This window comes from Serratia sp. Tan611, from assembly GCF_905188235.1.
Lineage (GTDB): Bacteria > Pseudomonadota > Gammaproteobacteria > Enterobacterales > Enterobacteriaceae > Serratia_B > Serratia_B rhizosphaerae.
This window is the reverse complement of the sequence record NZ_LR994655.1, coordinates 458207-688892: the sequence shown is the minus strand read 5'-3', so window position 1 is coordinate 688892 and position 230686 is coordinate 458207. Positions and strand designations below refer to the sequence as shown.

Annotated in this window: 208 protein-coding genes, 3 tRNA genes, 3 pseudogenes and 1 CRISPR repeat array (2 of these 215 cut by a window edge); of the genes and pseudogenes, 100 read left to right on the top strand and 114 right to left on the bottom strand. The window is 58.5% G+C overall.

The window, feature by feature from the left end; translation table 11 throughout:
• Nucleotides 1–668: the 3' portion of a D-alanyl-D-alanine-carboxypeptidase/endopeptidase AmpH gene (gene ampH / locus TAN611_RS03185; protein WP_105229659.1), read on the top strand. Its footprint begins 472 nt before the window's first position; the window shows 668 of its 1140 coding nt (coding positions 473–1140); its start codon lies off the left edge, out of view; its stop codon occupies nucleotides 666–668.
• Nucleotides 669–697: 29 nt separating this feature from the next.
• Here the strand turns inward: ampH and TAN611_RS03180 are convergent, their stop codons facing one another.
• The 13 genes from TAN611_RS03180 to TAN611_RS03120 all read right to left on the bottom strand — a co-directional run bounded on the left by TAN611_RS03180 (nucleotide 698) and on the right by TAN611_RS03120 (nucleotide 12098).
• Complete coding sequence (locus TAN611_RS03180; RefSeq protein ID WP_105229658.1) at nucleotides 698–1138, bottom strand: helix-turn-helix domain-containing protein; 441 nt, start codon at nucleotides 1136–1138, stop codon at nucleotides 698–700.
• 13 nt (nucleotides 1139–1151) lie between these two features.
• Nucleotides 1152–1364: a hypothetical protein gene (locus tag TAN611_RS23450; protein WP_238404503.1), complete on the bottom strand. Its 213-nt coding sequence runs from the start codon at nucleotides 1362–1364 to the stop codon at nucleotides 1152–1154.
• A 278-nt stretch (nucleotides 1365–1642) separates the two neighbouring features.
• Entirely contained in the window at nucleotides 1643–2158 is a 516-nt protein-coding gene (gene hpaC, locus TAN611_RS03170; protein ID WP_105229656.1) for a 4-hydroxyphenylacetate 3-monooxygenase, reductase component, read from the bottom strand.
• An 18-nt stretch (nucleotides 2159–2176) separates the two neighbouring features.
• The gene (hpaB, locus tag TAN611_RS03165; protein WP_111738115.1) at nucleotides 2177–3739 is read right to left on the bottom strand and encodes a 4-hydroxyphenylacetate 3-monooxygenase, oxygenase component; all 1563 of its coding nucleotides are present in this window, start codon (nucleotides 3737–3739) and stop codon (nucleotides 2177–2179) included.
• A gap of 190 nt (nucleotides 3740–3929) precedes the next feature.
• A complete protein-coding gene (hpaA, locus tag TAN611_RS03160) occupies nucleotides 3930–4826 on the bottom strand; it encodes a 4-hydroxyphenylacetate catabolism regulatory protein HpaA (RefSeq protein ID WP_105229655.1) in 897 nt (298 codons plus the stop codon).
• A 17-nt stretch (nucleotides 4827–4843) separates the two neighbouring features.
• Nucleotides 4844–6220: a 4-hydroxyphenylacetate permease gene (gene hpaX / locus TAN611_RS03155; protein ID WP_203067288.1), complete on the bottom strand. Its 1377-nt coding sequence runs from the start codon at nucleotides 6218–6220 to the stop codon at nucleotides 4844–4846.
• A gap of 11 nt (nucleotides 6221–6231) precedes the next feature.
• On the bottom strand, nucleotides 6232–7026 hold the full coding sequence (hpaI, locus tag TAN611_RS03150; protein WP_105229653.1) for a 4-hydroxy-2-oxoheptanedioate aldolase: 795 nt from the start codon (nucleotides 7024–7026) through the stop codon (nucleotides 6232–6234).
• A 21-nt stretch (nucleotides 7027–7047) separates the two neighbouring features.
• Nucleotides 7048–7851, bottom strand: a complete 804-nt coding sequence (gene hpaH / locus TAN611_RS03145) for a 2-oxo-hept-4-ene-1,7-dioate hydratase (RefSeq protein WP_203067287.1) — start codon at nucleotides 7849–7851, stop codon at nucleotides 7048–7050.
• 10 nt (nucleotides 7852–7861) lie between these two features.
• Nucleotides 7862–8248 (bottom strand): 5-carboxymethyl-2-hydroxymuconate Delta-isomerase, encoded by a 387-nt coding sequence (locus tag TAN611_RS03140; RefSeq protein ID WP_203067286.1) that lies wholly within the window; start codon nucleotides 8246–8248, stop codon nucleotides 7862–7864.
• A 9-nt stretch (nucleotides 8249–8257) separates the two neighbouring features.
• On the bottom strand, nucleotides 8258–9115 hold the full coding sequence (gene hpaD / locus TAN611_RS03135; protein WP_105229650.1) for a 3,4-dihydroxyphenylacetate 2,3-dioxygenase: 858 nt from the start codon (nucleotides 9113–9115) through the stop codon (nucleotides 8258–8260).
• A 138-nt stretch (nucleotides 9116–9253) separates the two neighbouring features.
• The gene (hpaE, locus tag TAN611_RS03130; protein WP_105229649.1) at nucleotides 9254–10708 is read right to left on the bottom strand and encodes a 5-carboxymethyl-2-hydroxymuconate semialdehyde dehydrogenase; all 1455 of its coding nucleotides are present in this window, start codon (nucleotides 10706–10708) and stop codon (nucleotides 9254–9256) included.
• Entirely contained in the window at nucleotides 10705–11469 is a 765-nt protein-coding gene (locus TAN611_RS03125) for a fumarylacetoacetate hydrolase family protein (RefSeq protein ID WP_105229648.1), read from the bottom strand. The genes hpaE and TAN611_RS03125 overlap by 4 nt, the downstream gene beginning before the upstream one ends.
• Nucleotides 11466–12098, bottom strand: coding sequence for a fumarylacetoacetate hydrolase family protein (locus TAN611_RS03120; RefSeq protein ID WP_203067285.1), 633 nt, complete (start codon nucleotides 12096–12098; stop codon nucleotides 11466–11468). The genes TAN611_RS03125 and TAN611_RS03120 overlap by 4 nt, the downstream gene beginning before the upstream one ends.
• Before the next feature lie 314 nt (nucleotides 12099–12412).
• Here TAN611_RS03120 and hpaR point away from each other — a divergent pair, with 314 nt between their 5' ends.
• Nucleotides 12413–12865, top strand: a complete 453-nt coding sequence (hpaR, locus tag TAN611_RS03115; protein ID WP_105229646.1) for a homoprotocatechuate degradation operon regulator HpaR — start codon at nucleotides 12413–12415, stop codon at nucleotides 12863–12865.
• Between the two features lie 6 nt (nucleotides 12866–12871).
• On the opposite strand, the gene TAN611_RS03110 is transcribed toward hpaR, so the two are convergent.
• The 7 genes from TAN611_RS03110 to TAN611_RS03080 all read right to left on the bottom strand — a co-directional run bounded on the left by TAN611_RS03110 (nucleotide 12872) and on the right by TAN611_RS03080 (nucleotide 20249).
• On the bottom strand, nucleotides 12872–13657 hold the full coding sequence (locus TAN611_RS03110; protein ID WP_203067284.1) for an SDR family oxidoreductase: 786 nt from the start codon (nucleotides 13655–13657) through the stop codon (nucleotides 12872–12874).
• Nucleotides 13654–14454 carry a molybdenum cofactor biosynthesis F family protein gene (locus TAN611_RS03105; protein WP_203067283.1) on the bottom strand — a complete coding sequence of 267 codons (801 nt, stop codon included), beginning with the start codon at nucleotides 14452–14454 and terminating at the stop codon, nucleotides 13654–13656. Before TAN611_RS03105 ends, TAN611_RS03110 begins: the two co-directional genes overlap by 4 nt.
• Nucleotides 14455–14464: 10 nt before the next feature.
• Complete coding sequence (locus TAN611_RS03100) at nucleotides 14465–15247, bottom strand: SDR family NAD(P)-dependent oxidoreductase (protein ID WP_105229644.1); 783 nt, start codon at nucleotides 15245–15247, stop codon at nucleotides 14465–14467.
• Nucleotides 15240–15827 (bottom strand): DUF3156 family protein, encoded by a 588-nt coding sequence (locus TAN611_RS03095; protein WP_203067282.1) that lies wholly within the window; start codon nucleotides 15825–15827, stop codon nucleotides 15240–15242. The genes TAN611_RS03100 and TAN611_RS03095 overlap by 8 nt, the downstream gene beginning before the upstream one ends.
• Nucleotides 15802–17295 (bottom strand): APC family permease, encoded by a 1494-nt coding sequence (locus TAN611_RS03090; RefSeq protein ID WP_105229642.1) that lies wholly within the window; start codon nucleotides 17293–17295, stop codon nucleotides 15802–15804. The genes TAN611_RS03095 and TAN611_RS03090 overlap by 26 nt, the downstream gene beginning before the upstream one ends.
• Nucleotides 17296–17361: 66 nt before the next feature.
• Nucleotides 17362–18546 (bottom strand): anaerobic sulfatase maturase, encoded by a 1185-nt coding sequence (locus TAN611_RS03085; RefSeq protein WP_105229641.1) that lies wholly within the window; start codon nucleotides 18544–18546, stop codon nucleotides 17362–17364.
• On the bottom strand, nucleotides 18543–20249 hold the full coding sequence (locus tag TAN611_RS03080) for an arylsulfatase (RefSeq protein WP_203067746.1): 1707 nt from the start codon (nucleotides 20247–20249) through the stop codon (nucleotides 18543–18545). The genes TAN611_RS03085 and TAN611_RS03080 overlap by 4 nt, the downstream gene beginning before the upstream one ends.
• A gap of 495 nt (nucleotides 20250–20744) precedes the next feature.
• Here TAN611_RS03080 and TAN611_RS03075 point away from each other — a divergent pair, with 495 nt between their 5' ends.
• From TAN611_RS03075 to TAN611_RS03060, 4 genes are all read left to right on the top strand, one after another.
• On the top strand, nucleotides 20745–21404 hold the full coding sequence (locus TAN611_RS03075; protein ID WP_105229640.1) for a LuxR family transcriptional regulator: 660 nt from the start codon (nucleotides 20745–20747) through the stop codon (nucleotides 21402–21404).
• 86 nt (nucleotides 21405–21490) lie between these two features.
• Nucleotides 21491–22684: an MFS transporter gene (locus TAN611_RS03070; RefSeq protein ID WP_203067281.1), complete on the top strand. Its 1194-nt coding sequence runs from the start codon at nucleotides 21491–21493 to the stop codon at nucleotides 22682–22684.
• On the top strand, nucleotides 22681–23793 hold the full coding sequence (locus TAN611_RS03065; protein WP_203067280.1) for a class II histone deacetylase: 1113 nt from the start codon (nucleotides 22681–22683) through the stop codon (nucleotides 23791–23793). The genes TAN611_RS03070 and TAN611_RS03065 overlap by 4 nt, the downstream gene beginning before the upstream one ends.
• A 29-nt stretch (nucleotides 23794–23822) precedes the next feature.
• Entirely contained in the window at nucleotides 23823–24629 is an 807-nt protein-coding gene (locus TAN611_RS03060) for an alpha/beta hydrolase (RefSeq protein ID WP_203067279.1), read from the top strand.
• A 30-nt stretch (nucleotides 24630–24659) separates the two neighbouring features.
• On the opposite strand, the gene TAN611_RS03055 is transcribed toward TAN611_RS03060, so the two are convergent.
• From TAN611_RS03055 to TAN611_RS03045, 3 genes are all read right to left on the bottom strand, one after another.
• On the bottom strand, nucleotides 24660–25025 hold the full coding sequence (locus TAN611_RS03055) for a cupin domain-containing protein (protein WP_105229636.1): 366 nt from the start codon (nucleotides 25023–25025) through the stop codon (nucleotides 24660–24662).
• A 27-nt stretch (nucleotides 25026–25052) separates the two neighbouring features.
• Nucleotides 25053–26354 carry an FAD-binding oxidoreductase gene (locus TAN611_RS03050; protein WP_111738117.1) on the bottom strand — a complete coding sequence of 434 codons (1302 nt, stop codon included), beginning with the start codon at nucleotides 26352–26354 and terminating at the stop codon, nucleotides 25053–25055.
• Nucleotides 26355–26451: 97 nt separating this feature from the next.
• Nucleotides 26452–27207: a LuxR family transcriptional regulator gene (locus TAN611_RS03045; RefSeq protein WP_197951228.1), complete on the bottom strand. Its 756-nt coding sequence runs from the start codon at nucleotides 27205–27207 to the stop codon at nucleotides 26452–26454.
• Between the two features lie 507 nt (nucleotides 27208–27714).
• Between TAN611_RS03045 and TAN611_RS03040 the strand changes: the two genes are divergently transcribed.
• Nucleotides 27715–28836: an iron-containing alcohol dehydrogenase gene (locus TAN611_RS03040; RefSeq protein WP_203067278.1), complete on the top strand. Its 1122-nt coding sequence runs from the start codon at nucleotides 27715–27717 to the stop codon at nucleotides 28834–28836.
• A 188-nt stretch (nucleotides 28837–29024) separates the two neighbouring features.
• Here TAN611_RS03040 and TAN611_RS03035 read toward each other — a convergent pair whose 3' ends face one another.
• Nucleotides 29025–30191 carry a phospholipase D-like domain-containing protein gene (locus TAN611_RS03035; protein ID WP_203067277.1) on the bottom strand — a complete coding sequence of 389 codons (1167 nt, stop codon included), beginning with the start codon at nucleotides 30189–30191 and terminating at the stop codon, nucleotides 29025–29027.
• A 303-nt stretch (nucleotides 30192–30494) separates the two neighbouring features.
• Here TAN611_RS03035 and TAN611_RS03030 point away from each other — a divergent pair, with 303 nt between their 5' ends.
• Nucleotides 30495–31751, top strand: coding sequence for an aminotransferase class I/II-fold pyridoxal phosphate-dependent enzyme (locus tag TAN611_RS03030; protein WP_105229633.1), 1257 nt, complete (start codon nucleotides 30495–30497; stop codon nucleotides 31749–31751).
• An 82-nt stretch (nucleotides 31752–31833) separates the two neighbouring features.
• On the opposite strand, the gene TAN611_RS03025 is transcribed toward TAN611_RS03030, so the two are convergent.
• On the bottom strand, nucleotides 31834–32754 hold the full coding sequence (locus TAN611_RS03025) for a L,D-transpeptidase family protein (RefSeq protein ID WP_172606353.1): 921 nt from the start codon (nucleotides 32752–32754) through the stop codon (nucleotides 31834–31836).
• Between the two features lie 339 nt (nucleotides 32755–33093).
• Here TAN611_RS03025 and TAN611_RS03020 point away from each other — a divergent pair, with 339 nt between their 5' ends.
• Complete coding sequence (locus TAN611_RS03020; protein ID WP_203067276.1) at nucleotides 33094–34635, top strand: glycosyl hydrolase family 28-related protein; 1542 nt, start codon at nucleotides 33094–33096, stop codon at nucleotides 34633–34635.
• 75 nt (nucleotides 34636–34710) lie between these two features.
• Here the strand turns inward: TAN611_RS03020 and TAN611_RS03015 are convergent, their stop codons facing one another.
• A complete protein-coding gene (locus tag TAN611_RS03015) occupies nucleotides 34711–35589 on the bottom strand; it encodes a helix-turn-helix domain-containing protein (RefSeq protein WP_203067275.1) in 879 nt (292 codons plus the stop codon).
• 9 nt (nucleotides 35590–35598) lie between these two features.
• Nucleotides 35599–35982: a hypothetical protein gene (locus TAN611_RS03010; protein WP_203067274.1), complete on the bottom strand. Its 384-nt coding sequence runs from the start codon at nucleotides 35980–35982 to the stop codon at nucleotides 35599–35601.
• Between the two features lie 119 nt (nucleotides 35983–36101).
• Between TAN611_RS03010 and TAN611_RS03005 the strand changes: the two genes are divergently transcribed.
• Nucleotides 36102–36923: a helix-turn-helix transcriptional regulator gene (locus TAN611_RS03005; RefSeq protein ID WP_105229630.1), complete on the top strand. Its 822-nt coding sequence runs from the start codon at nucleotides 36102–36104 to the stop codon at nucleotides 36921–36923.
• 25 nt (nucleotides 36924–36948) lie between these two features.
• On the opposite strand, the gene TAN611_RS03000 is transcribed toward TAN611_RS03005, so the two are convergent.
• Together TAN611_RS03000 and TAN611_RS02995 are read right to left on the bottom strand one after the other, a co-directional pair.
• On the bottom strand, nucleotides 36949–38085 hold the full coding sequence (locus TAN611_RS03000; protein WP_203067273.1) for a porin: 1137 nt from the start codon (nucleotides 38083–38085) through the stop codon (nucleotides 36949–36951).
• Nucleotides 38086–38555: 470 nt separating this feature from the next.
• On the bottom strand, nucleotides 38556–39416 hold the full coding sequence (locus TAN611_RS02995) for a 3-hydroxyacyl-CoA dehydrogenase family protein (protein ID WP_203067272.1): 861 nt from the start codon (nucleotides 39414–39416) through the stop codon (nucleotides 38556–38558).
• Between the two features lie 249 nt (nucleotides 39417–39665).
• On the opposite strand from TAN611_RS02995, the gene TAN611_RS02985 reads away from it, so the two are divergent.
• The 9 genes from TAN611_RS02985 to TAN611_RS02945 all read left to right on the top strand — a co-directional run bounded on the left by TAN611_RS02985 (nucleotide 39666) and on the right by TAN611_RS02945 (nucleotide 49777).
• Nucleotides 39666–40205 (top strand): hypothetical protein, encoded by a 540-nt coding sequence (locus TAN611_RS02985; protein ID WP_105229627.1) that lies wholly within the window; start codon nucleotides 39666–39668, stop codon nucleotides 40203–40205.
• Nucleotides 40202–40606, top strand: a complete 405-nt coding sequence (locus tag TAN611_RS02980) for a putative T6SS immunity periplasmic lipoprotein (RefSeq protein ID WP_187043677.1) — start codon at nucleotides 40202–40204, stop codon at nucleotides 40604–40606. Before TAN611_RS02985 ends, TAN611_RS02980 begins: the two co-directional genes overlap by 4 nt.
• Nucleotides 40607–40796: 190 nt before the next feature.
• On the top strand, nucleotides 40797–41873 hold the full coding sequence (locus TAN611_RS02975; protein ID WP_105229625.1) for a YncE family protein: 1077 nt from the start codon (nucleotides 40797–40799) through the stop codon (nucleotides 41871–41873).
• A 349-nt stretch (nucleotides 41874–42222) separates the two neighbouring features.
• Nucleotides 42223–43602, top strand: coding sequence for a glutamine synthetase family protein (locus tag TAN611_RS02970; protein ID WP_203067271.1), 1380 nt, complete (start codon nucleotides 42223–42225; stop codon nucleotides 43600–43602).
• A 35-nt stretch (nucleotides 43603–43637) separates the two neighbouring features.
• Complete coding sequence (locus TAN611_RS02965) at nucleotides 43638–44348, top strand: trehalose-6-phosphate synthase (protein WP_203067270.1); 711 nt, start codon at nucleotides 43638–43640, stop codon at nucleotides 44346–44348.
• A gap of 244 nt (nucleotides 44349–44592) precedes the next feature.
• The gene (locus tag TAN611_RS02960) at nucleotides 44593–46764 is read left to right on the top strand and encodes a carbon starvation CstA family protein (protein WP_105229622.1); all 2172 of its coding nucleotides are present in this window, start codon (nucleotides 44593–44595) and stop codon (nucleotides 46762–46764) included.
• An 80-nt stretch (nucleotides 46765–46844) separates the two neighbouring features.
• Nucleotides 46845–47048 (top strand): YbdD/YjiX family protein, encoded by a 204-nt coding sequence (locus TAN611_RS02955; protein WP_015670749.1) that lies wholly within the window; start codon nucleotides 46845–46847, stop codon nucleotides 47046–47048.
• 23 nt (nucleotides 47049–47071) lie between these two features.
• Nucleotides 47072–48028 (top strand): GTPase, encoded by a 957-nt coding sequence (gene yjiA, locus TAN611_RS02950; RefSeq protein WP_203067269.1) that lies wholly within the window; start codon nucleotides 47072–47074, stop codon nucleotides 48026–48028.
• A 150-nt stretch (nucleotides 48029–48178) separates the two neighbouring features.
• Nucleotides 48179–49777, top strand: coding sequence for an ABC transporter substrate-binding protein (locus tag TAN611_RS02945; protein ID WP_203067268.1), 1599 nt, complete (start codon nucleotides 48179–48181; stop codon nucleotides 49775–49777).
• Here the strand turns inward: TAN611_RS02945 and TAN611_RS02940 are convergent.
• Nucleotides 49774–50946 carry an MFS transporter gene (locus TAN611_RS02940; RefSeq protein ID WP_105229619.1) on the bottom strand — a complete coding sequence of 391 codons (1173 nt, stop codon included), beginning with the start codon at nucleotides 50944–50946 and terminating at the stop codon, nucleotides 49774–49776. The two genes, TAN611_RS02945 and TAN611_RS02940, sit on opposite strands and share 4 nt — an antisense overlap.
• A gap of 102 nt (nucleotides 50947–51048) precedes the next feature.
• Here TAN611_RS02940 and TAN611_RS02935 point away from each other — a divergent pair, with 102 nt between their 5' ends.
• The 3 genes from TAN611_RS02935 to TAN611_RS02925 all read left to right on the top strand — a co-directional run bounded on the left by TAN611_RS02935 (nucleotide 51049) and on the right by TAN611_RS02925 (nucleotide 56085).
• Entirely contained in the window at nucleotides 51049–51819 is a 771-nt protein-coding gene (locus tag TAN611_RS02935; RefSeq protein ID WP_105233200.1) for a helix-turn-helix domain-containing protein, read from the top strand.
• Between the two features lie 336 nt (nucleotides 51820–52155).
• On the top strand, nucleotides 52156–54288 hold the full coding sequence (locus tag TAN611_RS02930) for a filamentous hemagglutinin N-terminal domain-containing protein (RefSeq protein ID WP_203067267.1): 2133 nt from the start codon (nucleotides 52156–52158) through the stop codon (nucleotides 54286–54288).
• Nucleotides 54289–54498: 210 nt separating this feature from the next.
• Nucleotides 54499–56085 carry a ShlB/FhaC/HecB family hemolysin secretion/activation protein gene (locus TAN611_RS02925; protein ID WP_203067266.1) on the top strand — a complete coding sequence of 529 codons (1587 nt, stop codon included), beginning with the start codon at nucleotides 54499–54501 and terminating at the stop codon, nucleotides 56083–56085.
• 46 nt (nucleotides 56086–56131) lie between these two features.
• On the opposite strand, the gene TAN611_RS02920 is transcribed toward TAN611_RS02925, so the two are convergent.
• Genes TAN611_RS02920 through TAN611_RS02910 form a run of 3 tightly spaced genes read right to left on the bottom strand, consistent with a single transcriptional unit; the run spans nucleotide 56132 to nucleotide 60494 of the window.
• Complete coding sequence (locus tag TAN611_RS02920) at nucleotides 56132–57511, bottom strand: aspartate aminotransferase family protein (RefSeq protein ID WP_203067265.1); 1380 nt, start codon at nucleotides 57509–57511, stop codon at nucleotides 56132–56134.
• Nucleotides 57512–57526: 15 nt separating this feature from the next.
• A complete protein-coding gene (locus tag TAN611_RS02915) occupies nucleotides 57527–58972 on the bottom strand; it encodes an APC family permease (protein WP_203067264.1) in 1446 nt (481 codons plus the stop codon).
• Between the two features lie 31 nt (nucleotides 58973–59003).
• Nucleotides 59004–60494, bottom strand: coding sequence for an aldehyde dehydrogenase (locus TAN611_RS02910; protein WP_203067263.1), 1491 nt, complete (start codon nucleotides 60492–60494; stop codon nucleotides 59004–59006).
• 466 nt (nucleotides 60495–60960) lie between these two features.
• Here TAN611_RS02910 and TAN611_RS02905 point away from each other — a divergent pair, with 466 nt between their 5' ends.
• A complete protein-coding gene (locus tag TAN611_RS02905) occupies nucleotides 60961–61887 on the top strand; it encodes a LysR family transcriptional regulator (protein ID WP_203067262.1) in 927 nt (308 codons plus the stop codon).
• A 12-nt stretch (nucleotides 61888–61899) separates the two neighbouring features.
• On the opposite strand, the gene argE is transcribed toward TAN611_RS02905, so the two are convergent.
• Genes argE through TAN611_RS02885 form a run of 4 tightly spaced genes read right to left on the bottom strand, consistent with a single transcriptional unit; the run spans nucleotide 61900 to nucleotide 65619 of the window.
• Nucleotides 61900–63045 carry an acetylornithine deacetylase gene (gene argE / locus TAN611_RS02900; RefSeq protein ID WP_203067261.1) on the bottom strand — a complete coding sequence of 382 codons (1146 nt, stop codon included), beginning with the start codon at nucleotides 63043–63045 and terminating at the stop codon, nucleotides 61900–61902.
• Nucleotides 63038–63712, bottom strand: a complete 675-nt coding sequence (locus TAN611_RS02895; protein WP_203067260.1) for a DUF1028 domain-containing protein — start codon at nucleotides 63710–63712, stop codon at nucleotides 63038–63040. Before TAN611_RS02895 ends, argE begins: the two co-directional genes overlap by 8 nt.
• Nucleotides 63709–64149 carry a RidA family protein gene (locus TAN611_RS02890; RefSeq protein ID WP_160028605.1) on the bottom strand — a complete coding sequence of 147 codons (441 nt, stop codon included), beginning with the start codon at nucleotides 64147–64149 and terminating at the stop codon, nucleotides 63709–63711. The genes TAN611_RS02895 and TAN611_RS02890 overlap by 4 nt, the downstream gene beginning before the upstream one ends.
• A 54-nt stretch (nucleotides 64150–64203) precedes the next feature.
• A complete protein-coding gene (locus TAN611_RS02885; protein ID WP_160028607.1) occupies nucleotides 64204–65619 on the bottom strand; it encodes a cytosine permease in 1416 nt (471 codons plus the stop codon).
• A 403-nt stretch (nucleotides 65620–66022) separates the two neighbouring features.
• Between TAN611_RS02885 and TAN611_RS02880 the strand changes: the two genes are divergently transcribed.
• Entirely contained in the window at nucleotides 66023–67291 is a 1269-nt protein-coding gene (locus tag TAN611_RS02880) for an NAD(P)/FAD-dependent oxidoreductase (protein WP_203067259.1), read from the top strand.
• Nucleotides 67292–67377: 86 nt separating this feature from the next.
• On the opposite strand, the pseudogene TAN611_RS02875 reads toward TAN611_RS02880, so the two are convergent.
• The 5 genes and pseudogenes from TAN611_RS02875 to TAN611_RS02855 all read right to left on the bottom strand — a co-directional run.
• Nucleotides 67378–68145: pseudogene (locus TAN611_RS02875) on the bottom strand (RHS repeat domain-containing protein); the annotation flags it as partial.
• A 191-nt stretch (nucleotides 68146–68336) separates the two neighbouring features.
• The gene (locus TAN611_RS23445) at nucleotides 68337–68891 is read right to left on the bottom strand and encodes a hypothetical protein (protein WP_238404502.1); all 555 of its coding nucleotides are present in this window, start codon (nucleotides 68889–68891) and stop codon (nucleotides 68337–68339) included.
• 281 nt (nucleotides 68892–69172) lie between these two features.
• Complete coding sequence (locus tag TAN611_RS02865) at nucleotides 69173–69640, bottom strand: hypothetical protein (RefSeq protein ID WP_111737788.1); 468 nt, start codon at nucleotides 69638–69640, stop codon at nucleotides 69173–69175.
• Nucleotides 69641–73915, bottom strand: a complete 4275-nt coding sequence (locus TAN611_RS02860) for an RHS repeat-associated core domain-containing protein (RefSeq protein WP_238404501.1) — start codon at nucleotides 73913–73915, stop codon at nucleotides 69641–69643.
• Nucleotides 73916–73928: 13 nt separating this feature from the next.
• Nucleotides 73929–74381, bottom strand: a complete 453-nt coding sequence (locus TAN611_RS02855; RefSeq protein ID WP_203067258.1) for a DcrB-related protein — start codon at nucleotides 74379–74381, stop codon at nucleotides 73929–73931.
• Between the two features lie 455 nt (nucleotides 74382–74836).
• On the opposite strand from TAN611_RS02855, the gene TAN611_RS02850 reads away from it, so the two are divergent.
• Together TAN611_RS02850 and TAN611_RS02845 are read left to right on the top strand one after the other, a co-directional pair.
• Nucleotides 74837–75997, top strand: coding sequence for an HNH endonuclease signature motif containing protein (locus TAN611_RS02850; RefSeq protein ID WP_238404500.1), 1161 nt, complete (start codon nucleotides 74837–74839; stop codon nucleotides 75995–75997).
• Between the two features lie 19 nt (nucleotides 75998–76016).
• On the top strand, nucleotides 76017–76814 hold the full coding sequence (locus TAN611_RS02845; protein WP_203067257.1) for an APH(3') family aminoglycoside O-phosphotransferase: 798 nt from the start codon (nucleotides 76017–76019) through the stop codon (nucleotides 76812–76814).
• Between the two features lie 170 nt (nucleotides 76815–76984).
• On the opposite strand, the gene licT is transcribed toward TAN611_RS02845, so the two are convergent.
• From licT to TAN611_RS02830, 3 genes are all read right to left on the bottom strand, one after another.
• Nucleotides 76985–77830: a BglG family transcription antiterminator LicT gene (licT, locus tag TAN611_RS02840; protein ID WP_160028617.1), complete on the bottom strand. Its 846-nt coding sequence runs from the start codon at nucleotides 77828–77830 to the stop codon at nucleotides 76985–76987.
• Between the two features lie 186 nt (nucleotides 77831–78016).
• Complete coding sequence (locus tag TAN611_RS02835; RefSeq protein ID WP_203067745.1) at nucleotides 78017–79363, bottom strand: OprD family outer membrane porin; 1347 nt, start codon at nucleotides 79361–79363, stop codon at nucleotides 78017–78019.
• 90 nt (nucleotides 79364–79453) lie between these two features.
• Nucleotides 79454–80242, bottom strand: a complete 789-nt coding sequence (locus tag TAN611_RS02830; protein ID WP_203067256.1) for a histidine phosphatase family protein — start codon at nucleotides 80240–80242, stop codon at nucleotides 79454–79456.
• Nucleotides 80243–80875: 633 nt separating this feature from the next.
• Between TAN611_RS02830 and bglF the strand changes: the two genes are divergently transcribed.
• On the top strand, nucleotides 80876–82765 hold the full coding sequence (gene bglF / locus TAN611_RS02825) for a PTS beta-glucoside transporter subunit IIABC (protein ID WP_203067255.1): 1890 nt from the start codon (nucleotides 80876–80878) through the stop codon (nucleotides 82763–82765).
• Entirely contained in the window at nucleotides 82758–84155 is a 1398-nt protein-coding gene (locus TAN611_RS02820; RefSeq protein WP_105229604.1) for a glycoside hydrolase family 1 protein, read from the top strand. The genes bglF and TAN611_RS02820 overlap by 8 nt, the downstream gene beginning before the upstream one ends.
• Before the next feature lie 46 nt (nucleotides 84156–84201).
• Here the strand turns inward: TAN611_RS02820 and TAN611_RS02815 are convergent, their stop codons facing one another.
• The 7 genes from TAN611_RS02815 to TAN611_RS02785 all read right to left on the bottom strand — a co-directional run bounded on the left by TAN611_RS02815 (nucleotide 84202) and on the right by TAN611_RS02785 (nucleotide 89225).
• A complete protein-coding gene (locus TAN611_RS02815) occupies nucleotides 84202–84576 on the bottom strand; it encodes a putative T6SS immunity periplasmic lipoprotein (protein ID WP_203067254.1) in 375 nt (124 codons plus the stop codon).
• A gap of 89 nt (nucleotides 84577–84665) precedes the next feature.
• Nucleotides 84666–85073, bottom strand: coding sequence for a putative T6SS immunity periplasmic lipoprotein (locus TAN611_RS02810; protein ID WP_203067253.1), 408 nt, complete (start codon nucleotides 85071–85073; stop codon nucleotides 84666–84668).
• Nucleotides 85074–85162: 89 nt separating this feature from the next.
• Nucleotides 85163–85555, bottom strand: coding sequence for a putative T6SS immunity periplasmic lipoprotein (locus tag TAN611_RS02805; protein WP_203067252.1), 393 nt, complete (start codon nucleotides 85553–85555; stop codon nucleotides 85163–85165).
• 185 nt (nucleotides 85556–85740) lie between these two features.
• Nucleotides 85741–86154 (bottom strand): putative T6SS immunity periplasmic lipoprotein, encoded by a 414-nt coding sequence (locus TAN611_RS02800; RefSeq protein WP_203067251.1) that lies wholly within the window; start codon nucleotides 86152–86154, stop codon nucleotides 85741–85743.
• Nucleotides 86155–86156: 2 nt separating this feature from the next.
• Complete coding sequence (locus tag TAN611_RS02795; protein WP_197951174.1) at nucleotides 86157–86690, bottom strand: type IV secretion protein Rhs; 534 nt, start codon at nucleotides 86688–86690, stop codon at nucleotides 86157–86159.
• A 329-nt stretch (nucleotides 86691–87019) separates the two neighbouring features.
• Nucleotides 87020–88078, bottom strand: a complete 1059-nt coding sequence (locus tag TAN611_RS02790; RefSeq protein WP_203067250.1) for an AraC family transcriptional regulator — start codon at nucleotides 88076–88078, stop codon at nucleotides 87020–87022.
• A gap of 142 nt (nucleotides 88079–88220) precedes the next feature.
• Complete coding sequence (locus TAN611_RS02785; protein ID WP_203067249.1) at nucleotides 88221–89225, bottom strand: phosphotransferase enzyme family protein; 1005 nt, start codon at nucleotides 89223–89225, stop codon at nucleotides 88221–88223.
• A 243-nt stretch (nucleotides 89226–89468) separates the two neighbouring features.
• On the opposite strand from TAN611_RS02785, the gene eat reads away from it, so the two are divergent.
• Both eat and TAN611_RS02775 read left to right on the top strand, forming a co-directional pair.
• On the top strand, nucleotides 89469–90833 hold the full coding sequence (gene eat / locus TAN611_RS02780; protein ID WP_203067248.1) for an ethanolamine permease: 1365 nt from the start codon (nucleotides 89469–89471) through the stop codon (nucleotides 90831–90833).
• A gap of 32 nt (nucleotides 90834–90865) precedes the next feature.
• Entirely contained in the window at nucleotides 90866–92206 is a 1341-nt protein-coding gene (locus tag TAN611_RS02775; protein WP_203067247.1) for an aspartate aminotransferase family protein, read from the top strand.
• Between the two features lie 126 nt (nucleotides 92207–92332).
• Here TAN611_RS02775 and TAN611_RS02770 read toward each other — a convergent pair whose 3' ends face one another.
• Nucleotides 92333–92677 (bottom strand): putative T6SS immunity periplasmic lipoprotein, encoded by a 345-nt coding sequence (locus tag TAN611_RS02770; RefSeq protein ID WP_238404499.1) that lies wholly within the window; start codon nucleotides 92675–92677, stop codon nucleotides 92333–92335.
• A 300-nt stretch (nucleotides 92678–92977) separates the two neighbouring features.
• On the opposite strand from TAN611_RS02770, the gene TAN611_RS02765 reads away from it, so the two are divergent.
• Nucleotides 92978–93850, top strand: a complete 873-nt coding sequence (locus tag TAN611_RS02765) for a phosphorothioated DNA-binding restriction endonuclease (RefSeq protein ID WP_203067245.1) — start codon at nucleotides 92978–92980, stop codon at nucleotides 93848–93850.
• 40 nt (nucleotides 93851–93890) lie between these two features.
• Here TAN611_RS02765 and TAN611_RS02760 read toward each other — a convergent pair whose 3' ends face one another.
• Nucleotides 93891–94199 carry a contact-dependent growth inhibition system immunity protein gene (locus TAN611_RS02760; RefSeq protein ID WP_203067244.1) on the bottom strand — a complete coding sequence of 103 codons (309 nt, stop codon included), beginning with the start codon at nucleotides 94197–94199 and terminating at the stop codon, nucleotides 93891–93893.
• Between the two features lie 259 nt (nucleotides 94200–94458).
• Here TAN611_RS02760 and TAN611_RS02755 point away from each other — a divergent pair, with 259 nt between their 5' ends.
• From TAN611_RS02755 to TAN611_RS02735, 5 genes are all read left to right on the top strand, one after another.
• On the top strand, nucleotides 94459–95619 hold the full coding sequence (locus TAN611_RS02755; RefSeq protein WP_203067243.1) for a restriction endonuclease: 1161 nt from the start codon (nucleotides 94459–94461) through the stop codon (nucleotides 95617–95619).
• Nucleotides 95620–95846: 227 nt separating this feature from the next.
• Entirely contained in the window at nucleotides 95847–98438 is a 2592-nt protein-coding gene (locus TAN611_RS02750; protein ID WP_203067242.1) for a type I restriction-modification system subunit M, read from the top strand.
• Nucleotide 98439: 1 nt separating this feature from the next.
• Nucleotides 98440–99657 carry a restriction endonuclease subunit S gene (locus TAN611_RS02745; RefSeq protein WP_203067241.1) on the top strand — a complete coding sequence of 406 codons (1218 nt, stop codon included), beginning with the start codon at nucleotides 98440–98442 and terminating at the stop codon, nucleotides 99655–99657.
• 13 nt (nucleotides 99658–99670) lie between these two features.
• Nucleotides 99671–102847, top strand: coding sequence for a type I restriction endonuclease subunit R (locus TAN611_RS02740; protein WP_203067240.1), 3177 nt, complete (start codon nucleotides 99671–99673; stop codon nucleotides 102845–102847).
• Nucleotides 102848–103018: 171 nt separating this feature from the next.
• Nucleotides 103019–103543, top strand: coding sequence for a hypothetical protein (locus TAN611_RS02735; RefSeq protein ID WP_203067239.1), 525 nt, complete (start codon nucleotides 103019–103021; stop codon nucleotides 103541–103543).
• 419 nt (nucleotides 103544–103962) lie between these two features.
• On the opposite strand, the gene TAN611_RS02730 is transcribed toward TAN611_RS02735, so the two are convergent.
• The 3 genes from TAN611_RS02730 to TAN611_RS02720 all read right to left on the bottom strand — a co-directional run bounded on the left by TAN611_RS02730 (nucleotide 103963) and on the right by TAN611_RS02720 (nucleotide 105098).
• Complete coding sequence (locus tag TAN611_RS02730; RefSeq protein WP_203067238.1) at nucleotides 103963–104388, bottom strand: hypothetical protein; 426 nt, start codon at nucleotides 104386–104388, stop codon at nucleotides 103963–103965.
• Nucleotides 104366–104755 carry a polymorphic toxin type 44 domain-containing protein gene (locus TAN611_RS02725; RefSeq protein ID WP_201282922.1) on the bottom strand — a complete coding sequence of 130 codons (390 nt, stop codon included), beginning with the start codon at nucleotides 104753–104755 and terminating at the stop codon, nucleotides 104366–104368. Before TAN611_RS02725 ends, TAN611_RS02730 begins: the two co-directional genes overlap by 23 nt.
• Before the next feature lie 258 nt (nucleotides 104756–105013).
• A tRNA-Leu gene (locus tag TAN611_RS02720) sits at nucleotides 105014–105098 on the bottom strand.
• Between the two features lie 399 nt (nucleotides 105099–105497).
• On the opposite strand from TAN611_RS02720, the gene TAN611_RS02715 reads away from it, so the two are divergent.
• The 19 genes and pseudogenes from TAN611_RS02715 (at nucleotide 105498) to TAN611_RS02630 (ending at nucleotide 121828) form a co-directional block, all read left to right on the top strand.
• The gene (locus tag TAN611_RS02715; protein WP_203067237.1) at nucleotides 105498–106265 is read left to right on the top strand and encodes a DeoR/GlpR family DNA-binding transcription regulator; all 768 of its coding nucleotides are present in this window, start codon (nucleotides 105498–105500) and stop codon (nucleotides 106263–106265) included.
• Between the two features lie 62 nt (nucleotides 106266–106327).
• The gene (gene denD / locus TAN611_RS02710) at nucleotides 106328–107290 is read left to right on the top strand and encodes a D-erythronate dehydrogenase (RefSeq protein ID WP_203067236.1); all 963 of its coding nucleotides are present in this window, start codon (nucleotides 106328–106330) and stop codon (nucleotides 107288–107290) included.
• A 2-nt stretch (nucleotides 107291–107292) separates the two neighbouring features.
• Nucleotides 107293–108678: a GntP family permease gene (locus tag TAN611_RS02705; protein WP_203067235.1), complete on the top strand. Its 1386-nt coding sequence runs from the start codon at nucleotides 107293–107295 to the stop codon at nucleotides 108676–108678.
• Nucleotides 108679–108968: 290 nt separating this feature from the next.
• Entirely contained in the window at nucleotides 108969–109766 is a 798-nt protein-coding gene (locus tag TAN611_RS02700) for a winged helix-turn-helix domain-containing protein (protein ID WP_105229592.1), read from the top strand.
• The gene (locus TAN611_RS02695) at nucleotides 109763–110281 is read left to right on the top strand and encodes a FidL-like protein (protein ID WP_203067234.1); all 519 of its coding nucleotides are present in this window, start codon (nucleotides 109763–109765) and stop codon (nucleotides 110279–110281) included. The genes TAN611_RS02700 and TAN611_RS02695 overlap by 4 nt, the downstream gene beginning before the upstream one ends.
• Nucleotides 110282–110782: 501 nt before the next feature.
• Complete coding sequence (locus tag TAN611_RS02690; protein WP_015670698.1) at nucleotides 110783–111061, top strand: BMC domain-containing protein; 279 nt, start codon at nucleotides 110783–110785, stop codon at nucleotides 111059–111061.
• Nucleotides 111062–111084: 23 nt separating this feature from the next.
• Complete coding sequence (locus tag TAN611_RS02685) at nucleotides 111085–111369, top strand: BMC domain-containing protein (protein WP_015670697.1); 285 nt, start codon at nucleotides 111085–111087, stop codon at nucleotides 111367–111369.
• A gap of 13 nt (nucleotides 111370–111382) precedes the next feature.
• Nucleotides 111383–111661, top strand: coding sequence for a BMC domain-containing protein (locus TAN611_RS02680; RefSeq protein ID WP_105229590.1), 279 nt, complete (start codon nucleotides 111383–111385; stop codon nucleotides 111659–111661).
• A 90-nt stretch (nucleotides 111662–111751) separates the two neighbouring features.
• Nucleotides 111752–113341: an acetaldehyde dehydrogenase (acetylating) gene (locus TAN611_RS02675; protein WP_203067233.1), complete on the top strand. Its 1590-nt coding sequence runs from the start codon at nucleotides 111752–111754 to the stop codon at nucleotides 113339–113341.
• A gap of 24 nt (nucleotides 113342–113365) precedes the next feature.
• Entirely contained in the window at nucleotides 113366–113623 is a 258-nt protein-coding gene (locus TAN611_RS02670) for a EutN/CcmL family microcompartment protein (protein WP_105229588.1), read from the top strand.
• A 12-nt stretch (nucleotides 113624–113635) separates the two neighbouring features.
• Nucleotides 113636–114847: a 1-propanol dehydrogenase PduQ gene (locus tag TAN611_RS02665; protein ID WP_111737824.1), complete on the top strand. Its 1212-nt coding sequence runs from the start codon at nucleotides 113636–113638 to the stop codon at nucleotides 114845–114847.
• Between the two features lie 2 nt (nucleotides 114848–114849).
• Nucleotides 114850–115803, top strand: a pseudogene (locus TAN611_RS23655) (pyruvate formate lyase family protein); the annotation flags it as partial.
• 72 nt (nucleotides 115804–115875) lie between these two features.
• Nucleotides 115876–118254 (top strand): annotated as a pseudogene (gene cutC, locus TAN611_RS02660) (choline trimethylamine-lyase); the annotation flags it as partial.
• Between the two features lie 65 nt (nucleotides 118255–118319).
• Nucleotides 118320–119267 (top strand): choline TMA-lyase-activating enzyme, encoded by a 948-nt coding sequence (gene cutD, locus TAN611_RS02655; RefSeq protein ID WP_105229585.1) that lies wholly within the window; start codon nucleotides 118320–118322, stop codon nucleotides 119265–119267.
• Between the two features lie 10 nt (nucleotides 119268–119277).
• Complete coding sequence (locus tag TAN611_RS02650) at nucleotides 119278–119715, top strand: BMC domain-containing protein (RefSeq protein ID WP_203067231.1); 438 nt, start codon at nucleotides 119278–119280, stop codon at nucleotides 119713–119715.
• A gap of 33 nt (nucleotides 119716–119748) precedes the next feature.
• Nucleotides 119749–120384 carry a phosphate propanoyltransferase gene (locus tag TAN611_RS02645; protein WP_370576238.1) on the top strand — a complete coding sequence of 212 codons (636 nt, stop codon included), beginning with the start codon at nucleotides 119749–119751 and terminating at the stop codon, nucleotides 120382–120384.
• A gap of 10 nt (nucleotides 120385–120394) precedes the next feature.
• Nucleotides 120395–121066, top strand: coding sequence for a hypothetical protein (locus TAN611_RS02640; RefSeq protein ID WP_203067230.1), 672 nt, complete (start codon nucleotides 120395–120397; stop codon nucleotides 121064–121066).
• Between the two features lie 58 nt (nucleotides 121067–121124).
• Complete coding sequence (locus tag TAN611_RS02635; protein ID WP_105233196.1) at nucleotides 121125–121487, top strand: multidrug efflux SMR transporter; 363 nt, start codon at nucleotides 121125–121127, stop codon at nucleotides 121485–121487.
• Nucleotides 121488–121498: 11 nt separating this feature from the next.
• Nucleotides 121499–121828: a multidrug efflux SMR transporter gene (locus TAN611_RS02630; protein WP_015670686.1), complete on the top strand. Its 330-nt coding sequence runs from the start codon at nucleotides 121499–121501 to the stop codon at nucleotides 121826–121828.
• Nucleotides 121829–121916: 88 nt separating this feature from the next.
• Here TAN611_RS02630 and lptG read toward each other — a convergent pair whose 3' ends face one another.
• Together lptG and lptF are read right to left on the bottom strand one after the other, a co-directional pair.
• Nucleotides 121917–122987 carry an LPS export ABC transporter permease LptG gene (gene lptG / locus TAN611_RS02625; RefSeq protein ID WP_105229582.1) on the bottom strand — a complete coding sequence of 357 codons (1071 nt, stop codon included), beginning with the start codon at nucleotides 122985–122987 and terminating at the stop codon, nucleotides 121917–121919.
• Entirely contained in the window at nucleotides 122987–124081 is a 1095-nt protein-coding gene (gene lptF, locus TAN611_RS02620; RefSeq protein WP_105229581.1) for an LPS export ABC transporter permease LptF, read from the bottom strand. The genes lptG and lptF overlap by 1 nt, the downstream gene beginning before the upstream one ends.
• A 282-nt stretch (nucleotides 124082–124363) precedes the next feature.
• On the opposite strand from lptF, the gene pepA reads away from it, so the two are divergent.
• The 5 genes from pepA (at nucleotide 124364) to TAN611_RS02595 (ending at nucleotide 131930) form a co-directional block, all read left to right on the top strand.
• Nucleotides 124364–125875 (top strand): leucyl aminopeptidase, encoded by a 1512-nt coding sequence (gene pepA / locus TAN611_RS02615; protein ID WP_105229580.1) that lies wholly within the window; start codon nucleotides 124364–124366, stop codon nucleotides 125873–125875.
• A gap of 160 nt (nucleotides 125876–126035) precedes the next feature.
• Nucleotides 126036–126485 (top strand): DNA polymerase III subunit chi, encoded by a 450-nt coding sequence (locus TAN611_RS02610; RefSeq protein WP_105229579.1) that lies wholly within the window; start codon nucleotides 126036–126038, stop codon nucleotides 126483–126485.
• A 13-nt stretch (nucleotides 126486–126498) separates the two neighbouring features.
• Nucleotides 126499–129375, top strand: coding sequence for a valine--tRNA ligase (locus tag TAN611_RS02605; RefSeq protein ID WP_105229578.1), 2877 nt, complete (start codon nucleotides 126499–126501; stop codon nucleotides 129373–129375).
• A gap of 212 nt (nucleotides 129376–129587) precedes the next feature.
• Nucleotides 129588–130091, top strand: a complete 504-nt coding sequence (locus TAN611_RS02600) for a GNAT family N-acetyltransferase (RefSeq protein ID WP_105229577.1) — start codon at nucleotides 129588–129590, stop codon at nucleotides 130089–130091.
• Between the two features lie 231 nt (nucleotides 130092–130322).
• Complete coding sequence (locus TAN611_RS02595) at nucleotides 130323–131930, top strand: GMC family oxidoreductase (protein ID WP_187043739.1); 1608 nt, start codon at nucleotides 130323–130325, stop codon at nucleotides 131928–131930.
• On the opposite strand, the gene TAN611_RS02590 is transcribed toward TAN611_RS02595, so the two are convergent.
• Nucleotides 131927–132688: a tRNA isopentenyl-2-thiomethyl-A-37 hydroxylase MiaE gene (locus tag TAN611_RS02590; protein ID WP_105229575.1), complete on the bottom strand. Its 762-nt coding sequence runs from the start codon at nucleotides 132686–132688 to the stop codon at nucleotides 131927–131929. The genes TAN611_RS02595 and TAN611_RS02590 overlap by 4 nt on opposite strands.
• Nucleotides 132689–132744: 56 nt before the next feature.
• Nucleotides 132745–133167: a ribonuclease E inhibitor RraB gene (gene rraB, locus TAN611_RS02585; RefSeq protein ID WP_105229574.1), complete on the bottom strand. Its 423-nt coding sequence runs from the start codon at nucleotides 133165–133167 to the stop codon at nucleotides 132745–132747.
• 163 nt (nucleotides 133168–133330) lie between these two features.
• Here rraB and argF point away from each other — a divergent pair, with 163 nt between their 5' ends.
• The 5 genes from argF (at nucleotide 133331) to TAN611_RS02560 (ending at nucleotide 139893) form a co-directional block, all read left to right on the top strand.
• Nucleotides 133331–134350: an ornithine carbamoyltransferase gene (gene argF, locus TAN611_RS02580; protein ID WP_111737832.1), complete on the top strand. Its 1020-nt coding sequence runs from the start codon at nucleotides 133331–133333 to the stop codon at nucleotides 134348–134350.
• 399 nt (nucleotides 134351–134749) lie between these two features.
• Entirely contained in the window at nucleotides 134750–135685 is a 936-nt protein-coding gene (gene pyrB / locus TAN611_RS02575) for an aspartate carbamoyltransferase (protein WP_105229572.1), read from the top strand.
• 12 nt (nucleotides 135686–135697) lie between these two features.
• Complete coding sequence (gene pyrI / locus TAN611_RS02570; RefSeq protein ID WP_105229571.1) at nucleotides 135698–136162, top strand: aspartate carbamoyltransferase regulatory subunit; 465 nt, start codon at nucleotides 135698–135700, stop codon at nucleotides 136160–136162.
• Between the two features lie 145 nt (nucleotides 136163–136307).
• Nucleotides 136308–136694: a 2-iminobutanoate/2-iminopropanoate deaminase gene (ridA, locus tag TAN611_RS02565; RefSeq protein ID WP_105229570.1), complete on the top strand. Its 387-nt coding sequence runs from the start codon at nucleotides 136308–136310 to the stop codon at nucleotides 136692–136694.
• 298 nt (nucleotides 136695–136992) lie between these two features.
• Nucleotides 136993–139893, top strand: a complete 2901-nt coding sequence (locus tag TAN611_RS02560; protein WP_238404498.1) for an amino acid adenylation domain-containing protein — start codon at nucleotides 136993–136995, stop codon at nucleotides 139891–139893.
• Between the two features lie 35 nt (nucleotides 139894–139928).
• On the opposite strand, the gene TAN611_RS02555 is transcribed toward TAN611_RS02560, so the two are convergent.
• From TAN611_RS02555 to TAN611_RS02525, 7 genes are all read right to left on the bottom strand, one after another.
• Nucleotides 139929–142319: a beta-N-acetylhexosaminidase gene (locus TAN611_RS02555; RefSeq protein WP_203067228.1), complete on the bottom strand. Its 2391-nt coding sequence runs from the start codon at nucleotides 142317–142319 to the stop codon at nucleotides 139929–139931.
• Nucleotides 142320–142475: 156 nt separating this feature from the next.
• Nucleotides 142476–143153, bottom strand: coding sequence for an SDR family NAD(P)-dependent oxidoreductase (locus TAN611_RS02550; RefSeq protein ID WP_187043742.1), 678 nt, complete (start codon nucleotides 143151–143153; stop codon nucleotides 142476–142478).
• The gene (locus TAN611_RS02545; RefSeq protein ID WP_187043743.1) at nucleotides 143150–143614 is read right to left on the bottom strand and encodes a YhcH/YjgK/YiaL family protein; all 465 of its coding nucleotides are present in this window, start codon (nucleotides 143612–143614) and stop codon (nucleotides 143150–143152) included. The genes TAN611_RS02550 and TAN611_RS02545 overlap by 4 nt, the downstream gene beginning before the upstream one ends.
• Nucleotides 143614–144810 carry an exo-alpha-sialidase gene (locus tag TAN611_RS02540; protein WP_203067227.1) on the bottom strand — a complete coding sequence of 399 codons (1197 nt, stop codon included), beginning with the start codon at nucleotides 144808–144810 and terminating at the stop codon, nucleotides 143614–143616. Before TAN611_RS02540 ends, TAN611_RS02545 begins: the two co-directional genes overlap by 1 nt.
• A 1-nt stretch (nucleotide 144811) precedes the next feature.
• The gene (locus TAN611_RS02535) at nucleotides 144812–146227 is read right to left on the bottom strand and encodes a sodium:solute symporter family protein (protein WP_187043745.1); all 1416 of its coding nucleotides are present in this window, start codon (nucleotides 146225–146227) and stop codon (nucleotides 144812–144814) included.
• Between the two features lie 86 nt (nucleotides 146228–146313).
• On the bottom strand, nucleotides 146314–147198 hold the full coding sequence (locus TAN611_RS02530; RefSeq protein ID WP_203067226.1) for a dihydrodipicolinate synthase family protein: 885 nt from the start codon (nucleotides 147196–147198) through the stop codon (nucleotides 146314–146316).
• Nucleotides 147199–147212: 14 nt separating this feature from the next.
• A complete protein-coding gene (locus tag TAN611_RS02525; RefSeq protein WP_187043747.1) occupies nucleotides 147213–148364 on the bottom strand; it encodes an iron-containing alcohol dehydrogenase in 1152 nt (383 codons plus the stop codon).
• 388 nt (nucleotides 148365–148752) lie between these two features.
• Between TAN611_RS02525 and TAN611_RS02520 the strand changes: the two genes are divergently transcribed.
• The 6 genes from TAN611_RS02520 (at nucleotide 148753) to nrdG (ending at nucleotide 156874) form a co-directional block, all read left to right on the top strand.
• Nucleotides 148753–149514, top strand: coding sequence for a DeoR/GlpR family DNA-binding transcription regulator (locus TAN611_RS02520; RefSeq protein ID WP_187043748.1), 762 nt, complete (start codon nucleotides 148753–148755; stop codon nucleotides 149512–149514).
• Between the two features lie 110 nt (nucleotides 149515–149624).
• Nucleotides 149625–150572: a trehalose operon repressor TreR gene (gene treR / locus TAN611_RS02515; RefSeq protein WP_105229567.1), complete on the top strand. Its 948-nt coding sequence runs from the start codon at nucleotides 149625–149627 to the stop codon at nucleotides 150570–150572.
• A 226-nt stretch (nucleotides 150573–150798) separates the two neighbouring features.
• Nucleotides 150799–152214, top strand: a complete 1416-nt coding sequence (gene treB / locus TAN611_RS02510; RefSeq protein ID WP_105229566.1) for a PTS trehalose transporter subunit IIBC — start codon at nucleotides 150799–150801, stop codon at nucleotides 152212–152214.
• A gap of 69 nt (nucleotides 152215–152283) precedes the next feature.
• Nucleotides 152284–153948 carry an alpha,alpha-phosphotrehalase gene (treC, locus tag TAN611_RS02505; protein ID WP_203067225.1) on the top strand — a complete coding sequence of 555 codons (1665 nt, stop codon included), beginning with the start codon at nucleotides 152284–152286 and terminating at the stop codon, nucleotides 153946–153948.
• A gap of 289 nt (nucleotides 153949–154237) precedes the next feature.
• Nucleotides 154238–156376 carry an anaerobic ribonucleoside-triphosphate reductase gene (gene nrdD / locus TAN611_RS02500; protein ID WP_105229564.1) on the top strand — a complete coding sequence of 713 codons (2139 nt, stop codon included), beginning with the start codon at nucleotides 154238–154240 and terminating at the stop codon, nucleotides 156374–156376.
• Between the two features lie 33 nt (nucleotides 156377–156409).
• A complete protein-coding gene (nrdG, locus tag TAN611_RS02495) occupies nucleotides 156410–156874 on the top strand; it encodes an anaerobic ribonucleoside-triphosphate reductase-activating protein (RefSeq protein WP_203067224.1) in 465 nt (154 codons plus the stop codon).
• A gap of 39 nt (nucleotides 156875–156913) precedes the next feature.
• Here nrdG and TAN611_RS02490 read toward each other — a convergent pair whose 3' ends face one another.
• Nucleotides 156914–157972, bottom strand: coding sequence for a permease (locus TAN611_RS02490; RefSeq protein ID WP_203067223.1), 1059 nt, complete (start codon nucleotides 157970–157972; stop codon nucleotides 156914–156916).
• Nucleotides 157973–158180: 208 nt separating this feature from the next.
• On the opposite strand from TAN611_RS02490, the gene phnF reads away from it, so the two are divergent.
• The 10 genes from phnF to phnP are packed head-to-tail and all read left to right on the top strand — an operon-like array spanning nucleotide 158181 to nucleotide 165870.
• Entirely contained in the window at nucleotides 158181–158909 is a 729-nt protein-coding gene (gene phnF, locus TAN611_RS02485; RefSeq protein WP_105229561.1) for a phosphonate metabolism transcriptional regulator PhnF, read from the top strand.
• Complete coding sequence (phnG, locus tag TAN611_RS02480) at nucleotides 158910–159359, top strand: phosphonate C-P lyase system protein PhnG (protein ID WP_105229560.1); 450 nt, start codon at nucleotides 158910–158912, stop codon at nucleotides 159357–159359.
• Nucleotides 159356–159937 (top strand): phosphonate C-P lyase system protein PhnH, encoded by a 582-nt coding sequence (phnH, locus tag TAN611_RS02475; RefSeq protein ID WP_203067222.1) that lies wholly within the window; start codon nucleotides 159356–159358, stop codon nucleotides 159935–159937. Before phnG ends, phnH begins: the two co-directional genes overlap by 4 nt.
• Nucleotides 159937–161028, top strand: coding sequence for a carbon-phosphorus lyase complex subunit PhnI (locus TAN611_RS02470; protein ID WP_105233195.1), 1092 nt, complete (start codon nucleotides 159937–159939; stop codon nucleotides 161026–161028). Before phnH ends, TAN611_RS02470 begins: the two co-directional genes overlap by 1 nt.
• Nucleotides 161021–161881 (top strand): alpha-D-ribose 1-methylphosphonate 5-phosphate C-P-lyase PhnJ, encoded by an 861-nt coding sequence (locus TAN611_RS02465; protein WP_105229558.1) that lies wholly within the window; start codon nucleotides 161021–161023, stop codon nucleotides 161879–161881. Before TAN611_RS02470 ends, TAN611_RS02465 begins: the two co-directional genes overlap by 8 nt.
• A complete protein-coding gene (phnK, locus tag TAN611_RS02460; RefSeq protein ID WP_105229557.1) occupies nucleotides 161878–162666 on the top strand; it encodes a phosphonate C-P lyase system protein PhnK in 789 nt (262 codons plus the stop codon). Before TAN611_RS02465 ends, phnK begins: the two co-directional genes overlap by 4 nt.
• Before the next feature lie 15 nt (nucleotides 162667–162681).
• Nucleotides 162682–163386: a phosphonate C-P lyase system protein PhnL gene (phnL, locus tag TAN611_RS02455; RefSeq protein ID WP_105229556.1), complete on the top strand. Its 705-nt coding sequence runs from the start codon at nucleotides 162682–162684 to the stop codon at nucleotides 163384–163386.
• A complete protein-coding gene (gene phnM / locus TAN611_RS02450; RefSeq protein WP_187043755.1) occupies nucleotides 163386–164522 on the top strand; it encodes an alpha-D-ribose 1-methylphosphonate 5-triphosphate diphosphatase in 1137 nt (378 codons plus the stop codon). The genes phnL and phnM overlap by 1 nt, the downstream gene beginning before the upstream one ends.
• On the top strand, nucleotides 164522–165082 hold the full coding sequence (phnN, locus tag TAN611_RS02445; RefSeq protein ID WP_203067221.1) for a ribose 1,5-bisphosphokinase: 561 nt from the start codon (nucleotides 164522–164524) through the stop codon (nucleotides 165080–165082). The genes phnM and phnN overlap by 1 nt, the downstream gene beginning before the upstream one ends.
• Entirely contained in the window at nucleotides 165073–165870 is a 798-nt protein-coding gene (gene phnP / locus TAN611_RS02440; RefSeq protein ID WP_203067220.1) for a phosphonate metabolism protein PhnP, read from the top strand. Before phnN ends, phnP begins: the two co-directional genes overlap by 10 nt.
• Here the strand turns inward: phnP and TAN611_RS02435 are convergent.
• Together TAN611_RS02435 and TAN611_RS02430 are read right to left on the bottom strand one after the other, a co-directional pair.
• Nucleotides 165818–166459 carry an NAD(P)H-binding protein gene (locus tag TAN611_RS02435; RefSeq protein ID WP_105233194.1) on the bottom strand — a complete coding sequence of 214 codons (642 nt, stop codon included), beginning with the start codon at nucleotides 166457–166459 and terminating at the stop codon, nucleotides 165818–165820. The genes phnP and TAN611_RS02435 overlap by 53 nt on opposite strands.
• A 77-nt stretch (nucleotides 166460–166536) precedes the next feature.
• Nucleotides 166537–166971 (bottom strand): YhbP family protein, encoded by a 435-nt coding sequence (locus TAN611_RS02430; RefSeq protein ID WP_203067219.1) that lies wholly within the window; start codon nucleotides 166969–166971, stop codon nucleotides 166537–166539.
• 289 nt (nucleotides 166972–167260) lie between these two features.
• Between TAN611_RS02430 and TAN611_RS02425 the strand changes: the two genes are divergently transcribed.
• Entirely contained in the window at nucleotides 167261–167779 is a 519-nt protein-coding gene (locus TAN611_RS02425; RefSeq protein WP_187043760.1) for a DUF2778 domain-containing protein, read from the top strand.
• Nucleotides 167776–168066, top strand: a complete 291-nt coding sequence (locus TAN611_RS02420; protein ID WP_187043761.1) for a hypothetical protein — start codon at nucleotides 167776–167778, stop codon at nucleotides 168064–168066. The genes TAN611_RS02425 and TAN611_RS02420 overlap by 4 nt, the downstream gene beginning before the upstream one ends.
• A gap of 34 nt (nucleotides 168067–168100) precedes the next feature.
• Nucleotides 168101–168728: a CRISPR direct-repeat array (repeat unit 26 nt; unit sequence TCTAAGCTGCCTGTACGGCAGTGAAC).
• 129 nt (nucleotides 168729–168857) lie between these two features.
• Here TAN611_RS02420 and cas6f read toward each other — a convergent pair.
• Genes cas6f through cas1f form a run of 6 tightly spaced genes read right to left on the bottom strand, consistent with a single transcriptional unit; the run spans nucleotide 168858 to nucleotide 176964 of the window.
• Nucleotides 168858–169412, bottom strand: a complete 555-nt coding sequence (gene cas6f, locus TAN611_RS02415; RefSeq protein ID WP_203067218.1) for a type I-F CRISPR-associated endoribonuclease Cas6/Csy4 — start codon at nucleotides 169410–169412, stop codon at nucleotides 168858–168860.
• A 9-nt stretch (nucleotides 169413–169421) separates the two neighbouring features.
• Nucleotides 169422–170423, bottom strand: coding sequence for a type I-F CRISPR-associated protein Csy3 (gene csy3 / locus TAN611_RS02410; RefSeq protein WP_187043767.1), 1002 nt, complete (start codon nucleotides 170421–170423; stop codon nucleotides 169422–169424).
• A 17-nt stretch (nucleotides 170424–170440) separates the two neighbouring features.
• Nucleotides 170441–171370: a type I-F CRISPR-associated protein Csy2 gene (gene csy2, locus TAN611_RS02405; protein ID WP_203067217.1), complete on the bottom strand. Its 930-nt coding sequence runs from the start codon at nucleotides 171368–171370 to the stop codon at nucleotides 170441–170443.
• On the bottom strand, nucleotides 171367–172716 hold the full coding sequence (csy1, locus tag TAN611_RS02400) for a type I-F CRISPR-associated protein Csy1 (protein WP_203067216.1): 1350 nt from the start codon (nucleotides 172714–172716) through the stop codon (nucleotides 171367–171369). The genes csy2 and csy1 overlap by 4 nt, the downstream gene beginning before the upstream one ends.
• Nucleotides 172717–172741: 25 nt before the next feature.
• On the bottom strand, nucleotides 172742–175987 hold the full coding sequence (gene cas3f / locus TAN611_RS02395; RefSeq protein WP_203067215.1) for a type I-F CRISPR-associated helicase Cas3f: 3246 nt from the start codon (nucleotides 175985–175987) through the stop codon (nucleotides 172742–172744).
• Nucleotides 175984–176964 (bottom strand): type I-F CRISPR-associated endonuclease Cas1f, encoded by a 981-nt coding sequence (gene cas1f, locus TAN611_RS02390; protein ID WP_203067214.1) that lies wholly within the window; start codon nucleotides 176962–176964, stop codon nucleotides 175984–175986. Before cas1f ends, cas3f begins: the two co-directional genes overlap by 4 nt.
• Before the next feature lie 315 nt (nucleotides 176965–177279).
• Here cas1f and TAN611_RS02385 point away from each other — a divergent pair, with 315 nt between their 5' ends.
• Complete coding sequence (locus TAN611_RS02385; RefSeq protein ID WP_203067213.1) at nucleotides 177280–177573, top strand: GIY-YIG nuclease family protein; 294 nt, start codon at nucleotides 177280–177282, stop codon at nucleotides 177571–177573.
• On the opposite strand, the gene TAN611_RS02380 is transcribed toward TAN611_RS02385, so the two are convergent.
• Complete coding sequence (locus TAN611_RS02380; RefSeq protein WP_105229545.1) at nucleotides 177560–178063, bottom strand: GNAT family N-acetyltransferase; 504 nt, start codon at nucleotides 178061–178063, stop codon at nucleotides 177560–177562. The genes TAN611_RS02385 and TAN611_RS02380 overlap by 14 nt on opposite strands.
• The gene (locus TAN611_RS02375; protein ID WP_172606355.1) at nucleotides 178057–178584 is read right to left on the bottom strand and encodes an SCP2 domain-containing protein; all 528 of its coding nucleotides are present in this window, start codon (nucleotides 178582–178584) and stop codon (nucleotides 178057–178059) included. Before TAN611_RS02375 ends, TAN611_RS02380 begins: the two co-directional genes overlap by 7 nt.
• 246 nt (nucleotides 178585–178830) lie before the next feature.
• On the opposite strand from TAN611_RS02375, the gene TAN611_RS02370 reads away from it, so the two are divergent.
• Both TAN611_RS02370 and TAN611_RS02365 read left to right on the top strand, forming a co-directional pair.
• On the top strand, nucleotides 178831–179826 hold the full coding sequence (locus TAN611_RS02370; RefSeq protein ID WP_203067212.1) for a peptidase U32 family protein: 996 nt from the start codon (nucleotides 178831–178833) through the stop codon (nucleotides 179824–179826).
• 11 nt (nucleotides 179827–179837) lie between these two features.
• On the top strand, nucleotides 179838–180716 hold the full coding sequence (locus TAN611_RS02365; RefSeq protein WP_203067211.1) for a U32 family peptidase: 879 nt from the start codon (nucleotides 179838–179840) through the stop codon (nucleotides 180714–180716).
• A gap of 407 nt (nucleotides 180717–181123) precedes the next feature.
• Here the strand turns inward: TAN611_RS02365 and TAN611_RS02360 are convergent, their stop codons facing one another.
• The 3 genes from TAN611_RS02360 to TAN611_RS02350 are packed head-to-tail and all read right to left on the bottom strand — an operon-like array spanning nucleotide 181124 to nucleotide 184367.
• Nucleotides 181124–182263 (bottom strand): ABC transporter permease, encoded by a 1140-nt coding sequence (locus tag TAN611_RS02360; protein WP_105229542.1) that lies wholly within the window; start codon nucleotides 182261–182263, stop codon nucleotides 181124–181126.
• Nucleotides 182260–183414 carry an ABC transporter permease gene (locus TAN611_RS02355; RefSeq protein WP_203067210.1) on the bottom strand — a complete coding sequence of 385 codons (1155 nt, stop codon included), beginning with the start codon at nucleotides 183412–183414 and terminating at the stop codon, nucleotides 182260–182262. Before TAN611_RS02355 ends, TAN611_RS02360 begins: the two co-directional genes overlap by 4 nt.
• Nucleotides 183396–184367 (bottom strand): HlyD family secretion protein, encoded by a 972-nt coding sequence (locus TAN611_RS02350; protein ID WP_105229540.1) that lies wholly within the window; start codon nucleotides 184365–184367, stop codon nucleotides 183396–183398. The genes TAN611_RS02355 and TAN611_RS02350 overlap by 19 nt, the downstream gene beginning before the upstream one ends.
• Nucleotides 184368–184577: 210 nt before the next feature.
• Here TAN611_RS02350 and TAN611_RS02345 point away from each other — a divergent pair, with 210 nt between their 5' ends.
• A complete protein-coding gene (locus tag TAN611_RS02345) occupies nucleotides 184578–185591 on the top strand; it encodes a luciferase-like monooxygenase (RefSeq protein WP_111737852.1) in 1014 nt (337 codons plus the stop codon).
• Nucleotides 185592–185633: 42 nt separating this feature from the next.
• On the opposite strand, the gene TAN611_RS02340 is transcribed toward TAN611_RS02345, so the two are convergent.
• Nucleotides 185634–187073: an MFS transporter gene (locus tag TAN611_RS02340; RefSeq protein ID WP_203067209.1), complete on the bottom strand. Its 1440-nt coding sequence runs from the start codon at nucleotides 187071–187073 to the stop codon at nucleotides 185634–185636.
• A gap of 121 nt (nucleotides 187074–187194) precedes the next feature.
• Here TAN611_RS02340 and TAN611_RS02335 point away from each other — a divergent pair, with 121 nt between their 5' ends.
• Nucleotides 187195–188061 (top strand): helix-turn-helix transcriptional regulator, encoded by an 867-nt coding sequence (locus tag TAN611_RS02335; RefSeq protein ID WP_203067208.1) that lies wholly within the window; start codon nucleotides 187195–187197, stop codon nucleotides 188059–188061.
• Between the two features lie 22 nt (nucleotides 188062–188083).
• On the opposite strand, the gene yedF is transcribed toward TAN611_RS02335, so the two are convergent.
• From yedF to rlmE, 19 genes are all read right to left on the bottom strand, one after another.
• Complete coding sequence (yedF, locus tag TAN611_RS02330; RefSeq protein ID WP_105229536.1) at nucleotides 188084–188323, bottom strand: sulfurtransferase-like selenium metabolism protein YedF; 240 nt, start codon at nucleotides 188321–188323, stop codon at nucleotides 188084–188086.
• On the bottom strand, nucleotides 188323–189534 hold the full coding sequence (gene yedE / locus TAN611_RS02325) for a selenium metabolism membrane protein YedE/FdhT (protein WP_203067207.1): 1212 nt from the start codon (nucleotides 189532–189534) through the stop codon (nucleotides 188323–188325). Before yedE ends, yedF begins: the two co-directional genes overlap by 1 nt.
• A gap of 130 nt (nucleotides 189535–189664) precedes the next feature.
• Nucleotides 189665–191521 (bottom strand): DEAD/DEAH family ATP-dependent RNA helicase, encoded by a 1857-nt coding sequence (locus TAN611_RS02320; RefSeq protein WP_105229534.1) that lies wholly within the window; start codon nucleotides 191519–191521, stop codon nucleotides 189665–189667.
• Nucleotides 191511–191585, bottom strand: a complete 75-nt coding sequence (gene yrbN / locus TAN611_RS23650; protein WP_370446995.1) for a protein YrbN — start codon at nucleotides 191583–191585, stop codon at nucleotides 191511–191513. The genes TAN611_RS02320 and yrbN overlap by 11 nt, the downstream gene beginning before the upstream one ends.
• 125 nt (nucleotides 191586–191710) lie before the next feature.
• Nucleotides 191711–192595, bottom strand: a complete 885-nt coding sequence (gene nlpI / locus TAN611_RS02310; protein ID WP_105229532.1) for a lipoprotein NlpI — start codon at nucleotides 192593–192595, stop codon at nucleotides 191711–191713.
• Nucleotides 192596–192723: 128 nt separating this feature from the next.
• On the bottom strand, nucleotides 192724–194844 hold the full coding sequence (gene pnp / locus TAN611_RS02305; RefSeq protein ID WP_105229531.1) for a polyribonucleotide nucleotidyltransferase: 2121 nt from the start codon (nucleotides 194842–194844) through the stop codon (nucleotides 192724–192726).
• A 242-nt stretch (nucleotides 194845–195086) separates the two neighbouring features.
• Complete coding sequence (rpsO, locus tag TAN611_RS02300; protein ID WP_010279698.1) at nucleotides 195087–195356, bottom strand: 30S ribosomal protein S15; 270 nt, start codon at nucleotides 195354–195356, stop codon at nucleotides 195087–195089.
• Nucleotides 195357–195513: 157 nt separating this feature from the next.
• Nucleotides 195514–196458, bottom strand: a complete 945-nt coding sequence (gene truB, locus TAN611_RS02295; RefSeq protein ID WP_105229530.1) for a tRNA pseudouridine(55) synthase TruB — start codon at nucleotides 196456–196458, stop codon at nucleotides 195514–195516.
• Complete coding sequence (gene rbfA, locus TAN611_RS02290) at nucleotides 196458–196868, bottom strand: 30S ribosome-binding factor RbfA (RefSeq protein WP_105229529.1); 411 nt, start codon at nucleotides 196866–196868, stop codon at nucleotides 196458–196460. The genes truB and rbfA overlap by 1 nt, the downstream gene beginning before the upstream one ends.
• Before the next feature lie 68 nt (nucleotides 196869–196936).
• Nucleotides 196937–199624, bottom strand: a complete 2688-nt coding sequence (infB, locus tag TAN611_RS02285; RefSeq protein ID WP_105229528.1) for a translation initiation factor IF-2 — start codon at nucleotides 199622–199624, stop codon at nucleotides 196937–196939.
• A 23-nt stretch (nucleotides 199625–199647) separates the two neighbouring features.
• On the bottom strand, nucleotides 199648–201153 hold the full coding sequence (nusA, locus tag TAN611_RS02280; RefSeq protein WP_105229527.1) for a transcription termination factor NusA: 1506 nt from the start codon (nucleotides 201151–201153) through the stop codon (nucleotides 199648–199650).
• A gap of 21 nt (nucleotides 201154–201174) precedes the next feature.
• Nucleotides 201175–201627 (bottom strand): ribosome maturation factor RimP, encoded by a 453-nt coding sequence (gene rimP, locus TAN611_RS02275; RefSeq protein WP_145961162.1) that lies wholly within the window; start codon nucleotides 201625–201627, stop codon nucleotides 201175–201177.
• A gap of 218 nt (nucleotides 201628–201845) precedes the next feature.
• A tRNA-Met gene (locus TAN611_RS02270) sits at nucleotides 201846–201922 on the bottom strand.
• A 60-nt stretch (nucleotides 201923–201982) separates the two neighbouring features.
• Nucleotides 201983–202069: transfer RNA gene (locus TAN611_RS02265), tRNA-Leu, on the bottom strand.
• A gap of 68 nt (nucleotides 202070–202137) precedes the next feature.
• Nucleotides 202138–202473, bottom strand: coding sequence for a preprotein translocase subunit SecG (gene secG, locus TAN611_RS02260; RefSeq protein ID WP_015670611.1), 336 nt, complete (start codon nucleotides 202471–202473; stop codon nucleotides 202138–202140).
• Nucleotides 202474–202710: 237 nt separating this feature from the next.
• Nucleotides 202711–204048 (bottom strand): phosphoglucosamine mutase, encoded by a 1338-nt coding sequence (glmM, locus tag TAN611_RS02255; protein WP_105229525.1) that lies wholly within the window; start codon nucleotides 204046–204048, stop codon nucleotides 202711–202713.
• A gap of 4 nt (nucleotides 204049–204052) precedes the next feature.
• Nucleotides 204053–204889, bottom strand: coding sequence for a dihydropteroate synthase (gene folP / locus TAN611_RS02250; protein ID WP_105229524.1), 837 nt, complete (start codon nucleotides 204887–204889; stop codon nucleotides 204053–204055).
• Nucleotides 204890–205055: 166 nt separating this feature from the next.
• Nucleotides 205056–206987, bottom strand: a complete 1932-nt coding sequence (gene ftsH, locus TAN611_RS02245; RefSeq protein WP_197951064.1) for an ATP-dependent zinc metalloprotease FtsH — start codon at nucleotides 206985–206987, stop codon at nucleotides 205056–205058.
• A 56-nt stretch (nucleotides 206988–207043) separates the two neighbouring features.
• Nucleotides 207044–207673 (bottom strand): 23S rRNA (uridine(2552)-2'-O)-methyltransferase RlmE, encoded by a 630-nt coding sequence (gene rlmE / locus TAN611_RS02240; protein WP_203067206.1) that lies wholly within the window; start codon nucleotides 207671–207673, stop codon nucleotides 207044–207046.
• Between the two features lie 141 nt (nucleotides 207674–207814).
• Here rlmE and yhbY point away from each other — a divergent pair, with 141 nt between their 5' ends.
• Entirely contained in the window at nucleotides 207815–208108 is a 294-nt protein-coding gene (yhbY, locus tag TAN611_RS02235) for a ribosome assembly RNA-binding protein YhbY (protein WP_105229522.1), read from the top strand.
• Nucleotides 208109–208222: 114 nt separating this feature from the next.
• Here the strand turns inward: yhbY and greA are convergent, their stop codons facing one another.
• Nucleotides 208223–208699 carry a transcription elongation factor GreA gene (greA, locus tag TAN611_RS02230; protein ID WP_061321556.1) on the bottom strand — a complete coding sequence of 159 codons (477 nt, stop codon included), beginning with the start codon at nucleotides 208697–208699 and terminating at the stop codon, nucleotides 208223–208225.
• Between the two features lie 256 nt (nucleotides 208700–208955).
• Between greA and dacB the strand changes: the two genes are divergently transcribed.
• From dacB to pmrB, 3 genes are read left to right on the top strand one after another with little or no spacing between them, the layout of a single operon-like run.
• Complete coding sequence (gene dacB / locus TAN611_RS02225) at nucleotides 208956–210389, top strand: serine-type D-Ala-D-Ala carboxypeptidase (RefSeq protein ID WP_105229521.1); 1434 nt, start codon at nucleotides 208956–208958, stop codon at nucleotides 210387–210389.
• A 25-nt stretch (nucleotides 210390–210414) separates the two neighbouring features.
• Nucleotides 210415–211077: a two-component system response regulator PmrA gene (gene pmrA, locus TAN611_RS02220; protein ID WP_203067205.1), complete on the top strand. Its 663-nt coding sequence runs from the start codon at nucleotides 210415–210417 to the stop codon at nucleotides 211075–211077.
• The gene (gene pmrB / locus TAN611_RS02215; RefSeq protein WP_105229519.1) at nucleotides 211074–212138 is read left to right on the top strand and encodes a two-component system sensor histidine kinase PmrB; all 1065 of its coding nucleotides are present in this window, start codon (nucleotides 211074–211076) and stop codon (nucleotides 212136–212138) included. The genes pmrA and pmrB overlap by 4 nt, the downstream gene beginning before the upstream one ends.
• A gap of 41 nt (nucleotides 212139–212179) precedes the next feature.
• Here pmrB and cgtA read toward each other — a convergent pair whose 3' ends face one another.
• The 4 genes from cgtA to rplU form a co-directional block, all read right to left on the bottom strand.
• On the bottom strand, nucleotides 212180–213352 hold the full coding sequence (gene cgtA / locus TAN611_RS02210) for an Obg family GTPase CgtA (protein ID WP_105229518.1): 1173 nt from the start codon (nucleotides 213350–213352) through the stop codon (nucleotides 212180–212182).
• A 16-nt stretch (nucleotides 213353–213368) separates the two neighbouring features.
• A complete protein-coding gene (locus TAN611_RS02205; protein WP_105229517.1) occupies nucleotides 213369–214340 on the bottom strand; it encodes a DMT family transporter in 972 nt (323 codons plus the stop codon).
• A gap of 121 nt (nucleotides 214341–214461) precedes the next feature.
• Nucleotides 214462–214719: a 50S ribosomal protein L27 gene (gene rpmA, locus TAN611_RS02200; RefSeq protein ID WP_004933559.1), complete on the bottom strand. Its 258-nt coding sequence runs from the start codon at nucleotides 214717–214719 to the stop codon at nucleotides 214462–214464.
• Nucleotides 214720–214736: 17 nt separating this feature from the next.
• Nucleotides 214737–215048 carry a 50S ribosomal protein L21 gene (gene rplU, locus TAN611_RS02195; RefSeq protein ID WP_004933561.1) on the bottom strand — a complete coding sequence of 104 codons (312 nt, stop codon included), beginning with the start codon at nucleotides 215046–215048 and terminating at the stop codon, nucleotides 214737–214739.
• A 268-nt stretch (nucleotides 215049–215316) separates the two neighbouring features.
• Between rplU and ispB the strand changes: the two genes are divergently transcribed.
• Nucleotides 215317–216288, top strand: a complete 972-nt coding sequence (ispB, locus tag TAN611_RS02190; RefSeq protein ID WP_105229516.1) for an octaprenyl diphosphate synthase — start codon at nucleotides 215317–215319, stop codon at nucleotides 216286–216288.
• A 39-nt stretch (nucleotides 216289–216327) separates the two neighbouring features.
• Here ispB and TAN611_RS02185 read toward each other — a convergent pair whose 3' ends face one another.
• A complete protein-coding gene (locus tag TAN611_RS02185; protein ID WP_203067204.1) occupies nucleotides 216328–216684 on the bottom strand; it encodes a DNA-binding protein in 357 nt (118 codons plus the stop codon).
• Nucleotides 216685–216952: 268 nt separating this feature from the next.
• A complete protein-coding gene (locus TAN611_RS02180) occupies nucleotides 216953–217309 on the bottom strand; it encodes a DNA-binding protein (RefSeq protein ID WP_111738124.1) in 357 nt (118 codons plus the stop codon).
• A gap of 178 nt (nucleotides 217310–217487) precedes the next feature.
• Here TAN611_RS02180 and TAN611_RS02175 point away from each other — a divergent pair, with 178 nt between their 5' ends.
• Complete coding sequence (locus TAN611_RS02175) at nucleotides 217488–217748, top strand: helix-turn-helix transcriptional regulator (protein ID WP_105229514.1); 261 nt, start codon at nucleotides 217488–217490, stop codon at nucleotides 217746–217748.
• Nucleotides 217749–217811: 63 nt separating this feature from the next.
• On the opposite strand, the gene mdh is transcribed toward TAN611_RS02175, so the two are convergent.
• Nucleotides 217812–218750: a malate dehydrogenase gene (gene mdh, locus TAN611_RS02170; protein WP_105229513.1), complete on the bottom strand. Its 939-nt coding sequence runs from the start codon at nucleotides 218748–218750 to the stop codon at nucleotides 217812–217814.
• Nucleotides 218751–219216: 466 nt separating this feature from the next.
• Between mdh and argR the strand changes: the two genes are divergently transcribed.
• From argR to yhcN (TAN611_RS02155), 3 genes are all read left to right on the top strand, one after another.
• A complete protein-coding gene (gene argR / locus TAN611_RS02165; protein WP_041411702.1) occupies nucleotides 219217–219687 on the top strand; it encodes a transcriptional regulator ArgR in 471 nt (156 codons plus the stop codon).
• A gap of 405 nt (nucleotides 219688–220092) precedes the next feature.
• A complete protein-coding gene (yhcN, locus tag TAN611_RS02160) occupies nucleotides 220093–220356 on the top strand; it encodes a peroxide/acid stress response protein YhcN (protein ID WP_105229512.1) in 264 nt (87 codons plus the stop codon).
• A gap of 129 nt (nucleotides 220357–220485) precedes the next feature.
• A complete protein-coding gene (yhcN, locus tag TAN611_RS02155; RefSeq protein WP_105229511.1) occupies nucleotides 220486–220749 on the top strand; it encodes a peroxide/acid stress response protein YhcN in 264 nt (87 codons plus the stop codon).
• A gap of 210 nt (nucleotides 220750–220959) precedes the next feature.
• Here the strand turns inward: yhcN (TAN611_RS02155) and mpl are convergent, their stop codons facing one another.
• Nucleotides 220960–222324 carry a UDP-N-acetylmuramate:L-alanyl-gamma-D-glutamyl-meso-diaminopimelate ligase gene (gene mpl, locus TAN611_RS02150; RefSeq protein WP_111737858.1) on the bottom strand — a complete coding sequence of 455 codons (1365 nt, stop codon included), beginning with the start codon at nucleotides 222322–222324 and terminating at the stop codon, nucleotides 220960–220962.
• A 168-nt stretch (nucleotides 222325–222492) separates the two neighbouring features.
• Between mpl and fbp the strand changes: the two genes are divergently transcribed.
• Entirely contained in the window at nucleotides 222493–223497 is a 1005-nt protein-coding gene (gene fbp, locus TAN611_RS02145) for a class 1 fructose-bisphosphatase (RefSeq protein WP_105229509.1), read from the top strand.
• Nucleotides 223498–223560: 63 nt separating this feature from the next.
• Here fbp and TAN611_RS02140 read toward each other — a convergent pair whose 3' ends face one another.
• The gene (locus tag TAN611_RS02140; RefSeq protein WP_197951058.1) at nucleotides 223561–225114 is read right to left on the bottom strand and encodes a methyl-accepting chemotaxis protein; all 1554 of its coding nucleotides are present in this window, start codon (nucleotides 225112–225114) and stop codon (nucleotides 223561–223563) included.
• 1004 nt (nucleotides 225115–226118) lie between these two features.
• Here TAN611_RS02140 and TAN611_RS02135 point away from each other — a divergent pair.
• Both TAN611_RS02135 and ppa read left to right on the top strand, forming a co-directional pair.
• Nucleotides 226119–226409 (top strand): hypothetical protein, encoded by a 291-nt coding sequence (locus tag TAN611_RS02135; protein WP_197951056.1) that lies wholly within the window; start codon nucleotides 226119–226121, stop codon nucleotides 226407–226409.
• Between the two features lie 160 nt (nucleotides 226410–226569).
• On the top strand, nucleotides 226570–227100 hold the full coding sequence (ppa, locus tag TAN611_RS02130; protein ID WP_105229506.1) for an inorganic diphosphatase: 531 nt from the start codon (nucleotides 226570–226572) through the stop codon (nucleotides 227098–227100).
• Nucleotides 227101–227154: 54 nt separating this feature from the next.
• On the opposite strand, the gene TAN611_RS02125 is transcribed toward ppa, so the two are convergent.
• Nucleotides 227155–227502 (bottom strand): gamma-glutamylcyclotransferase, encoded by a 348-nt coding sequence (locus TAN611_RS02125; protein ID WP_105229505.1) that lies wholly within the window; start codon nucleotides 227500–227502, stop codon nucleotides 227155–227157.
• Between the two features lie 2 nt (nucleotides 227503–227504).
• Nucleotides 227505–230686 carry the 3' portion of a translocation/assembly module TamB domain-containing protein gene (locus TAN611_RS02120; RefSeq protein ID WP_111737860.1) on the bottom strand. The gene runs 640 nt beyond the window's last position, so 3182 of the gene's 3822 nt are visible here — the last part of the coding sequence; its start codon lies off the right edge, out of view — the gene reads right to left on this strand; its stop codon occupies nucleotides 227505–227507.

Here is a 230686-nt window from a genome sequence, read left to right as displayed (position 1 = left end):
GGCCGACCAAGGCGCAGCGCTGGCAGTGGCTGGCCCATGCGCACATCACCGTGCCGCCGGGGGTGCATGCCTCCTACTCCAACCTGGCTTACGATCTGCTGGCCGACGCGCTGTCGCGGGCGGCGGGCAAACCCTACACCAGGCTGCTGCGTGAGAAGATCACCGGGCCGCTCGGCATGGTCGACACCACGCTGACGCCGAGCGCCGAGCAGTGCTCGCGCCTGATGGTGGCCTCCGTCGGCCCCAGCGCCTGCGGCAATACCGTGGCGGCGGCCGGCAGCGGCGGCATTTACTCTACGCCGCGCGATATCCAGCGCTGGATGCAGCAGTTCCTCGATTCGCAGGCCAGCCCGCGCAAAACCACCGCCGCCCGCGAGCAGACCATGTACTTCCAGCGCCGTGAACTGGTGTCGCTGAAAGGGATGGACGTCCCCGGCGATGCGGATGCGTTAGGCCTCGGCTGGATCTATATGGCGCCGAAAGACGGCCTGCCGGGCATTATTCAGAAAACCGGCGGCGGCGGCGGCTTTATCACCTATATGGCGATGTCGCCGCAGAATAATATCGGCGTGTTTGTGGTGGTGACCCGTTCGGATCTGACCCGCTTCACCAATATGAGCGACCCGGTCAACCGGCTGGTGGCCGATCTGGTGGCCAACAAGGGCTGATGGCATCGGGCGCAGGAACCTGCGCCCAGTTAGCTGCTCCGCCGCCAGGCGTGGTTGCGTTCTTCAAACACCAGTTTATCCATCGAGTTGGCAACGCCCGCCTGCGCCAGCATCCGCAAGCAGGCGCCAACCCGGCTGCTTTCGTTGACGGATTCCAGATACAGCATGCGCAACATCACGTCTGTCATACGCGGTAAGCTGCTCTGCGCCTTTTCCCAGCGGGCGACCGTTTGCACATCGACCCCCAGCAGTTCCGCCAGCGCCTTCTGCGACATATTCATTTCCACCCGCAAGAAGCGGATTTCATCCGCCTGCAACGGGCGCTCGCACGCCACCAGCGCCCGGGCAATGGAGCGATGCAACCCCGCGACGTCCTCAATGCTGATGTAGATTTCACCCTCGATCTCTGACTGATGAACGCCATTCGCCAGCCAAATCGTATTCAAACCGCTTTCGATATAGTGATACACCGTTGTTTCCTCGCTAATGGATCATCACCGTCACCACCAAGGCGGCGGGATCGCTTACCACCCGTTTCAACACCACGACTACCTCTATCCGCTCGCCGGCAGCCACGCCGAGCATATTCAGCTTCCAGTCGCCCGCCGGCGTCAGATGGGGCAGCTCGGTAAAGCGGCTGTGGCGGCTGCTGAGTACCGCCAGAATTTGCCGCAGCGATATCCGCCGCTCCGCCATCCTCTGCCATCCTCTGCCGGGCATGGGCGCTTAACAGAATACGCTCGGTATGCGATGTCGCCAGCTGCTGCAACAGCCTTTTGGCCGCCGCCGGACGCAGAGGAAATTCGCTGATGTTGTCAGGGGGTATAAAATCCATTTTATCACCTGTCAATTTGATAGCTATCATTTTGACAGGTTAATCAGGCGTGGACAAGCGTGTTACACGATTAACGCGGAGAGAAAAGCCAGAGGGCGGAGCACGCTCCGCCCTCTGCAGGCATCGGCGCAGGATAAGTTTATGCCAGCGCCGCCATCTGGTGCATCACCGGGTGGAAGTTGCGTTTAAAGTAGATCAGGCCGTGACCGCCGTCGCTGAGCGCAATCTGCTTGATCTCCACCAGATACACCTGATGGGTGCCGACGCTCTGCACCTGAGTGATCTCCCCTTCCAGGCTCGCCAGCGTGTGGCGCAGCATCGGCTGACCGAGCGCGCCGGTCTGCCACTCTTCCAGCCGGAAGCGGTCTTCCATGCAGACGTCGGTCATGCCGGCAAAGTGGCGCGCCATCATCTCCTGCTCATGGTTCAGCACGTTGACGCACAGCCGGCCGTTTTCCTGAAATACCGGGTTCATCGCGCTGTTGCGGTTGATACACACCATCAGCGACGGCGGCGTATCGGTCACCGAACAGACCGCGGTGGCGGTAATGCCGCAGCGCCCCGCCGGGCCGTTAGTGGTGACGATATTCACCGCCGCCGACAGGCTGGCCATCGCATCGCGAAAGCGCAGCCGGTGTTCATTTTCCTGAGACATAGCAACCTCCTCCAAAAATCATTTCAGCAAGTTATTCAGCTGATTAATATCATCATTGTTATGCAGGTGCGGCACCGTCCAGCCGTTCTGATCGTAGTCGGACAGACATTTGTCGACCATCTGCATCATCTGATCCATGGTGCCGGATCCCTGTGCGTGGCGCAGGCACTGCAGGCGGATCTCATCCTGGCTGCCGGCATAGTTGATCTCATACAGCTCGTGGCGGCCGCCGAATTCGCTGCCGATCGCATCCCACATCAGCTTCAGGATCTTGATGCGTTCCACATGATCCATGCCGTTGGATCCGCGCACGTACTGCGCCAGGTACTTGTCGATCGCCGGGTTGTTCATATCACGCACGCTGGACGGCAGGTAAATCAGGCCGCTGGTCACGTTCTTTTCGATAATATGCTTCACCTTGGTGTAGGCCATCGGCGCCATCACGCGGTAAGTCTGCAGCGCGGCGGAATCCGGCAGATAGGCGCCGTTCTCCCACTGGGTGGCTTCGGCGCACATCGCGTCGCTCAGCGACCAGAACAGGTTGCGCCAGGCCACCACTTCTCCCAGATCGGCCTGTACGCCGCGAAACTCCAACACGCCGGTGCAGCCCAGGCTCTTTTGCAACAGCGCGGTGATAAAGTCCATCTTCACCGCCAGACGCACGCAGGCCTGCAGCGGGAACAGACGGGCAAACCCGCCCTGGGTGCTCCAGCGGCGACAGCGGTCGAAATCGCGGTAAATCAGTACGTTCTCCCACGGGATCAGCACATGGTCCATCACCAGAATAGCATCGTTTTCGTCAAAGCGACTGGAGAGCGGGTAATCGAACGGCGATCCGGTGGCGCCGGCGGCCAGCTCATACGAGGCGCGGGAAATCAGCTTCACCCCTTCGGCGTCCATCGGCGCGACGAACATCAGCGCGAAGTCCGGGTTATCGCCCATCACCTGCGCCGAACCGAAGCCGATAAAGTTGTAGTGGGTCAGCGCCGAGTTGGTGGCAACCACCTTGGCGCCGCTGACGATGATACCGGCGTCGGTCTCTTTCTCTACCTTGATAAACACGTCTTTCACCTCGTTGACCGGCTTATGACGGTCGATCGGCGGGTTGACGATGGCGTGGTTGAAGTACAGGCCGGTTTCCTGAATCCGCTGATACCAGTTGCGGGCATTGTCGGCGAACTGGCCGTAAAACTCGGGATAGGCCCCCAGCGCACAGCCGAACGCCGCCTTATAGTCCGGGGTGCGTCCCATCCAGCCGTAGCTCTGACGCGACCAGTCGGCGATGGCGTCGCGCTGCTGGCGCATCTCTTCCGGGCTGCGGGCATAGCGGAAAAACTTATGGGTATAGCCGCCGTTGCCGGTGTCGGTGCCCCAGCACAGGCGGTCATGGCTGGCCGGATCGTGCAGCGCGTCATACAGCTGGCCGACGGACGCGGCGGCGTTGCGGAACGCCGGATGGGTGGTGATATCCTTGACCCGCTCGCCGTAAATATAAATTTCACGGCCATCCTGCAGGCTTTTCAGGTATTCAGCGCCGGTGAACGGGCGTTTATTGTCAGCGCGGAAGTCTTCTGGTTTCATCGGGTGCCCCTCGTAATCGGTATTTTCACGGCCGCAGCGCGGCATATTGTTAAAATAATGTTTTCTTTTGGTTGCTTAATTGAAGACCCCAACGCCGGTTTCGAGAAGAGACTTTTGCGGCAATCGTCGGTACTTTTCAGAGGGGAGCGCCGCTTTCGCGGCAAACTGTGATCCAGGCGGTATTCCGCCGTTATGACAGGGCGTGTTGCGCGGCGCGATAGCGGCTCGGCGAGCAACCTTCCAGCCGGTTGAAAAAGCGGGCGAAGTAGGCCGGGTCCTTGAATCCCAGGCTGTAGGCGGTCTCATGCACCGTGCAGGCGCTGAACAGCAGCAGGCGCTTGGCCTCGCGCAGCAGCCGGTCGAAAATCAGCCGTTTCGGCGAGCGGTTGGCGAAGCGCCGGCACAGATCATTGAGCCGCGATTCGGTCACCCCCAGCGCCTGGGCATATTCCGGCACCGGCAGATGCTCGCGGAAGCGTTCGTCCACCATCTTGTTGAAACGCTGGAACAACTTCAGCTCGCCGCGCACGCCGGTGGCCGCCGAATCCTCCAGCGCGGTATTGCGCAGCAGCAGGGTGAACACCGCCTGCGCCAGCAGCGTCAGCGTTTGTTCGCGCCCCGCCAGCCCGGCGGAAAACTCGCGGCGGATCAGCGCCCAGTAGTGGCTGAGCGCCGCCAGCTCCTGCGGCGCGCTCGCCAGCGACATGCAGATGCCGGGCATATCCAGCGCCAGATTGCTGCCGGGGTACAGCCGCTCCAGCAGCGGCCAGATCAGCTCCTGACGCACCGTCAGCACGTGGCCGTCGCTGTCCGGCTCGGTGAAAAAGGCGTGGGGCACCGACGGCGGCGTCAGGATAAACAGCGGCGCCTGCACCGAATAGTGCTGGTCGTCCAGCTGCAGCTCGATCTTGCCGGTCTCCAGAAAGTGCAGCTGAAAAAAGCAGTCATGCCAGTGCACCTGCATATCGCGGCCGAAAAACGCCGCCAGCCCGGCAAAGGTTTCATAATGCACATCGTCCGCGGCGTAACGCGCATCGTACTCTTTACAGATATCGATGTTGGCGATAAAGCCGGTACTTTTCTGCACGTCCTTCTCCTGTGTCGTCAGGGGGCAAGCTCATCCCCGGTGATCTTGTCATGATTGACGGTGCTGCGCCGCTGCGCGGCGTTCATCGGAATGCGCCACACCAGCAGCGCGCCTATCACCAACAGCCCGGCGACGAAATACAGCCCGGAGTTGAAGCTGCCGGTCAGATCCTTCAGCCAGCCGATCAGCAGCGGGCTGACCGCCGAGCCGATATTGCCGGTGGCGTTGATCAGCGCGATCCCCACCGCGCGCGCTTCCAGACTGATGGCGCGATCCGGCGTGGTCCAGAAAATGGCCATCGCGGTAAACGAACCGACCGACGCCATAATGATCCCCAGCAGCTGGATCAGGCTATGATGCGTGGCCGACGCCAGCAGCCAGCCGGCGGCGGCAAACAGATACGGCAAGGCGGTATGCCGCTTGCGCTCCTGCAGCCGATCCGATCGTTTACTCCACCACACCATGCCGGCGATGGTGCAGATCTGCGGGATCGCCGCCAGAATGCCGATGACGATATTGCTGCTGTTCTGGTTAAAGCTTTGCAGGATCTGCGGCGTCCAGATATTGATCGCGCTCAGGGTGTTGGTCAGGCAGAAGTAGGCCAGCGTATACATCAGCACGATCGGCGTGAACACCTCGCGCCACAGGCTGCGCGATGATGTCTGCCGCGGCGCGGCGGCGGCCGTCTGCTGCCGTTTGTCGGCCTCCATCATCGCCTGCAGGCTGCTTTTCTCCTCGGCGCTCAGCCACTTGGCCTTGGCCGGGGTATCGTCCAGATAGAACCACACCACCACGCCCAGCAGCACCGACGGAATGCCTTCCAACAGGAACAGCCACTGCCAGCCCTTCAGGTTCAGCACGCCGTCCAGCGCCAGAATATAGCCGGACACCAGCGAGCCGATCGCCATGGTGACCGGCATGGCGATCATAAACAGCGCATTGGCGCGGGCGCGGTAATAGGCCGGGAACCAGTAGGTGAGGTACACCAGGATCCCCGGCAGAAAGCCGGCTTCGGTAATGCCGACGATCATGCGCAGCACATACAGGCTGGTCGGCCCGGTGGCGAACAGCGTACAGGTGGAAGCAATGCCCCACAGCACCATAATGGTGGCGATCCAGCGCCGCGCGCCGACGATGCTCAGCATGATGTTGCTGGGAATGCCGAAAATCACATAGGTGACATAAAACAGCGTCGCCGCCAGGCCGAACATGGTGGAACTGAGGCCCAGATCCTGCCCCATGGTCAGGCCGGCGAAGCCGATGTTGATACGGTCGAGAAACGAGAAGACAAACAGAATAAACAGAAACACGATCAGACGCCGAAACAGCTTGTTAATCACCGACTGCTCGGCGGCGCTCTGCGCTTTATGCGGCTGCGAATCGACCTGGTTCATGATGGCTCCGATTAATAGACGCCCGGGGCATCGCCCTGCGCCGTTCCCGCTTTAAACTCGGCGGCCAGTTTCTCCGCCGCCCGCGCCAGCAGGGTGGTATCGACGCCCACCGCCACAAACAGCGCGCCGCACGCCAGATAGTGGCGCGCCAGATCCGCCTGCGCCATCAGAATACCCGGCGCTTTGCCAGCGGCGCGGATACGCGCGATGGCGTCATCGATGGTCTGCTGCACCTCCGGGTGCTGCGGGTTGCCGGCAAAGCCCATATCGGCGCTCAGATCCGCCGGGCCGATAAACACCCCGTCCACCCCGTCGACCTGCAAAATATCGTCCAGGTTACTGACCGCCTCGCGGGTTTCAATCTGCACCAGCACACACATTTGCGCGTCGGCGTCATGCAGGTAGTTCGGCACCCGGTTCCAGCGCGAGGCCCGCGCCAGCGCGCTGCCGACGCCGCGTATGCCGTGCGGCGGATAGCGCGTGGCGCGCACCGCCGCGCGCGCCTGTTCGGCGTTCTGGATCATCGGGATCAGCAGCGTCTGCGCCCCCACGTCCAGCAGCTGTTTGATCACCACCGGATCGTTCCACGGCGGGCGCACCACCGGATGACTCGGGTACGGCGCCGTCGCCTGCAGCTGGCCGAGCACCGTCTGCACGTTGTTGGGCGCATGTTCGCCGTCGATCAGCAGCCAGTCGAAACCGGCGCCGGCCAGCAGCTCGGCGCTGTAGCTGCTGCACAGGCCGAGCCACAGGCCGATCTGCGGGCGCTTTTCCTGCAGCGCCTGTTTGAAGGTATTGATAAGCATCGCGTTTTCCCCTGGCCGCCGTTACACAAAGCGGCAGCTGATGCAGCCCATCGGGCCGTAATCCACGTGGAAGGTATCGCCGCGTCGCGCCGCCACCGGGCGGGTAAACGAGCCGCCGAGAATAATCTGCCCGGCCTCCAGTTCGACGTCGTGCGGAAACAGTTTATTCGCCAGCCAGGCCACGCCGTTGGCCGGGTGGTTCAGCACCGCGGCGGCGACGCCGGACTCTTCAATCACCCCGTTGCGATACAGCAGTGCGCTTATCCAGCGCAGATCCAGCGCGTCCGGCTTGATCGGCCGGCCGCCCATCACCACGCCGGCGTTGGCGGCGTTATCGGAAATGGTGTCGAACACCTTGCGCGGGCGCTGGGTTTCCGGGTCGACGTTGTGGCAGCGCGCGTCGATAATCTCCAGCGCCGGAATCACGTAGTCGGTGGCGTTATACACGTCAAACAGCGTGCAGTTCGGCCCGCGCAGCGGTTTGGCCAGTACAAACGCCAGCTCCACCTCGACCCGCGGCACGATAAAGCGGTCAATGGAAATATCGCTGCCTTCGTTGAAGAACATATCGTCCAGCAATGCGCCGTAGTCCGGCTCGGTGATCTGCGAGCTGACCTGCATGGCGCGCGAGGTCAGGCCAATCTTGTGCCCTTTCAGCGTCCGCCCTTCGGCGATCTTCAGTTCCACCCACTGGCGCTGAATGGCGTAGGCGTCCTCAATGGTGATCTCCGGATGATCGATCGACAGCGCGCGGATCTGCTCCCGGTTTTGCTCCGCCTGATGCAAGCGTTGTACCGCACGGCTCAACAGGTTTTTATCCAGCATTTACCACCTCTCAGGATTGACTGAACAGCGCGTGAACATTGTTCTGTTTGTAATTCAGCACCGGGTCCAGCTCTTCCATGGTGAAAGAGAGCGCCAGGTAGCGGTTGGCCGTCAGCGCGGCAAAGTGTTCTTTAATCAGCGCAAACAGCATCTCGCCCACCTGCTGCCGGCTCTCCAGGCTGCGGCCGTGGCCGATTTTCAGCGTCATATGCACAAAAGCGTAATCCTGCTTGCCGTCGGCCATCTGCCAGGTGTCCAGCCAGATGGCGCGGCTGCGCACGCCACCGAGCGGAAAGATGCCGGTGTCCGCCAGCGCCTGATTCACCTTGGCGAACAGCGCGGGCAGCTGCGCCTGCTCGCGGATATTGTCGGTACATTCAGCGTAAAAATGGGGCATGGCTTTACCTCAGGCTTCAGCGGGAAGCGGGAACACGGCGTTGACCTGCCCGGTGCCGGAACTGGCGAACAGCGGGGTGATAAACTCCACCTTGCCGTCATACTTGTCCCAGCCGAGCAGCCCCAGCAGCATCACGGTGTCGTGCATATTGCCCTCGCCGTAGCAGTAATCGGCGTACTCCGGCAGCATTTCGCAGAACTCGCGGAAGCGCCCCTCGGCCCACAGTTTCACCACCCGCTCGTCCATCTGCTGGTCAAACTGGCGGGTGTAGCTGTTCATGCCCTCTTCGGCGCGCTGGTCGTCGATAAAACGGTGCGACAGCGAGCCGCTGGCGAGCACCGCCACGGTGCCGTCATAGTTTTCGATCGCGGTTTTGATCGCTTCCCCCAGCCGGCGGCTGTCGGCGAAGTCGTGCACGGTGCAGAAGGCGGAGATCGACACCACTTTAAAGTGGCGATCGCTGTTCATATAGCGCATCGGCACCAGCGTGCCGTACTCCAGCTTCAGGCTGGGAATATCGTGCGCCTTGGCGCGTACGCCGAGCTTGCAGGCCTCATCGGCGATCATCTGCCCCAACTGCGGATTGCCGTCGTACTCATAGCTCATATCGCGGATAAAGTGCGGCAGTTCGTTACTGGTGTAGACGCCGGCGAAATGGTCGCTGCAGTTGATGTGGTAGGCGCTGTTCACCAGCCAGTGGGTATCGAACACGATAATGGTGTCGACGCCCATTTCTCGGCAGCGCGCGCCGATCTCCCTGTGGCCGTCGATCGCCCCCTGGCGGCAGCCGTGGTTTTTTCCCGGTAGTTCAGACAGATACATCGACGGCACATGCGTAATCTTTGCGGCTAACGCTAACTTACCCATAAGTCCTCCTATCCCCTTCATCTTTCGAATTGCCGCGTTGTTGGCTGTGCGGCCCATCCATGGGCTTCCCCCTCACGGGGCCGCGGCAATCCGAAAGCGATTGGGTATAGTCCTGTTTTTAATTCAAAAACATGAGGCTTAAACGCCCCAGCGTGGGATCGGATGGTCGCCCATTGAGATGCAGACGTTCTTCATCTCGGCGAACACTTCAAAGCTGTACTCACCGCCTTCGCGGCCGGTGCCGGAGGCCTTCACCCCGCCGAACGGCTGGCGCAGATCGCGCACGTTCTGCGTATTGACGAACACCATGCCGGCTTCGATATTGCGCGCCAGGCGCATCACCTTGCTCACATCCTGGGTCCAGATATAGGACGCCAAACCGTATTCCACATCATTGGCCATCCGCAGGCCGTCTTCTTCTGACTTGAACGGCAGCAGGCAGGCCACCGGTCCGAAAATCTCCTCCTGCGCCACGCGCATGCGGTTGTCGACATCCGCCAGCACCGTCGGCCGCAGGAAGTTGCCGTACTCCAACCCCTGCGGCTTATCCGGCCCGCCGGCCAGCAGCGAGGCGCCCTCTTCCACGCCCAGACGGATATAGCCGGACACCTTCTCCCAGTGCTGCTGGCTGATTAACGCGCCGACCTGGGTCTGCGGATCGGTCGGGTCGCCCACCCGCAGGCGGTTGGCGCGCTCGGCGAAACGTTTGACGAATTCCGGGTAAATGCTTTCCTGAATGAAAATACGCGAGCCGGCGGTGCAGCGTTCGCCGTTGATCGAGAAGATGGTGAACAGCGCGGCGTCCAGCGCGCGTTCGATATCGGCATCCTCAAACACCAGCACCGGCGATTTGCCGCCCAGTTCCATCGAATATTTCTTCAGCCCGGCGCTCTGCATAATGCGGCGGCCGGTGGCGGTGCCGCCGGTAAAGGAGACCGCACGCACGTCCGGATGGCGCACCAGCGCATCGCCGGCGGTGGCGCCGTAGCCCTGCACCACGTTCAGCACCCCGGCCGGAATGCCGGCCTCCAGCGCCAGCTCCCCCAGACGGTCGGCGGACAGCGGCGACAGTTCGGACATTTTCAGCACCGCGGTATTGCCCAGCGCCAGGCAAGGGGCGGTCTTCCAGGTGGCGGTCATAAACGGCACGTTCCACGGCGACACCAGCGCGCACACCCCGACCGGCTGCACCAGGGTGTAGTTGAGCATCTTGTCGTCCACCGGGTAGGTTTTGCCGTTCATCTGCTGGCACACCTCGGCAAAGAACTCGAAGTTGTGCGAGGCGCGCGGGATCAGCACGTTTTTGGTCTGGTGGATCGGCAGGCCGGTATCGGCGGTTTCCATCTCGGCGATCTGCGGCACGTTTTCATCGATCAGCTCGCCCAGCCGGCGCATCAGGCGCGCACGCTCCTTCATCGGCGTATTGGCCCATTTCGGGAACGCCGCCTTGGCCGCCGCCACCGCCATATCGATCTCCGCCTGCCCGCCGGAGGCCACCTCCGCCAGCACCTCGCCGTTGGCCGGATTGGTGGTGGTGAAGTACTCGCTGCTGGTCACGTTTTTGCCGTCGATCCAGTGGTTGATGGTTTTCATCGCAGGCTCTCCTGATAATCGTGTTCGCTGATAATGTGGTTGACCAGGCGGCCGATGCCTTCAATCTCCACCACCACTTCGTCCCCCGGCTGCACGTCGGCCAGCCCTTTCGGCGTGCCGGTGGCGATCATGTCGCCCGGCTGCAGCGTCATAAATTCACTGAGATAGCTGATGAGATACGGAATATCGAAAATCATGTCGGCGGTGGTGCCGCGCTGGCGCAGCTCGCCGTTGATATAGGTGCTGAGCTGCAGGCGGTGCGGATCGCCGATATCGTCGCGGTCGACGATATACGGGCCGATCGGCGTCAGGCCGTCGCGGCTTTTCACCCGCAGGTTCGGCCGATAGTAGTTTTCCAGGTAGTCGCGGATGGCGTAGTCGTTGCACAGGGTGTAGCCGGCGACGTACTCCATCGCCTGCTCGCGGCTGACGTGACGGGCGGTTTTGCCGATCACCGCCACCAGCTCGGCCTCATAGTGCATGTACTCCACCCCGGCCGGACGCACCGACACCTGGCGGTGGCCGGTCAGGGTATTGGCCGCCTTCAGAAACACCAGCGGCTCTTCCGGCGCTTTAAATTCCAGTTCGCTGGCGTGGTCGGCGTAGTTCAGCCCCAGCGCGAACACCGTGCCCTGTGCCGGCGGCAGCCATTCGACGTCGGTTTCATTCAGTTGCGTGCCGTCCGGCAGCGTGACCCGCAGCTGCTCGTCAACGCTGACGTTAAACATCTGGCCGTGATGGCGAATGCGCGCGTGCTTCATGCTTGCTCTCCTTCCAAAACCGCAACGTTGCTGAGTGCCGGCAGGCCGGCGGCGCGGATCGTCACCTCGTCGCCCGGGTTAATCGCCACCCGCTGATGCGGCGTGCCGATCAGCAGCACATCCCCCGGCTGCAGCGTAATAAACTCGCTGATGGCGGCCAGCAGCTCGCCGCCGGAACGCACCAGATCCGCCGTTGACCAGCGATCCTGCTCCACGCCGTTGATCTCGGTGACAATCTGCAGCCGGTCGATGTTATCCAGCTGCGCCATCTCGCCCAGCGGGCAGAAGCCGTCGCGACACTTGGCCTTGATCGCCGGGCGGTAAAAGCTGCTCTCCGCCAGGCTGACGTCGTTGGCCAGCGCATAGCCGGCGATATACGCCGCCGCCTGCGCCGCCGGCAGCTGGCGGGCGGTATCGCCGATCACCAGCGCCAGCGTGCCGCCGCTGTAAACTTTTTCTGCCGCCGGCAGCGGGATCTGACCGCCGGGGCTCAGGTAGGTGTTACGCGGTTTGATAAACCATACTGGGGTCTTCGGCGGGGTCTTGTAGGGCGCGTCATGGAACGCGCGGTCCCAGGCGTCCATCTGGCTGCGGTGGTTAAGCGCCACCGAAAATACGGTTCCTTTCATGCAAACTCCTATTGTCACAAATCAGGACATCCGGCATTCGTTAATATATTAATGATTACTTTTAACCGCTGCTCAGCATTTACGCAACGCCGTTAATTTGATTTGTGATCGTGATAACAAAATATTCACAACCCCAAAACATATTGGTGATATTTCAAATAATTAGCCTTTTTAAGCCCTATTTTTCACGCTGAGACACATTTTCCCTTTATCCACGACGCCAAATATGGCTACTATTAAGTTATTAATAAAAATCGAACGGCCGGCGCCTGAACGCCGGATGCGCCAACACTTTGATAGCAAAGGCCCGACATATGCATGAATCCCTCACCATTGCCCTGTTGCAGGCGCGCGAAACCGCGATGGGCTTTTTCCGCCCGATCCTGAAAAGCCACAACCTGACCGAACAGCAGTGGCGCATCATCCGCGTGCTGGCCGACCAGCGTTCGATCGAATTCCATGAGCTGGCGGCGCAGACCTGCATTCTGCGCCCCAGCCTGACCGGCATTCTGTCGCGCATGGAGCGGGATAAGCTGATTTTCCGCCTGAAACCGGTTAACGATCAGCGCAAGCTGTATGTCTCGCTGACCCAGCAGGGCCAGGAGCTGTATGAGGTGGCGCGCCATCAGGTTGAACAGGGCTACCGTGAGATTGAGGCGGCGTTCTCGCCGGAGAAAATGCAGCAGTTGATGGCGCTGCTGGATGAGCTGATCACCCTGGGCGAGCAGCAGCCCGCCAACCTGGTCGCGCATCCCGCCAAAAAGTGACGGCCCTCAGGACGCGGCGGGCCGGGCCTCCGGCAGCAGCGCGCCGCCGTCCACCACCAGCGTCTGGCCGGTGATATACCCCGCCGCCGCAGAGGCCAGAAACACCATCGCCGCAGCGATATCTTCCGGCTCCCCCAGCCGGCCAAGCGGCACCGCGCCGCCAATCGCCTGATTGAAGGCGTCATCCCCCAGGTTCGCCATCGCCGGTGTGCGGATCATGCCCGGTTCCACGCCGTTGACCGTAATGCCGTAAGGCGCCAGCTCCAGCGCGGCGGCGCGGATAAAGCCGTTCACCCCGGCTTTGGAGGCGGCATAGTGCGCCAGCCCGGGATAGGCCACCTTCGGCCCGGTCACCGATGAGGTCACCAGAATGCGCCCGCCGCCCTGGCGGCGCATCCACGGCAGCGCCGCCTGCGCCAGATGGAACGGCGCCATCAGGTTGACGCTGAGGGTGCGCTGCAGCAGCGCGCGGTCAATCTCGGCAAACGGCGTCAGCGGGAAATAGGCGGCGTTATGCACCACCACGTCCAGCCGGCGGCAGCGCTGCGTTACCTGCGCCACCAGCGCGGCGGTCTGCGCCGCGTCGCCCAGATCGCACGCCAGCGCCTGCGCCGACCCACCCTGCTCTGTCAGCTGTTCCGCCGCCTGCCGCGCCTTATCATGCTGGAGATCGGCCACCACCAGCGTGGCCCCCAGCCGGGCAAAGGCACCGGCGATCGCCAGCCCGATGCCCTGCGCACCGCCGGTCACCAGCACCACCTGCCCGCGGAACGCATCCGCGGCGAAGGTCATGCCCCGCTCCGCGGATGGCGGGTGGTATTGAGCACCTGCGCATGCGCGCCGACGGCAAAATTACTCAGCGCGCTGAAGTCGCTGCCCTGATAGCCGAGGATCTTGCCGTCGGTACGCAGCCCCTGCAGATCGATCATCACCACGCCGAGGGTCGGAATGATCTTTTCGCGCCAGACAAACAGATACAGCTGCTCTGCCACCTTGACGTAGTGGCAGCGGTCAACGTCCGCCAGCCCTTTCTCCACCCCGTCCAGACATTGCCAGGCGTAGAAATTGTCGTTCAGGTAGATATGCTCATAGCGCTCGGTGGGGCTGTAGGTATACATATTGCGCATGCCGATCAGTTCGTCGGTAAACGCCGGCAGCGGCGCATCGTCATCCGCCAGCCGGCCGAAGCGAAACTCGGCCGCCACCGCGGTCAGCGGCAGCCCCTGCTCCACCCGGCTGAAAGCGTCCAGGCGCGTCTGCGCCTCATCCGGCAGTTGGCCGTACACTGCGGTGAAATTGCCCAGCGCCCGATTACATACCAGCGTAATGCTGGCGTTGGCGCGCTGCGGGTCGAGGAAGTCGATAAACAGCACGCCAGGGCGCAGCGCGGTGGCGCGATAATCCGCCGGCTGCCCGCGCCAGTGCATCGTCTGTCCGTCGACAAAGCAGACGTCGAGACGCTCGCCGTCGGCAAAGTACAGGCTCAGCGTCTGCCCGGCCAAATCGTCCTGCGCCTGCAGGGTATGACTGTCGGGGGCAAAGCCCTCCGCCAGTGCGCCAACCTGAATAAACACCGCTTCTGAATGCATTTGTCGCTCCTTATAGGGAAGTAAAAGCCAGAGTAGGCACATCCACCACGCCGGCGCCGCCGTCGGCCACCAGCGTGGCGCCGGTAATGATCGACGCCTGCGGCGAGCAGAGAAAACAGCACGCTTCGGCGATCTCTTCGGCGCTGGCCGGCCGCCGCAGCGGCACGTCGCGGCATACCTGACGGTAAGCCTGATCCAGCGTCCAGCCGTGCGCCGCCATCAGCGGCCGCATCTCTTCATCGGCCATCGGCGTGGTCACCCAGCCGGGGCAAATTGCGTTGGCGCGCACCCCGAGCGGGCCGTAATCGCGCGCCACGGAGCGCATCAGGCCGATCAGCGCATGCTTGGCGGTCACGTAGCCGCACGCCTCCGGCCCGGCGGCCAGCGAGGCAATCGACGCCACCAGCAGCAGGCTGCCGCCGCTTTTCACCAGCTCCGGCAGGCAGGCGCGCGCGCTGGCGAAGGCGCTGTTGAGGTTGCTGTCCAGCGCCTGCCGCCATGCGGCGTCCGTCATCTCGCCCAGCGCGCCTAATCCCATGCCGCCGGCGCTGCCGATCAGGCAGTCGATACGCCCGCCCTGGCGCATAATCTGCGGCAGCAGCGTGTCGCGCCAGCTGTCGCCGCAGGCGGCGTCGCCCACCAGCGCCGTGGCGCCAATCTCCGCCGCCAGCGCCTGCAGCGGTGCGGCGCGGCGGCCGACAATAAACACCCGATCGCCCTGCCCGGCCAGTTGCCGGGCGCAGGCGGCGCCGATGCCAGTACCGCCGCCGGTAATCACCACCGTTCTAGTCATCGATTTTCTCCATCAGTTGCGCCACCATCAGACACGCGCTGAGCAGCAGACAGCGCTGCGCCGCGGTCAGGCGTAAATAGCGCCGGCCCGGCGGCAGGCGGCTGACCACCTCGCAGGCGGCGAAATGTTCGATGCTGAACTGCCAGCGCCCCGCCGCCAGCGTCAGCTGGGCATGGCGGAAATCCAGCTGCGCCAGCGTCGCGCCGATTTGCGGATAGCGCGCCAGCCAGCCCGTAAGCTGCCGGGCGGCGGCCTCATCGCCCGCCGTGCAATAGCGTACGCCGCGTTGCCGCCACCAGCCGGTGCCGCGCACCGTCAGCCGGGCGCTGCCCGTCAGCGCAGTGCGGCCGCTCAGGGAAAAACGGTGGCTGACGATATGCGCCAGAAACAGCGCCTGCGGCCGTTCGCTGATCTCAAGCTGCGGCCCCTGCGGCAGCGTCAGGCATAGACGGCCGGCGGACAGCCGATCGCAGGCATAGGGACGCAGATCCGCCTGCAGCCGGTCGAGCGCGCTGCCGGCGCGGTAGCCGGCCGGTTCACGCTGCCAGACGCGGTTAACCGAGGGACGTAAGGCGATCAAACTGCACCTCCTCGCGTTCCGACTTATCCAACGCCTGCATCAGCACCTGCTCCACCGGCACCGGCTTGAACGGGTTGACCCGCTGCACGCACAGCGTCCAGAACAGGGCGTACACGGCGGTCAGGCCGATCATGATGCCGAACGGGATATACACCGCGCTGCGCGGCATGCCCGGCGGCGCGATATAGATAATCGCCAGCACGATGCCGATGCTGGACACAATCTGCGGTAGCGGAAACAGCGGCGATTTATAGGCGCGCGGCAGATCCGGCCGGCGGATGCGCAGTAGCACCACCGACAGCGTCACCAGCAGGTAGGCCACGCCCCAGGCGCACACCGCCGCCAGCACCATCGGGATAATGCGCTCCAGATCGCCCTGAATGGCGAAGGCGTGCACGCAGGGGATCAGCACCGCCACGGCAATGCCGACCACCGGCGTTTTAAAACGCGGATGCAGGTAAGCGAACGCCTTCGGCAGCGCGCCGTCCAGCACCATGCCGTACAGAATGCGCGGCACCGCGGCCATCAGCGTATTGATGGTCGCCGCGCCGGCCAGCAGCAGGCCGACGCCCAGCCAGTATTTGCCGAACTCGCCCATCACCTGGCCGGCGAACGCCGGGATCGCCATCGGCGTATCCAGCAGGCGCACATGATGCTCGGCGTCGACCACCACGTTCTCCACCTGATGGCTGAGCGCCGCGCCGTACAGCGCCATACAGGCGGCAACGCCGCACAGTCCCAGCGCCATGGCGCGCGGGATCACCCAGGCCGAGCGTTTGATCTCCGGCGCCATCGGCGTCACCAGTTCGCAGCCGACGAACATAAACATCGCCATCCCCACCAGGCTGAACACCGCAAAGGGATCGCTGACGTCCAGCGCGCTGCCGAACCAGCCGGGCAGCGCCACCGCCGGCGGCGACAGCAGGCCGGCGATGCCGAAAATCACCAGCGTGCTCCACATGCCGAAGGTCAGTACGATTTCCGCCTTGCCGAACGCCTCAATGCCGAACGCGTTCAGCAGGCCGAAAATCACCACCAGCCCGACGCCGACCATCCATGAGGCGTTATGGCTGGTCGCCAGGGTGTTGAGATGTTCAAAATTCACCAGCGCCATGATGCCGGCCAGAATGGTTTCCGCCGTACCGGCGAAGATATGCACGATCAGATAGGCGGACAACGCGCCGGTAATGGCGAAGAAGCGCCCCATGCCGCAGGAAATGTAGTCGTAGACCGAACCGGTGGTCGGCAGGATCGCCGCCGCTTCGGCAAAGGTGGTGAGCTGCGCCTGCATCATCACAAAAGCGATCAGCATCGCCAGCGCAAAGGTATCGCCGCCGATGCCGAAACCGCTGGTTACGGTCAGGATCACCGGGCTGGCCATAATCACGCCGACCGAGCTGGCCAGCGTGGTGGGAAAGCCCACCTTGCCTCGTTCAAGGTGGGCGGAAAGGCGCGACGACAGGTTCATCGGAATATCCTCTGCAGGTTGGCTTAACGCACTATAGAGAGGAAAGGAAAACGCTGACTATCGTCCTTATGGACGAGATGCCTCAGGCTGTGCGCTGCGCCACAGCGCCAGCCCGCCGGCGTCGCGCGGGTAGCGCCGCAGCGGGGCCAGCACCTCGGAGAAAAAGGCGTAGTAGCCGGCGCACAGCCGGTTATAGCCGTCCGGCCCCAGATGCGCCGGGCAGCCGCCCTGGCACACCATCTTCACGCTGCAGCGCTGGCACTCGCGCCGTACGCTCTTGCGCCGGCCGAAAGGCAGCGCGCGGGCGGCATCCGCCAGCGTCGCCAGCTCATCGCCGGCGTTAAAGCGCCCCAGCCGGTGGGCCTCGTCAATCAGGTGATCGCAGGCGTAGACGCCGCCGTCCTGCTCCATCACCAGGTTGCCGCCGCAGCGCGCCGCATGCACGCAGTCGGGGCTGACCTGGGTGAAATACTGCGCGTAGACGTGCTCAATATTCATCACAAACACCCGCCCCACGTCGCCGCGCTGCCGCCAGCGGCGGTAGATATCGCGCATAAAGCGCCCCCAGTTGGCCGCGCTGAGGCTATAGCCGCCCGCCGGCGCGTCGCCCTCCAGCATCAGCGGTTGAAACTGCAGAAAACGCGCCCCCAGCGCCGTCACCTGGTCATACAGCGCCGCGGCGGCGTCGGCGACGCCGTCGTGCACCACCACCAGCAGGTTAAACGCCACGCCGTGCTGCTGCAGCAGCGCAATACCGCGCAACGCAGCGTCATAGCTGCTGTTGCCGCGCCGGTCCGGACGATGGGCGTCCTGCGTCTGACGATCGCCGTCCAGGCTGACGCCGATAATAAAATTATGCTCTCTGAACAGCCGGCACCAGGCGTCGGTCAGCAGCGTGCCGTTGGTCTGCAGACTGTTGCTGACCATCACGCCCGGCGGCGCATAGCGGCGCTGCAGCGCCAGCGCCCGTTTATAGAAGCCGATGCCCGCCAGCAGCGGTTCGCCCCCCTGCCAGACAAAGTTGATCTCCCGGCTGTAACGCGGCTGGGCGGCGATGTACTGGCGGATAAACTGCGCCAGCAACGCATCGTCCATCCGCCTAGGCCTGTCGCCGCGCTGCGGATAGTAGCAGTAGCGGCAGGCCAGATTGCAGCCGGCGCCGACCGGTTTCACCAGCAGGTGGAACGGCGCGGCGGCGCGGGCTACGCCGCTGACCGGGATTTGTCGCGCCCGCAGCGCATCGATATTCATGGCGCCTCCGCCAGCGGCTGGCGGGTCGCCGGATCGATACCGATATAATGGCCGTCGGCATCCACCCCGAGGTAGTCCACCATCTTGCCTGTTGCTTCAATCACCATCCCCTGCCGGGCATAGCGCTGATAGGCCGCGCTGAGACGTTTGACCATCTCCGGGTGCTCGGCGGCCAGATCGCGGGTTTCCAGCGGATCGTCGTGCAGATTGAACAGTCCCCAGGGCGCGCTGGCGGCCTGCGGGCCGTTTTTCACCAGCCGGCGCAGCTTCCAGTCGCCGTCGACATAGGCCGCCTGATTGTGCAGCTCCACGGCGTAGTTGAGCCGCGGCGCCGCCTGGGCCTCGCCGCTGAAATAGCGTTTGAAACTGACGCCGACCATCGGCAGCGGCGCCTGTTTTTTCAGCGGCTTGGCGGCGTCGATGCCGGCAAATTCATACAGCGTCGGCGCAATGTCATAGATCGCCATCGGCGTACGGTCGATGGTGCCATGCTGCTGCAGCTGCGGGGCGGCAATAATAAAGTCGGTATTGATGCCGCCCTGTCCGCTGGTGGTCTTATGGTAATTGGCGTACGGCGCGTTGCTGACGTTAGCCCAGTGCGGGCCGTAAGCCACAAACGACCCCTTACGGCCGATATTGGCGTAACTGTTGTCAAACTGACGCCAGTAGTCCGGCTGCGAGCCGTAATAGAAGCCCTGCGCCGGGTTGGCGCCGTTGTCGGTCAGGAACAGCACGATGGTGTTCTTATCGCGCCCGGTCTGTTTCAGGGTCTGCATCACCTTGCCGATCTGCGCGTCCATATTGGCGATCATCGCCGCATACACCTGCATGGTTTTCGCCGCATACTTTTGCTGCTGCGGCGTCATCGCCTGCCATGCCTTATCCAGCGCCAGCGACGGCAGCGGCGTATTGTCGTTAATGATACCCAGCGCCTTCAGCCGCTTGATGCGCTGCTGATAAATCGCCTGGTAGCCGGCGTCGTATTGGCCGTCAAACCTGGCGATCCAGTCATCCGGCGCCTGCAGCGGATCGTGCGGCGCGGTAAACGCCAGATAGGCGAAAATCGGTTTATCCTGCGGCGTGTCATCGATCCACTGCGTCAGCTGGCGGGCATAGGCCTCGCTGGAGTAGAAATCCTGCGGCAGCGACACCCGCTTGCCGTTCAGGGTATAGAAGGTGTGAAACGCCTCGACGGTGCCGAGCGGTTTCGCATCGTTAAAATGACTGGTTCCGCCGCCCATAAAGGCGAAAGCCCGTTCAAAACCGCGATCGGTCGGCCGCGCGCCGTCGGAGTAGCCCAGGTGCCATTTCCCCGCCATCATGGTGGCGTAGCCAGCGTCGCGAAAGCGCTCCGGCAGCGTAACAACCCGATCCGTCAGGCGCATTTCATAGCCCGGACGCGCAATGGTGTTCTGATACCACCACATAGCGCCCATTCCCGTCTGCTGGTTGGTGTTGCCGGTCATCAGCATCGACCGCGCCGGCGCCGACATCGGCGAGGTATAAAACTGGCTCATGCGTACGCCCTGCTCTGCCAGCGCCTGCAGATTGGGCGTCGGGATTTCGCCGCCAAACGGCGTGATGTCGGAATAGCCCATATCGTCCGCCACAATAATCAATACGTTGGGCCGTTCGCCCGGCGCGCTATGCGCCAGGCCTGACACCACGCTGCTCAACGCCACTGCCACCACTTTTCTTTTCATCGCCATTTCGCTCCTGAAGCATCATCATTTTTTCTTCTTAACGGCCTGCGGAAAATTGCCGGTATACTTTTTCATCAGCCGTAATTTTCGAGTGTAGAAAGCAAAAGAAATTTTTGACTATCGTTCTTAAGGACGAGGGAAAAACGGCATCGTCAGCGGCGGTAGCGTCACGCGCAGCGCCGCATGCGATCGCCCGCAGGGCAGAAAATCGGGTGAAAATTCAGAGAACAAGCGGCGAAAAACTTTATTAATGTTTTAATAAAAAGGCAGGATTCACGCATTAGAAACGTGACAATTACCGCTCTGGCTCATTGTTATTTATGTAGTTTATTGCAAGCCACCTCACGTTGTTAATATGTTTTTATTGTGTTGCATAATTGCGACAACTATGCTGTTATCGTTCACATATTAACCGATCCCCACTACGCACAATAGTGCCCGGATCCCGGCGGTCGCGCCGGCGAGCTAAGGGCGATAAAGGGAGGGCAGGACATTATGCAGACACCATCAGCGCCCGCGGCGAACGATGCCTTTATTGCCAGTTGCCTGAACACCATCGCGCATCTTATTCCCGTTTCCGCCGGCGTGTTTTATTTGGTCAACAGCCAGTTAAAACCCGAGCATTATATTTTGCAGGGCATTTCCGCCAATACGCATCGGCAATATTTGGCAGATTTCCAGCATATTGATCCGATGAAACCGGCCAACTTTCATCGGCACGATATTACCATGGTAAATATGACGCCGGCGGCCATCGCCAATAACCGCCAGTATTACCATGATTTTATGTTGCCGAATAATATGCGCGATATGACCGAAATCTTTATTCGCCAACGCAAGCGCATCGTCGCCGGGGTGTCATTAATCCGTGATACGCCGTTTACCGCGCTGGAACGCGGCCGGCTGCACGCGGTGCTGCCGCTGATTGAGCTGGCGACGCGCGACCTGCTGCCCGAGGGCGAAGCGCAGCTGCTGACCGCCAAAGAGCAGGAAATTGTCAACCTGGTGCGCGAAGGCGCCAGCAATAAACGCATTGCCTTAAAGCTGGGTATTTCGCTCTCCACGGTGAAAACTCATATGCGCAATATATTTTCTAAAACCGCAGTGGTAAACCGCACCGAATTGGTGTCCAGCGGATTTATCGCCCAGGGATAATAGGTTCCGCCGCCAGCCTGGCGAAATACATTGCCGTTATTATCGTCAGCCGCAATAAAATCATAGCCAGCCATAAGGATATATTTATGTCCAGCGATGCCTTTTCCGCGCCTGCCCAGCGGGCGGTGCTGCCCTGCCCGCCAAAGCTGCTGATCGCCATTATCGCCTTCGCCGCCATCGCACCCGGCGTGCTGATGACCGCGCCGGCGATCGCCGCGCAGCTGGCCGCTGAATGGCGTCTGACGCCTGCGCAGATCGGCCGGCTGTTCGCCTGCGAGCTGGGGGCGATGAGCCTCGCCACGCTGCCGGCCTGGTGGTGGATGAGCCGCATCAACTGGCGTCGGGTCGCCTGGCTGGCGGCCGGCGTCTTTCTGCTCGGCAATCTGGCCTCGGCGCTGGTCAGCGGCTTCGGCCCGCTGCTGGCGCTGCGTTTTATCGCCTCGCTGGCGGGTGGCACGCTGATGATTCTTTGCATTACCTGCGCCGCCGGCGTCAGCAACGCCAGCCGGGTTTATGCCTGCTGGGTGCTGGGCCAGCTGGCGCTGGGGGCGATCGGCCTGCTGGCGCTGCCGCCGCTGTTTGCCCAGTTCGGCCTGATGGCGGTCTACCTGCTGCTGGCGGCGCTGATGCTGTGCTGCCTGCCGCTGATCGCCGCCTTTCCCGACGGCTACCGACCGGCGCCGCAGACGACAACGTCCCGCCGCCCCGCCCCGGTCGCGCGCAAGCTGTGCGCGGTGGCGGCAGTACTGTGCTTTTATATCAGTCTGAGCGCGGTCTGGACGTTTATCGGCAATATCGGCGCCGCCGCCGGGCTGTCGGCGGTGCACGGCGGCCAGGTGCTGGCCATCGCCACGCTGTTCGGCATCGCCGGCGCCAGCGTGGCCGCGCTGACCGGTGACCATCGTCAGCGACAGCGGCTGATGGTCTTCGGCTACCTGCTGCTGCTGACCAGTATCATGCTGCTGTTCGCCACCCCGCAGCTGGCGCGCTTTGCCGCCGCGGCGGTGCTGTTCAAATTCACCTGGACCTTCGTACTGCCGTTTATGCTGGCGGCCGTCGCCGGGCTGGATAACAACGGCAAACTGATGAACGGCATCAACCTGGTCATCGGCGGCGGCATGGCCATCGGTCCGCTGCTGGCCGGCTATCTGCTGCAATTTTTCGGCGGCTTCGGCGCGCTGCTCGGCGGTGCACTGAGCTGCGCCCTGCTGTCGCTGCTGCTGATCTCGCTGGCATCCCGCGCGCCGCGCGCGCCCTTTAACAAGGAGTCTGCAACGTGAAAAGAAACACCGGCTTTTTCTTCGATGAACGCTGCTTCTGGCACAGCACCGGGCTGCACGCCACCACGCTGCCGGTCGGCGGCTGGGTGCAGCCCCCCGCCGGCGCCAGCCATGCCGAATCGCCGGAAACCAAACGGCGGATGAAAAACCTGATGGACGTCTCCGGCCTGTCGCGTCAGCTGCAGCTGCGCAGCGCCGAACTGGCGGACGAACAGGACCTGCAGCGTATTCACCCGCCCCACTATCTGCAACGCTTCAAGCAGCTGAGCGACAACGGCGGCGGCCTGCTGGGTGAGGAAGCGCCGCTCGGCCCCGGCAGCTACGAAATCGCCAGGCTGTCCGCCGGGCTGGCCTGCAGCGCGCTGGAGGCGGTGCTGCGCGGTGAGCTCGACAACGCCTATTCGCTGTCGCGGCCGCCGGGCCACCACTGCCTGCCGGAACAGTCGATGGGCTTCTGCTTTCTGGCCAATATTCCTATCGCCATCGAACGCGCCAAACAGAGCTGCGGCCTTGATCGGGTGGCGGTGATTGACTGGGACGTGCACCACGGCAACGGCACCCAGCACATCTACTGGCGGCGCGACGACGTGCTGACCATTTCGCTGCATCAGGACGGCTGCTTCCCGGCCGGCTATGCCGGCGAGCAGGATCGCGGCGCCGACGCCGGCCTGGGTTATAACCTCAATATTCCGTTGCTGGCCGGCGCCGGCGACGACAGCTACCTGTACGCCATGCAGCGCATCGTGCTGCCGGCGCTGGCGCAGTTCCGCCCGCAGGCGATAATTATCGCCTGCGGCTACGACGCCAACGCGATGGATCCGCTGGCGCGCATGCAGCTGCACAGCAACAGCTTCCGCGCCATGACCGCACTGGTGCAGGAGGCCGCCGACCAGCTGTGCGACGGCAAACTGCTGCTGGTGCATGAGGGCGGCTATGCCGAGTCCTACGTGCCGTTTTGCGGGCTGGCGGTAATGGAGCAGTTGAGCGGCGTCCGCACCGAGGTGCAGGACCCGCTGCTGGCCTTTATTCAGCAGCAGCAGCCGCGCGCGGACTTCAACCGCTTCCAGCGTGAAGCCCTCGACCAACTGGCGCGACAATTCGACCTATAATCAAAGAGGAACACTCACAAGGGGACGGTATGTCGCAACAACAGGTCAGCTTTATCAAGGGGCAGCGCGGTGATATCGCGCTGCATGACTGGCAGCATGACGCGCCGCGTTTTCTGGCGCTGCTGGTACACGGCTACGGCGAGCATCTGGGCCGTTACCACTACGTGGCGCGCACGCTGCAGGATCTGGGCGCACGCGTCTTCGGCCCGGACCATCTCGGCCACGGGCTGTCGCAGGGCGAACGGGTGCTGATTGAGGATTATGAGGCGGTGGTCGACGATGTGCGGCAGGCCGTCGGGCAGATTCGCCGTCAGCATCCCGATCTGCCGCTGGTGGTCATCGGCCACTCGATGGGCGGCATGATCGCCACGCGCTACGTACAACGCTTCGGCGACGACGTCCGGGCGCTGGTGCTGTCCGGCCCGCTGCTGGGCGAACATACCGCCATCGGCGATCTGCAGGACATGGAGACCATCCCCGATACGCCGCTGGACGTCAGCACCCTGTCGCGCGATCCGGCGGTCGGCGTCGCCTATCAGGCCGATCCGCTGGTGTGGCACGGGCCGTTCAAACGCCCGACGCTGCAGGCGATACGGCGGTTTCTGGCGACCATCGACGCCGGGCCGGGCTTCGGCGCGCTGCCTACGCTGTGGCTGCACGGCGGCGACGATCGTCTGGTGTTAAGCGAGGAGAGCCGCACCACCCTCGAACGGCTGCGCGGCAGCGATTTCCACACCGAGATCCTGCCCGGCGCCCGCCATGAAATTTTCCATGAGATCGACAAAGATCGGACGCTGCAGCTTGTCAGCGCGTTTATCCAACGCACGCTGCGCTAGAGGAAAAGCCGGCCCCACGGGGCCGGTCTGTCAGCCGTTCACTACCGCCAGGTAGTGCTTTACAAAGCGATCGGAGGTGATGTCCCAGCGTACTCTGGCGCCCTTGGGCGCAAACCAGGCGTCGCCGGCCTGATACTGCACCGCTTCACCGCTGGCTTCATCGGTCAGCGTCACCGTGCCTTCCCACACCGTCGCATGCTCGGCAAACGGATACTCCATCACAAAGCTGCCGCGGGTGCAGCTGAACACGCCGCAGCTCAGGTTGTCGTCGGGCGCGCCGTCGATCATCGCCACGCTGACCGTCGGTTCGCCGGCAATCACCGTCGCCCCCAGGTTGCTGACGCTGCCGATCTCCGTCAGCGCCGGCAAGGGTTGTTTAAGCAGAAGTGGTTTCATTTTGGTTTCCTCTGGTTGTAATAACGGTTAACGGCGTCCCTTCCAGTAACCGGACGTCTGGTGCCACATTTTGCCGGCGGAGGTTATCACCCGGCGCAGCTTGTCCTTGCCGAAGATATCCACATGCGGGATTGAACTCATCAGTGCGTAGCGCTCGGAGCCTTCCGCCATGCCCTCCGCCAGCACCTTGCAGACGATATGGCTGGGGGTGACGCCGAAGCCGGAATAGCCCTGCACGTAAAACACATTGTCGTGCGCCGGCAGCGTGCCGATTTGCGGGAACAGATTGGCGCTGCAGCACAGCGGCCCGCCCCAGGCCATATCAATCTTCACGTCATGCAGGTACGGGAACACCTTCAGCATCAGGTTGCGGTTCCAGGCTTTCAGATCGGCGGGAATATACTCCAGCAGCCGCGTGGCGCTGCCGAACAGCAGACGGTTCTCATTGGTCACCCGGTAGTAGTCGATCACCGGACGAATATCGCTGTAGGCACCGCGGATCGGGCTGATCCGGCGGATCAGCGCCTCCGGCAGCGGCTCGGTCGCCAGCTGAAACGCGTAGGTATTAATGGTTTTGCGGTGGATGGCCGGCTCCAGGCCGTTGAGAAAGCCGTTGCAGGCCCACAGCATTTTATTGGCGCGTACCGAGCCCATCGCGGTACGCACCCGAATGCGCGGGCCGTACTCTACCGCCAGCACGCTGCTGTTTTCAAAGATCTTTACGCCGTAGTCGCCCAGCGCTTTGGCTTCCCCCAGCAGCAGGTTCAGCGAGTGCACATGGCCGCCACCCATATGTTTCAGCGCGCAGGTGTAGCTGTCGGAGCCGACCACCTGCTTCACCTCCGCGCCGGTGTACAGTTCAATCTCTTCGTCCGGCGCCACCGCCTGAAACTCCTTCAGCCAGGCGCGCAGCGTTTTCTCCTGGCGCGCATTGCTGCCCAGGTAGCCGTAGCCAAAGCAGAAGTCGGCGTCGATGGCGTATTTACTGATGCGATCGCGGATAATGCCGGCGCCCAGATTGCTGATGCGGAAAATGGTTTCCAGCCCCTGCGGGCCGACGTGACGTTTGATCTTCTCCAGATCGTGGCCGATGCCGGCCATCACCTGCCCGCCGTTACGACCGGTGCCGCCGTAGCCGAGGTGGCGTCCTTCCAGAATGGCGATATTGGTAATGCCTTTTTCCGCCAGCTCCAGCGCGGTATTGATGCCGGAAAAACCGCCGCCGACGATCACCACGTCAACGTCCAGGTCCTCTTCCAGCACCGGAAAACGCAGATCGTATTTTTTGGTCGCCGCGTAGTAGGTTAACGATTCGATATTGTTGTTCACTGCCGCACTCCCCTGATCCAGACCCTGACGGCGATTATCAGCGGGCGGCGGCGGCGCGGCCATGTCCCTTTAGGGATATTTTAACTATTTTATAACATCATGCGCTGTGCGACAGCGTGGGGCCGAGCAGCAGGCTGAACAGTTCGGCCTGCGAACCGATGCCCAGTTTACCGTAGATGTTTTTACGGTGATTTTTCACCGTGCCCAGGCTGATAAACAGCCGCTCGGCAATCTGCGGCGAGCCTTGCCCGGCCAGAATTAAATCAACGATTTCACGCTCGCGCGGGGTCAGCGTTGCGCGCGCCGTCGCGCCGCGATCGCACGGCGTGGCCGGCGCGGCATCCGGCGCCACATCGCCGTGCAGACGCGCCACGCTGCGCACCAACATCAGCGCTTCGCGCAGCTCTTGCTGCCGTGGCTGACGCAGCGCCACCGTGCGCCGTGAAGAACCGAAAAACACCCCCAGCCGGCGCTGCGGCGTCAGCTGCAGCACAATGCCCGCTTCGTCGCGCCAGCCGGTTTTACGGTAAAAATTGCGGTAGTAATCGCTGTGGTAGAAACCGCGCGGAGCCAACTGGCGCAGCGTGAAGATATCCCCCTGCCGCCCGTCGTTCAGCGCGTGATAAAACGGATCCTGCAGATAGGCGCCCTGCTGATAGAGCGCGTTCACCCGGTCGCTGTTCTCTTTTTCCGCCTTCAGCAGGCAGCACGGCGGCCGATCCTGCTCAAAGGCGTACACCAGCGCATTATCGAACGCGAAGAAGCGTTCCAGGTAGGCCAGCAGGTGCGGATAGAAATGGCGGGTCGCCACAGCGTCAATCACCGTCGTCAGTCTGGCAAGCTGAATATCCATCCGCGCCTCCGAGTATTAACAGGTTAACAATCTGCGCCTGGCGCGGCCCGAAAATCAGCGGGCGGCCGGAAAGTAATAAAAAGCATCTCACTGCTTGAAATGCAAGCCGGTAAAAGCAGGCGTGTTAAATCAGTCACAACTTGCCCGCCCGGCTGAAAGGCGCATTCATTAATATATTAATGCTATGACGATTGAAGGCAGAAATAGTTATGTATGCCGGATAGGTATTTTTATACGTGGCCTATGTCAGCAATGTGTAATCAGAATTGCCGTAAACGTACAGTATTTCTCTGTCACTGAGATAAACGGCAATTGCAGGGGCCGTAGGCGCGCCCCCTGCGCCCGCGCTTAGGCACGTTCAGCCTGCTTCGCAGGTACCGTGCCAATTAACTATGAGCTTTGACGTTAAAAAACTAAATCTATAAAGCTGTTGCATGGCAAGAAATCGTGGTTCACGCCGCCGGGCTGAATTATGCTGGCGTTTTGCCGTTCGCCAAGGAGCCATGCATGACCCTCACCATTGCCAACCGCCACACCTGGTTCGGCCAGGGCGCCATCGGACAGTTGATCCCGCAGCTGGAGCAGGATCCGCAGCCCACGCTGCTGTTCAGCTGCCGCTCGTTTCTCAATGGCCCGATATACGCCTCGCTGGCGCTGCAGCTCGATCCGCTGCTGATCGGCCGGGAGATCGTCAGCCATGAGGCCTCACCGCAGGAGCTGGACCAGTGGGTCGCACGCTGGCGCGGCCAGGCGGCGCGGGTGGTGGCCATCGGCGGCGGCAGCGTGATCGACGCCGCCAAGGCATTCTCAGCGCTGGTGGAACACCCGCTGCCGACGCTGCGCTATATGGAAAAGGTGGGCGACACGCCCATCAGCGGCGCCACCCTGCCGCTGATCGCCATTCCCACCACCGCCGGCACCGGCAGCGAAGTCACCCAAAACGCGGTAATCACCGATACCCGCGTCAAACAGGTTAAAGCCTCGCTGCGCCACGCCAATTTTGTGCCGCAGACGGCGATCCTCGATCCGCAGCTGCTGCAGGGCGCGCCCGACCACGTGCTGGCCTACTGCGCGATTGACGCTTTCACCCATCTGTTCGAGGCCTACCTGTCAAAAACCGCCAGCAGCCTGACGCGCGAGCAGTCGCTGAGCGGCATACGCCTGTTCCTCGACGCCTGGCCGGCGCTGAACCGCAGCGACGATGCGCGCGAGGCCATTATGCAGGCATCCTATCTCGGCGGCCTGACGCTGAGCAGCGCAGGTTTGGGCGTGATCCACGGCATCGCCGGCGAGGTAGGCGCACTGCGCGACTACCATCACGGCCAGGTGTGCGGCCGCCTGCTACTGCCGTTCCTGCAGTTGCTGGCAGAGAGCCAGCAGCCGCAGCAGCGCCGGCTGATGCAAGAGCTGGCCGGGCGGCTGTTCCCGCAACATCCGGGCAGCCCCGAGCATTACCTGAGCGACTTCATCACCGAACACGCCATCGCGCCGTTCTGGCAGGAACCGCTGGCTCTGACGGCGGACGAGCTGCGCATCAGCGTGGAGAAGTCCAACAGTAAAAATTCGCTGCTCGACTACTCCGCCCGGCAGCGGCAACAGATGATAGAGGCGGCATTCCATATCGAATGAATATATAATTCGATCAAGGAAATAGCGGAGAAGTAACATGAGCATTATCGACTGGATTTTGACCGGCATCGCCGTAGGCCTGATTGTCGGCGCGCTGATCAAACTCTTCGGCAAGAAGAAAGATCGGTAAACCTTAAAGCGGGGGAGCAACGGCTTGATACATCGGCCTTTGTTTCCCCGCAGATGCCTCAGCCGCCCGGCCGAGGCGTCGGGTAGTCTTCCTCAATACGCAGCGCCGCCGCATACGGGCTGTCCCACAGTTGCTGATACAGCTGGTCCAGCCGCGCGGTCAGCGCATCGTTATGCAGCACCAGCTCCAGATTTCGCGAATTATCCAGATAACCGCCGCTCCAGTTGCTGGTGCCGACCCAGGCAAGCCGCTCATCAATGGTCATGATTTTGCTGTGGATCACCCGGGCATAGGGAATAAACCCGCTGCCGGCGGCGGGAATGGTCACCACTTTCAGCTGTACGTTCGGCAACAGCGCCAGACTCTTCAGATAAGCGATCTCCGGCTTTTTGGTGTTCCAGTCCGCCACCATCAGCTCCACCTGGACGCCACGCGCCGCCGCGCCGCGCAGGGCGTTGTCGATAACCGCATAATAGGGGCGGCTGCGCCCCGGCCCGAAGGAGAGCGGCGCATACTCCATCACCTGTACCCGCACCCGCCGCTGCGCCGCCGCCAACAGCCGCGGCAGCTCGCTCTGCGTATCGGTCACCCCCGGCGGCACATACGCGCGCGGGCTGGCGAGCAAATAACTGTCCGCCGGCGGCGCCGGCTGATAGGTCAACGGCGGCACCGGCTGCTGCTGCGCCTGCAACGCCTGCGCCTGCCAGTCCTGCTCAAACACCGCCTGTATCTGGCGCACCACGCCGGCATCGCTGACGCGCAGCCCGACCTCATGAATATGCTCCAGCGCCCGCCAGTCAAAATTCTGGCTGCCGACAAACGCCTGTTCGCCGTCCACCAGCAGGTATTTGGCGTGCATAATGCCGCCGCTCAGCGGCTGATAGTCCAGCACGCGCAGCGCCAGCTGCGGGATCGCCGCCAACTGTTCCAGCGTATCCGCCGCCGAATTACGCAGCCCCTTGCGCTCCAGCAGCAGGCGGATTTTCACCCCGCGCTCGCCGGCGCGGCGCAGCTCCGCCAGCACCGCATCCAGCCGGCTGCCGGGCTGGTTCATCACATAAAACTGGGCGATATCGATGCGCTGCCGCGCCTGGGCGAACATCTGCCGCCAGACTTCGGCGCTGTCGCGCAGGTCATCATTCTGCAGGCAGGTTTCTACCGGCGCGCTGTACACCAGCTCATAGCCGGGCACGTCAAAACGCGCATTGGCGGCATCGTGACTCATAATCAACGGGTAACTCCATAGCGGCGTAAAACTGACGGCCATTAGGCATAACCTCATCTTATTCTGTCAAGTCGGGCTGAATATTTATGGAGCAAATATTTTCTTTATTAACTATCAAACAATCATAATTATTAATAAACATGCGGATTATTAACATCGCCCCCAGGAAAATTAATGAAATACTGAGGCATTCCAATATTTCATCCTAGAGTAATTGATTAGTCATTTTGATACATTCTGGAACGTATCCGCCGGACAAAAATAGAACATCAATAAAGAAACGATGAGAAATAAGGATAAAGGATGAAAGAACATAACCCTGACGCTACGCCAGATACCCGCAGCGATCGGCAAATAAATAAACCGTCTGCGTTTGACAAGAAAATAGCCAGAGGCGCTGCCCGCTACCATAAGCTCAATAGTGACTATTCATTCTTCTTCAGCAAAATAAGCGGCTATGACGATAACAACAAAGCCTGGATCTACAGTGAAGGCAAGCGCAAACTTAATTTCTGCACTTACTCCTATCTGGGTCTGTTAAAACATCCCGCTATCGAAGCAGCGGCGCTGAGCGCACTCAAACAATACGGCACCGGCACCCACGGCGTACGCCTGCTCGGCGGCAACCTGGATATTCACGAGCGGCTGGAACAGCGCATCGCCGGCTTCTTTGGCCGTGAAGCCGCATTAACCTTCAGCTCCGGATTTATGACCAACCTGACGGTGATCGACAGCCTGCTCGGTAAGGGCGACGTGATTTTTTGCGACGAACTTAACCACGCCAGCATTATCGACGGCTGCAGAATCGGTAACGCGCAGGTCGTGAGGTTTCCCCATAACGACATGCAGACCCTCGACCAACAGCTGGCGGCCGCGCCGCCGCAGGCGCGCAAGCTGATTATTATCGATGCCGTCTACAGCATGGAGGGCGATCTGGCACCGCTGGATACACTGATCGCCCTGCGCGACCGGCATCCGAATACCCTGCTGATGGTTGACGAAGCGCACAGCCTCGGCGTGCTGGGTGCCAACGGCAAAGGTATTGAAGAGCACTTCGCCTGCCGCGGCCAGATCGACATTCTGATGGGTACGCTGAGCAAAACGCTGCCCGGCCAAGGCGGTTTTATCGCCGCCACGCAGGCGGTTATCCACTACCTGCGCATGACCGCCCGCGGCTTTATCTTCAGCGCCGCGCTCTCGCCAATCACCACCGCAGCCATGCTAGCGGCGTTTGACGTGCTGGAGCAGGAAGGCCCGCAGCGGCGGAAAAAGCTGATGGAAAACATCACCTATTTTGTCGCAGCGTTGCGCAGAGAAGGGTTTGAAGTCAGGGCGGAGCAGGCGGCGATCGTACCGATTATGATCTACAGCGAAAGCCAGGCCTTTGCGATGGCGCAATACTGCCACCAGCGGGATATTTACGTGATGCCGGTGGGGTATCCGGCAGTGTCCAAAGGCCTTGAACGCTTACGGATGAACGTCACATACCACCACAGCAAAGACGATCTCGACCTGGCGCTGCAGGTGCTGTGCGCGGCAAGAGAGGCGGTGGCGCCGTAAAGCCAGGCGTCTTGCCCGCAAAAAAATGCCGGTCAGTTCGCACCGACCGGCATTCTATCGTTTATGACTCAGCGAACGTGGCTCAGTTCACTTTCACCGGCATGCCGGAACGCGCTTTGATCGCCGCGTCGACTTCGCTCTGGTTGACGCCGCTGTCCATCAGCACCTTGCCAACCGCCGGCGACAGCATCACCGGCACCGGATCTTTCGACTTCAGCTGCTCTTCGTTGGCGGAAAGCGGGTTGTGCACTTCCAGATAGCGGCTGCCGTCCGGCTCGACCGAGGCTTTCACCGGCTCATTGATAAACTGCACGCGCGTGCCGACCGGCACGTTATCGAACAGGTATTTGATATCGTCGGCGCGCAGACGCACGCAGCCGTGGCTGACGCGCAGGCCGATGCCAAAATTGGCATTGGTGCCGTGAATGGCGTACAGGCGGCCGATATACAGCGCATACAGCCCCATCGGGTTATCCGGGCCGGCCGGGAACACCGCCGGCAGGATTTCCCCTTGCGCCGCATACTCTTCACGCATCTTGGCGGTTGGCGTCCAGGTCGGGCCGTCTTTCTTGCGATGCACGCTGGTGACCCAGTTCATCGGCGTGTCTTTACCCAACTGACCGATGCCGATCGGCAGCACCACTACGGTGTTGGTGCCCTTCGGGTAGTAGTACAGACGCATTTCTGCGCTGTTGATAATAATGCCCTGACGCGGCGTATCCGGCAGAATCAGCTGCTGCGGGATGGTCAGCGTGCTGCCAGCCTTCGGCAGGAAGGGATCGACGCCCGGGTTGGCTTCCAGCATATTGCTCAGCCCCATCTGGTACTGCGCGGCAAAACTTTCCAGCGGCAGCTTGCTGTCCTCAGGGACCTGGATCTGGATATTCTCCCCCACCAGACGGCTGTCTTTGGCCGGCAGAGGGTAAACAACGGCGAGGGCGGTCTGGCTGAACGCCACCAGGGCCGTAAACAGGGTTAATAACGCGCGAATGCTCATGTTTATCTTCGTGTTGGTTTGGTGGGCCGCACTGGCAATATCGGTCAAAATTCTCTCCGGCCTGTAACAGCCGGATGCGCATTATATGTTCACTTAAGCAAAAGTGTGAAATTTTCACGCCGATCGGCACGCATTTTTTCATCACTATCGGCCGCGCAATCCCTATCCCCGTATCGCCATCCCCCACCAGACGCCGTTCACACGCCGCTGTTCCGCCCCTCAGAAATCACCGCCTTGTTTAGCCAGCCGTCACCCAACAGGCATCCCGTGCCGGCAACGCTATCCGTTTATACCATTGTCCCGAGCCCATGTTCCGCTCACCTGTAAACGTATAACGGAGAGATAATGATGAGTACAACCCTGGAAGAAAATACCGGCTATTTCTTATCACCGGAAATGTTCGGCGCCGTTGGCGACGGCGTGCACGATGACAGCGATGCAATCCAGAAAGCCATCGACCATGCCCGCGTGAATAAATATCGAAAAGTTGTCGGCAAGGGCAACTACCTGATTAATAAAACACTGTTAATCGGCTCTGACGGCAACGGCTTTGCACTGCACCTGCAATCGCTGATTGTCGGCGAGCAGTTCCCCGCGCTGCCGGAAAAATGGTGGGATGCCACACCGGCGATCGCCCCCCATCAATCCGCCGGCAGTCAAAACAACATTGACCTGCGCGTCGAATATTTCAATGGCGCCAATAAAGCGACCTGGTTCAGAAACTGGGGGAACGGCATCACCGCCTCAAGGCTGTACTGCGGCAGCATGAAAAACTTCATTATCGGTTACCGCTGCTATAAAGACACCCAGCGGGTAACGGGGATGAACGATCTCGCCGGCTGCAGCTGGTACGGCGGCTATCTGGGGGCACTGATCGGCACCGGCGATAAAGTGCCGGGCTTTACTACCGTCGCGGAGTGCCATTCATTTGATATTCAATGGTTCGCCTCAAACAAATATGGCGGGGTAATTCTGCTCTCGGGGGCGCAGTACACCAACATCTACAAGGGCACCTACGACTATAACGGCAAGTTCTCGGTCTGGATGAACCTGGGCGCCAACAACCCGGATACGGAAAATAACGGCAAAGTTATCGGCTTCGGCGACACCATCAGCGACGGCGTCGTCACCGGCACGGTACTGACGGAGCCTTCCTATCATCAGGGCAACTATTACATTCTGGTCACCGATACGCAGAATGCGCTGGACGGCCAGAGCACCTGGACGGCAGGCAAGCCGCTGAGCAATCAGGACGGCAGTTGGAAGGCCACGGCGGATAAAATCATTACCTGCACCACCACCGAAGCCCGCTACTTTGACGTAGTCGCCAATATTCGCACCGGTGGTTTCGGCAAATGCATTATTGAGCCTGAATATATCGGCGGTCTGGTCGGGCATAACCTCTTCACCAGCCAGTACCGGGCGGCCAGCGCAACGTCAATCAACGATACCTCCAACTATCGCGGCCTTGGCGTGGCCAGCACTGCGGACCGCCTGGAGATGACGGCCACCAGCCACAGCAATACGCCGTTTATCAGCGCGTATAAGGACGAAACGCAGGTCAGAACCCATTTACGCCTTTTCAATCAGAGCAAGCTGCTGGGGTTAAATAAATCGGTTAACGTGCCCAATAACAGCCCGACCTGGATCTTCTCGCTGGGAGCGAATACTTCAGCCACTATCGCCATGTGGAAGGTATACGTCACCTCCACCACGACGGGTATCTCAGGGGAAGCGAACGTCACCGTCAGGGGCAATGAAGCGTTTATTACCAACGTGGTGTATGCCTCCAATATGCAGTTCAAGGTCGACGGGCTGAAGCTATTGGTGCATCAAAGCACCGGCGCCAGCAGAAATATCTTTATGAACGCCATCCGCGTCGCCTGATCCGCCCCTCGGATCGCGACATCATCACCTCCACCGCCGGCGCATCATGCGCCGGTTTTCACGTGTTGATTTCGCTCAACGCCGCGTTGCCTGCGCCGATAAACGGCGGATGGGGATCAGATATTCGCAGTGGATCGCCGCGCCGGCCTGATGGTAAAACCCGCCCTGCGCGGGGTAAAAACGCTCAATATCACTACCCGGACGGCGCACCACGTTCAACGCCGGCATCACGCTGTCGTAAACGCGGGCGATAAAATTCTGGAAATCCTCCGCCTGCCCCTGGTAGACAAAGCTGGCGTACTCTCCCGGTTCAATCCTCACCTCCTCCCCCGCCGTTTGCTCATCGTCCAGGGCAACGGTGTACGCCATGCACTGACGATCCTGCTGGCGGCTGTCGACATCCAGCCGGGCCAGGCCGTAAGCCACCGCCGGCGGCCCGGACAGCGGGCAGCGCAGCGCATTCCAGGCGCTCTGACGCAGCTCTTTTTTCCGTCGGCTCAGTTCGTTTAACGTCAGCGTGCGGCGCTGCGTCCGCCCCACCAGCCGCATTGCCGGCAGTTCGACAAAATCCGCCGCCGGCAGCGGCGGCGCGCACAAGCGCAGCGGCGGCTGCATGCCGTAGCCCGGCCACTCCGCGCTGCGGCGGTAGGCGGCCGGCGGCAGCCCGAACTGCCGGCGGAAACCTCGGGTGAAGGTCTGCTGGGAGTCAAACTGATACTTATCCGCGATAATCGCCACGCTGGTGCCCGTCAGCCGCAGTTCGCGCGCCGCAGCGCTCAGTCTTCTGCGCCGCACGTAGGTGCCCAGCACGTGGCCGGTCTGGCGTTTGAACATCCGCTGCAGATGCCATTTGGAATAGCCGGCTTTCGCCGCGATCTCATCCAGCGACAGCGATTGCTCCAGATTCTGCTCAATCCACGCCAGCAGTTGGCTAACCACCTCCCGTTGATGCATATAGCCCCCTTAGTGATTCAACCACGTCTGCGCCAGCCGATGCGCCTGTTCGCTATCAGCCACAACCTCGACCGGGTATCCCCAAAACTTGCTGGAGTACTCGGCAAACGGCCCCGCAGCAAGTCGCCGCGCGCTATCCGGCTCGATCATCACCATGCCTTTTACATACTGTTTCAGCGCGGCGCGGTGTTCGCGTTTCCACAGCGCGACCTGCGTGCGTTCATCGCGGGTCGGCTCTCCCTGCTCGTCAGAGCGCGGTTCACACACAATCACAAACGGCTGCCGCCGCGCCAGCAGCGCACCAAATTCGGCAAATTCGGCGACGACGTCACGCGGCTGCCCGGCGGGCCGATACATGCGGACATAAGGGAAGGTTGCGGCGTCAAAGGACATCTTGCATCTCCTGCAAACAGTTATCGGATTGCCGCTTACTTTATCGACAACGGCACTAGACCGCATTGCACAATCAGGACATACTATTTTTCATTTACGCCAAAATGAGAGTCATTCTCATGTCTTTTGTCACCAAAAAGGCCTGTCTGGACATTGATAACGTGCCGCGCCCGGTGTTCGCCGTGCAGGGCGCGACGATTCACGAAAATTGGGAAGTCGAGCCGCATCGTCACCAAAAGGCGCAGCTGATTTATACCGCGCGCGGCATGCTGCGCTGCGAGGTGGAAAACGGGCTGTGGCTGGTGCCGCCGCAGTGTGCGCTATGGATGCCCGGCAATGTGCTGCACAGCGCGCGCGGCACCGGCACCACCGAGTGTTATGCCCTGTTTGTCGACCCGGCCGCCGCCGGCGATCTGCCAGCCAGCAGTTGCACCCTGACCATTTCACCGCTGCTGCGCGAACTGCTGCTGGCTGCCAGCCGCTTTACCCCGCTGTATGATCAGCACGGGGCCGAGGGCCGGCTGACGACGGTGCTGTTGGATCAGTTGGCGGCGGCGCCGGTGGAAAATCTGCATCTGCCGGTCTCCCAGGACGCGCGTATCCGCCAGCTGATGGATCAATTGCTGGCGGACCCGGCGAATAAGCGCACGCAGGCGCAATGGGCGCAGCATATCGGCATGAGCACACGCTCGCTGAGCCGTACGCTGCAGCAGCAGTTGGGGATGAGTTTCGGCCATTGGCGACGTCAGCTGCACGTAATGCTGGCGCTGCAACGCCTGACGCAGGGCGTCAGCGTGCAGAGCGTGGCGTTGGACCTGGGCTATGAGAGCGCCAGCGGCTTTGTCACCATGTTCAGGAAAGCGGTCGGCAAGCCGCCGGCGCGCTATCTGGCGGAAAAGGCGGCGGACGGCCCAATGCCGTCCGGCACCATCGCCATGTAGGCGCCGCGAGCGCGGCGCCCGGCGGTCAGAAGTCGTAAAACACCGTCACCCAGGTGGAGTCCGGCTCATTGTCGCTGCTGTTGGCCAGCGTGCGTTCAACATACACCGACAGGCCGTAGCCGATGGTGGTGCCTGCCCCCAGATAGACGTGATTGGCGTGGTAATCTTCCTGCCCTTTCAGCCGCAGCGAGTCCGCAGCCACATAAGGCTGGACGGATTTCAGGAACGGCTTGTCGATATTAAAGGTATAGCCGACAAACCCTTCCAGTCCGTAACCGTCGCCGGCAAAGAAGTGCGACAGGCTGCGCTCGCGGGTGCTGGGCACATAATCTTTATAGTAGCTGGCGGTACCGACGATATACCAGTTGTCCGGCTGCCAGGTCAGCGCCGTCCCTGACAGCTGCTGGTGATATTGTTGCTCGTTATAACGGTCATCTTTCACCTTGGCGTCGGTGTAGCTATACGCCGCGCTCAGCGTCAGCGTCGGATCGATTTTATAATCGAACCCCAGCCCGCCGCCGCCGGAACGCCGGTAGCTGAGGTTATTGGCGGTGTGCAAATCATCTTCCGGCAGCAAATAGTTGGCGTACAGCGTCAGCGGACCAAAGTCATTGGTATATTTCAGGCTGTTTTTGGGTTTATTACCGCCATCATAGTCGCCGGAAATACCAATGCCGGTGCCGCCGGCGTGACCATCGTTATCCCAGACGTCGCTTTTAATTCCGACCACGGAATAATAGATGCCGTACTGATGGCCATAGGTGAGCGTGCCGTAGCGATCGTCTTTAAAACCGCCATACAGCTGGCGCTGATAGTCGCGCTTGCCGTCTTCGTCGTAATGCCCGTCCCAGCTCAGCGCGTGCGCCAGATCCACACCCCATTCGTAGTAGCCGATGGCCGAGGTATGCTGGTTCAGGGCGTAATCGGCGCTGAAACGAAAGCGCGTGCCGCCGTCATGACCGTTTTTATCATAGCCAGGCTCCGGGCCATTATTAAAAATCCATTCCGGCCGAATGCTGCCGCCCACTTTTAAACTCAGCGGCGCCAACAACACATTGCTCTGCGGGTTTTTCTCCAAGATGGTAATTTCCGCCTGCGCGGCGCCGGATAACGCCGACAGCAGGACGCCGCCAATAATAATTGGCGTTTTTATCATTTTCATTACTACCCCTGTCTGAAATAAGTTTTTCTTATTATTAACTGCCATGGCTCTTGGCCATAAATTAATAATTACCCGATATAACAAAGCGACGCAAGGGATAAAATCTCATGACCTAATACATAAAAAGATAAATGGCAGCGGCGAAGAAATAAAAACGTATCAGAATGCTACCAACGGCAACAAAACAATAAATGATGTGCAAATAATCAGCATAAATGTCGTTCTCTAACCGATAATACGGCCGGCCATTAATATTTCATAACAAATCAGAAAAAATAAAACGGACGTTAAAATAGGTGCGGGGCGTGATAATTACCACAGGGAAATATTGGCTAACGGATGCCGTCGCGGCGGCATCCGCCAAAGCGTTATTTATTGCGCCAGCCAGCCGCCGTCCATATTGCAGGCCGCTAACGCGACCAATGCATTCATGGCCGGCATCGATCTGATGCTCGCGGTGGTTTAAGGCTTCAGCGCAAAGCGCAGCTGATGGGTACGCCGCTGCGCAGGCCGGTTTGCCCTTGCTCCACCTTTTCCTGCACCAGCGTCATCATCCCGTCGCCGGCGGCCAGCGTCGGCAACAGATGACGGGCGATATCCGCCACGGTGTCCCCGGTCATATCGGCCGCCTCCAGCGGCCCGACCATCGCATAGCGCCGCCCCAGCGAGGCGCGCATCACCTGGTCGACCACCTGCGGGCTGGCGATGCCGCTTTGCACGATATGCAGCGCCTCGCGCAGCAGCGCAAACTGCAGGCGGTTACCGACAAAGCCCGGCGCAGCACGATCCAACACCACCGCCTCCAGATCCAGCGCCGTCAGCAGCCGTTCGACCGTCGCCAGATGACGCGCTTCGGTGGCGCTGCCGGGCACGATCTCCACCAGCGGAATCAGATGCGGCGGGTTCCAGAAATGGGCGATCAGCAGCCGCTCCGGATGGCGCAGAGGTGCCGCCAGCTGGTCCGGCGGCAGGCCGATGGTGTTGCTGGCGATAATCGCCGTGTCGGCGATCAGCGCTTCCAGCTGGGCGTACAGCGTGTGTTTGAGCGCCAGCCGTTCAGGGATCGCCTCGATCAGCAGCTGCGCCGACGCCGCCTGCGCCAGCTCGTTCGTGGTGTGCAGACGCGCCAGCGTGGCCACACTCTCCTGCGGATCGGCCAGTCCGGCCGCCGCCAGCTCCGCCAGAATGCTGCCCGCCGCCGCCGGCACCTCCGCCAGACGCGCGGGGTCGGTGTCGTACAGCAGCACCGGCCGCCCGTGACGGGCAAAATGCGTAGCGATGCCGATGCCCATCAGCCCCGCACCCAGTACCATCGTGTTCATCTGCTGCATCTCATGCTCCTCTGCTCAGGGGGGCGCCAGCGCCACGTCCGGCGCGCGTTCGCGCAGTACAAATGCGCCGTCTTCTCTTTCAAGATAGGCCAGATCGGTCAACACCCGCCATCCATCGACGCGCCGGCCGTCGCCGGTGGGGCAGGAAAATAGGACGAAAAAATAACAGCGATAAACATGTCATGGATCATTTCCATTGATGTAAAGATATTATATTTTTTCCAAAATTATTTTTAAGGATAAAAATAAATGGTCATTCCAAAAGGGAAGTCAAGAAAACTTAGTACTGGTGAAATAACTTTATCACGCTATATATATAAGAACTCAATCGACTATTCACGAGTGATGGTTCATAACGGAAGCTATTTTCCTTTTGGACTACAAAACGAAGACACAGCCGTCACACCGAACGGTGAAATATACTTTATGCCCAAACATTTCAAAGAAGATTTTTCCATAGCCAATGCTAATGATCAACATTGGTTCATTCATGAAATGGCTCATGTTTGGCAGTATCAACTGGGCGTAAATGTACGACTTAGAGGGTTAGGTAGCTGGGCTGTGTCATACAAGTATTCCTTGCCAGACTATAGGTTATTATCAGATTATGGAATGGAAGTTCAGGCAAGCATTCTTGCTGATTATTTTTATTTAATCAAATTCGGGCGTAACGGATTTGATGCCATATCAAATATGCAGGGGATAAAAGGACCTGACTTAAAAAGGCGCTACGAATGGGTTCTACGACTATTTTTGAAAGACCCCGCAAATAGAAGGAATTTACCATGAGAAAAATACCCTGGATATTGCTTAGCCTACTGACGCTAAGCGGCTGCCAGCTGGAAAAACAGTGGTATTACCCACTGCAGGTTTCGCTGCAAGATAACCAGCCCTGCTTCGCCGTACCTGCCGACAGCGTCAGCCCTCACGATAGCCTGCAAAACCGCGGCATCATCGTCTCCCGGCAGTCATCGCAGCAATGGGATATTGTCTGGACCTCGCCTGACATTCATCCGCTGCCGGCACTGCTGCCCGGCCAGTGCGTCACATACCCGCAGGCCGCCTGGCAGGTTGGCAACTATGCGGTGATGATGGGCGTCTCGCTTAATCACGATCGTGAGCGACGTAAATATACCCACGAATTTTCCCTCGCCAAAACCCCCGACGGCCGGCTGATTCTCCGCCCTTGAGCGCTGCGCAGACGGCCATTCAACGGCCCGTCGGCAATAAACCGCTCCCCTTTCGTATAAATAATGATTATTATTCTCAAATAATAACCGGCGTGCGACGACACGCCCGGCAGGCTACTGCCTTTGAAGCCAATGTTGAGCCGTTCCGGCCGCTGCGCGGCAATAATAATTTTAACCATATGGAGATGTTATGAACGCTGTAATGACAACCGGCCGTCGCCTTGGCGGGCGCGCGGTTTTCCCTCTGATGCTGCTGACCACCATGCTGTTTGCCACCGCGTCCCAGGCGCAGGCCGAATCCGAACTGCTGCGCAAGCCGGTCGGTAAAGGCGCCTATGAAATGGCGTACAGCCAAAGCGCAAACGCGCTGTATCTGGCGACCTCGCAAAGCCGTAAACTGGACAAAGGCGGCGTGGTGTATCGCCTGGATCCGACCACGCTGGACGTAACCCAGATTATTCACAACGATATCAAGCCGTTCGGCGCCGCTATCAATAACAAAACCAACACGTTGTTCTTCGGCAACACCGTCAACAGCTCCGTCACCGCCATCGACGCCGCCAGCGGCGAGGTGAAAGGCCGGCTGGTGCTGGATGCGCGCAAACGCGCCGAAGGCGTGAAACCGCTGGCGCCGCGCGAACTGGTGGCGGATGAAAGCACCGATACCGTCTATATCACCGGTCTGGGCGAGTCCAGCGTGGTCTGGGTGGTAAACGGCAAGGATATGACCCTGCGCACCACCATTACCGACACCGGCAAATTCGGCACCGGCCTGGCGCTGGACGCCGCCGCCAAGCGCCTGTACGTCACCAACAGCGAAGGCGAACTGGTCACCATCGACACTGCCGCCAACAAGGTGCTGACGCGCAAGAAGCTGGATGAATCCAAAGAGCACTTCTTCCTGAATATCAGCCTGGATACGGCGAATCACCGCGCCTTTATCACCGACTCCAAACAGCCGCAGCTGCTGGTGGTGGATACCCGCAACGGCGATATTCTGCAGAAAATCGACGTGCCGGAGTCGCTGGCCGTGCTGTTTAACCCGGCGCGCAACGAAGTGTACGTCACCCACCGTAAGGCCGGCGCCGTCAGCGTGATTGACGCCAAAACCTACCAGGTGCGGGAAACCCTGAAAACGCCGACCCACCCGAACAGCCTGGCGCTGTCGCCGGACGGCAAGACGCTGTACGTCAGCGTGAAACAGGCTGCCAGCCGCGAGAAAGAGGCTACCGCTCCTGACGATGTTATTCGCGTCAGCCTGAAATAACCCTGCGTCCCCAGAGCGCAGGGGGATCCCTGCGCAGATGGCCTCATAGGCATTGCCGTAAACGTGCAGTATTCCTCTGCTACTGACGTGAACGGCAATTCCTTTTACACTATCGCCCTATAAACCCTCGCGTATTCACCGCCACATAAACTCCCCCTTCCCCCGCTATTTACGCCATTTTTATCTCCCCCTGCGCAATCGTTACGGCGTTTTTACAGACGGTTTTACGCCTGCCGGATAACATCATCATGTCGCCGCTATGGCCTGTTGAGAGCACTCCTCATGCATTTATCTCTGCACGTTATCACCGCCTTTTCCCGGCGCGTCCCGCAATGCACCGGGGGCCGCCATGTACGCTAATATCATCGATTTTCATCCGCTGTTAACCGCGCCGGAACCGGCGCGGCAAGCGCCGTTCGCCGCCGAGGTCGAGAACTATCTGCACAATTATCCCGACACCGAGTTCGTCGATATCTATCTGCACGATCTGAACGCCCAAATCCGCGGCAAACGCATCGCCGTCTCGGAACTGTTCGCCCTGGGGCAGGGCTGCTATTTCCCGCAGTCGGTGTATGCGATGGATCTCAACGGCCAGGTGGTGGAGTACAGCGGTCTGGGCCAGCAGGCCGGCGAACCCGACAGGCTGTGCCTGCCGGTGTGCGGCACGCTACGACCCTGCGCCAAAGACCCGCAGCATAGCGCGCAGCTGCTGCTGACCATGCAAGAAACGGACGGCGCGCCCTGCCTGCTGGAGCCGCGCGTGGTGCTGGCGCAGCTGCTTGAGCGGCTGCACCGCCTCGGCTATTACCCGGTCATCGCCGCCGAGCTGGAGTTTTATCTCCATGCGCCGCAACAGCGCCCCGGGCAGCAAGAGGCGCTGTTATCGCAGAACTTTGCCGTTGATGCGCCGGCGTGCCACGGTGCGCTGCTGGAGGATATCGCCCGCCACGCCAGGCTGCAGGCACTGCCGCTGACCGGCGTGGTGGCCGAAGCGGCAGCCGGCCAGTATGAGCTGAACCTGCGCCACAGCGCCGAGGTGCTGACCAGCTGCGACCAGCTGCTGGCGCTGAAGCGGCTGGTGCGTCAGGTGGCGCAGCAGCACCGGCAGCATGCCTGCTTTATGGCCAAGCCGGACGCGCAGACGGCCGGCAGCGGTCTGCACTTCCACATCAGCCTGCAGGATGCGCAGGGCCGCAACCGCCTGAGCATGAAGGACGATGCCCCCGGCGACGCCATGCGCCAGGTGCTCGGCGGCATGCTGGCGCTGATGCCGGCTTCCATGGCGCTGCTGGCGCCCAACGTCAACGCATTCCGCCGCTTCCGCCCCGAGATGCATGTGCCGCTGCGCGCCTCGTGGGGCTACAACAACCGCACCGTGGCGCTGCGCCTGCCCTGCGCCGATCGGGCCAACCAGCGTATCGAGTACCGGCTGGCCGGCGCCGACGCCAACCCCTATCTGGCCGTCGCCGCCATCCTCGCCGGCATGCTGTTCGGGCTGGAGCAGAATCTGCCGCTGCCGCCGTCCAGCTGCGGCAACGGCTATGACGATCCGCAGGCAACGCCGCTGCCGCTCAGCCAGCCGCAGGCGCTGGCGCTGTTTCAACGCTGTGCGGCGCTGCGACGGCTGCTCGGCCCGGCATTCTGCGACCTGTGGCACAGCTGTAAAAGCGCGGAGCTGGCGCAGTTTGAGCAGTTGATTACCGACGCCGAACGCGCCTGGCCGCTGTAATCCCGATTGATGACGAATAACCAAGGAGCCCTTTGATGTCTCGTCTGGTTCTGCTCTCCAATAAACACTGTGACGCCAATGATATTATCGCCGCCGTTCAGGACTACGCGCTGAATACCCTGACCGATGAAAGCCAGGGGCTGTGGCTGGGTTGGGACAGCAATGTGGAAAACTTCGCCGACGCCGCCGACCGGCCGGTACAGATGCAGCACAGCAACGGTTATGAACTGGTGACCTTTCCCTTTTCCACCCGCGAGTTTCACTACCACTATCAGGGCTACTACCACGACGGGCTGTGGCCGGTGTTCCACAACCGCCCCGAGCTGGCCCATTTCACGCCGGAAAACTATCAGGCCTACCGGCAGATCAACCGACAGATCGCCGCCATCGCCAGCGAATACATCTGCCCGAGCGATTTGATCTGCATTGATGATTATCAACTGCTGCCCTGCGGCGCGGCGCTGAAGGAACAGGGGCTGCTTAACCCGTGCGGTTTCTTTTTCGCGCTGCCGTTTCCCGCCGCGCCGCTGCTAAAGAACATTCCTCAGCACCGCGAGCTGGTTGAGTCGCTGCTCTATTACGATCTGATCGGTTTTCGCAGCCTCGGCGACGCCAATAATTTCCACAACTATCTGGCGAACGCCTACCAGGTCGAGCCGCTGCCCGACAATCAGTATCAGGTCGACGGCCATATCTTCAGCACCGCCATCTTTCCCGACGCGCAGCACGCCAGCCGGCTGTGCTGACGCCCCCGCCCGCCGCGCGCCCTGCGCGGCGGAACCGCTCAGCCGACGATTTCAACCGCTCGGCGGGCTATCGCACCGCTCGGCCAATTTCATCTGCCATCGCTTTACGCCGCGCGCGATGATGAGCTGTTCCTAAACCTGCCCCTTATTACCGGGGAAGACGTACCTGACCACATCCGCACCCTAAAAATCTATAAGCGGATGCTTTTACACATTTTTTGCAGACTGGAATAAGGAATATCTCATGAAACAAACGGGGATTTTCAAACATCTCCCATGGATGCTGCTGGGGGTACTCGGCGCGTCCTGTCTCGGCGTGGTGGCGCTGCGGCGCGGCGAACACATCAGCGCACTGTGGATCATCGTCGCCTCGATCGCGGTGTATCTGGTGGCCTACCGTTACTACAGCCTGTATATCGCCACCAAGGTGATGAAGCTGGACGCCGGCCGCGCCACCCCGGCGGTGGTGAATAACGACGGCCTGAACTATGTGCCGACCAACAGAAACGTGCTGTTCGGCCACCACTTCGCCGCCATTGCCGGCGCCGGCCCGCTGGTTGGCCCGGTGCTGGCGGCGCAGGTCGGCTACCTGCCGGGCACGCTGTGGCTGCTCGGCGGCGTGGTGCTGGCGGGGGCGGTGCAGGACTTTATGGTGCTGTTTATCTCCTCACGCCGTAACGGCGCGTCGCTCGGCGAGATCATCAAGAAGGAGATGGGCCCGGTGCCGGGCACCATCGCGCTGTTCGGCTGCTTCCTGATTATGATCATCATTCTGGCGGTGCTGGCGCTGATCGTGGTGAAAGCGCTGGCGGAAAGCCCGTGGGGCGTGTTCACCGTCTGCTCCACCGTGCCGATCGCGCTGTTTATGGGGATCTATATGCGCTTCCTGCGCCCCGGCCGCGTCGGCGAGGTGTCGGTGATCGGCATCGTGCTGCTGCTGGCGTCCATCTGGTTCGGCGGCGTGATCGCCCACGATCCGTACTGGGGCCCGGCGCTGACCTTTAAAGACACCACCATCACTTACACGCTGATCGGCTACGCGTTTATCTCCGCCCTGCTGCCGGTGTGGCTGATTCTGGCGCCGCGCGACTACCTGGCGACTTTCCTGAAAATCGGCGTGATCGTCGGGCTGGCGATCGGCATCGTGATCCTGAACCCGGATCTGAAAATGCCGGCGGTCACCCAGTTTGTCGACGGCACCGGCCCGGTGTGGAAAGGCTCGCTGTTCCCGTTCCTGTTTATCACCATCGCCTGCGGCGCGGTCTCCGGCTTCCACGCGCTGATCGCCTCCGGCACCACGCCGAAGCTGCTGGCCTGTGAAACCGACGCGCGTTTCATCGGCTACGGCGCGATGCTGATGGAATCCTTCGTGGCGATCATGGCGCTGGTGGCGGCATCGATTATCGAACCGGGCCTGTACTTCGCCATGAATACCCCGCCGGCGGCGCTGGGCATTACCATGCCGAACCTGCACGAACTGGGGGGCGATAACGCGCCGCTGATTATGGCGCAGCTGAAGGATGTGACGGTGCACGCCGCCGCCACCGTCAGTTCATGGGGCTTTGTCATCAGCCCGGAGCAGATCCTGCAAACCGCGAAAGACATCGGCGAACCGTCGGTGCTGAACCGCGCCGGCGGCGCACCGACGCTGGCGGTGGGCATCGCCCACGTGTTCCACAAGATCATGCCGGCGGCGGATATGGGCTTCTGGTATCACTTCGGCATTTTGTTTGAGGCGCTGTTTATCCTGACCGCGCTGGACGCCGGCACCCGCTCCGGCCGCTTTATGCTGCAGGATCTGCTGGGCAACTTCGTGCCGTTCCTGAAAAAAACCGACTCGCTGGTGGCCGGCATTATCGGCACCGCCGGCTGCGTCGGCCTGTGGGGCTACCTGCTGTATCAGGGGGTGGTCGACCCGCTCGGCGGCGTGAAAAGCCTGTGGCCGCTGTTCGGCATCTCCAACCAGATGCTGGCCGCGGTGGCGCTGGTGCTCGGCACCGTGGTGCTGATCAAGATGAAGCGCACCCGCTACATCTGGGTGACGGTGCTGCCGGCGGTGTGGCTGCTGATCTGCACCACCTATGCGCTGGGGCTGAAGCTGCTGAGCGATAACCCACAGTTGGAAGGCTTCTTCTATCTCGCCAACGAGTACAAACAGAAAATTGCCGCCGGCGGCGACCTGAGCCCGCAGCAGATCGCCAATATGCAGCATATCGTGGTGAACAACTACACCAACGCCGGCCTGAGCATTCTGTTCCTGCTGGTGGTGTACGCCATTATCTTCTACGGGATAAAAACCGCGCTGGCGGCGCGCAAAAACCCGCAGCGCAGCGACCAGGAAGCCCCTTACGTGCCGGTGCCGGAACAGACAGCGTCCAACTCTGAGGGCGAGGTCAAAGTTTCACCCCAGCATTAACGGCAATTTGCCTGCATAATAGAGTGAGTCACGGGCGCTGCGTGCGGCGCCCGTTAACCACGTTTTCCGGGAGTACACCTATGTTCGGCAATCTTGGTCAGGCGGGAAAATATCTGGGACAGGCGGCGCGGATGCTGGTCGGCGTACCGGACTACGACACCTACGTCCAGCATATGCAGGACAACCACCCGGATAAGCCGGTGATGAGCTATAAAGAATTCTTCCGCGAGCGCCAGCAAGCGCGCTACGGCGGCGACGGTAAAGGCGGCATGCGCTGCTGCTAGGCCCCGAGCATTAAGGATCCGCAATGAAACCCATCGCAGTCACCATTCTGACCGGCTTTTTGGGCGCCGGTAAAACCACCCTGTTACACCATATCCTGCATGCCGACCACGGCTATCGCATCGCGGTAATTGAAAACGAATTCGGCGAAGTGCCGATCGACCACGCGCTGATCGGCGATCGCGCCAGCCGCATCACCACGCTGAGCAACGGCTGCATCTGCTGCAGCCGCGCCAATGAACTGGAGGACGCGCTGCTCGACCTGCTGGACGGCATTGACCGCGGCGAGCTGGCCTTCGACCGGCTGATTATCGAATGCACCGGCATGGCGGACCCCGGCCCGATCGCCCAGACCTTCTTCACCCACCCGGCGATCTGCGAACGTTTTCTGCTGGACGGCATCATCACGCTGGTGGATGCGGTGCATGCCGAACAGCAGCTGGATAAATACAGCATCGCACAGTCGCAGGTGGGCTATGCCGACCGTATTCTGCTGAGCAAAACCGACGTCGCCGGCGACAGCGAGGCGCTGATCCGGCGCCTGCAGCGTATCAACGCCCGCGCCCCGGTGCACAAGGCGCTGCACGGCGATATCGATCTCAAGGTGCTGTTTGATATTGAGGGCTTCGTGCTTAATGACAGGCTGAACCTGAGCACGCCGGTGTTCCGCCGCATCGCGGAGCCGCAGAACAGCATTCACTCGATCGTGCTCTACCACCAGCCGCCGCTGGAGCTGGCGCAGATCTCCACGGTGATGGAGGAACTGCTGCTGCAGTTTGCCGACAACCTGCTGCGCTACAAAGGCATTTTGTCGATCAAGGACGAGCCGCGCCGCCTGCTGTTCCAGGGCGTGCAGCGGCTGTACAACGCCGACTGGGACCGCGACTGGCAGCCGGATGAGCCGCGCCAGAGCACGCTGGTGTTTATCGGCATCGACCTGCCGGAAGCGGAGATCCGCGCACGCTTTGCCGCTCTGCGCTGAGCAATAAAACCGCCGTCGCCGCAAACAGGCTTTGACGAATCCTCGATCTGAGTACTTTAATCATGGAGTGGCGCGCTGACGCGCCGCACTTATTTTGCAGCCGTGTGCCGATGCGCACCGGCAGTCATCACTCAGAGGATCATCACCTGTATGCCATTAAAACGAACAACCCTGGGCCTGTTGCTGGCGGGCGCCGGCCTGCTGTCGGCCAATAACGCGCTGGCCGCCTCTGATACGCTGATTTACTGCACCGTGGCCTCGCCGGAATCATTCAACCCGCAGCTGTCCACCTCCGGGCCGACCTTTATCGCCACCTCGCAGATGCTGTACAACCGCCTGGTGACGCTGCGCGGCAGTGACAAAACCCCTGCCCCCTCGCTGGCCACCGACTGGACCATCAGCCCGGACGGCAAGACCTACACCTTCACCCTGCGCAAAGGGGTGAAGTTCAACCGCAATAAATTCTTTACCCCCAGCCGCGACTTTAACGCCGAAGACGTGGTGTTTACGGTAATGCGCCAGAAAGACCCCAACCACCCATACCATAAGGTGTCTGGCGGTAACTACGAGTACTTCACCGATCTGGGGCTGGATAAGCTGATCGCCAAGGTCGAGGCGCTGGACGACTATCACGTGCGCTTTACCCTGACTCAGCCCAACGCGGCGTTCCTCGCCGACTGGACGATGGACTTCGCCTCGATCCTGTCGGCGGAATACGCTGATGCGATGATGAAGAAAGGCACGCCGGAGAATGTCGACAACTGGCCGATCGGCACCGGCCCTTACGCGCTGCAGCAGTACAAACAGGACTCGCTGATCCGCTACATCGCCAACCCGCACTACTGGCAGGGCGAGGTAGCCAGCAAGCACCTGATTTTCTCCATCACCCCGGACGCGCAAACCCGGCTGTCGAAGTTGAAAACCAACGAATGCCAGATTATCCCGGCGCCGCTGCCCGAGCAGTTCGACGCGATTAAACGCGACAAGAACCTGCAGCTGCACAGCATCGACGGGCTGAACGTCGGCTATCTGGCGTTCAACACCGCCAAAAAGCCGTTTGATAACCTGCTGGTGCGCCAGGCGCTGAGCTATGCGGTGGATAAAAAAGCCATCGTCGCTGCGGTATTTAAAGAGAGCGGCTCACCGGCCAGTTCGCTGCTGCCGCCGGGCATGCTGGGCTACAACGATAAGCTGCCGGGCTATGAATACAACCCGCAAAAAGCGCGCGAACTGCTGAAGCAGGCCGGGCTGGAGAAAGGTTTCACCACCGATATCTGGTCAATGCCGGTCGCCCGCCCCTATAACCCCAACTCGCGCCGCATCGCCGAGATGATTCAGAGCGACTGGGCGCAGGTGGGCGTCAAAGCCAAAATCGTCACCTGGGAATGGGGCCAGTATCTGGCCGGGCTGCGCAAAGGCGAGCAGCACAGCGCGCTGTACGGCTGGGTATCGGATAACGGCGACCCGGACAACTTCGCCACCCTGCTGGGCTGCGACGGCGTGCAGAGCGGCGCCAACGTCGCCCGCTGGTGCGACAAGTCGTATGACTCGCTGATCAAGCAGGCCATTGCGGTCAGCACCCCGGCAGAGCGCGGCAAGCTCTACCAGCAGGCGCAGGAAGTGTTTGCCAAACAGGCGCCATGGCTGCCGCTGGCGAACGGCAAGGTGTTTTACGCCACCCGCAACAACCTCAGCGGCTACGTGGTGGACGTCAACGGCAGTGATTTCTCCAAAGCGAAGCTGAATTAATCGCACCGTTCAGGGCGAGGCGCTCCCTCGCCCTGTTTGCCGTTCGCCGAACAAACGCGCCACGCCAGCCCCAGCGCACACAGGCTGCCGAGCGTCAGCACCACGCCCGGCCGCTGCGCCAGCCCGGCCAGCGTCAGCCCCGCCCCCAGCATCAGGTAGTACATCAGGCCGAGAAGCGCACCGGCAGTCCCCATACATGCCTTATAGTTGCGCAGCGCGCGCGCCAGAATATTGGGAATGGCGATACCGTACGCCATCACCACCAGCAGCATCGGCAGCGCGAACCCGCGCGTCTCTTCCAGCAGCCACACCAGCACGCCGCCGCCCAGCGATAGCGCGCACGCCAGCGTCAGCAGCGCGCCAAAACGCCAGCCGGCGGTAAGCAGCCGCTTGTTGATCGCCGCACCGATGCCCACCCCAGCCGCCAGCAGCAGACCGCTGTAGCCGAACCACGGCGCGGGGATCCCCAGCGCCGCAAAGCGGAACGGCGCCAGCTGGTAGTAGCTGAACATACAGATATTAAACAGCGCCACCAGCAGCGCGCTGCGCCAGATGTCGGCGTCTTGCACCATGCGCCCCAGCGTGGCGCAGAAGGCCGGCGGCGCCAGCCGTTGCGGCCGGGTTTCCGGCAGCCGCCAGGCGGCATAGGCCAGCAGCAGCGCCGCCAGCAGCGCCAGGCCAACGAACACCCCCTGATAACCCCAGTAATGGCTCAACAGCGAACCGCTCAACACGCCGAGCGCCGGGCTGAGCGCCATTGCGATCCCCATCAGCGAAAATACCCGCGCCAGTTGCTCGCCGTCGAAACGATCGCGGATGGCGGTCTGGGTACCAACCGACCCGACCGCCGCGCCAAAAGCCGCCACTATCCGCGCCGCCAGCAGCATACTGAAACTGCCGCTGCACAGCGCCGCCAGCGAAGCCAACAGGTATAACGCCAGCCCGGCCAGCAGGGTGGGCCGACGCCCGATCAGGTCGCACAGGCGCCCCCACACCACCACCCCGAATGCAAAAGCGAAGAAATAACACGACAGGGTTTGCGCTGCGATTTCCGCGCTCACCTGAAACCCGGTGGCGATGTGCGTCAGCGCCGGGCTGTAAATCGTCTCCGCCAGTTGGGGGAACATCATCATCACGGTTGCCAGTGTCAACGTCAGTTTGCGTTGCATCGTCTCTATCCCTTCCCTCAAAACAGGGGGACAAACTAGCATCTTCGCACCGGCGGCCATTACAATATAAAAGACAAAAAATTGATAAAATCGGACAAGATGATGACATGGCTCAGCGCCCAGGATCATTTCGATCCCGACGAGCTCGATAATAGCGTACTGGGCATTGCCGCCGAGCTGGCACGGCACGATTCCGGCCCACACCAACACGCCATGGGACAATTGCTGTTCAGCCAACAGGGCTGCATGCGCATTACGCTGAATAACAGCATCTGTATGCTACCGCCGGCGCGCATTGCCTGGATCCCGCCGCGGGTGGTGCACCGCGTACAGGTCAGCGGCGTCGTCGGCTACCGCTCGGTATACCTCGACACTGCGCCTTATCCCGGCCTGCCGGAAGGACTGACGGTGCTGACGGCCACGCCGCTGCTGCGCGCGGCACTGGAGCGCATCGCCCTCGCCGCTTTCGACACCGACTGGCGACATGGCCCCACCGCCAATATTCTGGCGGTCTGTCTGGATGAGATCGCGCAGGCGCCGCGGGAACTGACGCTGCTGCCGCTGCCCGCCGACCGGCGTCTGCGCCATCTGGCCGGCCTGGAAACCCTGCCGCCGCTGCACGAACTGGCGCGTTACAGCGGCGCCTCGGAAAAGACCATCAGCCGCATTTTCCGGCGGGAGACCGGGCTGAGTTACCAGCAGTGGCGGCAGCAATGGCGGCTGATTACCGCGATCGAACTGCTGGCCGCAGGCCATCGCCAGTGCGACGTCGCCGCCCGGCTGGCCTTCACCAGCGACAGCGCCTTTGCCACCTTCTTCAGGAATATGACCGGCAGCCCGCCGCGCGCCTATATGGCCATGCGGGAATCGTGAATATCCCGGCACGCGACTGCCAAAATTTATCTTGGCTATATCAATTAATAACCAAAACTAAAATAAAAAATAATAAAAATAAATTACCTATATATATTTATTAATAATAAAAATAATTTCGCACACCAGAATAAGCTCCCTCCATCTCAATTAAACAACAGAATAATCCTGTTTATTTACCGCTCAGTTACATCCACCGTGTCCGCTGATACAATATTCACGCCTAAGTCGAACAGGCAAAATAAATCAAAAATCAATTTCATTAAAATATATCAATCAATTTATTTTGATTGTATATGGATATCTAGCGCCCAATTAAGGAAAGGAATACTTTAAATGAACAGAAAAGAAAAAAACCAGCTGATCGCCAAACTCTCTCCCATTTGTTTTCTGAGCCTGCTCTCCTGGGGCGCGGTCGCCCACGCGGCCATCACCCCGTCGGCACCGATGAACGGTGGCCCTTCCGTCAGCGCCGGCGCCAACGGCAGTACCGTTATCGACATCAATACCGCAGGCAAAGGCGGCGTTTCCCACAACATCTACTCGGAATTCGACGTAGACCGGGGCGGCGTAGTGCTCAATAACAGCGCCACCGGCTCAACCTCGCACCTGGCCGGCAATATCGCCGGTAACGCCAATCTGGCCGGCGGTTCCGCATCCATTATCCTGAACGAAGTCAACTCCACCCGCGCCAGCCAGCTGAACGGCCTGATCGAAGTCGCCGGCGACAAAGCGCAGGTGATTATCGCCAACCCATCGGGCATCAGCTGCAGCGGCTGCGGCTTTATCAACGCCGACCGCGCCACCCTGACCACCGGTAAAGCACAGGTCGCCAACGGCACGCTGCTGGGCTATACCGTGGAGAAAGGCAGCGTCATCATCAACGGCGACGGCCTGAATACCGGCGATGCCGACTACACCGATATCATCGCGCGCGCCGTGCAGATTAACGCCAATATCGTCGCCAAAGATCTGAAGATCACCGCCGGCCGCAACAACGTCAATGCGGACAACACGCAGATTAACGAACTGACGTCGGGCGGCAGCAGGCCGTCAATCGCCATCGACGTCGCCAAGTTAGGCGGGATGTACGCCAATAAAATCACCCTGGTCAGCACCGATTACGGCGTCGGGGTGCGTAACGCCGGCACCATCGGCGCCATGGCAAGCGACGTCAATATCACCACCGACGGCGTGCTGGAAAATAAAGGCACCATCTCCGCACACCACGACGTCAATATTGACACGACGCAGGGGCGCAACCGCAACGGCGGTTATTACTATGCGCACGGTCGTACATTAAACAACACCGCGAACGGCGTGATCAGCGCCGGCAAAAATATCAACATCGATCTGGCCAAAAGCAAACTGAGCAACAGCGGCGGCGAACTGCTGGCAGACGGTGATATCAATATCGTCAGCGGTGATATCGACAACAGATACGGCAATATACACAGTCAGGGTGTCGTCAATATGCGCAATGACCCTTACCATTACGGCTTCAGCAGAACGTTAAACAACGCCGGCGGCGTCATCCACGGCTTCAACGGCGTGGCTATTTCCTCGCGCGGTCTGAACAATACCGAAGGGCTTATCAAGAGTGATATGGGCGGCGTTGATATTCACACCGCCGGTTACACGCTGACCAATACCCGCGGCACCATCGAATCCTGTTGTGAACTGAATCTGGATGTCGGTACGCTGACGAATAACGCCGGCTTAATTCAATCCACCGAGAACGTCACCATTAACACCAACCGGCGTTCGCTGACCAACCAGTCCGGCGTGATTCGCGGCGGTAACGACGTGTCGATCAGCAGCCTCGGCGTCAATAACCATGCCGGGCGCATCATGGCCGACAACCACCTGAACATCAACGCCAACGGCAGCAGTATTACCAACACCAACAATGCCAGAAACACCGACGAAGCAGGGCTGTTCAGCGGCAAGGGCGGCATGACGCTGGTCGCCAGCTCCATCAACAACAACAACGGGAAAGTGGTCTCCAACGGCAATATCATCACCCATACCTCATCCTCGCTGAGCAACGCCAACGGCCTGATCGAAAGCAATGGCAGCGTCCTGGTGACCACCTCAAGCCTCAATAACAACAACGGCACGATCAACGCGGCTGAAGACGTGGTGATTGACGCCCGCTCCGTCAGCAACACCAAAGGCACGATCAACGCCGGCGGTGAGGCAACGCTGACGCTGGCCGGCGGCTATAGCCACCAAGGCACGCTGAGCGCGCAAGAAGACATCCGTATTAACGCCGAGAAAGGCGCCGTTTATAACTACGGCACTCTGGCGTCCGCCAACGGTAAAACCATCATTAACAGCCGCAGCTTCGCCAACCAGAGAAACGCGCTGGTAGACAGCCCGGCCGGCGTTGAACTGATGCTGGGCAAGCCTGGTTCCTTCACCAACAACGGTACCGTTAACGGCACCATCACCATCAACAAGCAGTAACCCTGCCAACGCAGGCGGCCTCTTCGGGGGCCGTCTCAGGAGCGTCATCAACCAACACTGCCGCTATTTTTTCCCGGCTACAGCCCGATAAACGGCTAACGGATGCCAAAAAGCACGATAAGGATATTAACCAACATGCGCGTTCACTTTTCCGCTTCCCTGCTATTGGTATTTTTTATTCCCCTCGTTCAAGGCGCAGAAAGCGGGCGGTTGATTGAACAACAGGCCAGCCACCAGCAAGAACAAGAAAGGGCGCGCTACAGCCAGCTGGAAACGCAGGGGAAAGATGTCCGCGCGGCCGACAGCGGCGCAGAAAAAAGCGCGAAAATAACGTTTCCCCATGAAGCCAACTGTTTCGCTGTGTCGCAGGTTATTCTCAATAAAGACGACAAGATTCCGCACTGGCTGCCGCTGCGCAAACTCACCGCTCAGGCTGAAGGACAATGCCTCGGCATCCAGGGGGTCCGTACGCTGGCCAACGCCATCCAGAACAAATTAATCCGCCACGGCTACATCACCACCCGCGTGGTGGTGCCCCGGCAAGATCTCAACGCCGGCGTGCTGACGCTGACCATTTTACCCGGCGTGATTGGCAACATTTCCTTCAGCGAAAACAGCGATAAATACGCCAACCTGTACACCACCTTCCCCGGCCATCAAGGCGATATTCTGGATTTGCGCGCGATTGAACAGGGGCTGGAGAATATCCAGCGCATTCCCGGCGCCGACGCCAACGTGATCCTCCGCCCCGGGGACCGCGCAGGGGAAACCGATATTGAGATCGCACGCAGCCAACCTTCATTCTGGCGGATTGGCGGCTGGTTCGACGACGCCGGCAGCCGCTATACCGGACGCTATCAGGGTGGCCTGGCGCTCTATCTGGATAACCCGACCTCACTGAACGATCTGTTCTATGTCTCCTTTGGCCGCGATCTGGCGTGGCAGAAATGGCGCAACTCCAAAAACAGCTCGCTGTACTACTCGGTGCCCTACGGCTTTTGGTCACTGGATATGTACGCCAGCCACAGTGAATATCTGCAGCGGCTCAACGGCACCTGGGCCGACCTGCAGTACCAGGGCAAAAGCCGCAATCTGAGCCTGAAGGTCAACCGCCTGCTGTACCGCAACGCCAGCCAGAAAACGACGGCCAGCATCCAGCTGTTAAAAAATGACGCCAGTTATTTTATCAATGACATCAGGCTGACTATCCGGGAGCGCAAGGTCACCAAAGCGATCGTCAGGCTGAACCACCGCCACTATATCGGCCGCTCCATCGTCGACGCGATGGTCAGCTACCAACGCAACACCTCCTGGTTCGGCGCCAAACCGCAGGCCGCCGCCAGCCCGCACAGCCGCGCCGTCAATCTGGATATCAGCGCCTCAGTCCCGTTTATTTTGCTCGGGCAGTCAATGAGCTACCAACCGCGCTACCAGCAGCAGCACAGCCGCGATCGCCTGGCGACGCAGGATCAGTTCAGCATCGGCAACCGCTGGACGGTGCGTGGTTTTGACGGCGAGTATAATCTTTCCGCAAATCGGGGCTATGTGCTGCGCAACGACCTGAACCTGAACTTGCCCAACTATAACCAGCAGCTATATATGGGGCTGGATTACGGCCGGGTGAGCGGTGGCAACAACGATTTTTCCCGCGGGCATCTGGCGGGCGGCGTGCTCGGCCTCAGGGGAAGGATCGGCCGGATCGGCTACGACGCCTTTGTCGGCGCGCCGCTTGCCAAACCCAAAGGATTCGACACCAGCCCGGTCAACCTCGGCTTCACCCTGCAGTGGCAGTTCTAAAGCGCGGTTATGCCGCCGGCGTCTCTACGCCGGCGGCCATTTGGCGCTACAGCAGCCCCAGATCGCGGGCGGTGCGGTCCACCGCGCGTTTGGTTTTCTCCAGCAGTTCATCAATCTCGCCGTGGGTCGCCACCAGCGCCGGCGCCATAATCATCCGGCCGGCGGTGGAGCGGATAATCACCCCTTCCTCAAAACCGTAGCTGCGGCAACGCCAGGTGATGTCGCTTTCATTGGCGAAACGCCGGCGGCTGGCTTTATCTTCGGCAAACTGCAGCGCCGCCACCATGCCGGCACCCTGAATTTCCCCCACCAGCGGATGGTCGGCAAACATCTCGCGCAGCCCTTTTTGCAGATAGGGGCCGGTATCCTGCTTCACCCGGCTGACGATGCCTTCATCGCGCAGCGCCTTGATGTTGGCCAGGGCCACCGCCGCCGCTACCGGATGGCCGGAGTACGTCAGACCATGGGCAAACACGCCCCCTTCCTCCACCAGCGTCTGGCCCATTTTTTTGGACAAGATCAGCCCGCCCATCGGCACATAGCCCGACGTCAGCCCCTTGGCGATCGACAGCGTATCCGGCTCAAACCCAAAGTGCTGGCTGGCGAACCATTCGCCGGTGCGGCCAAAGCCGCCGATCACTTCATCGGCGCACAGCAGCACATTGTACTGGCGGCAAATGCGCTGAATTTCCGGCCAGTAGCTCTCCGGCGGGAAGATCATGCCGCCGGCGCCCTGGAACGGCTCGGCAATAAATCCGGCGACGTTTTCCGCCCCCAGCTCGAGGATTTTCTCCTCCAGCTGCCGGGCGCAACGGCGGCCAAACTCATCCGGCGTCATATTGCCCGGGTGGGCATACCAGTAAGGCTCGTCAATATGGGCGATCTCCGGCAGCATGCCGCCCATTTCGTGCATAAACTTCATACCGCCCATCGCCGAGGTCGCCAGCGTCGAGCCGTGGTAGCCGTTCCAGCGGCCAATCATAATCCGTTTTTTCGGCTGCCCGGCCACCTGCCAGTAACGGCGCACCGTGCGGATCAGCACCTCATTGGCCTCCGAGCCGGAGTTGGTGTAAATCGCGTGGCTATAGCGATCCGGCAACAGGCTGAACAACAGTTCGGACAGCTCCACCACCGCCGGGTGCGTGGTGTGGAAAAACATATTGTAGTAAGGCAGCTGCTCCATCTGCCGCGCCGCAGCGGCGACCAGATCTTCGCGTCCATAGCCCAGATTGGTGCACCACAGGCCCGACATGCCGTCGAGGTAACGCTTGCCGTCATTATCCCAGATGTGCAGCCGGTCGGCTTTCACCATCACCCGCGCCCCTTCCGCATTCAGCGCCTTCTGATCCAGAAAAGCATGGATATGGTGACGTGCGTCCAGCGCCTGATAATCGCCGGTTTCACGTGGGCTGTTAGACATACTCATTGGCTTACTCTCCTTTCACAGACTTGGGTTATCAGCGCTGGGCTGTAAGGCGCGGTTCACCGGCGAATCCGGGGAAACGCGCGGCGTCAGCGGTTCGGGTTTAAACAGCGGTTTGCGCATCACCAGTTTGATCCACAGCACCGCAATCACAGACACCAGTCCCAGCACCGCGCCGGCGACGGTGTAAATACGCAGCGCCTGCTCGGCGGAAGGCGATACATGCCAGATGGCATACGCCATACCGGCAATGCCAGCCAGCTGCGGCCAGGGATAAAAAGGGGTGCGGAACGGACGATGCTGGTGCGGGTAACGTTTACGCAGCACCAAAACATTGATATGGGTGATGATATAGGCCAGCAGCCAGGAGAGCGCGGCGGCGCTCAGCAGCAGGTTGATCGCGTCGGTCGCCATCAGCAGCAGCGGCAGCCCGGTAATGGCGGCGACAAACAGCACCGATACCCAGGGCGCGCCCGTCCTGGCACAGTGGCGCTTAAAGCAGGGAAACGCCTGGCCGTTCTGCGCCATCCCGCTCAGCATGCGGGGGATCGTCGCCAGCGAAGAGTTGAGCGTGCTGCAGGTGGCGGTAATTGCCGCGGTCGCCAGAAACAGCTGACCGCTTTTGCCAAACACCGTGGTGGCGAACAGGTAGTGCGGCAGGCCATTGCTCGCCAGTTCCTCACGCGGGATCAGCAGCAGCGCGCCGAGGCAATACACCGCAATGGTGCAGAAAATCACGCTCAGGCCGACGATCATGGCGCGCGGAATATCGCGCTCCGGCCGGCGCGCCTCCTCCACCAGCGGGCAGACAAACTCGGCGCCGACAAATCCCCAGATCGCCATCACCGCCAGCGTCAGCACGCCCCAGCCGAGCGGGTTGCCCGCGCCGTCGGCCATCAGCTGCCCCAGCGGCTGCGCATGCTGGTGACCGATGGCGCTGAACCCCAGCAGCAGCAGCACCACCAGCATCACCGCCGCCAGGAACGACTGCAGACGGGCGAAAATATCAATATTCAGCAGGTTGAGGACGGTGAATAACCCCAGCACGCCAAATGCGATCGACAGCGGCGGCAGCGGCGCCGCAGGGAAAATCTTGCTGATGATTTGATCGAGCAGCAGCAGTTCGGCGGACAGCGCGAACATCGCCACCACGATATAGCCGGAAAACGTCGCCAGAATCGCCGGGAACTGGCCGATGGCGACCTCGGTATAGCTGCTCAGGCTGCCGGCGCGCGGGATCATCAGCGACAGTTCGGAAAAGGAAAACGCATAGCTGAGCGCCAGCAAGTAGGTCAGAAACAGAGGAATGATAAAACCGATGCCGGCCATGCCGACGGCCTGCAGCATCAGCACCATCACCCCCTGCGAGACCACCAAACCAATCGCCACCGCCAGCAGCGCGCCCAGCCCCAGCCGGTTGCGCCGTCCCCTGGCGGCCGCAGAGTTCGTGTTCAATTCAGTCATTGGCTTACCCTCGGTGTGCGTCGCCGGCGCGTTAACGCAGCTGGATCCAGGTGGTTTTCAACTGGGTGTATTTATCGAAAGAGTGCAGCGATAAGTCGCGGCCGAATCCCGACTGCTTGCCGCCGCCGAACGGTACCGTCACATCCAGCGCATCGACGGTATTCACCGACACCGTGCCGGCGTGCAGGCGCTGCGCCACACGGTGCGCCCGGTTCAGATCGTCGCTCCAGACCGAGGCGGCCAGACCATAGATACTGTCGTTCGCCAGCGCGATCGCCTCCTCTTCATCGTCGAAGACTGAGATCGCCAACACCGGGCCGAAGACTTCCTCCTGCGCCAGACGCATCCGCGCCGTCACCTGGGTAAACAGCGTCGGCTGCACAAAATTATCGGCGCCGTTGACGCTCAGACGCCGGCCGCCGCACAACAGCTGCGCCCCTTCCCGCTGCGCTTCATCGATAAAGTCCATCACCCGCTGCGTCTGGCGCGCGTCCACCATCGCCCCGGCGCGGCTTTGCGGATCCAGCGGATCGCCCGGCTGCCAGCTGGCCGCCTGCGCCATCAGCCGTTCGACAAAGGCATCATGAATCGAGCGCTGCACCAACAGACGGGAGTTTGCCGAACATACCTCTCCCTGATTGAAGAAGATGGCGAAGGCGGCCTTTTCCGCCGCCAGATCCAGCGACCGGCAGTCGTCAAAGATCAGGCACGGGCTTTTTCCGCCGCACTCCAGCCAGACCTGCTTCAGGTTGGACTGCGCCGCATACTGCATAAAATGCTTGCCGACCTCGGTAGAGCCGGTAAACACCAGACCATCGACATCCTGATGACGCCCTAGCGCCTGGCCGGCCTGCTCGCCGTATCCGGGCAGCACGTTCAGCACCCCGGCGGGCAGGCCCGCTTCCAGCGCCAGCTCCGCCAGCCGCAGCGCGGAGAACGGCGACTGCTCGGCCGGCTTGAGCACCACGCTGTTGCCCGCCGCCAGCGCCGGCGCCAGTTTCCAGGCCGCCATATCCAGCGGAAAATTCCATGGCACCACCGCGGCAATCACGCCAAGCGGCACGCGGGTGACAGTCGCCAGCACGTTATTCGCCGTCGGCGCCACTTGGCCATAGCATTTATCCAGGCTCTCCGCATACCAGCGAAAAACGTGCGCCGCCCCCGGCACATCAACATTCCAGGCATCCATCACCGGCTTGCCCATACTCATTGAATCCAGCAGCGCCAGTTCTTCCCGGTGTTCAAGAATCAGCGCCGCCAGACGCAGCAGCACCTGTTTACGCGCCGCCGGGGCGGCCTGCGCCCACTCCCCCTGCTCGAAACAGCGGCGTGCAACGCGCACCGCGCGATCGACGTCTTCCTTATCGCAGGCGGCCACGTCGGCCAGAGACTGATTGGTGGCCGGGTTGCACACCGCCATCGTCATTCCCGATGCGGCAGTGACCCATTGGCCATCAATCATGGCCTTGTCGATGAAACATTGGCGGGCGGCGCGTTCGCGCCAGTAACCAAGAGTAAACATGCTGACGCCCTCATCGTGTAACTCATATGTTTATGGGATGTTAAATACGGGAGTCTGATGCTAACCAGCTTGCGGAGAGGGGAAAAGCAGTAAAAATATCGTGAATGGTGATAAAAAAACTGGGCAAGAACAATTAGCCAAAACAGTTCTCTATGGCTTAATAAAATAATGGCAGGTTCACCATGAACAAATAAAAATAACAGCACAGTCTGCTGAAAGCGGTAAAAACAGGCCTGTCAGCGGCTCTTCATGTGGTTATTCCGACCGTGTTAACAATTATGCCTCGCCAGGTATCAGGCGGTTTTTTGAATTGCCTCACTGTAAAATATCGACGGCTCATTTATGCTTGCCGGGCGCCAAATTTAACATAAGTAAAACATATAGTTAAAATTTACTTTCAACCGTACTATCACCCACTCACGGAGGAGTACCCCAGCGTCCATATCATTCTTTACGGGAATCAACGATGGCTAATTACACCCTGCGTCAGCTTAAATATTTTGTCACCACCGCCAAATGCCGAAGCGTCGCCGAAGCCTCACGTAAGCTGTACATTGCACAGCCCTCTATCTCTACCGCCATCAAAAGTCTGGAAGACAGTTTTGGCATTCAGCTGTTTATTCGCCACCACGCGCAGGGCGTTTCGCTCACCCCTTCCGGCGCACGTTTTTATCGCAAGGCGCAGAAACTGCTCAGAATGGCGCATATTTTTGAGCAGGACGCGCTGGCGGATAACGATCTGGTGGCGGGGAAAATCAATATCGGCTGTTTTGAGACGGTCGCGCCGCTCATTTTACCGAAGCTGATCCGCGGCTTTAAAACGCTGTATCCGGGGATAGAAACCATCGTCCGCGACGGTGAACAGCATGAGCTGGTGCAAAGCCTGACCGCCGGGAACCTGGACCTCGCCCTGCTCTACCATCACGAACTGAGCAATAACATCGTCACCGATGCACTGGCGGAACCGCAAAAGCCTTACGTCCTGCTGTCCGCCTGCCACCCGCTGGCCCATCGCGATCGGGTCACCCTGGCGGATCTGGCGACGGAGCCGATGGTGCTGCTGGACGTGCTGCCCAGCCGCAACTATTTCCTCAACCTGTTCACCCGGGCGGGCATTACGCCGAATATCGTGTTCAGCTCGCCCTCGATCGAAATGGTGCGCGGCATGGTCGGCCAGGGGCTAGGCTTCGCCATTCTGGTGACCCGGCCGCACGGCCGGCACAGTTACGACGGCCAGCCGCTGGCGACGGTTGAACTACAGGACGAGGTGGAAGGTTCCGGCCTGGTTGCGGCCTGGCTCAGCCGCAACCCGCTGACCAAACCGGCGCAGCTGTTCGTTGAGTTCTGCAAAAATGAGCTGGCGACGATGAGCCGGCCGGCGGCGTGCCACTGACGCCGGCGCGGCTCAGCGCTGCATCCAGCGGCGTAAGTTAGCCAACATCTGCATACAGCGCTCCAGCTGTTCTACGCTGACATATTCATCGGGTTTGTGGCCCTGCTCCATACTGCCGGGGCCGCAGATCAAGGTCGCCACGCCGGCTTCGGCAAACAGACCACCCTCCGTGCCAAAGGCCACCGTGGCAAACTCCTCGCTGCTGCTCCACTGCGCCAGCCAGCGGGCAAAGTCGCACTGCGGATCGGTCAGCAATCCCGGATACTGGCTGAGCGTCTGCAGAGTGATGCCGCAGCCCTCCGCCACCTGCCGCATGGCCGGCAGCAGTTCATCGGCGTAACGCCGCAGCTCATCAATCACGCCGGCGACCGGGACTTCCGGCAGATGGCGGATTTCAAAATCGAACCGGCAATCCTGCGGCACAATGTTCAGCGCCGCGCCGCCCTGAATGATGCCGACCTGCAGCGTGCTGTAGGGCGGATCGAAACGCGAGTTCTGCGTCGCGGCCAACTTGCCGCCAAGCTCGGTTAGCCTGGCGATCAGCTTGGCCGCATACTCGATGGCGTTCACCCCCTGCGGCGTATAGGCGGAATGACAAGCGTGCCCGCGCACGCTGCAACGCATCGCCAGCTTGCCTTTATGGCCATACACCGGCTTCATCCCCGTGGGTTCGCCGACGATGCACAGCGCCGGCTTATCCGTCTCCTGCCGCAGATGCTCCACCAGACTACGCACGCCCAGACAGCCGACCTCCTCATCGTAGGAAAACGCCAGATGCAACGGCATACGTAGCGGCTGCGCCAGAAAGTCCGGCAACGCCGCCAGTACGCACGCCAGAAACCCCTTCATATCCGCGCTGCCGCGGCCATAGTAACGTCCGTCGCGCTGCGTCAGCGCAAACGGCGGCAGCGTCCACGCCTGCCCGTCGACGGGCACCACGTCGGTATGTCCGGACAGCATCACACCGCCGCCCCCCGTCGGGCCGATATGGGCATACAGATTGGCCTTGCCGCCGCCGTCATCCGGAAAGCGCCGGCTCTCAATGCCGAAACCGGCCAGATATTCCTGAATAAAGTCGATCAGCTCCAGATTGGATTCCCGGCTGGTGGTATCGAACGCCAGCAGCCGCGCCAGCACATCGCGCACCTGGTCACTCATCGCCCGGCACGCCATAGCTTGGCGCCTCCCGGGGATCGATCGCCCGCGTAATATAATCCTGCATCTGGGGCTGGTAAGCCCGCCACAGCGCCGCCAGCTCGCCGATGGGATCCTGCTGCGCCCAGTCAACCCGCAGGTCAACAATCGGCCAGCTATGCTCACCCACCACCTTCAGCGCCGCGGAATGCACCGCGCCGGCCTCGCCGCCGCGCTCAAGCGCCGCCTGCAGCGCCGCCATCAGGCGCTCCGCCAGGTGACCGGACGCGTTTTCAAAGGCCGACGTCATCGCCTCAACCACCGATTTATCCGCCAGCATATTGCCCGCCGCAACGCACGCGCAACCCTGTACGCCATGATAGACCCCCAGCGATTGATCGCCGCTGAACAGCGCAGTGTTCCCCTGGCGGTCAATGGCGATCAGCTGACGGTAAGCGCTGAACGCATCCTCACGCAGGGCGCTGCCTAACGCGCCCTGTGATGACATCCCCTGTTCGAGCCGCTGCAGCACCAGGCTCCCCAGCCGCGGCAGCGTGACATTCTGGCTGGACACCGCGCCCACCCCGGCCTGCAGCCAGGGACAGCGGGCGCCGACTGCAATGCTGGAAGAGCTGATGGCAATGCCGAACTGCCCGGTTTTGTCGCAGCGAGCGGCGATAGAGAACGTCATGCCTGCTCCTCCCCATGCCACCCTTCCGGAATCACCGCGATGATGTCGATCTCCATCAGCCACTGCGGCTGCGCCAGCGCCGAGACCACGATCCCGGTCGAGATCGGAAATACCCCTTTCAGCCATTTTCCAACTTCCCGATACACCGGCTCACGATATCTTGGGTCGATAATATAGGTGGTTGTTTTAACGATATGCGAGAGATCGCTGCCCGCCTCCTCCAGCAGTTGCTTGACGTTTTTCATCGCCTGCTCCGCCTGCGCCGCCGGATCGCCCAGGCCGACCAGGTTGCCGTCAAAATCGGTGCCGACCTGACCGCGCAGATATACGGTATTGCCCGCGCGCACCGCCTGGCACAGGTCGTTATCCAGCGATTGGTTGGGGTAGGTGGCTTTAGTGTTGAACATACGGATGCGGGTATGGGTAACGTTACTCATAAAATATTCCTGTTTAACAATAACGGCGAAGTAAGCAAAAAACGGACGGGCGGCTTACGCCTCCCCCGCGCGCCCCTGGCGGACGTTCTGATGCCGGCGGCTGACGCCGGCGCGCGTTGCCAGCCAGTAATAGAGCGGCGAGGTAACCAGCAGCCCCATCAGCCAGGAGAGGTCGGCGCCGTGAATGTGCACCGAGATCGGCCCGACGTATAACGGGGTATTCATAAACGGGATTTGCACCACAATGCCGATAGCGTAGGCCAGCAGCGCCTGGGGGTTGTAGTAGCCGTAGATGCCGCCGTCCGCACGAAAAATCGAGTCAATGTCATACTGCCCTTTATGGATGGCGTAGAAGTCGATCAGATTGATCGCCGTCCAGGGCACCAGCACCACCAGCAGCGCCAGCACTAAATCCACAAAATGACCAATAAAGTCCGCCGAGCTGTAAATGGCGGCGATACAGCAGGCCAGCAACACCAGCACCGACAGCACCGCTCGGCTCCTGCCGGTAGGGATCCAACGCCAGGAGAAGGTCTGCACCAGCGTAATCATCGAGATCACCGCGCCGTACAGATTCAGCGCGTTATGGCTAATCACGCTCAGCAAAAACAGCACCAGCATCAGCGGGCCGATTGAACCGGTGGCCAGTTTGACGGCGTCCATGGTTTCCATCCCCGCCGGCGTGGCCAGCACCGCCACCGCGCCGAAAATAAACGAGAGGCTGGAGCCCAGCGCCGAGCCCAGATAGGTAGTCCAGAAGGTGGCCGCCACTGACACGTTCGCCGGCAGATAGCGCGAGTAATCGGAGACATAGGGGGCAAAGGCAATTTGCCACAGCGCTCCCAGCGACACCGTCGCCAGCCAGCCGTAAAGATTAAAACCGCCACGGGTGAAAAAGTCTGCGCTGTGTATGTGGCTGAATATATAGCCAAACCCCAACAGAATGCCGATACCCAGCACCCAGGTGCCGATCCTGTTGAGCAGGTGAATAAAGCGATAACCGATAATGCCGATCGCACAGGATCCCACCGCGCCGATCGCGATCCCCACCGGCACTGAGACACTGTCCGTGACGCCATGCAGCGACTTGCCCGCCAGCACAATGTTGGAGGTAAAGAAGCCGAGGTACATCACTCCGGCAATCACCACCACCAGCAACGAGCCCCAGGAGCCGAACTGCGCGCGGCTCTGGATCATTTGCGGAATGCCCATCTGCGGGCCCTGCGCCGAGTGCAGCGCCATCAGCACCCCGCCGATCAGCTGGCCCACCAGAATGGCGATCACGCCCCAAAACAGATTGAGATGAAACAGCTGGACGCCGAGCGCGCCGGTAACGATCGGCAACGGCGCGATATTGCCGCCGAACCAGAGCGTAAACAGATCTCTGACCTTCCCGTGACGCTCTTGCGGCGGGATATAGCCAATGGTGTGCTTTTCGATAAGCGGTGGCGATGATTCAGTCGCAGGCATGGTGAACTCCCGGTTGCATAGACGTTGTGTGGGTATTTTTTAATTAACCGCCGAAAGCTGCGGAATTTTATTATTTGCCTGATAATGCGCACCGTCAGAGGGAGAGATAAAATATTAAAAACATTCCCCCAGAGAATAAAAAAACTATCCCGCACTCCTTCACCAATCGCCGACCGCCCACGCATGTCCCGGCCAATCCCCAACGAATTACCCCACCGTCAGAATGGCGCGCCATTACCGGTGATCGCCGAAAAAGTGCGGCGTCTTGCATCATTAATTTATCGTCAATCGTTAGGTTAATAATATTTTACCCATTCAGCGGCATTCCCTAGTCTGCGAAATCCACAGAGGTGAACAGCGGTTTAACCGGCTCAACACCGATAACCGTTCTAAGGATGCAAACATGACGTTAAATAACAGCGAGATTGATACGTTAGTGGTAGGAGCCGGCCAGGCGGGCGTAGCAATGAGCGAACACCTGACCCGACTCGGCATTCCTCATTTAGTGCTGGAGAAGAACCGCATCGCCGAGGCCTGGCGCACGGGCCGCTGGGATTCACTGGTCGCCAACGGCCCGGCCTGGCATGACCGCTTCCCCGGCATGGAGTTTGACAATATCAACCCCGACGGCTTTGTCGCCAAAGAACGGATCGCCGATTACTTTGCCGCCTATGCGGATAAATTCAACGCGCCGATTCACACCGGCGTCGACGTCAGGCGCGTGCAGCGCAACCTTGGCCGCCCCGGTTTTAGCGTGGAGACCTCGGCAGGACGGATTGAGGCTCAACGCATCGTCGCCGCCACCGGGCCGTTTCAGCGGCCGGCGATCCCGGCGATCGCCCCGCAGGATGACACGCTTACCCAAATTCACTCGGCGCAATACCGTAACCCGCAACAGCTGCCCGCGGGCGCGGTGCTGGTGGTCGGGGCCGGGTCATCCGGGGTACAGATTGCCGATGAGCTGCGCCGGGCAGGGAAACAGGTGTATCTCTCCGTCGGGGCGCACGATCGTCCGCCCCGCGCTTACCGTAACCGGGACTTTTGCTGGTGGTTGGGGGTGCTGGGGTTATGGGATGCGGCGGCGACACAGCCGGGGAAAGAACACGTGACGATTGCCGTCAGCGGGGCGCACGGGGGCCATACGGTAGATTTTCGCAAGCTGGCCCATGAAGGCGTGCAGCTGGTGGGCCTGACGCAGTCTTTCCAGAACGGCGGCGTCACCTTTGCCAATAACCTGAAAGAGAATATCACCCGCGGCGATGAAAACTATCTGGAGCTGCTGGACGCGGCGGACGCCTATATCGCCCGCAACGGTCTGGATCTGCCGGAGGAGCCGGCCGCGCGCCATCTTCTTCCCGACCCGGAATGTATGGTTAATCCCATTCTGGCGCTGAACCTGGCCGACGCCGGCATCAGCACCATCATCTGGGCTACCGGCTACAGCGCCGACTACGGCTGGCTGGAGGTGGACGCCTTCGACAGCGCCGGCAAGCCGCAACACCAGCGCGGCGTTTCATGCGAGCCCGGCATCTATTTTCTCGGCCTGCCCTGGCTGTCGCGCCGCGGCTCCACCTTTATCTGGGGCGTCTGGCACGATGCAAAATACATTGCCGACCATATCGCTACCCAGCGCAGTTACCTGAGCTACAAAGACGCCGGCCAGCGTCGATAACAACATGTATCGGCGCGCTCACCGCCTTCGTTGAGGGCGGTTTTGAGCGGTGATAACGGCGCGGTTTGTTTGATTGTCCGGATACAACGCAACGGATTATCGTGCAGCCCGCTCTCGTTATCCTGGTATTGCCCTGCATAGCGCAGCGGTTGCTCATAGGCCACGCCCCGACGCTGCATGATGCCCGCCGCCGTCTGCCCCTTCAGCCTGCCGAAGGTGTCGTAATCCCCCGACCAGCGCAGCCCGCCCTCGCCGTCCCGTCACCTCCAGCGGCGCGCCGTTCTGCTCGCTGTGCAGCCAGAAGATATCCGCCTGCCGGCTCTCCCCCGCCTGCTCGATGGCCGCCAGCGGCGTCCACGGGCTGTCCGGCTCGTAGCTCCAGCTGCGGCGCGTGCCATCGTCCCGCTGCTCCTGCAACAGCAGGTAGCCCTGCCACAGGAAACGCGTGCTCTGCGCCGCCTTGCCCTTGTAGTCCACCTGCTTGCGCGTGCGCCTGCCCAGCGCATCGTAGTGATACTGCGCCCGGAACTCGCCCTGCGGGCCACGGCCGTGCGCCGCCGTCAGCCGGTTGTCCGCATCGTAGACATAGTGCTGCTCGTACAGCCCGTTGCGCCGGCTTATCAGGTTACCCCAGGCGTCGTAACGGTAGAACAGCTGTTGCCAGTGCGTCAGCCGGTTGTCCCCCAGCGGTGCCGGCGGCAGCTGCTTCTCCAGCGCGCGGCTGGCGCTCTGCGCGCCCAGCATGTTATCCGCCATGTCGTACTGCAGGCGGTGGCCCGGCTTGCCCTGCTACGCCTCGCGGTGCTGCAGCAGCGTCCTTCCGCATCGTAGCCGTAGCGGACTTCTCCGCGCAGTTCATAGAACCAGAAAGAGCTGAAAAGATCTTTCTGGCGTTATACAATTAAGAACGGTTTAATTCTATTATTCATTCTTTAAAAATTCCCTAAGCATATAAATGTTTTATATCCGAGGATAGATAAATCTATCGCATCCAATGCCTCCAGAAAACTAGACATCAATGGTTCCAACATCCTTAAACAACCTTCTATATTAATTTATCATAAAAATAAATAGCATATTCATCTTCATTGAAGGCTAACACCTGAGATGGTGATTCAATAAAAACAACCAGATCCCTATTACCATTTTCAAGATAAAGACTTACCAAAAAATCAAACACATTGAATAACTTCAATCTTACAAAAAAATAATCATTAATCTCAAATAACAAACTCTTTCCTATAACACTCTTTAGACAATCCGATTGCCATTGAACAATAGCATCATTAGAGTTATCTAAAGAAAAATCAGCTATTGGCTCAAGGTCACTATCATAACTGAAAATCTCTTTTTGTTTAGCACGATACGCCACTAAATCCAGCACATCAACGTCAATGACTTCAACGTTACTGATACCATTAATTTTTCTCAAAAAAACCTTTGTTTCCTGTAAGGCAATCTTTTTCTTAAGAGCTTCATTTTTGGTCATAATATATGTGATGTTCTCCTGAACTATCCGCCGGAACCTTACCATATCTTTCGGTCTTAAAATCATAAGTGTACGGTGATGTTTTTGCTCTGCCGGCATGGAAATGTGCATCACCAATCTTGTTTCTCGGATCGCTCGCATGTTCTACTACTACAACTTTATATCCCTCATGATTTTTATATTGGTATAGTTAACAATTTCCTCAGGATCTTCATAAACTACAGGTCATAATTTACTTTTCAATAATCATCACTCCAATCACATATTAGTGAACCGTGCATTAAATAATTTTCACTATGAAAATAAACTGTAGTAGGTTACGATATTTTTGGCATGAAACTGGAACTGATGATAAAACCAAAAGTGATCATTAAGATCACTCCCGGATTAATTTATTTTTTTGGTTTCCATGAATGATAATCAGCGACTCTCATTTCTTTTAAAACAAGATCTAAAGGAACTTGCTCTATACCATCTGCAATTTCATCATATGGCGTTGGAAGCTCAATCGAAAAGCCAAAGTCATCATTAACTATAATGCAGCCATTGAATATGCGTTGTTCATTAGTTAACTTAATTACGTCAGACATCCTCATTCCAGTACACAGTGAGTTCATGTAACGCCCCTTATATTTCTCATTGCAGCCTACAGATATAATTAAACCATTAGACAATGTAGCTATCGTAATAATCTCATCAACAACATATGCCATTCTTTTTTCATCATCAGGTAAAAAATAATCAAAAAACCTAACAGTATGATTTGAATACATATCATTGAGATATCTATCAACATTTTCGCCTAAAACAACATTTCCAATCGACTTATTAGAAATAATATCAGCATTTATATCTATCATTTATAGACCACCATTCATTAATACGCCATCAATATAAACTGGCGAATCTTTAATAAGATCATAGTTTTTAAACTCGCCATGGCCTATCCGGCCATAAACGACATCTTTACCATTGACGTCACGATAAACCTTCCAGTAATCATTTCCATGAACATTAGGCTGAGTCGAAGAACCACCTGGGTGGTAATCTAATTTATACGTAGTGCCTGATTTTGTTGTCTTAACATATTGAACATGCTGTATCGCCCCCGGTTTATTGGCTTGAGGATATGTCTTCGACCATCCTTTCGACGTTAAATGATCATGAATATCCGCAGGTTTTTTCCCCGTCAAACGCTCAGTCCAACGACTGGTAATTCTATCTCTATGATTAAATCCTTTATTAGATGGACAAGAGCTTAATCCAAGTGGATCGCTCCAATTTAACGGATTAGGCGCATACTGGTACAGGTTCAGCCCACCCTGCAGCCCTATCGGGTCCTGGGTAGTAAAGCGACCTACCTCCGGCTCATAGTAGCGGAACAAATTATAGTGTAGCCCGCTCTCGCTATCCTGGTACTGCCCGGCGTAGCGCAGCGGCTGCTCATAGGCTGCTCCCCGGCGCTGCATGATGCCCGCCGCCGTCTGTCCCTTCAGCCTGCCGAAGGTGTCGTAATCCCCCGACCAGCGCAGCCCGCCCTCGCCGTCCGTCACCTCCAGCGGCGCGCCGTTCTGCTCGCTGTGCAGCCAGAAGATATCCGCCTGCCGGCTCTCCCCCGCCTGCTCGATGGCCGCCAGCGGCGTCCACGGGCTGTCCGGCTCGTAGCTCCAGCTGCGGCGCGTGCCATCGTCCCGCTGCTCCTGCAACAGCCGGTAGCCCTGCCACAGGAAACGCGTGCTCTGCGCCGCCTTGCCCTTGTAGTCCACCTGCTTGCGCGTGCGCCTGCCCAGCGCATCGTAGTGATACTGCGCCCGGAACTCGCCCTGCGGGCCGTGGCCATATGCCGCCGTCAGCCGGTTGTCCGCATCGTAGACGTAGTGCTGCTCATACAGCCCGTTGCGCCGGCGGGTCAGGTTACCCCAGGCGTCATACCGGTAGAACAGCTGCTGCCAGTGCGTCAGCCGGTTGTCGCTCAGCGGCGGCGGCTGCTCTTCCAGGGCCCGGCTGGCGCTCTGCGCGCCCAGCAGGTTATCCGCCAGGTCGTACCGCAGCCGGTGGCCCGGCTTGCCCTGCTGCGCCTCGCGATGCTGCAGCAGGCGTCCTTCCGCATCGTAGCCGTAGCGGATTTCTCCGCGCAGCGCATCGTCAACGCCGGCTATCTCGCCGCGCCCGCTGTAGTGGTATACCCGCCACAGCACGCCGTCCTCCGGCTTCGTCAGCTGCCCGTGGCTGAAGCCGCTGCTCTGCCAGCTGCGCCGCCCCAGCGCGTCGTACTGCCGCCGCTGATGCAGTGCGCCCTGCGTGCGCCCGGTCTCCCGGTGCAGCCGGTCGCGGCTGAACTCGCTCACCAGCTGCTGATTGAACCTGATGGCGCTGGCGTGGCCGGAGCCGTAATAGAGCCACTGCAACCGGTCGCCCTGCGGCAGCGTCAGCGCCTGCAGGTTGCCCAGCGCGTCCCACTGATACTGCAGTTCGCCGTTGACGCCCTGCTCGCTCAGCAGGTTACCGGCGCGGTCGTAGCGCAGCCGGATGCTGTCCGGCTCGATGCCCAGCGCCGCACCGGCGGCGGTCGGCGTGCGCGTCAGCGTCGTCAGCCGCCCGCCGGCGTCGTAGTCGTAGCGCCATTCGGCGCTGTCGGTGGTGCGCGCCGTCAGCTGGCCCGCCTCATCAAAGCGGAAGTGCTGCCGCCGCTCTGCCACCGCGCCATCGGCGGCCGGTGCGCCGGTTTCCAGCAGCGTCGTCGGCAGCCCGTCGGCGCCGTAATGGTAGTAACGGCGCTGCCCGTCCGGCCGCTGTTCCACCTGCAGGCGGCCTGCCGCATCGTAGCTGAACTGGTAGTCGGCGCCGTTGCCGTTCTCCAGCCGCATCAGCCAGCCGCGCGGGCCGTAGTGATAACGACGCGTGCGGTTGATGCGGTCGGTGATGCTGTCCGGCAGGCCCAACGGGGTGTACTGCCAGCGCGTCTCGCTGCCGAGCGGGTCCCGGTGCGCGGCCAGCTGGCCCTGCGCGTTCCAGTCAAACTGCTCGTCGCTGCCGTCCGGATGGAGCAGCTGCTGCAGCCGGCCGGCATCGTCCCAGCGGTAGCGGGTCAGGTGGCCTTCCGCATCGGTGCGGTGCGTCAGCTGGCCCAGCGCGTCATAGGTGTAGGCGGTGACGCTGCCGGAACAGTCGGTATGGCGCGTCAGCTGCCCCTGTGCGTTCCAGACCAGCTGCACCTCACCGTCCAGCGCGTCGGTGATGCGCTCCGGCAGGCTCTCTTCCGGGTCCGGGTAATGGTAATGCGTGCTCTGCCCCTGCGCGTCCGTCTGTCTGACCAGACGCCCCTGCTCGTCCCAGTGCTGGAACGCCTGGCTACCGTCAGGCCAGGTGACCGAGAACAGGCGGCCGCTGTTGCGGGAATATTGGTAGGTGGTGGTGCGGCCCAGCGGGTCGGTCTCGCTCAGCATGCGGCCGTACGGGTCCCACTCGCTCTGCCGCTGCGCCCCGCCCGGCAGCACCACGCTGCACAGTTCGCCGCGCGCGTAGATAAGGCCGTAGCGACGGCTGTCATAGTCGGTGAACTGCGCGACGTTGTCGTCATCATCCAGCTGCCACAGCGCCTGTTTGCCGTCGTCACGCACCGCCCGGCGCGTCCCGTTGGCGAAATCATAATAGACGGACAGCTGCTCGCTGGCGCTGTTGCGGTAGGCCACTACCCGCGGCAGGCCGTCAATCTCCTGCCAGCGATATTCGTTCAGCAGGCCGTTCTGGTCCTGATGGCTGACCATCAGCCCGTCCTGCCAGCCAAAACGCCGCGTCACCTCGCCGGCGCGGTTGCGGACGGTGACCAGCTGCCCCGCGTCGTCGTAGCCGTAGCTCGCCAGCACCTGTGCATCCTGGCCGTTTTGCCACGCTACCGCCGCCAGCCGCAACGCACCGTTGGCCGTCGTCAGGTAGCGGCAGGCCAGACGCTGCCCGGCGCTGTCCACCAGCTCGCTCAGTTGCCCCGCGTCGTTATAGAACAGCGAGGTGGTGTTGCCGACAGCGTCGGTCATCATGCTCAACCGGCTCGGCTGCTGCGCCTCCAGCGGCGGATAGTGCCACGCCTGTTCACTGACGTCGAACACCTGCCAGCTACCGTCGGCGTTGTGCATCAGCCAGCATTTTTCCGCTTCGCAGTAGGTCTTGTGGCCGCGCGGCACCATCGGGAAGGAGACATAATCGCCGGACGGCGCGCGCCACACCAGCCCCTCCTGCCAGATTTGCAGGCTGCTCTCCCAAAACAGGCTCCAGCCGTGCCCCAGCACGCCCTCCGCCGGGTTGCCGCTGCGCCAGTAGCGCTGCCACGCCACCGGCAGGCGCGACGGCAGCACAAAGTCCAGCTCGTCGTCGCCGTCGAGAAACTTCTGCCCGCTGACCACGTCCAGCGGCCGGGCGATAATGCCCGTCGCCGCGGTGGCGGTCATCAGCGCGCCGGCGCGGCAGGCCACGCGGCCAAGCTTGTTGATGCCCGGCGCCTTGCTGAGCATGCGCCCGAGCGCCCCCAGCTTGCTGGCCGCGCCGCCGACGCCGCCTATCAGGCCGGCGAACAGCAGCGTCAGGTCGGAGATTTTATACAGCCAGTCGGGCACTTCCGGTTTGATGGGCAGCGTGGTGACGGTGCCGCCGCCGATGCGCACATCAGGCGAGCCGGCCATCACCTGCGCGTCGCAGTTGGTCTTGTCCCCGCTGCGCACCGCCGGGTAGCCGTTGATAAACACCTTGTCCGAGCCCTGCGCCATCTGCATGCTCGGGCCGTCATCCTCGCAGACCACGCGGCTGACGGTGGCGATGGCCGCCGGTTTGCCGTTGATAAACACGTTGCCGGAGCCGGTCAGTATCGTGCCCTTGGGCGACAGACTGCCGGCGCCGGCGGCGGCAATGCCGTCGCGCGCCTTGGTGGCCAGCTCGCCGGAGAGGTAGCCCACCGCCAGGCTGGCGCCAATCAGCAGCACGCCGACGCCCACGCAGGAGGCCGCCAGCCCGGCGACAAACAGGGCGCCCGCCGCCACCGCCCCGGCGGCGGCAATCAGGCCGCCGATAAGCGTGCCGCCAATCATCCCTGCCAGCGCGTGGGAATGGCCGATGCTGTCCCCGACGCGCGCTGCTTCACCCATGTTCCTGCTCCTTTTACGCCCGTGAGGCGGCATCCGCCGCCGGCTGATAACTCGTCAATACCTGTTGCAGCAACGCCTCGTCCTGCGCCGTCAGCTTGCGCGGCTGCGCCAGCGTGAACACCAATACCTGCCCTTGCGACAGGGCAAACACCGCCTGACGCTGCCAGATGCGCTTGCCGTCACGCATATAGCTGGCATGCACGCACTCGCCGCTCAGGACGCCATTACCCAGCGTCGCCGGTTCACGGCTTTTCTGCACCCAGCCTTTCAGGCCGTCGGCCAGCGTCGCCAGCTGGCGCGTCACATAGTCCGCCAGCGTCTCGTCCGCCAGCAGTTCATCGCGGGAAATATTTAAAGAGGGGGAGATGTCATCCCCGGCCAACAGCACGTTAACGCTGCGATCGCGGTAGCCTTCAGGCAGCTTGACGCTGCCTTCGGTAAAGGCGCAACGGGAAAAATCAGGCATTACGCAAGGTCCTTTTACTCAACAGGAGGCAAAGAATGACATAAGCCGCCGCAGATGGAAATATTGGTTAGGCTTTCTGATTGTTTGCATAAGAAACAACCGGTTAATAATGCATTTCTAGCGTCTGTAAATTTCGAGACTCAAGCTACAAAACCAATCAAAACAGAAGAATAATCCGAGCAAATATTTTCGCAATTTCCACATAGTAGGAGTTGGGGAATAGGGCTCATTTGCCAATCCACCTACCTATAGACTCAGGTTTAGTTTGATACCAAACATATTCACAGACATAGCCATTCTTCGCAGAAATTGGCATAGTTAAAGCATTCTATAACTCGATAGGTTAACGCCTTACTCGATTACGTCGCTGCCATCAATCTACAGCGAATCCGCGAAGGGGTCCTGCCTTGGGCGTATCGGCTTATGGCCCCGCTTACTTATGAATGCATCAACGGATGCATGCAGCGAACAAGGAAAACCAGAGGTCTATTTTGACAATTAAGATAACCATGTTGTCTTCTAGAGAAGCTGTACTCCAAGCAATGCAGGAGTCTGACCAAATCGGTCGCGACAAATTTTTAAAAATATATGGTTTTAAACCTTCAAGAAAATACCACCTCCAACACAATGGTAAACGCTATGACAGCAAAGCCATTGTTGCCGTTGCTTGCGGCTATGAGTTCGGCCAACCACTAAAAAGTAAAGATTTTAGCGGCGGGGCAAAAACGGTAGTTCCCGTATTGCAAAAGCTAGGTTTCGAGGTACTAGAAACGCCACATCCCTTGGGTTACTTAGTTAGCGGCACGCTGTATCAGCGCAAAGCACTACGTGACCTTTATGGTGGGCAATATCAAGGTGGCATATGGACGCCAAAAGACTTTCCGGTAATCTTTATTTTTACCGGTGAAAGCGGTCAAGAGTACGGCTATCAGGATGGCTGGACCAAAGATGGTAGTTTTATCTACACCGGTGAAGGCCAAAAAGGCGACATGGCCTTTACAAGAGGCAATAAAGCCATTCTTGAGCATAAAGAGAAAGGTAAAGATATCTTTTTATTTGAAGATAAAGCTAAGGAAAATGGCGTTAGATATGCCGGTATGTTTGAGTGCGACACCTGGGAATATATTGACTGCCCGGATGTAGATGGCAATCAACGGAAAGGTATTCGCTTTAATTTATTCCCCGTTCACTCTCAACAAGAGATAGACATTGAGGATTCTCATTTTTCCTCAACGCCAAGTCAGGAAAAAGAAAATATCGCGCAATTACGTGGCAAAGCGTTGAAAGCATCAATGACCACAAGCACTCACCAGCATAGTGACAACAAACGCTCCTGGTACAAACGCAGCGAAGATGTCAAAAGATACGTGCTAAAACGTGCCGCCGGTATCTGTGAGTCTTGCGAACAGCCAGCCCCCTTTAAAAAGAAAAATGGGACACCTTACTTAGAGCCACATCACACCAAACGCTTAGCCGATGAGGGGCCTGATCACCCCAAATGGGTAGGTGCAATTTGCCCAACTTGCCACCGAAGAATACATAGTGGAGAAGATGGGGAGGAGGTAAATAAAAAACTCATGCAAAAAATCGCTATCAAAGAAAAAACTTGGGAATAAAGTATGACTAGAGGCCCCCATGAGCATCAACAATAACACCCCGCTCTTCCCCCCGGCCTGGCAGCCGCTGCTGGAACAGGGCCACCTTGAGCGGCAGCATATCGGCCGCTCTGATGCGGACGTCTTCCGCCTGCGGCGGCGGCACGGCGAGGACCTGTTTTTAAAATCGGAACGGGCCGATGCGTTTAGCGGGCTGCCGGCCGAGGTGGAAAAGCTGAGCTGGATGGGCCAGCAGGGGCTGGCGGTACCTGCGGTGGTGGAATTTACCCGCCACGCCGAGCATCACTGGCTGCTGATGAGCGCCCTGCCGGGGCGGGATCTGGCCTCTGAGCCGTTGCTGCCGCCTGAACGGGTGGTCGCCATCATGGCGCAGGCGCTGCGACAGTTGCATGACTTGCCTTATCACGCCTGTCCGTTCGATCAACGCCTGAGCGTACTGATCCCACAGGCGCAGCAGCGCCTGCAGAGCGGCCTGGTGGACGAGTCGGACTTCGACCCCAGCCGACAGGGCAAATCCGCCGCCGAGCTGTTCGCAACGTTGCTGGCCGGACGCCCCGCGCCGGAGGCGGAAGATATAGTGGTGACCCACGGTGACCCGTGCCTGCCTAACCTGATGGCGGACGGCGATCGCTTTAGCGGCTATATCGACTGCGGCCATCTGGGCTATGCCGACCGCTATCAGGATCTGGCCCTGGCGTCGCGCAGCATCGACTACAACCTGGGCAGCGTCTGGGTGGCGCCGTTTTTCCGCGCGTATGGCATCGTGCCGGATGAAGCGCGCCTGGATTATTACCGGCTGCTGGATGAGTTTTTCTGAAACGGCGGCAAACACGATGGTTAAGCCTGGTTGCCAGCAAGCCGTATAAAACGGCAAAAAGAAGATGCGGGATGCCCAGCCGCAAGATGATGAGGAGCGGTTCTAATCATTAACGCTGCAAAATGATTCCGCGATGCGTTTAACAACTACAACGGCATCGGCAAGGTAAATCACCCTGTTCGCTTGTTGCCCTCTTTGCGTACCCGCTCGATATGAATGGTCAGGAACATAATCTCTTCCGTCGTCAGATCGCGCTGATAGCCGCTGCGCAGGTGCTGCGCAATTTTCTCCGCGCACTTCCAGGCTTTGGCGTAGTTGTCCTTCACCGCCCCGTGCAGGGTGACGTCGTCGTCCGGCACCACGGTGCGCGTCAGCATGCGCTGGGCGAAAAACTTCAGGTGGGTGACAAAGCGCTGGTAGCTGAGCGACTCTTCATCATACTCCAGCCGCAGCTGGTACTTCACCAGCTGCAGGATCTCCTGCATCACCCGGGTCACGTGCATCACCTCCGGCATGGCGCTGTTTAGCTGCGCGGTGACCAGATGCAGGGCGATAAAACCGGCCTCGTCCTCGTCCAGCTCCACGCCGAGCCGCCGGGCGATGATGGCCCGCGCTTCCTGGCCCAGCTCAAACTCCCTGGGATAGAGGCGTTTGGTTTCCCACAGCAGCGCGTTCTTGATCGCCAGCCCGCTCTTTTGCCGTTCAATGGCGTAGTGGCAGTGGTCGGTCAGGGTGATATACAGGCTTTCCTGCAGCTTCCCCAGACGCGCGCGCGCCAGCTCGATAATACGGTCGCAGGCGGTCATCACCTCCAGCGGAATCTGGCTGAGCAGCTCGCCCAGCCGGCTGACCAGCTCGTCGCTCTGCAGCGCGAACACTTTTTCAATCATGGCAGCATCCAACGGGTCGCCTACGCGCTTCTGAAACGCCAGCCCGCGCCCCATCACCACCTGCTCACGCTGATGCTCACCCAGAACCACCACCACATTATTATTAAGTATTTTGGCGATTTTCATCTGAACCCCGGAAACAAAAAAACCTGACCCCGACGAAGGCCGGGAAATCAGGTTTTGCCTGCGTTTAGCAGTAACAATCCACGTCTGCAATCTACCATTTTCCCCCGCCCGGGGGCGCTTGCAACGGGAGAAACGTGAGCGGGATCGCGAATAAAAACGACGCGGGACGGCGTCGCCATACCGGGATCAGAGCAGTTTAAATTTGTATTCGATAATCACCTCGGAAGAGAGGGTGTGGGATCGCATATAGCGGCCGTCATCATTCAGCACCGGCGTTTTACCGCTGGCTTTATACGACCAGCCCGGCCCGAACATGGTCCAGACGGTCAGGTTCTTCAGCGGCATCTGAGAAGGCGTCCAGCGGGTAAAGGCGCTGATTTCCCCGGTGCGCACGTGGTTGCCTTTATAATTAAACTGGCCGATATTGCCCGCCAGGCCTACCGCAAAATTTGGCGTCAGCTTATAGTCCGAGATATTCGCCAGCATCACCTCGCCGTCACGCATGTAGTCATCACCGGCATACGCCATCGAGCCGAAAGTACCGCGGGAGTTTTTACTCATGTGGCGCGGATAAAACCCCACCTGATGCTCTTTTTTAGCGTCGGTATAACCCAGCCCCCATTGGGTGCTCCAATTATCCGCCCGCCAGCCAGCTTCCAACGTATAATGGCGCGCGTGATTATCGAAATCACGCTTGCTGGCCGGCATCGCTTTATATTCCTCCAGCGCATGGGTGTCATAGATTTGCGCGCCGAGCTTTAAGCGTTCTGCTGGCATAACATGCGCCTGCAGGATGTGGCGCTGCAGATAATTTTCGCTTTCCCCGTAGCCGTATTTCAAGTCCCACCGTTTGCTTTTCCATGACAGGTCGCCACTGGCGATATGGTTAATGTATTTACCGGTGTTGGTCTGAAAGCGTTTTTTATCCGGCGAATTGCGGTCCATTGAGCTTTCGATATACGCGCCGCGCAGGGTTAACCCGTCATAGTCGACGGCCCCCAGCCAGCCTGAATAGGTGGTCGGCGACAGACGCGTGGAGGTAGAGATCACGCCGACATTTTTCATCACCTGCCAGCCCCAGCGGGCATGTAACCCTACGTCGCCGAGCACGTACTTGAATTTGAGGTTGCGCTGGCCAAATTTGCTATACCCTTCGGCGTTGCCTTTATCATTACCACTGCCGTTGTTGTACAGCACGCCGCGCGTATTAAAATAGTCGCTGGCGCCCAGTTTCACCGCGCCGTAATACACCACATCCACGCCAATCACATCGGCAAAATAGCCGGACTGATAGTCCACGGCCACGCCCTGCCCCCAGGCGTTATGCACTTTTTTCGGTTCGGTATTGTCTTCCTTCAGATATTTCCAGTAATTTTTCAGCGACAGCGTCATCTGTGACTGGGTAAAAAAGGGGTCTGCCAGTACCTGGTCAATAGCATCCTTTTCCTGAATACGCACGTCGGTTGAAGATGACCAGGCGCAGGCGGGAATAACCCACGTCGCTAACGCGATGGTTAATAAATTAATTTTCATCATTAATCCCCAGAAAATGATCGTAGCGATCCCGGCCAGGGTTATTTACCCTGGCCTATTCGTCCATGTAATGTTTAATAGGTTTTATGGTTATTTATTTTTATCGAGCGCCTGTTTTCCGACTTCAACATATTTCATGGAGCCAATTTCCGGCACCGTATATTTACCGTTCTGATACACCACTTTGACCACTGCGGCGTTCGACAACGGTTTATTCTTAGCCGGATCCTCGGTCAAATCAGAAATCATAATCTGCATCGAGGTGCCGGAGGAAATCGCCAGCACGTTTTTATCACCGCGTGCTTTGGCATTATCGACAATAGTTCGCAGCGCCGCCTGCGTTCTCTGCTTCACCTGCTGATAATTTTCCGCCATCCCTTTCGGGTCTGCCGCCGCCAGCGCGTTCTGGCTCTTATCCTGCGTCAGCTCGCCCGCCTTCATTTTGCTGAACAGCTCGCCGCCGTCTTTCATCCCCAACTGCCGCGCGCCGGCGTCCGCCATATCTTTATTCCAGCCGCCCTCAAAGCCGCCGAAGAAGGCCTCGCGCAGGCCAGGCAGCTCGGTTAGCTGGTAATCTTTTACCCCTGCCTGGCGTAAAATAACCGCCATGGTTTCACGCTGACGGCCAGCGTCGCTGGAGTAATAACTGTCGAATTTGATGCCTTTCAGCCCTTCGCCCAGATAGCGCGCCACGCGGATGCCGTCCTCGGTCAGCGGTGAGTCCGCCCATCCCTGTACGCGGTCAAAGGTATTAAACAGAGTTTTTCCATGGCGGGCGAAATAGATGGAGATCGCCTCGTCGACCTGCGGCGGCGTATTTTCCGCCGCGCCAACCGCCGTACTGGTGCATAATATTAGTGCTGCTAACCATTTTTTCATTTTTTAATTCCTTCCTGATGAAAGTTTTCCCTGATGCAGAGCAGAAACAAAAAAACCTACGCCGGATAACGAAAGCCGTTTGCATAACAGCAACGGTATTTCGGCTATCCGGCGTAGGTTTTGCCTGTAAGGTACAGTAACAATCCAACAGGCGGAACGTTAACACCAAGCAGAATAAAATAACACGCCATTTTTATTTTATACCTGCTGAAATGTGATCGTTCTCATATCATTTCCGCCTGACTAACGGCTCGCATAAAAATAACGCATTAGAAGAATGGTTATTTATCAACGCCATCAAGCCGAGAAAATAAAGTAATTAACCTTATCGCTGACACTCAGAGAAATATCGGACATTTCTATAAATAAATAGGTTATCGGCATTCGGCCACGATGATATCTTGATCCCCATCACAGAATAGTCGTTTACACGCTGGACGCCTGACGCCGTCGGGGGTATTTTCTTATCATTCTGGGATTGTTACTGATTCAGGCAAAACCTAAGAGACCTGTCGCCAATATTGATTGCGCGCAGGTCTCTTAGGTTTTTTTTTGCATTTTATTCAGCCTCAGCCAGCACTCACCACGGAAATGCCCGGACGCTACGCCCAGGGCCAAGTAACAGGAATAACTATGAAATATCAGGAGTTGGCCGGCGACATTCTGCAAGGTGTCGGCGGGCGGGAAAACATCATCAGCCTGGTGCACTGCGCGACCCGGCTGCGCTTTAAACTCAACGACCCGGCGCAGGCGGACGCCGCCGGGCTGAAGAACAACCCCGGTGTGATTATGGTGGTCGAAAGCGGCGGGCAGTTTCAGGTGGTGATCGGCAACCATGTGCACGAGGTGTATCAGGCGGTCTGCCGCGCCGCGGGGCTGAACGACGAGTCGCCGGCAGCCGCGCCGCAGCAGGGGGAGAAATCCAGCCTGCTGGCGCGCTTTATCGATGTGGTTTCCGGCATTTTCACCCCGTTCCTCGGCGTGATGGCGGCATCGGGTATCTTAAAAGGCTTCCTTGCCCTCAGCCTGGTCGGCGGCTTGCTGAACGAGAGCAGCGGCGCTTACCGCATGCTGTTTGCCGCCAGCGACGCGCTGTTCTACTTCCTGCCGATCGTGCTGGGCTACACCGCCGGTAAAAAATTCGGCGGCAACCCGTTCCTGACCATGGTGATCGGCGGCGCGCTGGTGCACCCGCTGATGCTGGAGGCGTTCCATGCCAGCAGCGAGGGTGAAACCATCACTTTTTTCGGCATCCCCGTGGTGCTGATTAATTACGTCTCCTCGGTGATCCCGATTATCGCCTCCGCCTGGTTCTGCTGCTGGCTGGAGCGTCAGAGCAACAAAGTGATGCCGTCGGCGATGAAAAACTTCTTCACGCCGCTGCTTTGCCTGCTGGTCACCGTACCGCTGACTTTTCTGGTCATCGGGCCGCTGGCTACCGGATTGGGCGAACTGCTGGCCGCCGGTTTCCAGGTGGTTTATCAATTCGCGCCGTGGCTGGCGGGCGGCATTCTCGGCGCGTTGTGGCAGGTTTGCGTGATCTTCGGCCTGCACTGGGGGCTGGTGCCGCTGATGATGAACAACATGGCGGTGCTGGGCCATGACTCGATGATCCCGCTGCTGCTGCCGGCGGTATTTGGCCAGGTGGGCGCCGCGATCGGCGTGTTCCTGAAGACCCGTGACCCGCGCCTGAAAACGCTGGCCGGCTCCGGCGCCGTCGCCGGCGTGTTCGGCATTACCGAACCCGTGGTGTACGGCGTCACGCTGCCCAACCGCCGCCCGTTTATTTTCGGCTGCGTCGGCGGCGCGGTTGGCGGCGCAATTATCGCCCTTGCCCAAAGCAAAGTTTATTCCTTTGGTCTGGCCAGCATTTTTACGCTGGCGCAGGTCATCCCCGCCAGCGGCTTCGACACCACGGTATGGGGCGCAATTATCGGCGTCGTGGTGGCGTTGGTGCTGGCCGCGCTGCTGACTCTGATCGCCGGGCTGCCGAAACAGCCGGCAACGGCTGAAGACGCCGCTACAGCGCCGGCCGCCGCCGGCGACGACGATATTCTGGCGCCGCTGACCGGCGTGGCCGTCGCGCTGGATGCGGTGCCGGACCCGACCTTCGCCAGCGGCCTGATGGGCCAAGGCGCGGCGATCATTCCCGCCGAAGGACGAGTGGTGGCGCCGTTTCACGGCGAGGTAGCGTCGCTGTTTTCCACCAGGCACGCCCTCGGCCTGCTGAGCGACAGCGGCATCGAGGTGCTGATCCACGTCGGCATCGACACGGTAAAACTGAACGGTGAGCACTTTACCGCCCATATCAAAGAGGGCGACAAAATCGCCCCCGGCGACCTGCTGGTGGAGTTCGATCGCGAGGCGATTCTGCGCGCCGGCTACGACCTCAGCACCCCGGTGATTATCAGCAACAGCGAGGATTACGCCGGCGTGGAGAGCATCTATCCCACCCCTGATGTGCATGCAGGCGCGTCGTTCCTGCAGGTTAAGCGCAACAACAAAGGAGATAACCATGAATAAGACATTCCCGGACGGTTTTTTATGGGGCGGCGCGCTGGCGGCCAACCAGGTTGAAGGCGCCTATCTGACGGACGGCAAAGGGCTGTCGACCTCGGACGTGATGCCGGACGGCGTGTTCGGCCAGGTGCGTGAGCGCACGCCCGGCGACTTCAGCATTAAAGACGTCGCCATCGACTTTTATCACCGCTACCCGGAGGATATCGCCCTGTTCGCCGAGATGGGCTTCAGCTGCCTGCGGGTGTCCATCGCCTGGACGCGTATTTTCCCGCAGGGCGACGAGCAGGAGCCGAACGAAGCCGGGCTGGCCTGGTACGACAGGCTGTTCGATGAGCTGGCGCGCCACAATATTCAGCCGCTGGTGACGCTGTCGCACTACGAGATGCCCTGGGCGCTGGTGGAGAACTACGGCGGCTGGGGCAACCGTAAAGTCATCGCCTTCTTTGAGCGTTACGCCCGCACGGTGTTCAACCGCTACCGCGACAAGGTAAAACTGTGGCTGACCTTTAATGAGATTAATATGTCGCTGCACGCGCCGATGACCGGCGTCGGCCTGCCGGAGGGCAGCAGCCGCACGGCGGTGTATCAGGCAATACACCACCAGCTGGTGGCCAGCGGCCTGGCGGTGAAGGCCTGCCACGAACTGATCCCGGACGCGCGCATCGGCAATATGCTGTTGGGCGGCCTGACCTATCCGCTCTCCAGTAAGCCGGAGGACGTGTTCGCCACGCTGCAGGACAACCGCAGCTGGCAGTTCTTTGGCGATGTGCAGTGCCGCGGCGCCTATCCCGGCTATATGCAGCGTTACTTCCGCGAGCATGACATCAGCCTGCAGATTCTGCCGGAAGACCTGGCGGCGCTGCGCCACACCGTCGACTTTATCTCCTTCAGCTACTATATGACCGGCTGCGTCACCGCCGACCCGGCGCTGGTGGAGAAGCTACGCGGCAATATTCTGGATATGGTGCCCAACCCGCATCTGGCCAGCTCGGAGTGGGGCTGGCAGATTGACCCGCTCGGCCTGCGCACGCTGCTTAATACGCTGTGGGATCGCTACCAGAAGCCGCTGTTTATCGTGGAGAACGGCCTGGGCGCCAATGACCAGCCGGACGCCGACGGCCAGATTCACGATGACTACCGCATCAGCTACCTGAACGACCATCTGGTGCAGGTGCGCGAGGCAATCGACGACGGCGTGGAGCTGATGGGCTATACCTCATGGGGGCCGATAGATTTGATCAGCGCCTCCAAGGCGGAGGTCGGCAAGCGCTATGGCTTTATCCACGTCGACCTGAACCAGGACGGTTCCGGCACGCTGAACCGCAGCCGCAAGGACAGCTTCTGGTGGTATCAGCAGGTGATTAAAACCCACGGCGGAACGCTGAAGGGCTAACGTCATCATGATAAGCGCAGCCTGCGGGCTGCGCCTGATCGGCCTGTCAGAGCAGTGTGCTGTCAGAAGACACCGAAAACCCGGCAATAATCACATGCGACACCGGCTGCTCCAAGGCCGCCACGTCATAGGCGACGACGTAATTTTTCCCGGGAAGAAATGCATAGCCAAATAGTGGCAAACAGCCGTCTTGTGGGGCATAGATAGGGGCATCATCCAGCAGCTTAATCAACTTATCACCCGCATCGCTGTAGATTTGCAGCGCGGTTATCTGCTCGCCCGCCCGCATGGGCGACAGTGGGCAAATGCTGTTGTCCTTCACAACGACGGAGGCGGGGATACGGGGTACGCCTCTGTCCGCAGGGCCGGGACAGCCAGTCAGCAAAAATAGCACGCCAGCTACAGGTAAGGTTCTTTGCATACGTCTTCGTTCCTTGAAATTGATGCTATTACAGATAGGCGCCAAACGCCTGCGACCAGTGTTCACCTTGGCTTACCCTTTTCCGACCTCTACAACTCGTTAGCCTCCAGCTGGCCGTTATTTTCCCACAGGCTGAAGCTGACGCCGTAAATACGCGCAGCAGGCTGAACACCTCGTTTGAGTTTGGCCGGCGACTCCAGGATCACGGAGAAGCCGTAGGCCTTGCCCACCTTAAACGGGTAGTCGAACGTGGGAACACACTTATTCACTGAGGCGGGAAGATTCAGGTCATATTTTTCCAAGACATGACGATCGTCTCCGACTTCACGGATACTCACCGTCACAATTTGCTCGTCCCCTTTCGGTTGCACCATCATGCACACCTTATTCGCGACCGTCAGCACTTTGGCCCGCATCAAGGGAGGCCGCGGGTCACCAAAATGAAAACAGCCGGAGAGTAAAAATACCAACGGCGTAAGACAAAAAATCCTTTTCATCGTTATTATTATCCCCACATGGAAAACATATAGCTCCCCGCGCCGTACACAGCGTCAACAGGGGAACACTTAAGGCGCTTAGCTGGAATTTATCTCTTCTTAAGCGTTATCTCTTCGCCCTGCCTAGATACCACAAAGTTAGCGATATAGGCGTTGTGCGCGGTATTTACCGTCACGCTGTACCCCTGTTCCGGGACAAAATTATACTCCGCTATTCCCGGCAGGCACTGGCCAGGCGTTAAACTGAGTTTGTTCAGCTTATCGCCATAGGCTTTTTCATACACATAAGCGCCGCTGGCGTTGTGCCAAATGGCAATCCTGCGTACATCTTCTCCTTTGGCGGCGATATCATCCTGATTGACAAAGACGCACACCCGGCTGTTAACCACGCTGGCCTGCGCCGGATACAGCGGGAACTTATCCCCCATCCAGCAGCCGGAAAGAAGCAATGGCAGTATCAGTAAAAATGCTTTCCTTGCCATAAATTTTATCCTGTAGCGTTATCAAGCTTGAACTAAAAACCAAGGGTAGGAAGGTATTCGCCCTTTACTGCCTTGGGCTGCTTATTCACATAACCAAACATTTTATACCCCTCCGCAGCCAAACTAGACAATGGCCATTGAAGACCATAAACCCAGCATTCACCTTGGTTTACCCTTTCCTACTGCTACAGAGCATTAGCTTCCAACTGACCGTTGTTTTCCCTCAGGCTAAAGCTGACACCGTAGATGCGCGAAGCGGGCTGAATGCCCCGTTTTCTTTTCGCCTGCGACTCTAGGATCACCGAGAAGCCGTAGGTTTTCCCAGCTTTAAACGGGTAACCAAAAGTGGGCACGCACGTATCGGCCGGGATCGTTAGCGCGTCATCATAGTAAACCTTGCTGAGTTGGTTTTTATCATTGCCGACCTCGTTAATCGTCAGGCTTATCAGCTTCTCATCACCTTCCGGCTGCACCATCATGCAAACCTGATTAGTAACGGTGGTGACAGATGCCCGGAAATGTTTTGGTCTGGGATCGTTCAGGTGCATACAACCGGTCAGGAAGATGCTGCATGAGCTAACAACCAGTAATTTTTTCATTATTATCGCCGCTGATTAAAAAATTGAGACAATGCATACTCATACTTTCTAATGATATATTTATCACTTACCCCCTGAAAATTCACACCATTACCAACCCCTCTCAACCATTTATTATATCCCGATGTCTTCAGCAACCAATAATCAGCAATAATAGATGCCTGCTGCTCCATTGGGTAGTTTTTCAACACTCTTTTCCCATCGAGCCTGTATTTATACTCGGCAGCCCAGCTAAACAACCCTCTGGTTCTGACCCACATCCCATGTTGATACTGCCAAACGTGAGTCATCTCATGGATAAAAAGGTGTTTATCTTCAACATAAGACGCTGAAAAATCATGTTGATAGAGCTTATCTCTAAACCATAACTCCCCATTGGGGGCCATAGCAACATCCTGCGATTGTAGACCAAATGGTAGGTAACTATCACAATGCACTTTGACTTTGTCGTAGAAAATTGAACGACCAAACATGGAGCATGCCAAGTTAATCTCACCAATAGTAAGGGGCCTTGTTATACCTTGTCTTTTTTCCATATATACGACTCCCTGTCGTAAATAAAAGGGATGAAACTATTTGTATTCCATTGAGTCAATAATGAAAGGATTAACAGGTTCATAGTAAGAAATGACATAACATTACCCAAGGATAATATTAGGGTGGCTATTTTTATAAGCTATTAGGTGGAAAACATTACAGGCATGGTCTTAAAAACAAGTTAACAACTACATTTTAATAGCTAGGGTTATAAGAAAATCAGGATAATTCTTTACTTATCATTAGTGGTCCCGCCATTACTAAGAATGAGATATAAAACCCCTGCAACAGTTCGCTGATAAAGCGCGATGAACTGAAATTAACGCCGCTAACCCGCCCTGGACTGGCGGTAGTGGCGGGGGCTACAGCCAAACCAGCGGCGAAATGCCCGTGAAAAGGCGCTCACCTCGGAATACCCCAGCAACAGCGCCATTTCCGAAACGGAAAGATGCGGCTGCCTCAGGTAGTGGATCGCCATCTCTTTACGCACCTGGTCAACCTGCGCGCTGAAGCTGGTATTTTCCTCACGCAGGCGCCGCTGCAGAGACCAGGCGGAAAGCCCCTGCCTTTCAGCAACCACCTCAAGCGACGGTTCACCATTGACCAGCTGCAGCTGGATGCCGGTCCGGGTCAGGTGAACACAGCACTGGCTAACCGGATCCGCGCTCAGACGCCGGATCGCATCCTGCATGACCAGCAGCAGCATCGGATCGTGGTCGGGCATTTTGCGCGCAACGTCGGCTTTATTAATGATCATGGAGTTAAACGGCTGCTCAAAATAAACCGGGGCGTCAAATACCTTACAGTGCTCGTGCCACTGCTCGGGGCGGGGATGTTCAAAATGTACTTCTCTGGGCGCCCAGTGCTTGCCTGCCGCGCGGCGGATAAGGTTCAGAAACATGCCCAGCGTAAGCTCAGCATCCTGGCGCCGGGAGAGGATCGCCCCGTGGCGTACCTGATAGTCCAACTGCCAGCTGTCATGACGTTCGGTCAGTTGAATCAGCGTGTTGTGCTGATGAAACGGAAAGGCGCTGACCAGATTGCGCAGCGCCTGCTCGAGAGTGGCCGAGCACAGGCCAATATAGCCGATAAGCCCTAATGACTGCGGCCGGAACTGCTGGCCGTAATAAAGCCCGAAATTATCACAAACGGCCAGATGGGCCGCCTCCTCCATCACCCGGCAATAGCTCACCAGATCCAGACTCAGGGTTGGGCAGGAGAGGTTCTCGGGATCAATACCGCTGATACCGAAAATTCGGTCAACGTCCCCTCCCTGGGAACCGATGAAATCACTAAGCCCCGTTGCGGCCGCCGACAACACACCGCGGTGCCCACCCACTGCGCCGGAGAGCGCAGACAACGCACTGTCTGATTGCATCATGGTCATGATTAATTCCACTGAAGGCTACGTATAGGCAGTTATCCAGCAAAAAATATACCAACCATAATTTTCTTATAATCAGTCAATTATGAAAGCGCCCACTGATGATTTGCACCATAGTTACCCCGGATGCGCCAGGAGTGTGCGTTCATACGCCGACGGGTAACGCCGTGCCGGCCAGATAGCGTTGACATAAACGCACGGTATGGCTGCTCCAGGCAGCTCCCAGGCTTTGCGCCATTTCCGTTTCCCGGTGTGAGGCAACCCATGCGGTAAGCTGGATACGCCGCTGGATCAACATCGCCGGAACGATCGCCAGTTCCCGATCGCTGATATGCGCAACCTGCTCATATCCGCGTAACCAGTTTTCGATCCACTGCGGCGCGCTGGCATGGTGCTCCACAAAACTGATGGCCGCAGCCAAATCATGCAGATACCAGCCCATACCGCAGTCATCAAAATCAATCACCCGGGTTTCCCCATGGTGTAACAGCAGATTGGTTAAGCGCAGATCCGCATGAATCAGGCCATAGTGCTGCGGCGACTGACCAAACTCCGCCATCTGCCGGCCCACGTGCCGGATAGCCTCCTCGATCGGCTGATGTTCCCGTGGATCGAGGCCGGGCGCATCCCGCCAGTCCCCCCAGTGGCTGGCCGCCGACACCATGCTCTGGTGATCCCAGATAATGCGGCGAAAACCAGCGGGCTTTTGCCAGCTGCGGCTGTGCTGGTGTAGCCGCGCGGTGATATTTCCCAGCTGACGGAAGGCCGCCGGGTCGATGCCGGTCGTCGGCATTTCCCCGTCGATCCAGTGAAACAATACGCTGTAGCGCTGGCCGCCGTCGGCCAGGGGTAACCGCTGAATCCGCTCTCCCCGGCCATCTCTGATCGCTTGCGGCACCGCAATACCGGCCTCGCGCAGGGCGTCCAGCCAGAGCAGCTCGCTTTCAATATCCTGCCGATCGTGATAATCGCCGCGATGAATGCGCAGCGCAAACCGGCTGCCGGCATGGGTCACCTGCAGGGTGGCATTTTCCGAACGGCACAGCAGCCGGACCGTGGCACCCGCGTATTGCGGATAATTGGCCAGCGCCTGATGGGCCAGCCGGAGGATCATCTCGTTACTCAGGGTGTCGTACTGTTTCGCGCTCATGTCCAGCTCCGTTGTTTCTGAAGGTGGCTTCAGAATGGCGCTGAACCTTTTTGGCTGGCTTGACGCGGCGACAGAGAAAGTTGACCGCAGCCGGCGCTTCCCCCCGTTCACTCCCTGAGTTGACCTTAGCCGGCGGCCATCTGTCTTCTGCGGTCAAGTTTTTCCCCGTTCGGCGGGCCATTATCAACAGGCCAGCGTTAATGGCATCACATTTCTTCTATGACACCGACGGGGAATGCAGTGATGAAAAATACACTTAAACCTACTCTCGGCACCCTGCAGCTGTGGGGAATTGCCGTCGGGCTGGTGATTTCCGGTGAGTATTTCGGCTGGAGTTATGGCTGGGGAACGGCAGGCACGCTGGGCTTTCTGGTCACCACCTTATTTATTGCCCTGATGTATACCTGCTTTATTTTTAGCTTTACCGAACTGACCACCGCGATCCCGCAAGCCGGCGGCCCCTTTGCCTATAGCCGTCGTGCATTTGGTGATACCGGCGGTCTGATTGCCGGTATCGCCACGCTGGTTGAGTTTGTCTTCGCCCCGCCGGCCATCGCCATGGCGATTGGCGCTTACCTGAATGTCCAGTACCCGGAACTGAACCCCAAACTGGTCGCGGTCTGCGCCTACCTGATCTTTATGGGGCTGAATATTGTCGGCGTCAGTATCGCCGCCACCTTCGAACTGCTGGTTACGTTGCTGGCCGTCATCGAACTCTTTGTCTTTATGGGGGTTGTCGCGCCGGGCTTCAGCCTGGCTAACTTTGTCGCCCACGGCTGGGCGGGCAGCGACAGTTTCTCTGCCGCGTCAGTATCCGGTATTTTTGCCGCAATCCCTTACGCTATCTGGTTTTTCCTCGCGATCGAGGGGGCGGCAATGGCCGCCGAAGAGGCCAAGGACCCGCGCCGGACCATCCCCAGAGCCTATATCAGCGGCATCATCACGCTGGTTGTTCTGGCAGTGGGCGTGATGGTGCTGGCCGGCGGCGCCGGCGACTGGCGCACCCTGTCTGATATTAACGATCCGCTGCCGCAGGCGATGAAAATGCTGGTCGGCAACGATTCCCGCTGGATGCACATGCTGGTGTGGATCGGCCTGTTTGGCCTGATTGCCAGCTTCCACGGCATTATCATGGGCTATTCCCGCCAGTTCTATGCGCTGGCCCGCTCCGGTTATCTGCCCCCTGCGCTGGCTAAACTGTCGCGCTTTCAGACCCCTCACCGGGCGATACTTGCCGGCGGCGTCATTGGCATTGCGGCCATCTTCTCCGATGGCATCAGCCTGCAGGGTATGAGCCTGACCGCCGCGATGATCACCATGGCGGTGTTCGGCGCCATCGTGATGTACATCATGAGCATGCTGAGCCTGTTTAAGCTGCGCCGCAGTGAACCCGGCTTACTCCGCAGCTACATGGCCCCCGGCTACCCGTTAATCCCCGCTATTGCCCTGTGCTGCGCCGTCGTTTGTCTGGCCGCCATGCTGTGGTTTAACCCGCAGATTGGCGCGCTATTCCTGGCGTTTATGGTCGCGGGTTATCTCTATTTTCTGACCACGCATGCCCGGAGAAACGCGCTTGCCCGTACTCCGGCTGCCGTAACCAACGAATAAGTCCGCCACTGCGCCTGAATCAAGGAGTCATTATGACCGTACAATCCACCATCATGGACACCAACAGCTTTCGTGCCGAGCATGCCGACAGTCTGGCCCCGGAGATCCGCCGCTTAACCGATAAACGCAGCAAAATCCTCGGCGAGTCCTACCGGCTGTTTTACCGTAATCCGGTGCATCTGGTGCGCGGACAGGGCCAGTATCTGTGGGATAAACAGGGGAATAAATACCTGGATGTTTACAACAACGTCGCCAGTATCGGCCACTGCCATCCGGCGGTGATCGACGCCGTTCACCAGCAGATGACGCAGTTAAATACCCATACCCGCTATCTGCATGAACATATTCTTGATTACAGCGAGTCACTGCTTGCCACCCTGCCCGCAGAAATCAACCGGGCGATGTATATGTGCACCGGCTCGGAGGCCAATGACCTGGCGATTCGCATTGCCCACGCCTGGAGCGGCGGCACCGGGATTATTGTCTCCCGCGAGGCCTACCACGGCACCAGTTCGCTCACCTCCGGCGTATCACCGGCGCTGGGCAGCGGCCAGCCTCTGGCCGCTGAAACCCGCCTGGTGGCCGCGCCGGATTTTTACCGCAACCAGACCGCCGACCCCGGAGCCTGGTTTGCGGCAGAGATACAAAAGCAGATTGATGATATGGCGGCCCACGGCATTAAGTTTGCCGGCTTCCTGGCTGACTCTATTTTCTCTTCCGACGGCGTGTTGCCCGGCCCGCGCGGCTTTCTGCAGCCGGCGATCGACGTCGTCCATAAAAACGGCGGGATTTTTATTGCCGATGAAGTCCAGCCCGGCTTTGCCCGTACCGGCGAAGCATTCTGGGGATTTGCCCGCCACGATGTGGTGCCGGATGTTGTGACCACCGGCAAGCCGATGGGCAACGGTTTCCCGGTCTCGGGACTGATGGCTAAGGCGGAGGTGCTGGCGGCGTTCAGCGATGCGCTTCCCTATTTTAATACCTTTGGCGGCAACCCCGTTGCCATGGCGGCGGCCCAGGCGGTATTGAACGTGATTCAGCAGGAAGAGCTGCAGGCCCACAGCCTGCGTACCGGCCAGCAGTTGCTGGCGGCGCTGCGCACCTTGCAGGATAAGCATGAATGCGTCGGCGACGTGCGCGGCGCAGGGCTGTTTATTGGCTTCGAACTGGTCACCGACCGGGAAAGCAAGCAGCCGGATAAAGCTTTGGCGCTGAATCTGATCGAAGCGCTGCGCGAGGAGTTTGTGCTGACCTCCGTCGCCGGTCCTTACGGCAACGTCCTTAAGCTGCGCCCGCCGTTATGCTTCCAAGAGGCAGATATCGACTGGCTGGTGAGCGCGCTTGACCGCTGCCTGACCCGCTTACGTGGGTAAGATCAACGCGCCTGATGGCGGCATAACGCCAGCTTCAGAAAACGGCATGAACTGAGTCAGGGAGAGAGCCTGGCTCAGTTGGTGTCGGGGGTAAGATGTGGTAGCGGTGCCGAGCATCGCTACCATTCATCTCTGGTACTGCACTATTTGCAGCCTGCCGTTGTTATCTTGCGTCAGGGAGAAGCGTGCCGCAAACAGCCGCCCTTTTTCCGTGGGGTTCTTTTCCAGACGGTAGTAAACGGCATAGGTATTATCAGGCTTGAATGCAAAACCAAAGGTGGGCAGGCATGCGCCCTTTACCGCCTTGAACTGCTTATCCGCATCACCAAAGGTTTTATACATCTCCTGCCCCGCATCGCTGCCAAACTGGGCAGAGAACACCTTCTCCCCCTCTTCGGCCGGAACGGTGATACAGACCCGGTTATCCACCACCGCAGCCTGCGCCGGCAGCGTAAGCGTTACCGGATCCATCGGGCCGGGGCATCCCGTCAGCAGGAGTATTGCTCCCGATAATATCCATTTGTTCATGACTTACCCTGTCCATTTTCCATATAAGAATCCTGCCATCCTGAGCCAGATGAGATAAGAGCACTTTCTCAGCCGAACCGTCAATCGGTGGGGTCTTACGCGCATCCTGTAAACAGGTTGCGTAACACCGGCCACCTTATTGCGCATCCTGCCCAGTATGTTTACCGCTGCCGTAGCGATTGAACTTCCCCGTTTTTGCGAGCATGATCGCAATAACATCAGTCCGTTAAGCGGTTCATCCCTATGACAACATTTGCAGCATTACAATCGGCCATCTCTAACGTTTCGGTATGGCGTCAGGGCGACGTGTGCGCGCCGCATAAGCCCTTATTGCTGCTGTATGTGCTGTCGCAGTACAAAGCCGGCCACCCGCGCCTGTTTAACTATGGCCGGGAGATCCATGAGCCGCTGACCCGGCTGCTGAAAGAGTTCGGCCCCAAGCGCCGCACCGACTACCCCAATATGCCCTTCTGGCGCCTGAGGACCGACGGGTTCTGGGAGATCGTCAACGCGGAGAGCTGTAAACCGCGCAAGGGGAACACTCAGCCCACCAAAAAGGAGCTGATTGATAACCAGGTTGCCGGCGGCTTTGATGAGACGCACTACCGGCGGCTGCAGGAACATCCGCAGGAGATCGATAAGCTGGCGCAACAGATCCTGACCGATCGCTTCCCTGAAAGCGTCCAGCGCATTCTGGCCAATCAGTTGGGCTTTGATTTTATCGATCGTTCCAACAACCGCGATCCGCGCTTTCGGGAGATCGTGCTGCGCGCCTACCACTCCCGCTGCGCCTTCTGCGGTTACGATCTGCGACTGGACGGCGCGCTGGTCGGCATCGAAGCCGCGCATATTCATTGGAAGGTGTACGGCGGCCCGTGCGTGATCAGCAACGGGATAGCGCTGTGCTCGCTGCATCACTCCGCCTTTGATATGGGCGCATTTGGGCTGGATGAAGATATGACGATCCGCATCTCCGGCGGCGTAAGCCGCAGCCCGGTGGTGGATCAGCTGTTCTGGCAGAAGAACCAACAGCGGCTGTTATTGCCTCATGACAACGCGCTATGGCCTGCGGAGCAGTACGTCGGCTGGCACCGAAAGCAGATTTTTAAGGCTTGAGAGAGAGCCGCGCGATGGATGGCGGCTGACGTGCTGTTGCTTAGTGTGTTGCTGTTTGGCCAAGGGCCATGGTACGCACCGTTAGCAGGAAATCATGCGCCGTCGTCTCCCACAGCTGCGGCGAAAAATCAAGGCCATAGCGCTGCGTAAACGCTTCCTCGAGTCGATCCTGATAACTATTCAGGAAGGCATCAACCTCTTCCGCCAGTTCCTTCAGTACTTCGTCAGACGCCGTCTGTTTGAACAGGGCGATAATCCCTTCGATAGAGTCTTCACCCTCGTTGATCAGGTCGGCATCCTGGTTGAAGTAGCCCTGAATCAACTGGTCAAGATAATAAAAGTTTTGCATACGTTGCCTACGGTGTTGGGAATGCGGTGAGGATATAATATGGCTTGCCATTATATTCTTGTAAATCGAGCACTATTCTGACGGAGCGCATGTAAATACCGGAGCTGCATGGTAGTAACAGATCACTATTTCCGATCTACAAGGTATCGGGTTGATTGCTGAGTGACTGTTTCTGAAAAATGTTTAGTGATCCCGCCCCTCACATTCTTCGGTGATAAATGGCATGATAGTCGTTCGTTGGATCTGCCAAGGGACTGTCGTGAAAAATTACAAAGTGATTACACCTTTATTTCCTACCTATGCTCAAACCAGAGCGATGATCAAGGCAGTTGCAGGATATTCGCTGAAATCTGTGCGCAATATGATCACCGCGATTCGTGAGCAAACGGGTACACCACAGAACCCTGTCGACTGGTCTGAGCCAAACGTCTGGATCGAGGAAAGACTCAAAGGATTAGATGCCGAGATTGCTCAACGAATTTGGGCAACCGATGACCACGTGCTTAATCCAAGGCATAGTTACGGTACTTATATGTTTATCAATAACTTTTTATTGATGAGCTGTAATGATGAAGGGGATTGGCTGCCAACCGAGAAAGGACAACAATTCCTCAGCAATAATGATGCTGCACTGCGAGAACTTGACGATCAGGAAGGCTTATTGCAGCTGCTCGAATTGCTTGCCAGCCGGGAGCAGGCCAAGCGTTCCGACCTGATGGCCGAGTGGCAGGCCTTCCTGCATCAACATTCTAAATTTGCCGCAATAAGCTCCATTAAAACCACCCTGTATGCCAGATTGTATAACCTGGTGGATCGCGGATTAGTCACTCGCGAAGGTTTTAGCTACCAAATCACAGATGCTGGGCGACAGTGGCTTGGAAAGGCATTGCCTGAAAGCAAAAGCGATCCGCGCAAAGAGCTGCTTGATGCCGTGAAACGCTACAACCAACAGCAAAAACTGTTACTGCGCGAACAGCTGACAACCATGAATCCTTACCGTTTCGAGCATTTGGTCGGTCAGCTATTGGAAGCCATGGGCTACGAACAGGTCGAGGTGACAAAAGCCTCTGGAGATAAAGGCGTGGATGTGATCGGCAAAGTACAAGTCGGCATCACCACCGTTACCGAAGTCGTACAGGTCAAACGGATGCAAAACACGATTACGCGCCCGTATATCGATCAGTTGCGCGGCGCCTTGCCATATCATAAAGCCATTCGCGGCACCTTAATCACCACGGGTAAGTTTGCAGCCAAATGTGCGGAGGCCGCCCTCTTTCCAGGAGCAGCCCCAATTACGCTAATTGACGGCGATCGTCTATTAGAACTGTTGATTGAAAACAACGTCGGCATCCGTCGCAGCAACGCGGTAGAGCTGCTGGATGTTGATCTGCAGCTGTTTGATGAGTTGGAAATGGAGTAGAAGGGAAGAGATCACCCACTGCGGTGGATAAATACTCGCATTGTTGGAAACAACATCGAAACTGTCTTAGATGAAAGATGGCTATCTTGGTAGGAATCGAGACCGCAGACCACTCACTGACACAGACTCGCAAAGCCTTGTCTCTAGCAAGAAGCTCGTATCAAACGTACAATCAAAACCCTAAAATAGCCTTTTTCGAATTAGAATTGCTTTTAACAGGATTTATAGTGAATAAACAACAGCTTGCGGCAAAAATCTGGGAATCCGCCAACCAGATGCGGTCTAAAATTGAAGCCAATGAATACAAAGACTACATACTCGGCTTTATCTTCTACAAGTACCTAAGCGACCAGTTGGTGCAGTTTGTCACCAGACAGGGGATGACGTCCGAAGACATCAGAGCCCTGAATGAAGAAGATGCCGACACCGTTGAATACGTGCAAAGCAACCTAGGCTACTTTATTGCCTACGATAATCTGTTTTCTACATGGATTGATCCAACATCCGAATTTAACGAATCTAACGTACGTGATGCGCTTTCGGCCTTTAGCCGTTTGATTTCGCCAACTTACAAAAAACTGTTTGACGGTATCTTTACCACCTTAGAAACAGGTTTAAGCAAACTGGGTGAAAGTGCGGGCAAACGAACCAAAGCCATCAGCGACTTACTACACCTGATCAAAAGCATCCCTATGAATGGCAATCTAGGGTATGATGTGCTGGGCTACATTTACGAATACCTGATTGAAAAATTTGCCGCCAATGCTGGTAAAAAAGCGGGGGAGTTTTATACGCCTCATGAAGTTTCGGTACTTATGTCGAACATCATCGCCCATGAGTTAAAACACAAAGATACCATCAAAATTTACGACCCTACTTCTGGCTCAGGTTCGTTGCTGATCAATATCGGTGAGGCATTCGAGAAATACGCGAAAAATAAAGACTGCATCACCTATTACGCTCAAGAGTTAAAAGCTAACACCTACAACCTAACCCGTATGAACCTCATCATGCGCGGTATTAAAGCCAGCAACATTAAAACCCGTAATGGCGACACCCTGGAAGAGGATTGGCCGTATTTTGATGACAGCGATCCTCAAGGCTCATACTACACCTTACATGTCGATGCCGTGGTATCCAATCCCCCTTACTCACAAAACTGGGACCCCAGCTTTAAAGACAGCGATCCACGCTATTCACGTTTTGGCCTGGCACCTACAACCAAAGCCGATTTTGCTTTTTTACTGCATGATCTCTACCACCTAAAACCCGATGGCATTATGGCTATCGTGCTACCTCATGGTGTCTTGTTCCGTGGCGGTGAAGAAGGTGAAATTCGTAAGCAGCTCATTGAGCAGAATCATATTGATACTATTATCGGTTTACCGGCCAATATCTTTTTTGGCACTGGCATTCCTACGGTAATTTTAGTGCTCAAGCAAAAACGCCAAAATACCGATGTATTGGTGATCGATGCCTCCAAATACTTTATGAAAGAAGGCAAAAACAACAAGCTGCAAGCCAGTGATATCAAGCGTATTACCGATGCGGTGATTAACCGTGAAAGTATCGACAAGTTCTCGCAACTGGTGAGCAAGCAAACCCTGCGCGACAATGGTTACAATCTCAACATACCGCGCTATGTGGATTCTTCGGCGACGGCACAAAGCTGGGATTTACATGCCACTATGCTCGGCGGTATTCCCAATAGCGAAATTGCCGAGTTAGACAACTTTTGGCAAGCCTTCCCACAATTGCGCAGAACTTTATTTACGCCAAAATCTGCCGCTTACAGTGAACTGGCCATTGATAAACAAGACGTTAACGCCAGCATTAGCGGACATCCGCAAGTGATAGAGTTTATCTGTGCCTACAACCAGGCCTTCAATGGCTTTGATGACCAGCTAAACGTCCAATTAATACAAAACTGGCAAAGCGTAAAGCGTAACCAACAAGAGGCGGTATTAAGTACTGCGCTATTTTCCCGTTTAGCACCTATTGTCTTAATCGACAAATACCAGGCTTACCAATATTTAAACAACCAATGGCAACTCATCAGCGTCGATTTAGAAATGATGCAAACCGAAGGCTTTGCTGCCACCAGACAAGTTGACCCCAATATTGTTATAAAGAAAAAAAACGGCCAGGACACCGAAGTACAAGATGGTTGGAAAGGCCACATATTATCCTTTGATTTAGTGCAACAAACTTACTTAAGTGATGACTTAAAAGCCTTGGCAACTAAAGAAACCCGCCTGGCGGAAATCGCTAGCGCGCTGGAAGAAATTTTAGAATCCCTGACCGAAGAAGAAAAAGAACAAGATACGATCAAAGAGAGCAAAGACGGATTTGCCAATACCGAATTAATCAAAGCTGCCAAAGCCTTCTTGAAAGAACAAAAAGACAGCAAATTTAAATTCACAGATGAAAGCTATGAAGCCAAAATCATTTGTGCGAATAAACTCATCGATGAAGAAAAATCCCTGAAAAAAGCGGTCAAAGATGCCGCAGCGGCCCTGCACTTAAAAACCAAAGCGACCATCGAAACATTAACTGATGAACAGGTGAACAACCTGCTGCACCTTAAATGGATTGCGCCATTAAGCACCGAACTCTCTGCTATGCCAAACGCCGTTATTAGCCAGCTCACCAGCCAGGTGCAAGCCCTTGCTGATAAATACGTCGTCACCTATTCGCAAGTGGCTAGTGAAATAAAAAACACCGAGCAAGAGCTGGCAGAGATGATGGGTGAACTTGCGGGTAATGAGTTTGATATGCAGGGCCTTGCAGAATTAATCAGCTTACTGAAGGGTGAATAAGATGAGTATGGATAACAAGGTGCCAGAGATCCGGTTTAAAGGGTTTAGTACAAACTGGCTCAATTTTAATTTAAGTCAGATTACTGATGTTTATGATGGAACTCATCAAACACCCGCATATACAAAAAATGGCGTAATGTTCCTTTCAGCAGAGAATATCAAATCGTTAACTTCAACGAAATTCATTTCGGAAGAAGCATTTAAGAAGGAATTTAAGGTATACCCCAAAAAAAATGATGTAATAATGACCAGGATAGGTGATGTTGGAACTGCAAACGTTGTTGAAACTGATGATGATAGAGCTTATTACGTAACTCTAGCATTATTAAAACATAAAAAGCTAAGCCCATATTTTTTAAAAAGCTCAATTGCATCACCATTTGTTCAAAAAGATATTTGGCTTCGAACTCTACATATTGCATTCCCTAAAAAGATCAATATGAATGAAATTAAGCAAGTTGCGGTTAACTGCCCATCAGATGCTGTTGAGTCTGAAAAGATCGGCCAATATTTCAAAAACCTCGATGCGCTGATCACTCAACATCAACAAAAGCATGACAAAATCAGCAACATTAAAAATGCCATGTTGGAGAAAATGTTCCCCAAACAAGGCAAAACCATTCCAGAAATCCGCTTTAAAGGGTTTAGTGGGGAGTGGGAAGAGAAAAAGTTAGGTACTGATATCGCTGAAATTATTGGGGGAGGTACACCCAGCACGTCAATTTCTGAATTTTGGGGCGGTGATATTGATTGGTATTCACCTACTGAAATTGGAGACAATGTGTATGCGGAAGGTAGTCAGAAAAAGATTACAGCTCTAGGTTTGAAAAGTTGCTCAGCAAAGATACTTCCTGCTGGTAATACGGTTCTTTTTACTAGCAGAGCGGGCATAGGTGACATGGCTATTCTTGCAAAACCTGGCTCCACTAATCAAGGTTTTCAATCGCTTATCGTTAAAGAGGGTTTTTCACCCTATTTTATCTATTCAGCGGGTAAACAAATCAAAGATTTTGCGCTTAAGCATGCATCTGGTTCCACTTTTTTAGAAATTTCAGGTAAGCAACTTGGACGTATGAAAATTCTTATACCTAGCTTAGAGGAACAAACCGCCATCGGAAATTATTTCCAAAACATCGACGAACTAATCAACCAGCACCAACAACAAATCACCAAACTCAATAACATTAAGCAGGCCTGCTTAAGTAAAATGTTTGTCTAACAGGGGCACCATCATGACCACCTTTAAAACCGAAGCGCAATTTGAGCAGGCCTTTATTGAGATACTCACCAAAAAAGGTTGGGAGCCAGAGATACTCAAAAACAAAACTGAAGCTGATTTACTGCAAAACTGGGCGTCTATTTTGTTTGAAAACAATCGCCAGCGGGATCGTTTAAACGATATCCCGCTTACCGATACTGAAATGCAACAAATTATTGAGCAAATCAAAGAACTTAAAACACCGCTCAAGCTCAACGGTTTAATTAATGGCAAAACCGTGGCGATTAAGCGCGATAACCCAGCCGATACCCTACATATGGGCAAAGAAGTCAGCTTAAAAATATACGACCGCCAGGAAATTGCCGCAGGCCAAAGCCGTTACCAAATTGTGCAACAGCCCAAATTTGAACGCGGCAGCCCTTTGCGTAATGACCGCCGTGGCGATGTGCTGCTACTGATTAACGGTATGCCGGTGATCCATGTAGAACTTAAACGCAGCGGTATACCGGTTAGCCAAGCCGTAAACCAAATTGAAAAATATAGCAAAGAGGGGGTATTTAGCGGCCTGCTTTCGCTTATTCAGGTCTATGTGGCAATGGAACCCAATGAGACAAAATACTTTGCCAACCCCGGACTAGACGGAAAGTTTAACCCCGACTATCAATTTAACTGGGCCGATTTTAATAACGAACCCATGAACCACTGGAAAGACATCGCCTCTACCTTATTGTCTATCCCTATGGCACACCAGTTAATTGGCTTTTATACCGTTGCCGACGATACCGATGGCATGCTTAAGGTAATGCGCAGCTATCAGTATTACGCCGCCAATGCGATATCTGACAAAGTGGCCAAAACCAACTGGCAACAACTGGGTAACGTGGCCAATAACCCCGATCGCCTCGGGGGATATGTGTGGCACACCACGGGTTCGGGTAAAACCATGACTAGCTTTAAATCGGCGCAGCTGATTGCACAATCCAAAGATGCCGATAAAGTGATTTTTTTAATGGACAGAATTGAGCTGGGTACCCAGTCGCTCGCGGAATACCGCAATTTTGCTGGCGATGGCGAAGACGTTCAAGCTACCGAAAATACTCACGTACTCATTACCAAATTAAAAAGCACCGCCCCCGCCGATACGTTAATTGTTAGCTCCATTCAAAAAATGAGTAATATTTTTGAAGTGGTCGAAGAAAAAGGTGCTGCCGCAAACTCTGCGGATATTGAAAAAATACGCGCTAAACGTTTGGTGTTTATTGTCGATGAGGCACATCGCTCTACCTTTGGCGATATGTTGATTATTATTAAACGTACCTTTCCGAGCGCCTTGTTTTTTGGCTTTACCGGTACACCAATTCAAGAAGAAAACGAAAAAAACGGCAATACCACCAGTACCGTATTTGGCAACGAGCTACACCGCTATAGCATCGCCGATGGCATACGCGATGGCAACGTGCTGGGCTTCGACCCTTACAAAGTACCTACCTTTAGAGACAGTGATCTAAGACAAGCGGTAGCGTTAGAGCAAGCCAAAGCCAACTCGGTTATGGAGGCCTTGGATAACCCAGCCAAAAAGAAAAAGTTTAACCACTTTATGAATGATGTGCCTATGGCTGGCCATAAAGACGCCACCGGCAAATATCAAAAAGGCATTGAAGACTATGTGCCTAAAAGCCAATATTTAAGCGACACCCACCAAGCCAAGGTAGTGGAGGATATTCTGCATAAATGGGATGTACTCAGCCAAGGCAATAAGTTTCACTCCATTTTGGCCACTAACAGCATTGCCGAAGCCATTGACTATTACCGCCATTTAAAAGCTGCCAAACCTGAACTTAAAGTATCGGCTCTATTTGATCCGAACATTGATAACGACGGTAGTGGCGACCGTGGCCCCACCTTTAAAGGCGATGGCCTGGACGAAATTATGGACGACTATAACGCTCATTATGGCCAAGATTTTGATTTTGCACGCCACGCAGCCTTTAAAAAAGATTTAGCGGCACGCCTTGCCCATAAAAAGCCTTACGAGCGCATTCACACAGAGCCTTCAAAGCAATTAGATTTATTGATCGTGGTGGATCAAATGCTCACTGGTTTTGACTCTAAATGGCTTAATACCTTGTATTTAGACAAAGTGATTAAATACCAAAATATTATTCAAGCGTTCTCGCGCACCAATCGCTTGTTTGGCCCCGACAAACCCCACGGCATCATCCGCTATTACCGCTATCCACACACCATGGAGCAGCACATCAACGATGCGGTAAAACTCTATTCCGGCGACAAACCTATCGGATTATTTGTTGATAGGTTAGAAAATAATCTTAAAGCCATGAATGAATTAGTAGTGGAAATTACCGAGCTGTTTGCCAGTACGGGTGTTGAGAACTTTGAAAAACTGCCAGACGATATAGAAGCCTGTGCTCAATTCACCAAATTATTTAACACCTTTAGCCAGCACCTGGAAGCGGCTAAAGTACAAGGTTTGCATTGGGAACAGTCAGTCTATTCCTTTACTGAAAATGATGTAGAACATGAGGTAACGCTGGACATAGACGAACAAACTTACCTGAGTCTGGTCCTGCGCTATAAAGAGTTAGTAGCCAAAGGTGATAGCGATAGCGCAGGTGGCGGCGATGTGCCTTTTGATATCAGTGGTTATTTAACTGAAATAGATACCGGCAAAATTGATGCCGACTATATGAACAGCCGATTTGATAAATATTTAAAAGAGCTGAACAAACACCAGGACCCTGCAAGCATTGAATCTACATTAAATGAACTGCACAAGTCGTTTGCAACGCTCACCCAAATTGAGCAAAAATACGCAAAACTCTTCTTGCACGACTTGCAGCGCGGCGATGCACAGTTAACAGAAGGCCATACTTTTAGAGACTATATCAACACCTACAAAGATAACGCCGAAAATGCGCAATTAAACGCAGTTGTTAATGCTCTTGGTTTAGATAAAGGGCTACTCATCGCATTAATGGCTGATAATATTAATGATACAAATCTCAACGACTTTGGTCGCTTCGACGCGTTAAAAGAATCGGTAGATAAGGCAAAAGCCAAAGTTTACTTTGAAAAACAAGACGGCGTAACCATACCTCTATTTAAGTTGAATATGCGCATTGAACAGTTTTTAAAACAATTTATTTTTTCACAAAAAAATGACTTTTAAAATGACACTGACATTGTTGGTAATGTGAAGTGATTGTCGTCCCTCAGCATAGGCCATACCATACTTATGCTGAGAGCTATTTTTACATAAATATAGCGTTTGTTAGTCTTAGTAAACGCTATAAAACAGGCAAACCATAAAGATAAAACATTTTAATTCATAGGAAAAACAATGCTAAGAATTTTAAATAAACTCCTCCCACCACCTATAGCAATCATAGTATTCACCGCTATGATAACCACCATTATAAATAATGTCGGTTTATTTTTTTATGATATATACAAAAATAACCAAGAAGAAAAAAGCATAGATACAGCAATAAAAACAGAAATAAAAAACAACCTATTAACACTAATAGCTATAAATAAGAAAAATTTGACACCAACAATTAATAAAAAAAGTGTTGGTAACTTTAGGATAAACATGGTCATAATTGATGCCAGAAATCTCATCAATGATGATATCTATAAATCAAACACTAGCAGGTTAGGGATATTTACTCCGGCAGAGATAGAGGACTTTATAGGGTTCTATACAGCACAAAGAATCCTAATTAACAATATTGATGAGTACGTCATTAAAAACCCAACAGTTAGCGATAAAACAAATTATAATCAAAAATTATATGATTCGTACGTTTTATATAAAAATATTGGTGATGAGCTCCTAAAAAAACATCAAAATTTAACGCAATAAGGTGATGGATAAAACTCATTTCAACACCTTCAAACCACAATATACTTCGACTATATCATACTGATATAGTAAGCCGAAAAATGACCTATAATTCAGGGTAGCTCGTTTGAATACCTAATATCAGAAGTTGTAATCATCCAGACAAGCTTCCCCCTGTAACATCATCAAACTCGCTTTATGACAACGCTCGCCCCAGTCACTCTCACTTTTCTGAGCACAATCTTTACACATCAATTAGTTACTCTTGATAAACCATTTCTAAACTCCATACCAAACTCTATACACTATGCTACCAACAGTTACCGACACCACAAGGATGCTTGAAGACTTCATGGCAGAGTAATCTTGCCATTTTAAAAACGCGACAGAAAGCACTCACAACACATTGACTATAATAATATTAAACTTTCAGCCTAAATTTAATTATTCGCCTCAAACCTAATATGTGGCATCTGTGTTTTCCCATTCCCCTCATAAACCACAGAATTACTAAAAGAAAACACCCGGCCACTGTACTTGATATTGATGGTATCGCCCTCAGCCCTGACATTTGCAGCGCTGCCCGCTGCAACCAGAAATGGAACCTGCTTTGCAAGGCTGGCGTTCACATTTCCCTCCAGCTTCCCGGATAAATAGTAGCGGTAAGAGTTGGCCACGGTGGCTCCGCCGCCTGAATATTCCGTGACATAGAGCCAGGTGCTGTCGCTCAGCTGTTGTGAACTCACCAACCGAGTGCCTGCCAGCTCATCCCCATCAGCATTGAGCATCACAAAGCCAATAACAACGATCAGCAAGACGGCAGTCAGGGAATAATGAAACCACTTAATAACCGTTTTCAACGGCATATTTGACTCCTTCCTTTATCCAATACTGATCGGTGGGATCGTCACCATAGGGAGGGTCTTTATACCATTTTCCCCATTCCGAGCGTGATGTTTTAGCTCGGGTTTGCGCCCATCCGGCTCCCATTAAGAGAATATTAACCGGAATACCCGCAGCAAAACCCGTTGCACCAAAATTAAAGTTACCAAAATCAGCCCAATACGGGTCAAATTGCTTATAGTCCCACGGGCCTTTATTGCGAACTTTCTGATAGAACCAGTAATAAGTTAAAGGAAGCGCCATACCTCGTGGTTCACCGCGTTTCCTCGCCTCTTTCATGTTGTTGCGCACAATGCCAATCCCCGGCCCTGCAACAGGTATTGAAGACATCACTTATCCCTCAGTGAAAAAATCCTCACAGAGTATATGCATATAGCAACGGTATGATTAATAGGCAAATGCCTGGAGTGTGATGCTCAGCACCAACATGTTAAAACTCTCAGGGCAAATAGCACTGCGGCCAGATGTACACAGCTATCAGTTAGAACCAGAAAGGAACTAACACCACAGAAAACAGCAGCAACACCAAACTCCAGGCACAAAAAAACCACCTCTCGGTGGCTTCTTGTTGCACTGCTACTTGCTAGATGGTGCCGAAGGCCGGACTCGAACCGGCACGTATCTCTACGGTTGATTTTGAATCAACTGCGTCTACCGATTTCGCCACTTCGGCACTGAAGTAGAATGCGGAAAACGGGTGCATTATACCTGCCAGCTACTAGGGCGCAACAGTTATCGCCGATTCAACGCGTTAAGTGCCGAAAAAATCAGCGTAGCCCGGCGGCGCGCCGATCGCGACCTTCTCTACCACTTGTCCACCCTCCCCGCCGCTGACAAAAGATGTTAGCCGTCACATTATTTATCACAGCGTTTTGTGCACGCCTTTTTATCAGCGCCATTTAATTAAATTGCCTATTTTCAACCAATTAATCACCTAGCAGCCATCCATCCCCTGCGCGCTATTTGTGACAAATATCGCTTACTTGTTAAACCAGATCGTCAATTATCTTCACAGATAACAAAAAATAACAGCCGCGCGTTCTGCAGGCGTCAGCGGCCAACAGGAGAGTGCATGATCCCATCCGAACGCCGCGATTTTATCTATCGCTATGTGCATGAATATCAGCTGGTGCCCATCGCCGCGCTGACGGAGCTGATGAGCGTGTCCCATATGACGGTGCGGCGCGATATCCGCGTGCTGGAGGAAGAGGGCAAGGTGGTCAGCGTCAGCGGCGGCGTGCGCCTGAGCGACGCGCTGCGCCAAGAGCTGGCCTACAACGAAAAAATGCAGCTGCACCACCGCCATAAGCGCGCCATCGGCAAATACGCCGCCGGCCTGGTGGAGGATGGCCAGGTGGTCTATCTGGACGCCGGCACCACCACCTTTGAAATCGCCCGCAACCTGGCGGAGCGCTTCAACCTGACGGTGGTCACCAACGACTTCTCCATTATCCAGCACCTGATGAACCGTCCGCAGCTCAGCCTGTTTCACACCGGCGGGCAGGTGGACCAGCGCAACTACTCCTGCGTCGGCAACAGCGCCGCCATGCTGCTGCGCACGCTGAATATCGACGTGGCGTTTATCAGCACCAGCTCCTGGGACCTGGAGCACGGGCTGTCGACGCCGCATGAAGAAAAAGTGCTGGTGAAACAGGCGCTGCTGGAGGTGGCGCGCCGGCGGGTGCTGGTCTCCGACAGCAGCAAGTTCGGCAAGTACGGCATGTTCCGCGTCTGCCCGCTGGAGGCGCTGGACGACATCCTGTGCGACGCCGCGCTGGCGGCGGAAGCGCAGCAGCAACTTAACGATCGCGGGCTGCGCCTGCACTGCGTCAGCCTCTGATACGCGCCGCAAACGGCGCAACAACCATAACAACACACCTTACAGGGAACAGGAGTAACACCATGAACATTATTATTACCGGCGCCGCCGGCTTCCTCGGCCAGCGTCTGGCCGCCGCGCTGCTGCAACACAGCCCCCTGCCGTTCGAACGGCTGATCCTGGCGGACATTAATACTCCGCGCCCGCCGGTGGAGGATGCGCGCGTGCGTTGCGTGGCGCTCGATCTCAGCCAGCCGCAGGCGGCGGAATCGCTGATCGACGCCGATTGTGGCGTGCTGTTCCATCTGGCCGCCATCGTCAGCAGCCATGCCGAAAGCGACTTTGACCTCGGCATGCAGGTCAACTTCGATGCCACTCGCCAGCTGCTGGAGGTCGCGCGCCGCAAAGCGCCGGCGATGAAGTTTATCTTCACCAGCTCGCTGGCGGTGTTCGGCGGCGAGCTGCCGGCGCTGATCGACGACGGCTGCGCGGTAACGCCGCAGTCCTCCTACGGTACGCAAAAGGCGATGTGCGAACTGCTGATCAACGACTACGCGCGCAAAGGCTTTGTCGATGGCCGCGTGCTGCGCCTGCCGACCATCAGCGTGCGGCCGGGCAAGCCGAACAAGGCGGCCTCGTCGTTCGCCAGCGGCATTATCCGCGAACCGCTGCACGGTGAAGCGGCGGTGTGCCCGGTATCGCCGGAGCTGACGCTGTGGCTCTCCAGTCCCGGCCGCGTGGTGCAGAACTTTATCCACGCCGCTACCCTGCCCGCCAGCGCCTTCGGCGTCTCGCGCACCGTCAACCTGCCCGGCATCAGCGTCAGCGTGCGCCAGATGCTGGCGGCACTGCGCGAGGTCGCCGGCGAACGGGTCAGCAATCTGGTGCGCTTTGAGCCGGACGAAGCGATCAACCGCATCGTCGCCAGCTGGCCGGGTAACTTCGACGTGCGCCGCGCGCTGGCGATGGGCTTTGGCGCCGATGAAGATTTTCAACAGGCGATCCGCGCTTTCCTGCGCGATGAGCAGGCGCAGGGCGAGGGCTGAGCATGGAATTGTATATTCCGATTATCGGTCTGGCGGTGGCGGTGTTCGTGCTGGTATTTCTGGTGCTGCGCACCCGGGTGCACGCGCTGATCGCCATGCTGCTCGCCGCCTCCATCGCCGGCATCTCCGGCGGACTGAGCGCGGTGCAGACGGTGGATACCATCACCAAGGGCTTCGGTTCCACCCTCGGCAGCATCGGCATCGTGATCGGGTTGGGGGTGATGATGGGCCGGGTGCTGGAAGTCTCTGGCGCGGCGGAACAGATCGCCTACAGCTTTATCAAATGGCTGGGTAAAAAGCGCGAAGAGTGGGCGCTGGCGATCACCGGCTATATCGTCAGCATTCCCATCTTTGTCGATTCGGCGTTCGTTATCCTCTATCCGCTGGTGAAGGCGCTGGCCAAAAAGGGCCAGCGTAACCTGCTGACGCTGGGCGTCGCTCTGGCCGGCGGACTGATCATCACCCACCACGCGGTGCCGCCGACGCCGGGGCCGCTGGGGGTGGCCGGCATCTTCGGCGTCGATATCGGCGCGATGATGCTGGCCGGGCTGGCGCTGGCGGTGCCCTGCGTGGTCGGCATCGTGCTCTATGCCCGCTGGCTGGGCAAGAAGTACCCGGATTTTCAGCCGAGTATGGATGACGAGGAGCCGCAGGACCTGCGCGTCGCCCACGATAACTACCTGGCGGAAAAAGATGCCAAGGCGCTGCCGGGGCTGACGCTGTCGCTGCTGCCGATCGTTACGCCGATCGCGCTGATCTTTATCAACGCGGTCAACGGCATGCTGGCGAAGCTCGACGGCTTCAGCGGACTGACGGAAAGCCTGTGGGGGCAGACCTTCGCCTTCCTCGGTTCGCCGGTGATTGCGCTGGCGATCAGCGTACTGCTGGCGGTCAGCACCCTGATGCCGAAGGTCGATAAACAGCAAACGCTGGAGCGGCTGGAGGAAGGGCTGCAGTCGGCAGGGATCATTCTGCTGGTGACCGGCGCCGGCGGCGCGCTGGGCGCGGTGCTGCGCGAAAGCGGTACCGGCAACCTGCTGGCGCAGCACGTCGCCAGCCTGCCGCTGTCGCCGGTGCTGATCCCGTTCTTTATTGCCACGCTGGTGCGGCTGATCCAGGGCTCCGGCACCGTGGCGATGATCACCGCCGCCTCCATCTCCGCACCCATCGTCAGCCAGCTGCCGGGCATCAACATGCTGGCGGCGGCGCAGGCGGCCACCATGGGCGCGCTGTTCTTCAGCTACTTTAACGACAGCATGTTCTGGGTGGTGAACCGCATGATGGGCATCAAGGACGTGAAGCAGCAGATTATGGTGTGGTCAGTGCCCACCACCATCGCCTGGGCGATCAGCTTGGTGGGCGTCGTGCTGCTGGACTGGCTGCTGTAACGCACCGGGGCGGACGCCGGTCTCAGCGCCCGCCCCGGCTTTAGGAAAAATCTTTACTATCATATCGTTATACCGGAAATGTGAACTGGCAGGCATAATTGCAGCTTGTCGCTCCCCCGCCGGGAAGGGGCTTGACCTCGATCAAGTCCCCCCCACCTGCCGCTGGCTATGATTCGCAGCATCATTGTTCACATGTTTAGATAAATCTCCCATGCCGCGCTGGGCATCATTGCCGGCTATGCCGGCAGCAGCGGGTCGATGGCGAGCTATCAACACCCTGGGGGGCGATAATGAAGTACAGAATAAATGCCTTTCTTGATTATGACGCCACCGAAGGTTCACTCCGGCTGAATGACGGCGGTAAGTCCGATACCCAGCTCACCATCACCGCCAACGCCCTACTGTTCTTTATTATCCAGCATCCCGGCGTTATCAGCCGCGACGACGTTATGAAACGCGTCTGGGACGATAACGGCCTGGTCTCTTCCAACAGCAACCTCAACCAGTATCTGAGCATGCTGCGCAAGGCCTTCCGCCGCTACGGCATCGACAACGTGATCGTCACCGTATCGCGTGGCCGGCTGGAGCTGAACCCCGAGCTGCAGATAGAGGTGATTGACGACGCACCGCTGCACCCCGCCGTACTGGCCAGCGAACCCGCGCCGCCTGCCGCAGAGCCGGCAAGCGCGCCGCCGTCCGCTGCCGCCGGCGAACATGACCACTACTGGGGCTACAGCGGCGCGGTTCTGGTGTTGCTGGCGCTGGCGCTGTTCGGCTGGTCGTGGAGCAACGGCCGCAGCCTGACGCCGCTGCGCTTTTCACAGCTGGCGCAGACGCCGGTCGAGGTGTTTTCCACCGACATGATGCTGGACCAGCGCATGCGCAATAATTACCTGCAGAACTTTAACGCAGTGAAGAAAAAGAAAGGCATCAAATACCATAACGGGGAGCAGTTTCTGTTCTTTTACGGCGATAAGCTGCAGTCCAACGGATTAGGCCGCACCTTTCTCGCGCACTGCGTCAAACATCAGGATAATTCGTTCAGCTACTGCGATAACTATTTTTATTATTCATGGAAGCCAGTATGAAAAAATTAGTCTGGGGGAAATGCTTTTTCTTCGGCTCTGTGCTGTTGCTGCTGCTGGCAATATTTATCGCCGCCCGGCACGAAGCCATTTGGCGTAACGATCTGTTAAACTGCTCCACCAAAGCGATTATGCATTTTGAAGATACCGAGACCGAATCCGTCAACGTTAATATCCATTTCAGCTTTAACGCCGACAATAAAGGTTCGATCGTGGTAGAAGGCTATTCCGACTCCGCCGCCGGCTGGCTCTATTTACAGCGCTACGTGCAGTTTGATTACACCAGCAAGCGCATCTCGCCCGGCACCCGCTATTACCGCATCAACCGCTGGGTCGCCAGCAAGTCCTCCATCGACCAGTCGCCGGACGTGATTTTTGACTACTTTATGCGGGAAATGTCAGACAGCCACGACGGCCTGCTGCTGGCGGTGGAGCAAATCAACCCGCGTACGGTCTTGCTCAGTTCAATCAACTCGCCGCTGTATATCTGCACGCTGAAGCCCGGCGCAGCCCGCTGATTCCCTTTCCTTTACTCTGTTATTTGCGCGGTGTTTTACATGTACGGCACCGCGCTTTGCGCCTCTTCGCTGCATCCCTTCCAGGTTAACCCGTCCCCTTCTCTGCTGAAACCGCCCGCCGCCACGTTTAAGGCCGGGGCTGCGGCCGGATAAAAACTTGCGCTGGGCCACACTCTGCGCCCTGCCCGGTTACCGAAAAAATCCGGCTGATAACAACTTTATTAACAAGCTTGAGACGGGGAGTGATGAAACGCCGCAGCCGCCTTTTTTCACCAGTAAGCACGGCTATTACCCGCAAGAAAATCAGCATTAACAGATAAATTAACGGGGTGATTAGCGTGAAAATCAGATGTTTAAACTAAATATGTCGAACATATTGAATTTATATTTTGCATTATCACTTAAGGGGTATAGTGCCAGTGACTGGCCGTATCAGGGGCAAATGGCCCACGGCGCAGTCGGGTGATGACCCCATCAACTGACTTTGTGGAGGAAACAATCATGGGTGATGCATTAGGTCTGATCGAAACCAAAGGGCTGGTGGCCTGTGTGGAAGCGGCGGACGCCATGTGTAAAGCAGCCAACGTCGAACTGATCGGCTATGAAAACGTCGGTTCCGGGCTGGTGACCGCGATGGTGAAAGGCGACGTCGGCGCGGTGAAGGCAGCGGTCGACTCCGGCGTGGAATCGGCGCAGCGCGTCGGTGAAGTGGTGACTTCGCTGGTGATTGCCCGTCCGCACAACGACATCAACAAAATCGTTATTAAACACAAGGCATAACGACCTGAATCGGGAGAACGATCATGGGTGACGCATTAGGATTGATTGAAACCAAAGGGCTGGTGGCCTGCATAGAAGCGGCAGACGCCATGTGTAAAGCGGCCAACGTGGAGCTGATCGGCTACGAGAACGTCGGTTCCGGCCTGGTCACCGCGATGGTGAAAGGCGACGTCGGCGCGGTGAAGGCGGCGGTCGACTCCGGTGTGGAATCGGCGCAGCGCGTCGGTGAAGTGGTGACCTCGCTGGTTATCGCCCGTCCGCACAACGACATTCAGAAAATCGTCGCACAGTACAAAGTTGCCGAATAACCAGGAGCCGTACATGAAAGACGCACTCGGATTGATCGAGACCAAAGGGCTGGTGCCGGCGATTGAAGCCGCCGATGCCATGTGCAAGGCCGCCAATATCGCGCTGATCGGCTATGAGAACGTGGGTTCCGGCCTGGTGACCGTGATGGTGAGAGGCGACGTCGGCGCGGTGAACGCCGCGGTGGAATCAGGCCTTGAGGCCGCCGGCCGTATCGGCCACGTGGTCTCTTCGCGGGTGATTGCCCGCCCGCATAACGATATTGAGAAAATCGCCGCTAAACATAAAACCTGATAACAGCCGGGAAAATAGTTAAAGCACGATAGACATTATTACCCTACCGCCGAGAGTACCCATTAATTTCCTATTCAGGGGAATAGACTAATGACGACATTAGATCCGGATTTACAATCTATTCAGCAGGCGAGAAATTTAATTAATAACGCCAAACAGGCGCAAAAAATATTCGCCGGTTATTCACAGGAAAAGATCGACGAAATTATTAAACAGATTGCGCAATATGCCGCTCAGCACGCGGAAGAGTTAGCTAAGCTGGCGCATGAAGAAACCGGCTTCGGTAATTGGCAGGATAAAGTATTAAAAAATATCTTCGCCTCCGAGCACGTCTATTCGCATATTAAAACAATCAAAACCGTCGGTATTCTGCGCGACGATCGGGAAACCAAGGTGATGGACGTCGGCGTACCGCTGGGGGTCATCACGGCGCTGGTGCCTTCCACCAACCCGACCTCGACCATTTTCTACAAAACGCTGATTGCCCTGAAGGCCGGCAACGCGATTATCTTCTCCCCGCACCCGAACGCCCGCCAGTGCAGCCAGCGGGCGATTGAAGTCGTCAAACATGCCGCCCTGCAGGCCGGTGCGCCGGCCGGCATCGTCGACGGCCTGACCCAGCTGACGCTGGATGCGACCAAAACCCTGATGCACAGCAAAGACGTGGCGCTGATCCTGGCGACCGGCGGCGAAGGCATGGTGCGCGCCGCCTACAGTTCCGGCACGCCGACCATCAGCGGCGGCCCGGGCAACGGCCCGGCGTTTATCGAGCGCAGCGCCGATGTCAAACAGGCGGTCGGCGACATCATCACCAGCAAGACCTTCGATAACGGCGTGATCTGCGCCTCTGAGCAGTCGATCATCGTGGAGAAATGCATCTATCAGGATGTGCACCGCGAATTGCTGGCGCAGGGCGCGTACTTCCTGAATGACGACGAAGCCCGCCGCCTAGCCAATATTCTGCTGCGGCCGAACGGCATGATCAACCCGGAAATCGTCGGCAAAACCGCGATCTACCTCAGCGAGCGCGCCGGCTTCAACGTACCGCCGAACACCCGGGTGCTGATCGCCCTGCAGGACAGCGTGTCGCGCAGCAACCCGTACGCCCGTGAAAAGCTCTGTCCGGTACTGGGGCTGTATATCGAAGAAGACTGGATGCACGCCTGCGACCGCGTGGTCGAGCTGCTCACCAACGAAGGCCTGGGACATACGCTGGTGATCCACACGCAGAACCAGCAGGTAATCCGCGAGTTTGCGCTGCAAAAACCGGTGCACCGCATTCTGATCAACACCCCCGCCGCGCTGGGCGGCATCGGCGCCACCACCAACCTGATACCGGCGCTGACCCTCGGCTGCGGCGCCGTCGGCGGCGGTTCCACCTCCGATAACGTCGGGCCGCTGAATCTGATCAATATCCGCAAGGTCGGCTACGGCGTGCGCAGCATCGACGATCTGCGTCAGCCCGCCCGGCAGAGCAGCAGCCAACCGGACCACAACACCAGTATTTTCGCTGACTCACGCTTCCAACAGGGGCCGCAGGCCGCCGCGCAGCCGCCGTGCGCTCAGGCAGACGACCGTTTCGGCGCGGTAAGCCCGTCGGCGGCGCAGGCGGCCAACGACATCAACGAAGAAAACGTCGAGCACATTATCAAAGCGGTGCTTGGCCGTATGTCCCGGTAACACGGCAATAAGAGGTGATAAGCAATGATTCTCGCAAGGGTAACCGGACACGTGGTGGCCACACAGAAAAGCGACGAACTGCGCGGCAGCAACCTGCTGCTGGTGACGGCGCTGGGGGATGACCTGCAGGCCATCAAAGACCGGACCTATGTGGCGGTCGACAGCGTCGGCGCCGGGGAGGATGACCTGGTGCTGGTGGAGGAGTATTTCGCGCTGAACAAAGAGCGCTACAAGGCCATGTCGATCGTCGCCATTGTCGAGAAGGTTCACCGGGAGCGTTAAGAGGAAGCAGGCATGAATGAATTTCTGATTAAGCCAAAAATCCATTTCGGTGCGGACGCACTGAACGCGCTGCGGGATCTGCCCGGCCGTTCGGCGTTTTTGGTGACGGATCAGGCGATGGTGAAACTGGGGATGGCGGAGCAGGTGACGCGTCTGCTCCAACAGCAGCAGGTGCGCTGCCGCCAGTATGACAGCGTCGCCTCCGATCCGGATATCGCCGCCATCGTCAGCGGGATGAAGATGATGGACGACGACTACCCCGAGCTGATTATCGCTCTGGGCGGCGGCTCGGTGATCGATGCGGCCAAAGCGGTGATGTACACGCTGTGGCACTGTCGCCAGGAGCGCCGGCGTCCACGCCCCTGCTTCGTCGCGATTCCCACCACCAGCGGCACCGGCTCTGAGGTCACCAGCTTTTCCGTCATCAAAGCGCGCAGTGAAAAGCTGGTGCTGGTGGATGAGTTTATGCTGCCCGACGTCGCCATTCTTGACCCGCAGCTGGTGGCGTCGGTGCCGCCGGTGATTACCGCTGACACCGGCATGGACGTGCTGTGCCATGCGCTGGAAGCCTATGTCTCACGGCGCGCCAGCGATTTCAGCGACGCGTTGGCGGAAAAGGTGGTGCAGCTGGTATTCCACCATCTGCTGCCCTGCTACCAACAGGGCAGCGATATGCTGGCGCGCGAGAAAATGCATAACGCCTCCTGCATGGCCGGTATGGCGTTCACCAACGCCTCGCTCGGGGTCACCCACAGCATGGCGCACGCCCTCGGCGGCATGTTCGGCGTACCGCACGGGCGGGCCAATGCGCTGCTGATGCATGAGGCCATCGCTTTTAACGCCGATCTGGACGGCGAGTGCGCCACCCCCGCCGCCCATAAATATGCCGCACTGGCGCGCCTGCTGGCGCTGCCGGCCGCCAGCGCGCGCGAAGGGGTTAACAGCCTGCTGGTGGCAATCGCCACGCTGAAACAGGAAATGAACATGCCGGCCAGCCTGCACGCTGCCGGGCTGGACGAGCACCGCTTCCAGGTCTGCCTGAACGAAATGGCGCATCAGGCGCTGCATGACGGCTGCACACCAACCAACCCGCGTGAGGTCAGCCTCGCCGACCTCGAAAGCATGCTGCGCCGCGCTTACCACGGTGCCGCCGGCAACGACCCATCATCAAGCTTACGGACTTTGCGCGACAACGTGCAAGGCGAAGGAATCAGGAGATATTGAACATGGCACACTATGCACTGACGCCGCGCGTACAGCAGCTGGCGGAACGCTTTTTATCCCAGAACAGCACCATCAGCACCGAGCGCGCCAGCCTGCTGGAAACGCTGCATGACGACGTGGCCGGCCAGCCGGCTCAGGTTCGCCATGCCCGGCGCTTCAATGAGCTGGTGAAAAAACTGCCCGGCTATATCGGCCCGGATGAGCTGATTATCGGCAGCCAGTCCTCCGCCCCGCGCGCCGCCATTTTCCACAGCGAAAGCGAGCTGCGCACCCCTTCCGCCTTTACCGCACCGGGCCAGTCCTCACCTGACTATCTGGCGGTGATAACCAAAGGCCTGAGCGCCATCGGCGCCGAAATGGAAGACCGCGCCAGAAGTATCGGCAGCGCGGTCAGCCGCGGCGCACTGGATGAAGCCAACCAGTGCCGCGCGATAATTTACGCCTGCAACGCCGTCGTTCATCTGGCGCAGAAGCTGGCTGACAAAGCGGAAAATCTGGCCGCGGTGGAAAACCACCCTTACCGCCAGGCCGAGCTGCGCGAGGCGGCCGCCATTCTGAGAAAAGTGCCGGCGCAGGGCGCAGGCAGCTTTAAAGAGGCGTGCCAGGCGTTCTACCTGTTCCAGCTGGCGCTGCACCTGGAAAACGGCAGCTACGCGGTCAGCCCGGGCGGTTTCGACAAGCTGCTGTACGGCTTCTACCAGCACGATATCGCTCAGGGCATCCTGACGCCGGCGCAGGCCTATGAGATCGTCGAGTGCCTGTGGTTAAAACTGTGCGAGCTGTCAGAAGTGCGCGCCCCTTGCGAGCAGGACGGCTACCCGATGTTCGACGCCATGCTGCGCGGCGTAAGCATCGACGACCCGGCGCTGGTCATTAACGAACTGTCCGCCATGCTGCTGGCCGCACGCCGCAACCTGGAAAGCGTCAACCCGGCGCTGCGCGTCCGGCTGTTTGGCAGCCGGTCCGCCTCCCCTATTCAGCACCATGCCGCCGCCGGCGCGCAGCCGGCACCAAGCGCCGCTCAACTGATGCCGGGCCTGACGCCGCGTCTGCAGCGCCTGCGCGACAATTACCTGGACGCCCGCCCGAGCGTCTCCATCTTCCGCGCCCTGGCCTTTACCGAGGTGGCGAAAAACAACCCGGGCCTGCCGACCATTCTGCTGCGCGCCAAGTCGTTCCGCGCCGCCTGTGAAAGCGCGCCGATCCTGATCCAGCCGGACGAACTGATCGTCGGCCACCCGTGCGGCAAACCGCGCGCCGGCGCCTTCTCGCCAGATATCGCCTGGCGCTGGGTGAAGGACGAACTGGATACCATGAGCACCCGCCCGCAGGATCCGTTCGAGATCGCCGAAGAAGACAAACAGATCATCCGCGAACAGATCGTACCGTTCTGGGAAGGCCGCTCGCTGGATGAGATCTGCGAAGCGCAGTACCGCGAGGCCGGCGTCTGGTCGTTCAGCGGCGAGACCTTCGTCAGCGATCTCTCCTACCACCAGATCAACGGCGGCGGCGACACCTGCCCCGGCTACGACATCCTGCTGTTCACCAAGGGCATGAACGGCATCAAGGCCGACGCCCAGCAGCGCCTCAACGCGCTGAGCATGGAAAACCCGGAAGATATCGACAAGATCTACTTCTACAAGGCAGCGATCGAAACCTGCGACGGCGTGATGAACTATGCCAGACGCCTCGCCGACAAGGCGCGCGAGCTGGCGTCGCAGGAGCACGATCCGGCGCGGCGCGCCGAGCTGCTGACCATTGCGGAAACCAACGACAACGTGCCGGCTAACCCGCCGCAGACCCTGCAGGAAGCGCTGCAGAGCATCTGGACGGTGGAGTCGCTGTTTGAAGTGGAAGAGAACCAGACCGGCCTGTCGCTGGGGCGTCTGGATCAGTACTGCTACCCGATGTACCAGGCGGATATCGCCTCCGGCCGCCTGACGCAGGAACAGGCGTTGGAGATGATGCAGGCGTTTATCATCAAGTGCGCCGAGCTGATGTGGATGTCCAGCGAACAGGGCGCCAAGTACTTCGCCGGCTATCAGCCGTTTATCAACCTGACCGTGGGCGGCCAGAAGCGCAGCGGCGGCGACGCCTGTAACGAACTGACCTATCTGATTATGGATGCGGTGCGCTTTGTCAAAGTGTACCAGCCGTCGCTGGCCTGCCGCATTCACAACCAGTCGCCGCAGCAGTATATGGAAAAAATCGTCGAGGTGGTGAAAGCCGGCATGGGCTTCCCGGCCTGTCACTTCGATGATTCCCACATCAAGATGATGCTGCGTAAAGGGTTCGACTTTGAAGACGCGCGCGACTACTGCCTGATGGGCTGCGTGGAGCCGCAAAAATCGGGCCGCATCTACCAGTGGACCTCCACCGGCTACACCCAGTGGCCGATCGCCATCGAATTTGTGCTCAACCGCGGCCGCATGGTGCTGTTCGACAGCTATCAGGGCCTGGATACCGGCGAGCTGCACACGCTGAAAACCTATGAGGACTTTGACCGGGCGGTGAAGGAGCAGGTGGCGCATATCGTCAAACTCTCCGCCATCGGCACCGTAATCAGCCAGCGAGTGCACCGCGACGTCGCGCCCAAACCGCTGATGTCGCTGCTGGTGGAAGGCTGTATGGAAAAAGGCCTCGACGTCGCCGCCGGCGGCGCGGTGATCAACCACGGCCCCGGCCTGATCTTCTCTGGCCTCGCGACCTATGTCGACTCGATGGCCGCCATCCGCAAGCTGGTGTATCAGGATCGTAAATACACCCTGGAGCAGATCCGCGATGCGCTGCTGGCCAACTTCGAAGGCTACGAACAGCTGCGCCGCGACTGTCTGAACGCGCCGAAGTACGGCAACGACGACGACAGCGTGGATCAGTTCGCCCTCGATATCACCGAGTGGACGGAGCGCGAATGCCGTCAGTACAAGATGCTCTACTCGCGCCTGAGCCACGGCACCCTGTCCATCTCCAACAACACGCCAATCGGCGAGCTGACGGCGGCGACGCCGAACGGCCGTCTGGCCTGGATGCCGCTGTCCGACGGCATCAGCCCGACTCAGGGCGCGGACAAACAGGGGCCGACCGCCATCATCAAGTCCGTCAGCAAAATGAACGTGGAGACCATGAACATCGGCATGGTGCACAACTTCAAGTTCCTCAAAGGGCTGCTGGACACGCCGGAAGGCAAGGGCGGGCTGATCACCCTGCTGCGCACCGCTTCGATTCTCGGCAACGGCCAGATGCAGTTCAGCTATGTCGATAACGAGGTGCTGAAAAAAGCCCAGTTGGAGCCGGAGAAATACCGCGACCTGATCGTGCGGGTTGCGGGATACAGCGCCTACTTCGTGGAGCTGTGCAAAGAGGTTCAGGACGAAATCATCAGCCGTACGGTGATTGAGAAGTTCTGATATTGCGCCGGGGATAACGCAGGGAGGCGTTATCCCACCGCCCGACTAATGAGGTAACGATAACCATGGATAACATGGAGCAAAAGGGTCGCATCTTTAACATCCAGAAATACTCGATCTATGACGGAGACGGTATCCGCACCCTGATTTTTTTCAAAGGCTGCAACATCCGCTGCGCCTGGTGCGCCAACCCTGAAGGGCTCAGCAGCCAGTTTCAGGTGATGTACTCCCGCGATAAGTGCGTGGACTGCGGTCAGTGCGTCGATGTCTGCCCGGTGGGCATCCATTCGATGATCAAAAACCCGCAGGGCGACCCGCAGCACCGGGTTGACCGTCAGATCGACTGCATCGGCTGCCGCAAGTGTGAAGAGGTGTGCATCAGCGACGCGCTGGACATTATGGGCAAAGACGTCACGGTGCGGGAGCTGATGGACATCATCCTGCAGGACGTCGACTTTTACTACGCCTCCGGCGGCGGCGTGACGCTGGGCGGCGGCGAGCTGAGCCTGCAGGCGGACTTTGCTGTCGCGCTGCTGACCGAATGCAAAAAAATGATGATCAACACCGCCATTGAGACCAACGGCACCACGCCGCTGGCCAACTACGAAAAGCTGGCGACCTGCACCGATATGTTCCTGTTCGACATCAAGCATATCGACAGCGACCGCCACCGCGAACTGTTCGGCGTCGGCAATGAGGGCGTGAAGCGCAACCTGGAGCGCCTGGTGGAGCTTGGCGCCCATATCGTGGTGCGTATGCCGCTGGTGCGCGGTTACAACGACTCCTACGACGCCATCACCGGCGCGATTGACTATGTCACCGCGCTGGCGCGGCACGGCAATATCAGCCGCATCGACGTGCTGCCCTACCACCAGCTGGGCAACACCAAATACGACCGGCTCGACATGATCTATCCCATTCAGCACGACCCCAGCTACAGCGAGCAAGAGCTGGATCAACTGGCGGCGTTTTTCCAACGCTTTGATTTCGACATCAGACTGGTAAGGCACTAAGGAGAATCACATGAAGTTAAGCCTGGGAGTCATTGAAACCTACGGCCTCACCGCCGCCATTCAGGCCGCCGACGCGGCCTGTAAATCCGCCTCGGTCACGCTGCTGGGTTACAAGAAGATCGGCGCCGGTCTGGTTAACGTATTCCTCGGCGGCGAGATCAGCGCGGTGAAAAGCGCCGTTGACAGCGGCGTCGCCGCCGTCGGCCAGCCGACGTTTATCCGCGGCCGGCTGGTTATCGCCCGTCCGGGCGAACAGGTGGTAGCACTGCTGAATGGTCTGGCGGGCAACGCCCTGACGCCATCAGACGACGATGCCGCCATCGCACCGAGCGCAGCCGCCGCAGCCGCTCCGGCCGACAAACGGGACGATGCCCCGCCACCGACCGCCGAGGCTAAACAACCCGCGCGCACCGAAAACCGGGCCGGCGGCAAAAAGGATCAGAAATAACGACAGCGTCTCTTAACAGTCAGGAACAACCCTATGTTTAAAGCATCGTTACTGGAAAAGGTGCGTCACAACCTGGCGCAGGCGCAGCCGCTGCCGTCGGAGATGGCAATCCCGGTTGGCGTCTCCAACCGCCATGTCCACCTGTCGCAGCCGGATATCGAGGCGCTGTTCGGCCCGGGTTACCAACTGACGCCGCTGAAGGAACTGCGCCAGCCGGGACAGTTCGCCGCCAAAGAGTGCGTAACCATCGTCGGGCCGAAGGGCGCGATTGGCAAGGTGCGGGTGCTGGGGCCGGCGCGGGACGTTTCGCAGCTGGAAATCTCCAAGGCCGACTGCTTTACCCTCGGGGTGAAAGCGCCGGTGCGCGAGTCCGGCCAGCTGCAGGCCTCCGGCGACGCAATGTTGGCCGGCCCGGCGGGCTATGTCGCGCTGCGTTCGCAGGTGATTTGCGCCCAGCGGCATATCCATATGTCACCGCTGGACGCCGCCCGGCTGGGAGTGAGCAACGGTCAGGCGGTGCGGGTCAAAACGGCAGGCCTGCGCGCGCTGGTCTTCGACCAGGTGGTGGTGCGCGTGAAAGACAGCTTTGCGCTGGAACTGCACATTGACACCGATGAAGCCAACGCCGCCGGACTGGCCTCCGGCGACAGCGTCACGCTGGCGGGCTGAGGGGGCGATGATGCAAGACGACACTCTCGACCGCATCGTGAATGCCGTACTGATGCGTATGCGGCCGCGGCTGTTGTTGCTGCTCACCGCCGCAGACGGCTACCACGAAATCATTCTGGCGCGTTTGCAGCACTGTCGTCACTTCGCGCCGCAGGTGCTGTTTGCCGACAGGGCGCAGGCCGTTCACCCGGCAGACGCCTGGCGGCAGCTGGGCCACGTTGTCACCCTGGAGGAGATGGCGCAAGTCGGCGCGCTGGAAAACATCGATCGCGTCATCGCGCCCTTCCTGGATTTCGCCACCGCAGCGGAAGTCGCCCACGATCTGTTTCAGTCTGAAGCCGCTCGCTGCATTCAGCTGGCGCGGCTGCATAACACGCCGGTGCTGGCGCTGGATTACAACTGCAATCCGCACAGCGAATTAAACCGGCTCAAAGGGCTTGGCCGCAGCGCAGACGCGCACTCGCTGGCGGACAATCTGCCCCGGCTGGCGCAGCGCGGCATACAGTTCTGCAGCCTGGAGCAGATGCTGTCACCGGCGCCGCCGCCGGCGGCCGCTACTGGCGCCGATGCTGAAACCGGCGGCTATATCACCCTCAGCGAACTCAAACAGCGCAACGGCCGCTGCCCGCCGGGCGCCAGGCTGACCGATCTGGCGCTGGAATACCAACGAGGAAGCCAATAACCAAAAAAAACATTCCCCCAACGTTATGGAAATTATCATTTATCAGGAGAAACAGAGTATGTCATCGAAAGCGAAGTCCTGGCTCTGGATGTTGTTGGTGATAGCGTCCGAGACCTCAGCCACCTCAACGTTAAAGATGTTCGATAACAGCGAGGGCACCACCAAAACCCTGCTGCTGGGCCTTATCGTCGTGCTGTATTGCGCCTGTTATTACGCCCTGTCGAACGCGGTGAAGTACATCCCCGTCGGTCTGGCCTACGCCACCTGGTCGGGCACCGGTATTTTGCTGGTGTCGACGCTGGGCATGGTGTTTTACGGTCAGCATCCCGATATTCCGGCGATGATCAGCATGGCGATTATCGCCAGCGGCATCGTGATTATGAACCTGTTTTCTAAAATGGGCTCGGCAGAGTCAGAGTAAGGGAGCGGCACATGTTTAATATTGGCTTTCTGTGGCTGGCATTGTCTATCGGCGCCGAAATCACCGGCACCTCGATGATTAAAAAAACCAACAGCTTTAAGAAATTCGGCCCCTCTCTGCTGGTGATCTGTGCGTACTGCCTGTGTTATTTCGCACTGACCCGGGCGATGGGCTATATGCCGGTAGGGGTGGCCTATTCGCTGTGGTGCGGCTTTGGCATCGTCGGCGTGACCGCGGTATCCATGCTGCTGTATAAGCAAAAACCCGACCTGCCGGCCATCTTCGCTATGGCGCTGATCATCGGCGGCGGCATCATCATGAACACCTTCTCGCAGATGTAGCGTTTTCTCACCACAAAACGGCCTTCCGGCCGCCGGGATCAAAAAAGGGTCGAAGCAAGCTTCGACCCTTTTTGCTATCAAACGCGCGTTACTTGCGCTTGAGCAGCATATACACGCTGACCGACAGGAACAGCAGGCTCGGCAACAGCGCCCCCAGCACCGGCGGCATGCTGTACACCAGGCTGAGCGGGCCGAAGATCTGGTCCAGCACGTAGAACAGGAAGCCGCAGCTGATGCCGGTCACCACGCGCACCCCCATCGGCACGCTGCGCAACGGGCCGAAGATAAACGACAGCGCCATCAGCATCATCACCGCCACCGACAGCGGCGAGAAAATTTTGCTCCACATGTTCAGCTGATAACGGCTGGCTTCCTGGCCGCTCTGCTTCAGGTAATTGGCATAGTTGTGCAGACCGCTGATGGAGAGCGAATCCGGGTCCAGCGCCACCACGCCCAGCTTATCCGGCGTCAGGTTGGTCTTCCACTCCCCGTTCAGCATCTGGGTGCCGGTGACCTGCTTCTCGTTGGTCAGATCCGATGTATCCACCTGCGACAGTTTCCACACGCCGTCTTCAAAGCTGGCGGTTGCGGCATAGCGCACCGTTTCCAGCCGGCGCTGGTCGTTAAAGTGGTAGATATTGACGCCGGACAGCTCGTTCTTGCCGGAGACCCGCTCGATATAGATAAAGTCGTTGCCGTCTTTCGCCCACAGGCCGCTCTTGGTGGACAGCAGCGAACCGCCGTACATCTGCTGCGCGCGGTAGTTGCGCGCCATCTGCTCGCCCTGCGGCGCCACCCATTCGCCGATCGCCATGGTCAGCAGCATCAGCGGGATGGCGGTTTTCATCACCGAACCGGCAATTTGCAGCCGCGTAAAGCCGGAAGCCTGCATCACCACCAGTTCACTGCGCGTCGCCAACTGCCCCAGCCCCAGCAGCGCGCCCAGCAGCGCCGCCATCGGGAAGAAGGTTTCAATATCCTTCGGCACGCTCAGCAGGGTATACACCCCCGCGCCCAGCGCCGAATACTCCCCTTGCCCCACCTTGCGCAGCTGGTCGACAAACTTGATGATGCCGGACAGCGACACCAGCATGAACAGCGTCATGATAATGGTGTTGAAGATGGTTTTACCGATATAGCGGTCTAATACGCCAAACATCAGGCAGCTCCTCTCAGACGTCCGCGCAGCTTACGCATCGGCACGGTATCCCACAGGTTGAGCGCCAGCGCGATCGCCAGATACACCGCGTTCACCAGCCAGATCCACAGCATCGGGTCCAGCTTTCCCTTACCGGCGTTGGAGCGCAGCGAGGTCTGCAGCAGGAAGAAGATCAGATACAGCAGGATAGCCGGCAGCATGCTCAGCACACGCCCCTGACGCGGGTTCACCACGCTGAGCGGCACCACCAGCAGCGCCATCAGCACCACGGAGACCACCAGCGTCAGGCGCCAGTGGAACTCGGCGCGCGCGTCCTGATCGTCGGACTGCCACAGGGCGCTCATCGGCATCTGCTCGGCTTCGGTATTGTCCGCAACGACGGCGCGGTGGCCAATCACCGCCTTGTAGTCGCTGAAATCGGTGATGCGGAAATCGCGCAGCAGCGCGGTGCCCTCAAAGCGGGTGCCTTTATCCAGCGTCACCACCTGCGAACCGTCTTTCGACTGGTTGATCTTGCCATGTTCCGCCACCACCACCGACGGGCGCTGGTTGCCGTTCGGCCGCAGCTGCGCCAGGAACACGTCGTTAAAGGTGTTGCCCTTGACGTTGCCGATAAACAGCACCGCATTGCCGTCCTGCGACGGCTTGAACTGCCCTTCCGCCAGCCCGGCCACGCTCGGGTTGGCCTTGGCTTCGGCAACCACCTCATCCTGATGGCTGGAGGCCCACGGGCCGATCCAGAACACGTTGGCAGCGGCGGCGAGAGCGGTGAACAGCGCCAGCACCATCGCGGCGACAATCAGGGTGCGTTTGCCCAGGCCACAGGCGTGCATCACCGTAATTTCACTTTCGGTGTACAGCCGTCCAAGCGTCATCAGCAAGCCAAGAAACAGGCTTAACGGTAGAATGAGCTGCGCCATTTTCGGCACGCTCAGTGCGAGCAGGGATAATACTAAATTTGTCGGGACATCGCCGTCCACCGCGTCCCCTAACACCCTGACCAGGTTCTGACAAAAGAAGATCAGCAGCAGGATGAACAGGATCGCGATTTGGCTCTTGAGCGTTTCCCGTACCAGATATCTAATGATAATCACGCTTATTACGCCTGTGAAAACTTGTCTTTTTGCAGGAAAATCGATAGTTTCTTCGCTAATCCGCCATTTATTCTCATCATATGGCAACCTTCACAGCTAAAATAGTATTACAACATCAAGCCGTTTGGGTGCCCTATAGGAACAAACCTATAGTCGCCAAAACAGAACAATTTACGCCGTTCAGGTTAACATACTTTAGTTAACTCAACGGCGGGAGATCGTTACGGAGCTGGTTATTCTAGCCGTACCTCCCGCCTTTGTCTTTAAGATTCAGGAGAGTGCATGGAGTTCAGTGTAAAAAGCGGTAGCCCGGAAAAACAGCGCAGTGCCTGTATTGTAGTCGGCGTTTTCGAACCGCGCCGCCTGTCGCCTATCGCAGAACAACTCGACAAAATCAGTGATGGTTATATCAGCGCCCTGTTGCGCCGTGGTGAACTGGAAGGCAAGGTCGGCCAGACATTGCTGCTGCATCACGTGCCTAACATCCTCTCCGAACGTATCCTGCTTATCGGCTGCGGTAAAGAGCGCGAACTGGATGAACGCCAGTACAAGCAGGTGATTCAGAAAACCATCAATACCCTTAACGACACCGGCTCCATGGAAGCGGTCTGCTTCCTGACCGAGCTGCACGTCAAAGGCCGCAACACCTACTGGAAGGTGCGCCAGGCGGTGGAGACCGCCAAAGAGACGCTGTACACCTTCGACCAGCTGAAAAGCAACAAGGTGGAGCCGCGCCGTCCGCTGCGCAAAATGGTGTTCAACGTGCCGACCCGCCGTGAACTGACCAGCGGCGAGCGCGCCATCCAGCACGGCCTGGCAATTTCCTCCGGCATCAAGGCGGCGAAAGATCTCGGCAATATGCCGCCGAACATCTGTAACGCCGGCTATCTGGCCTCGCAGGCGCGCCAGCTGGCGGACGCCTTCAGCACCAATGTCACCACCCGCGTGATCGGCGAGCAGCAGATGAAGGAGCTGGGCATGAACGCCTATCTGGCGGTCGGCGCCGGTTCGCAGAACGAATCATTGATGTCGGTGATGGAATATAAAGGCAATCCTAACCCGGACGCCAAGCCTATCGTGCTGGTCGGCAAGGGCCTGACCTTTGACTCCGGCGGCATCTCGCTCAAGCCGGGCGAAGGCATGGACGAGATGAAATACGACATGTGCGGCGCAGCGACGGTCTACGGCGTGATGCGCGTAGTGGCGGAACTGAAGCTGCCGCTGAACGTGATCGGCGTGCTGGCCGGCTGTGAAAACATGCCGGGCGGGCGCGCCTACCGTCCGGGCGACGTGCTGACCACCATGTCCGGCCAGACGGTGGAGGTGCTGAACACCGACGCCGAAGGCCGTCTGGTGCTGTGCGACACCCTGACCTACGTCGAGCGCTTCGAACCGGAGCTGGTGATTGATATCGCCACCCTGACCGGCGCCTGCGTGATCGCGCTCGGCCACCATATCACCGGGCTGATGTCGAACCACAACCCGCTGGCGCACGAACTGATCGGCGCCTCCGAGCAGGCCGGCGACCGCGCATGGCGTCTGCCGATGGCCGACGAATACTACGAGCAGATGGACTCCAACTTCGCCGATATGGCGAATATCGGCGGCCGTCCGGGCGGGGCGATCACCGCCGCCTGCTTCCTGTCGCGCTTTACCCGCAAGTACAGCTGGGCGCACCTGGATATCGCCGGCACCGCCTGGCGCTCCGGCAAGGCCAAAGGCGCGACCGGCCGTCCGGTCGCACTGCTGTCGCAGTTCCTGCTCAACCGGGCCGGGCAAAACGGCGACGATTAAATACCCTTCATCTTTCAAGCCGCCTTGCTGGCTGCAACTTGAAATCTATTGGGTATATAATCCTCTCAGCAGCGAAGGAGCAGAGTTATCTGCTCCGTTCCCTAAAAGGGCGCAACCGACATGTTGTGCCCTGTTTTTTTATCGGCAGCGGTGGACCCAGATGAAACAGGCGACGTTTTACTTGCTCGACAATGCAGACCCGGCGGGCGCGCTCAGCGCACACGAGGCCGTGGCCTGCACCGTGGCTGCCGACGCCTTCCGCGCCGGCAAACGGGTGCTGATCGCCTGTGAAAGTCAGGAACAGGCCATCCGGCTGGATGAAGCGCTGTGGCAACGCGATCCGCACCAGTTTGTACCGCACAACCTGGCAGGCGAAGGGCCGCACTACGGCGCGCCGGTGGAGCTGTGCTGGCCCGGCAAGCGCGGCAACGCCCCGCGCGATCTGCTGATCGCCCTGCTGCCGCAGTTTGCGGACTTTGCCACCGCTTTCCATGAAGTGGTAGACTTTGTCCCTTATGAAGAAACCTTAAAACAGTTGGCGCGCGACCGATACAAAGCCTATCGCAGCGTCGGCTTCCAATTGACCACGGCAACGCCGCCAACTCACTGAATTACGAAATAAAATGGAAAAGACAAACAGTCAGCTCGATACCGCCTACAACCCGTCCCAGATCGAACAGAAACTGTACGATCACTGGGAGAGCCAAGGTTACTTCAAGCCCAATGGCGATACCAGCCAGGAAAGCTTCTGCATCATGATCCCGCCGCCGAACGTCACCGGCAGCCTGCACATGGGTCACGCTTTCCAGCAGACCATCATGGACACCATGATCCGCTACCAGCGCATGCAGGGTAAAAACACCCTGTGGCAGGCGGGCACCGACCACGCCGGCATCGCCACCCAGATGGTGGTGGAGCGCAAAATCGCCGCGGAAGAAGGCAAAACCCGCCACGATTACGGCCGCGACGCGTTTATCGACAAAATCTGGCAGTGGAAGGCGGAATCCGGCGGCACCATCACCCGCCAGATGCGCCGCCTCGGCAACTCGGTAGACTGGGAGCGCGAGCGCTTCACCATGGACGACGGCCTGTCCAACGCGGTGAAGGAAGTGTTTGTCCGCCTGTACAATGAAGACCTGATCTACCGCGGCAAGCGCCTGGTGAACTGGGATCCGAAGCTGCGCACCGCCATCTCCGATCTGGAAGTGGAAAACCGCGAATCCAAAGGTTCCATGTGGCACCTGCGCTACCCGCTGGCCGACGGCGCGAAAACCGCCGAAGGTAAAGACTACCTGATCGTCGCCACCACCCGCCCGGAAACCGTGCTGGGCGACACCGGCGTGGCGGTCAACCCGGAAGACCCGCGTTACAAAGACCTGATCGGCAAAGAGATCGTGCTGCCGCTGGTGGGCCGCCGCATCCGTATCGTCGGCGATGAGCACGCCGATATGGAAAAAGGCACCGGCTGCGTGAAAATCACCCCGGCGCACGACTTCAACGACTATGAAGTGGGCAAGCGTCACGGCCTGCCGATGATCAACATTCTGACTTTCGACGGCGATATCCGTCAGGAAGCGGAAGTGTTCGATACGCTGGGTGAAGCCAGCGACGCGTACAGCAGCGACATCCCGGCGCAGTTCCGCGGCCTGGAGCGTTTCGCCGCGCGTAAAGCCGTGGTGGCCGCCTTTGAAGAACTCGGCCTGCTGGACGAGATCAAACCGCACGACCTGACGGTGCCTTACGGCGACCGCGGCGGCGTGGTGATCGAGCCGATGCTGACCGACCAATGGTACGTGCGCACCGCGCCGCTGGCGAAAGTGGCGGTGGAAGCGGTAGAACAAGGCGATATCCAGTTCGTGCCGAAGCAGTACGAAAACATGTACTTCAGCTGGATGCGCGACATTCAGGACTGGTGCATCTCCCGTCAGCTGTGGTGGGGTCACCGCATTCCGGCCTGGTACGACGCCAACGGCAAAGTGTACGTCGGCCGTAATGAAGAAGAAGTGCGCCGCGACAACAACCTGGCGGCGGACGTGGTGCTCAGCCAGGACGAAGACGTGCTGGACACCTGGTTCTCTTCCGGCCTGTGGACCTTCTCCACCCTGGGTTGGCCGGAGCAGACCGACGCGCTGAAAACCTTCCATCCGACCAGCGTGATGGTCAGCGGCTTCGACATCATCTTCTTCTGGATCGCCCGCATGATCATGCTGACCATGCACTTTATCAAAGATGAAAACGGCAAGCCGCAGGTGCCGTTCCACACCGTCTACATGACCGGCCTGATCCGCGACGACGAAGGGCAGAAGATGTCCAAGTCCAAGGGCAACGTGATTGACCCGCTGGATATGGTCGACGGCATTTCGCTGGAAGATCTGCTGGAAAAACGCACCGGCAACATGATGCAGCCGCAGCTGGCGGAGAAAATCCGCAAGCGCACCGAGAAGCAGTTCCCGAACGGCATTGAACCGCACGGCACCGATGCCCTGCGCTTTACGCTGGCGGCGCTGGCCTCCACCGGCCGCGATATCAACTGGGATATGAAGCGTCTGGAAGGCTACCGCAACTTCTGTAACAAACTGTGGAACGCCAGCCGCTTTGTGCTGATGAACACCGAAGAGCACGACTGCGGCTTCAACGGCGGCGAGATGCAGCTGTCGCTGGCGGATCGCTGGATCCTGGCGGAATTCAACCGTACGGTGAAAGCCTACCGCGAAGCGCTGGACAGCTACCGTTTCGACATCGCCGCCGGCATCCTGTACGAGTTCACCTGGAACCAGTTCTGCGACTGGTATCTGGAGCTGACCAAGCCGGTTATCAACAACGGCAGCGAGGCGGAACAGCGCGGTACGCGCAACACGCTGATCACCGTGCTGGAAGCGCTGCTGCGCCTGGCGCACCCGATCATTCCGTTTATCACCGAAACCATCTGGCAGCGCGTCAAGCTGCTGAAGGGCATCAGCGACGATACCATCATGCTGCAGCCGTTCCCGGCCTACGACACTGCGCTGGAAGATGAGCAGGCGCTGGCGGACCTGGAGTGGATCAAGCAGACCATCATCGCGGTGCGTAATATCCGCGCCGAGATGAACATCGCGCCAAGCAAAGCGCTGGAAGTGCTGCTGCGCAACGCCAACGGCGATGCCCAGCGCCGCGTGCAGGACAACCAGAACTTTATCGCCCGTCTGGCGCGTCTGGAATCCATCGCGCTGCTGCCTGCCGGCGAGAAAGGCCCGGTTTCCGTCACCAAACTGGTGGACGGCGCCGAGCTGCTGATCCCGATGGCCGGCTTTATCGACAAGGACGCGGAAATCGCGCGCCTGACGAAAGAGATGGCCAAGCTGGACGGCGAGATTGCCGCGATTGAAGGCAAGCTGGCGAACGAAGGCTTTGTCTCACGCGCGCCGGAAGCGGTCGTCGCCAAAGAGCGCGATCGTCTGGCGGCCTGCAAAGAAGGCAAGGTGAAACTGCAAGAGCAGCAGGCGACCATCGCCGCGCTGTAATCCCGCGGGCGCTGCAGCATGCGCCCTACGGATTGCCACACGCAGAACAGCGGGTTAACCCCCGCTGTTTTTTTTCGCCGTTGCATCCGCCCCGGCATCGGTGTTATTACAAACTATCAATACCGCACGGACGCTCCACCGGGAAATACGCCCGGTGCGCTTGCTGCTGGAATAAAAACAATGACGATCTTTTTTGGATGGCGAGAGCAAACATGACAACCGCAACACCCGTGCGCCTGCAGGTGCGCCCCATCACGGCGGCCGATAACGCCGCCATCGCCCAGGTGATCCGCGAGGTGTCCGCCGAGCACGGCCTCACTGCGGACAAGGGCTACACCGTTTCCGACCCGGATCTCGATGCGCTGTATCAGCTGTACAGCCGGCCGCGCAGCGCCTACTGGGTGGTGGAACTCAACGGCCAGGTGGCCGGCGGCGGCGGCGTCGCTCCGCTGCCGGGCGGCGAGGCGGACGTGTGCGAACTGCAGAAGATGTATTTCCTGCCGTCGCTGCGCGGACAGGGGCTGGCAAAACGGCTGGCGCTGCAGGCGCTGGACTTCGCCCGTGAACAGGGCTTCCTGCGCTGCTATCTGGAAACCACCGCCAGCCTGACGCAGGCCGTTGGCCTGTATCAGCACCTTGGCTTTGTCCATATCGACCATGCCATGGGCCACACCGGCCACGGCGACTGCGAAGTCACCATGCTCAAGATGCTGTAACCCCCGCCCAATGCCGCCGTGGACACCCTGCCCACGGCGAACCCATTAATATCAGAATTATTGATTTTTTCAGAAAGAAATCTGCCATATTCAATCAGTTAAATTCACGAAAAATCATTTCTTCATAATTTATTGTGATATTCATTAATAAATTAATGAAAGCATGTTTGACCGCCCTGCCGGCTGAACTACGCTGCTATCAGCGATTCGTTCAGCCAACAGGGAGTGCCTATGTCAGACAACCGTTTTGATTACATCATCGTCGGCGCCGGCTCGGCCGGCTGCGTGCTGGCGGCGCAGCTGATCCGCCGCACGCAGGCGCGGGTATTACTGCTGGAAGCCGGCGGCGACGACAATAATCTGTTTATCAAAATGCCGGCCGGGGTGGCGAAGATTATCGCCAAGAAAAGCTGGCCCTATGAAACCGAACCGGAACCGCACGCCAATAACCGGCGCATGCAGATCGCCCAGGGGAAAGTGCTGGGCGGCAGCAGCTCGGTCAACGGCATGATCTATATCCGCGGCCAGCAGCAGGACTTCGACGCGTGGGAGCAACAGTACGGCTGCCACGGCTGGGGCTACCGCGATGTGCTGCCTTATTTCAAACGCGCGGAGGCCAACGAAAGCCTGTGCGGCGAATTTCACGGTGACGACGGGCTGCTGCCGGTCAGTGAAAACCGCTATCGCCACCCGCTCAGCATGGCGTTTATCCGCGCCGGGCAGGAGCTGAACCTGCCCTATCGCAACGACTTCAACGGCGACAGCCAGCACGGTGTCGGTTTCTACCAGACCACCACCCGCAACGGCGAACGCGCCAGCACCGCGCGCACCTACCTGCAGGCGGTGCGTGACCAGCAGCGGCTGGTGGTGAAACTCAACGCGCTGGCGCACCGGGTGATTATTGAAGACAACGTCGCCCGCGGCGTGGTGTACAGCCAGAACGGCGGCGCGGAGGTGAGCGCCTTCGCCGAACGGGAGGTGATTATCAGCGCCGGCGCGGTCGGCTCACCCAAACTGCTGATGCTGTCGGGCATCGGCCCGCGCACGCACCTGGAATCGCTGGGCATCACGCCGCTGGCCGACCTGCCGGTAGGCAAAAACTTCCACGACCATTTGCATATGTCGATCAACGCCAGCACCCGGCAGCCGGTCAGCCTGTTCGGCGCCGACCGCGGCCTGCAGGCGCTGCGCCACGGCGCGCAGTGGCTGGCGTTCCGCAGCGGCGTGCTGACCTCCAATATCCTGGAAGGCGCGGCCTTTGCCGACAGCCGCGGCGGCGATCGTCCCGACGTACAGGTGCACTTCCTGCCGCTGCTCGACGGCTGGGACGATGTGCCGGGCGAACCGCTGCCCGAAACCCACGGTATTACGCTGAAGGTCGGCTACCTGCAGCCGAAGGCGCGCGGCGAGGTACTGCTGCGCAGCCGCAACCCGGCCGATGCGGTCAAGCTGCACGCCAACTACCTTGGCCACCCGGAAGACCTGGCCGGCTGCGTGCGCGCGGTAAAATTCGGCCTGCGTTTTCTGCAGACCGCGGCGCTGAAGCCATTAGTCAAAGAGGTGCTGATGCCGCAGCCGGACTGGCAGCGCGATGACGCGCAGCTGGAGGAGTTTGTGCGCAACTTCTGTAAAACGGTGTATCACCCGGTGGGCAGCTGCCGCATGGGGCAGCACGCCACGGATTCGGTCACCGATCTGCAGCTGCGGGTGCATGGTTTTGAGCGGCTGAGAGTGGTCGACGGTTCAGTGATGCCGCAGGTTACCAGCGGCAACACCAATGCGCCGACCATCATGCTGGCCGAGAAGGCCGTCGATCTGATCCTCGGCGCGCCGGATTAAGCCGGCAGGCCGCTGTGGAAGCGGAACTCGCTGTCCGGCGACAGGATCAGATCCGCTTCGAGACGGCCGAAGTAGGCGACGCGCTCGCTGATATCTTCCTCGCCGGCGATCTGCTGCGCCAGCGTCAGGTAATCCTGATAGTGGCGCGCTTCCGAACGCAGCAGCGACAGGTAGAAACGGTGCAGCTCGTCGTCCAGATGCGGCGCCAGCTTGGCAAAGCGCTCACAGGAGCGGGCCTCGATATAGGCGCCGCAGATCAGTTTATCGATCAACGTCGCCGGATCGTGGGTGCGCACCTCGCGGATCATCCGCTTGGCGTAACGGCTGGCGGTAATCTTCTTATAGGCAATGCCGCGCGACTGCATAATTCCCAGCACCTGAGAAAAGTGGTGCAGCTCTTCTTTAATCAGCAGCACCATTTTATCCACCAGATCCTGGCCGTAGGCGGAGCCCTGCTTCGGCAGCAGTTTCCGGGTGAACTGGCTCTGGTTGAACAGCGCGTCCGGCACGCCCTGCTCTTCATGCACAAACGTCTCATACGGCTTCAGCAGCGCCAGCAGCGCATCGCCGCTCGCCTTGTCCACCACGTAGCGGCGGATCAGCCACATGCCGGTCTGGGCGGCCTTAAGCTCGCACACCAGATGGTCGGTCAGCAGCAGCGACAGGTTTTCCGGCCGGCGCGCGGCGTCGATCCAGCCGTCCGGGGTTTCACAGTGCAGAAAAGAGAGAATCGGGGCAAGTAACGATGGGTAATTCATAAGATCTTCAAAGGCCGGCGGGAGCCGGCCCTACAGAGTGGTTAACAGGGAAACGATCAGTGGCGCTTGCCGTCGTCGTCTTCGTCGATAAATTCGCCGTCTTCTTCGTCGCCGTCTTCGCCGTCCGGGTCTTCAAAATAGGTGCCCCAGCCGTCGTAGTTAACGCCGCATTTTTCCGCCAGCGCCACCAGTTGCTCAACCTGCGCGTCGATCACGTCCGGGTTCAGGCCCACTTCGCTGATCACGTCGCAGCACATCAGCACCTGGCCGTCTTCCACTTCCAGCTCTTCGGCGTCGGTCACTTCGTAGCCCAGTTTGAAGGCTTCCACCGCGGCCTTCTCCAGAATTTCAAACTTTTCGGCAGAGAAATGGTGCTCGATGGTGTAGAGTGCGTCCGGATCGCTGCCGTCTTCCAGCAGTTCTTCAATGATCAGACGCGTCTCTTCCCGTTGTTCTTCCAGCAATTCGCGGTTTGCCATGACTCTATCCTCAATAAATGGCTTTTACTCCTTCTATTTTCACACAGCGTCGGCGCCGCTGCCACGTTAATCACGAAAGATTTCCGCCCCGGGGTTGAATTTGAATATTCATACATATAAAGTGAATTTTAATTCAAAAATAGACAATAAAGGATACCTGGCAATGAGCAGCATAAACCCTTTTTACCAGCGGCATTTTTTACGCTTGATGGATTTCACCCCGGCAGAGCTGCAGGCGCTGCTGCAGCTGGCCGCCGATCTGAAACAGGCAAAAAAGCAGGGTCGTGAAACCCGCCGTCTGCAGGGGAAAAATATTGCGCTCATCTTTGAAAAAGACTCCACCCGCACCCGCTGCGCGTTTGAGGTCGCCGCGTTCGATCAGGGCGCGCAGGTCACTTATCTCGGCCCGAGCGGCAGCCAGATCGGCCATAAAGAGTCGATGAAAGACACCGCCCGGGTGCTGGGGCGCATGTATGACGGTATTCAGTACCGCGGCTACGGCCAGCCGCTGGTGGAAACGCTGGCGCACTACGCCGGCGTGCCGGTCTGGAACGGCCTGACCGATGAGTTCCACCCGACCCAACTGCTCGCCGACCTGCTGACGGTGCAGGAACACCTGCCGGGCAAACCGCTGTCGGCGGTGAAGTTCGCCTACCTCGGCGATGCACGCAACAACATGGGCAATACACTGCTGGAAGCGGCGGCGCTGACGGGTATGGATCTGCGTCTGGTAGCGCCCAAGGCCTGCTGGCCGCAGGCGGAACTGGTGGCGGAGTGCCAGGCGCTGGCCGAACGCCAGGGCGGTAAAATTACCCTGACCGAAGATATCGCCGTCGGGGTGAAAGACGCCGACTTCCTGTATACCGACGTCTGGGTATCGATGGGCGAACCAAAGGAAGTGTGGCAGGAACGCATCGCGCTGCTCAAACCTTATCAGGTCAATATGGCGATGCTGCGCCAGACCGGCAACCCGCAGGTCAAGTTCCTGCACTGCCTGCCGGCGTTCCACGACGACCAGACCACGCTCGGCAAACAGATGGCCGAGCAGTACGGCCTGTACGGCGGCATGGAGGTCACCGACGAGGTGTTTGAGTCGCCGCACAGCATCGTGTTCGATCAGGCGGAGAACCGTCTGCACACCATCAAGGCGGTGATGGTCGCCACCCTGAGCCGTGAAGGGTAAGAAAACGATCCCTTTCGCCTGATTTAGGCTAAGCTCAACACCATATTGCCGGGGCGCGTCACGCACGGGCAATGGGAGAGCGGGTTGCGGCCCGCTCTCCCTTTTCCGTTTTTTCCTGCCGGCCAATCGATTGCTAAAATCCCTTTTTAACGTTTGCAGCGGCGTCCGTCGCGGGTATAATGCGCGGCAATTTGCCAGGAGAAAGCATGAACAACAGCATCACTTTTGCACCGCAAAACCGGCTGCCAATCGGCGGTCAGCTGGCGTTCTTTCTCCTGTTGCCGGATCGATCTTATTAAAAGGCCCCTCGTTGAGGGGCTTTTTTTTGCCTGCAAGACAGAGCAACACCGCGTTTGTTAACCGCCCCGCGCCACGGGCATGCGTCGAGGAGAGTGAAAAATGGCCAACCCGCTGTATCACAAAAACATCATCTCTATTAACGATCTCAGCCGTGAAGATCTGGAACTGGTGCTGCGCACCGCCGCCAGTCTGAAGGCGCACCCGCAGCCGGAACTGCTGAAGCACAAGGTCATCGCCAGCTGTTTCTTCGAGGCCTCGACCCGCACCCGCCTGTCGTTTGAAACCGCCATTCAGCGCCTGGGCGCCTCGGTGGTCGGCTTTTCCGACAGCAGCAACACCTCCCTCGGCAAAAAAGGCGAAACGCTGTCCGACACCATTTCCGTCATCAGCACCTACGTCGACGCGATTGTGATGCGCCACCCGCAGGAGGGCGCGGCGCGCCTGGCCTCCGACTTCTCCGGCAATATCCCGGTGCTTAACGCCGGCGACGGCGCCAACCAGCACCCGACGCAAACGCTGCTGGACCTGTTCACCATTCAGGAAACGCAGGGGCGGCTGAGCAATATCAACATCGCCATGGTCGGCGACCTGAAGTACGGCCGCACGGTGCATTCCCTGACCCAGGCGCTGGCCAAGTTCGAAGGCAACCGCTTCTATTTCATCGCCCCGGACGCGCTGGCGATGCCGGGCTATATCCTGAAGATGCTGGAGGAGAAAGGCATCGCCTACAGCCTGCACAACAGCATTGAGGAAGTGGTGCCGCAGCTGGATATTCTGTATATGACGCGCGTGCAGAAAGAACGCCTCGACCCGTCGGAATACGCCAACGTGAAGGCGCAGTTCGTGCTGCGCGCCGCCGATCTGGCCGGCGCGCGCGACAATATGAAGGTGCTGCACCCGCTGCCGCGCATCGATGAAATCACCATCGACGTCGATAACACGCCGCACGCCTACTACTTCCAGCAGGCGGGCAACGGCATTTTCGCCCGGCAGGCGCTGCTGGCGCTGGTATTAACCGCAGAACTGGACTTTTAAGGGGGAACCGTCATGACGCACGATAACAAACTGCAGGTTGAAGCCATCAAATGCGGCACGGTGATCGACCACATTCCGGCGCAGGTCGGCTTTAAGTTGCTGACCCTGTTCAAACTGACCGCCACCGACCAGCGCATCACCATCGGCCTGAACCTGCCTTCGAAAGAACTGGGGCATAAAGATCTGATCAAGATTGAGAACACCTTCCTGACCGAACAGCAGGCCAACCAGCTGGCGATGTACGCGCCGAAGGCCACGGTCAACCGTATCGACAATTATGAAGTGGTGCACAAGCTGACCCCCAGCCTGCCGGACCATATCGACGGCGTGCTGACCTGCCCGAACAGCAACTGCATCAGCCGCAGCGAGCCGGTGCCTTCCAGCTTCAGCGTAAAATCCCGCGCCGACGCGGTGCACCTGCAGTGCCGCTACTGCGAAAAAGAGTTTGAGCATCAGGTGGTGCTGCAGGCCGGATAAAATTTAGCGTTTCATGTCGGGCGTCCGCTGTTCATCTGCCGGCGACGCCCTATAATGGGGTTTCCGAAGCTCTCTACCCACGTTGATACCTGACGGATTTTCGCCGCAGCGCGGCCTAAACCCGCAGGGAAAATCAGGAGAAAACATGTCACGTAACATCAGCACTGAACTCGCACCGGCAGCCATTGGTCCTTACGTGCAGGGCGTTGACCTGGGCAGCATGATCATCACTTCCGGCCAGATCCCGGTCGATCCGAAAACCGGCGCCGTAGCCGACGACATCGCCGCGCAGGCACGCCAGTCGCTGGAAAACGTGCAGGCGATCGTCGAAGCCGCCGGCCTGAAGGTCGCCGACATCGTTAAAACCACCGTGTTCGTCAAAGATCTCAACGATTTCGCCACCGTGAACGCCACCTACGAGGCGTTCTTCAGCGAGCACAATGCGCCGTTCCCGGCCCGCTCCTGCGTGGAAGTAGCGCGTCTGCCAAAAGACGTGAAGATTGAAATCGAAGCGATTGCCGTGCGTCGTTAATTCTGACGGCAAGCTAAATTTACAGCGGTCGGCTTATGCCGGCCGTTTTATTTTATAGGATAATTATTACTTCCTTTAAAACAAGCAGTAATACAATTTACCACTAAATTTAATTTAAATTTACCAAAGCTAGCTATAATTAATTTTCGTCCGGCCGGGCAGCATCACTCCATTATCTCTTTATACCCATATTTGCTATCAGGAGAGAACCATGGCCCATCACGTATTGGATGCATTTATCCAACAGGTTTCCACGTTTCCAAATAGCCCGGCAATTATAGATAAAGACGAAAATATAATGAGTTATCAACAGCTCGATACGCTCAGCGATCGTCTGTGCGCCTTGCTACAACAGTCTGGCATCGGCCCCGGCGATCTAGTTCCGCTGCTGGCACAGCGTACGCCGCAGCTGATTATCGGCATACTGGCGATTGTCAAAACCGGCGCCGCTTATATTCCTCTGGACAGCAGCTATCCTGAACAACGGATCAAATACATTATCGAACAAAGCCGCTCACCAATTATATTGTCCGATCATAAACATAATACTAAAATAAATCAGTACGACAGCGAGAAAATAATTCACATCGATACTATTCCAAACAACATAGTATTAAATAGTCGACAGGTTGATATTCCGCAGCACACGCTGGCGTATGTTATTTTTACCTCCGGCACTACCGGCACGCCAAAAGGCGTGATGGTCGAACACCATTCGCTGTGGAATATCATCCGCTGGCACAATCAACAATTCGCCATGGACGCCGACTGCCGCACCACGCTGAACGCCGGCATCGGTTTTGACGTCGCGCAATGGGAGATTTGGTCGGCGCTGACCAGCGGCGCCGCGCTGTGCCTGCCTGCGGAAGATCTGCGCCTGCAGCCCGCCGCACTGCTGCAGTTTTTTGCCGACCGACGGCTGACCCACGCCTTTGTGCCGACGGTGCTGGTGCCGGATGTGGTGCGCGCCGACAAGCCGGCGCAACTGGTGCTGCGCTACCTGTTCACCGCCGGCGAAAAACTCGCCCCGCTCGACCCAACGCCGCTCGGCAGCCCGCTGATTGACTACTACGGCCCGACCGAAACGACCATCTTCGCCACCTATAATTCGCTCACCTGCGCCGCCGATGCCGCCACCGCCAGCATCGGCCGCCCGGTCACCGACACGGAAATCTTTATTCTGGATGAACAGCTGCAACCAGTCAGCGGCGATACGCCCGGCGAACTGTTTATCGGCGGCAGTTGCCTGGCGCGCGGCTATCTGCATAACCCGCAGCTCACGGCCGAAAAATTTCTCCAGCCCGCCGGGTTTAACGGTAAACGCCTGTACCGCAGCGGTGACCGTGCCCGCTGGCTGGCGGACGGTCGTATTCAGTTCCTCGGCCGGCTGGACGATCAGATCAAGATCCGCGGCAACCGCATCGAACTAGGCGAGATTGAGAGCGTGATAATGCAGACGCCCGGCGTCAACGCGGCGGTCGCGCTGGTGACGAATCCAGAGCATGCCATCGATAAAAAAATTATCGCCTGCCTGGTGGCCGACACCGCCCAGCCAGCGCTGATTGAGGCCGTAAAAGCACGGCTAAAAAAGACACTCCCATCTTACTTCCTGCCGGCCGATTACCTGCTGCTGCCGCGTTTGCCGCTTAACGCCAACGGTAAAACCGACAAGGCGGCGCTGCTGACACACTACGCCGCCAACCGCACTGCCGGCGACGACGCCCTGCCGAACGCCGCACAGGAACAGGTCGCCGCCGTCTGGCGCGAGCTGCTGGAACTCAGCACAATCGGTGCCGATGACAACTTCTTTGACGTCGGCGGCCATTCGCTGCTGGCGGCCCGGCTGGCGGAGAGCATCGGCCAACGGCTCGGGGTGAAAACCTATGTGCGCGATATTTATGAATACCCCACCGTCACCACGCTCACCACCGCGCTGGCGCAACGCGCCGGGCAGGCGCAATCGGAGCTGGACAGCGAACCGGTGCGCGCGTTGCAGGAAGATGCAAAATTAACGCCGGACGTCCATATCAATCCACACTATGAACCGCAGCAACTGACCGATCCGCGCGCCATTCTGCTGACCGGTGCCAGCGGATTTGTCGGCTCACACCTGCTGGCGGATCTGCTTGCCACGCGTCAAGCGGATATTTACTGCCTGGTGCGCGAAGGCAGCGCCGAGCAGGCCGGCAAACGCCTGGATGCGGTACTGCAAAAACACCACATCGTCCTGAGCACCGAACAGCGCAGTCGGGTATATGTCGTGCCCGGCGATCTGGCGGAACCGCATTTCGCGCTGCCCGATGAGCAGTATCAGCAGCTATGCCGACAGATCGATCTGATTTATCACTCCGCCAGCGCGGTGAACTTTATCCAGCCCTACTCCTACATGAAGCGCGACAATGTGCAGGGCCTGAACGAAGTTATCCGCTTCGCCGCTCATCTGCGCACCAAACCGCTGATGCTGCTGTCCACCATCTCCGTCTATAGCTGGGGACATCTGCACACCGGTAAACGGGTAATGCTGGAGAGTGACGACATCGACCAGAACCTGCCGGCGGTGCTCAGCGATCTTGGCTATGTGCGCAGTAAGTGGGTAATGGAAAAAATCGCCGATCTGGCGGCGCAACAAGGGTTACCGCTGATGACCTTCCGGCTGGGTTACGCCACCAGCCACAGCCAGAGCGGCGTCAGCGCCGACTATCAGTGGTGGGGACGCCTGGTGAAAACCTGCCTGAGCAGCGGCACGGTGCCTGAGCTGCATGACCTGCGCGAAGGCCTGACCACGGTGGATTATATGACGCGCACCATTGCGCATATCAGCCGTAACCCACAGGCTCTAGGGCTGAAATTCAATCTGATTCATCAGGATAGCAACAACCTGACGCTGCAGCAGTTCTTCCAGCGGCTGGAGCACTATTTCGGTTACCGCTTCCGTCAGATGCCGTACCACGACTGGCTGGCGCAGTGGCAGCATGATGAAAACGCGCCTCTGTACCCGCTGCTCAGCCTGTTTCGCGACAACATGTCGCATGGCCAGGCGGCGGTGCAACTGTATCAGAATACCTATCAGTGGGACTGCAGCAACGTGAAGCGCTTTCTGACCGGCAGCGGCATTGAGGAGCCGCGCTTCACCCGGCAGGAGCTGGAAAACTACCTGTACCGGCTCACCGGCAAAGTGCCGATCTCGCTGACGGCATAGCCAAACGGCGGGCCGGCAATGGCCCGCCCTGTTCCTCAGCGCACCGTCAGCCCGCGCAGCAGGGTTTCCAACGGATACACCGCGGCGATGATCAGCTCATCGCGCACCTGCGCCGCCGCATCCAGCTGCTGCTGGATTTGCTCCGCCTCATGCTTGCCCAGCGGCTTACCCTGCCGCCAGCGATCCAGCAGCTTCAGCCCCAGATCCGCCAGCGCGTTGACGTCCTGCGCCACCGGCGCCAGATCTTTCATCAGCACGTTGCCGCCAATCAGCCGTTTCACCGGCGCCGCGTTCTGCTGCCAGCGCAGCAGGCGGCTACGCAGCGCCTCGGCGGCCACGCGGTTATCGCGATCGCGCAGCAGCGCTTCCACCTGCTGATGCATCTCGCGCACCGCCCGGCTCTCCGGCGGCAGCGCGTCCGCCAGGCGGTTCAGCGGCTCAAACTGGTGATAGTTGCCCGCCTGAAACTTCAGATGCTGACGCGTGTAATACTGCGCCGGCTCCAGCGCTTCGGCCAGCGTCTGCAGAGGCATAATCTCGACGCTGTTGGCCAGACGGGTGAATTCACGCGCGGTTTCCGCATGCTGCTGCAGGCCGACGGACACCACCGACCAGGCGTCCACCGCCGCCAGACGGCGGTACATACTGCTCTCGTCGGTGACGTCCTGCGCCGACCACAGCCGCTCCGCCACGGCGAAGGCGCGCGGCCACAGCTTCAGGTCCAGCAGCGGCGCGCGCACGTTTTCCGCCCACAGCGCCGCCTCGCCGCCAAGAATATTGGCCTGCTGTTTGGCACCCGGCACCACCGGCATTTTACCCGCCGGCGCCGCATCCAGCCGGCTGCCGCTGGTGGGATAACGTACGTTGCCCAGCAGCGTATAGCCGCTGAGCGTGTCCTTTTTCAGGGTCAGCACCGGACGGGTATCGCCCATCCAGGTATCCAGCCGGAAGCTCACCTGCTGCGGCGTGCGCCAGACAATATCATGCAGGGCGCGGCGCGTTTTGCCGTCAAAGTCGATAAAGCCGCGCCAGCCCTGCCGGCCTTTAATCAGGGTAAAGCTGCCCGTCACCGCGCTGCCCTTCAGGCGCGGAATGTCAAAGCGCCAGCTTTGCGCCTGCTCGCCGGCCGCCACCTTTGTTTCCACGCTCAGCGGCTGCGGCAGCACCTCATTGCGGTAGTGATAGGCGGTGCTCTGCGGCTGATCGAGGTAGAAGCCGGTGGACAAAATTCCCTGATAGCCATCCTGCGCGCTTGCGCCCAGCGAGTCCGGCCCCTGCCAGGACTGGATCAGAATGGTGCGCGGCAGCGCAGGGTGATAGATCTCATCCCAGCCCACCATACGCCGCCGGTGCTGTTCGAGGATCTTTTCCAGCCGCTGGTTGAACCAGGCCTGCAGCGTATGGGCATCCGCCAGCTGATGCTGGCGCATAAACGCCTGCAGCGTTTTCGACTGCTGCCACTGGCTGGGATCGACCTCATCGCCGCCAATATGCACATAGGGATCGGGGAAGATCGTCGCCAGCTCGCCGACGATCGCATCAATAAACTGATACACCTGCTCGTTGCCGGGATCCAGCGTCGGCGCGTGCACGCCCCACTCGCGCTCCATCTGGTATGGCCCCGGCGCGCTGATCAGTTCCGGATAGGCCACCGCAATGCTGGAAGCATGGCCCGGCAGATCGATCTCCGGCACCACGCGGATGCCGCGTGCCGCGGCGTAGGCCACCACCTGCTGCATTTGTTCGCGGGTATAGAACTGGCCGTCGCTGGCCAGTTGCTGCAGCTTGGGATAACGCACGGAGGCAAAACGCCAGCCCTGATCGTCGGTCAGGTGCCAGTGGAACACGTTGAGCTTGGCCGCCGCCATGCCGTCCAGCTGGCGCAGAATATCGCCGACCGGCAGGAAATGGCGCGCCGAATCCAGCAGCACGCCGCGCCAGGCAAAGCGTGGCTTGTCGCTGATACTGACCAGCGGCAAGAAGGTGTTGTGTCCGTCGGTCTGCACCAGCTGCAGCAGGGTTTCCATGCCGCGCAGCGCGCCGAAGCGGGTGGCGGCGGTCAGCGTCGCCCCCTGCGGCGTCACCGATAATTGGTAACTTTCATCGCTGTCCGGCAGCGGCTGCGCCGAGACCTGACGTTGGATCTTCACCGTAATATTGCTGGCCTGCTGCGCCGTCGGCGGCGCCAGCGTCCAGCCGGTCTGCAGTTCCAGGCGCTGACGCCAGCGCGCCGGCGCGTCACCCAGATTATCGCCTTCAATCTTCAGGTTCAGCCGGGGCGTCAGCACCAGTTTGCCCTGCGGCTGGGCGATATCCACCTGCTGCGGCCACGGCATCAGCGGCAGTTTGCCCGCCGGCTGCGCCAGCGCGCTTAAAGGGCAAAGTAACGACGCCGCAAGCAGCGTATAACAAAGCGGTTTATGCATCGAAAATTCCTCAGAGGTGCCAGTAATCAACGAAATACAGCAAAAATAGAAGCAAAACCTGAGCATAATGTAGAGCGTGGCGCCGCTGGCAAACCGGAGGGTGAAAAGGAGGGGTGGATCACAACATCAAAGCGGGCGCTGCCGCCCGCACTCTGATTACAAGGACGCGCCGCCGCATATCACCATCTCCTGGCCGGTGATGGCGGCGGCTGGCGCCGAAAGCAGAAAAGCCACCAGCGCCGCGACTTCCTGCGGCTGAATATAGCGACCGATGGGCGGCAGTTTCGGCGGCGAACTTTGCCGGCCAGGCTGCTCCAGCATCGGGGTCTGCGTCGCGCCCGGCGCCACCACGTTGGCGGTGATGCCGCGCGGTGCCAGCTCCGCCGCCCAGCTGCGCACCATCCCCACCATCGCCGCCTTGGTCGCCGCATACTGGCTGCGTCCGGCGGCGCCCCGTGACGTCCGGCTGCCGAGCAGCACGATACGTCCGCCGGCAGACATGTTTGGCGCCAGCGTCGTCACCAGCGTTTCCGCCGCCAGTACGTGCAGCTGCCACAACCACCGGCTCGCCGCTGCGTCCAGCTCGCCGAGCGGTGCAGCATGCATCATCCCCGCCGCATGCACCACCGCCTGCGGCGGCGGCAGATCGGACAGCGTCGCCGCCAGCGCCCCGCTGTCGCACAGGTCGACCTGACGGGAACGATAGCCGGCCTGCTCCCGCACCGCGTCCCGCCGGCTGAGACCGGTCACCTGCCAGCCGTCATCCAGCAACTGCTGGACAATGGCGGCGCCTATGCCGGAGCTAGCGCCGGTTACCAGCGCATGCCGCCTCATCCGTCAGCCTCCAGCAGGTGAACAGCAACTTTAAACACCGCTTTACGCACCGGCGCCGGTTGGCCGACCGCGCACAGCGCCTGATGCGCCTCGCCGGGATAAAACACGGCAAAGTCCCCCTGTCGCAGATGCAGCCGGTGCGGCAGTTCCGGCTGCGGCACGATAAACAGATCCGGTTTTTTCTCGCTGCCGCCGACCGCCCGCCGGGGGGCGAAACGGATGATTTCCTCCCCTTCCAGCACCACCTGAATATCCAGATACTGCCGGTGATACTCCGTGTGACGGCTCTCCGGCGGGGCGGTATGCGCCACGCCGATATGGCAGAACCAACCCTCGCCCTCCAACCGCCCGTCCGCGGCGGCCATCAGCGCCGGCAGGCTGTGGGCCGGCTGGTTCAGGATGCGATACAGGCTGGCCGGCAAGCCGGGCAGCCGCAGGTCATGCAGGGTACCGGCGATCATCATGGCGCTCCTTCGCCGGTGACCCAGCGCTCATCCACACACACGTACTTAATCGCCTGGCGGAAATAGGTATAGGCAATATGCAGCCGACCATCGGCACCCTGCTTAATGCTCGGGTAAGAAAACTCCCGGTTCAGCTTTTCACGCGAGTTGTTGGTCATGCAATAGCCGTCGCCTTCATCAAGATTGCGCTGATACGGCCAACTGCGGCCGCCGTCGCGCGAGATTGCCAGCGTCATCGGCGCACGCGGCGCGCCCCAGAACGCGCTGCGGCCGTCGTCCGGCGTCGGAACCACCGCTTCCGTGCCAGCATCATCCTCCTCATCCTCAATTTCGTCATACAGCGACGCCCTGCGTTCCAGCGCGCCGCTGGCGCTCATGGCGTTAAACACCAGCGCCAGATCGCCGTTACGCAACGTGGTCAGCTGAATCGAGGAGTTATTGTTGGGCAGCGCCGTCGGCTGCGGTGCGCTCCAGCTGCGGCCACCGTCCGCCGAGCGACTCTGATAAATAAAATCGGCCCAGCGGCTGCGGAACAGCGCCAGCAGAGAGCCATCCTGCAGCAGGGTGATATTCATATGCACGCAGCCGGTGCTGTCCGGCACTACCACATCGCGCCAGGTTTTCCCCTTGTCGCCGGAAATTTTCACCGCGCTGTCGTCGTTGTTTCCCACCCATTTCTCACCTGGCATGGTGCGGCAGTAGAAGACCGGCAGCAGCCAGTCGCCGTTGTCCAGCACCACGATCGGCTGGCGGATAAAGGTGCCCGGCTGCTCCAGCAGCGTCGCGATCTCACCCCAGCTGGCGCCCAAATCGTGCGACTGACGGTAGCGCACAAAGGCCGTATCCTGGTTGCCCGACTTCTGCGCCGTCCATAACAGCCAGAGCACGTTGTCCGGATCGAGGAACAGTACCGGGTTTTGCTCTGAGCGGGATGCGTCGTCCGACAGTTTGACCGCCGGGGTCCACTGCTCCCGGCCCTGCGGCAGGCGCGAACTGTAAATAGAAATATCGGCAATGCCTTCCTGCGTGCCGGCAAACCAGACGCACAGCAGATCGCCATTGGGCAGCGGCAGCAGATTGGCGGCGTGGTTCTGCGGACACGCAGAAGGCAGCATCGCGCTCTGACGCCCGGCATCGCCCGCGACGGGGCTTACCCGTCCGGTACGTTCAACGGTGAGGGTTTCCTGACTCATATTAGGCTCCATCGTTTTGAATATTTTGTTTAACTTTCGCCCCTGCGGCCTTGCCTGGCAGCAGCATATCAATGCCCATAATCACCGCCGGCGTAATCAGCGCGATATACATGTTATTGATACCGAAAGGATCGCCCAGCAAATACCAGACGGAGGTCATCACGCAGGCGCCGATCAGCCCGGCATTGGCACCGCGCGCGCTCTTGAAGAACGGCAGATAGAACGCCACCACCGCCACCACCGAAATCGACAGGCGGATGGCGCGGGTAAAGAAAGAGAGTTTCAGCACTTCCGGCACCAGCAGCACGAAGATCAGCGGCAGGAAACCAATCAGCAGCGACAGCCAGCGCGTCATTTTGAATTCGCGCTCCGGCGTCGGATTGCGGTAAGGCACATAGAAGTCCTTCACGATCAGCGAAGCGATCGCCAGCGCCACGGTGCTGACGCTGACAAAAATCGACGCCACCAGCGATGTTGTCACCAACCCGGCCAGCCACGGGCTCATATCCTGCAAAAATACCGGCAGGGCGTACAGGCTATCGATATTCGGGTGCAGGAACTTGGCGGCGACGCCGATAATCGCGATGGCGATGGCGATCGGCAAACAGAAAAGAAAGGCAATCCAGGTGGCGCGCTTGGCCGAAGCGGCGCTTTTAGTCGAGGAGATGGCCTGGATAACAAACTGGGTGCAGAAAATCGAACCGATAGTGCCGATCAGCCAGGCCACGATGGTGCTGGCGCCGATATTGCCGTCCCAGGTCCAGTAGAAGTCCGGCATCTGCTCTACCATCGGCGTAATGCCGCCGGTCATATGCAGCGCCACCCCCAGAATCACCAGAATGCCGAAGTATTTAATGGCGCTGTGCAGCAGGGTGACCCAGGCCATCCCCTTCATGCCGCCGAAGGCGAAATAGAAGGTGCTGACCACTGCGGTAATCAACGCCGCAACCGGCAGATTAACCTTCAATACCGTGGATATCGCCGCAGCGCCGCTCACATAGTTGCCGACGTTCACCAGCAGCAGCGCGTAAATCATAATCAGCGAAATAATGTTTTTGGTGGAGTTACCGTATTTCTCGGCGATCGCGCCGGAAATCGTGATTTTCCCCGTGTTATAGATCCGTTTGACCAACAGCAGGCCGAACAGCGGGAAACCAATCGCGGCGCCGATCACTGACCATGAGGCGGCGAAACCATCCTCAAACGCCGCCTGCGCGGTGCCGATGGTCGATTTGGCGCCAATATATTCGGACATCAGCAGGACGCCGACGATAAAGGCCGGCATGGCGCGCGAGCCTTCCATAAAATCGCCGGAACTTTTACTGCGCAGCCGGTAGGTCAGCCAGGTGGTAAACAGGATATAGACCACGACGATGCTGACGATGATCAGGGTACCTTCAGCCGTAAACTCTTTCATTTTTGCCTCTCTCGGGACATGGCTTCCCCTGAGCGATGCATACATCGCCCAAAGGTTGCGTAATCGGTCGGAAACAGCGTGATGGGTTAGCGCAAATAGGTATCCAGAATCTGGCGGATGCGCCGTTCGTCATCGGCGTCAAAACACACCGCATAACGGCTTTCACCCACCACATAGCCCAGCAGCGTCAGCGCTTTTTTCACCGCCGCCGGCGAGAAGGCCACGCTGTACAACTCGCTGCGCAGCCCGGTGACGTTTTCCTGCGCCAGCCGCGAGCCGTCGATATCGCCGGCCTGAAAACGTCGCCAGATGGCGTTGATTTCCGCCGGCGCCACGTTCGCCAGCCCGGAAATACAGGCGGAACAGCCGTCGACAAAGCCCTGGTGAATCAGCGAGTCCGGCCCGTTGAGCACCTCAAACCCCGGAATGCCTTCGGCGGCGTGCAGGAAGCCCCGCAGGCTGTCATAGCTGCCGGCGCTGTCTTTGATACCGATGATATTCGGGTGCTGCGCCAGACGACGTACCGTCTCAGGCTGTAGGGTATTGCCGGTGCGCGCGGGAATGTTGTAGAGGAAAATCGGCGTCTCCAGAGCATCGGCGACCTGCAGATAGTGCCCGATCAGTTCATCCTGCGTCAGCGGGATAAAATAGGGCGTAATCACCGAGACCGCGTCCACGCCGAGCGCCGCCACCTGCTTGCCCAGCCGGACGGTGTCGCGCGTCGATATTTCGCCGATATGCGCCACCACCGGCGCTGAACCGTTGACCTCATCCACGCAGGTTTGCGTCAGCGCCAGCTTCTCCTGCTCATTCAACACAAAAAACTCACCGTTGGTGCCGCCGCAAAAGACGCCGTTGCCCGCCGCCAGCTGTCGCCGGATTTGCTCGCGCATCGCCTCCGGGTCAAAATCGCCCCGCGCATCGAAAGGCGTGACGATCGCCGTCAGCACCCCGTCAATTTTTCTTGTCATGACAGTCCCCACTCTTATTTAGCCTGTAGTCCCGGAAACAGCGTCAGGTAGACATCGCGAACGTCGGCGGCGCTGACTGACATCGGTACATTCTTCATCAGACGCTGTACGTTCAGCGCCCCCTCAACCAGATGCGGCAGATGATCGGCGCCGATGCCCAGCTCATCCAGGCTGGCAGGCAGCCGCAAACGTTTAACCAGGGCGGAAAAATACGTCACCAGCGCGTGTGACTTGTCCTCCTCGCTCAGCGTGCAGTCCGCCTGCGGAAGCAGGTCATAAGCCTGGGCGAACTTGCTCACCGCCGCCGGACGCACAAAACGCATGCACGGCACCAGCAGGATAGCGTTGGCTACGCCGTGCGGAATGTGGTACTTGCCGCCCAGCGGGTACGACATGGCATGCACCAGATGCGTGCCGGCATGGGCGATAGCGGCGCCGCCGTAATAGGACGCCCACAGCATATCGAGCTTGGCGGCCAGGTTTTCCGGCGCCTCAACCGAAGTTTCCAGACTGGCGAACAGCTTTTTCAGCCCGATCAGGGCGTAGTTATCGCTGACCGGATTAGCAATGGTGGCGGTAAAGCACTCAATCAGATGGCACAGGGCGTCAATACCGGTAGAGGCGGCAATATGTGCCGGCATGCTGGTGGTCAGCTCCGGGATCAACGCCACATAGTCGGGCAGCATGACCGGAGAAATAATGCCGACTTTGGTCTCCTGCTCCGGAATGGCCAAAATGGCGTTGGGCGTAGCCTCCGATCCGGTGCCAGCGGTGGTGGGAATCAGCAGCGACGTGACGCGCCGCTGCGGTTTTTCCCCGGCCAACAACGCCTCAAGCGTCGGCGCTTCGGCAACGCACAGTACAGAGAGCAATTTGGCAACGTCCAGCACGCTGCCGCCGCCCAGGCCAATCACCAGATCGATATCCCGTGTGCCGAGCGCCTGCAGGACAGCGGCGACATCATGCTGGCTGGGCTCTGGCGGGACGTCATCCACGACGGTCAACGCGCAGTCGCTGGCGCGCAGCTGCGTCATCAGCTGCTGCGCCGTTGTGATGCGCGCGATGTTTTTATCCGTGACCAGCAGAACGCTGCGTTTTCCCGCCAACAGATAGCCGATGTCATTTAATGCCTGGTAGCCGCTTATAAGGGTGCTGTTGATGTTCATTGCTCTTACCTATTCTCCTGTTTCCTGCCGGCACGGATGGGGAGTGATGATTGTAATTGCTCAGCGTAGAGCGATAAGCATCACACTATGGATGTTGTTTATACGTTAAAATATGGTTAATTAATTTGAACTTGCTCACATATAATCAATCATGATTAAATTCAATCAAATCTAGATTAAAAAAACCAAGGGACACGCCATGACCTGGAACAGAGCGCTGCCGGAGACGGCCGGTAAATTTAGCGGCGCAGACGTCGTCAATCTCGGCGCCGCCCTGCCGTTTATCCGCGCCGCAACGGCGTATTTGATATCGTCTGGACAGCTAAAGAGAAGTCTGAGAGCATGACGATCTTCACCCGATTCGCCGTACAACTCGCCTAGGGACAGTATGAAGGGACAAAGTCGCCTCGATCAGATTATGGATTATCTGAAAAGCCATAATCTGGTTACCGTAGATCAGTTGGTCACCGCGATTTCCGCCTCGCCGGCCACCATTCGTCGTGACCTGATAAAGCTCGATCGCGAGGGGGTCATCAGCCGCAGCCACGGCGGCGTAACCCTGAATCGGTTTATTCCTGCCCAGCCCACCACGCTGGAAAAACAGCAGCGCAACCAGCGGGAAAAGCAGGCCATCGCCCAAGCGGCGGCGCAGTGGGTCAAAGCCGGCGATAGCCTGGTGCTGGATGCCGGCACCACCATGCTGGAACTGGCGCGTCAGTTGACGCATCTGCCGCTGCGGGTGATCACCGCCGACTTGCGCATCGCGCTGTTTTTATCCGAGTTCAAGCAGATTGAAGTCACGATTATCGGCGGGCGCATCGATGAAAGCAGCCAGTCCTGCATCGGCGACCACGGCCGCCGCCTGCTGCGCGGCATCAATCCGGATATCGCCTTTATCAGCTGCAACTCCTGGTGCCTGGAAAAAGGCATCACAGCGCCCACCGAAGAAAAAGCCGGCCTGAAGCAGGATCTGCTGGCCAACGCCTCGCGCCGCATCCTGCTGGCGGACAGCAGCAAATATGGCGCCTGGTCGCTGTTTTGCGCCTCGCCGCTGGCGGCGCTGACCCATATCATCACCGATGGCCGTCTGTCGCCGGAGCTGCAGCAGACGCTGCATGGCCAGGGCTTTACGCTCACCCTGGCGGAGTAACCTGCAGACGGTCGCATACCCGGTTAGTATCCCCGTAGAAAAATGCGCTATTCTGACCGGCAAAATTAAAGCTGACGTTTACGCCTTTCAACCATAACGATAAACCGATCATGCAAAACCGGCTGACCATTAAGGACATCGCCCGCCTCAGCGGGGTAGGAAAATCCACCGTTTCACGCGTGCTGAACAATGAAGGCAGCGTGAGCCAGCAAACCCGTGAGCGCGTGGAGGCGGTGATCCGTCAGCAGGGGTTCACCCCGTCCAAATCCGCACGCGCCATGCGTGGCCAGAGCGATAAGGTGGTCGGCATTCTGGTATCGCGCCTGGATTCGCCGTCGGAAAATCAGGCGGTGCGCACCATGCTGCCGCTGCTGTACCAGCACGGCTATGACCCGATCGTGATGGAAAGCCAGTTCGACAGCCAACTGGTGCAGGAACACCTGCACGTGCTGGCGCAGCGTAACGTCGACGGGGTGATCCTGTTCGGCTTTACCGGCCTGGAGGCCGAGATGCTGCAGCCGTGGCAGGAGAAAATGGTGGTGATGGTGCGCGAGTATCAGGGCTTCTCTTCAGTCTGCTACGATGATGCCGGCGCGGTGAACCTGCTGATGGACCGGCTGCGCCAGCAGGGGCACCGCGATATCAGCTACCTCGGCGTCCGGCAGTCGGACGCCACCACCGGCGCGCGCCGCTATCAGGCCTATCTGGACGCCTGCCAGCGCCACGGTCTGACCCCGCACGCGGCGCTGGGCGAACTCAGCTACCAGAGCGGCTTCCAGCTGGCGGCGGAGGCGATCGTCCCGCAGACCCGCGCGTTGATCTGCGCGTCTGACAGCATCGCCCTCGGCGCGATCAAATATCTGCAGCAGCAGCAGATCGCCGATATTCAGGTGTGCGCCATCGGCAATACCCCGCTGCTCAGCTTCCTGTTCCCGGAGACGATGTCGGTGGAGTTCGGCTACGGCAGCGCAGGCGTGCAGGCGGCGCAGCAACTGCTGGCCCAGCTCAGCGGCGACGCGCCGATCCGCCGCATCGTGGTGCCGAGCAAACTCTCTTAACCCTCCTGCCGCATCGGGCCACCCGCGCGGCGGTTTCCCTTGAGATCTCACACGTCATTTTGTGATCGTCATCCGATTCCGGGAACGTTCCCATTTTCTAACCACGGCGAAATGACTAAGCTTTGATCGGCTTCACCCTACTTACCTCTGCGTGTCGTTCAGGCCCCGCTCGCCGGCACGGCATACGCATAACAACGCCAGATATACCCATAGAAAGGTATTCATAATGAGCAAAGTAAAACAGCAGGATATCGATCGCCTGATTGCGCTGGTCGGCGGCCGCGACAATATCGCCACCGTCAGCCACTGCATTACCCGGCTGCGCTTCGTGCTTAACGACCCGGCCAAAGCCAGCCCGAAAGAGATCGAAACCTTACCCATGGTGAAAGGCTGCTTCACCAACGCCGGGCAGTTTCAGGTGGTGATCGGCCCGGAGGTCGGCGATTACTATCAGGCGCTGATCGCCAGCGCCGGCGTCAACGAGGCGGACAAAGAGCAGGCCAAAACCGCCGCACGCCAGAATATGACCTGGTCCGAACGCGCCATCTCCCACTTCGCCGAGATCTTCTTCCCGCTGCTGCCGGCGCTGATCAGCGGCGGTCTGATCCTCGGCTTCCGCAATGTGATCGGCGATATTCCGCTGTCCGACGGCCAGACGCTGGCGCAGTCCAGCGCCGGCTGGAAAACCGCCTACGACTTCCTGTGGCTGCTGGGCGAGGCGATCTTTATGTTCCTGCCGGTCGCCATCTGCTGGTCGACGGTGAAAAAAATGGGCGGCACCCCGGTATTGGGCATCGTGCTGGGCGTCACACTGGTGTCGCCGCAGCTGATGAACTCCTACCTGCTCGGCCAACAGGTGCCTGAACTGTGGAACTTCGGCTGGTTTACCGTGGAGAAGGTCGGCTATCAGGCGCAGGTGATCCCGTCGATCCTCGCCGGTATGGCGCTCGGCTGGATTGAAACCCGGCTGAAAAAGTGGGTGCCGGATTACCTCTATCTGGTGGTGGTGCCGGTGCTGTCGCTGCTGCTGGCGACCTTCCTGGCCCATACGCTGATCGGGCCGTTCGGCCGCATGATCGGCGACGGCGTCGCCTGGGCGGTTAAAGCGGTGATGACCGGCAGCTTTGCGCCGATCGGCGCCGCGCTGTTCGGCTTCCTGTATGCGCCGCTGGTAATCACCGGCGTCCACCAGACCACGCTGGCGATCGATATGCAGATGGTGCAGAGCATGGGCGGCACACCGGTGTGGCCGATCATCGCCCTGTCCAATATCGCGCAGGCCTCGGCGGTGCTGGCGATCATTATCGTCAGCCGCAAGGCCAACGAACGTGAAATTTCGGTGCCGGCGGCAATTTCCGCCTACCTCGGCGTCACCGAGCCGGCAATGTACGGCATCAACCTGAAGTACCGCTTCCCGATGCTGTGCGCGATGATTGGCTCCGCCTGCGCCGGCCTGATCTGCGGCCTGGCCGGGGTGATGGCCAACGGTATCGGCGTCGGCGGCCTGCCGGGTATTTTGTCGATCAAACCGCAGTTCTGGCTGGTGTTCGCGCTGGCGATGCTGGTGGCCGTGGTGGTGCCGCTGGTGCTGACCATGCTGGTGTACCGGCGCAAGGCGCGCCGCGGCGAACTGCCGGTATAACGCGCAATCGATCATGAATGTAGGGGCTAGGCTCGCCTGGCCCGCTGTCACAGTCAAAAGGTATTCTTTATGAGCAACCCAATCCCCTGGTGGCAAAACGGCGTCATCTACCAAATCTACCCGAAGAGCTTTCAGGACAGCAGCGGTAACGGCTACGGCGATCTGGCCGGCGTGATCCAACGGCTGGACTATCTGCAGGAGCTGGGCGTCGACGCCATCTGGCTAACGCCGGTCTATCTCTCCCCGCAGGTGGATAACGGCTATGACGTCGCCGACTACTGCGCCATCGACCCGGCCTACGGCAGCATGGAAACCTTCGAACAACTGGTGGCGGCCGCGCACCAGCGCGATATCCGTATCGTGATGGATATGGTGTTCAACCATACGTCGACCGAGCATCCGTGGTTCCGGGCGGCGCAGGATCGCCACAGCCCGCAGCGCCAGTTCTATATCTGGCGCGACGGCGCTGAGGGGGCGCCGCCGAATAACTGGCGCTCCAAGTTCGGCGGCTCGGCCTGGCAGTGGCACGCCGACAGCGGCCAGTATTATCTGCACCTGTTCGCCGCCGAGCAGGCCGATTTGAACTGGGAACACCCGCCGGTGCGCGAAGAGCTGAAGAAAATCTGCCGGTTCTGGGCGGACAAAGGCGTCGACGGCCTGCGGCTGGATGTGATCAATCTGGTGTCCAAGCAGCAGGATTTCCCGGATGACGCGCACGGCGACGGCCGGCGTTTTTACACTGACGGCCCGCGCATTCACCCATTCCTGCAGGAAATGAGCCGCGAAGTGTTCCGCCCGCGCGGCCTGATGACGGTCGGCGAGATGTCGTCCACCAGCCTGGAACATTGCCGGCAATATGCGGCGAACGGCGGCGAAGAGCTGTCGATGACCTTTAACTTTCACCACCTGAAGGTCGATTACGCCAACGGCGAAAAATGGACGCTGGCGGCGCCGGACTACGTGGAGCTGAAGCAGATTTTCCGCCACTGGCAGCAGGGCATGCACAACCACGCCTGGAACGCGCTGTTCTGGTGTAACCACGATCAGCCGCGCATTGTCTCGCGCTTCGGCGACGACCATGCGCTGCGCGTGCCGGCGGCGAAGATGCTGGCGATGGTGCTGCACGGCATGCAGGGCACGCCCTATATCTATCAGGGCGAGGAGATCGGCATGACCAATCCGCGCTTTGCGCGTATTGATCAATACCGCGACGTCGAAAGCCTGAATATGTACGCCGAACTGCGCGCCGCGGGGCGCAGCGACGCCGAGCTGCTGGCGATACTGGCCAGTAAATCGCGCGATAACGGACGCACGCCGATGCAGTGGAATGCCGGACCCAACGCCGGCTTCAGCCGGGGCACGCCCTGGATCCCCTGCGCCGATAACTACCGGCAGATTAACGTCGAGGCGGCGCTGGCCGATCGGGATTCGGTGTTTTACACCTATCGCCACCTGATCGCCCTGCGCAAGCAGTATCCGCTGCTGACCCACGGCGACTATCAGGATCTGGCGCCGGCGCACCCGGCGCTGTGGTGCTACCTGCGCAGCTGGAACGGTCAGCGGCTGCTGGTGGCGGCCAACCTGATCGCCCGGCCGCAGGCGTGGGACGCGGCCGGCGTCGAAGCATCCGATCTGTGGCGCGTGGCGATCGGCAACTACGCCGATGCGCCGCCGCTGCCGCAACCGCTGACCCTGCGCCCGTTTGAGGCGGTGTGGTGGCTGCTGGAGGAGTGAAGTTTCCACACTCATCTGCGTCAACCAATGCTCAGGGCCAAACGGCCCGTTTCCCGTCGGCGAGACGGCGATCTGTACAGCGATCGCCCCGCCGCCGGCTTTCTTTGTCCTGCATCAAGAAAATCCCGCCAATACCCATATATAGTATTTCCATTACCACCAGCGACTATATATAGTATTTATCCACAAAATCATCCACACTGCCCCGTAGCCCAGACCCGCTGCGGCATTGCCCTGTGGATAAGCTGAAACGGCTATCTGTTCCCATCGGCGGAACAAGGAGAACGACGTGAAACCAGTAGTGATTAAACGGGACGGCTGTCAGGTTCCCTTCGACGAAGCACGTATCAAACAGGCCATCGAACGCGCCGCCCGCGCCGCCGAGGTGAACGACAGTGAGTATTGCGCCGCCGTCGCCCGTGAAGTCGCTCAACAGATGTCCCGCCAGCCGCGGCTGGATATCCATGATATTCAGCAGGCGGTGGAAAACCGGCTGATGGCCGGCGAATACAAGCAGCTGGCGCGCGCCTATATCGAATACCGTCACGACCGCGACGTCGCCCGCGAACTGCGCGGCCGGCTGAATCAGGAGATCCGCGGCCTGGTCGAACAAAGCAACGCCGCGCTGCTGAATGAAAACGCCAATAAAGACAGCAAGGTCATTCCCACCCAGCGCGATCTGCTGGCCGGCATTGTCGCCAAACACTATGCCAAGCAGCATATCCTGCCGCGCGACGTGGTGCTGGCCCACGAACGCGGTGAAATTCACTACCACGATCTGGACTACGCGCCGTTTTTCCCGATGTTCAACTGCATGCTGATCGACCTGCAGGGCATGCTGACCAACGGCTTTAAAATGGGCAACGCCGAGATCGAAACGCCGAAATCGATCTCCACCGCCACCGCGGTCACCGCGCAGATCATCGCGCAGGTGGCCAGCCATATCTATGGCGGCACTACCATCAACCGTATTGATGAGATCCTGGCGCCGTACGTCAGCGCCAGCTTCCGCAAACACCAGCAGGTAGCCGAAGAGTGGCAGATCCCGGACGTAGCGGGCTATGCCATGGCGCGCACTGAAAAAGAGTGTTACGACGCTTTCCAGTCTCTGGAGTATGAGGTCAATACGCTGCATACCGCCAACGGCCAGACGCCGTTCGTCACCTTTGGCTTCGGCCTCGGCACCAGCTGGCAGTCGCGGCTGATCCAGCAGTCGATCCTGAAAAACCGCATCGCCGGGCTGGGGAAAAACCGCAAAACGGCGGTGTTCCCGAAGCTGGTATTCGCCATCCGCGACGGCCTCAACCACCGTTACGGCGATCGGAACTACGACATCAAGCAGCTGGCGCTGGAGTGCGCCAGCAAACGCATGTACCCCGATATCCTCAATTACGATCAGGTGGTGCAGGTAACCGGTTCGTTTAAAACGCCGATGGGCTGCCGCAGCTTCCTCGGCAGCTATCAGGAGAACGGTAAGCCGGTGCACGACGGGCGCAACAACCTCGGCGTCATCAGCCTTAATCTGCCGCGCATTGCGCTGGAGTCACAGGGCAATGAGGAGCGCTTCTGGCAGTTGCTGGATCGCCGCCTGCTGCTGGCGAAAAAGGCGCTGATGACGCGCATCGCACGCCTGCAGGGCATCAAGGCGCGCGTGGCGCCGATTCTGTATATGGAAGGGGCCTGCGGCGTGCGGCTGAACGCCGACGACGATATCGCCGAGATCTTCAAAAACGGCCGGGCGTCGATCTCCCTCGGCTATATCGGCATTCATGAAACCATCAACGCGCTGTTCGGCAACGCCGGGCACCTGTTCGATGACCAGGCGCTGCGCGCCAAGGCCGTCGCCATTGTCGAACGTCTGCGCGCCGCCACCGAAAGCTGGAAAGAGGAAACCGGCTACGGCTTCAGCCTGTACAGCACCCCGAGCGAAAACCTATGCGACCGCTTCTGCCGGCTGGACACCGCCGATTTCGGCGTGGTACCGGGGGTGACCGACAAGGGCTACTACACCAACAGCTTCCACCTCGACGTCGAGAAAAAGGTGAATCCGTACGACAAGCTGGACTTCGAGGCGCCTTACCCGCCGTTGGCCAACGGCGGCTTTATCTGTTACGGCGAATATCCGAACCTGCAGCATAACCTGAAGGCGCTGGAAGACGTGTGGGACTACAGCTACAGCCGCGTGCCCTATTACGGCACCAATACGCCGATCGACGAGTGTTACCAATGCGGCTACACCGGCGAGTTCTCCTGCACCAGCAAAGGGTTTACCTGCCCGAAATGCGGCAATCACGACTCTGCCAAGGTGTCGGTCACCCGCCGCGTCTGCGGCTATCTCGGCAGCCCGGACGCGCGGCCATTCAACGCCGGCAAGCAGGAAGAGGTTAAACGCCGGGTGAAGCATCTGGATAACGGGCAGTTGGGCTAACGGCCCGGCCGGCCGTTTACGAAAGGATCGGCGATGAATTATCACCAGTATTACCCCGTCGACGTGGTCAACGGCCCCGGCACCCGCTGCACGCTGTTTGTCGCCGGCTGCGTGCACCAGTGCCGCGGCTGCTACAACCAGAGCACCTGGCGGCTTGATTCCGGCCAGCCGTTTACTGCGGCGCTGGCGGACCAGATTATCGCCGACCTCAACGACCCGCGCATTACACGCCAGGGATTGTCGCTGTCCGGCGGCGATCCGCTGCATCCGGCCAATGTGCCGGAGATATTACGGCTGGTGCAGCGGGTACGCGCTGAATGCCCCGGTAAAGATATCTGGCTGTGGACCGGCTACCGGCTGGCGGAGCTGGACGAGGCGCAGCTACGGGTGGTAAATCTGATCAACGTGCTGATCGACGGGAAGTTCGTGCAGGCGTTGCGCGATCCGGCGCTGATTTGGCGCGGCAGCAGCAATCAGGTGGTGCATAAGCTGCGCTGAGCGTGAAGCGGGGATGCATTTTTGCATCCCCGCAACTTTTTAGAATATAAACATCCCGACCATGCCGGTCAGGATGCCGCACAGCGCCACCAGCGCCGCCGTCAGGCACAGCGCTTTGGCGGTGAAGGCCTTCTTCAGCATCAGCAGCGACGGCAGGCTGACCGCCGGCAGCGTCATCAGCAGCGCCAGCGCCGGGCCGGGGCCCATGCCCGCCAGCATCATCGCCTGCACGATCGGAATTTCCGCCGCGGTGGGAATCACAAACAGACAGCCGGCAAGCGCCAGGCCGATAATCCACAGCAGGCTGTTATCTACCGCGCCCTCGGCGTGCGGGAACAGCCAGACCCGCGCCGCCCCCAACAGCAGCACCGCCAGAATATAAACCGGGATGGTTGACCAAAACAGCGTCCACAGCGCCGCCATCCAGCGGCGCAGGAACGGCTGAGGCGCGTTCTCGCACGCCGGCAGAGTCGTCACCGCTTCGCTCGCCGGCGGCACGTCGTTTGCGGTCAGACGCTGCACCAGCCAGGCCACGCCCAGCACCATGATCACACCGGCCGCCAGACGCATGGCGGCAAACTGCCAGCCCAGCACAAAGCCCATAAAAATCAGCGTGGCCGGGTTCAGCACCGGGTTGCTGAGCCAAAACGCCAGCGCCGCACCGCTGGATACCGACTGGCGGCGTAAACCGGCCGCCACCGGCGCCGCGCAGCAGGTGCACATCATGCCCGGCAGCGCGATCAGCGACCCCAGCAGCGTGCCGGAGAAACGCTGATGCCCCAGCGTACGCACCAGCCAGTCGCGCGGAATCAACACCTGCACCAGTGACCCCACCAGCACGCCCAGCAGCGCGGCCTTCCACACCGCCGCAAAGTAGGTCAGCGCGTACTGCCACGCCGCTATCCACGGGTTATGCGCACCATCGGCCAGGATCGAGCCGCCGATGGAGTGGCTTTCCGCCGCGACAAACGCCTTACCGTAGTAAGGCTGCCATTTGACGTAGTACAGACCGACGGCGACCACCAGTAAAAACAGCACGGGTTTCCACAGCGGCCATGAACGCGTCTGGCTGCCGGAGGCAGGTAAAGGTTGAGACATGAGAGTAACCAGCAAGCAACAAACAATGGCGCTAGCTTAGCGCGATAGCGCGCCGGGCGCACCCGCCTGTCGAAAATAGTTCATCTGTTCGCCACATCGCCGTCACCTCAGCGTCATCTGCGCCCGGCAGGATAAGCCCCATCACCAACCGCCTCCCAGCCGCCGCACCGGCGCTGTTAGCGGCGATTGGCGCACGGAGGTTTTAACCATGACGCAGATATCTAGACATCCTACCAGTTACCCTACACGCTATCAGCAAATCGCGGCGCAGCTGGAAGAAGAGCTACGCAGCCGTTACCGCGGCGGCGACTACCTGCCTTCGGAACAGCAGCTAGCGGACCATTATCAGGTCAACCGCCATACCCTGCGCCGGGCGGTGGATCAGTTGGTGGAGCGCGGCTGGCTGCAGCGCCGCCACGGCGTCGGCATTTTGGTGCTGATGCGCCCTTACGACTACCCGCTGCACGCCAAAACCCGCTTTACCCAGAACCTGCTCGAGCAGGGCAACCACCCCACCAGTGAGTGCTTACTCGCAGTATTGCGCCCGTGCAACGACCACATCGCCAGCGCGCTGGGCTGTGAGGAGGGCCAGCAGGCGATCCACCTGCGTACCCTGCGCCGGGTAAACGGCGTACCGATGAGCGTGATCGACCACTACCTGCCCGACCTCGACTGGTGGCCGGCCCTGCAGCAGTTCCGCCAGGGATCGCTGCATGAATTTATTGAACAGCATATCCATCAGCCGCTCAGCCGCCGCCAGACGCGCATCAGCGCCCGGCAGGCGCAGGCGAAAGAGCGCCAACTGCTGGAACTGGCCGCCGACGCGCCGCTGCTGTGCGTGCGCACCCTCAACGTCTGCAGCGGCAGCGACCGGCTGGCGGAATACTCCGTCAGCCTGGCGCGCGCCGATATGCTCGAACTGACCATGGAGCACTGAATGTCCTCTCTCTCATCACGACAACGCTGGATGTCGGTGCTGGCGCACAGCCGGCCGGCCCAGCTGCGCAGCCACTGGCAGGCGCTGAACCTGAACCCCGAGTACCGGCTGCTGCGCGCGCCGGAGATTGGCCTGACACAGCTGCAGGGGCGCATGGGCGCCACCGGCCGCCGCTTTGTGCTGGGTGATATGACCGTTACCCGCGCGGTGGTGCAGCTGGAAAGCGGCGGCCACGGCTACAGCTACGTTGCCGGGCGCGATAAGGCGCATGCTGAACTGTGCGCGCTGGTCGACGCCCTGCTGCAACAGCCGGCATACCAGGAACGGCTGCAGCAACAGCTGATCGCCCCGCTGGCGGCGGCGCAGCAGGAACAACGCCAGCAGCGCGCCCGCGAGGTGGCCACCAGCCGGGTCGATTTCTTTACGCTGGTACGGGGAGAGTCGCCATGAGTTTACTGGATGGTTTCGCCAGCCCGGTGGCGCAGGCGCAGCAGACGTTCCGCCTGATCCTGAAAGCATTGAGCGAGCCGGGCGTCACGGTGCGGTTGACGGACGGGCCGCAGTGGCCGCCGCTTAACGCCGCCACCACCGCCGCCTTGCTGACGCTGGCCGACGGCGAAACGCCGCTCCTGATCGAACCGGCGCTGAACAGTGAGCAGGTGCTGACTAACCTTCGTTTCCACACCGGCGCGCCGCAGGCCTCCTCGGCGGCGCAGGCGGCGTTCGCCGTTTACGGCCCGCGCCTGCAGGAGGCGGATCTGCACGCGCTGCCGCACGGCGACGAACTGGCGCCGGAACAAGGCGCGACGCTGATCGTCCAGCTCGACGATCTGGAAAACGGCGCGCCGCTGCGGCTGCGCGGCCCCGGCATTGCCCACAGCCGCACCATCGCGCCGCCGTTGCCGGAGGCGCTGCGCCGCTATCTGCTGGCGCGCCCGCAGCCCTTCCCGCTCGGGCTTGACGTGATTCTGACCTGCGGCGACGCGCTGCTGGCCATCCCGCGCACCACTCATCTGGAGGAATGCTGATGTACGTAGCCGTAAAAGGGGGCGAAAAAGCCATTGAGGCCGCGCACCGACTGCAGGAGCAACTGCGACGCGGCGACCCGGCACAACCGGCGCTGACGGCCGCGCAGGTGGAGCAGCAGCTCGGGCTGGCGGTGGACCGGGTCATGACCGAAGGCGGCGTCTATGACCGTGAACTGGCGGCGCTGGCGATTAAGCAGGCCAGCGGCGATCTGGTGGAGGCGATTTTCCTGCTGCGCGCCTACCGCACCACGCTGCCGCGCCTGGCCGTCAGTGAGCCATTACTCACCGAGCAGATGCGGCTGGAACGCCGCATTTCGGCGATTTACAAAGACCTGCCCGGCGGCCAGCTGCTCGGCCCGACCTATGACTACACCCACCGGCTGCTGGACTTCGCGCTGCTGGCGGACGGCGGCGCGCCCGATGCAACGCCGCAGCTCGCCGACGATGCGCCGGCAACCGGCTGCCCGCACGTGTTCAGCCTGCTGAGCCGCCAGCAGCTGGCGCAGGCGGAACAGGACGACGGCAGCACGCCGGCGGATATCACCCGCACGCCGCCGGTCTACCCCTGCCCGCGCTCGGCGCGCCTGCAGCAACTGGTGCGCGGCGATGAAGGCTTTCTGCTGGCGCTCGGCTACTCCACCCAGCGCGGCTATGGCCGCAACCACCCGTTCGCCGGCGAGATCCGCAGCGGCTATGTCACGGTGGAGATCGTGCCGGAAGAGCTGGGCTTCGCCATCGACATCGGCGAAATCCTGCTGACCGAGTGCGAGATGGTGAACGGCTTTGTCGCCCCGGAACAGCAGCCGCCGCACTTTACCCGCGGCTACGGCCTGGTGTTCGGCCGCGCCGAGCGCAAAGCGATGGCGATGGCGCTGGTGGACCGCGCCCTGCAGAAGGACGAGTACGCGGAAGACGGCGACAGCCCGGCACAGGACGAAGAGTTCGTGCTGTCCCACGCCGATAACGTCGAGGCCGCCGGCTTCGTGTCCCATCTGAAACTGCCGCACTATGTGGATTTCCAGGCGGAACTGGAACTGCTGCAACGCCTGCGGCAGCGCGGCGAGCCCACGCAGGAGACGCCCCATGAGTAACGTACTGAGCGGCTACAACCCCGGCTATCTGGATGAACAGACCAAACGCATGATCCGCCGCGCCATCCTGAAGGGCGTGGCCATCCCCGGCTATCAGGTGCCGTTCGGCGGCCGCGAGATGCCGATGCCCTACGGCTGGGGCACCGGCGGCATCCAGCTGACCGCCAGCGTGGTCGGCGACGCCGACGTGCTGAAAGTCATCGATCAGGGCGCGGACGACACCACCAACGCGGTCTCGATTCGCCGCTTCTTCCAGCGCGTTGCCGGCGTCGCCACCACCGAACGTACCGTCGAGGCTACGCTGATCCAGACCCGCCACCGCATCCCGGAAACGCCGCTGCGGGAAGACCAGATCCTGATCTATCAGGTGCCGATTCCGGAGCCGCTGCGCTTTATCGAACCGCGCGAAACCGAAACGCGCAAAATGCACGCGCTGGAGGAGTACGGCGTGATGCAGGTGAAACTCTACGAGGATATCGCCCGCTACGGCCATATAGCCACCACCTACGCCTACCCGGTGAAGGTCAATGACCGCTACGTGATGGACCCGTCGCCGATCCCGAAATTCGACAACCCGAAGATGCATATGATGCCGGCGCTGCAATTGTTCGGCGCCGGGCGGGAGAAGCGGATCTACGCCCTGCCGCCGTACACCAAAGTGGTCAGCCTGGACTTTGACGATCACCCGTTTAGCGTCCAGCAGTGGGAGCAGCCCTGTGCGTTGTGCGGTTCCCGCAGCAGCTACCTGGACGAGGTGGTGCTCGACGATCAGGGCAACCGCATGTTCGTCTGCTCAGATACCGACTACTGCCGGCAGCAGCTGGCGTCATCCACGGAGACACCGCGCCCATGAGCACCACACCGTTACACGACGCCCCGCTGCTGTCGGTCGAGCGTCTGACCCATCTGTACGCGCCGGGCAAAGGCTTCAGCGACGTCTCTTTTGATATTTACCCCGGCGAAGTGCTGGGCATCGTCGGCGAATCCGGCTCCGGTAAAACCACCCTGTTGAAAAGCATCTCGGCGCGGCTGGCGCCGCAGCAGGGGCGCATCCTCTACCGTCCGCAGGCCGGGCAGGAGCAGGATCTGTACGCCATGGCGGAGAGCGCGCGCCGCCGCCTGCTGCGCACCGACTGGGGCGTGGTGCACCAGCACCCGCTGGACGGGCTGCGGCCGCAGGTGTCCGCCGGCGGCAATATCGGCGAGCGGCTGATGGCCGTCGGCCAGCGCCACTACGGCGATATCCGCCGTCAGGCCGGGCAATGGCTGGAGGACGTCGAGATCCCGCTGTCGCGCCTTGACGATCTGCCCACCACCTTTTCCGGCGGCATGCAGCAGCGGCTGCAGATCGCCCGCAACCTGGTCACCCATCCCAAGCTGGTGTTTATGGACGAACCGACCGGCGGGCTGGACGTGTCGGTGCAGGCGCGGCTGCTGGATCTGCTGCGCACGCTGGTGGTGGAGATGCGGCTGGCGGCGGTGATCGTCACCCACGATCTGGGCGTCGCGCGCCTGCTGGCGCACCGGCTGCTGGTGATGAAACAGGGGGAAGTGGTGGAAAGCGGCCTGACCGACCGGGTGCTGGACGACCCGCACCATCCCTATACCCAACTGCTGGTGTCTTCCGTGTTGTCGTAACTGAGTGGGGAATCTATGACGATCAAAATTCGCGTCGAACATCTGAGCAAGACCTTTGTGCTGCACCAGCAGCACGGGACGCGGCTGCCGGTGCTGCACGACGCCAGCCTGACGGTCAGCGCCGGCGAATGCGTGGTGCTGCACGGCCACTCCGGCAGCGGTAAGTCCACCCTGCTGCGCTCGCTGTACGCCAACTACCTGCCGGACAGCGGCCATATCTGGCTGGACCATCAGGGAGAATGGATCGATATGGCGCAGGCGGAGGCGCGGCAGATCCTGGCGGTGCGCCGCCGGACGCTGGGCTGGGTCAGCCAGTTTCTGCGGGTGATCCCGCGTATCAGCGCGCTGGAGGTGGTGATGCAGCCGCTGCTGGAGCTGGGCGTGGCGCATGACGAGTGCCGCGAGCGCGCCAGCGCGCTGCTCAGCCGGCTTAACGTGCCGCAACGGCTGTGGGGGCTGGCGCCGTCCACCTTTTCCGGCGGCGAACAGCAGCGGGTCAACATCGCCCGCGGCTTTATCGTCGACTACCCGATCCTGCTGCTGGATGAGCCCACCGCCTCGCTGGACGCACGCAACAGCGCGGCGGTGGTCGCCTTGGTCGAACAGGCGCGCCGGCGCGGTGCCGCCATCGTCGGCATTTTTCATGACGACCAGGTGCGCACTCAGGTCGCCGACCGGCTGCACATCATGCAAGCGCCGCAGGCGCTGGAGACGCCGTGATGATTATTAATAACGTAAAGCTGGTGCTGGACGACCAGGTGGTGAACGGCTCGCTGGAGATGGGCGACGGCGTGATCCGCAGCTTTGCCGACGGCCACAGCCGTCTGCCGCAGGCGCTGGACGGCGAAGGCGGCTGGCTGCTGCCGGGCCTGATCGAACTGCATACCGATAACCTGGATAAATTCTTTATGCCGCGCCCCAACGTGGACTGGCCGGCCCACTCCGCCATGAGCAGCCACGACGCGCTGATGGTTGCCTGCGGCATCACCACGGTGCTGGACGCGGTGGCGATAGGCGATGTACGCGACGGCGGCCACCGGCTGGAGAACCTGCAAAAAATGATCGACGCGGTGATCCACAGCCAGCGCGCCGGGGTAAACCGCGCCGAACACCGCCTGCACCTGCGCTGTGAACTGCCCAACGCCGGCACGCTGCCGCTGTTTGAACAGCTGATGGATAAACCGGGCGTGTCGCTGGTGTCGCTGATGGACCATTCGCCGGGCCAGCGCCAGTTCGCCTCGCGCGCCAAGTATCGCGAATATTATCAGGGCAAATATAACCTGAGCGACGCCGCGATGGATGAGTATGAACAGCAGCAGGTCGCGCTGTCAGCCCGCTGGGCGACGCCGAACCGCCAGGCCATTGCCGAACGCTGTCGCGAACGGGGCATTGCGCTCGCCAGCCATGACGACGCCACCGCCGCGCACGTTGCCGAGTCCTGCGCGCTGGGCAGCGCGATCGCCGAGTTCCCCACCACCGAGGAAGCGGCCCGCGCCTCGCACCGGCAGGGGCTGCAGGTGCTGATGGGAGCGCCGAACATCGTGCGCGGCGGCTCGCACTCCGGCAACGTGGCGGCGCATCAGCTGGCGGCGCAGGGGGTGCTGGATATCCTCTCTTCCGACTACTACCCCGCCAGCCTGCTCGACGCGGCGTTCCTCCTGGCCGCCGACGCGCGCAACGGTTATGACCTGCCGCAGTCGGTGGCGATGGTCACCCGCAACCCGGCGCGGGCATTGGGGTTAGCCGATCGCGGCACCATTGCCGAGGGGCTGCGCGCCGATCTGGTGCTGGCGCGCGCGCACGGCGAGCATATCTATGTGCAGCACGTGTGGCGTCAGGGACGGCAGGTGTTCTGATGGCGCAGCTTATCTATCTGATGGGGGCCTCCGGCTCCGGCAAGGACAGCCTGCTGGCCGCCCTGCGCAACGCGGCGGACAGCGCGCCGCTGGTGGCGCACCGCTATATCACCCGCCCGGCGCAGGCCGGCTGTGAGAACCACGTGGCGCTGAGTGAACGCGAGTTTCTGCGCCGGCGCGCCAACGGCCTGTTCGCGCTGGACTGGCAGGCCCATCACACCCGTTATGCGTTAGGGATCGAAGTCGATCTGTGGCTGTTGCAGGGGATCGACGTGGTGATCAACGGCTCGCGCGCCTATCTGCCCTACGCCCGTCAGCGCTACGGCGCGCAGCTGCTGCCGCTGTGCCTGCAGGTTGAACCGGCGGTGCTGCGCCGGCGTCTGGAGCGGCGCGGCCGCGAAGACAGCGGGCAGATTGAACAGCGGCTGGCGCGTGCGGCGGCCTACAGCGTGCCGTCCGACTGCCTGCGGCTAGATAACAACGGCGAGCTGAGCGAAACGCTGGCGGCGCTGCTGCAACTGCTGACGGCGCTGCGGCGCGAGGAGACACCATGCAACTGACTTTTCTCGGCACCGGCGGCGCCCAGCAGGTGCCGGCATTTGGCTGCGCGTGCGCCATCTGCCAACGGGCACGCCGTGAGCCGGCCCGGCGTCGTCGCGCATGCAGCGCCATGCTGGATTATCAGGGGGAAACTACGTTAATTGATGCGGGATTGACGTCATTGGAGCGGCGGTTTTCGGCGGGGCAAATTCAGCGTTTTTTACTGACACATTACCACATGGATCACGTTCAGGGGTTATTTCATTTGCGCTGGGGGTGTGGAAGCGCCATTCCGGTGTACGGCCCACCCGATGAACAGGGCTGCGACGATCTGTTCAAACACCCCGGCATTCTGGACTTTCAGCCGCCGCTGGCGCCGTTTGTCAGCGTGACGCTGGGCGGACTGCGCATCACCCCGCTGCCGCTGATCCACTCTAAAATCACCCACGGTTACCTGATCCAGAGCGCCGACCGCACGCTGGCCTACCTGACCGATACCGTCGGTCTGCCGCCGGACACCCTGCGTTTTCTGCAGGGCGTCCGCCTGGATCTGCTGGTGCTGGACTGCAGCCTGCCACCGCAGGCACAGGCGCCGCGCAACCATAATGACCTCACCCGCGCGCTGGAGATTCAGCAACGGCTGTTGCCGCAGCGCACCCTACTGACGCATATCAGTCACCGGCTCGACGCCTGGCTGCTGACGCACCCGCTGCCGCCGGGGCTGGAGCTGGCGTACGATGGCCTCTGCATCGATGTCAGTGCGCCAGACGCTCCCCGTGCTGCAGCCGATCGGACTCCAGCACCCTGACGCCGTCGCCGGGGCTGAACGCCTGCTCCAGCAGGGTCTGCGCCACATCGCGGGCGGCGACCGATTTCCATCTGCCGGGCAGCAGCCTGAATAGCGGCTGGGCTACGCGCTCCAGTAAACGCGGCGCAGTGCGTTTACCCAGCAGCATCGACGGCCGCACCAGCGTCAGACGCTGCCAGCCCTGCTCGCGCAACGCCTGCTCCATCTCCCCTTTGATGCGGTTATACAGGAAGGTGGAGTGCGGGCTGGCACCCATCGCGCTCACCGCCAGACAGTGCTGTGCGCCGAGCCGACGGCCGGTCAGCGCGCTTTCCACCACCAGCGTATAGTCGACATAGTGAAAATTGCCGTCGCTGCCGGCCTGCTGCCGCGTGGTGCCAAGACAGCAGAACACCGCGTCAACCGGCTGATCCAGCTCCGTCAGCAGGGCGAACAGATCGTCGCCCACCGGGTTGGTCAGTTTGTCATGCGGCGGCAGCGGCCGGCGGCTGGGGGCGGTAATCGCCGTCACCCGCCGGTCCGCCAGCAGCAGGCGCAACAGCTCGCCGCCCACCAGCCCGGTAGCGCCCGTTATCAATACCCGTGCCATAATGCCTCCCGTGCCGTTGTCGCTTTCCATGTAAGTATAAGACAGGTAACAAACCCTGGATCGGCAGGGTGCCTGCGCTAGCTGCGGGCCCAAAACAACTTGGTGCCAAAACCGAGAACGTTGTCGGTCATCTTCACCTCCTGCAGGCTCAGTTGCCACAGGGTGGCCGACATGGCTTTTGCCACCGGGAAACGCTTGCAGTAACGGGCGCGCGCCTGTTGCTCTTCATCACCGCTCAGTATGCGCGCCTCTGCGCGATACTGGACGCCTTTAATCAGCGCGATGCTTTTGGGCTTTGGCGCAATGGTGCCGACCACTTCAGCATGCTGCTGCATCAGCTGCCCGTGGCGGGTATGCGGTTCGGTCATCAGCCACAGCGCCATGCGCTCGGCGTCAAACACGTAAAAACAGTTGGCGCACCACATGTCCACGCCGTTGCCGGCGCAGAGCGTCAGCACGTGCTGTTTGCTGAGGAAGCGGATGATATGCTGCTGTTGTTCGCTCTGTTCCACCGGGGTCTCCTTTAGGCTGTTAACAGCATCTTACCACCGGATTGAGAGGCTGCCTGTGCGGCAGTGAACATGCGCTTGATTTAAAACGAGAGGGCGATGAGTTTCTAAGCTGCCTGTACGGTAGTGAGTCCCAATATTGCCCCAAGAAATCAGTGCATCAATCAGACATTGGCAATGATAACGCTAAGCAAAGCCCTGATTTTGTCAAGGGTGATTGAAAAAAATACGCGGTGGTTTATGTTTTCAGAGCGCAGGAATGGCGCGACTTTATCAATCACGGATGGGAAACATGGCACTATACGGGAAGTTTATAGTTAATGATGCGGATTATTCACCGCTGACGATTTATGGCATCGGCACGTTTATGGCGTTCTCCGGCGACGGTAATTACCGGAACGCGCCAGGGTGTGGGATGATTCCCAACGAGGGGCCAATCCCCTCGGGCAAATACTGGATCGTTGATCGCCCTACCGGTGGCATTCGTGAACCAATAGCAACGTGGTTTAGTGATGTGCTAAACCGGAATTTACGCAATATACCTACCGGAAAAAATGAGTGGTTTGGACTATTCAGGGACGACGGGAAGATAGACGATCACACATGGATAAATGGCGTCAAGCGAGGGAATTTTAGACTGCATCCGGGAACGATATCATATGGTTGTATCACGCTAAAACATCACTCAGACTTTGCAGCAATTCGTAGTGCTCTACTGAGGACTAAAACAATCAATATCAGAAATATGAGATTGCGCGCGTATGGTATCATTGATGTGATTAGCAACGGAGAATGCAAGGTAAGCGGATGAAAAAGGCATTTTTAATACTGGCAAAATTAGCTGTTTTCATCATATTCCTGATGAACGTTGGCGTATGGTTTCCATTTTATCACTTCATCAGGCGCAACATACATCATGTAATGTCTCTGGATACCGCAACAAACATTACAGATATTATTGGGGGGTATCCGGAACCATGGGATTTCATGGCTATAGCAATAGTTTTATTTTTAAACACAATAATATCCATAATTTTATGCAAGCTGACATTTATGCTGGTTCGTCATATTAGAAAAAAAATGAATAAATCAGATTAAATAAAGGCCGGTTAACCCGGCCTGAATTCTGATTTCTCTAAGCTGCCTGTACGGCAGTGAACATCGCTGGTATGAACCGCCGGTTTCATTCCCTTTTCTAAGCTGCCTGTACGGCAGTGAACTAAGCATCGCTGACGCCGTTCTTATAGTGGCGTTTCTAAGCTGCCTGTACGGCAGTGAACATCCGTCAGGAAACCGTCGCCGATACCTTCCATTTCTAAGCTGCCTGTACGGCAGTGAACGCCTCAGCACGCATGGCTTTCGGATCCGTACTTTTCTAAGCTGCCTGTACGGCAGTGAACTGTTTATGACTCGATTACCGCTCTCTGTCTTCTTTCTAAGCTGCCTGTACGGCAGTGAACATGCGTTTTTTTCCGTACTCTCTAAGATTGACTTTCTAAGCTGCCTGTACGGCAGTGAACTCAATCTATAACGTAAATGGAGACGGCTATACTTTCTAAGCTGCCTGTACGGCAGTGAACCCGTAGATACCCAGAACAAAAAGATTGTTGATTTTCTAAGCTGCCTGTACGGCAGTGAACAACAGCACAAGCAACCGTATCGCCGATAAAATTTTCTAAGCTGCCTGTACGGCAGTGAACAGAACTGCATCGCTTCACATATGCAAAAATTGTTTCTAAGCTGCCTGTACGGCAGTGAACTGTTGCCATTTACATCTAACTGACTGTTTTAACAGCCAGACCCTCATTCTTCCGCTAAAAACCCTTTTTTCAGACGCTTCAATCCTAACCTGCTAAATCAACAGGTTAGGATTGCGTACAGAAAAAGGGTCAGAACCAGGGAACGGTGGCGATAGCACTCAGGCCATAAGCGCTGAACTCACCGGCGGTCGGCGTACTGCGCAACATGCCCTGTTCGATAAACAATAAAAAAGACTGGCCGTTGGAGAGGCTTTTCAGGCGGATAAACGGCAGCGTGCTGCGCTGCGCTTTCGCCGCCGGAATACGTTCCTGCGCCTGCTCCATCGTCAGCCAGCCTTTGGCGACCGAACGGCGCTGTAGCCGCTCTGCGCTGCTTTTCACCTGCACGCGACGCACCGTGCGATACGCCGCCCCTGCCGGCACCGGCAATATCGCGCTGCTTTCGGTGTAATCACGCAGGCCTTTACGCCAGCCGTGCTGCTCCAGCTCGGTCAATTCCGCCAGCGAACCGTGCAGCCGCAGCCGTTCCCCCAACGTTTTGCCTGCATCGGGAAAACTGACGCCGATACGCCCCTTGCCAACCGCACCCAACGCCCGGTGCAGCTTGGCAAACAGCGCCTCCAACAGCATCGGCGCGCTGAATTCCGGATCGGGCAGTACGCGGAGTTCGATATAGTGGTCCATAGGCTCCCCTTATTCGCCCTTCTCGCCGAACACGCCGCCGCGCACCAGAATCGCCATCACGTAATGCTGCTGCTCCACCTCCGGCACCTGCCCTTTGGTCACCCAGTTATCCAGCAGGGTATAGAAATCCATTTTCTGCTTCGGCTGACGGTAGGCCTTGCCGCGGCTGGTGACCGAACCGTAAGGCTCCACGGCAATCGGCCCCAGACCTAATTCAACGGCATCTGGATACCAGGTATCGATAGTGCGCAAGGCGTTGCCCACCTTCTGTGAGTGCAGCGCAGCAACCTCATTGACCTGATAGAGGATTTTGCTTTTCTTGCTGTTGCTGTCCAACACCAGCTCCTGCGACGGGAACACTTCCTGCCCCTGCCCCAGCCGCACATAGGCATCTACACGGAAGAAGGCAAAGCTGTCGCCCGACAGACCACGTTCGATCGCCTGTGCCAGCTCAGCCAGCGCGCCGTCCGGCTGGCTGAAGGCACGCAGGCTGTAATCTTCACCGTTAAACTCCCAGCGCTGCTCGTTGCTGCTGACGCAGACTTTAATCGCCTCGGCACCAACCCGGTTGCGCCACAAGAAGCGACCGTTGGCCAGGTTTTCCGCATAGCGCGCCGCCAATACGGCAAAGCCGTGTTCCGTAATATAGCCGTTGATAATCTGCGCCAGCGCGGCCTGATAATCCTGATCGTTACACACCGACGGCGTCGCCAGGTTGCCCATCACCCGCAGGGTAAAGCTGACCTTCAGCGTATCAGCATCGAACGGCAACGCAGCCACGTCTACCCGCTGCAGGTTGGCTTTTTGAATCTCGGCGTCCAGCTTGGCCGGATCGCTGGTCAGCGCATTCTTCAAACGGTTGGAGATGGTACCGCGCACCGCCTTTTCCTGAATCTTCACCGGCTGCCACGTGTCCTGTTGCCACAGGCCGGCGTACATCATGGCGTCGGAGTTCGCCAGTTTACGTTCAAAAGCCAGTACGGATGCCGTTTTAATCGTTGCTTTAGCCATGTCATTAATCCTTTAAATTATTCTTCATTAAATTCTGCGTACTCTTCCTGCGCCGACATCACGCCGCGGCACAGGTAGCAGTCATCTTGATGGTGGTATTGCCATAACATCTGCGGCAGGTCGCTAATGCGGTGCAGGCTGCGCCATTCGCCGACGCCATACAGCGCTTCGGCAAAACGGAACGGCGTGGCCGCATCCCGGGTGTTTTTAACCTCGTCCGGCGCGTACAGCGGAGAAATCGCCCGGTAGCCGGTTTGCAACGGCACCAGATAGCCGGCAGCCGGCTTCGGCAGGTAGCGCCACTCAACGTGTTCGCTCTGCTCGTCGCCTTCTGCCTGCTGTTTCAGCGCGGCGAAATCCAGCCAGGCGTCCAGCATCTCCACCTGCGGATTACTTGCATGCAGCGTCTGATAGTGGTCGTACAGCAGTTCGGAACGATCCAGCAGCGCGAAGCCCGGCAGCAGCCGGCGGGTAATACGTCGCAGCGCTGCCGGCGTGGCGGGATATGCCATCACGCTGACGTTACCGATATCGACAATGGTGCCGCCGGCCAGACGCTGGCTCAGACTCAGGCGGGCCAACTCATCTGCCAGCGCCTGCGCACCGGCTTCACCGCCGTCGATGACGCCGTTGCACTCCACCACCAGCGATACGGTGATATGCATGCGCCCTTCTTCATTGAACGCCGCCGTTTTAGCCTCTTTGGTTAACGGATTGCGCGTCAGAGCGAACACCCTGTCGTAACCGGAGGAGTACGCCTGCAACTGCTGCTGGTGGCACACCACACCGCAGTTATCCAGCGTCAGGCCTCGGCTGTGCTGCAGCCTGCGCGACAGCGCATGGGTAAAACCGAGAAAGTGGCTGATGGCCGGAAAGCCATAGGTCAGCCCCGCAATAGCGTTGGCGTTCTCCACGCGAACATGGCGCAAAACAATTAACGAACTCATAGCGCCGCCTCCGCCCACTCCGCCTCAAACTCACGCAGGCGCTGCTTAAACAGCGGCGCCGTTGACCATTCCCTGCGTTCCACTTCGCTAAACAGCATCTGTTCATGCTCCAGCTGTCTGTTAAGCCATACGCCGAAGTCCAGCGCGATCTCCCGCTGCCAGTCGCCGGCTTCGCGTTCGGCGCGGAAATCCGGATCGACGCGCCCTCTCAGCGGATCCAACCACAGCTGCTGGGATCGCTTCAGGCGACACTCTGCCTCCGCGCTCCAGCCGGCCTGCGCTTCCAGGTTCTGGAGGCCGGCGGCGTAGCTGAACAACATATCAATCACTTCATCGACGCCGGCCGCGCGCCGCTGGCGGATCTCCATTGTGCTGTCCCTGGGCTGGACGCTAAGCAGGTAGGCACGCAGCTGTCGCACCGCATCGCGCGCTATCGCGCTGAACTCGCTGCTACGGTAAAAAATAGAGGTGTGTTTTAACGGCGGCTTGGACTGCGTGAGCCACTGCGGCGCGGCACAGTTCAGCAGCCAGTTACGGCCGCCGCGCGTGCTGTTAAGGTAGGAAATATTCTGCGGTTTGGTGCCGCCCATGCTTTGCACTGCCAGATTGGGGTACATCACGCGCGTTTCTGCGTGCCATTTTCCCGCCCGGACCGCGGCGGAAATCGCCTTCGCCTGTTCGCTAAAACGCGCCTGCGTCAGACGCTGATGCAGCGCCTGCGCCAACGAGGAGGAAAACAATGGACTCAGCAGGTGATACTGGTTATCGCCGATCGGAAAATAGAGCTGTTTTGCCAGCGCATGGGAGGCAGGCTGCTTGTTGATCAGAACCTGTTTAAAGCCGCTGACCCACTGGTTTAACTGCTGTTCATCCTCCGCCAGCGCTGCCAGCGCACTCTCATCGCCACGGTTAAGCTGGGCGATCAGCGTGTCGCCCCGATGTTCCATTTGCAGCAGCTTGGCGACGTCCAGAGCTGCAGCGTTACCAACCGCGTCGATCGCCGGCTGGCGCAACGTTGCGGTGGTCAGGTAGCGGGCGTCTTCATCCTCCTGCACCGCAAAAATGCTACTGCCTTTGGCATCGCTGTGGGTAAACTTCAGCGCATGGGTCACCAGACCGATCTGCCCGGCGCGGTTCGCCGCATCCGTCAGCCAGTTACGCACCTCATAACGCTGCTCCAGCTCACGCCGCTGCTCTGCCGCCCTCTGCCTGACGGCGGCAATCTCCAGCGCATCGCTTAACCCGGCCAGCTTTTTCTCCGTGTCTTTATCGAAGGCTTCCAGCTTTGGCTGCCTTCGGCTATCGACATAGGCAATAATTGATTGCACTAACCCATCGTGTTCCATATGCCTCCTTATTCCATTCATATGGTTATTCCAGTGCGCCAAACACTCCCAACAGCGGGTGGTAATGCCATGACGCATCCCCCTCCTCTCGACGCAAACACACTTCGCCAAACAGCTGACTGATATCACTCAGTTCCTTGTTCAACTGCTCCGCCAGCCGCTGATACACATCGAGATAGTTCAGTTCAAACCACGCGCTGACGCCGTCGGCCAAGGCCAGCGACGCTTCGCGGAATCCGGCGCTCTCACGCCATTGTCCTAGCTGCAGATCGGGAAACTTAAAGCACGGCGTATCTCCCTCTTCCGCTATCCACAGGTAGTGACGTTTGTCGGGCGCGGAATGACGGAACGGCGTCAGCCGCTGCTGTTCACCGCTCCAGGTTGCCTGCTCCCGCCACCACTGCGCAGCGTAATAGGTTTTTTGCCCTTTCAGCCCCTGCAGTTTGACCCGCAGACTGTAGTGCTCCAGATCGACAAAGTTCTCTTTATAAGACAGCGATCTACGCTGTTGGATGCGCGGAACGGCGCTGATGGCCTGATACTGTTCGGGCCGCAAGATGTCGCTAAGATCGTGACGGTTCAGCGTAAAGGCGGCGGACTCAAAACCCGGTCGCGTGTAGGCGGGTTCTGCCCCGCGCAGCGCCCTGATATTTTGCCGGAGCACCCATAAATTCGCCGTCTCACAGGGCTGCCGCCGGTGGCGCTGAATGCGCCCCGCCAGCTGAATCAGTGAACGCATCGAGCTGGGTTCGGCCAGCGCCCAGTCATAGTCATGATCGCGCCCGACTTCGGCCACCGAGGTCGCCAGCACCACAAACAGCTGATTTTTTTCAGGGTAACGGCGCAGCGCCTGCTCAATTTCCGGGATCTGCCACAGCCCCTGCGGATCGTAACGCGTCAGCGTCTGGTCCAGACGCTGCTCGATATGCGAACGCATCATCAGCGGGTGCTGGCTGTGGTAAACGCAGTAGTGCACCCGCGTATCCGCCGGCGACGCCGTATTCATCAGACGCCGGGCCACCGCCACCAGCGGATCGATATTCGCCATGCGTACAACCCCCAGCGATACCCGTTGTCCGGACGGATGGCATTGATGATGATCGTGATGAAGGCGGTGCATCGCCGTTGAAAATGTCGTCGCCACGCTGTCCAGCACGTCGCCCTTGCGCTGGCTGGAGGCATCAATGGGAATCAGCGCCATCTGGCGCAGCACTTGCGTGCTGCCCAGACGCTTCACGCGGCGTTCGACAAAAGCACCGTGCGCCTGCTTAAAACCAGCGGCATCGGCGATGTCCTGCTGCCTGGCTTCATGTTCATCGAACCAGGCGCAACATATGTTCAGCGGCGTGTCGGGCTGGCCGCACACCTGCTGGTAATCCTGTCGGCCGGCGCAATAGGCGTTAAACAGCGCCTCAATCAGCGCCGGCGGCAAGGTGGCGGAAGAGAGCAGCACCCGGCTGCCCAGCATGCCGGCCCAGTTGACCAAGCGGCACAGCGCCGGCAGATCGTTAAGATCAAAATCATCCGGTTCATCCAACACCAGATCGGCGGTCAATAGTCGCAGCATTGGGGCGATCTGTTGCCCGCCGCGCACGCCCTCCGTCGCGCCGATCAGATGATCGATGGTGGTCACCAGCACCGGCGCGCTAAGCAATTTATTTAACGGCGAACGCTCCTGCAGCCAACGGCTCAGCCGCCCGTCGTCCAGGCTGCCCTCATAACTAACATAGTGATGCTCCGCCAGCAGCGCTTCAGTCGAGGCGCTGCCGCCCGGCGCGGCTTCTTTCTGCCGCAGCTGATGGAGCTGGCTGACCGCCGCAGAGCCAATCAGCACAGCCAGATCATCATCCTGCAGATGCAATTTATCCCGCAGCGCATCGCCGGTCTGTAAGGTCAGGGTGCGCAGCCCAAGCGCCACCGAGAACCGGCAGCCCAGCGCCTCGTCAGCCAAGGCATACATAATGCGCGCATTGGCAAAGGTTTTTCCGCAGCCGGTCGAGGCCATGTTGACCCCAAAAAATCCCTGTCGCACGCTGCGCTCCCGCAATGCAGCGGCCACGTCGAATGCCTTATCCTGCCAGCGGAAGCGCTCCTGCGTGCTGCGGCGCTGAAAACCTTTATGACGGGTTATCGCCGGCAGTGTCCGGCGGATCTTCGGTAGACTGCGCCCCAACAGCAGCGCGTTCTGTCCGACGCCGATGGTGTGTTCATCCAGCTTTTGCTTTAACCGACCGCTCTGCCGATCGCTATTGGCATAGGCGTGATAGCCTTCATCCTGCCAGGCAGCGGTGGTGGTCGGTAATGATGAATAGTGGTGGTCTGCCAGCATCAGCGTCAGGCGGGCCATATGGCTGGTAAAACGCTGTTGCAGCACGCCAAACTGTAATAACGCCGGCTGCAACAGGGCGCGCCGGGCAAATTTATGCGCCTTGGCACGCCAGTGCCGGCTGCGGATCGGCGTGCCGTCGGGAAATGTCCATACCGCTTTCCTCTCCTCCCGGCTCCAGTCGGCAAGCTGATGAGGAGGGACGTTCCACATCGCATCCAGTTGTCGCGTAAGCCAGGTGTCCATCTGCGTCGGATCCGGCGCATGGTCAGCACCAAGGTAGGTCGGCAAACGGTGGTGGGAAACAATCAGCCAGGCCACGGTGGTAGCCAACGGCGGCAACGCGGCAAAAACGGAAGCAGAGGGCGACACATCATCGTCTACCAGCGCAGCCAACATACGCGCATCATCATCTGCGTCGATCTCACTCAGCGCCGCCAGCCACTCCCGATCGCTGCGCTCGCCCACCCAAGCGCAAAACAGCCGTAGCGACACCCATTCATGACGGTAAGGCTGATAGCCCTTGGCCTGCCCACACAACCCCTGCTGGAACAGGGCGTTGGCCTTGCCGAAGTCGTGGAACAGACCAGCGATGGCGGCCAGCAGGCTGATGCATTCCGCGCTGCGCCACTGATCTTCATCCTGCTGGCGCAGAATATCGCGCTGCGTGACGTTGGTCGGCACCGCGCCCTGTCGGTTAAAACAGCGCGGGTTGCCGACAATCCACAATAACTCGGTTTGGTTGGCGCCTTTAATCCAGTGGCAGGCCACCGCCGTATTGCGCCGCGCGGTTTTACGCAGCAGACGGCGCAAGGTATTCAGCCCCTCCAGCGTAATCGCCGTTTGCCAGGTACGGTCGCCGCGGCGTTCGGCGAACTGGTCGAGAATACGCCGCGTTTCCACCAGCGCCCGTTTGCTGCACTGCGCCACCAGCATGATATTCATCGCGCCACCTGACTCAGTTGAAGTGCCGTATCCTGCAGGGCGTCAATCATGACGTCCAACGCCTGCGCCTTTTGGAAGCCATTCAGGCAACGTTGGCGAAACGTCTGTTCATCTTCCCCTTCCATGGCGGCGATAAACGCCTGCGGCAGGATCAGCGCGTCTTTAATCAGATCGGCCACGTCAAACACCAGCCCACCGCGCCGGGTTTTGCCATGCAGCACCGCCAGCCCGTGGGGTAAACCGATCACCCAGGTGGCCACCGCCGCCAGCCCGTAAGCCAGGTAATTGCCGTGGTCGAGAAAACGATTGGCGACATCCGCCCCGCCACCGCGTTTGGCGCGGGTAAAATCGCCGTAGCTCACCGCCTGCGCCGCTAATTTATATAACACCTTGGTCATCACCGCTTCCTGCGTTAATAAATCGGTGCCGTTGCGGCAATCTGCAAGGCTATTTTCATAACGGGATAATAATTGCAGCAGCCGCTCCTGGGATAAATTAAACCCACTTTCCCGCTGCATGGCAGGGCTCAGCCAGTGCTGTTTTATTTTCGCAATGCGTACACGCTGAAAAGCGACGGCCGCCGCCAGACGGTATTGTTCGTCAAACCAGAAACTCACCCAGTGCTGTAAATATTCAGTAGGACGGTATTCGCTCTGTGAGGTTAACCAGGAAACGTCGACCTCGACCTCATTGGCTGCGTACAGCGGCGTGCCGCCACCGCCGCAAAAGCCAACCAGCACGCCGGCCTTGGCGAATTCACGCATCGCCGCTTGCGTGACCGACGTGCCGGTGCCCAGCATCACCACCGTGGTGTTGGCGATAGGAATATTCCAATACAACGACTGCCGTCCTTCATCCGTGACATATTCTACCCGGCCACCGTTTACCAGCACCCGACAATATTGCAGATAATATAAATTGGCACGTTTGGAGTGCAGAATGGTTTTTAATTCTGACGGCGAAATAATATTGCCCACGGTGATTATTCCTTTGCTATAAAATTAGAAAATTCCTTTTTTGTGGTGCGCTGTTCACAAAAAACCGACAACTACACTACCACGGGTAGTAAATTCTCATTCTCCGTGTGAAATATAAAGTTCTATTATCTGTTTTGCTATTACCGACCTCTTATTTTTGCTAAAAAGTCGCTTCGGCGATAACAATCGTCTATTGCCTATATTTTTTCCGGTATCACTGCCCGGTTAGACAGAAAAAGGAGAAACGGGGATACTGAGCGCCGTAAACCATGCGGAACAGACCCGCACGAGACGATTCGTTCAAAGGTAGGAATAATGGCGGAAACCACCACCTGGCACCTGTATATGCTGCGTCTGCCAAGCGGCATGCTGTATACCGGCATCACCACCGACGTGGCACGGCGGCTGGCGCAGCATCAGGCGGGCAAAGGCGCCAAGGCGCTGCGCGGCAAAGGCGAGCTGCAGCTCGCCTTTCACTGCGCGGTCGGCGACCGTTCGCTGGCGCTGCGGCTGGAATACCGCATCAAGCAGCTGAGCAAGCTGCAAAAAGAGAGGCTGGTGTCACACCCGCCTCTGTCTTTGGACTATCTGCTGGTTAAAAACGGTTAAACGGCGCGGCGTACTCCACTGCGCCGTTTACGCCGTCCAGCGCGTCTTGCGCCAGCGGGTAAACCTGAAACGCCTGCTCGCAGCCCGGCCAGCGACAGCTCAGCCCGAACTCCGCCGCCGGCTTAAAGCCAAAGCGTGAGTAATACGCCGGCTCGCCCAGCACCACCACGGCGGCATAGCTGAACTCATTCAGCGCATCCAGCCCTTCGTAAACCAGCTTCTCCCCCAACCCCTGACGGCGCAGGCGCTCTTCCACCGCCAGCGGTGCCAGGCCGACCCACTGGCGATCCTCGCCTTCGACGTCGACCGGGCTAAAGGCGGCATAGCCCACCACGCCGCCTTCGTCATCGGTGGCGACCACGCCCAGCGTCAGCAGGCCGTCTTCACGCAGCTGGCGCACCAGATCGGCTTCATCGTCACGCCCGAAGGCACTGCGCAGCAGGGCATCGATGCCCGCGGCGTCTACCGGAATCTCTACGCGAATCAGCATGGCGCCACCACTCGGGAAGACGGTTCTGCGCCCTCTTGTAAACCTGCTTCAACAAACTCCGCCAGCTGCAGCAAGCCAATGCGCAGCGGCGCCGGCATGGCTTCCAGTTCAATCGCATCCATCAGATTTTTTACATACAGGCCCAATTCGGTATCCCCTTCAATCTGTAGCCGACGCTGGAAAAACAGCGTGTCAGGATCCTGCTTGCGCGCCGCGATCAGGATCAGATCGTTGGCGTCGCCGCTGAAGCTGACGTCGGCCTGTGCATGCTGGCGAACCACCAGCCGATCGTTTTCTACCGTCATAAACCATTGTAGCGCCAGATCGCGTACTTCGATCTTCAGCCACCGTGATTCAAGAAATTCCAGATCGCCATCCGCGAGCGCCTGACGGAACTGCCAACCCAGCACCTGCTCCAGCAGTTGACGCTGCAGGGCGAAAGGGGTGAGTTTGAGCGGCACGCGCAGCAGCGACGGCCCTTGGCGCACAATGCGCGATCGTAGTTTTTCCAACACGGTCATCCACTCCTTCATTACTCAATTCCCGCTATTTTGCCATATTGCGGCCAGGCTTCCGCGGTCTATATCAACAAATCATGCGATTGAGGGTGACTCCCCCGCCGTTTATCAATACGCCAGAAACTGCCCCAAATCAAAACCTGCTGCGTATGACTTCACTAAAATTGTCCCCCCGTTAAACAGCGCCGCTGCCGTATTACGCACGGCGACAACCGTCACAGCGCCCCGCCGCTGGACCAGGATCACTGTATGGAGCTGCTTTGTCCCGCCGGAAATTTACCGGCGCTGAAGGCCGCGGTCGATAACGGCGCCGACGCCGTTTATATCGGTCTGAAGGACGACACCAACGCGCGCCACTTCGCCGGGCTGAACTTCAGCGAAAAAAAACTGCAGGAAGCGGTGGAGTATGTGCATCGCCACGGCCGTAAGCTGCATATCGCCATCAACACCTTCGCCCACCCCGACGGCTACGCCCGCTGGCAGCGCGCGGTGGATATGGCGGCGCAGCTGGGCGCCGATGCGCTGATTCTGGCGGATCTGGCGATGCTGGAGTACGCCGCCGAACGTTACCCGCATATCGAGCGCCACGTCTCCGTGCAGGCCTCCGCCACCAATGAAGAGGCGATTCGCTTCTATCAGCGTCACTTTGCCGTGCACCGCGTGGTGCTGCCGCGCGTGCTGTCGATGCATCAGGTGAAACAGCTGGCGCGCACCAGCCCGGTGCCGCTGGAGGTGTTCGCCTTCGGCAGTCTGTGCATCATGGCGGAAGGCCGCTGCTATCTCTCTTCTTACCTGACCGGCGAATCCCCCAATACCGTCGGCGCCTGCTCGCCGGCGCGTTTCGTCCGCTGGCAGCAGACGCCGCAGGGCATGGAATCACGCCTGAACGACGTGCTGATTGACCGCTACCAGGAAGACGAAAACGCCGGCTACCCGACGCTGTGCAAAGGCCGCTATCTGGTTGACGATGTGCGCTACCACGCGCTGGAAGAGCCCACCAGCCTGAACACGCTGGCGCTGCTGCCGGAGCTGCTGGCCGCCAATATCGCTTCGGTAAAAATTGAGGGCCGCCAGCGCAGCCCGGCCTATGTCAGCCAGGTGGCGCGCGTCTGGCGCCAGGCAATCGACCGCTGCATCGCCGACCCCGCCGGCTACCAGCCCGACGCCGGCTGGATGGCGGCGCTCGGCGCAATGTCTGAAGGCACCCAGACCACGCTCGGCGCCTATCACCGTAAATGGCAATAGCAGGAGGCTGCATGAAATACGCATTGGGGCCGGTGCTCTACTACTGGCCGAAAACCGAGACCGAAAGCTTTTACCAGCAGGCGATGCGCAGCAGCGCCGATATTATTTATCTCGGCGAGAGCGTCTGCACCAAGCGGCGCGAGATGAAAGTCGGCGACTGGCTGGCGCTGGCCAAGACGGTGGCGCAGTCCGGCAAGCAGGTGGTGCTCTCCACGCTGGCGCTGCTGCAGGCCCCCTCCGAGTTAAACGAGCTGAAGCGCTATGTGGAGAACGGCGAATTTCTGATTGAGGCCAACGATCTCGGCACGGTGAATATGGCGGCGGAACGCGGCCTGCCGTTTGTCGCCGGCCATGCGCTGAACTGCTATAACGCCTATACCCTGCGGCTGCTGCACAAGCAGGGCATGACGCGCTGGTGCATGCCGGTGGAGCTGTCCCGCGACTGGCTGGGTAAGGTGCTGGAGCAGTGCGGCGAGCTGGGTTTCCGCCGCGGTTTTGAGGTGGAAGTGCTGGGCTACGGTCACCTGCCGCTGGCCTACTCCGCCCGCTGCTTTACCGCCCGTTCGGAAAACCGCGGCAAGGACGAGTGCGAAACCTGCTGCATCAAATACCCGCAGGGGCGCGCCATGCGCTCACAGGAAGACCAGCAGGTGTTCGTACTCAACGGCATTCAGACGATGAGTGGTTACTGCTACAACCTGGGCAATGAGCTGAGCGGCATGCAGGAGCTGGTCGATATCGTGCGGCTATCGCCGCAGGGCGTGGAGACGTTGACGATGCTCGAGCAGTTCCGCGCCAATGAAAACGCTCAGCAACCGCTGGCGCTGGCTGGCGACAGCGACTGCAACGGCTACTGGCGACGCGTCGCCGGGTTGGAGCTGGTGCGGTAAATACTTCGACCTTAGCGACTCTAACGTCAGCACCCATGGTCGCCAATCCCGGTGCCTGCAAATTCGGGTGTTGGCCTTTAGCGCGCATCACGGGCTGCCGAACAAGGAACCGGAGCCAGGGGCAATCGGCCAGGGATGGCTGATTGAGGAGGCACAGGCAGGGATGCCTGTAGAGCCGACCCGCCCGGCGATGGTGACGCCATGAGGGCACCCGCACAGCGGGCAGAACGTGCCTAAGCGCGGGCGCGGGTGCAGGGGCCGCGCCCTCGGCCCCTGCAATTGCCGTTCACAGAAGTAACAGAGGAATACAGTTCGTTTGCGGCAATTCCAATTACGCAGAGCTTACAGAAACAACTACCTGTACGGCAGTTCACGTTAAATAAACAACGGAAAAAAGGGGCCAGCCGCTACGCCCGCCGCTTACGGAACAGGCTGCGCAGCGCCACGCTGTTGTGCACCAGACCCACCCCGATACCAATCACGGTATACACAGCGCCAAGCAACAGCAGCATCAGCACGTCGTTCCCCACTTCATTCAGCGACATCCCCATCTGGTTCACCCCGGCGATCGCCTTGGTGGCCCAGGTGGAAGGAATGCAGTAGGAAATGGCGCGCACCCAGCCCGGCATCGCCTGCAGCGGCCAGATGGTGCCGGAAAGGTAGAAAATCGGCGTGGTGATAAACGCCAGCGTCAGGTAAATCATCTCCACGCTGCGCAGGCACTCGGTCACCAGCTTCCCTAACCCCAACACCGCCAGCAGGAACGGGAAGGTCAGCAACAGCACTTCCGCAATGTTCGCCGTCTGCCGGTAGCCCAGCACCCATGGCCACAGCACAAACAATACGATCGACAAAAACAGCCAGATCGGCAGCAACGCCGACAGACCGCCGAGATACACCGGGATCGACGGTTTGCCGCTCGGCGCGCTTTTCAGCGCAATGCTGACGCGCACGCTGGCGATCAGCAACGAATGCTGCAGCAGCATGACCAGCAGGCCGGGGAAGACGATCGCCGCAAAGCTGATGCCGGGGTTAAACACGTCCAGCGTCTGCCCCTGAATCGGCGTCAGGATAATCTGCGCCTGCCGCTCGCTAAAGCCGCTGCGCAGCAGCAGCGACGTGTTGTACTGATTAAGCAGCTGCTGATAAGCGGTCACCACGTCCTGCTGGATCTGCCCGTTAGCCAGCCGGTTGGTGGCATCGCCGTACACCGGTACCACAATGTTCTCACCGTGCAGGATCTTCTTCTCCAGATCCACCGGCATAATGATCACCGCAAACAGCTCGCGCCAGCCCAGATCGCGCTGCGCCTGATCCAGACTGTCGTAGGTTTTGATAGCGATTTTCGAGGTGGCGTCCAGCTGACGGATCAGCTCGCGGCTGGCGCTGCTATGATCCTGATCGATCACCCCCACCGGCAGATCCCACACCGAACGGTTGGCATACACCAGGCTCATTACGCACAGCGACAGGATCAACATCAGCCACATCGGCCGTTCCAGCATGCCGATCAGCACCCGGCTAAAGGTTTGCCAGTAACTCTTCATAGCGTTCCCTCGTCCTTAGCCAGCCGCTTCGGCAGCCGGTTGCGCACCAAAAACGCGGTCACCAGCGGATAGACCAACAGCAGCGCGCAGACGCCGAAAATAGCCCGCGCCGGCACCTGACGCAGGAAGACGTCAAACATCGCGTACAGCGCGTGCGTCAACGGTTCAATATTGGAAATAATCCGCGCCGGCAGCGGCATCGACAGCTCCGGCACCGCCATGCCGGAATAGGTCATCGCGATACTGACCAGAATACCGATCAGGCTGTAGGCGGTAATCGCGCTGCCGGTAAAGGTAAACAGCAGCAGGCCGATACTCTGCGCCGCCGCCACGTAGAAAAAACCGATCAGCAGCATAAACAGCGGGTTGCCGCTGACGCGTGCGTCAAAAATACCCACCAGTGCGGCAATCTCAATCATCAGCAGCGTGGTAAAGCTGATGGTGTACGGCGCCAGTTTGCCCAACAGCGCCAGGCTGAACGGTCGTGCGCTCAGCAGCGACTTGCTGCGCGCCATCACGTAGATCATGCAGGTAACGACAAACAACTGCAGCAGGTGAATGGTCGCGGCGAACTGCTGGTAATAAATATAACTGCCGCTGGCGTTAAACAGACTGCCGTAGTTAAGCGTCACATCCGCCAGCGGCGGCAGCGTTTTCCCCATGCTGGCGGCGATAATCGAACGGTAGCTGCCGTTGGTTTCCGTTATCAGGCCGCTGAAATCCTGGGTGGAGTAAAGCCCGGCGCCGTAGAACAGGGCGTTGTAATACAGCACGATGCTCGGCTGCTTGCCCGCCAAGGCATTCGCCTCAAGATCGGGCGGCACATACAGCAGCGCATAGTCCTGCGCGCTGCGCAGCCGGCGCAGCGACTCACTCAACCCGCCGTCATGGGCCTCCACGTGAGCATGAGAGCCGGCGTCCAGTTTACGGACCAGCGATTTTGACAGCGGGCTGTGGTCGTTATCCACCACCGAAACCGGCAGGTTCAGCAACGTCCCCTCCGAGAAGTTGCTGCTGATAAGGCCAAACAGGATCAGCGGGAACAGCCAGCCCAGCCAGTGGATCACCGGGCTGCGGAAAGCAACCCGGCATTCCCGGCTAAACGCGTGGCTGAAGCAGCGCCATCCGGCCCTTACTCTTTCCATTGCCATAAGCTGCTCATCCCTGGGCGCAGGCCTTCAATCGGCTGGGCCGGGTACAGGCGGACTTCAAAGGTTTTCAGGTCGAAATCGCCGGTGGCGCGCGTAGCACGCTTGGTGGCGTAGTCCCCCAGCGGGGCGATATAACGCACTTCGGCATCGATGACTTTATCTTTCAGCGCCGGTACGCGCAGCTTCACTTTATCGCCTTTGCGTATATTGGCCAGAATGTCTTCACGCAGGTTAAACACAAAGTAGGCATCCGGCAGGCGGATCAGCGTCACCAACGGGCTGGAAGCGTTCAGCAGCTCACCGACTTCGGCGGGAATCGGCCCCACTTCGCCGTCGACCGGCGCCTTCACCTGCAGGTCATCAGCCTGCGCCTGCACTTCCAGCAGGTTTTCTTCCGCTGCACGCAGCGCCGCGGCATATTGCTGACGCAGCTCGATACGGTCGCCGTTGATGCCTTCATCCAGCTTGGCCTTCGCATCCTGTACCTGTTGGTAGGCGGTGTCGCGCGAACGGCGCGAACTGTCCAGCTCAGACTTGGAGATATAGCCTTTGGCCGCCACGCTGCGGTTACGATCGTAATCATGCTGCGCGTTGCGCAGTTCGGCCTGCGCCTGTGCCAGACTGGCGCGCAGGCTGCGGATATTCTCTTCACGCGTGCCGTGCAGCGACTGGTCGAGCTGCGCCTTGGCCTCATCGCGCGTTGCCTGTGCCGAACGCAGCTGCGCCAACAGCTCCGGGCTGTCCAGTGTAATCATCACCTGGCCGGCCTTCACGTCGTCGCCGCGTTCAATCAGGCGTTCCACCACCCGTCCCTTGGCTTTCGACGCCACGATCACTTCCGGCGCGTCCACCTCTCCCTGCAGTAATAAGTCCTGATTATGCGAGCGGAATAATACCGCCATCGCAATCGCGATCACCACCAGCAGCAGGGTAAATAAGGTCTTTTTATTCATGCATCAAGCTCCCTGAACGTAAGCGGCAAGCGAAAATGTGACGATCCATACAACGTAGGTCTCTCCCCAAAGGCCATATCTGCGGTAAGGATATCACAAGCACATATATCCTCTTTTATAACCGCAATTTGCATTATGCTTTTAACGTGAAATTGCAGATCCCTGCACTCGCCCTTTAAGCGATGAAACTTGCAACAATGGACGAATGATATGACACAAAACGCATCAGTTCCGCTTTCGGTACTGGATCTTTCCCCGATTCCTCAGGGAGCAAAAGCGCGCGACGCGTTTCACTGCTCTTTAGATTTAGCACAACATGCTGAAAAGTGGGGGTTCCAGCGCTATTGGTTGGCGGAACATCACAATATGACCGGTATCGGCAGCGCGGCGACCTCGGTGCTGCTCGGCTATCTGGCCGCCGGCACCGACACCATTCGGCTGGGCTCCGGCGGCGTGATGCTGCCCAACCATGCGCCGCTGGTGATCGCCGAACAGTTCGGCACGCTGGAGTCGCTGTACCCTGGCCGTATCGATTTGGGGCTGGGCCGCGCGCCGGGCACCGACCAACGCACCATGATGGCGCTGCGCCGCCACCTGTCCGGCGAGGTGGATAACTTCCCACGCGACGTGCAGGAGCTGCAGCACTACTTTGCCGAGGTACAGCCCGGGCAACCGGTGCAGGCGGTGCCGGGCCAGGGGCTGCACGTGCCGATCTGGCTGCTGGGTTCCAGCCTGTACAGCGCCCAGCTGTCCGCCAAGCTTGGCCTGCCGTTCGCCTTCGCCTCCCACTTCGCGCCGGATATGCTGTTCCAGGCGCTGCGCTTGTACCGGGAAAACTATCAGCCTTCCGAACGCTGGCCGCAGCCGCATGCGATGGTATGCGTCAACGTCATTGCCGCCGACAGCGAGCGCGACGCGCGCTTCCTGTTCAGCTCCATGCAGCAGCAGTTTATCAACCTGCGCCGCGGCGAGCCGGGGCCGCTGCCGCCGCCGGTAGACAATATTCACGCGCTGTGGAGCGCCGGCGAGCAGTATGGCGTCGAGCAGGCGCTGAGAATGTCGATCGTCGGCGATGAAAATAACGTGCGTGAAGGCCTGCAGGCGCTGCTGCGCGAAACCGAGGCCGACGAGATTATGGTTAACGGGCAGATCTTCGACCATCAGGCACGACTGCGCTCGTTTGAGATCGTCGCGCAGGTGAAGGATGCGTTAACGCGCGGCTAAACGCCGCGCACTGCGGCGGGGGAGCCTTCCCCCGCCCTCGTTTCAGGTGCGGGACGGCTGTCCGGCCGCCAGCCGCCGATCGGCGCGTAGTACCAGCAGGGTGCGCAGCAGCAGTGCCAGCATCAACAGCAGCTCCAGCACCAATGCCGCCAGCAGCGCATGCAGATAGTCACCCGGCGACGCATGCAGCACCTGCACCAATACCGTCCCCAGCAAAATAGGCCCCAGCCCCAGCGACGTTTGTTGCACCGTCGCCAACAGGGCGCTGCCGGAGCCGGCATGCTCGACCGGCACATCAGCCAGGCCAATACGGAAGAAACCGCTGACGATCAGCGCCTGACCGGCACCGATCAGCAGCGTTGCCGGGATTAAATTGACGATGTCCGGCTGCGGCCATACCAGCAGCATAGTCAGCATCAGCGCCAACAGCCCGCCGATCTGGATCAGGCAGCCAAACAGCAGCGTGCGCACCTTGCCGAAATGCTCAATCACCGTGCTGCTCAGCAGCGAGGAAATAAAATATGCCACCCCGAGCGCAATAAACGCATTGCCCGACTGGAATGCATTCAGCTTCGCCCCCGCCTGCAGCGTCAGCGCCATCACAAACATAAAGCCGCTCCAGCAGGAGAAGAACAGAATAGCGATGGTCAGCCCGAATCTGACGCTCGCCAGCCGCAGCAGCGCCGGCGGCAGCAGCGGGAAGTTATTGCGCCGTTCCTGGCGCCGTTCCACACGCCACAGCTGCAGCAACAGCGGCCCGCTGAGGGCCAGCAGCGCCAGACACGGCCACGGCCAGTGCCACACCGGCCCCAACGCCAGCGGAAACAGCAGGCAAACGATGGTCAGCGCCAGCAGCAAGGTGCCCGGCCAGTCGATATTGACCCGCCGTTGCGCGCGCGTGTCCGGCACCCAGCGATGGGCGCAGACCAGCACCAGCACGCACAGCGGAATATTGATCAAAAAGACGCTGCGCCAGCCGTAACCGGCGATATCCAGCGAAATCAGCAGCCCGCCCAGCACCTGGCCGATAATAAACGCCAGCCCGCCGATGCCGCCGTACAGTGCCATCGCCCGGGCGTGTTCGCGCCCGCGCAGGCAAACGTGAATGGTCGCCATGATCTGCGGCACGATCATCGCCGCGCCGACACCCTGCAGCGTACGCGCCACCAGCAGCAGCCAGACCGAGTTCGCCAGCCCGCACATCAGCGAGGCCAGGGCGAACAGCCGCACGCCCCATAAAAACAGGCGGCGACGCCCCAGGTTATCCCCCATCCGGCCGCCCATCGCCAGACAAACGGCAAACGCCACACCGTAAACCGCGACAATCAACTCCAGCTGCGTCGGCGTGGCGTGCAGCGACTGCGCCATCGCATCCAGCCCGACGTTAACGATGGAAAAGTCGATCATCGGCAACAGTTGCCCCACCAGTAAAATTATCAACCCCGCACGGCCCAGAACGGCCGCGGATGATGGTGTGCTCATCGTGTCCTACCCTTGTATCAAACCAGGAATGTGACTAGCATCACCATTAAATTAAACGGGTACCAGTTCTTGATTATCATGGTATAAAAACTACCGGTCTTATTGCGGAGGGAAACTATTTATGTCTGAAATTACATCCCCAACCGACGCTGGACAGGCGGATAACCGCAAGCAGCTGGGCGCATTTCTGCGCGCGCGCCGTGAAAGTCTCGACCCGAACCGGCTTGGCCTGCCGCGCATGCGCCAGCGCCGTACGCCCGGCCTGCGCCGGGAAGAAGTGGCGCAGTTGGCCGACGTCGGCATTACCTGGTACACCTGGCTGGAGCAGGGTCGGGCGATTCAGGCCTCGACGAAAACCCTGAGTGCCATCGCCCACGCGCTGCAGTGCAATGAGGCGGAAACCCATCATCTGTTCAGGCTGGCCGGTCAAAGCCTGCCGGCCAGCGCCCAGCACGGCGGCTGTGAAAAACTGTCGCCTTACGGACAACGCCTGCTGGATCAGCTTGATCCGCTGCCGGCGATCATCTCCAACGCACGCTTTGATATTCTGGGTTTTAACCGCGCCTACTGCCTGCTGATGGGGGTCGATCTGGCGACGCTGCCGCCCGAGGACCGCAACTGCATCTATCTGGCGTTCACCCACGAGCAGTGGCGCGCCAGCCAGCTGGACTGGGACGATATCATGCCGAAAATGGTGGCGCTGTTCCGCGCGCAAATGGCGGAACACCTGGGCGACCCGGTCTGGGAACAGCAGCTGGCGCGCTATCTGTCGGTCTCGGAGGATTTTCGCGCGCTGTGGGAACGCCACGAGGTGCGCAGCATCGATAATAACGTCAAGCGCTTCCTCCACCCGCAGGTCGGGGAAATGAGCCTGCGGCAGAATAACTGGTGGTCGGCGCCGCGCAACGGCGACCGGATGCTGGTGTATATACCGGCGGATGAACAGAGTGAACGCCGCCTGCAACAACTGACCGGCGGCGCGGAGTAACGGCGGGCGGTGGCCCGCACGGTTAACGTTGGATCAGGTAGCGGATGGTCGGCCCGTCCTGCTGGATATCCAGCACTTTGTAGCCGTGATTACGCGCGTCGAGCGGGATGTTATTGATCGACTGCGGGCAATCGCTGATCACCTCCAGGATTTCGCCGGCCTTCAGCTGCGGCATCGCCTCCAGCGTCGCTACCGCCGGATAAGGACAGGGCTCACCCAGCATGTCCAGGCGGTAATCCGGCACTATCGTTTGTTGCGTCATCACATACTCCTCGCATCAACCCGCTCCGCCCGCGCTTTGGCGCGGAAAAAGCGTTTTTCCCACCACAGCATGGCGACCAACGCCAGCGCCAGCAGCAGATAAGTCACCAGCAACCCGCCCGTCGGGCCGAAGACCTCCAGCAGGTTGATCTTGTCATAGTCGGTGGCCAGCGACGGCGCCAGCGCATCCCAGTAGTAGGCCAGCAGCGTCGCGCCAATGATATTGCCGAGCCCGACCCACCAGTAGTGCACCTGCCCTTCCACCGCGCGGTACATCCAGCCGGTTTCACAGCCGCCGGCCAGCACAATGCCAAAGCCGAACAGCAGACCGCCAATCAGCGCGTTCGGCCCGGCCCACATGATTTTGGGCGCGACGCCCAGCTGTACATAGCTGAAAATGCCGATCGCGCTGACCGCCATGCCTAAAATAATCGCCCGCGCCATATGGGTGCGGCCGGTAATCCACAGGTCGCGAAACGCCGAGGTGAAGCAAATCTGCGCCCGCTCGATCAACAGACCGAAGGCAATGCCGAACAGCATGGCGATGCCCAGCTTCGGCGCATCAAACAGCGTCCACAGCGACCAGGCGCTCATCAGCAGGAAGACCAGCATCCCCAGACGAAAACGGCGGCGCGCCTGTTGCGGCAGCTGGGTCAGCGGCGCGGCGGCCTGCACCTTCTGCAGTTTTATCGGCACGCGGAACAGCGGCAACAGGGTGAATTTGGCGCCAAAGTAAGAGCCGGCGGCGGTCGCCAGCGCAAACAGCCAGGCGTGCAGCGAAAACTGCGGAATGCCGGTAAAAAATGCCGCCAGGTTGCAGCCCATTGCCAGACGCGCGCCAAAGCCGGCGATAATGCCGCCCAGCAGCGCCTGAACGATGCGGATGCGATGCTGCGGCCGGCGCAGCTTGATATTGTTGGCCCACAGCGCGGCGGCGATACAGCCGGCAAACATGCCGATAATCATCCGGCCGTCGATACGCGTCAGCGGCGTGCCCTCCAGCCCAATCACCTTGAAGTAGGCCCACTGCTCGGGATGCAGCCCCAGCCATTGCAGGACGTGGCCACCCCAGCGGGTAAACTCCCCGGTAACCGCCCAGAAGGTGCCGGTGAGGCCAAAGTAGTAGGTAGCCAGCAGACCGGCGGCGATCACCGCCGGCAGCGGCGCCCAGAAGTGCACCAGATAGTCAGTTTTAAATTGTTGCCAGTTCACGGCATCCCCTGTCCGTTAATTCATTAAGAAAAACCTTGTAAATGATACGCCATTTAGCACGGAAAGGCAGATTTCAGACATAAAAAAACCAGCCCGCAGGCTGGTTTTTCAACGGATTGACGAATCCCTATTATGCGTCGCCGAAACGACGACGTGGTGCGCGCTCACGGTTAGCGTTACCGCCACGACGCTCGCCGTTGCCGGCTGCGTTACCGCCTTCACGACGCTCGCCGAAAGAACGACGTGGGCCGCCTTCACGACGTTCGCCGTTAAACGGACGACGGTTGCCGCCGTCGCGACGCTCGCGACGATCGTGCGGCTGTGCATCACCCAGCAGCTGCATGTTCATCGGCTTGTTCAGAATGCGGGTGCGAGTGAAGTGATTCAGGATCTCGCCCGGCATGCCTTTTGGCAGCTCGATGGTGGAGTGGGAACCAAACAGCTTGATGTTACCGATGTAACGGCTGCTGATGTCGCCTTCGTTGGCGATAGCGCCTACGATGTGACGCACTTCTACACCGTCATCACGACCCACTTCAATGCGGTACAGCTGCATTTCGCCAACGTCACGACGCTCGCGACGCGGACGGTCACCGTCACGACGATCGCCGCGGCGATCATCACGATCGTTGAACTCACGTGGTTTACGCGGCTTGAATACCGGATCCGGCGGCAGGATCAGCGGACGTTCGCCCTGCGCCATTTTCAGCAGCGCGGCGGCCAGCGTTTCCATTTCCAGCTCTTCTTCCGGCTGCAGTTTCGCCAGCAGCGCGCGGTACATATCCAGATCGCTGCTTTCCAGCTGCTGCTGTACTTTAGCCGCGAATTTCTCCAGACGGCGTTTGCCCAGCAGTTCTGCATTCGGCAGTTCAACTTCCGGGATGGTCAGCTTCATGGTGCGCTCGATGTTGCGCAGCAGGCGACGTTCGCGGTTTTCCACGAACAGCAGCGCGCGACCGGCACGACCGGCACGGCCGGTACGACCGATACGGTGAACGTAAGATTCTGCGTCCATCGGGATGTCGTAGTTTACCACCAGGCTGATACGCTCAACGTCCAGACCACGCGCCGCAACGTCGGTGGCGATCAGGATATCCAGGCGGCCGTCCTTCAGGCGCTCCAGGGTCTGCTCACGCAGCGCCTGGTTCATGTCGCCGTTCAGCGCGGCGCTGCTGTAGCCGTTACGCTCCAGCGCTTCTGCCACTTCCAGCGTCGCGTTTTTGGTGCGCACGAAGATAATCGCCGCATCAAAGTCTTCCGCTTCCAGGAAACGCACCAGCGCTTCGTTTTTACGCATGCCGTACGCCGTCCAGTAGCTCTGGCTGATGTCCGGACGGGTGGTGATGCTGGACTGAATGCGCACTTCCTGCGGCTCTTTCATAAAGCGGCGGGTAATGCGACGAATCGCTTCCGGCATGGTGGCGGAGAACAGCGCGGTCTGATGTTCAGCCGGGATTTCCGCCATGATGGTTTCAACGTCTTCGATAAAGCCCATGCGCAGCATTTCGTCGGCTTCATCCAGCACCAGACCGCTCAGGTTAGAGAGGTTCAGGGTGCCGCGCTTCAGGTGGTCCAGCAGACGGCCTGGGGTACCCACCACGATTTGTGGGCCCTGACGCAGGGCGCGCAGCTGTACGTCGTAACGTTGGCCGCCGTACAGGGCCACGACGTTTACGCCGTTCATGTGTTTGGAGAAATCGGTCATCGCTTCAGCAACCTGTACCGCCAGTTCGCGGGTTGGCGCCAGCACCAGGATTTGCGGTGCCTTCAGAGAAGCGTCGATATTGTGCAGCAGCGGCAGCGAGAACGCCGCAGTCTTGCCGCTGCCGGTTTGTGCCATACCCAGCACATCGCGGCCGTTCAACAGGTGAGGAATACACTCAGCCTGAATAGGTGATGGCTTAACATAGCCCAGGTCGTTCAGAGCAGAAATGATCGGAGCAGACAGCCCCAGGTCAGCAAAAGAGGTTTCAAGCTCAGTAGTCATGTACACGTGCCTCATTAATAATGGCTGCCAGTCTACATAACTCATCGCGAAAATTTTCAGTCATTTTCATTGAAAAGTGTGAACCGGCTCAAATTAGATTATAAAACGAACAAAAAAGCCCTCACCCGTTAAGGCGATAGCGATGGCAAAACGCCATGGTCTATCCGGCAGAAAATTAGTGTTCGTCAGCTATTGCTGGTCCGATTCCGATAGGTCGTCTTGTTCTTGGCCCAAAAGCGCCAATTCCAACAATGCATAGCGGTGCTCAACAAAGTTATGAACGTTGTTAGCGACCGTCAGTTTGAACAACGCCGAAGCGGAGTTCTTGTCCCCCAGACTCAGGTAGTGTTTACCCAAATAGAAGTCAGTTTCACTGAGATGCTCAGCGAGCGAAGTGTTATCCGTTGCATCTGCCTTGAGGCGTTCCATCAGCGTGTTTTCGCTGATATCGCCCAGGTAGAATTCGACAATATTCCATCCCCATTGCCCTCTGTCCGCTTTGTCATAACGCTGCTGGAGCGCGGTGACGGCCATCTTGGGATCGATTTCTCTTTCCACCAGATACAGCCATAACGAACGGAAGGGATCGTTTGGGTCGTCTTGATAAAACGCCTGCAGATCATCCTGCGCCAACGGGAAGCGGCCGCCATAATACAGTGCGATGCCCCGGTTTAAACGCGCGTAATTGTAAGTTGGATCAAGCTCTAGTACAGAATCAAACGCTTCATAGGCAGCATCAAAATTGCCTGCCTGCGTTAAGTAAATGCCCAGGTAGTTGAAAACTTCCGGCATATCAGGACGTATCGCCAGCGCTTGTGAAAAATCATTGCGCGCCAGTGCACGTAGCCCGAGGCTATCATACAGCACACCGCGCTCATATAAAAGCTGTGCGCGTTCATCGTCCGTCAGTGCCCGGCTGGCAAGTATTTGTTCCATGCGCGCCAGGATCACTTCCTGCTGCAGCGTCGGCTGCAACGGGATCGCCAAAACTTCGTCTTTACGCCAATCATTGTTGCTGCATCCTGCCAGCATGAGCGCTGTCGCAACGTAACACCAGCGTAAGAAAAGCTTCATTTCCCACTCCCGAAGACAAACATTGGATAACGTCCTGTCCTCCGCTTGCTAAAACGCGGATATCCTACCCGCGCGTATACGGACAGCCCCCGCCCTGCGGCGGGGAACTGTCAAAACTGTGTTACAGTTTATTCTGCTTCAGGCGCAGCAGGCGCCGCCGCTTCAGAGGCAGTGGCTTCCTTGATGCTCAGGCGCACACGGCCCTGGCGATCAACTTCCAGCACCTTAACCGGCACTTCCTGGCCCATCTGCAGATAGTCGGTCACTTTCTCAACGCGCTTGTCGGCGATCTGAGAAATATGCACCAGGCCTTCTTTACCGCCGCCGATGGCCACAAAGGCGCCAAAGTCAACGATACGGGTCACTTTACCCTGGTAAATGCGGCCAACTTCGATCTCGGCGGTGATCTCTTCAATACGACGAATCGCGTATTTAGCTTTCTCACCGTCGGTCGCTGCGATTTTAACTGTACCATCATCTTCGATTTCAATGGTAGTGCCAGTCTCTTCGGTCAGCGCACGAATCACAGAGCCGCCTTTACCGATCACATCCTTAATTTTGTCCGGATTGATCTTCATGGTGTGGATACGCGGTGCGAACTGAGAGATATCGCCGCGCGGCGTGCTGATCGCCTGTTCCATCACGCCCAGAATGTGCAGACGCGCACCCTTGGCCTGGTTCAGCGCCACCTGCATGATTTCGCGGGTGATGCCTTCAATTTTAATATCCATCTGCAGCGCGGTGATGCCGTCACGGCTACCGGCCACTTTGAAGTCCATGTCGCCCAGGTGATCTTCATCGCCCAGAATGTCCGACAGTACCACAAAGTTTTCGTCTTCTTTTACCAGACCCATGGCGATACCTGCAACCGCGGCCTTGATTGGCACACCTGCATCCATCAGCGCCAGAGATGCGCCACAGACGGAAGCCATGGAAGAAGAACCGTTGGATTCAGTGATCTCGGACACCACGCGAACGGTGTACGGGAAATCTTCCGGTTTAGGCATCATAGCCAATACGCCGCGTTTCGCCAGGCGACCGTGACCAATTTCACGACGCTTAGGTGAACCGACCATGCCGGTTTCGCCCACGGAGTATGGAGGGAAGTTGTAGTGGAACAGGAAGCTGTCGGTCTTTTCGCCCATCAGCTCATCCAGGTTCTGCGCGTCGCGCGCGGTACCCAGAGTGGCGGTAACCAGAGCCTGCGTTTCACCACGGGTGAACAGCGCGGAACCGTGGGTACGCGGCAGCACGCCGGTACGCACGTCCAGACCACGGATCATGTCTTTTTCACGGCCGTCGATACGCGGCTCGCCGCGCAGTACGCGGCTACGCACCACGTTCTTCTCCAGATCGCCCAAGGCATCCTGAATGTCTGCAGCGTCCAGCGTTTCGTCTTGCTCCAGCAGCGCGGCGGTGACGTCTTCTTTGATGGCGTCAACCTGTGCGTAGCGCTCCTGCTTTTCAGTGATCTGGTAAGCATCACCCAGACGGCTTTGCGCCAGTTCGGCTACGCGCGCCTGCAGCGCTTCGTTAACCGGGGTCGGCTGCCAGTCCCACTTAGGTTTGCCGACTTCAGCAACCAGTGAGTTGATGTTGTCGATAACCACCTGCTGCTGTTCGTGGCCAAACACCACGGCGCCCAGCATCTGATCTTCGCTCAGCACTTCGGCTTCGGACTCAACCATCAGCACTGCGCCAGCGGTACCGGCAACCACCAGATCCAGACGGCTCTCTTTCAGCTCGTCAACGGTCGGGTTCAGTACGTACTGGTCATTGATGTAACCCACGCGCGCTGCGCCGATTGGGCCACTGAACGGAATGCCTGACAGGCTCAGTGCCGCAGATGCGCCGATCATCGCCACGATATCCGGGTTAACCTGTGGGTTAACGGAAACCACGGTCGCAATCACCTGCACTTCGTTCAGGAAGTGATCCGGGAACAGTGGGCGGATTGGACGGTCAATCAGACGGGAAGTCAGGGTTTCGCCTTCGCTTGGACGGCCTTCACGGCGGAAGAAGCTGCCCGGGATACGGCCGGCGGCGTAGGTACGCTCCTGATAGTTCACGGTCAGCGGGAAGAAGCTCTGGCCAGGCTTGGCTTTTTTCTGGCCTACAACCGTAACGAATACGGCAGTGTCGTCCATGCTTACCATAACGGCGGCAGTCGCCTGACGCGCCATCATACCGGTCTCAATGGTGACGGTATGCTGGCCATACTGGAATTTGCGAATAGTCGGTGTCAGCAAAATTTTATCCTTAGATGTGGCGCGCAATCACCTCGACGGCTCGGCGCGCCAGTGAATCACTGACCTTCTCACTACATCCTCGCGACTAATGACAACCCTTATTCACCTGGCGGAATAAAGTCTCTCATTAGCCGCGCGAACCTCTGTAACGGAAGATCCTCGTTAGTACATTAACCTGATTTACTTATGCTTCCTAGAAGAAAGGGGCCAAAATAGGCCCCTTTCTACTGAAACTGGTTCGATTAGCGACGCAGACCCAGACGCTCGATCAGGCTGGTGTAACGTGCTACATCTTTACGCTTCAGGTAGTCCAGCAGCTTACGACGCTGAGAAACCATACGCAGCAGACCACGACGGCTGTGGTGATCTTTTTTGTGCTCGGAGAAGTGGCCTTGCAGATGGTTAATCTGCGCGGTCAGCAGGGCAACCTGAACTTCGGTAGAACCGCTGTCGTTAGTACCACGACCGAAATCAGCTACGATTTTAGCTTTAGCTTCAACACTTAGAGACATTGTAATACTCCAAATTATAGATAAAAAAATGCAGGCGCCGATCTCTAATTCAGCAGCCCGATAATTGGGCCATACCCCTCAAGCGAGAGTCATGGCCCAAGCTGCGTCATTCTACTCTTAGCGCAGAACGATCGCAAGATGAGGCGTTTTTCGCCGATTAGTCGAAATGTTCGACAACCAGACGCTTAGGCGCCACACGACCGTCGTCGGCAATCTCGCCGACGCCGATAAATTTATGCGCATCGCCTTCAGTGATACGCACCATGCCGGAAGCCGGCGCGCCGGCAGCCTGCACCGGCTGGCCCTGCTTGACATAACCCGCCACCGCCGGCAGCAAGTTCACTTCAGGGAAATCGGCGCATGGGCTGTCCATCGGCATCAGCAGCGGATCGAGCAGTTCGCCCGGCGCCACGCCTTCGGCCTGCGCCTGTTCCAGCAGCGCGTTCAGTTGTTCCAGCGTCACCATACGTTCGATCGGATATTTCGCCACCTGCAGACGACGCAGATAAATCACGTGCGCGCCACAGCCCAGCAGTTCGCCCAGATCGTCGGTAATGGTACGGATATAGGTGCCTTTGGAACAGTGAACTTCCAGCTCCAGCTCATCGCCTTCCCAGCGGATAAACTTCAGCTCGTAAACCGTAATGCTGCGCGCTTCACGCGGCACTTCAATGCCCTGACGCGCGTATTCATACAGTTTTTTGCCCTGATACTTCAACGCGGAGTACATCGACGGCACCTGCTGGATGTCGCCGCGGAAAGTCTCCAGCGCCGCATCAAGCTGCTGCTGGGTAATATTCACCGGGCGTTCCTGCACGATCTGGCCGTCTGCGTCCGAAGTATCGGTACGCTGCCCCAGACGGGCAATCACCCGATAGCGCTTGTCGGAATCCAACAGGAACTGGGAAAACTTGGTGGCTTCCCCCAGGCAGATCGGCAGCATGCCGGTCGCCAGCGGATCGAGCGCGCCGGTATGGCCCGCGCGGTTGGCGTTATAACAACGCTTTACTTTTTGCAGCGCGTCATTGGAGGACAGGCCCTGCGGCTTATCCAGCAACAGCACGCCGTGAATATCGCGGCCGCGGCGACGAGGGCGACTCATTAAGCCTCCTCGTCATCGCCTGATGCGGAGCGGCGCTCGGCATCGTTTTTCACCACGTTGGTCACCAGGTTGGACATGCGCATACCTTCAACCAACGAGTTGTCGTACGCGAAGGTCAGTTCCGGCACCACGCGCAGGCGCATCGCCTTGCCCAGCAGCGTACGGATATAGCCGGACGCGTCTTGCAACGCCTTGACGCCCTTGTTCACCAGTTCAGGATCGTGGTTTTCCGTCAGCACGTTGAGGAAGGTGACGTAAACTTTGGCATACGCCAGGTCGCGGGAAATTTCAACGCCGGAAACGGTCGCCATGCCAACGCGCGGGTCTTTGATTTCACGCTGCAGAATGATCGCAATCTCTTTCTGCATCTCTTGCGCGACGCGCTGGCCGCGGCTGAATTCTTTTGCCATGTTATTTTCTCCAGACAAATCGGGGGGCACAAAGGCCCCCCAGAACAGATTAAGCAGATGTGCAACCGTTAATCGATGGTGCGCTGGATCTCGATGATTTCGAAGACTTCGATCATGTCGCCAACGCGCACGTCGTTGTAGTTCTTCACGCCGATACCACATTCCATACCGTTACGGACTTCGTTAACGTCATCCTTGAAGCGGCGCAGGGATTCCAGCTCGCCTTCATAGATAACCACGTTGTCGCGCAGTACGCGGATTGGGTTGTGACGCTTGATGTTGCCTTCGGTAACCATACAGCCAGCGATAGCGCCGAATTTCGGTGATTTGAACACGTCACGCACTTCGGCCAGGCCGATAATCTGCTGTTTGTATTCAGGAGCCAGCATGCCGCTCATCGCCTGCTTAACTTCGTCAATCAGGCTATAGATGACGGAGTAGTAACGCAGATCCAGGCTTTCTGCTTCAATCACGCGGCGCGCAGAAGCGTCGGCACGGACGTTGAAGCCCAGGATGATGGCGTTGGATGCCGCGGCCAGCGTGGCGTCGGTTTCGGTGATACCACCTACGCCGGAGCCGACAATCTTCACCTTCACTTCGTCGGTGGACAGCTTCAGCAACGCATCGCTGATCGCTTCGCAAGAGCCCTGTACGTCGGACTTCAGTACGATGTTCAGCTCGGAAACCTCACCGTCGGTCATGTTGGAGAACATGTTTTCCAGTTTGGATTTCTGCTGACGCGCCAGTTTGACTTCGCGGAATTTGCCCTGACGATACAGCGCCACTTCACGCGCTTTCTTCTCGTCACGCACTACGGTCGCTTCATCGCCCGCCGCCGGAACGCTGGACAGACCCAGGATTTCCACCGGAATAGATGGGCCGGCCGAGGTCACTTCACGACCCAGTTCGTCGCGCATCGCACGCACTCGGCCGTATTCGAAGCCGCACAGTACGATATCGCCTTTGTTCAGCGTACCTTCCTGAACCAGGACGGTCGCTACCGGGCCACGGCCTTTATCCAGGAAGGACTCGATGACCACGCCGCTCGCCATACCGGTGCGCACCGCTTTCAGTTCGAGAACTTCAGACTGCAGCAGGATAGCGTCCAGCAGCTCGTCAATACCGGTGCCTGCTTTCGCAGAGACGTGGACGAACTGTGCTTCACCGCCCCACTCTTCCGGCATTACGCCGTACTGGGACAGTTCGTTCTTCACGCGATCCGGATCGGCTTCCGGCTTGTCAATTTTGTTGACCGCAACAACCAACGGCACCTTGGCCGCTTTCGCGTGCTGGATAGCTTCGATGGTCTGTGGCATCACGCCGTCGTCCGCTGCAACCACCAGAACCACGATATCGGTCGCCTGAGCACCGCGAGCACGCATTGAGGTAAATGCGGCGTGGCCCGGGGTATCCAGGAAGGTGATCATGCCGTTATCGGTTTCAACGTGGTAAGCACCGATGTGCTGGGTAATGCCGCCCGCTTCGCCCGATGCCACTTTAGTGGAACGGATGTAGTCCAGCAGGGAGGTTTTACCGTGGTCAACGTGACCCATGATGGTCACAACCGGCGCACGCGGTTCAGCTGCTGCTGCACCGGTATCGCGATCGCTCATCAGCGCTTCTTCCAGCTCGTTCTCACGACGCAGGATAACCTTGTGGCCCATCTCTTCGGCAACCAGCTGTGCGGTTTCCTGATCGATAACCTGGTTGATGGTCGCCATCGCGCCCAGCTTCATCATGGTTTTGATAACCTGAGAGCCTTTCACCGCCATCTTGTTGGCCAGTTCGGCCACGGTGATGGTTTCGCCGATAACGACGTCACGGTTAACCACCTGAGCCGGCTTGTTGAAGCCCTGCTGCAGGGTGCTTGGCTTACGACGGCCTTTGCCACCACGGGTAACGGCGCGTGCTTCTTCGCGATCCGCTTTGGATTCGGACAGCTTGCTGCCTTTCTTCTGTTTGGCGGATTTGCCGCCGCGGGTGCGGGTGCGGCGATCGCCTTCAACTTTGGCGTCGTTCTCATCTTCTGCGGCACGCGCATGCTGAGAGGTGGTCACGTGGTAGTCTGCAGTTTCAGACTCAGTGGATTTTTCAGCCGCTGCCCACTTCTCGCCATTTTCTTCCGCCATGCGGCGCGCTTCTTCAGCGACGCGCTTGGCTTCTTCTTCCACCTTGCGGCGCACTTCTTCTTCGGCTTTACGCTTCAGTTCTGCGGCTTCGGCTTCGCGGCGCGCTTTTTCAGCCTGAGCTGGCTTGGTCATTTCGTCGGTTTGTTGATTGGTCACTTTTTCTTTTTCCGCTGCATCACGCTTAGCTTTTTCAGCGGCCTCACGTTTGGCTTGCTCTTCGGCTGCGCGCTTCGCTTCTGCTTCGCGTTTAGCGAGCTCTTCTGCTTCGCGCCGTGCCTGCTCTTCCGCTTCACGCTGTGCCTGCTCTGCCGCTTCCGCCTGTTGGGCTTCTTGCGTATCGCGATTTACATAAGTGCGTTTCTTGCGGACCTCAATTTGCACCGATTTACTCTTACCGCCGGTGCTCGGAATATTCAAGGTGCTGCGCGTTTTACGCTGCAGCGTCAGTTTACCCGGCGCGCTGCCGTGCTCACGGTTCAGGTGCGCCAATAAGGTTTCTTTCTCTTGCTGGGTAACAGAGTCGGTTTCCGATTTGTTGATCCCTGCATCAGCAAACTGCTGTACCAGGCGATCAACCGGAGTCTGAATCTCTGCTGCCAGCGATTTTACGGTTACATCTGTCGTCATGCTGTTCCTTCCTGCTACAGTTATTACGCGTTGTCGCCAAACCAACAGATATTACGGGCGGCCATGATCAGCTCGCCGGCTTGCTCATCGTCAAGCCCTTCAATATCAGCCAGATCGTCAACACCCTGCTCGGCAAGATCTTCCAGCGTACAAACCCCACGCGCGGCCAGTTTAAAGGCCATGCTGCGCTCAAGCCCTGGCAGGTTGAGCAGGTCTTCAGCAGGCTTCTGGTCACCCAGGCTTTCTTCCTGAGCCAGTGCCAGCGTGGTCAATGCAGCTTTGGCGCGATCGCGCAACGCTTCAACCGTATCTTCATCCAGACCGTCGATTTCCAGCAGCTCATTGATTGGCACATACGCCAATTCTTCAAGCGTTGAGAAGCCTTCTTCGACCAGTACGGTGGCGAACTCTTCGTCGATATCAAGATACTTGGTGAAGGTATCAATGGCGGCATGAGCCTCGGCCTGGTGCTTGGCCTGCAGATCGTCCGCCGTCATCACGTTCAGTTCCCAGCCGCTGAGCTGAGAAGCCAAACGCACGTTTTGGCCGTTACGGCCGATCGCCTGTGCCAGATTGCTGGCTTCAACGGCAATATCCATAGTGTGCTTGTCTTCGTCCACCACGATAGAGGCAACGTCTGCCGGCGCCATGGCGTTGATCACGAACTGCGCAGGATTATCGTCCCACAGCACAATATCAATACGCTCGCCGCCCAGTTCGCTCGATACGGCCTGAACGCGAGCGCCGCGCATCCCCACGCAGGCGCCGACCGGGTCGATACGCTTGTCATTGGTTTTCACGGCAATTTTCGCACGGGAACCCGGATCGCGGGCTGCCGCTTTAATTTCAATCACTTCTTCACCGATTTCCGGCACTTCGATGCGGAACAGTTCAATCAGCATCTCTGGACGAGAACGGCTGACGAACAGCTGCGCGCCGCGCGCTTCTGGACGCACCGCATACAGTACGCCGCGGATGCGGTCGCCCGGACGGAAGTTCTCACGCGGCAGCATATCTTCACGCAGGATCACGGCTTCCGCACTGGTACCGCTGCCATCAGAGGCTTTGATATCCAGAGAAATGTTGTCGCGGTTTACTTTTTTCACCACGCCGGTGATGATTTCACCTTCGTGCCCGCGGAATGCGTCGACCACCATCGCACGTTCAGCTTCACGCACCTTCTGGACGATAACCTGCTTCGCGGTTTGGGTGGTGATGCGGTCAAAGGTGACAGATTCAATCTGATCTTCGATAAAACCGCCCAGCTCGATGCTCGGATCTTCAAACTGCGCAGCTTCCAGCGTGATTTCACGCGTAGGCTGGGTCACTTCTTCTACGGCAACCCAACGGCGGAAGGTGTCGAAGTCGCCGGTTCTGCGATCGATGCTAACGCGAACGTCGATTTCCTGCTCGTATTTTTTCTTGGTTGCGGTGGCTAATGCGGTTTCCAACGCTTCAAAAATCTTCTCACGCGGAAGGGATTTCTCATTGGAAACTGCTTCAACAACAGCCAGAATCTCTTTATTCATCCTAGTTGCCTCATCCAAACTTTAAAAGTGGGGTACCAGATTCGCTTTCTGAATATTGCTCAGCGCGAACACTTCATCTTTCCCATCCACAGTAACCGTGATCATCTCGCCATCGACGGACTTGATGATGCCCTGCCATTTGCGGCGGTTCTGTACCGCCATGCGCAGCACCATGCTGACTTCTTCACCGAGGAAACGCGTGTAGTGCTCTGCGGTGAACATCGGGCGATCAAGGCCAGGAGAGGAGACTTCCAAGTTGTAAGCGACGGTGATCGGATCTTCAACGTCCAGCACCGCGCTGACCTGGTGGCTGACATCAGCACAATCATCAACATTGATGCCGTCTTCACTATCAATATAGATGCGGAGCGTAGATTGGCGCGCACGAATAAATTCGATGCCTACAAGCTCAAAGCCCAACGCCTCTACCGGTGCCGAAAGCATCTCTGTTAATTTTTGCTCTAATGTGGACAAGCCCACCCCCAAGACATAAAAAAAGGGCTAAATAGCCCAGTGATTCTGTTGCCAAATAACAAAAAACCCCGAAAAATCGGGGCTTTATGCAACTGGACCCTGTTTGCCGCACTGCGGCTTCGGTACAACTTTCTGACAAGTGTCATTTTCAAATGTTGTTCGAGAAAAGCGGATTCAATCGAAATAGTGTATTTGAAAATAAACACTTCAAAGGAAAGTGGTTGCGGGGGCCGGATTTGAACCGACGACCTTCGGGTTATGAGCCCGACGAGCTACCAGGCTGCTCCACCCCGCGTCCGAAATCGTGGCAAATACTACGCTGATAATCGCAAAATTGCAAGTTATCTCTGGGATTTGGTACCGAGGATGGGACTCGAACCCACAAGCCCGTTAGGGCACTACCACCTCAAGGTAGCGTGTCTACCAATTCCACCACCTCGGTACTGATTCTTTTTACTGCTACGGCCGTTGATGTCTGACATCAACCACCGTTTAAAACTTTGCTGCTGCTTACTGCGGGATATCGCTGCTCGGCTTGGCTGGTGCCGCCGGCGCGGTTGTCTGCTCGGTTTTCACCGGCTGACCGAGGTTTTCCCACTCGCTGCCTTTTTTGCTCTGGTTGCTGCTCAGGTTGCCCAGAATCAGACTGATGACGAAAAACAGCGTCGCCAGCACGGCCGTCATGCGGGTCATGAAGTTACCGGAACCACTCGAACCGAACAATGTGCCAGACGCACCTGCTCCGAATGAGGCTCCCATATCAGCGCCTTTACCTTGCTGCAGCATGATCATAGCAACAAGCCCGATCGAAACCAGCAGGAAAATTACCAGAAGAGCTTCGTACATAGTCGTACCCGTATCCTTGCGGCATCACCGCGTGCCAAATGCTTCTCGCCCCATAGGCTTCTAGTCAGAAGTCGCAGACGTTATGTAAAACCGCCTACTGAAGCGGGTGTGAATACTAACCAAAGGCGCCACAGCGCGCAAGGGCAATTTACCGCCACCGGCGCGATTGCGGAAAAAAACAGCAACACGACGCAATTTACACGCCCAAACTGCACGTTTGGGCGTTAACCACCTGTTTTAACCTGCAGATTTCACCGCGTCGGCGATGCGGTTCGCCAGCTCGGTCACCTGTTTTTCGTCCTCGCCTTCCACCATCACGCGGATCAGCGGTTCCGTACCGGATTTGCGCAGCAATACGCGGCCGCGGCCGTTCAGTTCCGCCTCCACGCTTTTGGTAACGCTGACGACGGCTTCCGATTCCAGCGGATTATGTTCGCCGGCAAAGCGCACATTGACCAGCACCTGCGGCAGCAGCTGCATGCCGCTGCACAGATCGTGCAGGCTCATGCTGTTGCGCACCATGGCGGTCAGAACCTGTAAGCCGGCCACAATGCCGTCGCCGGTGGTGGTTTTATCCAGCAGGATCACATGGCCGGAGTTTTCAGCGCCGATGCGCCAGCCCAGCTCCTGCAGTTTTTCCAGCACGTAGCGGTCGCCGACTTTGGCGCGGGCAAATGGAATACCCAACTGCTTCAGCGCCAGCTCCAGCCCCATGTTGCTCATCAGCGTGCCGACCGCCCCGCCACGCAGTTGCCCCTGGCGCAGCCCTTCACGCGCGATGATGTACAGGATCTGATCGCCGTCCACCTTGTTGCCCAAGTGATCCACCATCATCACCCGGTCACCGTCGCCGTCAAACGCCAGGCCCACGTGGGCTTTCTCCGCCAGTACACGCTCTTGCAGCTGGCGAACGTCGGTCGCCCCACATTTCTCGTTGATGTTCATGCCGTCCGGCTCGCAGCCGATGGCAATCACCTTGGCACCCAGCTCGCGCAACACGCTCGGCGCGATGTGATAAGTCGCCCCGTTGGCGCAGTCAACGACGATCTTCAGGCCCTTCAGGCTCAACTCGCTTGGGAAGGTGCCCTTACAAAATTCGATATAGCGCCCGGCGGCATCAATAATACGGCTGGCTTTACCCAGTTCGGCGGACTCTACGCAGGTCAGCGGCTTTTCCATCTCCGCTTCGATCGCTTCTTCCACGTTGTCCGGCAGTTTGGCGCCATCGATGGAGAAGAATTTGATGCCATTGTCGTAATACGGGTTATGCGATGCGGAGATCACAATGCCGGCCTCGGCGCGGAAGGTGCGCGTCAGATAGGCGACTGCCGGCGTCGGCATCGGGCCGGTAAAAGAAGCGGAAAGCCCTGCGGCCGCCAAACCAGCTTCCAGCGCCGACTCCAGCATATAGCCGGAAATGCGGGTGTCTTTGCCGATAATAATTTTGCGTGATCCATGGCGCGCCAGCACTTTACCCGCAGCCCAGCCGAGCTTAAGGACGAAATCCGGAGTAATCGGGCTGTCGCCGACCTTCCCACGAATGCCGTCGGTACCAAAATATTTACGCTCGCTCATGTCTCTACTGTCCCTTAGCTGAAAGTGTTGCCTCGACGACGCGCATCGCCTCGACGGTTTCTTTAACATCATGCACTCTGACGATCTGTGCGCCCTGCATCGCGGCAATTACCGCACAGGCAACGCTGCCGATCGTCCGCTGTTCCGGCGGTACGTTCAGCAGTTGTCCAATCATCGATTTACGCGACATGCCAACCAGCAGCGGCAGGCCGAAATGATGAAATTCCGACAATCGGGCCAGAAGCTGATAATTATGCGCTAAATTCTTACCGAAACCGAAGCCCGGGTCGAGCAACAATTTCTGTTTTGCTATGCCCGCCGCAGTACAGCGTGCAATATGCTGCTGGAAAAAGGCGTTGACCTCGCCCATTAAATCCTCATAGTGCGGCGCCTGTTGCATGGTACGCGGCTCGCCCTGCATATGCATCAGGCATACCGGCAACCCGCTGGCTGCCGCCGCCTCCAGCGCGCCAGGCTCCTGCAGCGAGCGTACATCATTGATCAGATGCGCGCCGGCGTTAGCCGACTCGCGAATGACTCCGGGCTTGGAGGTATCGACCGAAATAAACACCTCAAAACGCCGGGCAATCGCTTCCACCACCGGCACCACCCGCTCGATCTCCTCCTCTTCGCTCACCTCCGCCGCGCCGGGACGGGTCGACTCACCGCCAACGTCGATCATGGTGGCGCCGGCGGAAATCAGCGCGTGGGCATGCAGCAGGGCGTCATTCAGCGAATTATGCCGTCCTCCGTCGGAAAACGAGTCCGGAGTCACATTGAGAATGCCCATCACCCGAGGATGGGAGAGATCGAAAGCCATGTCGCGCACGGTTAATTGCATGAAGATTCCACCTTACTGTCTGTTGCTGATTTCACTGCCGGGCGGGCAAAAAGGCCTGACCGTCTGATACGGCGGCCTGGCGGTGGCCGGTATACGGCCGCACCGCAGATGACGGGCATAAAAAAACCCCGGCATGCCGGGGTTTGATGTTATTACACAGTCGATGTTACTTGTCGAGCTGTTCAGACAGAGGATTGCCTGGATTTGGCGTCCGCGGCTCATCAACCGGCGTCGGGGCCTTTGGAGTGCCGCCGTTGTCGGAGTTGCTGCCTTTGCTCGGATCGTCCCAGCCTGCCGGCGGACGGACGTCCTTACGGTTCATCAGATCGTCGATCTGCGGCGCGTCGATGGTTTCATACTTCATCAGGGCATCCTTCATTGAATGCAGGATATCCATGTTTTCCATCAACAGCGTACGGGCGCGCGTGTAGTTACGTTCAATCAGGGATTTCACTTCCTGGTCGATAATACGCGCCGTTTCGTCAGACATATGTTTCGCCTTGGCCACAGAGCGGCCCAGGAACACTTCGCCCTCTTCTTCCGCATACAGCAGCGGCCCCAGCTTCTCGGAGAAGCCCCATTGGGTCACCATGTTGCGTGCGATAGAGGTCGCCACTTTAATGTCGTTCGATGCGCCGGTAGAAACATGCTCGGCACCGTAAATAATCTCTTCCGCCAGACGGCCGCCGTACAGCGTGGAGATTTGGCTCTCCAGTTTCTGACGGCTGGCGCTAATGGCATCGCCCTCAGGCAGGAAGAAAGTTACGCCAAGCGCACGGCCGCGCGGAATAATCGTCACCTTGTGAACCGGATCGTGTTCCGGCACCAGACGGCCGATAATGGCGTGGCCGGCTTCGTGATACGCGGTCGACTCTTTCTGCGCTTCGGTCATTACCATGGAGCGACGTTCCGCACCCATCATGATTTTGTCTTTGGCCTTTTCGAACTCAACCATCGACACCACACGTTTGTTGCTACGGGCGGCAAACAGCGCAGCTTCGTTGACCAGGTTAGCCAAATCCGCACCGGAGAAGCCCGGTGTACCACGTGCAATGACGGAGGCGTCGATATCGGCTGCCAGCGGCACGCGGCGCATATGCACCTTCAGAATCTGCTCACGACCACGCACATCCGGCAGACCAACCACTACCTGACGGTCGAAACGGCCTGGACGCAGCAGCGCCGGGTCAAGCACGTCCGGACGGTTGGTCGCAGCGATGACGATGATGCCTTCGTTGCCTTCAAAGCCGTCCATCTCAACCAGCATCTGGTTCAGCGTCTGCTCACGTTCATCGTGACCGCCACCCAGACCGGCGCCACGCTGGCGGCCGACGGCGTCGATTTCATCGATAAAGATGATGCACGGAGCGGCTTTTTTCGCCTGTTCGAACATATCACGTACGCGGGACGCACCCACGCCGACAAACATTTCCACGAAGTCGGAACCGGAAATGGTAAAGAACGGCACTTTCGCCTCGCCGGCAATGGCTTTCGCCAGCAGCGTCTTACCGGTACCCGGCGGGCCGACCATCAGCACGCCTTTCGGAATCTTGCCGCCCAGCTTCTGGAAACGGCTCGGTTCGCGCAGGTATTCAACCAGTTCGCTCACTTCTTCTTTTGCTTCGTCGCAGCCGGCGACGTCGGCAAAGGTGGTTTTGATCTGATCTTCAGTCAGCATACGGGCTTTGCTCTTGCCAAAGGACATCGCGCCCTTGCCGCCGCCGCCCTGCATTTGCCGCATAAAGAAGATCCAGACCCCGATCAGCAACAGCATCGGGAACCATGAAATAAAGATAGAAGCCAGCAAACTCGGCTCTTCCGGCGGTTCACCGACAACTTTCACATTCTTCGTCAATAACGTATCCAACAGCTTAGGATCGTTGACGGGGATATAAGTCGTGTATCGGTTACTATCTTTCTTGGTAACGTTGATCTCACGTCCGTTAATTCGCGCTTCGCGAACCTGATCCTGGGTCAGTTCGGACATGAAGGTAGAGTAATCCACCCTACGGCCATTCGACTCGCTGGGCCCAAAGCTCTGGAATACGGACATCAGCACAACTGCGATGACCAGCCAGAGAATTAGGTTTTTCGCCATGTCACTCAAGGGATTAACCTCATATTACAACTGTGTTAACAAACAGCGTTAGGGTACTACAGTTTGCGCCCTGTCGCTACAATGTACACTTCACGCGAACGAGCGCGCGAAGCGTCTGGCTTACGAATCTTAACCTTCGTAAACAGGGAGCGAATTTCCCGTAGGTACTCGTCAAAGCCATCTCCCTGGAACACCTTCACCAGGAAACTTCCGCCTGGTGCGAGGACATCACGACACATTTCCAGTGCTAATTCCACCAGATACATCGATCTTGGAATATCGACCGCCGGGTTGCCACTCATATTCGGGGCCATATCGGACATGACCACCTGAACCTTCTTTTCACCTACGCGATCCAGCAGCGCCTTCAGCACCAGTTCATCACGAAAATCTCCCTGGAGGAAATCAACGCCGACGATAGGATCCATCGGTAAAATATCACAGGCGATAATTCGCCCAGAACCGCCGATCTGGGTAACGACATACTGCGACCAGCCGCCTGGCGCCGCCCCCAAATCAACAACCGTCATACCCTGTTTAAACAGCTTGTCGCTCTGCTGTATTTCATCCAGTTTAAACCAGGCGCGCGAGCGCAGCCCTTTTTTCTGCGCCTGCTGCACATATTTGTCGCTAAAGTGTTCCTGAAGCCAGCGGCTAGAACTGGCCGAACGCTTTTTACCTGTCATCGAGTTTCCAACTATCCTAAAAAGAGACTTATGCCAAGTTCGCTGCTCATATTGCCATCACGGTGCAAGACCGATTTGGTGATACCCATGAGATGGCGGTAGAATGTACCGTTTTCAATCCCAACTTAAGCAAAAAAGACAATGAATCTGAATAATAAACAAAAACAGCACCTGAAAGGCCTGGCGCATCCGTTAAAACCGGTCGTCATGCTGGGCAATAACGGTCTCACCGAAGGGGTGCTGGCTGAAATTGATCAGGCGCTGACGCATCATGAGCTGATCAAAGTGAAAATCGCAACGGAAGATCGCGAAACCAAAGCCTTGATCGCTGACGCTATCGTGCGTGAAACAAATGCCTGCAACGTACAAATTATCGGTAATACCCTTATTCTTTACCGCCCTTCAGAAGAGCGCAAGATCAGTCTACCGCGTTAAGTGTCGTCATTTTAACGAAAAGGTGCCATGCACCTGCACCTGATAAAAGGCCGCCACGCGGCCTTTTTCCTTTCTTTACAAAAACCTGATTAACTTCTGAGCAAACGCTGTCGATCAGAGGTATTCCACCTTCAGGATTTCATATTCCACATCGCCGCCCGGTGTCTTAATCACCACCACGTCGTCTTGTTCTTTACCGATTAAACCACGCGCCATCGGGGAATTCACCGAAATCAGATTTTTCTTGAAATCGGCCTCGTCGTCACCCACGATGCGGTAGGTCACCTCATCCTCAGTATCCAGGTTCAGCACCGATACCGTCGCGCCGAAAATCACCCGGCCGTTGTTCGGCATTTTGGTTACGTCGATCACCTGCGCGTTCGACAGCTTAGCTTCAATTTCCTGAATACGTCCTTCACAGAAACCCTGCTGCTCACGCGCCGCATGGTACTCCGCGTTTTCTTTCAAGTCGCCGTGTTCACGCGCTTCCGCGATGTCCGCAATGATTTTCGGACGGCGAACGCTTTTCAAATATTCCAGTTCTTCGCGCAATTTTTCAGCGCCAAACAGGGTCATCGGAATCTGTTGCATAATTTCAATACCTCTAAATCTTTCCTGTTCAAATAGCCGTCATCCTGACGTATTCGTATGAAAACACGGATGGCTATCGCCAGCCGCCTCCAGGCGACAAACAAAAGAACCCTAACCCGGAAAATTCTTCCAAGTCAGGATCGATTTTGCATTTTGATACGCATTTTAGCGTAGAGTTCCTTGAGGGTCATCGTTTACTTTTTCCCTGAATGCGCCGTAGTATGACGGCACGTTACCCAGCAGTTAGCCAGAGATTATGCGTTTTTCACGAATTGTCAGTGCATTGGCGTGCGCATTTGTTTTGAATGTAAATGCCGCCCCGGTCGAAGATTACACACAATATTTGCCTGATGGAGCCAACCTTGCCCTGATGGTGCAAAAAATCGGCGCCAGCACGCCGACGATTGATTACCACGCGCAGCAGATGGCGTTGCCCGCCAGCACCCAGAAGGTGCTGACCGCGCTGGCGGCCCTGTTACAGCTCGGCCCAGACTATCGCTTTACCACCACGCTGGAAAGCCAGGGTAAGATTAACGATGGCGTACTGCAGGGCAATCTGATCGCACGCTTCGGCGGCGACCCGACCTTTAAACGCCAGAACCTGCGCAATATGGTCGCCGAACTGAAGAAACAGGGCGTAAAACAGATTAGCGGCGACGTGCTGGTCGATACTTCGGTATTCGCCAGCCACGACAAGGCGCCCGGCTGGCCGTGGAACGATATGACGCAGTGCTTCAGCGCCCCACCGGCGGCGGCGATTGTCGATCGCAACTGCTTCTCGGTGTCGCTGTACAGCGCGGCCAAGCCGGGCGATATCGCCTTTATCCGCGTCGCCTCCTATTATCCGGTTAACATGTTCAGCCAGGTGCGTACGCTGGCCAAAGGTTCGCCGGATGCCCAATACTGCGAGCTGGACGTGGTGCCGGGCGAGTTGAACCGCTTTACCCTCACCGGATGCCTGACGCAGCGCAGCGAGCCGCTGCCGCTGGCGTTCGCCATTCAGGACGGGGCCAGCTACGCCGGCGCTATTCTGAAAGATGAACTGACCCAGGCCGGCATCCAGATTGACGGCCACCTGAAGCGCCAGACACAGCCGGGCATGAGCGGCACGGTGATCGCCCGTACCCAATCGGCGCCGCTGCATGATCTGCTGAAAGTGATGCTGAAAAAATCCGACAATATGATCGCCGATACCGTCTTCCGCACCATCGGCCACGAGCGCTTCGGCGTGCCGGGCACCTGGCGCGCCGGCGCCGACGCGGTGCGTCAGGTGCTACGTCAGAAAGCCGGAGTCGATCTGGGCAACAGCATCGTGGTGGATGGTTCCGGCCTGTCGCGCCACAATCTGCTGGCGCCGGCGACCATGATGCAGGCGCTGCAATATATCGCCCAGCATGACAGCGAGCTGAATTTCATCTCGATGCTGCCGCTCGCCGGCTACGACGGCACGCTGCGCTACCGCGGCGGGCTGCATGAGGCCGGCGTGGACGGCAAAGTCTCGGCGAAAACCGGGGCGCTGCAGGGCGTTTACAATCTGGCCGGCTTTATCACCACCGCCAGCGGCCAGCGTATGGCGTTTGTGCAGTATCTGTCAGGCTACGCCGTACCACCGGAAGATCAGCGCCAGCGCCGGATACCGCTGGTACGTTTCGAAAGCCGGCTATATCGGGATATTTATCAGAATAACTGAGTAACCACGCCCTGGGAGCCCCGACGTGAAGCTATTGATTGTCGAAGACGATGAGCTATTGCAACAGGGGCTGGCCATGGCGCTGGCTGCCGAAGGTTACGCCTGCGATTGCGCCCTGACGGCGGCGCAGGCCAATACGCTGATCGACACCAGTCAGTACAGCATGGTCATCCTCGATCTCGGCCTGCCCGACGTAGACGGCAGCGCCTTGCTGCGGCAATGGCGCCGCCGGCAACTGGACTTGCCGGTGTTGATTCTCACCGCCCGCGATGCGCTGGAAGACCGCGTCGACGGGCTGGACGCCGGCGCCGATGACTATCTGATCAAACCCTTTGCGCTGATTGAGCTGCAGGCTCGCGTCAGGGCGCTCATCCGCCGCTATCAGGGCCACAGCGACAACCTGCTACAGCAGGACGATCTCACGCTCAATCTCTCCAGCCAGCAGGTTTACCTGCAACAGCAGCCTATCGACATCACGCCAAAAGAGTTTGCCCTTCTGTCGCGGCTGATTATGCGCGCTGGCCAGACGGTCAACCGTGAACTGCTGCAACAGGATTTATACGCCTGGAACGACGATCTCGGCTCCAATACGCTCGAAGTGCACGTCCATAACCTGCGCCGCAAGCTGGGCAAGGATCGTATCCGCACGGTACGCGGCATCGGCTACCGTCTGGAGCCGTTGCCATGATCAGCATGCGGCGTCGCCTGTTGCTGATGCTGGCGCTTATTCTGCTGGTCACCCAATTGATCAGCGCGCTGTGGCTATGGCACGAAAGCCGGGAACAGATCGGTTTTCTGGTCGATGAAACCCTGTCGGCTCAGGTGCGCACCGAAAAGGTCGACGGTGAAATCGCCGAAGCGATCGCCTCATTATTGGCGCCGTCGCTGATTATGATGATTGTCACGTTGATCGCCTCGTTCTGGGCCATCAGCTGGATTATCCGCCCGCTTAATCAGTTGCAAAACCGGCTGGAAAAGCGTTCCGCCGACAACCTGTCACCGCTGCCGGTCAATAACGACAGCCGGGAAGTGATGGCGGTCACCACCGCGCTCAATCAACTCTTCTCGCGGCTCGATAACACCATTCAGCAGGAGCGGTTGTTTACCGCCGACGCGGCCCACGAACTGCGTACGCCGCTGGCCGGCATCCGGCTGCATCTGGAACTGATGGAGCAGCAGGGGGTGCGGGAAAGTACGCCGCTGATCGCGCGCATCGACCAACTGATGCATACCGTAGAACAATTGCTGATGCTGTCGCGCGCCGGGCAGAAGTTTGCCGGCGGCCACTATCAACGTTTCGACTGGGTCGCGGACGTGATGACGCCATTGCGCGAAGAACTGACAGAACTGGCGCAACAACGCAATCAACAGCTGACGTGGCAACTGCCGGTGGAGGCCGTCACTCATGGCGATCCGGTATTACTTCGCCTGTTGCTGCGAAATCTGGTGGAAAATGCCCATCGCTATAGCCCGCCGGACAGCGCCATCCAAATCCGCCTCGACGCGCAAAACGGCGGCCATCAGCTGCAGGTGATCGATGAAGGGCCAGGCATTAAGCAAGAGATGGCCGGAGAGTTGACCCAGGCCTTCAGAAGAATGGACCAGCGCTATGGCGGCAGCGGATTGGGGCTAAATATCGTCATCCGCATCATCCAGCTGCACCAAGGGCGACTAGCGCTGAAAAATCGCCATAACGCCAGCGGCCTTAACGCGCGCTGCTGGCTGCCCGCCAACCCGCTGAAGCCATAAAAAAGGCCCCGCAGTGCGGGGCCTGATAGCTGTAGCGATGATTATTTCTGGTAAATGATTTCGACGCCTTCGTCGTCATCTTCATCCCAGTCATCATCCCAGTCGTCGTCGGCTTCGGCTTCCACTTCCGCCAGCTGTTTACGGTGATAGTCATCCCACATAAACTCGACTTTTTCCGGCGCGCTCTCTTCGATCGCCATCGCTTTCGGCTGGCTATTGATAAAGTTCATCACGTCCCAGCACAGCTCTTTGACGCCAAAATGGCTGGCCGCAGAGATCATGTAGTACTTATCTTCCCAGCCCAGCGCGTCGACAATCGCCTTGGCGCGCTCTGCGGCTTCCTCTTCGTCCAGCAGGTCAACTTTGTTGAACACCAGCCAGCGCGGTTTCTGCGCCAGATTGTCACTGTACTGATTCAGCTCGTTAATGATCACGCGGGCGTTTTCTACCGGATCGGTCTGGTCAATCGGATCGATATCCACCAGGTGCAGCAGCACGCGGCAACGTTCCAGGTGCTTCAGGAAACGAATGCCCAGGCCGGCACCTTCAGACGCACCTTCAATCAGCCCTGGAATATCCGCCACCACGAAGCTCTGTTCGCTGTCCATACGCACCACGCCCAGGCTTGGCACCAGCGTGGTGAACGGGTAGTCCGCCACTTTCGGCTTGGCGGCAGATACCGCGCGGATAAAGGTGGATTTGCCCGCGTTCGGCAGGCCGAGCATGCCGACATCCGCCAGCAGCATCAGCTCCAGCAGGACATCGCGCGCTTCACCCGGCGTACCGTTGGTTTTCTGGCGCGGGGCACGGTTGACCGAGGATTTGAAACGGGTGTTGCCCAGGCCGTGCCAACCGCCCTTCGCTACCATCAGGCGCTGCTGATGGCGCGTCATATCGCCGAGAATCTCGCCGGTGCCCTGATCCTTCACCCGGGTGCCGACCGGCACTTTGATCACGATATCTTTACCGCGCTTGCCGGTACAGTCACGGCTCTGGCCGTTCTGACCACGTTCTGCACGGAAGGACTTCTCAAAGCGATAGTCGATCAGCGTGTTCAGGTTTTCGTCCGCCAGCAGGTAGACATCGCCGCCGTCGCCGCCGTCGCCGCCATCCGGGCCGCCGTTCGGGATATATTTTTCGCGACGGAAGCTGACGCAACCATTACCACCGTCACCTGCAACGACCAATATCGCTGCTTCATCTACAAACTTCATTTTCCGTCTCCGTAAATCATTCACCGGGCTGCTTGATAGGAGCAACCAGGAGGTTTTCTGCCCGTCGCGGCCACCACCGGTGACCAATTGCGGAAAACATTGCGCCCGCAACCACCACAAAAGCGCCCACGTAACCGACGACATTCAACGTCGGGGCGGCAAACATCTGCGGCCATGCCAACGCCAATAAATCTGAAAACAACAGGGTAAACAGCGGCGTCAACGTTACTAACGCGCTCACCTGCGCCGCCTGCCAACGCGCCATCGCCTCCGCTAGCGCGCCATAGCCAATCAGCGTATTCGCGCCGCAAAACAGCAGGCAGGCCAGTTGCCAGCCGCTCAGCTGAAAAATCATCGCCGGCTGTGCCAGCGGGAATAATGCAACTGCACATAAAGTGTACAACATTACCAGGATCTGCGGCGACGCCAGCCGGCGCAACAAGACCTTTTGCGCCAGGCCATAGGTAACCCACACCGTCGCGGCACAGACACCCAACAGCACCCCCAGGGTGTAATCCGTCAGGCGGGTAAAAATCTCAACCAGACTGACGTTGAAAAACAGCATCAGCCCGCAAATCAGCATCAGCGCGCCAATCACCTGGGTAATACGCATCCGCTCTTTCAGGATCAGCACGCTGGCAAACATCATGCCCACCGGCGACAGCTGACCGATCACCTGCGAGGCCGTCGGGCTAAGGTACTGCAGCGAGGAGCTGAAAAATACGAAGTTCCCCAGCAGCCCGGCGGTGGCGATCGCCAGCAGCAGCAGCCAACGTGGCTGGCGAAAAATTTTCACCGGCGGCAAGCGGCCGCGCAGCGTCAGAATAATGCCCAACCCAATCGCCGCAATGCTAAAGCGATACCAGACGATGGTAAACGGCGTCATCACCTGGAGAACTTCTTTCATGGCTATCGGCAACGCACCCCAGCACACCGCCGTGGTTAACGCCAGAGAAATACCGACCCCGACCTGCTGTTTTGTTTCCATGCGTCATCTGCCTGCGCGCTGTCTATCCCGAATAGCCAAGGTTTGAAATGGGTTGGCTATAAATGTAAAAAGCCCCGCAACGAATTGCGGGGCTTACATCTATTTATTAAGGCTCGAAAAATTATTCAGCTTCGATGCTGATGAATTTACGATTGCTCGGGCCTTTAACTTCGAATTTGACTTTACCGTCTTTCAAAGCAAACAGAGTGTGGTCTTTGCCGCAACCTACGTTGGTGCCTGCATGGAACTTGGTGCCACGCTGACGAACGATGATGCTGCCTGCCAGTACTGCTTCGCCGCCAAAGCGTTTTACGCCCAGACGTTTAGCTTCTGAATCGCGACCGTTACGAGTCGAGCCGCCAGCCTTTTTGTGTGCCATTAATCCGCTCTCCTAACTTAAGCGCTGATGCCGGTGATTTTAACGTCAGTGAACCACTGACGGTGGCCCTGCTGCTTACGGTGGTGTTTACGACGACGAAACTTAACGATTTTAATTTTCTCGCCACGACCGTGTGCAACGACTTCAGCTTTGATCTTGCCGCCATCGACGAAAGGAACGCCGATTTTGATATCTTCGCCATTAGCGATCATCAGAATCTGGTCAAACTCAACCGCTTCACCAGTTGCGATGTCCAGCTTTTCCAAGCGAACGGTCTGACCTTCGCTTACTCGGTGTTGTTTACCACCACTTTGGAAAACCGCGTACATATAAAACTCCGCTTTCCGCGTGCTCGATGATTAGTACAGAGCGCGCTATAAATATTCACAATAGGGCGCGAATTCTACGCAAAAATACAGCACATGACAAGAGCAGAATCTCGACTGAAGTAGAAAAAAGAAGAAAAAAAGCACAGTTTCTTTCGTGGCGTTTATCTAAGCCGTTTTTCAAGTACAATCATAGGCACAGTTACCGCCATGTACCGATGTGAGCAGCGTTCTCATCGCGGTGAAGAGAAACACAGCTGAAAACAATACAATGAACCTAGATCAAATTATTGAGTTAACCGCGCAAGATATGGCGGCAGTGAATGCAACAATTCTCGAACAGTTGAATTCCGAAGTCACGCTCATCAATCAGCTTGGCTATTACATTATCAGCGGTGGCGGTAAACGCATCCGGCCGATGATCGCCGTCCTGGCAGCCCGGGCGCTGCAGTCGGAAGGTGACAAGCACGTGACCATCGCGGCGCTGATTGAGTTTATCCACACCGCGACCCTGCTGCATGACGATGTGGTTGACGAATCCGACATGCGCCGCGGCAAAGCAACCGCCAACGCCGCATTCGGCAACGCGGCCAGCGTGCTGGTCGGCGACTTTATTTATACCCGCGCTTTCCAAATGATGACCAGCCTGGAATCATTACGCGTGTTGGCGCTGATGTCGGAAGCGGTCAACGTGATTGCCGAAGGCGAGGTGCTGCAGTTGATGAACGTCAACGACCCGGATATCAGCGAAGAGAGCTATATGCGGGTGATCTACAGCAAGACGGCGCGTCTGTTTGAAGCCGCCGCGCAATCCTCCGCCATTTTATCCGGCGCCACGCCGGAGCAGGAGCAGGCGCTGCAGGATTACGGCCGCTATCTTGGCACCGCCTTCCAGCTGATTGACGATCTGCTGGATTACAGCGCCGACGGCAGCACACTGGGCAAAAACACCGGTGACGATCTGAATGAAGGCAAACCTACGCTGCCGCTGCTGCACGCCATGCATAACGGCAGCCCGGAGCAGGCGGCAATGATTCGCGGCGCCATCGAACAGGGTAACGGCCGTCATCTGCTGGAACCGGTGCTGGCAGCGATGGAACAGTGCGGCTCGCTGGTCTACACCCGCCAACGCGCGGAAGAGGAAGCCGACAAAGCCATCAGCGCGCTGGAAGCGCTGCCGCCGTCAGAATACCGCACCGCGCTGGAAGGACTGGCGCATCTGGCAGTACAGCGCGAATTTTAAGAAAATATTTCTCAATAGCTTCCGCGCATATCAAGGCGCTTATCGCTGGCGACGTTCAGCGATAAGCGCCAACAGCCCGCCAATGCCCTCACGTACCAGAAATGACAGCATCTGCTCCCTTTCATCATCCGACATATGGTGAAAATAGGCGATCCACACCGTCAGCGGATCCTGTCTTTCAGCAGTGTAATCTGCAGAATCCTCTTTCAGCATCAAAGCATTACGCACGCCCGGCGGCAGGCTGTCGATATGATATTCCACCGCTTTACCCTGTACGCCTTTCCGACGCTGACTCACCCATTTTTCCCGACGCGCCATCTGATTAATTCCCTGTGGCGAGGAAGGCAACCCCGCGATGCCCGTCAATTCCCTGGCAGATAACCACTCACTTTTCATAGCCATCGTCTCTGAAGATTATGCGCCACCATTATTTCTGGAAAAAAGTTATTTTTTAGAAATAATGGCGTTGTTTTTTCGTATCACCGGCTCACGTTTTATGAACGATTAATACGAACGCGTTAGTTATACCACTAACGCCACTTTGGCTAATCACAAAAAGAAGATCAACATGAATGCGCCGCGTTGGGAGGAGTGGCACATCTGGCGGGGCTGCGCGAGTTTTAAGAAATGAGCGCCTAATGCTCCCCAGGCGCTTTAGCGGTGCTTATCGCTGACGCCCCTCGGCGATAAGCGCCAGCAGTCCGCCAATGCCCTCACGCAACAAAAACGCCTGTATCCGCTCCCTTTCATCATCCGACATATGGTGAAAATAGGCGATCCACACCGTCAGCGGATCCTGTCTTTCAGCAGTGTAACCAGCAGAATCCTCTTTCAGCATCAAAGCATTACGCACGCCTGGCGGCAGGCTGTCGATATGATATTCCACCGCTTTGCCCTGTACGCCTTTCCGACGCTGACTCACCCATTTTTCCCGACGCGCCATCTGATTAATTCCCTGTGGCGAGGAAGGCAACCCCGCGATGCCAGTCAATTCCTTGGCAGAAAACCACTCACTTTTCATAGCCATCGTCTCTGAAGATTATGCGTCACCATTATTTTTGGAAAGCAAAGGGTTGTTTTTGGAAAAACAATGGTATTCTTGTTTCCGTATAACCGATTCACGTTGTACGAACGATTAATACGAACGCGTTAGTTATACCACTAACGTCACTTTGGCTAATCAAAAAAGGAAGATCAACATGAATTCAAGGAGTGAAGATTGGCATCCTGCCGATGTCATCGCAGCATTACGCAAGAAAGGCACCACTCTGGCAGCGGTATCGCGCAGCGCCGGGCTCAGTTCGTCGACGCTGGCTAACGCCCTGTCCCGCCCCTGGCCGAAAGGCGAGTGGCTGATCGCCGAGGCGCTGAATGTTCACCCTTCAGAGATCTGGCCAAGCCGCTATTTCGATCCCAAGACCCGGCGCTTGCTGGACCGCAAGAGTCGGATCAAATCCTGACGTCAGGGCATAAAAAAACCGCCGGAATCACTCCGGCGGCCTTTATCTGACGCTACGGGTCAATCAGTTATTGATAAACGTCTCGCCCAGTTCGATATCTTTATGCAGAACGTCCAGCATATCATTCAGCGCTTTCTGCTCAAAGGCGCTCAGCGTGCCGATATCTTTACGTTCTTCAACGCCGTTTTTACCCAGCAGCAGCGGCTGTGCGAAGAAGCGCGCATATTTGCCGTCGCCTTCCACATAGGCGCATTCGACAACGCCTTGCTCACCCTGCAGCGCACGCACCAGAGACAAACCAAAGCGCGCCGCCGCCTGGCCCATGGACAGCGTAGCCGATCCGCCGCCGGCTTTGGCTTCAACCACTTCAGTACCCGCGTTCTGAATACGCTTGGTCAGGTCGGCCACTTCCTGATCGGTAAAGCTCACGCCCGGAATCTGGGACAGCAGAGGCAGAATGGTTACGCCAGAGTGGCCGCCGATGACCGGCACGTTCAGCTCTTCCGGCTTTTTGCCTTTCAGCTCAGCCACGAAGGTGTTGGAACGGATAATATCCAGCGAAGTCACGCCGAACAGTTTGTTTTTGTCGTACACGCCTGCTTTCTTCAGCACTTCCGCCGCAATGGCAACGGTGGTGTTCACCGGGTTGGTGATAATACCGATGCACGCTTTCGGGCAGGTTTTCGCCACTTGTTCAATCAGGTTACGCACGATGCCGGCGTTAACGTTGAACAGGTCGGAACGATCCATACCCGGCTTGCGCGCTACGCCGGCGGAAATCAGCACCACATCGGCGCCCTGCAGCGCTGGCGTGGCGTCTTCACCGCTGAAGCCTTTAATGCTAACGGCGGTCGGAATGTGGCTTAAGTCAACGGCAACGCCTGGCGTAACGGGGGCAATGTCGTAGAGGGAGAGTTCAGAACCTGCAGGTAGCTGGGTCTTGAGAAGAAGGGCAAGGGCCTGGCCAATACCGCCAGCTGCACCGAGAACTGCAACTTTCATCCTATACTCCTTGTATTATCTTAAATATAAAAGCGCCGTGAATTCTGGGTTACGGAACTTATGTTATCACGCCTTTAAAAACAATCTCTTAACAGTTGGACTGAGAGCTGACGCAATAAAATAGCCGTGATCGCGGACATTTTAGATTAAATAACGTGTGCATGAAGGGCATAGCGCACAGTAATCGAAAATTGTGCGAGGTTATTCACGCGCAAGTTAACCGGCCGTTACATTACACCCTTACGCAACATCAGAACAACATCATTTTAATAACATTTTATTTACCCTTTCCCCGCGATGAATCCTGTGAGAAAGGGCATATTCATGACAATCGTATTTTGTTAAAATAACGCCCTTTCCCTGTCGTTCCGGCCATTTTTTTGCTGGTCGACCTCCGCTTTTATTGCATAAAAATTCATCTATATGCATAATAATGACATCTATTGGCAACATTCCACGGTGCAAAATGCGTAATCCCGCAAAGCAGGAAGATCTGATCAAAGCGTTCAAGGCGTTATTGAAGGAAGAGAAATTCAGTTCGCAAGGCGAGATCGTTTTGGCGCTGCAAGAAGAAGGCTTCGAAAACATTAACCAATCCAAAGTATCACGCATGCTGACCAAGTTCGGCGCGGTACGTACGCGTAATGCAAAAATGGAGATGGTATATTGCCTTCCCGCCGAGCTGGGGGTGCCTACCACCACCAGCCCGCTGAAGAATCTAGTGCTCGACGTTGACCACAATGACGCCGTGGTGGTGATTCATACCAGCCCTGGCGCAGCACAATTGATCGCCCGCCTGCTCGACTCGCTGGGCAAGTCAGAAGGTATCCTCGGCACCATCGCCGGTGATGACACCATCTTCGTTACGCCGGCCAGCGCCTTCACCGCCCGCCAGCTGTATGAGGCCATTCTGGCGTTGTTCGAACAGGAACTGTAATCATCTATCCCTATCACTACGCGGTCTACGACCGCGTATCCAGCACGCTCTTCACCTTCCCCACGCCATTGCATAGTTTTTCGCTGTCACGCCAATAACGACGATCGCCCCGTGGATATCATTATTTGTAGCATTTCATCACTGCGCTTTTCCGCTGATACCTGATTCCGCACTTTTCGACAAAGTCGCTCACTTGCTTGATATTACAGAAATTTAACATCAAAAGACCATTTTATAATCACTTTTTATTCCTGCCGGTTATAAGAAATGGTAAGCACAATGATAAAGTTTCATAGGGAATTGTTAGCAAACTATTAATTTTTCGGGTTACTAGCTGTATACTCCTTTCCGTGACATGAATCACAGTTCACAGGAACTGATAAAAGAATTCTACGAGGTCAAATCATGAAAGTTAAAACTACTGTTGTGACTCTTGGCGTACTGTCCATGCTTTCATTCGGCACTTTTGCAGCACAATCCGTTAGCACGGAGCAGGCAGCAAAATTGCAGCCGGCAGGCACCATTACCGTCAGCGGCGTTGCCGCAGCGCCTTCCGATATCCGTCAGGCACTGTCTGATAAAGCCGATGCCAAAGGCGCCACCGCTTTTCGCGTGATTGAAGCGCGTAATGAAGGCAACTTCCACGCCACGGCAGAAATCTACAAATAAGTACTCAAAGAACGCTCCGGTAACGGACGAATAAATCTCTGGCAACGCTATACCCATAACGGTCTTCAAGAATAAAAAAACAACCCGTCCTTCCAGGCCGTTACCGATTAGCATCAAGGACTTACCATCATGAACATGAAATTTTCGATTGCAGCGATGGCGCTGCTGTCAGCCGTCTCTTTTGGCGCTTCCGCCGCCACGCTGGTGAGCAATGAACAGGCCAGCACCCTGCAGTCTGTCGGCACCGTGACCGCCGCCGGCGTCGCCGGTTCACCGTCGGACATTCGTCAGGCGCTGTCCGATAAGGCCGACCAACAGGGCGCCACAGCCTACCGTATTATTGAAGCCCGTGAGAACGGCAACTGGCACGCCACGGCCGAAATCTATAAATAACCATTCAGGGACGTGTCTACTGAGCTGATTATCCTCGTCACTGCCACTGCCGAGTTCTGACGTTGACACGCATTCCCTGAAGAACCCCTCGTCGTCCTATCCGACGAAACCCCATTGCCCCCGCTTGCGGGGGCTTTTTTTATGGGCAAGAAAAAAGCCGCAAAGCGGCTTTTTATCATCAGCATGTAACGCCAGCATCGGCCCGTCGGTTTACTTTGCCCGCTGCGCCAACGCCGCCAGCAGCTTATCGTGAATACCGCCGAAACCGCCGTTGCTCATCACCAGAATATGATCGCCCGGCTGAGCGGTTTTCACCACCATCTCCGCCAGCGTATCCACGTCGGCGCTCCAGTGGGCCGGCTGCACGCAGGCTTCCGCCACTTCCGCCACCTGCCACGGGTTATGGTCCGGCTGATACAGGAACACTTCATCGGCACGGCCAAGGGCAGGTGCCAAATCGTTTTTGCTGATGCCCATCTTCATAGTGTTGGAGCGCGGCTCCAGCACCGCCAAAATACGCGCGGTGCCGCCCACTTTGCCGCGCAGCGCTGCTAGGGTGGCCAAAATCGCCGTCGGATGATGGGCAAAATCATCATAGACCGTCACACCGTTGGCTTCACCGCGCAGTTCCAGACGGCGGCGGGCGTTGATAAAATCGCCCAGCGCACGGCAGGCATCGGCCGGCGCAACACCGACATGGCGGGCTGCCGCAATCGCCATCAGGCCATTGTGCATATTGTGTTCCCCCACCAGCGACCAGTTGACCTCGCCCACTTTCTCGCCGTTCAGCCAGACGGCGTAATGGCTGGCGTCGGTGGTCAGCTTCTCGGCGCGCCAGGTTCCCTCTTCGCCCACCAGTTCCTGCTCGCTCCAGCAGCCCATTGCCATCACTTGTTTCAGGTTGGCGTCATTGTCCGGCAGAATGATTTTGCCCTGGCCCGGCACAATACGCACCAGATGGTGAAACTGTTTCTGGATGGCCTTCAGGTCGTCGAAAATATCCGCGTGGTCAAACTCCAGATTGTTCATGATCAGCGTACGTGGGCTGTAATGCACAAACTTGGAACGCTTGTCAAAGAAGGCGCTGTCGTACTCATCGGCCTCAATCACAAAGAACGGGCTGCCGCCCAGCCGCGCGGAAACGTCAAAGTTGCCGGGTACGCCGCCGATCACAAAACCGGGCTGATAACCACAGGCTTCCAGGATCCAGGCCGCCATACCGGCGGTGGTGGTTTTACCGTGGGTGCCGGCCACCGCCAGCACCCAACGGTCACGCAGCACATAGTCGTGCAGCCACTGCGGACCGGATACATAGGGGATACCCTGCTCCAGCACCGCTTCAACGCACGGATTACCACGCGTCATGGCGTTGCCGATGATCACCAGATCCGGCGCCGGATCCAGCTGTGCCGGATCGTACCCCTGGATCAGCGCGATCCCCTGGTTTTCCAGCAACGTGCTCATCGGTGGATAGACGTTAGCGTCAGAACCCGTGACCTCATGTCCAAGCGAGCGGGCCAGTACCGCCAGTCCGCCCATAAAGGTGCCACAGATGCCAAGAATGTGAATGCGCATAGGTTTCTCATTTGAGTACGTCGAATGTACGCTTATTCTAACGCTCAGAATCGTCCAGAAGAAATGGATTTGCCTATGAATAGCGCGACGCTTTGGGCTACACTGCTGGCACAAACGTTGGCGGTTTGTTAAAAACTGCTATCCATCCGTAGATTCAGGGATTGTGTCATGAAAACGTTAGGCGAATTTATCGTCGAGAAACAACACGACTTCTCTCACGCCACCGGCGAATTGACCGCACTGCTGTCGGCCATCAAACTGGGCGCAAAAATCATCCACCGCGACATCAACAAAGCGGGTCTGGTGGATATTCTGGGCACCAGCGGCGTTTCCAACGTACAGGGCGAAGTTCAGATGAAACTGGACCTGTACGCGAACGAAAAGCTGAAAGCAGCGCTGAAAGCGCGCGGCGAAGTGGCGGGCATCGCTTCTGAAGAAGAAGACGAGATCGTCATCTTTGACGGCGACCGTGCTGAAAACGGCAAGTATGTAGTGCTGATGGATCCGTTGGACGGCTCGTCCAACATAGATGTTAACGTCTCCGTCGGGACGATCTTCTCCATCTATCGCCGTATCACCCCTATCGGCACTCCGGTGACCGAAGAAGACTTCCTGCAGCCGGGCAGCGCCCAGGTCGCGGCCGGTTACGTGGTTTACGGCTCTTCCACCATGCTGGTGTACACCACCGGTTATGGCGTCCATGCCTTTACCTACGATCCTTCGCTGGGCGTGTTCTGCCTCTCCCATGAGAAAGTGCGCTTCCCGGAATCCGGCAATATGTATTCCATCAACGAAGGCAACTACATCAAGTTCCCTCTCGGCGTGAAGAAATACATCAAATACTGTCAGGAACAGGACGAAGCAACGCAGCGCCCTTACACCTCACGCTATATCGGATCTCTGGTTGCCGATTTCCACCGCAACCTGCTGAAGGGCGGCATTTATATTTACCCAAGCACCGCCAGCCATCCGCAAGGCAAGCTGCGTTTGCTGTATGAATGCAACCCGATGGCGTTTCTGGCCGAACAGGCCGGCGGTAAAGCCAGCGACGGTAAAACCCGTATCCTGGACATCACGCCGCAGAAACTGCACCAGCGTGCGCCATTCTTCGTCGGCACCAAATCGATGGTAGAAGACGCCGAACGCTTTATCGCCGACTATCCGGACGAGTAACGCCTTCGATGCCGGGGCCGTCAGGCCCCACGGCGCAGCACGCTGCGCCGTCATCGCGTTATATTATAGCTTGAACGCCGCCATGCTCTGCGCCAGCGACTGGGCCTGTTCCTCCAGCGAGCGCGTTGCGGCGGCGGATTCTTCCACCAGTGCCGCATTCTGCTGCGCCACCTGATCCATCTGCGCCACCGCCAGATTCACCTGTTCGATTCCGCTGCTCTGCTCGCGGGTCGCCGCCGAGATTTCACGCATCAGCGCCGTGACGCGCCCGACTTCATCGGCAATGCCGTTCATGGTTTGCGCCGCTGACTCCGCCATCTGTTCACCCTCTTGCACCCGCGCCTGCGACGCTTCAATCAGCCCTTTAATCTCCTTGGCCGACTGCGCGCTGCGCTGCGCCAGACTGCGTACTTCGCCGGCGACGACGGCAAAGCCGCGCCCCTGCTCACCGGCCCGCGCGGCCTCAACGGCCGCATTCAACGCCAGAATATTGGTCTGAAACGCGATGCCGTCCATCACGCTGATAATATCGGCAATGCGGCGGGAACTGTCGGTGATCGCCAGCATTTTGTCTTTGACCTGACTGACCACGTCGCTGCCGCGATCGGCGACATCAGACACGCTGAGCGCCAGTTGATTGGCCTGCTCGGCATTTTCCGCATTCATTTTAACCGTTGAGGTCAGCTGTTCCATGCTGGCGGCGGTCTCTTCCAGCGAAGCTGCCGACTCCTCAGTACGCTGCGCCAGGTGAACGTTGCCGGCCGCCAACTCGCGAGAGCCAACGTCAATCTGGCTGCTGGCGTCGCGCACTTTGCTGACCGACATCACCAGCGACTGCTGCATGCGCTGCATCGCCCGGATCAAACGGCCCATTTCCGTCTCTCCTTCGCCGCGGATCTCGCGGGTCAGATCGCCGTTGGCGATATGCTCCAGCTCGGCGATCGACGCATCCAGCGGGCGTAGAATGATCAGCCGCAGGGCAAACCAGGCCAGCACCGCCAGCAGCACGCTGACTATCCCGGCCGCCGCGATTAACGCAATCTTGGTGCTGGCGTTGCCCTCTGCGTCACTCACCTGTAGCTGCCCGGTTTCCATGGCAAAACGGCGGAATTCACTCAGATCGTTTTCAAATGCGATGCTCAGCTTAGAAATTCGCGTTTCCTGAATATGGTAGTACTCGTCAATCTGGCCGGCTTTGATGGCATCGGCCATCGGACGCACGCCCTGTTCCTGGTAAGCGCGATAACTGGCCTGCAAATGCTCGGACAACTCTTTGCCACGCTCGGTGACCGTCCCCACGCCGACGAACTTCGCCATTTCACGCTGCGACTGCGCCAGATAGCCGTAAATACGCCCGACTGTAGCGTCAGACACTGCGATCTGGCCCACTTCACGCTGGCGTACCGCCAGAGACGCGGCGGTACGCGCGCGCAGCGTCAGGTTGGAACTGTTCGCCAGCGACCCCAGCTCCTCGCCCAGGATCTGGTTCAGGGTATGCAGCGAGCGCGACCCCTGGTTGATGGCATTGACACCGATAATGCTGACCATAATCAGCAATACCGTCAGCAGGCTAAGCAGGGCAAGCAGCCCGGCCTTCACCGTAATTTTATTTAGCATGGATTCTTCCTGGCTATCGACAATAAGTGGTTACTGAGATGTAGGGTGGTAAGACGCAGGACGTCACCGCAGCACGTCATTGTTATTTGCTAGGTTATCGACAACCGAGGAGGAAACTTGATGCTGAACAAGAATTAATCCCCAAAATTCCCCGTGCAGACAGGGCATCGATGGTGAGCGTCACGGCATATATCATGGTCAGTGCGGGAGCACTATACGCGTCCCAACCAACAGGCAATACTGATTCCGGTGAAGCAATCTTATCTTGCGATTGGTCATGGCGCGCTATCGAAATATCATCACACTTAAAACAAATAGGCACTATAGCATTCACCACAATCAGTCAATGAGTAATTAAAAGCAGAAAATGAAAAGGGAAAAGCAAATGGATAATTACCGTATAAGTCATCGAAGAAATATAACCCCAGATTAAACCACAGGCTAAATTGATTACACTTCAGATATTACCGCTATTTTATCAGGCGTAAAACCAAACCGAATAAAATAAACAGACATACAAGCGTCATGATGAATCTGACTTGTCGACACCCGGCTCTCAGATGCTGTCTGATACCTCTCCGCAAGGTACCAAACATGGGCAATCAACCGCTGCCCCCCAACGAGGAGAGCAGATCATACCCGTTTAACGGTCAAATCAAGCAAATCTATATATAATAAAAATGCTATCGAATAATAATAAATTAATACCTTATGAGTAATTAAACAAAGACAACATTCATTGATCCACAACAAGAATAAAGGCTTTCGATAACAGGCATACTTTACTACCATTAGCCCAGCAGATCTTAAAGACGAATTATTCCCTCGTTCTCTGCAATCAGGCAGAACCATATATCAAAAAACAAATATGGTTTCTGTAAAAAATCAACCACCAAGAATAATATTGGCGTTTTATCTTAGGGCTCGTTATTTAAACACCCATCGATTTAAATGATTTAACGTTTGAATATTACAGGAAATTTTATCACTCAAGGAGATTTATCATGAGAGAACTGTCTGTAAGCGAACAGCAGGAAGTCAGCGGCGGTCTGTTTGGCCTTATCACCGCGCCTATCGGCGGCATTCTCGGCGCCGCGATCGGCTCCATCGTTGATGCCGGCAACCGTCTTTCCGGCCGTGACTCTAACTTCAAAGGGTCAGGCGCGCTGCTGGGCGCCGGCATCGGCGCAGCGGTAGGCTTGTCGCCACTGACCGCCATCCTCGGCATCGGCTCCGGTATTGTCTCCATCGTCCGCAACGGCCTCGGCCTCAAGGCGCAAAAACCGACGTTCTAAGCCCCTTCCGGCAATCGCTGCGGGACAAGACCCGCGGCGATTGCCGTCTGTCCTAAATGCTCGCACATACCATACCTGAAGCCAAAAAGGTCATTACTTTGATCACGTTTTGGCTATAATACCCGGCACTCCATTTCTGGTTTGAAAAAAGGAAACCGACATGAGCTTGAATCAGGTACCTGCGGGTAAAGACCTGCCAGAAGACATCTACGTTGTGATCGAAATCCCGGCCAACGCTGACCCGATCAAATATGAAGTTGACAAAGAAACCGGAGCGCTGTTCGTTGACCGTTTCATGTCCACCGCGATGTTCTATCCGTGCAACTACGGCTACATCAACAACACCCTGTCTCTGGATGGCGACCCGGTTGACGTGCTGGTGCCAACCCCGTACCCGCTGCAGCCAGGCTCAGTGATTCGCTGCCGTCCGGTTGGCGTACTGAAAATGACCGACGAAGCCGGTGAAGACGCCAAACTGCTGGCCGTACCGCACAGCAAGCTGAGTAAAGAGTACGATCACATCAAAGACGTGAACGACCTGCCAGAACTGCTGAAAGCCCAGATCGCTCACTTCTTCGAGCACTACAAAGATCTGGAAAAAGGCAAGTGGGTGAAAGTTGAAGGTTGGGACGACGCCGCTGCCGCTAAAGCAGAGATCGTGGCTTCCTTCGAGCGCGCCGCTAAAAAATAATTTTTTGCGCCGCCGATGAAAAAAAAAACACCGCTCAATGAGCGGTGTTTTTTATTATGCTTCGTCGTGACGCTTCAGCCAGTCACCGCTTTCAATCAGCGGATACCCCTCTACGCTGTGTCGATACAGGTAGATCCACGCACTACCATAAGGCGTCTGGATCAGTTCGCGCTTATAGTCCTTGGTGTTGCTTTTAAGCTCGTCAAGCTCGGCCAAAATCGATGAGTTAATACGGTACACCTCACAGTGTATCGTGCCCTCTCCAGGGATCGCTGCCGGGTAATGGCCCAGATTATAAATCTGATAGCCGTCGAGCTCATGCTCGCCTAACCATTGGGCGTTGGTCATCCAATGGCTGTTTCCCTGTTTGCGTCGTAAACTGCCGTAGACAATTATTCGCATTGCTAAAACTCAAACTGATAGAGCAAATCTAGCGCCTGGTCGAGACCAGACACCGCTTCAAGATACAACTTAGGCATCAGGCGGTAACGCAACGTCAACGTAGCCAGCGAGTCGAAAATACCCACCCCATATTTTACTTGTAAGCCGGGGAGAACATAACCACTCACGACAACCTGGGAGCTGTCGCCAACGCCGGCGGTATCAAGTGCCAGATTACTAACGCCAAATGCTTCGCCGATTTTACCCACAAGTTGACCACTTTGTGCAACCCCCATGCCAATTAACATCGACGTCATCGCGTTGCCGTCGGCGCCGGAGTTGCTGAGGCCCTGTCCGCGCAGCAGGTAAGACAGCGCCTCTTGCTGCGATTTGGCCGGATCGGAGAACACTTCCAGCTTCGGCGCGTCCGCCAGTCCGGTGACGCGCACCCCGGCGGTCACATCATCCTCGGTGGCCTCCGGGTTACGAATCGCCTCCATATTCAAGTATGGCTGATCCGGCGGGCCTGAGAACAATAATTGTCCCTTACGTACGATAAGATCCTGACCATAGGCGTGGAAACGGCCGGCCGGGATATCAATCTGGCCGTTCAGCCCCAGGCCACGCTTATCCTGCACCACTTTCAGGTCGCCCTTGAGCCGAGCCTTCAGACCGAACGCATCCAGCCGCACATCGTCGCCCACGTGAATCATCAGGTTGCTGTTAATCGCCACCGCGGTGCTCTTCGGCTGGATAGGTTTCAGCTGTTTATCCAGCATCACTTCATCCGACGAGACGCCGACCGCGCTTTCCGGCAACTCCTGCACGGTAATGCGCGCCCATGGGATATCCACATTGCCGTTCAGCGAGAACAGCTGCGGCGTTGCTTCAAACACCAGATCCGGTGACACGTCGATACGCACCATCGGCGGCACCGTCACCCGCAGTTTGTCGCCCTTCGCGGCGATGCGCGCCCGCCAGGCGTTGATATCGCGCCAGTCGGCATCGCCGGTCAGGTTCAGTTGGCCGCGCGTGGTGGTAATGAGGCCATCCAGCGTCGAATTCATGCCGTTGAAGTCAATCGCCAGCCGGCCGTCGGTCATATCGAACGGCATCCAACTGCCGTCAATATCCACCTTGTCCAGCGCCAGACGCCCATATACCAGCGGTTTTTGCGCATTGCCGCCCAGCCGCAGATTGGCGTTCAGCATACCGGCGGCTTTTTCACCCTGCATCAGCGCCGGGTTGATCATCGCCAGAGAAATATTGGCGATATTGACGTTACCGGCGATATTGCGCTGCTTCTGCGGGTCGGTCACCTGGATGTTACCGTCCAGTTGGCCGTTGTTATGCAGCTTAATCAGCCAGTCGGCCTGCGCGCGACCGTTGTTAACACCCGCGTTGAGGTTCAGCGTATCAAAGGCGATCGGCAGCGCGTTGCCCTGCACCTGCTGCACTACTTTCACCCCGTTGCCCACCAGCGATACCTTCGCCTGCGGCAGCGCGGCGCCCTCTTTCCAGCTCACGTCGGCACGGCCGGTAAAGACGCCGTTCAGTGCGGTTTCCGGGCCAAGGAACGGTTTGATCATTTTCAGATCAAAGCGGTTCAGCACCACGCTGGCCTGGCCATTGGCGGCGCTGGCTTCGATGGTTTTCGGCACGCAGACTTCGGCATCCGGGTTCTGCCAGCAGTGCGGGCCGACGCTGATTTTTTGCTGGGTATTCAGATAGTCCAGCGCGATGGCGCGCGTCAGGCGCCATTCGCCTACCGGCGTATCAAAACGGGTATTGTTCAGATTGCCGCGCCAGCGCTGCTGCTGGCGATCGAAGCTGCCCGCCAGCGCCAGCTGGCCGGAGACCGGCTTGCCGTCAACCTTCAACTGCAGCGTGTGCTGCTTTTCCGTGCCCTTAGCGTCAAGCTGCAGCAGGTTCACCTCCAGCGCATCCTGCTTCAGCTGCTCGACCCGCACCGCCAGCTGGCCCTGAATCTGATCGGTGGAGCGCACGTCGCCGTCTACTTTCACCCGTTTGATATGCAGCGCCTGCCATTGCAGGCCGGACGCGGTCAGGTCCGCCAGCAGCTGCGGCGCCTGCAGATTGCCGCGCAGCTTCAGTAAGCCCTTCGCCGTGCCGCCCAGACCCGGCAGCGCGCCGTCCAGCTGCGGCGCGTCGATGTTGGCGTCCAGATTCCAGCTTTTCTCGTCCAGTTGCCCTTTCACGTTCAGGCTATTACGCCCCAGCGCCAGGTCGACGCCGGGAATCTTCCACTGGCCGGCGGCGTTGCCGCTCAGCGAGCCGCGAGCCGACACCTTGTTCTGCTTCACGTTGCCGTCCAGCTGCAGCGTCGGCACCTGTAGCTGCCAGCTGCCGCCGTACAGACTGCCGCGGGTGGTGATTTTGCCGTTCAGCTTCGCCGGCCATTCCGGCCACTGTTTGGCGGTATTGATGCCGCTGAGCGTCAACTGCGACGTCCAGCTGATGGCCTTGCTCCAGTCCACCAGCGCGGTCAGGTCGGTATTGCCCTGCAGCGCTGCCAGACGCAGGCGGTTAAGTCTGAACTGCTCGACGTTGCCTTTACCGTCCAACGTCAGCAGCGCCGGCGGCAGATCCTGCCCTTTGATATCGGCGCGCGTCGACAGCGCATAGTCGGTGGCTTTGCCGTTAAGGCGCAGACGTAAGTCATTCACCTGGTACTGAGATACGCCGGTAAGCGGCCACTTCAGCCGTTTGCTCTGCAGCGTCAGCGAGAGCGGTAAACCCGCCTCTGCCAGCTCGGTCTGCAGATCGAGCTGCGCCCCCACCGGTCCGGACAGGTTCAGCGCTACGTTCAACGCTTCACGCAGGCCGCCGCCGAGGGTCAGCTTCACCTTTTCGCCTTTCAGCGGATCGATATTCAGCGTGCTGTTGGCGCTCATCTGCACCGGCCAGTTATCTTTCAGCGTGGCCTGGCCGTGCGCGAACAGCGTGCCCTGCGGCGACCTGACGTCAAAGTTGTCCAGCTGGATATGCTGGTCCTTGGTGCTGGCCTTCAGCAGCAGGCTGGTGATCAGCACGTCGGTATCGCCGGTCAGACGCAGCTGTTCACCGCGGATCTCTTTCACCGTGATATCCAGCGGCAGACGCACTTCCGGCAGATCCGGCAGCAGCGGCTTGGCAAACAGTTCTTTCAACGTCTCGCCCAGCGGTTTCTCTTCCGGCTGCGGCG

Coding starts and splice junctions, on each gene's coding strand:
- TAN611_RS02640 (WP_203067230.1), top strand. CDS start 120,395: ATGCAAGACGACACTCTCGACCGCATCGTGAATGCCGTACTGATGCGT.
- TAN611_RS02695 (WP_203067234.1), top strand. CDS start 109,763: ATGAAAAAATTAGTCTGGGGGAAATGCTTTTTCTTCGGCTCTGTGCTG.
- TAN611_RS02675 (WP_203067233.1), top strand. CDS start 111,752: ATGACGACATTAGATCCGGATTTACAATCTATTCAGCAGGCGAGAAAT.
- TAN611_RS02795 (WP_197951174.1), bottom strand. CDS start 86,690: ATGGAAAAAAGACAAGGTATAACAAGGCCCCTTACTATTGGTGAGATT.
- TAN611_RS02835 (WP_203067745.1), bottom strand. CDS start 79,363: ATGAAAATTAATTTATTAACCATCGCGTTAGCGACGTGGGTTATTCCC.
- TAN611_RS02520 (WP_187043748.1), top strand. CDS start 148,753: ATGAAGGGACAAAGTCGCCTCGATCAGATTATGGATTATCTGAAAAGC.
- TAN611_RS02555 (WP_203067228.1), bottom strand. CDS start 142,319: ATGCATAAACCGCTTTGTTATACGCTGCTTGCGGCGTCGTTACTTTGC.
- TAN611_RS02770 (WP_238404499.1), bottom strand. CDS start 92,677: ATGGATCCGGTAACGCTTACGCTGCCGGCGCAGGCTGCGGTGGTGGAT.
- phnF (WP_105229561.1), top strand. CDS start 158,181: ATGACGCAGATATCTAGACATCCTACCAGTTACCCTACACGCTATCAG.
- TAN611_RS02435 (WP_105233194.1), bottom strand. CDS start 166,459: ATGGCACGGGTATTGATAACGGGCGCTACCGGGCTGGTGGGCGGCGAG.
- TAN611_RS03005 (WP_105229630.1), top strand. CDS start 36,102: ATGTCTTTTGTCACCAAAAAGGCCTGTCTGGACATTGATAACGTGCCG.
- TAN611_RS02670 (WP_105229588.1), top strand. CDS start 113,366: ATGATTCTCGCAAGGGTAACCGGACACGTGGTGGCCACACAGAAAAGC.
- TAN611_RS02355 (WP_203067210.1), bottom strand. CDS start 183,414: ATGGCAATGGAAAGAGTAAGGGCCGGATGGCGCTGCTTCAGCCACGCG.
- TAN611_RS02820 (WP_105229604.1), top strand. CDS start 82,758: ATGAATAAGACATTCCCGGACGGTTTTTTATGGGGCGGCGCGCTGGCG.
- phnK (WP_105229557.1), top strand. CDS start 161,878: ATGAGCACCACACCGTTACACGACGCCCCGCTGCTGTCGGTCGAGCGT.
- TAN611_RS02185 (WP_203067204.1), bottom strand. CDS start 216,684: ATGAAAAGTGAGTGGTTATCTGCCAGGGAATTGACGGGCATCGCGGGG.
- TAN611_RS03090 (WP_105229642.1), bottom strand. CDS start 17,295: ATGAACCTGTCGTCGCGCCTTTCCGCCCACCTTGAACGAGGCAAGGTG.
- TAN611_RS03015 (WP_203067275.1), bottom strand. CDS start 35,589: ATGCATCAACGGGAGGTGGTTAGCCAACTGCTGGCGTGGATTGAGCAG.
- cutD (WP_105229585.1), top strand. CDS start 118,320: ATGGATAACATGGAGCAAAAGGGTCGCATCTTTAACATCCAGAAATAC.
- TAN611_RS02335 (WP_203067208.1), top strand. CDS start 187,195: ATGTCTGAAATTACATCCCCAACCGACGCTGGACAGGCGGATAACCGC.
- TAN611_RS02970 (WP_203067271.1), top strand. CDS start 42,223: ATGTACGCTAATATCATCGATTTTCATCCGCTGTTAACCGCGCCGGAA.
- TAN611_RS03080 (WP_203067746.1), bottom strand. CDS start 20,249: ATGAAAAGAAAAGTGGTGGCAGTGGCGTTGAGCAGCGTGGTGTCAGGC.
- folP (WP_105229524.1), bottom strand. CDS start 204,889: ATGCAATTAACCGTGCGCGACATGGCTTTCGATCTCTCCCATCCTCGG.
- TAN611_RS02960 (WP_105229622.1), top strand. CDS start 44,593: ATGAAACAAACGGGGATTTTCAAACATCTCCCATGGATGCTGCTGGGG.
- TAN611_RS23445 (WP_238404502.1), bottom strand. CDS start 68,891: ATGCACATTTCCATGCCGGCAGAGCAAAAACATCACCGTACACTTATG.
- TAN611_RS02860 (WP_238404501.1), bottom strand. CDS start 73,915: ATGGGTGAAGCAGCGCGCGTCGGGGACAGCATCGGCCATTCCCACGCG.
- TAN611_RS03105 (WP_203067283.1), bottom strand. CDS start 14,454: ATGCATTCAGAAGCGGTGTTTATTCAGGTTGGCGCACTGGCGGAGGGC.
- TAN611_RS02490 (WP_203067223.1), bottom strand. CDS start 157,972: ATGTCTCAACCTTTACCTGCCTCCGGCAGCCAGACGCGTTCATGGCCG.
- TAN611_RS02590 (WP_105229575.1), bottom strand. CDS start 132,688: ATGAATTACCCATCGTTACTTGCCCCGATTCTCTCTTTTCTGCACTGT.
- lptG (WP_105229582.1), bottom strand. CDS start 122,987: ATGTTTGGCGTATTAGACCGCTATATCGGTAAAACCATCTTCAACACC.
- TAN611_RS02700 (WP_105229592.1), top strand. CDS start 108,969: ATGAAGTACAGAATAAATGCCTTTCTTGATTATGACGCCACCGAAGGT.
- TAN611_RS02785 (WP_203067249.1), bottom strand. CDS start 89,225: ATGAGCGCGAAACAGTACGACACCCTGAGTAACGAGATGATCCTCCGG.
- secG (WP_015670611.1), bottom strand. CDS start 202,473: ATGTACGAAGCTCTTCTGGTAATTTTCCTGCTGGTTTCGATCGGGCTT.
- TAN611_RS02850 (WP_238404500.1), top strand. CDS start 74,837: ATGCATGCAGCGAACAAGGAAAACCAGAGGTCTATTTTGACAATTAAG.
- TAN611_RS02645 (WP_370576238.1), top strand. CDS start 119,749: ATGTTTAAAGCATCGTTACTGGAAAAGGTGCGTCACAACCTGGCGCAG.
- hpaD (WP_105229650.1), bottom strand. CDS start 9,115: ATGGGTAAGTTAGCGTTAGCCGCAAAGATTACGCATGTGCCGTCGATG.
- TAN611_RS02815 (WP_203067254.1), bottom strand. CDS start 84,576: ATGCAAAGAACCTTACCTGTAGCTGGCGTGCTATTTTTGCTGACTGGC.
- TAN611_RS02930 (WP_203067267.1), top strand. CDS start 52,156: ATGAACAGAAAAGAAAAAAACCAGCTGATCGCCAAACTCTCTCCCATT.
- TAN611_RS02425 (WP_187043760.1), top strand. CDS start 167,261: ATGGCACTATACGGGAAGTTTATAGTTAATGATGCGGATTATTCACCG.
- infB (WP_105229528.1), bottom strand. CDS start 199,624: ATGACGACAGATGTAACCGTAAAATCGCTGGCAGCAGAGATTCAGACT.
- TAN611_RS02180 (WP_111738124.1), bottom strand. CDS start 217,309: ATGAAAAGTGAGTGGTTTTCTGCCAAGGAATTGACTGGCATCGCGGGG.
- TAN611_RS02385 (WP_203067213.1), top strand. CDS start 177,280: ATGGCGGAAACCACCACCTGGCACCTGTATATGCTGCGTCTGCCAAGC.
- hpaE (WP_105229649.1), bottom strand. CDS start 10,708: ATGAAAACCATCAACCACTGGATCGACGGCAAAAACGTGACCAGCAGC.
- TAN611_RS02205 (WP_105229517.1), bottom strand. CDS start 214,340: ATGGAAACAAAACAGCAGGTCGGGGTCGGTATTTCTCTGGCGTTAACC.
- hpaH (WP_203067287.1), bottom strand. CDS start 7,851: ATGCTGGATAAAAACCTGTTGAGCCGTGCGGTACAACGCTTGCATCAG.
- TAN611_RS02805 (WP_203067252.1), bottom strand. CDS start 85,555: ATGGCAAGGAAAGCATTTTTACTGATACTGCCATTGCTTCTTTCCGGC.
- TAN611_RS02935 (WP_105233200.1), top strand. CDS start 51,049: ATGACATGGCTCAGCGCCCAGGATCATTTCGATCCCGACGAGCTCGAT.
- pyrI (WP_105229571.1), top strand. CDS start 135,698: ATGACGCACGATAACAAACTGCAGGTTGAAGCCATCAAATGCGGCACG.
- TAN611_RS02740 (WP_203067240.1), top strand. CDS start 99,671: ATGACCACCTTTAAAACCGAAGCGCAATTTGAGCAGGCCTTTATTGAG.
- phnP (WP_203067220.1), top strand. CDS start 165,073: ATGCAACTGACTTTTCTCGGCACCGGCGGCGCCCAGCAGGTGCCGGCA.
- TAN611_RS03110 (WP_203067284.1), bottom strand. CDS start 13,657: ATGACCTTCGCCGCGGATGCGTTCCGCGGGCAGGTGGTGCTGGTGACC.
- TAN611_RS03140 (WP_203067286.1), bottom strand. CDS start 8,248: ATGCCCCATTTTTACGCTGAATGTACCGACAATATCCGCGAGCAGGCG.
- yhbY (WP_105229522.1), top strand. CDS start 207,815: ATGAATCTGAATAATAAACAAAAACAGCACCTGAAAGGCCTGGCGCAT.
- TAN611_RS02945 (WP_203067268.1), top strand. CDS start 48,179: ATGCCATTAAAACGAACAACCCTGGGCCTGTTGCTGGCGGGCGCCGGC.
- hpaR (WP_105229646.1), top strand. CDS start 12,413: ATGCATGAATCCCTCACCATTGCCCTGTTGCAGGCGCGCGAAACCGCG.
- mpl (WP_111737858.1), bottom strand. CDS start 222,324: ATGCGCATTCACATTCTTGGCATCTGTGGCACCTTTATGGGCGGACTG.
- TAN611_RS02985 (WP_105229627.1), top strand. CDS start 39,666: ATGGTCATTCCAAAAGGGAAGTCAAGAAAACTTAGTACTGGTGAAATA.
- TAN611_RS03060 (WP_203067279.1), top strand. CDS start 23,823: ATGTCGCAACAACAGGTCAGCTTTATCAAGGGGCAGCGCGGTGATATC.
- TAN611_RS03070 (WP_203067281.1), top strand. CDS start 21,491: ATGTCCAGCGATGCCTTTTCCGCGCCTGCCCAGCGGGCGGTGCTGCCC.
- TAN611_RS02760 (WP_203067244.1), bottom strand. CDS start 94,199: ATGCAAAACTTTTATTATCTTGACCAGTTGATTCAGGGCTACTTCAAC.
- pyrB (WP_105229572.1), top strand. CDS start 134,750: ATGGCCAACCCGCTGTATCACAAAAACATCATCTCTATTAACGATCTC.
- TAN611_RS02940 (WP_105229619.1), bottom strand. CDS start 50,946: ATGCAACGCAAACTGACGTTGACACTGGCAACCGTGATGATGATGTTC.
- TAN611_RS02920 (WP_203067265.1), bottom strand. CDS start 57,511: ATGAGTATGTCTAACAGCCCACGTGAAACCGGCGATTATCAGGCGCTG.
- TAN611_RS02345 (WP_111737852.1), top strand. CDS start 184,578: ATGACACAAAACGCATCAGTTCCGCTTTCGGTACTGGATCTTTCCCCG.
- TAN611_RS02600 (WP_105229577.1), top strand. CDS start 129,588: ATGACAACCGCAACACCCGTGCGCCTGCAGGTGCGCCCCATCACGGCG.
- TAN611_RS02965 (WP_203067270.1), top strand. CDS start 43,638: ATGTCTCGTCTGGTTCTGCTCTCCAATAAACACTGTGACGCCAATGAT.
- TAN611_RS03030 (WP_105229633.1), top strand. CDS start 30,495: ATGAAAGAACATAACCCTGACGCTACGCCAGATACCCGCAGCGATCGG.
- TAN611_RS02895 (WP_203067260.1), bottom strand. CDS start 63,712: ATGACGTTCTCTATCGCCGCTCGCTGCGACAAAACCGGGCAGTTCGGC.
- TAN611_RS02340 (WP_203067209.1), bottom strand. CDS start 187,073: ATGAGCACACCATCATCCGCGGCCGTTCTGGGCCGTGCGGGGTTGATA.
- nrdG (WP_203067224.1), top strand. CDS start 156,410: ATGAATTATCACCAGTATTACCCCGTCGACGTGGTCAACGGCCCCGGC.
- rlmE (WP_203067206.1), bottom strand. CDS start 207,673: ATGACAGGTAAAAAGCGTTCGGCCAGTTCTAGCCGCTGGCTTCAGGAA.
- phnG (WP_105229560.1), top strand. CDS start 158,910: ATGTCCTCTCTCTCATCACGACAACGCTGGATGTCGGTGCTGGCGCAC.
- TAN611_RS02910 (WP_203067263.1), bottom strand. CDS start 60,494: ATGTTTACTCTTGGTTACTGGCGCGAACGCGCCGCCCGCCAATGTTTC.
- dacB (WP_105229521.1), top strand. CDS start 208,956: ATGCGTTTTTCACGAATTGTCAGTGCATTGGCGTGCGCATTTGTTTTG.
- argR (WP_041411702.1), top strand. CDS start 219,217: ATGCGTAATCCCGCAAAGCAGGAAGATCTGATCAAAGCGTTCAAGGCG.
- nlpI (WP_105229532.1), bottom strand. CDS start 192,595: ATGAAGCTTTTCTTACGCTGGTGTTACGTTGCGACAGCGCTCATGCTG.
- truB (WP_105229530.1), bottom strand. CDS start 196,458: ATGAGTCGCCCTCGTCGCCGCGGCCGCGATATTCACGGCGTGCTGTTG.
- greA (WP_061321556.1), bottom strand. CDS start 208,699: ATGCAACAGATTCCGATGACCCTGTTTGGCGCTGAAAAATTGCGCGAA.
- TAN611_RS02360 (WP_105229542.1), bottom strand. CDS start 182,263: ATGAAGAGTTACTGGCAAACCTTTAGCCGGGTGCTGATCGGCATGCTG.
- TAN611_RS03035 (WP_203067277.1), bottom strand. CDS start 30,191: ATGAGTCACGATGCCGCCAATGCGCGTTTTGACGTGCCCGGCTATGAG.
- yhcN (WP_105229511.1), top strand. CDS start 220,486: ATGAACATGAAATTTTCGATTGCAGCGATGGCGCTGCTGTCAGCCGTC.
- hpaI (WP_105229653.1), bottom strand. CDS start 7,026: ATGCTTATCAATACCTTCAAACAGGCGCTGCAGGAAAAGCGCCCGCAG.
- TAN611_RS02975 (WP_105229625.1), top strand. CDS start 40,797: ATGAACGCTGTAATGACAACCGGCCGTCGCCTTGGCGGGCGCGCGGTT.
- TAN611_RS02135 (WP_197951056.1), top strand. CDS start 226,119: ATGAGAGAACTGTCTGTAAGCGAACAGCAGGAAGTCAGCGGCGGTCTG.
- TAN611_RS02955 (WP_015670749.1), top strand. CDS start 46,845: ATGTTCGGCAATCTTGGTCAGGCGGGAAAATATCTGGGACAGGCGGCG.
- rpsO (WP_010279698.1), bottom strand. CDS start 195,356: ATGTCTCTAAGTGTTGAAGCTAAAGCTAAAATCGTAGCTGATTTCGGT.
- TAN611_RS02545 (WP_187043743.1), bottom strand. CDS start 143,614: ATGATCGCCGGTACCCTGCATGACCTGCGGCTGCCCGGCTTGCCGGCC.
- rpmA (WP_004933559.1), bottom strand. CDS start 214,719: ATGGCACACAAAAAGGCTGGCGGCTCGACTCGTAACGGTCGCGATTCA.
- TAN611_RS02635 (WP_105233196.1), top strand. CDS start 121,125: ATGTCATCGAAAGCGAAGTCCTGGCTCTGGATGTTGTTGGTGATAGCG.
- yedF (WP_105229536.1), bottom strand. CDS start 188,323: ATGACGCAACAAACGATAGTGCCGGATTACCGCCTGGACATGCTGGGT.
- TAN611_RS02855 (WP_203067258.1), bottom strand. CDS start 74,381: ATGCCTGATTTTTCCCGTTGCGCCTTTACCGAAGGCAGCGTCAAGCTG.
- TAN611_RS03075 (WP_105229640.1), top strand. CDS start 20,745: ATGCAGACACCATCAGCGCCCGCGGCGAACGATGCCTTTATTGCCAGT.
- treB (WP_105229566.1), top strand. CDS start 150,799: ATGAGCAAAGTAAAACAGCAGGATATCGATCGCCTGATTGCGCTGGTC.
- TAN611_RS02470 (WP_105233195.1), top strand. CDS start 159,937: ATGTACGTAGCCGTAAAAGGGGGCGAAAAAGCCATTGAGGCCGCGCAC.
- ridA (WP_105229570.1), top strand. CDS start 136,308: ATGTCACGTAACATCAGCACTGAACTCGCACCGGCAGCCATTGGTCCT.
- TAN611_RS02685 (WP_015670697.1), top strand. CDS start 111,085: ATGGGTGACGCATTAGGATTGATTGAAACCAAAGGGCTGGTGGCCTGC.
- TAN611_RS02725 (WP_201282922.1), bottom strand. CDS start 104,755: ATGTCTTCAATACCTGTTGCAGGGCCGGGGATTGGCATTGTGCGCAAC.
- argF (WP_111737832.1), top strand. CDS start 133,331: ATGAGCAGCATAAACCCTTTTTACCAGCGGCATTTTTTACGCTTGATG.
- TAN611_RS02735 (WP_203067239.1), top strand. CDS start 103,019: ATGCTAAGAATTTTAAATAAACTCCTCCCACCACCTATAGCAATCATA.
- TAN611_RS02535 (WP_187043745.1), bottom strand. CDS start 146,227: ATGAAAGAGTTTACGGCTGAAGGTACCCTGATCATCGTCAGCATCGTC.
- pmrB (WP_105229519.1), top strand. CDS start 211,074: ATGATCAGCATGCGGCGTCGCCTGTTGCTGATGCTGGCGCTTATTCTG.
- TAN611_RS02905 (WP_203067262.1), top strand. CDS start 60,961: ATGGCTAATTACACCCTGCGTCAGCTTAAATATTTTGTCACCACCGCC.
- denD (WP_203067236.1), top strand. CDS start 106,328: ATGAACATTATTATTACCGGCGCCGCCGGCTTCCTCGGCCAGCGTCTG.
- TAN611_RS02885 (WP_160028607.1), bottom strand. CDS start 65,619: ATGCCTGCGACTGAATCATCGCCACCGCTTATCGAAAAGCACACCATT.
- TAN611_RS02995 (WP_203067272.1), bottom strand. CDS start 39,416: ATGCAGCAGATGAACACGATGGTACTGGGTGCGGGGCTGATGGGCATC.
- TAN611_RS02560 (WP_238404498.1), top strand. CDS start 136,993: ATGAGTTATCAACAGCTCGATACGCTCAGCGATCGTCTGTGCGCCTTG.
- TAN611_RS02140 (WP_197951058.1), bottom strand. CDS start 225,114: ATGCTAAATAAAATTACGGTGAAGGCCGGGCTGCTTGCCCTGCTTAGC.
- pepA (WP_105229580.1), top strand. CDS start 124,364: ATGGAGTTCAGTGTAAAAAGCGGTAGCCCGGAAAAACAGCGCAGTGCC.
- glmM (WP_105229525.1), bottom strand. CDS start 204,048: ATGAGCGAGCGTAAATATTTTGGTACCGACGGCATTCGTGGGAAGGTC.
- TAN611_RS02865 (WP_111737788.1), bottom strand. CDS start 69,640: ATGATAGATATAAATGCTGATATTATTTCTAATAAGTCGATTGGAAAT.
- licT (WP_160028617.1), bottom strand. CDS start 77,830: ATGAAAATCGCCAAAATACTTAATAATAATGTGGTGGTGGTTCTGGGT.
- csy3 (WP_187043767.1), bottom strand. CDS start 170,423: ATGGCTAAAGCAACGATTAAAACGGCATCCGTACTGGCTTTTGAACGT.
- TAN611_RS02665 (WP_111737824.1), top strand. CDS start 113,636: ATGAATGAATTTCTGATTAAGCCAAAAATCCATTTCGGTGCGGACGCA.
- TAN611_RS02705 (WP_203067235.1), top strand. CDS start 107,293: ATGGAATTGTATATTCCGATTATCGGTCTGGCGGTGGCGGTGTTCGTG.
- TAN611_RS02775 (WP_203067247.1), top strand. CDS start 90,866: ATGACCGTACAATCCACCATCATGGACACCAACAGCTTTCGTGCCGAG.
- treR (WP_105229567.1), top strand. CDS start 149,625: ATGCAAAACCGGCTGACCATTAAGGACATCGCCCGCCTCAGCGGGGTA.
- TAN611_RS03120 (WP_203067285.1), bottom strand. CDS start 12,098: ATGAAAGGAACCGTATTTTCGGTGGCGCTTAACCACCGCAGCCAGATG.
- TAN611_RS02980 (WP_187043677.1), top strand. CDS start 40,202: ATGAGAAAAATACCCTGGATATTGCTTAGCCTACTGACGCTAAGCGGC.
- rbfA (WP_105229529.1), bottom strand. CDS start 196,868: ATGGCAAAAGAATTCAGCCGCGGCCAGCGCGTCGCGCAAGAGATGCAG.
- phnN (WP_203067221.1), top strand. CDS start 164,522: ATGGCGCAGCTTATCTATCTGATGGGGGCCTCCGGCTCCGGCAAGGAC.
- TAN611_RS03020 (WP_203067276.1), top strand. CDS start 33,094: ATGATGAGTACAACCCTGGAAGAAAATACCGGCTATTTCTTATCACCG.
- TAN611_RS03055 (WP_105229636.1), bottom strand. CDS start 25,025: ATGAAACCACTTCTGCTTAAACAACCCTTGCCGGCGCTGACGGAGATC.
- TAN611_RS02730 (WP_203067238.1), bottom strand. CDS start 104,388: ATGCCGTTGAAAACGGTTATTAAGTGGTTTCATTATTCCCTGACTGCC.
- TAN611_RS02420 (WP_187043761.1), top strand. CDS start 167,776: ATGAAAAAGGCATTTTTAATACTGGCAAAATTAGCTGTTTTCATCATA.
- TAN611_RS02650 (WP_203067231.1), top strand. CDS start 119,278: ATGAAGTTAAGCCTGGGAGTCATTGAAACCTACGGCCTCACCGCCGCC.
- hpaB (WP_111738115.1), bottom strand. CDS start 3,739: ATGAAACCAGAAGACTTCCGCGCTGACAATAAACGCCCGTTCACCGGC.
- hpaX (WP_203067288.1), bottom strand. CDS start 6,220: ATGAACCAGGTCGATTCGCAGCCGCATAAAGCGCAGAGCGCCGCCGAG.
- TAN611_RS02765 (WP_203067245.1), top strand. CDS start 92,978: ATGACAACATTTGCAGCATTACAATCGGCCATCTCTAACGTTTCGGTA.
- TAN611_RS02525 (WP_187043747.1), bottom strand. CDS start 148,364: ATGAACATCAACAGCACCCTTATAAGCGGCTACCAGGCATTAAATGAC.
- TAN611_RS02595 (WP_187043739.1), top strand. CDS start 130,323: ATGTCAGACAACCGTTTTGATTACATCATCGTCGGCGCCGGCTCGGCC.
- hpaC (WP_105229656.1), bottom strand. CDS start 2,158: ATGTCTCAGGAAAATGAACACCGGCTGCGCTTTCGCGATGCGATGGCC.
- csy2 (WP_203067217.1), bottom strand. CDS start 171,370: ATGAGTTCGTTAATTGTTTTGCGCCATGTTCGCGTGGAGAACGCCAAC.
- rplU (WP_004933561.1), bottom strand. CDS start 215,048: ATGTACGCGGTTTTCCAAAGTGGTGGTAAACAACACCGAGTAAGCGAA.
- TAN611_RS02680 (WP_105229590.1), top strand. CDS start 111,383: ATGAAAGACGCACTCGGATTGATCGAGACCAAAGGGCTGGTGCCGGCG.
- ftsH (WP_197951064.1), bottom strand. CDS start 206,987: ATGGCGAAAAACCTAATTCTCTGGCTGGTCATCGCAGTTGTGCTGATG.
- TAN611_RS02350 (WP_105229540.1), bottom strand. CDS start 184,367: ATGAATAAAAAGACCTTATTTACCCTGCTGCTGGTGGTGATCGCGATT.
- TAN611_RS02790 (WP_203067250.1), bottom strand. CDS start 88,078: ATGACCATGATGCAATCAGACAGTGCGTTGTCTGCGCTCTCCGGCGCA.
- TAN611_RS03085 (WP_105229641.1), bottom strand. CDS start 18,546: ATGAATATCGATGCGCTGCGGGCGCGACAAATCCCGGTCAGCGGCGTA.
- argE (WP_203067261.1), bottom strand. CDS start 63,045: ATGAGTGACCAGGTGCGCGATGTGCTGGCGCGGCTGCTGGCGTTCGAT.
- TAN611_RS02690 (WP_015670698.1), top strand. CDS start 110,783: ATGGGTGATGCATTAGGTCTGATCGAAACCAAAGGGCTGGTGGCCTGT.
- TAN611_RS02915 (WP_203067264.1), bottom strand. CDS start 58,972: ATGACTGAATTGAACACGAACTCTGCGGCCGCCAGGGGACGGCGCAAC.
- TAN611_RS02380 (WP_105229545.1), bottom strand. CDS start 178,063: ATGCTGATTCGCGTAGAGATTCCGGTAGACGCCGCGGGCATCGATGCC.
- phnL (WP_105229556.1), top strand. CDS start 162,682: ATGACGATCAAAATTCGCGTCGAACATCTGAGCAAGACCTTTGTGCTG.
- yjiA (WP_203067269.1), top strand. CDS start 47,072: ATGAAACCCATCGCAGTCACCATTCTGACCGGCTTTTTGGGCGCCGGT.
- TAN611_RS02540 (WP_203067227.1), bottom strand. CDS start 144,810: ATGAGTCAGGAAACCCTCACCGTTGAACGTACCGGACGGGTAAGCCCC.
- TAN611_RS02530 (WP_203067226.1), bottom strand. CDS start 147,198: ATGACAAGAAAAATTGACGGGGTGCTGACGGCGATCGTCACGCCTTTC.
- TAN611_RS03010 (WP_203067274.1), bottom strand. CDS start 35,982: ATGTCCTTTGACGCCGCAACCTTCCCTTATGTCCGCATGTATCGGCCC.
- cas3f (WP_203067215.1), bottom strand. CDS start 175,987: ATGAATATCATGCTGGTGGCGCAGTGCAGCAAACGGGCGCTGGTGGAA.
- fbp (WP_105229509.1), top strand. CDS start 222,493: ATGAAAACGTTAGGCGAATTTATCGTCGAGAAACAACACGACTTCTCT.
- TAN611_RS02745 (WP_203067241.1), top strand. CDS start 98,440: ATGAGTATGGATAACAAGGTGCCAGAGATCCGGTTTAAAGGGTTTAGT.
- TAN611_RS23450 (WP_238404503.1), bottom strand. CDS start 1,364: ATGGCGGAGCGGCGGATATCGCTGCGGCAAATTCTGGCGGTACTCAGC.
- TAN611_RS02830 (WP_203067256.1), bottom strand. CDS start 80,242: ATGAAAAAATGGTTAGCAGCACTAATATTATGCACCAGTACGGCGGTT.
- TAN611_RS03040 (WP_203067278.1), top strand. CDS start 27,715: ATGACCCTCACCATTGCCAACCGCCACACCTGGTTCGGCCAGGGCGCC.
- TAN611_RS02550 (WP_187043742.1), bottom strand. CDS start 143,153: ATGAGGCGGCATGCGCTGGTAACCGGCGCTAGCTCCGGCATAGGCGCC.
- TAN611_RS02630 (WP_015670686.1), top strand. CDS start 121,499: ATGTTTAATATTGGCTTTCTGTGGCTGGCATTGTCTATCGGCGCCGAA.
- TAN611_RS03000 (WP_203067273.1), bottom strand. CDS start 38,085: ATGAAAATGATAAAAACGCCAATTATTATTGGCGGCGTCCTGCTGTCG.
- TAN611_RS03125 (WP_105229648.1), bottom strand. CDS start 11,469: ATGAAGCACGCGCGCATTCGCCATCACGGCCAGATGTTTAACGTCAGC.
- mdh (WP_105229513.1), bottom strand. CDS start 218,750: ATGAAAGTTGCAGTTCTCGGTGCAGCTGGCGGTATTGGCCAGGCCCTT.
- TAN611_RS02880 (WP_203067259.1), top strand. CDS start 66,023: ATGACGTTAAATAACAGCGAGATTGATACGTTAGTGGTAGGAGCCGGC.
- nusA (WP_105229527.1), bottom strand. CDS start 201,153: ATGAATAAAGAGATTCTGGCTGTTGTTGAAGCAGTTTCCAATGAGAAA.
- treC (WP_203067225.1), top strand. CDS start 152,284: ATGAGCAACCCAATCCCCTGGTGGCAAAACGGCGTCATCTACCAAATC.
- phnH (WP_203067222.1), top strand. CDS start 159,356: ATGAGTTTACTGGATGGTTTCGCCAGCCCGGTGGCGCAGGCGCAGCAG.
- TAN611_RS02125 (WP_105229505.1), bottom strand. CDS start 227,502: ATGCGAATAATTGTCTACGGCAGTTTACGACGCAAACAGGGAAACAGC.
- TAN611_RS02845 (WP_203067257.1), top strand. CDS start 76,017: ATGAGCATCAACAATAACACCCCGCTCTTCCCCCCGGCCTGGCAGCCG.
- ppa (WP_105229506.1), top strand. CDS start 226,570: ATGAGCTTGAATCAGGTACCTGCGGGTAAAGACCTGCCAGAAGACATC.
- eat (WP_203067248.1), top strand. CDS start 89,469: ATGAAAAATACACTTAAACCTACTCTCGGCACCCTGCAGCTGTGGGGA.
- yhcN (WP_105229512.1), top strand. CDS start 220,093: ATGAAAGTTAAAACTACTGTTGTGACTCTTGGCGTACTGTCCATGCTT.
- TAN611_RS02610 (WP_105229579.1), top strand. CDS start 126,036: ATGAAACAGGCGACGTTTTACTTGCTCGACAATGCAGACCCGGCGGGC.
- TAN611_RS02800 (WP_203067251.1), bottom strand. CDS start 86,154: ATGAAAAAATTACTGGTTGTTAGCTCATGCAGCATCTTCCTGACCGGT.
- TAN611_RS02605 (WP_105229578.1), top strand. CDS start 126,499: ATGGAAAAGACAAACAGTCAGCTCGATACCGCCTACAACCCGTCCCAG.
- ispB (WP_105229516.1), top strand. CDS start 215,317: ATGAACCTAGATCAAATTATTGAGTTAACCGCGCAAGATATGGCGGCA.
- TAN611_RS02370 (WP_203067212.1), top strand. CDS start 178,831: ATGGAGCTGCTTTGTCCCGCCGGAAATTTACCGGCGCTGAAGGCCGCG.
- cas6f (WP_203067218.1), bottom strand. CDS start 169,412: ATGGACCACTATATCGAACTCCGCGTACTGCCCGATCCGGAATTCAGC.
- TAN611_RS02465 (WP_105229558.1), top strand. CDS start 161,021: ATGAGTAACGTACTGAGCGGCTACAACCCCGGCTATCTGGATGAACAG.
- cgtA (WP_105229518.1), bottom strand. CDS start 213,352: ATGAAGTTTGTAGATGAAGCAGCGATATTGGTCGTTGCAGGTGACGGT.
- csy1 (WP_203067216.1), bottom strand. CDS start 172,716: ATGGAACACGATGGGTTAGTGCAATCAATTATTGCCTATGTCGATAGC.
- TAN611_RS03045 (WP_197951228.1), bottom strand. CDS start 27,207: ATGGATATTCAGCTTGCCAGACTGACGACGGTGATTGACGCTGTGGCG.
- bglF (WP_203067255.1), top strand. CDS start 80,876: ATGAAATATCAGGAGTTGGCCGGCGACATTCTGCAAGGTGTCGGCGGG.
- TAN611_RS03100 (WP_105229644.1), bottom strand. CDS start 15,247: ATGACTAGAACGGTGGTGATTACCGGCGGCGGTACTGGCATCGGCGCC.
- TAN611_RS02320 (WP_105229534.1), bottom strand. CDS start 191,521: ATGACTACTGAGCTTGAAACCTCTTTTGCTGACCTGGGGCTGTCTGCT.
- TAN611_RS02890 (WP_160028605.1), bottom strand. CDS start 64,149: ATGAGTAACGTTACCCATACCCGCATCCGTATGTTCAACACTAAAGCC.
- TAN611_RS02715 (WP_203067237.1), top strand. CDS start 105,498: ATGATCCCATCCGAACGCCGCGATTTTATCTATCGCTATGTGCATGAA.
- phnM (WP_187043755.1), top strand. CDS start 163,386: ATGATTATTAATAACGTAAAGCTGGTGCTGGACGACCAGGTGGTGAAC.
- TAN611_RS02175 (WP_105229514.1), top strand. CDS start 217,488: ATGAATTCAAGGAGTGAAGATTGGCATCCTGCCGATGTCATCGCAGCA.
- TAN611_RS02365 (WP_203067211.1), top strand. CDS start 179,838: ATGAAATACGCATTGGGGCCGGTGCTCTACTACTGGCCGAAAACCGAG.
- TAN611_RS02810 (WP_203067253.1), bottom strand. CDS start 85,073: ATGAAAAGGATTTTTTGTCTTACGCCGTTGGTATTTTTACTCTCCGGC.
- TAN611_RS02375 (WP_172606355.1), bottom strand. CDS start 178,584: ATGACCGTGTTGGAAAAACTACGATCGCGCATTGTGCGCCAAGGGCCG.
- rraB (WP_105229574.1), bottom strand. CDS start 133,167: ATGGCAAACCGCGAATTGCTGGAAGAACAACGGGAAGAGACGCGTCTG.